This is a genomic window from Alkaliphilus metalliredigens QYMF (assembly GCF_000016985.1).
Classification (GTDB): Bacteria; Bacillota; Clostridia; order Peptostreptococcales; family Natronincolaceae; genus Alkaliphilus_A; species Alkaliphilus_A metalliredigens.
Window position 1 is genome coordinate 1384114 of the sequence record NC_009633.1, and the last position, 230686, is coordinate 1614799.

Annotated in this window: 216 protein-coding genes, 1 pseudogene, 3 riboswitches and 1 other annotated feature (1 of these 221 cut by a window edge); of the genes and pseudogenes, 175 read left to right on the top strand and 42 right to left on the bottom strand. The window is 36.3% G+C overall.

Going from position 1 to position 230686, the window contains the following annotated elements; all coding sequences use genetic code 11:
* The 7 genes and pseudogenes from AMET_RS06575 to AMET_RS06600 form a co-directional block, all read left to right on the top strand.
* Positions 1-587, top strand: the 3' end of a protein-coding gene (locus tag AMET_RS06575) for a molybdopterin-dependent oxidoreductase (RefSeq protein WP_012062573.1). It extends 1978 nt beyond the left edge of the window; 587 of the gene's 2565 nt are visible here — the last part of the coding sequence; its start codon lies beyond the left edge, outside the window; the stop codon is at positions 585-587.
* A gap of 96 nt (positions 588-683) precedes the next feature.
* A pseudogene (locus AMET_RS27315) lies at positions 684-728 on the top strand (hypothetical protein); the annotation flags it as partial.
* Positions 729-821: 93 nt separating this feature from the next.
* A complete protein-coding gene (locus AMET_RS06580) occupies positions 822-1217 on the top strand; it encodes a 4Fe-4S dicluster domain-containing protein (protein ID WP_330368706.1) in 396 nt (131 codons plus the stop codon).
* A 40-nt stretch (positions 1218-1257) separates the two neighbouring features.
* A complete protein-coding gene (locus AMET_RS06585; RefSeq protein ID WP_012062575.1) occupies positions 1258-2334 on the top strand; it encodes a 4Fe-4S dicluster domain-containing protein in 1077 nt (358 codons plus the stop codon).
* Between the two features lie 170 nt (positions 2335-2504).
* Complete coding sequence (locus tag AMET_RS06590) at positions 2505-3173, top strand: N-formylglutamate amidohydrolase (RefSeq protein ID WP_012062576.1); 669 nt, start codon at positions 2505-2507, stop codon at positions 3171-3173.
* A gap of 232 nt (positions 3174-3405) precedes the next feature.
* Positions 3406-4647: a BaiN/RdsA family NAD(P)/FAD-dependent oxidoreductase gene (locus AMET_RS06595; RefSeq protein WP_012062577.1), complete on the top strand. Its 1242-nt coding sequence runs from the start codon at positions 3406-3408 to the stop codon at positions 4645-4647.
* A gap of 47 nt (positions 4648-4694) precedes the next feature.
* Positions 4695-6290 carry an NAD(P)/FAD-dependent oxidoreductase gene (locus AMET_RS06600; protein ID WP_012062578.1) on the top strand — a complete coding sequence of 532 codons (1596 nt, stop codon included), beginning with the start codon at positions 4695-4697 and terminating at the stop codon, positions 6288-6290.
* A gap of 68 nt (positions 6291-6358) precedes the next feature.
* Here AMET_RS06600 and AMET_RS06605 read toward each other — a convergent pair whose 3' ends face one another.
* The 3 genes from AMET_RS06605 to AMET_RS26845 form a co-directional block, all read right to left on the bottom strand.
* Positions 6359-6883, bottom strand: a complete 525-nt coding sequence (locus tag AMET_RS06605) for a hypothetical protein (RefSeq protein WP_012062579.1) — start codon at positions 6881-6883, stop codon at positions 6359-6361.
* Between the two features lie 139 nt (positions 6884-7022).
* The gene (locus tag AMET_RS06610; protein WP_012062580.1) at positions 7023-7511 is read right to left on the bottom strand and encodes a DsrE/DsrF/DrsH-like family protein; all 489 of its coding nucleotides are present in this window, start codon (positions 7509-7511) and stop codon (positions 7023-7025) included.
* A 91-nt stretch (positions 7512-7602) separates the two neighbouring features.
* Positions 7603-7725 carry a hypothetical protein gene (locus AMET_RS26845; protein ID WP_278184240.1) on the bottom strand — a complete coding sequence of 41 codons (123 nt, stop codon included), beginning with the start codon at positions 7723-7725 and terminating at the stop codon, positions 7603-7605.
* 152 nt (positions 7726-7877) lie between these two features.
* Between AMET_RS26845 and AMET_RS06615 the strand changes: the two genes are divergently transcribed.
* From AMET_RS06615 to AMET_RS06630, 4 genes are all read left to right on the top strand, one after another.
* The gene (locus AMET_RS06615) at positions 7878-8480 is read left to right on the top strand and encodes a TetR/AcrR family transcriptional regulator (RefSeq protein WP_012062581.1); all 603 of its coding nucleotides are present in this window, start codon (positions 7878-7880) and stop codon (positions 8478-8480) included.
* 106 nt (positions 8481-8586) lie between these two features.
* Positions 8587-9777 carry an efflux RND transporter periplasmic adaptor subunit gene (locus AMET_RS06620; RefSeq protein ID WP_012062582.1) on the top strand — a complete coding sequence of 397 codons (1191 nt, stop codon included), beginning with the start codon at positions 8587-8589 and terminating at the stop codon, positions 9775-9777.
* A 13-nt stretch (positions 9778-9790) separates the two neighbouring features.
* Complete coding sequence (locus tag AMET_RS06625) at positions 9791-12862, top strand: efflux RND transporter permease subunit (protein ID WP_012062583.1); 3072 nt, start codon at positions 9791-9793, stop codon at positions 12860-12862.
* A 535-nt stretch (positions 12863-13397) separates the two neighbouring features.
* Complete coding sequence (locus AMET_RS06630; protein ID WP_012062584.1) at positions 13398-14642, top strand: hemolysin family protein; 1245 nt, start codon at positions 13398-13400, stop codon at positions 14640-14642.
* A 201-nt stretch (positions 14643-14843) separates the two neighbouring features.
* Here the strand turns inward: AMET_RS06630 and AMET_RS27320 are convergent, their stop codons facing one another.
* The 3 genes from AMET_RS27320 to AMET_RS06645 form a co-directional block, all read right to left on the bottom strand.
* Entirely contained in the window at positions 14844-15113 is a 270-nt protein-coding gene (locus AMET_RS27320; RefSeq protein ID WP_083760870.1) for a DUF502 domain-containing protein, read from the bottom strand.
* A gap of 91 nt (positions 15114-15204) precedes the next feature.
* Entirely contained in the window at positions 15205-16536 is a 1332-nt protein-coding gene (locus tag AMET_RS06640) for an aminotransferase class V-fold PLP-dependent enzyme (protein WP_012062586.1), read from the bottom strand.
* 125 nt (positions 16537-16661) lie between these two features.
* A complete protein-coding gene (locus AMET_RS06645) occupies positions 16662-17171 on the bottom strand; it encodes a ferritin (RefSeq protein ID WP_012062587.1) in 510 nt (169 codons plus the stop codon).
* A 400-nt stretch (positions 17172-17571) separates the two neighbouring features.
* Here AMET_RS06645 and AMET_RS06650 point away from each other — a divergent pair, with 400 nt between their 5' ends.
* From AMET_RS06650 to AMET_RS06705, 12 genes are all read left to right on the top strand, one after another.
* Entirely contained in the window at positions 17572-18453 is an 882-nt protein-coding gene (locus AMET_RS06650; protein WP_012062588.1) for a Cof-type HAD-IIB family hydrolase, read from the top strand.
* 241 nt (positions 18454-18694) lie between these two features.
* The gene (locus tag AMET_RS06655) at positions 18695-20143 is read left to right on the top strand and encodes a flavocytochrome c (RefSeq protein WP_012062589.1); all 1449 of its coding nucleotides are present in this window, start codon (positions 18695-18697) and stop codon (positions 20141-20143) included.
* Positions 20144-20410: 267 nt separating this feature from the next.
* Positions 20411-21220, top strand: coding sequence for a PfkB family carbohydrate kinase (locus tag AMET_RS06660; protein WP_012062590.1), 810 nt, complete (start codon positions 20411-20413; stop codon positions 21218-21220).
* A 100-nt stretch (positions 21221-21320) separates the two neighbouring features.
* Positions 21321-21716 (top strand): hypothetical protein, encoded by a 396-nt coding sequence (locus tag AMET_RS06665; protein WP_012062591.1) that lies wholly within the window; start codon positions 21321-21323, stop codon positions 21714-21716.
* Positions 21717-21772: 56 nt separating this feature from the next.
* Positions 21773-22690: a hypothetical protein gene (locus AMET_RS06670; RefSeq protein WP_012062592.1), complete on the top strand. Its 918-nt coding sequence runs from the start codon at positions 21773-21775 to the stop codon at positions 22688-22690.
* A 143-nt stretch (positions 22691-22833) separates the two neighbouring features.
* Entirely contained in the window at positions 22834-24111 is a 1278-nt protein-coding gene (locus tag AMET_RS06675) for a CapA family protein (protein ID WP_012062593.1), read from the top strand.
* 210 nt (positions 24112-24321) lie between these two features.
* Positions 24322-25842 carry a uracil permease gene (locus AMET_RS06680; protein WP_012062594.1) on the top strand — a complete coding sequence of 507 codons (1521 nt, stop codon included), beginning with the start codon at positions 24322-24324 and terminating at the stop codon, positions 25840-25842.
* Between the two features lie 298 nt (positions 25843-26140).
* On the top strand, positions 26141-27250 hold the full coding sequence (gene gcvT, locus AMET_RS06685; RefSeq protein WP_012062595.1) for a glycine cleavage system aminomethyltransferase GcvT: 1110 nt from the start codon (positions 26141-26143) through the stop codon (positions 27248-27250).
* Between the two features lie 24 nt (positions 27251-27274).
* On the top strand, positions 27275-27658 hold the full coding sequence (gene gcvH, locus AMET_RS06690) for a glycine cleavage system protein GcvH (protein ID WP_012062596.1): 384 nt from the start codon (positions 27275-27277) through the stop codon (positions 27656-27658).
* A 1-nt stretch (position 27659) separates the two neighbouring features.
* Entirely contained in the window at positions 27660-29003 is a 1344-nt protein-coding gene (gcvPA, locus tag AMET_RS06695) for an aminomethyl-transferring glycine dehydrogenase subunit GcvPA (RefSeq protein WP_012062597.1), read from the top strand.
* Complete coding sequence (gene gcvPB, locus AMET_RS06700) at positions 29000-30460, top strand: aminomethyl-transferring glycine dehydrogenase subunit GcvPB (protein WP_012062598.1); 1461 nt, start codon at positions 29000-29002, stop codon at positions 30458-30460. The genes gcvPA and gcvPB overlap by 4 nt, the downstream gene beginning before the upstream one ends.
* Before the next feature lie 698 nt (positions 30461-31158).
* Positions 31159-35454: an acyl-CoA dehydratase activase-related protein gene (locus AMET_RS06705; RefSeq protein WP_041721454.1), complete on the top strand. Its 4296-nt coding sequence runs from the start codon at positions 31159-31161 to the stop codon at positions 35452-35454.
* Between the two features lie 85 nt (positions 35455-35539).
* Here AMET_RS06705 and AMET_RS06710 read toward each other — a convergent pair whose 3' ends face one another.
* Complete coding sequence (locus AMET_RS06710) at positions 35540-36100, bottom strand: hemerythrin domain-containing protein (protein ID WP_012062600.1); 561 nt, start codon at positions 36098-36100, stop codon at positions 35540-35542.
* Positions 36101-36289: 189 nt separating this feature from the next.
* Here AMET_RS06710 and AMET_RS06715 point away from each other — a divergent pair, with 189 nt between their 5' ends.
* Positions 36290-37060 carry a DUF1385 domain-containing protein gene (locus AMET_RS06715; protein ID WP_012062601.1) on the top strand — a complete coding sequence of 257 codons (771 nt, stop codon included), beginning with the start codon at positions 36290-36292 and terminating at the stop codon, positions 37058-37060.
* A gap of 32 nt (positions 37061-37092) precedes the next feature.
* Here the strand turns inward: AMET_RS06715 and AMET_RS24890 are convergent, their stop codons facing one another.
* Positions 37093-37446, bottom strand: a complete 354-nt coding sequence (locus AMET_RS24890) for a DUF1657 domain-containing protein (RefSeq protein WP_012062602.1) — start codon at positions 37444-37446, stop codon at positions 37093-37095.
* 160 nt (positions 37447-37606) lie between these two features.
* The gene (locus AMET_RS06725; RefSeq protein WP_012062603.1) at positions 37607-38263 is read right to left on the bottom strand and encodes a hypothetical protein; all 657 of its coding nucleotides are present in this window, start codon (positions 38261-38263) and stop codon (positions 37607-37609) included.
* A gap of 239 nt (positions 38264-38502) precedes the next feature.
* Here AMET_RS06725 and AMET_RS06730 point away from each other — a divergent pair, with 239 nt between their 5' ends.
* The 6 genes from AMET_RS06730 to ypeB all read left to right on the top strand — a co-directional run bounded on the left by AMET_RS06730 (position 38503) and on the right by ypeB (position 44279).
* Positions 38503-38742, top strand: coding sequence for a hypothetical protein (locus tag AMET_RS06730; RefSeq protein ID WP_041720455.1), 240 nt, complete (start codon positions 38503-38505; stop codon positions 38740-38742).
* A gap of 184 nt (positions 38743-38926) precedes the next feature.
* Positions 38927-39154, top strand: coding sequence for an alpha/beta-type small acid-soluble spore protein (locus AMET_RS06735; protein ID WP_012062605.1), 228 nt, complete (start codon positions 38927-38929; stop codon positions 39152-39154).
* 243 nt (positions 39155-39397) lie between these two features.
* The gene (rodA, locus tag AMET_RS06740) at positions 39398-40531 is read left to right on the top strand and encodes a rod shape-determining protein RodA (RefSeq protein ID WP_012062606.1); all 1134 of its coding nucleotides are present in this window, start codon (positions 39398-39400) and stop codon (positions 40529-40531) included.
* 217 nt (positions 40532-40748) lie between these two features.
* A complete protein-coding gene (gene mgtE, locus AMET_RS06745; RefSeq protein WP_012062607.1) occupies positions 40749-42107 on the top strand; it encodes a magnesium transporter in 1359 nt (452 codons plus the stop codon).
* A 121-nt stretch (positions 42108-42228) separates the two neighbouring features.
* The gene (gene sleB, locus AMET_RS06750; RefSeq protein ID WP_012062608.1) at positions 42229-42912 is read left to right on the top strand and encodes a spore cortex-lytic enzyme; all 684 of its coding nucleotides are present in this window, start codon (positions 42229-42231) and stop codon (positions 42910-42912) included.
* A gap of 17 nt (positions 42913-42929) precedes the next feature.
* Positions 42930-44279 carry a germination protein YpeB gene (gene ypeB / locus AMET_RS06755; protein ID WP_012062609.1) on the top strand — a complete coding sequence of 450 codons (1350 nt, stop codon included), beginning with the start codon at positions 42930-42932 and terminating at the stop codon, positions 44277-44279.
* 232 nt (positions 44280-44511) lie between these two features.
* Here ypeB and AMET_RS06760 read toward each other — a convergent pair whose 3' ends face one another.
* Complete coding sequence (locus AMET_RS06760; RefSeq protein WP_083760874.1) at positions 44512-45552, bottom strand: YheC/YheD family endospore coat-associated protein; 1041 nt, start codon at positions 45550-45552, stop codon at positions 44512-44514.
* Positions 45553-45750: 198 nt separating this feature from the next.
* Between AMET_RS06760 and AMET_RS26850 the strand changes: the two genes are divergently transcribed.
* Together AMET_RS26850 and AMET_RS06770 are read left to right on the top strand one after the other, a co-directional pair.
* Positions 45751-46383, top strand: coding sequence for a hypothetical protein (locus tag AMET_RS26850; protein ID WP_012062611.1), 633 nt, complete (start codon positions 45751-45753; stop codon positions 46381-46383).
* A 196-nt stretch (positions 46384-46579) separates the two neighbouring features.
* Positions 46580-46948: a zinc ribbon domain-containing protein gene (locus AMET_RS06770; protein WP_012062612.1), complete on the top strand. Its 369-nt coding sequence runs from the start codon at positions 46580-46582 to the stop codon at positions 46946-46948.
* 14 nt (positions 46949-46962) lie between these two features.
* Here the strand turns inward: AMET_RS06770 and AMET_RS06775 are convergent, their stop codons facing one another.
* Positions 46963-48327, bottom strand: coding sequence for an IS4-like element ISAme1 family transposase (locus AMET_RS06775; RefSeq protein ID WP_012062613.1), 1365 nt, complete (start codon positions 48325-48327; stop codon positions 46963-46965).
* Positions 48328-48529: 202 nt separating this feature from the next.
* Here AMET_RS06775 and AMET_RS06780 point away from each other — a divergent pair, with 202 nt between their 5' ends.
* A complete protein-coding gene (locus AMET_RS06780) occupies positions 48530-49342 on the top strand; it encodes an ATP-binding protein (protein ID WP_012062614.1) in 813 nt (270 codons plus the stop codon).
* Positions 49343-49411: 69 nt separating this feature from the next.
* On the opposite strand, the gene AMET_RS06785 is transcribed toward AMET_RS06780, so the two are convergent.
* A complete protein-coding gene (locus AMET_RS06785; protein ID WP_012062615.1) occupies positions 49412-50002 on the bottom strand; it encodes a hypothetical protein in 591 nt (196 codons plus the stop codon).
* 220 nt (positions 50003-50222) lie between these two features.
* On the opposite strand from AMET_RS06785, the gene AMET_RS06790 reads away from it, so the two are divergent.
* From AMET_RS06790 to AMET_RS06820, 7 genes are all read left to right on the top strand, one after another.
* Complete coding sequence (locus AMET_RS06790; protein ID WP_012062616.1) at positions 50223-51575, top strand: glucose-6-phosphate isomerase; 1353 nt, start codon at positions 50223-50225, stop codon at positions 51573-51575.
* A 207-nt stretch (positions 51576-51782) separates the two neighbouring features.
* Entirely contained in the window at positions 51783-52622 is an 840-nt protein-coding gene (murI, locus tag AMET_RS06795; protein WP_012062617.1) for a glutamate racemase, read from the top strand.
* Between the two features lie 35 nt (positions 52623-52657).
* The gene (locus tag AMET_RS06800; protein WP_012062618.1) at positions 52658-54337 is read left to right on the top strand and encodes a LytS/YhcK type 5TM receptor domain-containing protein; all 1680 of its coding nucleotides are present in this window, start codon (positions 52658-52660) and stop codon (positions 54335-54337) included.
* Positions 54338-54409: 72 nt separating this feature from the next.
* Positions 54410-55180 (top strand): LytR/AlgR family response regulator transcription factor, encoded by a 771-nt coding sequence (locus AMET_RS06805; protein WP_012062619.1) that lies wholly within the window; start codon positions 54410-54412, stop codon positions 55178-55180.
* Positions 55181-55359: 179 nt separating this feature from the next.
* Positions 55360-55854, top strand: coding sequence for a hypothetical protein (locus AMET_RS06810; protein WP_012062620.1), 495 nt, complete (start codon positions 55360-55362; stop codon positions 55852-55854).
* Between the two features lie 34 nt (positions 55855-55888).
* Positions 55889-57496 carry a carbon starvation CstA family protein gene (locus AMET_RS06815; RefSeq protein ID WP_012062621.1) on the top strand — a complete coding sequence of 536 codons (1608 nt, stop codon included), beginning with the start codon at positions 55889-55891 and terminating at the stop codon, positions 57494-57496.
* 118 nt (positions 57497-57614) lie between these two features.
* Positions 57615-57851: a YkoF family thiamine/hydroxymethylpyrimidine-binding protein gene (locus AMET_RS06820; protein ID WP_012062622.1), complete on the top strand. Its 237-nt coding sequence runs from the start codon at positions 57615-57617 to the stop codon at positions 57849-57851.
* Positions 57852-57935: 84 nt separating this feature from the next.
* On the opposite strand, the gene AMET_RS06825 is transcribed toward AMET_RS06820, so the two are convergent.
* On the bottom strand, positions 57936-59282 hold the full coding sequence (locus AMET_RS06825) for a Sapep family Mn(2+)-dependent dipeptidase (protein ID WP_012062623.1): 1347 nt from the start codon (positions 59280-59282) through the stop codon (positions 57936-57938).
* A 212-nt stretch (positions 59283-59494) separates the two neighbouring features.
* Between AMET_RS06825 and AMET_RS06830 the strand changes: the two genes are divergently transcribed.
* From AMET_RS06830 to AMET_RS06850, 5 genes are all read left to right on the top strand, one after another.
* Entirely contained in the window at positions 59495-61048 is a 1554-nt protein-coding gene (locus AMET_RS06830) for a putative polysaccharide biosynthesis protein (RefSeq protein ID WP_012062624.1), read from the top strand.
* A 116-nt stretch (positions 61049-61164) separates the two neighbouring features.
* Complete coding sequence (locus AMET_RS06835; RefSeq protein ID WP_157047177.1) at positions 61165-61677, top strand: FMN-binding protein; 513 nt, start codon at positions 61165-61167, stop codon at positions 61675-61677.
* Positions 61678-61703: 26 nt separating this feature from the next.
* Positions 61704-61886, top strand: a complete 183-nt coding sequence (locus tag AMET_RS06840) for a hypothetical protein (protein ID WP_049765334.1) — start codon at positions 61704-61706, stop codon at positions 61884-61886.
* 208 nt (positions 61887-62094) lie between these two features.
* A complete protein-coding gene (locus AMET_RS06845) occupies positions 62095-64227 on the top strand; it encodes a ribonucleoside triphosphate reductase (RefSeq protein ID WP_012062628.1) in 2133 nt (710 codons plus the stop codon).
* Positions 64228-64242: 15 nt separating this feature from the next.
* On the top strand, positions 64243-64926 hold the full coding sequence (locus AMET_RS06850; RefSeq protein ID WP_012062629.1) for an anaerobic ribonucleoside-triphosphate reductase activating protein: 684 nt from the start codon (positions 64243-64245) through the stop codon (positions 64924-64926).
* 173 nt (positions 64927-65099) lie between these two features.
* Here the strand turns inward: AMET_RS06850 and AMET_RS06855 are convergent, their stop codons facing one another.
* The 3 genes from AMET_RS06855 to AMET_RS06865 all read right to left on the bottom strand — a co-directional run bounded on the left by AMET_RS06855 (position 65100) and on the right by AMET_RS06865 (position 66595).
* On the bottom strand, positions 65100-65510 hold the full coding sequence (locus tag AMET_RS06855; RefSeq protein WP_012062630.1) for a hypothetical protein: 411 nt from the start codon (positions 65508-65510) through the stop codon (positions 65100-65102).
* Positions 65511-65681: 171 nt separating this feature from the next.
* On the bottom strand, positions 65682-66161 hold the full coding sequence (locus tag AMET_RS06860; protein WP_012062631.1) for a DMT family transporter: 480 nt from the start codon (positions 66159-66161) through the stop codon (positions 65682-65684).
* Between the two features lie 11 nt (positions 66162-66172).
* Complete coding sequence (locus AMET_RS06865) at positions 66173-66595, bottom strand: DMT family transporter (protein WP_012062632.1); 423 nt, start codon at positions 66593-66595, stop codon at positions 66173-66175.
* Positions 66596-66712: 117 nt separating this feature from the next.
* On the opposite strand from AMET_RS06865, the gene yeiL reads away from it, so the two are divergent.
* The 4 genes from yeiL (at position 66713) to AMET_RS06880 (ending at position 71818) form a co-directional block, all read left to right on the top strand.
* Positions 66713-67408 carry a transcriptional regulator YeiL gene (gene yeiL, locus AMET_RS06870; protein ID WP_012062633.1) on the top strand — a complete coding sequence of 232 codons (696 nt, stop codon included), beginning with the start codon at positions 66713-66715 and terminating at the stop codon, positions 67406-67408.
* A gap of 341 nt (positions 67409-67749) precedes the next feature.
* Positions 67750-67926 (top strand): hypothetical protein, encoded by a 177-nt coding sequence (locus AMET_RS26185; RefSeq protein ID WP_198135402.1) that lies wholly within the window; start codon positions 67750-67752, stop codon positions 67924-67926.
* Positions 67927-68359: 433 nt separating this feature from the next.
* Positions 68360-69580 carry a flavodoxin family protein gene (locus tag AMET_RS06875; protein WP_012062634.1) on the top strand — a complete coding sequence of 407 codons (1221 nt, stop codon included), beginning with the start codon at positions 68360-68362 and terminating at the stop codon, positions 69578-69580.
* Positions 69581-69859: 279 nt separating this feature from the next.
* Entirely contained in the window at positions 69860-71818 is a 1959-nt protein-coding gene (locus tag AMET_RS06880) for an FAD-dependent oxidoreductase (protein ID WP_012062635.1), read from the top strand.
* Positions 71819-71875: 57 nt separating this feature from the next.
* Here the strand turns inward: AMET_RS06880 and AMET_RS06885 are convergent, their stop codons facing one another.
* The gene (locus AMET_RS06885) at positions 71876-72661 is read right to left on the bottom strand and encodes a MerR family transcriptional regulator (protein WP_012062636.1); all 786 of its coding nucleotides are present in this window, start codon (positions 72659-72661) and stop codon (positions 71876-71878) included.
* Between the two features lie 490 nt (positions 72662-73151).
* Between AMET_RS06885 and AMET_RS06890 the strand changes: the two genes are divergently transcribed.
* The gene (locus AMET_RS06890; protein WP_207636415.1) at positions 73152-73388 is read left to right on the top strand and encodes a hypothetical protein; all 237 of its coding nucleotides are present in this window, start codon (positions 73152-73154) and stop codon (positions 73386-73388) included.
* Positions 73389-73493: 105 nt separating this feature from the next.
* The gene (locus AMET_RS06895) at positions 73494-73952 is read left to right on the top strand and encodes a hypothetical protein (protein WP_041720460.1); all 459 of its coding nucleotides are present in this window, start codon (positions 73494-73496) and stop codon (positions 73950-73952) included.
* 125 nt (positions 73953-74077) lie between these two features.
* Here AMET_RS06895 and AMET_RS06900 read toward each other — a convergent pair whose 3' ends face one another.
* Positions 74078-75079: an ABC transporter substrate-binding protein gene (locus AMET_RS06900; protein WP_012062639.1), complete on the bottom strand. Its 1002-nt coding sequence runs from the start codon at positions 75077-75079 to the stop codon at positions 74078-74080.
* A gap of 194 nt (positions 75080-75273) precedes the next feature.
* Between AMET_RS06900 and AMET_RS06905 the strand changes: the two genes are divergently transcribed.
* The 11 genes from AMET_RS06905 to AMET_RS06945 all read left to right on the top strand — a co-directional run bounded on the left by AMET_RS06905 (position 75274) and on the right by AMET_RS06945 (position 86858).
* Entirely contained in the window at positions 75274-75594 is a 321-nt protein-coding gene (locus AMET_RS06905; protein WP_012062640.1) for a hypothetical protein, read from the top strand.
* Positions 75595-75693: 99 nt separating this feature from the next.
* Positions 75694-76236, top strand: coding sequence for a CDP-diacylglycerol--glycerol-3-phosphate 3-phosphatidyltransferase (pgsA, locus tag AMET_RS06910; RefSeq protein WP_012062641.1), 543 nt, complete (start codon positions 75694-75696; stop codon positions 76234-76236).
* Between the two features lie 66 nt (positions 76237-76302).
* Positions 76303-76540 (top strand) — a binding site (T-box leader).
* A gap of 149 nt (positions 76541-76689) precedes the next feature.
* Positions 76690-76857 carry a hypothetical protein gene (locus tag AMET_RS25630; RefSeq protein ID WP_012062642.1) on the top strand — a complete coding sequence of 56 codons (168 nt, stop codon included), beginning with the start codon at positions 76690-76692 and terminating at the stop codon, positions 76855-76857.
* 13 nt (positions 76858-76870) lie between these two features.
* On the top strand, positions 76871-79525 hold the full coding sequence (locus tag AMET_RS06915; protein ID WP_012062643.1) for a valine--tRNA ligase: 2655 nt from the start codon (positions 76871-76873) through the stop codon (positions 79523-79525).
* A gap of 209 nt (positions 79526-79734) precedes the next feature.
* Complete coding sequence (locus tag AMET_RS06920) at positions 79735-81054, top strand: bifunctional folylpolyglutamate synthase/dihydrofolate synthase (RefSeq protein ID WP_012062644.1); 1320 nt, start codon at positions 79735-79737, stop codon at positions 81052-81054.
* 93 nt (positions 81055-81147) lie between these two features.
* Complete coding sequence (locus AMET_RS06925; protein WP_012062645.1) at positions 81148-82032, top strand: cation diffusion facilitator family transporter; 885 nt, start codon at positions 81148-81150, stop codon at positions 82030-82032.
* Between the two features lie 317 nt (positions 82033-82349).
* Positions 82350-83414: a tyrosine-type recombinase/integrase gene (locus AMET_RS06930; RefSeq protein ID WP_012062646.1), complete on the top strand. Its 1065-nt coding sequence runs from the start codon at positions 82350-82352 to the stop codon at positions 83412-83414.
* A 124-nt stretch (positions 83415-83538) separates the two neighbouring features.
* Positions 83539-84504, top strand: a complete 966-nt coding sequence (locus AMET_RS06935) for a hypothetical protein (RefSeq protein ID WP_012062647.1) — start codon at positions 83539-83541, stop codon at positions 84502-84504.
* A 73-nt stretch (positions 84505-84577) separates the two neighbouring features.
* The gene (locus tag AMET_RS26855; RefSeq protein ID WP_278184241.1) at positions 84578-84712 is read left to right on the top strand and encodes a hypothetical protein; all 135 of its coding nucleotides are present in this window, start codon (positions 84578-84580) and stop codon (positions 84710-84712) included.
* Positions 84713-84832: 120 nt separating this feature from the next.
* Positions 84833-85678: a DUF2971 domain-containing protein gene (locus AMET_RS06940; protein WP_207636416.1), complete on the top strand. Its 846-nt coding sequence runs from the start codon at positions 84833-84835 to the stop codon at positions 85676-85678.
* Between the two features lie 745 nt (positions 85679-86423).
* Positions 86424-86858, top strand: a complete 435-nt coding sequence (locus AMET_RS06945; protein ID WP_012062650.1) for a reverse transcriptase N-terminal domain-containing protein — start codon at positions 86424-86426, stop codon at positions 86856-86858.
* 8 nt (positions 86859-86866) lie between these two features.
* On the opposite strand, the gene AMET_RS06950 is transcribed toward AMET_RS06945, so the two are convergent.
* Positions 86867-88924, bottom strand: a complete 2058-nt coding sequence (locus tag AMET_RS06950) for a recombinase family protein (protein WP_012062651.1) — start codon at positions 88922-88924, stop codon at positions 86867-86869.
* A 258-nt stretch (positions 88925-89182) separates the two neighbouring features.
* Entirely contained in the window at positions 89183-89500 is a 318-nt protein-coding gene (locus tag AMET_RS25635; RefSeq protein WP_157047178.1) for a DUF5372 family protein, read from the bottom strand.
* Positions 89501-89502: 2 nt separating this feature from the next.
* On the opposite strand from AMET_RS25635, the gene AMET_RS06955 reads away from it, so the two are divergent.
* The 40 genes from AMET_RS06955 to AMET_RS07145 all read left to right on the top strand — a co-directional run bounded on the left by AMET_RS06955 (position 89503) and on the right by AMET_RS07145 (position 126633).
* Complete coding sequence (locus AMET_RS06955; RefSeq protein WP_012062652.1) at positions 89503-90618, top strand: reverse transcriptase domain-containing protein; 1116 nt, start codon at positions 89503-89505, stop codon at positions 90616-90618.
* 419 nt (positions 90619-91037) lie between these two features.
* Entirely contained in the window at positions 91038-91676 is a 639-nt protein-coding gene (locus AMET_RS06960; RefSeq protein ID WP_012062653.1) for a hypothetical protein, read from the top strand.
* 246 nt (positions 91677-91922) lie between these two features.
* A complete protein-coding gene (locus AMET_RS06965; protein ID WP_012062654.1) occupies positions 91923-92387 on the top strand; it encodes a GNAT family N-acetyltransferase in 465 nt (154 codons plus the stop codon).
* A 298-nt stretch (positions 92388-92685) separates the two neighbouring features.
* Positions 92686-93297, top strand: coding sequence for a class I SAM-dependent methyltransferase (locus AMET_RS06970; protein ID WP_012062655.1), 612 nt, complete (start codon positions 92686-92688; stop codon positions 93295-93297).
* Positions 93298-93571: 274 nt separating this feature from the next.
* Positions 93572-94090 carry a methyltransferase family protein gene (locus AMET_RS06975; protein ID WP_012062656.1) on the top strand — a complete coding sequence of 173 codons (519 nt, stop codon included), beginning with the start codon at positions 93572-93574 and terminating at the stop codon, positions 94088-94090.
* 98 nt (positions 94091-94188) lie between these two features.
* The gene (locus AMET_RS06980; protein ID WP_041720462.1) at positions 94189-94908 is read left to right on the top strand and encodes a 4Fe-4S double cluster binding domain-containing protein; all 720 of its coding nucleotides are present in this window, start codon (positions 94189-94191) and stop codon (positions 94906-94908) included.
* Between the two features lie 209 nt (positions 94909-95117).
* Positions 95118-96008, top strand: a complete 891-nt coding sequence (locus AMET_RS06985; protein ID WP_012062658.1) for a hypothetical protein — start codon at positions 95118-95120, stop codon at positions 96006-96008.
* Between the two features lie 180 nt (positions 96009-96188).
* On the top strand, positions 96189-97016 hold the full coding sequence (locus AMET_RS06990; RefSeq protein ID WP_012062659.1) for an MBL fold metallo-hydrolase: 828 nt from the start codon (positions 96189-96191) through the stop codon (positions 97014-97016).
* 72 nt (positions 97017-97088) lie between these two features.
* A complete protein-coding gene (locus AMET_RS06995; RefSeq protein WP_012062660.1) occupies positions 97089-97562 on the top strand; it encodes a GNAT family N-acetyltransferase in 474 nt (157 codons plus the stop codon).
* Positions 97563-97690: 128 nt separating this feature from the next.
* The gene (locus tag AMET_RS07000) at positions 97691-98143 is read left to right on the top strand and encodes a GNAT family N-acetyltransferase (protein WP_012062661.1); all 453 of its coding nucleotides are present in this window, start codon (positions 97691-97693) and stop codon (positions 98141-98143) included.
* A gap of 278 nt (positions 98144-98421) precedes the next feature.
* Positions 98422-99006, top strand: a complete 585-nt coding sequence (locus tag AMET_RS07005; RefSeq protein WP_012062662.1) for a type 1 glutamine amidotransferase family protein — start codon at positions 98422-98424, stop codon at positions 99004-99006.
* On the top strand, positions 98975-99250 hold the full coding sequence (locus AMET_RS07010; RefSeq protein ID WP_041720464.1) for a DUF6608 family protein: 276 nt from the start codon (positions 98975-98977) through the stop codon (positions 99248-99250). The genes AMET_RS07005 and AMET_RS07010 overlap by 32 nt, the downstream gene beginning before the upstream one ends.
* A 504-nt stretch (positions 99251-99754) precedes the next feature.
* On the top strand, positions 99755-100288 hold the full coding sequence (locus AMET_RS27045; protein ID WP_330368709.1) for a pentapeptide repeat-containing protein: 534 nt from the start codon (positions 99755-99757) through the stop codon (positions 100286-100288).
* Positions 100289-100307: 19 nt separating this feature from the next.
* A complete protein-coding gene (locus AMET_RS07020; protein ID WP_012062664.1) occupies positions 100308-100856 on the top strand; it encodes a GNAT family N-acetyltransferase in 549 nt (182 codons plus the stop codon).
* A 77-nt stretch (positions 100857-100933) separates the two neighbouring features.
* Positions 100934-101503, top strand: coding sequence for a serine hydrolase (locus tag AMET_RS07025; protein WP_157047180.1), 570 nt, complete (start codon positions 100934-100936; stop codon positions 101501-101503).
* 303 nt (positions 101504-101806) lie between these two features.
* On the top strand, positions 101807-101974 hold the full coding sequence (locus AMET_RS26355; protein ID WP_012062665.1) for a hypothetical protein: 168 nt from the start codon (positions 101807-101809) through the stop codon (positions 101972-101974).
* Between the two features lie 85 nt (positions 101975-102059).
* A complete protein-coding gene (locus AMET_RS07030; RefSeq protein WP_012062666.1) occupies positions 102060-102878 on the top strand; it encodes a VanW family protein in 819 nt (272 codons plus the stop codon).
* 12 nt (positions 102879-102890) lie between these two features.
* Complete coding sequence (locus AMET_RS07035) at positions 102891-103121, top strand: hypothetical protein (RefSeq protein ID WP_012062667.1); 231 nt, start codon at positions 102891-102893, stop codon at positions 103119-103121.
* Positions 103122-103151: 30 nt separating this feature from the next.
* Positions 103152-104063: a helix-turn-helix domain-containing protein gene (locus tag AMET_RS07040; protein ID WP_012062668.1), complete on the top strand. Its 912-nt coding sequence runs from the start codon at positions 103152-103154 to the stop codon at positions 104061-104063.
* 157 nt (positions 104064-104220) lie between these two features.
* The gene (locus tag AMET_RS07045; protein ID WP_012062669.1) at positions 104221-104655 is read left to right on the top strand and encodes a hypothetical protein; all 435 of its coding nucleotides are present in this window, start codon (positions 104221-104223) and stop codon (positions 104653-104655) included.
* 479 nt (positions 104656-105134) lie between these two features.
* The gene (locus AMET_RS07050) at positions 105135-105950 is read left to right on the top strand and encodes an EFR1 family ferrodoxin (protein ID WP_012062670.1); all 816 of its coding nucleotides are present in this window, start codon (positions 105135-105137) and stop codon (positions 105948-105950) included.
* Between the two features lie 57 nt (positions 105951-106007).
* A complete protein-coding gene (locus AMET_RS07055) occupies positions 106008-107066 on the top strand; it encodes a serine hydrolase domain-containing protein (RefSeq protein ID WP_012062671.1) in 1059 nt (352 codons plus the stop codon).
* Positions 107067-107138: 72 nt separating this feature from the next.
* Positions 107139-107537 carry a PH domain-containing protein gene (locus AMET_RS07060; RefSeq protein ID WP_041720467.1) on the top strand — a complete coding sequence of 133 codons (399 nt, stop codon included), beginning with the start codon at positions 107139-107141 and terminating at the stop codon, positions 107535-107537.
* A 71-nt stretch (positions 107538-107608) separates the two neighbouring features.
* Positions 107609-108073 (top strand): YbaK/EbsC family protein, encoded by a 465-nt coding sequence (locus tag AMET_RS07065; protein WP_012062673.1) that lies wholly within the window; start codon positions 107609-107611, stop codon positions 108071-108073.
* A 200-nt stretch (positions 108074-108273) separates the two neighbouring features.
* On the top strand, positions 108274-108834 hold the full coding sequence (locus AMET_RS07070) for a DUF1697 domain-containing protein (RefSeq protein WP_012062674.1): 561 nt from the start codon (positions 108274-108276) through the stop codon (positions 108832-108834).
* A 196-nt stretch (positions 108835-109030) separates the two neighbouring features.
* Positions 109031-109420 (top strand): VOC family protein, encoded by a 390-nt coding sequence (locus AMET_RS07075; protein WP_012062675.1) that lies wholly within the window; start codon positions 109031-109033, stop codon positions 109418-109420.
* An 89-nt stretch (positions 109421-109509) separates the two neighbouring features.
* On the top strand, positions 109510-110016 hold the full coding sequence (locus AMET_RS07080) for a GNAT family N-acetyltransferase (RefSeq protein WP_041720469.1): 507 nt from the start codon (positions 109510-109512) through the stop codon (positions 110014-110016).
* Positions 110017-110112: 96 nt separating this feature from the next.
* Entirely contained in the window at positions 110113-110346 is a 234-nt protein-coding gene (locus AMET_RS07085) for a hypothetical protein (protein ID WP_157047182.1), read from the top strand.
* A 109-nt stretch (positions 110347-110455) separates the two neighbouring features.
* Positions 110456-111178 (top strand): hypothetical protein, encoded by a 723-nt coding sequence (locus AMET_RS07090; RefSeq protein WP_041720471.1) that lies wholly within the window; start codon positions 110456-110458, stop codon positions 111176-111178.
* A 137-nt stretch (positions 111179-111315) separates the two neighbouring features.
* Positions 111316-112119: a 2-oxo acid dehydrogenase subunit E2 gene (locus AMET_RS07095; RefSeq protein WP_012062679.1), complete on the top strand. Its 804-nt coding sequence runs from the start codon at positions 111316-111318 to the stop codon at positions 112117-112119.
* Between the two features lie 63 nt (positions 112120-112182).
* Positions 112183-112770, top strand: a complete 588-nt coding sequence (locus AMET_RS07100; RefSeq protein WP_012062680.1) for a class I SAM-dependent methyltransferase — start codon at positions 112183-112185, stop codon at positions 112768-112770.
* Between the two features lie 121 nt (positions 112771-112891).
* Positions 112892-113962 carry a DNA alkylation repair protein gene (locus AMET_RS07105; RefSeq protein ID WP_012062681.1) on the top strand — a complete coding sequence of 357 codons (1071 nt, stop codon included), beginning with the start codon at positions 112892-112894 and terminating at the stop codon, positions 113960-113962.
* 211 nt (positions 113963-114173) lie between these two features.
* A complete protein-coding gene (locus AMET_RS07110; RefSeq protein ID WP_012062682.1) occupies positions 114174-114893 on the top strand; it encodes a lysophospholipid acyltransferase family protein in 720 nt (239 codons plus the stop codon).
* A 577-nt stretch (positions 114894-115470) separates the two neighbouring features.
* The gene (locus tag AMET_RS07115; protein WP_012062683.1) at positions 115471-115911 is read left to right on the top strand and encodes a hypothetical protein; all 441 of its coding nucleotides are present in this window, start codon (positions 115471-115473) and stop codon (positions 115909-115911) included.
* Positions 115912-116021: 110 nt separating this feature from the next.
* The gene (locus AMET_RS07120; protein WP_012062684.1) at positions 116022-116870 is read left to right on the top strand and encodes a M15 family metallopeptidase; all 849 of its coding nucleotides are present in this window, start codon (positions 116022-116024) and stop codon (positions 116868-116870) included.
* Between the two features lie 128 nt (positions 116871-116998).
* Positions 116999-118765 (top strand): PAS domain-containing protein, encoded by a 1767-nt coding sequence (locus AMET_RS07125; protein WP_012062685.1) that lies wholly within the window; start codon positions 116999-117001, stop codon positions 118763-118765.
* Between the two features lie 242 nt (positions 118766-119007).
* Positions 119008-120672 (top strand): hydroxylamine reductase, encoded by a 1665-nt coding sequence (gene hcp / locus AMET_RS07130; protein WP_408626401.1) that lies wholly within the window; start codon positions 119008-119010, stop codon positions 120670-120672.
* Between the two features lie 247 nt (positions 120673-120919).
* Positions 120920-121369 carry a universal stress protein gene (locus tag AMET_RS07135; RefSeq protein WP_012062687.1) on the top strand — a complete coding sequence of 150 codons (450 nt, stop codon included), beginning with the start codon at positions 120920-120922 and terminating at the stop codon, positions 121367-121369.
* A gap of 227 nt (positions 121370-121596) precedes the next feature.
* On the top strand, positions 121597-124374 hold the full coding sequence (locus AMET_RS07140) for a sensor domain-containing protein (protein WP_012062688.1): 2778 nt from the start codon (positions 121597-121599) through the stop codon (positions 124372-124374).
* Positions 124375-124483: 109 nt separating this feature from the next.
* Positions 124484-124569: riboswitch (cyclic di-GMP riboswitch) on the top strand.
* Between the two features lie 75 nt (positions 124570-124644).
* Positions 124645-126633 (top strand): methyl-accepting chemotaxis protein, encoded by a 1989-nt coding sequence (locus tag AMET_RS07145; RefSeq protein ID WP_012062689.1) that lies wholly within the window; start codon positions 124645-124647, stop codon positions 126631-126633.
* Between the two features lie 73 nt (positions 126634-126706).
* Here the strand turns inward: AMET_RS07145 and AMET_RS07150 are convergent, their stop codons facing one another.
* Positions 126707-127726 carry a pirin family protein gene (locus tag AMET_RS07150; protein WP_012062690.1) on the bottom strand — a complete coding sequence of 340 codons (1020 nt, stop codon included), beginning with the start codon at positions 127724-127726 and terminating at the stop codon, positions 126707-126709.
* 590 nt (positions 127727-128316) lie between these two features.
* Between AMET_RS07150 and abc-f the strand changes: the two genes are divergently transcribed.
* The 10 genes from abc-f (at position 128317) to AMET_RS07200 (ending at position 138115) form a co-directional block, all read left to right on the top strand.
* On the top strand, positions 128317-130218 hold the full coding sequence (abc-f, locus tag AMET_RS07155; protein WP_012062691.1) for a ribosomal protection-like ABC-F family protein: 1902 nt from the start codon (positions 128317-128319) through the stop codon (positions 130216-130218).
* A 382-nt stretch (positions 130219-130600) separates the two neighbouring features.
* The gene (locus AMET_RS07160) at positions 130601-131179 is read left to right on the top strand and encodes a GNAT family N-acetyltransferase (RefSeq protein ID WP_012062692.1); all 579 of its coding nucleotides are present in this window, start codon (positions 130601-130603) and stop codon (positions 131177-131179) included.
* A gap of 68 nt (positions 131180-131247) precedes the next feature.
* A complete protein-coding gene (locus AMET_RS07165; RefSeq protein ID WP_012062693.1) occupies positions 131248-131844 on the top strand; it encodes a DJ-1/PfpI family protein in 597 nt (198 codons plus the stop codon).
* A 211-nt stretch (positions 131845-132055) separates the two neighbouring features.
* Positions 132056-132343 (top strand): hypothetical protein, encoded by a 288-nt coding sequence (locus tag AMET_RS07170; protein ID WP_198135404.1) that lies wholly within the window; start codon positions 132056-132058, stop codon positions 132341-132343.
* Positions 132325-132837 (top strand): GNAT family N-acetyltransferase, encoded by a 513-nt coding sequence (locus tag AMET_RS07175; protein ID WP_012062695.1) that lies wholly within the window; start codon positions 132325-132327, stop codon positions 132835-132837. Before AMET_RS07170 ends, AMET_RS07175 begins: the two co-directional genes overlap by 19 nt.
* A gap of 162 nt (positions 132838-132999) precedes the next feature.
* The gene (locus AMET_RS07180) at positions 133000-133377 is read left to right on the top strand and encodes a hypothetical protein (protein WP_012062696.1); all 378 of its coding nucleotides are present in this window, start codon (positions 133000-133002) and stop codon (positions 133375-133377) included.
* 208 nt (positions 133378-133585) lie between these two features.
* Positions 133586-134260: a response regulator transcription factor gene (locus AMET_RS07185; protein WP_012062697.1), complete on the top strand. Its 675-nt coding sequence runs from the start codon at positions 133586-133588 to the stop codon at positions 134258-134260.
* Complete coding sequence (locus AMET_RS07190; protein WP_012062698.1) at positions 134257-135285, top strand: sensor histidine kinase; 1029 nt, start codon at positions 134257-134259, stop codon at positions 135283-135285. Before AMET_RS07185 ends, AMET_RS07190 begins: the two co-directional genes overlap by 4 nt.
* A 92-nt stretch (positions 135286-135377) precedes the next feature.
* Positions 135378-136136 (top strand): ABC transporter ATP-binding protein, encoded by a 759-nt coding sequence (locus AMET_RS07195; RefSeq protein WP_012062699.1) that lies wholly within the window; start codon positions 135378-135380, stop codon positions 136134-136136.
* Positions 136133-138115 (top strand): ABC transporter permease, encoded by a 1983-nt coding sequence (locus AMET_RS07200; protein ID WP_012062700.1) that lies wholly within the window; start codon positions 136133-136135, stop codon positions 138113-138115. Before AMET_RS07195 ends, AMET_RS07200 begins: the two co-directional genes overlap by 4 nt.
* 192 nt (positions 138116-138307) lie before the next feature.
* Here AMET_RS07200 and prxU read toward each other — a convergent pair whose 3' ends face one another.
* A complete protein-coding gene (gene prxU, locus AMET_RS24895) occupies positions 138308-139027 on the bottom strand; it encodes a thioredoxin-dependent peroxiredoxin (protein WP_083760882.1) in 720 nt (239 codons plus the stop codon).
* A gap of 240 nt (positions 139028-139267) precedes the next feature.
* Between prxU and AMET_RS07215 the strand changes: the two genes are divergently transcribed.
* The 12 genes from AMET_RS07215 to AMET_RS07270 all read left to right on the top strand — a co-directional run bounded on the left by AMET_RS07215 (position 139268) and on the right by AMET_RS07270 (position 149174).
* Positions 139268-139618, top strand: a complete 351-nt coding sequence (locus AMET_RS07215; protein WP_012062703.1) for a DUF134 domain-containing protein — start codon at positions 139268-139270, stop codon at positions 139616-139618.
* A 52-nt stretch (positions 139619-139670) separates the two neighbouring features.
* Positions 139671-140039: a NifB/NifX family molybdenum-iron cluster-binding protein gene (locus tag AMET_RS07220; RefSeq protein ID WP_012062704.1), complete on the top strand. Its 369-nt coding sequence runs from the start codon at positions 139671-139673 to the stop codon at positions 140037-140039.
* The gene (locus AMET_RS07225) at positions 140026-140898 is read left to right on the top strand and encodes a nucleotide-binding protein (protein ID WP_012062705.1); all 873 of its coding nucleotides are present in this window, start codon (positions 140026-140028) and stop codon (positions 140896-140898) included. Before AMET_RS07220 ends, AMET_RS07225 begins: the two co-directional genes overlap by 14 nt.
* Positions 140876-141736 carry an ATP-binding protein gene (locus AMET_RS07230; RefSeq protein WP_012062706.1) on the top strand — a complete coding sequence of 287 codons (861 nt, stop codon included), beginning with the start codon at positions 140876-140878 and terminating at the stop codon, positions 141734-141736. The genes AMET_RS07225 and AMET_RS07230 overlap by 23 nt, the downstream gene beginning before the upstream one ends.
* A 34-nt stretch (positions 141737-141770) precedes the next feature.
* Positions 141771-142127 (top strand): NifB/NifX family molybdenum-iron cluster-binding protein, encoded by a 357-nt coding sequence (locus tag AMET_RS07235; RefSeq protein ID WP_012062707.1) that lies wholly within the window; start codon positions 141771-141773, stop codon positions 142125-142127.
* 8 nt (positions 142128-142135) lie between these two features.
* Positions 142136-142606 (top strand): HAD family hydrolase, encoded by a 471-nt coding sequence (locus tag AMET_RS07240; protein WP_012062708.1) that lies wholly within the window; start codon positions 142136-142138, stop codon positions 142604-142606.
* 474 nt (positions 142607-143080) lie between these two features.
* Entirely contained in the window at positions 143081-143830 is a 750-nt protein-coding gene (locus AMET_RS07245; protein ID WP_012062709.1) for an SIR2 family NAD-dependent protein deacylase, read from the top strand.
* A 310-nt stretch (positions 143831-144140) separates the two neighbouring features.
* Positions 144141-144229, top strand: a riboswitch (cyclic di-GMP riboswitch).
* A gap of 153 nt (positions 144230-144382) precedes the next feature.
* Positions 144383-145945: a methyl-accepting chemotaxis protein gene (locus tag AMET_RS07250; RefSeq protein ID WP_049765232.1), complete on the top strand. Its 1563-nt coding sequence runs from the start codon at positions 144383-144385 to the stop codon at positions 145943-145945.
* Positions 145946-146060: 115 nt separating this feature from the next.
* Complete coding sequence (gene istA, locus AMET_RS07255) at positions 146061-147629, top strand: IS21 family transposase (protein ID WP_049765184.1); 1569 nt, start codon at positions 146061-146063, stop codon at positions 147627-147629.
* On the top strand, positions 147617-148360 hold the full coding sequence (gene istB, locus AMET_RS07260; protein WP_012062302.1) for an IS21-like element helper ATPase IstB: 744 nt from the start codon (positions 147617-147619) through the stop codon (positions 148358-148360). The genes istA and istB overlap by 13 nt, the downstream gene beginning before the upstream one ends.
* Positions 148361-148384: 24 nt before the next feature.
* Complete coding sequence (locus tag AMET_RS07265) at positions 148385-148573, top strand: hypothetical protein (protein ID WP_041720379.1); 189 nt, start codon at positions 148385-148387, stop codon at positions 148571-148573.
* Between the two features lie 52 nt (positions 148574-148625).
* On the top strand, positions 148626-149174 hold the full coding sequence (locus AMET_RS07270) for a methyl-accepting chemotaxis protein (protein ID WP_041720473.1): 549 nt from the start codon (positions 148626-148628) through the stop codon (positions 149172-149174).
* Between the two features lie 101 nt (positions 149175-149275).
* Here AMET_RS07270 and AMET_RS07275 read toward each other — a convergent pair whose 3' ends face one another.
* From AMET_RS07275 to AMET_RS07285, 3 genes are all read right to left on the bottom strand, one after another.
* On the bottom strand, positions 149276-149857 hold the full coding sequence (locus tag AMET_RS07275) for a DJ-1/PfpI family protein (RefSeq protein WP_012062710.1): 582 nt from the start codon (positions 149855-149857) through the stop codon (positions 149276-149278).
* Positions 149858-150219: 362 nt separating this feature from the next.
* Positions 150220-151032 (bottom strand): IS1634 family transposase, encoded by an 813-nt coding sequence (locus AMET_RS07280; RefSeq protein ID WP_157047185.1) that lies wholly within the window; start codon positions 151030-151032, stop codon positions 150220-150222.
* On the bottom strand, positions 150993-151445 hold the full coding sequence (locus AMET_RS07285; protein WP_083760884.1) for a DUF4277 domain-containing protein: 453 nt from the start codon (positions 151443-151445) through the stop codon (positions 150993-150995). The genes AMET_RS07280 and AMET_RS07285 overlap by 40 nt, the downstream gene beginning before the upstream one ends.
* Before the next feature lie 305 nt (positions 151446-151750).
* Between AMET_RS07285 and AMET_RS07290 the strand changes: the two genes are divergently transcribed.
* The gene (locus AMET_RS07290) at positions 151751-151978 is read left to right on the top strand and encodes a hypothetical protein (RefSeq protein ID WP_041720479.1); all 228 of its coding nucleotides are present in this window, start codon (positions 151751-151753) and stop codon (positions 151976-151978) included.
* Positions 151979-152047: 69 nt separating this feature from the next.
* On the opposite strand, the gene AMET_RS07295 is transcribed toward AMET_RS07290, so the two are convergent.
* Positions 152048-152998 (bottom strand): hypothetical protein, encoded by a 951-nt coding sequence (locus AMET_RS07295; protein WP_012062712.1) that lies wholly within the window; start codon positions 152996-152998, stop codon positions 152048-152050.
* Between the two features lie 175 nt (positions 152999-153173).
* Here AMET_RS07295 and AMET_RS07300 point away from each other — a divergent pair, with 175 nt between their 5' ends.
* The 8 genes from AMET_RS07300 to AMET_RS07335 all read left to right on the top strand — a co-directional run bounded on the left by AMET_RS07300 (position 153174) and on the right by AMET_RS07335 (position 159171).
* Positions 153174-153509 carry a DUF4277 domain-containing protein gene (locus AMET_RS07300; protein WP_157047187.1) on the top strand — a complete coding sequence of 112 codons (336 nt, stop codon included), beginning with the start codon at positions 153174-153176 and terminating at the stop codon, positions 153507-153509.
* Complete coding sequence (locus tag AMET_RS07305; protein ID WP_041720482.1) at positions 153506-154360, top strand: IS1634 family transposase; 855 nt, start codon at positions 153506-153508, stop codon at positions 154358-154360. The genes AMET_RS07300 and AMET_RS07305 overlap by 4 nt, the downstream gene beginning before the upstream one ends.
* A gap of 23 nt (positions 154361-154383) precedes the next feature.
* Entirely contained in the window at positions 154384-154830 is a 447-nt protein-coding gene (locus AMET_RS07310) for a hypothetical protein (protein WP_041720484.1), read from the top strand.
* A 323-nt stretch (positions 154831-155153) separates the two neighbouring features.
* Positions 155154-155642: a MarR family winged helix-turn-helix transcriptional regulator gene (locus AMET_RS07315; protein WP_012062713.1), complete on the top strand. Its 489-nt coding sequence runs from the start codon at positions 155154-155156 to the stop codon at positions 155640-155642.
* Positions 155643-155739: 97 nt separating this feature from the next.
* Positions 155740-156915, top strand: a complete 1176-nt coding sequence (locus tag AMET_RS07320; RefSeq protein ID WP_012062714.1) for an ArsA family ATPase — start codon at positions 155740-155742, stop codon at positions 156913-156915.
* A complete protein-coding gene (locus AMET_RS07325; RefSeq protein ID WP_157047376.1) occupies positions 156899-157762 on the top strand; it encodes an ABC transporter ATP-binding protein in 864 nt (287 codons plus the stop codon). The genes AMET_RS07320 and AMET_RS07325 overlap by 17 nt, the downstream gene beginning before the upstream one ends.
* The gene (locus AMET_RS07330; protein WP_012062716.1) at positions 157759-158451 is read left to right on the top strand and encodes an ABC transporter permease; all 693 of its coding nucleotides are present in this window, start codon (positions 157759-157761) and stop codon (positions 158449-158451) included. Before AMET_RS07325 ends, AMET_RS07330 begins: the two co-directional genes overlap by 4 nt.
* Positions 158452-158454: 3 nt before the next feature.
* The gene (locus tag AMET_RS07335) at positions 158455-159171 is read left to right on the top strand and encodes a hypothetical protein (protein WP_012062717.1); all 717 of its coding nucleotides are present in this window, start codon (positions 158455-158457) and stop codon (positions 159169-159171) included.
* Between the two features lie 98 nt (positions 159172-159269).
* On the opposite strand, the gene AMET_RS07340 is transcribed toward AMET_RS07335, so the two are convergent.
* From AMET_RS07340 to AMET_RS07360, 5 genes are all read right to left on the bottom strand, one after another.
* A complete protein-coding gene (locus AMET_RS07340; RefSeq protein WP_012062718.1) occupies positions 159270-160088 on the bottom strand; it encodes a dimethylarginine dimethylaminohydrolase family protein in 819 nt (272 codons plus the stop codon).
* Positions 160089-160423: 335 nt separating this feature from the next.
* A complete protein-coding gene (locus AMET_RS07345; protein ID WP_012062719.1) occupies positions 160424-160816 on the bottom strand; it encodes a hypothetical protein in 393 nt (130 codons plus the stop codon).
* Complete coding sequence (locus AMET_RS26190; RefSeq protein WP_012062720.1) at positions 160809-162068, bottom strand: N-acetylmuramoyl-L-alanine amidase; 1260 nt, start codon at positions 162066-162068, stop codon at positions 160809-160811. The genes AMET_RS07345 and AMET_RS26190 overlap by 8 nt, the downstream gene beginning before the upstream one ends.
* On the bottom strand, positions 162065-162517 hold the full coding sequence (locus tag AMET_RS07355) for a hypothetical protein (RefSeq protein ID WP_012062721.1): 453 nt from the start codon (positions 162515-162517) through the stop codon (positions 162065-162067). Before AMET_RS07355 ends, AMET_RS26190 begins: the two co-directional genes overlap by 4 nt.
* A 161-nt stretch (positions 162518-162678) precedes the next feature.
* On the bottom strand, positions 162679-163185 hold the full coding sequence (locus AMET_RS07360; protein WP_012062722.1) for a hypothetical protein: 507 nt from the start codon (positions 163183-163185) through the stop codon (positions 162679-162681).
* A gap of 169 nt (positions 163186-163354) precedes the next feature.
* Here AMET_RS07360 and AMET_RS24210 point away from each other — a divergent pair, with 169 nt between their 5' ends.
* Positions 163355-164521, top strand: a complete 1167-nt coding sequence (locus tag AMET_RS24210; protein WP_049765233.1) for a stalk domain-containing protein — start codon at positions 163355-163357, stop codon at positions 164519-164521.
* 170 nt (positions 164522-164691) lie between these two features.
* Here AMET_RS24210 and AMET_RS07375 read toward each other — a convergent pair whose 3' ends face one another.
* Positions 164692-165171: a hypothetical protein gene (locus tag AMET_RS07375; RefSeq protein WP_012062724.1), complete on the bottom strand. Its 480-nt coding sequence runs from the start codon at positions 165169-165171 to the stop codon at positions 164692-164694.
* Between the two features lie 298 nt (positions 165172-165469).
* On the opposite strand from AMET_RS07375, the gene AMET_RS07380 reads away from it, so the two are divergent.
* From AMET_RS07380 to AMET_RS07400, 5 genes are all read left to right on the top strand, one after another.
* Entirely contained in the window at positions 165470-166705 is a 1236-nt protein-coding gene (locus AMET_RS07380; protein WP_012062725.1) for a DUF418 domain-containing protein, read from the top strand.
* A 297-nt stretch (positions 166706-167002) separates the two neighbouring features.
* Positions 167003-169342 (top strand): YcdB/YcdC domain-containing protein, encoded by a 2340-nt coding sequence (locus tag AMET_RS07385; RefSeq protein ID WP_012062726.1) that lies wholly within the window; start codon positions 167003-167005, stop codon positions 169340-169342.
* Positions 169343-169724: 382 nt separating this feature from the next.
* Positions 169725-169856 (top strand): hypothetical protein, encoded by a 132-nt coding sequence (locus AMET_RS26860; RefSeq protein WP_278184242.1) that lies wholly within the window; start codon positions 169725-169727, stop codon positions 169854-169856.
* Positions 169857-170170: 314 nt separating this feature from the next.
* Positions 170171-170362, top strand: a complete 192-nt coding sequence (locus tag AMET_RS07395; RefSeq protein WP_012062727.1) for a hypothetical protein — start codon at positions 170171-170173, stop codon at positions 170360-170362.
* A 169-nt stretch (positions 170363-170531) separates the two neighbouring features.
* A complete protein-coding gene (locus AMET_RS07400) occupies positions 170532-171167 on the top strand; it encodes a flavodoxin family protein (protein ID WP_012062728.1) in 636 nt (211 codons plus the stop codon).
* Positions 171168-171220: 53 nt separating this feature from the next.
* Here the strand turns inward: AMET_RS07400 and AMET_RS26195 are convergent, their stop codons facing one another.
* Positions 171221-171373 carry a hypothetical protein gene (locus tag AMET_RS26195; protein WP_198135407.1) on the bottom strand — a complete coding sequence of 51 codons (153 nt, stop codon included), beginning with the start codon at positions 171371-171373 and terminating at the stop codon, positions 171221-171223.
* A gap of 89 nt (positions 171374-171462) precedes the next feature.
* Positions 171463-171930, bottom strand: a complete 468-nt coding sequence (locus AMET_RS07405) for a redoxin domain-containing protein (RefSeq protein ID WP_012062729.1) — start codon at positions 171928-171930, stop codon at positions 171463-171465.
* A gap of 300 nt (positions 171931-172230) precedes the next feature.
* Between AMET_RS07405 and AMET_RS24215 the strand changes: the two genes are divergently transcribed.
* On the top strand, positions 172231-173838 hold the full coding sequence (locus AMET_RS24215; protein WP_012062730.1) for a stalk domain-containing protein: 1608 nt from the start codon (positions 172231-172233) through the stop codon (positions 173836-173838).
* A 479-nt stretch (positions 173839-174317) separates the two neighbouring features.
* Positions 174318-175859 carry an IS1182 family transposase gene (locus AMET_RS07420; RefSeq protein ID WP_012062731.1) on the top strand — a complete coding sequence of 514 codons (1542 nt, stop codon included), beginning with the start codon at positions 174318-174320 and terminating at the stop codon, positions 175857-175859.
* A gap of 411 nt (positions 175860-176270) precedes the next feature.
* Here the strand turns inward: AMET_RS07420 and AMET_RS07425 are convergent, their stop codons facing one another.
* The 3 genes from AMET_RS07425 to AMET_RS07435 form a co-directional block, all read right to left on the bottom strand.
* On the bottom strand, positions 176271-177512 hold the full coding sequence (locus AMET_RS07425; RefSeq protein ID WP_157047189.1) for an ABC transporter permease: 1242 nt from the start codon (positions 177510-177512) through the stop codon (positions 176271-176273).
* Positions 177513-177868: 356 nt separating this feature from the next.
* Positions 177869-178789: an ABC transporter ATP-binding protein gene (locus AMET_RS07430; RefSeq protein WP_012062733.1), complete on the bottom strand. Its 921-nt coding sequence runs from the start codon at positions 178787-178789 to the stop codon at positions 177869-177871.
* A 120-nt stretch (positions 178790-178909) separates the two neighbouring features.
* Positions 178910-179545 (bottom strand): TetR/AcrR family transcriptional regulator, encoded by a 636-nt coding sequence (locus AMET_RS07435; protein WP_012062734.1) that lies wholly within the window; start codon positions 179543-179545, stop codon positions 178910-178912.
* A gap of 258 nt (positions 179546-179803) precedes the next feature.
* Between AMET_RS07435 and AMET_RS07440 the strand changes: the two genes are divergently transcribed.
* The 27 genes from AMET_RS07440 (at position 179804) to AMET_RS07560 (ending at position 211265) form a co-directional block, all read left to right on the top strand.
* Positions 179804-180625 (top strand): EcsC family protein, encoded by an 822-nt coding sequence (locus AMET_RS07440; RefSeq protein ID WP_012062735.1) that lies wholly within the window; start codon positions 179804-179806, stop codon positions 180623-180625.
* A 79-nt stretch (positions 180626-180704) separates the two neighbouring features.
* On the top strand, positions 180705-181586 hold the full coding sequence (locus tag AMET_RS07445) for an AraC family transcriptional regulator (RefSeq protein ID WP_012062736.1): 882 nt from the start codon (positions 180705-180707) through the stop codon (positions 181584-181586).
* Between the two features lie 177 nt (positions 181587-181763).
* On the top strand, positions 181764-182210 hold the full coding sequence (locus tag AMET_RS07450) for a DUF4342 domain-containing protein (RefSeq protein WP_242661404.1): 447 nt from the start codon (positions 181764-181766) through the stop codon (positions 182208-182210).
* Between the two features lie 174 nt (positions 182211-182384).
* Complete coding sequence (locus tag AMET_RS07455; protein WP_012062738.1) at positions 182385-183068, top strand: response regulator transcription factor; 684 nt, start codon at positions 182385-182387, stop codon at positions 183066-183068.
* Positions 183061-184635 (top strand): sensor histidine kinase, encoded by a 1575-nt coding sequence (locus AMET_RS07460; RefSeq protein ID WP_012062739.1) that lies wholly within the window; start codon positions 183061-183063, stop codon positions 184633-184635. Before AMET_RS07455 ends, AMET_RS07460 begins: the two co-directional genes overlap by 8 nt.
* A 417-nt stretch (positions 184636-185052) precedes the next feature.
* Positions 185053-185577, top strand: coding sequence for an FmdE family protein (locus AMET_RS07465; RefSeq protein WP_012062741.1), 525 nt, complete (start codon positions 185053-185055; stop codon positions 185575-185577).
* Positions 185578-185858: 281 nt separating this feature from the next.
* Positions 185859-186509, top strand: coding sequence for a redox-sensing transcriptional repressor Rex (locus tag AMET_RS07470; RefSeq protein ID WP_012062742.1), 651 nt, complete (start codon positions 185859-185861; stop codon positions 186507-186509).
* A gap of 103 nt (positions 186510-186612) precedes the next feature.
* A riboswitch (cobalamin riboswitch) is annotated at positions 186613-186791 on the top strand.
* A gap of 166 nt (positions 186792-186957) precedes the next feature.
* Positions 186958-187788 (top strand): class I SAM-dependent methyltransferase, encoded by an 831-nt coding sequence (locus AMET_RS07475; protein WP_012062743.1) that lies wholly within the window; start codon positions 186958-186960, stop codon positions 187786-187788.
* 68 nt (positions 187789-187856) lie between these two features.
* Positions 187857-189428, top strand: a complete 1572-nt coding sequence (locus AMET_RS07480; protein ID WP_012062744.1) for an ABC transporter substrate-binding protein — start codon at positions 187857-187859, stop codon at positions 189426-189428.
* 9 nt (positions 189429-189437) lie between these two features.
* On the top strand, positions 189438-190457 hold the full coding sequence (locus AMET_RS07485) for an ABC transporter permease (RefSeq protein WP_012062745.1): 1020 nt from the start codon (positions 189438-189440) through the stop codon (positions 190455-190457).
* Positions 190458-191285, top strand: a complete 828-nt coding sequence (locus AMET_RS07490; RefSeq protein ID WP_041720488.1) for an ABC transporter permease — start codon at positions 190458-190460, stop codon at positions 191283-191285. It begins immediately after the preceding gene.
* Positions 191286-191315: 30 nt separating this feature from the next.
* Complete coding sequence (locus AMET_RS07495) at positions 191316-193025, top strand: ABC transporter ATP-binding protein (RefSeq protein WP_012062747.1); 1710 nt, start codon at positions 191316-191318, stop codon at positions 193023-193025.
* A 763-nt stretch (positions 193026-193788) separates the two neighbouring features.
* Positions 193789-194226, top strand: coding sequence for an N-acetyltransferase (locus tag AMET_RS07500; protein WP_041721486.1), 438 nt, complete (start codon positions 193789-193791; stop codon positions 194224-194226).
* 151 nt (positions 194227-194377) lie between these two features.
* Positions 194378-194620, top strand: a complete 243-nt coding sequence (locus tag AMET_RS26480) for a response regulator transcription factor (RefSeq protein WP_083760888.1) — start codon at positions 194378-194380, stop codon at positions 194618-194620.
* 3 nt (positions 194621-194623) lie between these two features.
* Entirely contained in the window at positions 194624-194821 is a 198-nt protein-coding gene (locus AMET_RS26485; protein WP_330368759.1) for a winged helix-turn-helix domain-containing protein, read from the top strand.
* Between the two features lie 695 nt (positions 194822-195516).
* Positions 195517-196203, top strand: a complete 687-nt coding sequence (locus AMET_RS07515; protein WP_330368715.1) for a response regulator transcription factor — start codon at positions 195517-195519, stop codon at positions 196201-196203.
* Entirely contained in the window at positions 196200-197756 is a 1557-nt protein-coding gene (locus tag AMET_RS07520) for a sensor histidine kinase (protein ID WP_012062750.1), read from the top strand. The genes AMET_RS07515 and AMET_RS07520 overlap by 4 nt, the downstream gene beginning before the upstream one ends.
* A 149-nt stretch (positions 197757-197905) precedes the next feature.
* Positions 197906-199186, top strand: coding sequence for a hypothetical protein (locus AMET_RS07525; protein ID WP_012062751.1), 1281 nt, complete (start codon positions 197906-197908; stop codon positions 199184-199186).
* Positions 199183-199389 (top strand): hypothetical protein, encoded by a 207-nt coding sequence (locus AMET_RS07530; protein WP_041720491.1) that lies wholly within the window; start codon positions 199183-199185, stop codon positions 199387-199389. The genes AMET_RS07525 and AMET_RS07530 overlap by 4 nt, the downstream gene beginning before the upstream one ends.
* A gap of 217 nt (positions 199390-199606) precedes the next feature.
* On the top strand, positions 199607-200827 hold the full coding sequence (locus tag AMET_RS07535) for an efflux RND transporter periplasmic adaptor subunit (protein ID WP_012062752.1): 1221 nt from the start codon (positions 199607-199609) through the stop codon (positions 200825-200827).
* Positions 200824-203949 carry an efflux RND transporter permease subunit gene (locus AMET_RS07540; protein ID WP_012062753.1) on the top strand — a complete coding sequence of 1042 codons (3126 nt, stop codon included), beginning with the start codon at positions 200824-200826 and terminating at the stop codon, positions 203947-203949. Before AMET_RS07535 ends, AMET_RS07540 begins: the two co-directional genes overlap by 4 nt.
* Before the next feature lie 79 nt (positions 203950-204028).
* A complete protein-coding gene (locus tag AMET_RS25645) occupies positions 204029-204169 on the top strand; it encodes a hypothetical protein (RefSeq protein WP_157047191.1) in 141 nt (46 codons plus the stop codon).
* A 619-nt stretch (positions 204170-204788) separates the two neighbouring features.
* Positions 204789-205730, top strand: coding sequence for an IS110 family RNA-guided transposase (locus tag AMET_RS07545; RefSeq protein ID WP_049765234.1), 942 nt, complete (start codon positions 204789-204791; stop codon positions 205728-205730).
* A 107-nt stretch (positions 205731-205837) separates the two neighbouring features.
* Positions 205838-206026 (top strand): hypothetical protein, encoded by a 189-nt coding sequence (locus tag AMET_RS26490; RefSeq protein WP_049765235.1) that lies wholly within the window; start codon positions 205838-205840, stop codon positions 206024-206026.
* A gap of 172 nt (positions 206027-206198) precedes the next feature.
* Positions 206199-208820, top strand: a complete 2622-nt coding sequence (gene ppsA, locus AMET_RS07550) for a phosphoenolpyruvate synthase (protein WP_012062755.1) — start codon at positions 206199-206201, stop codon at positions 208818-208820.
* Between the two features lie 217 nt (positions 208821-209037).
* The gene (locus AMET_RS07555; protein WP_083760893.1) at positions 209038-209709 is read left to right on the top strand and encodes an MFS transporter; all 672 of its coding nucleotides are present in this window, start codon (positions 209038-209040) and stop codon (positions 209707-209709) included.
* 245 nt (positions 209710-209954) lie between these two features.
* Positions 209955-211265, top strand: coding sequence for an IS701 family transposase (locus tag AMET_RS07560; RefSeq protein WP_242661405.1), 1311 nt, complete (start codon positions 209955-209957; stop codon positions 211263-211265).
* A 122-nt stretch (positions 211266-211387) separates the two neighbouring features.
* Here AMET_RS07560 and AMET_RS07565 read toward each other — a convergent pair whose 3' ends face one another.
* The gene (locus AMET_RS07565; RefSeq protein ID WP_012062758.1) at positions 211388-212593 is read right to left on the bottom strand and encodes an ISL3 family transposase; all 1206 of its coding nucleotides are present in this window, start codon (positions 212591-212593) and stop codon (positions 211388-211390) included.
* Positions 212594-212918: 325 nt separating this feature from the next.
* On the opposite strand from AMET_RS07565, the gene AMET_RS07570 reads away from it, so the two are divergent.
* Positions 212919-213281: a VOC family protein gene (locus tag AMET_RS07570; RefSeq protein ID WP_012062759.1), complete on the top strand. Its 363-nt coding sequence runs from the start codon at positions 212919-212921 to the stop codon at positions 213279-213281.
* An 82-nt stretch (positions 213282-213363) separates the two neighbouring features.
* On the opposite strand, the gene AMET_RS07575 is transcribed toward AMET_RS07570, so the two are convergent.
* Positions 213364-214911 carry a glycoside hydrolase family 26 protein gene (locus AMET_RS07575; RefSeq protein WP_012062760.1) on the bottom strand — a complete coding sequence of 516 codons (1548 nt, stop codon included), beginning with the start codon at positions 214909-214911 and terminating at the stop codon, positions 213364-213366.
* 202 nt (positions 214912-215113) lie between these two features.
* On the opposite strand from AMET_RS07575, the gene AMET_RS07580 reads away from it, so the two are divergent.
* Positions 215114-215422, top strand: a complete 309-nt coding sequence (locus AMET_RS07580) for a hypothetical protein (RefSeq protein ID WP_198135409.1) — start codon at positions 215114-215116, stop codon at positions 215420-215422.
* A gap of 656 nt (positions 215423-216078) precedes the next feature.
* Here AMET_RS07580 and AMET_RS26495 read toward each other — a convergent pair.
* Both AMET_RS26495 and AMET_RS07585 read right to left on the bottom strand, forming a co-directional pair.
* Positions 216079-216372 carry an ABC transporter permease gene (locus tag AMET_RS26495; protein ID WP_242661406.1) on the bottom strand — a complete coding sequence of 98 codons (294 nt, stop codon included), beginning with the start codon at positions 216370-216372 and terminating at the stop codon, positions 216079-216081.
* A gap of 107 nt (positions 216373-216479) precedes the next feature.
* Entirely contained in the window at positions 216480-217790 is a 1311-nt protein-coding gene (locus AMET_RS07585) for an IS701 family transposase (protein WP_242661408.1), read from the bottom strand.
* 606 nt (positions 217791-218396) lie between these two features.
* On the opposite strand from AMET_RS07585, the gene AMET_RS07590 reads away from it, so the two are divergent.
* From AMET_RS07590 to AMET_RS25655, 5 genes are all read left to right on the top strand, one after another.
* Positions 218397-225272, top strand: coding sequence for a DUF4347 domain-containing protein (locus AMET_RS07590; protein WP_012062762.1), 6876 nt, complete (start codon positions 218397-218399; stop codon positions 225270-225272).
* A 771-nt stretch (positions 225273-226043) separates the two neighbouring features.
* Positions 226044-227393: an IS701 family transposase gene (locus AMET_RS07595; RefSeq protein WP_012062763.1), complete on the top strand. Its 1350-nt coding sequence runs from the start codon at positions 226044-226046 to the stop codon at positions 227391-227393.
* Positions 227394-227590: 197 nt separating this feature from the next.
* Positions 227591-228055: an ATP-binding cassette domain-containing protein gene (locus AMET_RS07600; protein WP_012062764.1), complete on the top strand. Its 465-nt coding sequence runs from the start codon at positions 227591-227593 to the stop codon at positions 228053-228055.
* 121 nt (positions 228056-228176) lie between these two features.
* Positions 228177-229487 carry an IS701 family transposase gene (locus AMET_RS07605; protein ID WP_242661409.1) on the top strand — a complete coding sequence of 437 codons (1311 nt, stop codon included), beginning with the start codon at positions 228177-228179 and terminating at the stop codon, positions 229485-229487.
* A 356-nt stretch (positions 229488-229843) separates the two neighbouring features.
* Positions 229844-229984, top strand: a complete 141-nt coding sequence (locus tag AMET_RS25655) for a hypothetical protein (protein ID WP_157047193.1) — start codon at positions 229844-229846, stop codon at positions 229982-229984.
* A 101-nt stretch (positions 229985-230085) separates the two neighbouring features.
* Here AMET_RS25655 and AMET_RS07610 read toward each other — a convergent pair whose 3' ends face one another.
* The gene (locus AMET_RS07610; protein ID WP_041720496.1) at positions 230086-230556 is read right to left on the bottom strand and encodes a YbaK/EbsC family protein; all 471 of its coding nucleotides are present in this window, start codon (positions 230554-230556) and stop codon (positions 230086-230088) included.
* Positions 230557-230686: the final 130 nt, after the last annotated feature.

Consider the following 230686-nt stretch of genomic DNA (forward strand, 5'->3'; position numbering starts at 1 on the left):
AGAATAACCCACTAGATACGGAAAGTGGTAAAATTGAAATTCATTGTAGACAACTTGCAGAAATAGTTACCAATGCTGGATGGAATGAAGGTTATCCTATTGCAAAATATGTTCCACCTACTGAGGGTTATGAAGCTACATATGCTGATTGGAATAAAAAAATAAAAGGGAAATATCCCTTACAATTATGTAACATACATATTCAACGACAAACCCATTCTGTTATGGGAGATGTACCTTGGCTACGAGAGACCTTTCCAAACGATATCATAATCAATCCGAAAGATGCTAAAAGTCGAGGGATCAAAGATGGAGATGTCGTTAGAATGTTTAACGATCATGGGTCTGTCATACGAAGGGTATATGTGACTGAACGTGTGATGCCAGAGGTTGTATTATTAGGTCAAGGCTCATGGGTTGATTTGGATGAAGAGGGAAATTGCAGGGCTGGATCGGTTAATATACTATCTGGAGACTACCCTTCGGGGCCAAATATAGAGTCTTTTCAAGCATGCATCGTTGAAGTGGAAAAATATGAAAAGCAGCTTGAACCAGATCATAATTGGCCTCAACGAATTGTCTTATAATGACTTATTTGGGATTGTAGAAATGAAGGCATGAGCTCACATTATAATACCAGATGGGAGGAATAACAATTGGGTCAAAAGGGGTTTTTCTTTAATATGGAAAGCTGTATTGGTTGCAAAACATGTCAGATCGCATGTAAAGATAGAAATGATTTACAAGTAGGATTGCTTTACAGAGAGGTAATAACTGTTGAGGGGGGGGAATTCCCCAAGCCGTGGATATATCATGTGTCAATGTCATGTAATCATTGTGAAATACCAGTATGTGTTGAAAATTGTCCAGTAGGTGCAATGAATAAAGGTAAGGACAATGGGGTGGTAGATATAGTCAAAGAAAAGTGTATAGGCTGTCAGAGATGTGTCAAGACATGTCCCTATGGAGCACCAAAGTATTTAGGAAATAAAATAAAAAAAGTTGGCAAATGCAATCTGTGTGTAGATTTACTTCAAAAGGGTGAAGAACCTGTCTGTGTTTCTGCTTGTATTATGCGAGCACTACACTTTGGAGATTTAAAAGATTTAATCAAAAATCATGGGCCATTAGAGGATATTATAGGACTGCCTAATTATCATATAACCCGGCCATCATTTACAGTAAAATCTAAAAAATATTCACTAAGGAACCCTTAAAATATAGATTTTATAGTGGAAGATAGGAGGTAAGAAGTACTTGCTTACAAAATATCTAGTAAAGAAAATCATGTCAGAAAGACATGCTATTGTGAAAGGCCAGTACTGCTTGAATGTCCGTAATAAGAAAGAAAAATGTAGAAAATGCATAGAGATTTGTCCTGTTGAAGCTATTAAACAAAAAGAAACAATTATTGTTATAGATAAAAATAGCTGTAATGGTTGTGGTATATGCAATGTAGTCTGTCCTTCTCAAGCTCTTGAGTTGTCAGGACTGTCTAAAAAAATAGATAATTCTAAGTTAGATAAAAAAGCTATTTTAATTGGATGCCAAGAACACAATGAGCAAATGGATATTATGTTTTCTTGCCTAAATGGTATCCATGCAGAGTCAATAGCAGCACTGCTATTGAAGCTAAAGGAAAAAGACATTTATTTCAATGTAATTGAGTGTAAAAATTGTAATATTGAGTCTGATAGTTTCATACTAGAGAATGCTTTAAAAGAAGCGAAAAAATTCATAGACTCCTTAAAAATCACTATTAATATGGAGCTGATATATAAAAAAGAACATCTACCGATATATGATGAAACAAAGCTAACTAGAAGAGAACTTTTAAGTCTGATTACAAAAAAATCAGGCGAGATAACCCAAGATATAACTAATCATATGTTTATTGATTCTAAAGAAGGTAATTTAAATCACCGAGAGGGTTTACTTAATGCTATCGAGAATTTAGGCGAGGCTATTGACGAAAATACACTGATTAATGAATCGTTGTTTACAACCTGGGATGTCAATTTAAATTGTGATGGATGTAGTTTTTGTCAAGCAATTTGTCCATGGAATTCTTGGCAGATCGAGGAGAACGAGGATCAGCTAGTTATAAAGCATAGTGCAAGAACATGTAGATCCTGTGAGCTGTGTTTTAAGCTTTGTCCTAACAAGGCGATTGAAAGAGCGAGCTGTAGATTATACTATTTACAACAAGATATTATTAAAAGAGAAATTCATTTAATATCTTGTTCAAGATGTTTTACAAAATATATTTTGAAGGACAATGGTGTTGAGGTATGCCCTAGCTGTGCTAGGAGTCAAATTAGAAGATTTGTATAAACTTTAAAGATTAGATATGCGTAGTAGCATATGATCTAAATGTGCAAAAAAATCATGGGAAAAATTTCCTATACTGTTCTGCTATGACCTGGGGATTCGATAAAGTCTCTTGATTTAAATGACTGGATTTAGGGCAAAATACCTTTATTCCTTAAAAGAGAGGTGGTTATTTGAAAGACATTATAGAAGACAGTTTTCGCTACGAGAAAATATTTAGCGAAAATAGCTATTTCGGAAACCCCAAAGGAAAAGAATTTGAATTTGCTCAGGGAACACTCCCCATCATAATATCTAGTCCTCATTCTGTTCATCAAATAAGAAAAAACAAGATTAAATTTGTGGAAGTGTTTACAGGAAGCTTAAATATACTACTGAACAAAGACACTGGAGTGCACTCTCTATTTAAATTAAAGTGCTCTGATTTAGATGATAATTTTGACTACAACACAAGATATAAAATTTTTTTAAAAGAGATTATAGAAAAGCACAACATAAGACTTGTGATAGACCTCCATGGAATGAATGACAATCATGGGCTAGATATCGACATCGGAACAAAAGAAAATCTAACATGTTCCAATGAATATATATCTACTTTAAAGGAGTGCTTTAAATTCAATGGAGTAGAAATGATCGGAGATAATCAAATATTTAAAGCCCTTCCTGAGGGGACAGTAACTTCTTATATTCATTCCATCACTAAGGTAGATGTGATGCAAATAGAGATTGCCAATAAAAACAGAAACATCTATAGGAAGGAAAATCAAGAAAATTATCTTAAAGCTTATCGCTCTCTAATTTCATTTATATTTAGGGTAACAAAAAAATTAGAACATTAAAAGGAGCTCTCGGGCTCTTTTTTCAACTAATACTGAATAATGCTCTGAAATAATGCGAATTATGTAGTTATCAGGTGATTGGAGTTGCAAGTCATTGAGATATTACCTATAATGAACATGATGTGTAAAGTTGGAAAAATGATGAATGATGAATGATAAATATAAGTAGATAACCCAAATCTCTGATTTGGCTTAAGTCACTTAGTCTGTTTATCTCCGGAGGAGTTTTTTTATGAATAAGAAAGAGACAAAGACAATACTGGTTATTGGTGGCGGGGCTGCTGGTATGATAGCTTCTATTGCAGCAACAAGGCAAGGCGCCCAGGTGATCATTCTTGAAAAGATGAATCGTGTGGGGAAAAAAATATTAGCCACCGGGAACGGACGCTGTAATTTAACAAACATACATACAGATCTAATACATTTCCATGGAAATAATGTACAGTTTATTCGAAGTGTCCTAGGACAATTTTCTGTAGAAGAAACCATAAACTTTTTCGAATACTTAGGCATAGCTCATAAAGTTGAGGAAGGCAAGGTATATCCCTTTTCAGATCAAGCTGCCAGTGTATTGGATGTGCTACGTTATGAAATGAATCAATTGGGAGTAAAAGAGCACTGTGATGCAGAAGTAAGGGAGATTCATGCCACTAAACAAGGATTTACATTAGCGCTGTCAAATGGAAAACAAATTAAAGGTGACAGAATTATTGTGACAACTGGGGGAAAAGCAAGTCCCCAATTGGGATCAAATGGTAGTGGGTATGATTTGGTTAAACCATTTGGACATCTATTGATTCCACCTTTTCCAGCATTAGTTCAATTGAACTTGAAAGCACATTTTTTGAAGGCATTAAAGGGAGTTAAGTTCAATGGTTTAGCTGAGGTGAACTCAAATAACAAAAGCCTAAGAAGAGAAGAAGGGGAAATTTTGTTTACTGATTATGGGATATCAGGTCCCCCAATTTTACAGCTGAGTCGCAAGGCAGGAGAAGTCCTGCAAAATAAGGAGAAACCATGGATTCAATTAGACCTATTCCCGCATTTAACCACGGAAGAGTTAAAGGAACAGCTCATGATACGATTAGGCTATCAGCCTGAAAAGCCCTTGGACTTTGCGTTGATTGGATTGCTCAATAAACGCCTCATTCCAGTGGTGCTAAAGGAAACAAAAATCCAACCGATCCAAAAACTATCCCATGAAGTTTCTGATGAAGAAATGAACAGATTGGTCAGTTTTTTGAAAGGGTGGCGAATTGAGATCGAGGGAACCCAAGACTGGAAACAGGCCCAGGTGACTGCCGGAGGAATTGATGTAAATGGCATTAATCCTAAAACACTAGAATCAAAGCTTGTTCCAGGGATGTATTTTGCAGGAGAGATACTGGATATAGATGGTGATTGTGGTGGATTCAACCTCCAGTGGGCATGGTCTTCGGGTTATATAGCTGGGGAGCAGGCCGCAACAGAGTAAGCTTTAGTGAAAGTAAAATCAGTAAGAAGAAGAGAGGAAGAGGATCTATGTTACGTGTACCAGAAATCAAGGTGTCCTTAGATAAAGGGGAAGAAACCTTAAGAAGTGGCATCCTTAAAAAATTAAGAATACCAGAAGCAGATTTGATTGATTATCATATCTATAAGCAGTCAATTGATGCCAGAAAGACTGACGAAGTGTATTTTGTTTACACCGTGGATGTAAAAATAAAAAGTGAGCAAAACACATTTAAAAGAATTAAAGATCGTAAAATTACATTGACTCCCAATATGAAATATGAACATGTAAAATCTGGAGACAAGCCACTACAAAGCCCACCTATTGTTGTGGGAATGGGACCATCTGGCCTGTTGACAGGATTGATTTTGGCTGAAATGGGTTATCGACCGATCCTGTTAGAACGTGGAAAATCCGTTGAAGATCGAACAAAGGATGTAGAAAAGTTTTGGCAAGAGGCGCAATTGTATGTGGATTCAAATGTTCAGTTTGGAGAAGGTGGGGCAGGAACTTTTTCCGATGGGAAGTTGACAACCCAAATTAAAGATAAAACCTGCCGAAAGGTACTAGAAGTATTAATCGAAGCCGGGGCACCAAAGGAAATTATGTATGAAAACAAACCCCATGTAGGCACCGATATTTTAAAGGGTGTTGTGATGAATATCCGCAATCGAATTGTTGCATTAGGGGGAGACGTTCGGTTTGAAAGCAAGATGACGGATCTAGTACTTGAAAAAGGTAAAATTGTTGGGATAGAAGTGAATCATAAAGAAATCATCAATACGGAGGTTGTGGTAGCGGCTTTAGGTCATAGTGCTCGGGATACCTTTGAGATGTTCCACGAAAGAAAGGTAAATATACAGCAAAAACCTTTCTCTATTGGTGTGAGAATAGAACATCCCCAACAATTAATCAATGAAAATCAATATGGATCCTTTGCTAACCATCCTAAGCTAGGGGCAGCGGACTATAAATTGAACCACCATTGCGAAAATGGACGTTCCGCTTATACATTCTGTATGTGTCCAGGAGGCTTTGTTGTGGCAGCTGCTTCAGAGGAGGGGGCTGTGGTGACCAATGGGATGAGTAAATATGCTCGAAATCAAGAAAATGCCAATAGTGCACTATTGGTTGGTGTTTCCCCAGAGGATTACGGGAGTGATCATCCTTTAGCGGGGGTGGCATTCCAAAGAAAATGGGAGCAAAAAGCATTTGAGTTAGGAGGAGGCAATTATAAGGCTCCAGCTCAACTTGTGAAGGACTTCCTGGCAGATAGACCTTCTAGGGAATTTGGAACAGTCAAACCTTCCTATACACCAGGGATTACCTTAACGAATTTAAGGGAATGTTTACCGGACTACGTGATTGAAGCCATGAGAGAGGCAATTGTTGCCTTAGATAAGAAATTAAAAGGCTTTAAGATGGACGACGCAATCATGACGGGAGTCGAAACAAGAAGCTCCTCGCCAATCCGAATTCAACGAGATGAGAACTGTGAAAGCAATATATCCGGATTATACCCAGCAGGAGAAGGGGCAGGATATGCCGGTGGAATCGTCTCAGCAGCTGTAGATGGTATTCGTGTAGCTGAAGTAATTGCTAAGAAATATGCTCCATTTAGATAAAGAGGATTTTGAAATATAAATTCAATGGATTGACAAAAATAAGTCCTTAGCTAAATTTAGCTAAGGACTTATCTGATTCCAAGTGGACTTCTTCTAAATGTTCGTGGGTTGTTGGCTAAGAAAATGATTATGATAGATTGCAATAGAAATGCTAAACATTGGAGTATAGTAAATTTCAACACCTGATTTTGTGTTTCTAGTTCATTGGATTTACAAAGATTTATGTATTTTTGATAAACTTTTACACGATAAAATATTTGCATAATTGGATAGGCAATTCCAAATACAGCAATGATTGCATATTTCATGATATCTAAAATGATTGAGGCTTCAAAATTCAACAAATATGGCAGGGAAAATAATAAAATACCTCCTAAAAATACTTTGGGCAAAATTTTTCGTGCCATTTTAGCCTGTATTTCTTTTCGTTCATACCACGTAGTTGTGTAGTCACTCTGGAATATAGTTGGAATATACTGCGTTTCCATTTCTGTAAACTCACCGGGTAGCAATAAACGCATTTTTCTAAGATGATTATAAATATAGAGGACTAAGGCTAAGAAAGCATATAAGTAAAATGGATTAAATGTCATATAGATCTCCTTTGTGTGTCGAATTCTTGTGAGATAGTACAACCCTATATAATCATTCTACCTAAAACAGAAAAATCCTGCGTGAATAAAAGAACGCACTAGATACCTGATGCGTTCTTTTTTAAGAGCTATGACGTCCTTAAATAAACAACTGCATATTAGAAGACAGCGCGTCCTTCAAATAGGTTTGTGCATCTACAATTTCAACCTCGGGGATCAACTCATCTTTTGTGAGCCCCATGATATCTAATGAAAGCTTGCAGCCATAGAATTTTACCTTTTTCTTACGGGCACCCTTAAGGAAATCCTCCAGCATAGGGGCATCCTTGGCCTCCATCATTTCCAATAACATGGATTTTCCGACGCCGCCATAATTCATATGGGATAAAGGCAGGGCTTCGGGTCCCCTAGGGGTCATCATTTCAAACATTTTTTCATAGGCAGATTTACCCTCTAGGTCCATTTTGTCGGGATCTCTTAATAAAAAAAGTCCCCAGAAGGAAAAAAACATTGTGACGTCAACATCCATTTCCTTGGCTGAATTGGCTAGGATTAACCCTGCTAAAGCCTTATCATAATCCCCACTAAACATGAGAAGGTTTAAGCTCTGTTTTTGCTCTTGTTCCATAAATGTATTCCTCCTTTGATTGATTCAATGGACTTATTGTAACCGAAAGTGGCGACATTTATGAAAAAACCCTGCCATTAAAATGGAAGGGTCAATGATCATTGTTATATTTTTCATGATAATAGCCTTTATGCTTAACAATTCTTTTTAATAAACTGATAAAAATATCAATTTCACGATAGGTATTGTAGAAACCAAAGCTAACTCGAACCATTCCAGGGTGAAATAGAGTGGTCTCCCCTGTCCCTTTGTCTAAGTAAGAGATTATTAAGAAAAAAAGCAAAGAGATTCTTGACAAATCCTTTAATAAATAGTAGTATGAAAAATAACCGAGTGAACGCTATGTTGGGAGGAAGGTGCTAAAGGATGACGGATACAAGAGAACGTATAGTAGAAATTGCCGTTAAGCTTTTTATGCAAAAGAGCTTTAAGGAAGTTACTATAAAAGAGATAGTTGAGAAAACTGGAGTGTCCCAAGGGGCTTTTTTTCATTATTTCAAAACAAAAGAAGATTTATTTTTGGAAATAATTGGAAATGTTTTATCCTCCGCTGATGGCTATTATGATAGTCTTACCAAAGATTCCTTACAGCAATTTTATAGTCAATATATACATACTTTTTTAGGTAACTTTTTGCCTGAATTCATTTCTACAGAGGATGGAGATTCTGGGATGAACTATTTTGCACTCTACTTTGAAGCAATAAAAATTTTTCCTGATTTTAAACACAAAATAGCTGACATTCATGAAATTGAATTTAATAATTGGAAGTCGGTAGTTTCGAAGGCAAGGGCTAATGGAGAAATCTCCACGGTTATGAAGGATGAAGAAATAGCTAAGATGTTTATAAACTCTGGAGATGGATTAGCACTGCATAGTATTTATATGGGGTATAGCAAGGAAGATGCAACAAATAAGTGGATAGCTCTTTGGGATAGCTTTTATGAAGTGCTGAAAAGTAAAAACTAGATGATTATTAAAGATTCAATTTCAAATTTTAAAATGGAAAATAGTTTCCATTTTTTTGCAATAAAAACATACCGATTACTCGGTATTTAATATAAGGAGGTAGAACATGAAAAAATTAATTGCATTAATGATTTTAGGATTATTAGTACTAACAGGTTGTCAAACTCAAGTTGAAATTGAGGTAGTAGGAAAAAATGTGAGGATAGTAGAGGCCGAAACCCGTAAATACCCCGTAACCCTAGAGTATATGGGAATTATGGATACTGAGGATACAAGGTCATCTGCCTTTAAAACAGGAGGAAAAATAGAAGAGATATACGTAAAAACAGGGCAACAGATTAATAAGGGAGATAAATTAATTCGATTGAATGAAGAGGATTTAAGATCAACAGTAAATGTAGCTAAGGCCCAGTATGAAATAGCAGAAACTCAATATAATATGGCAATGAAAGGGGCAACAGAGGAGGAAATAAATCAAGCAAAAATCAGTGTAGAAATGGCAGAAAGAAACTTAGAAAATACTAAGGAGCTATATGGAAAATATCAAGAATTATTAGAAGCGGGCGCTGTATCCCCCCAACAGCTACAAGAAATTAAGCTTAAACTTGATTTAGAAGAAAAGCAGCTTAATAGTGCCAAAGAAGCCTATAACCGAATATTAAAAGGAGCAAGGGATGATGAGCTTCAAATATTAAAAAGTCAGATAGATATTGCCTATGCTGCCTATCAACAAAGTCAAGACCTACTTGAAGACAGCATCCTTAGAAGTGATATAGATGGAGTTATTTTGCAGATACAGGTGAAAGAAGGGGACTATATATCTCAAGAGATGCCAGTTATTATTATAAAGGGAGAAGAAACCACAGTAATGGTAGGCGTTAGTAATGAAGATATAAGTAAAATAGCCTTAGGAATGGATGTGATCGTGAGACACCAAAACAATGAGGTTAAGGGAATTGTAGAAACCGTATCCTCTAATCCTAAAAGTCAAAGCAGTCTTTATGAAGTGAAAGTAGACCTCGAGCCAAATACAATCCCCATAGGATCTTTAGTGAGTATTGACTTTATCTTAGGGGAAGCGGAGGGGGTATTTCTTCCGATGAATATCCTTTTGAATGAAGGAGTTGACTTTGTATATATTGTTCAAGATGAAAGGGCTGTAATGCAGGAAGTTCTTTTAGGTGAAGTCTTTGGAAATGAAATAAAGGTATTGGAGGGAATTAATCCAGGAGATAAAGTAATTGTGGAAGGTATGAGGAGTGTAAAAAATAATGATAAAGTAGAGATTAAAGAGTAGAGGGGGGATTTAATTGTTTAAGAATATGATTAAACTATCCATAAAAAATAAAACAGTGACTATATTTTCAATGATTATGATCACCTTATTTGGGCTTTATAGCTATTTTACTATACCGAAGCAAGAATACCCTGAAACCCCTGCCCCTGCTGCCATGATAACAGTGATCTACCCTGGCGCTTCAGCAGAGGAGGTAGAAGCCTTAGTAACAGAAAAGCTTGAGGAAAAGCTTACAGAATTAAGAAATTACGATTATACCGATTCTACTTCACTAAACAGTGCAGCAGCAATTCTTCTTATTTTAGATATGGATATTTCTGAAGCTGAGCTTGATCAAACCTGGAATGAGCTATACAGGATGATGGAGGATGTTAAAAATCATCTGCCAGCTGGGGTGGCTGATATAAATATTAATACAAACCTAATAGAGACTTCAGGAATATTGATTGGTTTATCAAGTGATAACTATAGTTATGAACAACTGGTAACCTATGGGGAAAGGTTGAAAAATAATCTTATAGGTCTGGGTGGAATTAATCGTTTTGAGATTATTGGAGAACAAGAAAAAGAATTGAAGGTAGAGGTAGATCTTCAAAAATTAGATTTATATAACTTATCTATTAGTCAAATTACGAATATCTTGGCGGCTCAAAATATTCAATTACCTTCGGGAAGCATACAGAATGATAGGATGAAATTCTACGTAAATCAAGAGGGATTATTTAAGTCCTTGGAGGAAATTGAAAATACTATTTTGCATATAAGGGAAGACAATATAATTGTGCGACTGAAGGATATAGCTCAGGTATATATGGGGTTAAAGGACTCAAATTATAAGATAAGAAACAATGGAGAAAACGGAATATTACTTGTGGGATATTTTAAAGGAGATGTAAACGTAGTAACGGCAGGTAAAGAAGTGAGGACAGTATTAGAGGATTTCAAAAAACAGCTTCCAGAAGATATAAGTGTTGATGAGATTGTTTATCAGCCGGAGGAGGTTGAAAAATCCGTTAATGATTTTGTTAAAAACCTTATAGGAGGAATATTCATTGTTATTCTTGTGGTTATGTTGGGAATGGGAATCAGAAATGCTACAACAGTTTCCTTTGCCATACCCTTATCGATGTTTATCACCTTTATTACTATGGGTCTTCTGGGGATTAAGATCCACATGATTACTATAACAGGTCTTATTATGGCACTGGGGATGCTGGTGGATAATGCCATTGTTGTTAGTGATTCCATTCAAAATAAAATTGACGAGGATATAGATCAGCTAACGGCCTGTGTAGAAGGAACAAAGGAGGTTGCTATACCAGTATTATCCTCTACCCTTACAACCATTGCTGCCTTCTCACCTTTACTATTTTTACCAGTGGCGACAGGAGCTTTCTTAGGAGGTATACCTCAGATGATTATTATATCTTTGATTGCCTCCTATGGCATTGCAATTTTTATAACCCCACTAATGGCTTATTTATTCTTTAGAAAAAGTAAGAGCAATAGAAAAAAAGATGGCAAGATTAAAGGGATATTTGAAGGGTTATTGGTTTTAGGGATGAAGTATAAGGTTAGGACGCTTCTTGCTTCTTTTATTATTCTAGTTCTATCATTAACCTTAGTCAGTACCTTACCCCAGGAGCTTTTTCCAAAATCAGATAAGGATATGATTTATATTGATATACAAACAGAATACCTTAGTAATCTAGATAAGACGGATGATTTAGTAAAGGAAATTGAAGCAGTATTGCGGGAACAACCAGAAATCATCTCCTATACATCTTCTATAGGGGGAGGTATTCCAAGGTTTGATATTTCCATCATGCCTCAAGCCAATGCTCCTAATTCAGCACAGATTGTAATGCGGGTAAATTTATTAAATGGAGAAACATTTAAGACTAATGAAGAATTAGTACGGCATCTACAGGAAATATATGATGAAAGAATTGTAGGTGCAGATGTTATTGTAAAAGAACTGGAGGTGGAAGGGGGTTTAGGCGCGCCAATTCAAATTAGGGTTAAAGGAAATGAAATGGAAGACATTATTGAAGCAAAGGAAAAAATTAAAGAAGCCCTCATAAATATAGAGGGGAGTACCAATGTAAGGGATGATTTACCCTTATTAGATTACCAATTTAGTATGACAATAGATGGAAATAGAGCCCTATCCTATGGACTAACAAAACAGGAGATACAAAATGAAGTAAATATGGCCTTAATGGGAAGAAAAACCTCTGTATTTAGGGAAGAAGGTAAAGAATTTGATATTCTAGTAAAGGGGAATATATCGAGACTTGAAGAATTTGAAAATTTGAAGATTAAATCTACAGCTACAGGTCTGCAGGTGTTACTGAAGGATGTAGCCAATATAAATTTTGAACCTGTTATTGGACAGATTAACCGATATCAGGGAGAAAGGGCGATAGCAGTACAGGGAAATGTTGCTGAAGGATATAATGCAATTGAAGTACAAACAGTATTGGAGGAAAAGATTAAGGATATAGATTTTCCTAATGTTACCGTTGTTCCAGAGGGTGAAAAAGCCGATATGGAGGGGGATTTAGGAAATATGGGAATATCAGCAATATTTGCATTATTTTTGCTCTTTATCATTCTTATGATCCAGTTCAACTCTGTAATTCAACCGGGGATTATATTAGCTTCAATTCCTTTATCGCTTATAGGCTCGATGGTGGCCCTAGTAGTATTAAGACAGCCCCTATCTCTATTTAGTATATTGGGGATAGTGAGTTTAATGGGGGTTGTTATTAATAATGCCATCATCCTAATAGACTATATTAACACTCAAAGAAAGACGGGAATGCCTATAGAGGAGGCTTGTAGCAAAGCTGTTAGTGCAAGATTCAGACCAGTAATTTTAAGCACCACCACTACAGTCTTCGGATTATTTCCATTGGCCTTCTTTGGCAATGACTTATTTAGACCCATGGCAGTAGCCTTCATGGGGGGGCTAATGGTTGCTACCCTATTAACTTTAGTAATCATTCCAGTACTATACAGTTTAATAGAAGGAAAAATAGAAGCATTTAAAAGAAGAAGAGATAAGAAAAAATTAATTTAAATATATAATAGATTCAAATCTAAGCAGGGCAACCCTACCTTAGACTGAAGACAAATTATTAGAGCTTATATTTGCCAAAGCAGTTAGAAATCATTGGGGCATAGAAAGTTGTCACTGGATGCTTGATGTACTATTTAGAGAAGATGTCAGTTTGGTAAGGAAAAATAATGGTTCTGAAAATCTATATATATATCAGGAAAATTTCCTTAAATATATTAAAGAAAGAAATACCAAATACAAAAAAGATAAGTAAAAATATAAAGCGGTTCAAAGCAGGAATAGATGAGAAATTGTTAGAAAAAAATTATTGAAAACATATAGATGATAGGCTGAACTGTTTCTGAAGAGGGCAAGTCTGGCTTACCTATAATATACAAGAACACGACACAATAAATTTAAAACTTTTTATAAAAAGTTTGATTAAAATAATCTATCATGCGATTGCCGTGGCAAAGACCCGAGATTATTAAATAAAAGTATTACACATATGATATAATCGTTATAATTATATAATTCTAGAGGAGTGTGGTAAGTTTTGGATTCCAGTAGTATATGGCAGTTGATGGTGTTGCTATTTTTATTAGGGGGCTCAGCCTTCTTTTCAGCTTCAGAAACTGCGTTGATGTCCTTAAGTAAAATCAGAGTTCGGCACATGGTGGAAGAAAATGCAAAGGGTTGGAAGGCTATTGAAAAGGTGATTGAAAATCCCAGTAAGCTTCTAAGTACTATTTTAGTTGGAAATAATGTAGTAAATATAGGTGCGTCTGCTTTGGCCACCGCCCTGGCTTTAGAATTGTTCGGGTCGAAAGGCGTAGGCATTGCAACCGTAATCATGACTATACTCGTTTTAGTCTTTGCAGAAATAACCCCTAAGTCAATGGCTGTTCAAAACTCTGAAAAAGTTTCACTAAAGGTTGTAAATACAATTAGTCTTATTATGAGTATTCTAAGTCCTATAGTGAAGCTATTCACCTATATTACCAATGGTTTAATTAGATTTTTAGGGGGAGATTCTGCAAAGTTTCATCCAATTATTACCCAAGAAGAATTAAGAACAATTGTTACTGTTAGTCATGAGGAGGGTATTTTAGAGGTTGAAGAAAAACAAATGATTTATAAGGTATTTGAGTTTGGTGATTCATTTGTAAAAGATGTCATGATTCAAAGAAGAGATATAGTAGCATTAAATTTACATTCGACCTATGAAGAATTGATTGACATTATGAAAGAAGAACAATTCTCTAGATATCCTGTTTATAGAGAGAAAATTGAAAACATAATTGGTTTTTTGAATGTAAAAGACATATTCTTCCTAGAGGAGACAATGGATAAATTTAGTTTAGAGAAATATGTTAGGGATCCTTTTTTTACATTTGAATTTAAGAAAATAGATGAAGTATTCAAGGAAATGAAAAAAACTAGAACACATATGGGAATTGTACTAGATGAGTATGGATCTACAGCGGGACTTATTACAATTGAAGATTTAATAGAAGAAATCGTAGGAGATATTGGAGATGAATACGATCAGGATGAGGAAGAAATTACCGTCATTAAAGAAGATGAATACATTGTTAATGGAAGTACTAGACTAGATAGAATCAATGATATGATTGGAGTCCTTCTGGAATCAGAAAATTATGATTCGCTAGGTGGGTTTATAATTGGAGAACTAGGAAGATTTCCTTTAAAGAATGAAATGATAGAATACAATGGGATTACGTTTATCGTGGAAAATGTGGATAAAACAAGAATTAATAAAGTGAGAGTCTTAACATAATTGATATCAAGTTAATACAAAATATAAGAAAACCCATACAAAATCTATATATTAGAAAATGTATGGGTTTTCGTTAATTTATCGAAAGACCCTGTTTTCAAACTCCAGAGGATTACACTAATTATCTTAATATTAATTAATGATACCACCAGAAACGATTAATTTAACAGCTACATCCACAGGCATATCAAGATAAGCTATTTACTCATTAGGAAGCATTACAAGCATACCAGGAGTGGGATTTGGAGTAGTAGGAATAAAAACACTCTTCATTGATTTACCTGACTTTTGGTTTATTTCATCAGTTGCATCAGATGTAATGAAGCAGATGGCAAAATATCCCGAAAAGGATAAAGTTCGAGGGCTGATAAAATATGACGTAGATGCGACTCTTTTGGTAGAAATGCTATATTCACTGGCAAGATCAAATATGGAGGTATTTTTAAAGAAGCTCACCGATGGCATAAACATTATTAGAGATGGAATCTTTTGTAAATAACAATTTACAATCCCCTAGGAACCCTAGGGGATTTTTTGAGGGAAAAAATGATCAAAAGAAAGGTTAATGGTGGTTTGTATACTTTTTAACATAATACCCTTTGTATTGTATTATTCTTTTTAGCAGGCTGATAAAAATATCAATTTCACGATAGGTATTGTAGAAACCAAAGCTAACTCGAACCATTCCAGGGTGAAATAGAGTGGGATCCTCCTTGCGTTTTTCAACCTCATCGGGAGGGATACCAAGGAGCCGTTGAACATAGGGTTGGGCGCAAAAACAACCATTACGAACAGCGATTCCGCCTTCGTCAGATAGGATTTTAGCCACTAGGTCATGAGTCAATCCTTCAATGTTAAAAGAAATGATGCCTACACGATTTTTCAGAGTCATATCCCCATAGACAGTGATATCCGAAATTGAATTGAGTTTTTCTAATGTGTATCTGGTTAAACTTTGTTCATGCCTATCAATATGTTCCATGCCAATTTCATTCAAGGTTTTCATGGCGGCCGTTAGAGCCACTACCCCTAGAATATTGGGGGAACCAGCTTCCTCCCGATTAGGAACATCGGCCCATTTAATATGATCGTGGGTCACCAATTCAACTGTGCCACCTCCTACATACTCAGGGGGTCCCTGACGAAATACATCCTTTGGAGCAATTAAGACACCGATGCCAAAGGGGGCGTACATTTTATGGGCGGAAAAAACAAGGTAATCTGGATTTTCAAGTGGATTAGAGGAACTCATATAAAAAGGAGCGTGTGGAATGAGTTGAGCACCATCCACTAAAAGCTGTGCTCCATATTGATGAACAATATTTGCAATGCGGTTAATGGGATTTTTACATCCAGTCACATTAGAAGCGCCAGTAATGGCCACCAGCTTAACTTCTCCTTTATAATGTATTAGTTTGTGTTCCAAATCCTCTAATGAAAGACAGCCATTTTCTTTAATGTCGACATAATCAACACGATACTTATCACGCCAAGGCAAATCGTTGGAGTGGTGTTCCATAAAACTTGAAAGTACCACAGGGTTTGGACTTTGATTAGAAAGACGATAGGAAAGCTTATTAATTGCTTCTGTTGCGTTTTTAAGAAATATAACAGTATTTTTCTCTAGGTCTGCTCCAACAAAATGACCGATTAATTCTCTAGATTTTTCATATCTATCGGAGGATAGCTGGGACTTATAGCCAGTACCCCTATGTATAGAGGAGTACCAAGGAGAAAAAGCCACCACTTCTTCTAATACAGAAAGTAAAGGGGGGGTTGTGGCCGCGTTATCAAAGTTGATATAGGTTGTCATCTGACCATTTTTTAATGGGATCTTAGTTTCGACCCCTGATACCAAGGAACGCCAGTGATGCATTAAATTGTATTTGAACATATTTTCACCCACTTATAAAGAAAGATGTATTCTTAATCATAGTATGCAATAAATAAAGAAGTCGTGATGTTTTCATCACGACTTCTTCGTTTTTTAAATTATTTTGATTTGTTGAGACGAAATAACTATTCTGCAGCCGGTGGGGTAAATGTTCTTTGTGCTAATTCAGCATCTAACATATAGATGGCATGGCTGTTTTCATCAATTCGTTTAAGTCTACTTAAATAGGCTGACATTGTTGCTTCTTCTTCTACTTGCTCGTCAATAAACCAGTTAAGGAAACTAACACAGGCATAATTCTTTTCTGTAACAGCAATGTCCATCAAGTGATTGATGCGACTTGTAACAAATTGCTCATGAGTTAAGGAGTCGGTAAAGACTTCTTGTAAGGATTTGAAATCGTTTTTAGGCTCATCATATGCTGTAATCACAGCACGGCCACCTAACTCATCGATAAAGTTAAAAAATTTCATTGCATGAAATCTTTCTTCTTCTGCTTGCACGATAAAGAAGTTTGCAAATCCTTCCAAGTCTTCTGATTTACAATATGCTGCCATGGCTAAATAATAATTTGCAGAGAAAAATTCATGCTTTACTTGCTCATTGAATTCTTGTAATAGTTTTTCTGATAACATAACTGATCTCCTCCTCTTACTTATACGGTGAATTGTAATTTATAGTATATGTATGAATAATTCACCATTTTATTAATGGTATAATGAACCTTCAAAGATGTCAAGCTGAAGCGTTAATAGAAAATAGAAATTCTGACTTCTTCAATAATACATATCATTAATATATGTATACCATCTCCCATCCTTTTTAAATAATTATTTTTAATAATTTTGTAATAAGTGACAAAATATCGAGGAAAGTAGATGAATCCTGAGAGATACTACATATTCTGCGCAAGAATATAGAAAATAAACACTGTAATGAAAATTAGAGGGTAAATTGGCTTTATAGCGTTTCCCAACTCGTCGGAAAAGCGTTATAATATAGAAAGCATTGTAATTAAAGGAGAGAATATAAAAAATGGACTATAAATTGCTAGCCACCGATATGGATGGAACACTCCTAATGGATGACAAAGCACTATCAACAGAAAACATCGAAGCCCTAACTAGAGGAAAAGAACATGGAATCGATTTAGCTATTTGTACAGGCAGACCCTTTCCAACGGTGAAGCCTTACTTAGAGCAACTAGGCATATCCTGTTGGTTAGTTACAAATAATGGATCTGTGATTCGTGATAAACAAGAGAATATTATCTATGAAAAATTTATGGAGCAGGATGCTTTGGAAAAGATTATCGACATTTTTGAATCAGAAAAAGATTTGTATTATCATGTGTCAGACGCAAATCACACATACATCAAAAGCCGGCGACAGCGTATGCGAACCATTCAAAAGTTTGTTTCTATAAAGAATATGTCACCTATAAAAGCCTATGTAACAGCAGCCAAGATGGTATTTTTAAGTGGGACTCATAAAAAGGTTGATTTTTTATCCTACGTAAAAAATGGTGGTAAGGTAGCCAGTGTATTTGTCTACTCAAAGGATAATATACAATTGAATAGACTAAAAGAAAAGCTAAGTGAGATCAAATCTATCAATGTAACCAGTTCAGGCTCTGATAATATTGAAATATTAGATGGCAATGCAACCAAGGGCCATGCTTTAGAATATCTCTCTAAAAAACTCGACATACAAGCTGAAGAGATGATCGCAGTGGGAGATAACTATAACGACCTATCTATGATTCAATACGCTGGTTTAGGAGTTGCCATGAGAAATGGAGAACAGGCTATTATTGATGAAGCAGATTGGGTGACCAAAACAAATCAAGAAAATGGTGTGGCTTTCTTAATGGAAAAGGTATTGGCTGAAGAAATTAAAATTATAAAAATATCCTAAAATATGTAAAAATAATAGAGCCTTTAGAGAATAAATAGATCGTCTATATGGAAATAAATCCCGCTGCAATTCAGAGAGACTCACAACTTTCTCATAATTGTAGTGGGATTCATTTTGTTTTTAAATATTTAGTTTATGAACAATATGAACAATATGAACAATATGAACAAAACATTAACAAAGTAAAACACTTGTGATATCTTTAACTTGTCGAAAAAATAAGAATAAGGAGGAACTTAATATGAAACAACACAAGAAATTATTGGGAATAACCGTGGTGATAATGTTAATTATTTCACTACTTACAGGCTGTGCAGGTGATGCGCCAGCTGACACTGAGGAACCACAAGGGGTAGCAGATATCCAAACAGATGTCGTTATCATCGGTTCAGGTGGAGCAGGGTTAGCCGCTGCAATTGAAGCACATGATGCAGGGAAAGAAGTAATCGTTCTTGAAAAGATGCCAATGGTAGGTGGGAACACATTAAGAGCCACAGGTGGACTTAATGCTGCTGGGACAAGCGTACAAGCTGAATTAGGAATTGAAGATAGTGTAGAAGTACATTATGAAGATACGATGACCGGTGGATATGATATGAACAATCCTGAATTAGTACAAATCTTTACTGAAAATGCTTCTGATGCAGTAGAATGGTTACTTGAATTAGGTGGAGACTTCAATGATGTTGGTAGATTAGGTGGATCTACAAACAATCGTTCCCATAGACCTTCTGGTGGAGCAGCAGTTGGACCAGAATTAGTAAGAACGTTACGAGCCGCAGTAGAAGCTCGAGACATTGAAATCATGATAGAAACAACTGCTATCGAAATCTTATCTGAAGATGGAAAAATCGGTGGTGTAGTGGCAATGAATAAAGATGGACAAGAGTTCACAGTTGCAGCTAGTGCAGTTATTTTAGCTACAGGTGGATTTGGTGCCAACAGTACAATGTTAGTGGAGTGGGATAGCGCATTAGAAGGTTTCGGAACCACTAACCAACCAGGAGCAACTGGTGATGGTATTACAATGGCTGCTGCTATTGGAGCAGGACTTGTAGATATGGAAGAAATCCAAACACATCCAACAGCGGTGCCTTCAAATGGAAGTATGATTACAGAAGCAGTAAGGGGTAATGGTGCTATCTTAATTAATAAAGATGGACAAAGATTTGTTAACGAATTAGCCACAAGAGACGTTGTTTCAGAAGCTATGTTAGCACAAGAAGGAGAAATAGGATTATTATTCTTCGGAGATGACATTAGAGAAAGTTTAAGTGCAATCGAAGGATATATTAAGCAAGGTATCGTAACTGAAGGCTCTTCAATTGAAGAATTAGCAGGGAAATTAGGAATAGATGCTGAAACATTACAAGGAACAGTAGACACTTACAACGGTTTAGTAGATTCTGGAGTTGATGCTGAATTTGGACGAGATGATATGCCAAGAGGTATCGAAGAAGGAAATGTATATGTTATTGAAGTAGGGCCAGCAGTTCACCATACAATGGGTGGCGTTAGAATCAATGGGTCTGCCCAAGTATTAAATGCAGATGGCGAAGTAATTCAAGGATTATTCGCAGCGGGAGAAGCTGTTGGTGGAATTCATGGTGGAAACAGATTAGGTGGAAATGCTTTAGCTGATATTATTGTATTTGGTAGAGTTGCAGGACAATCAGCTGCAGATTTATAAGTAGTAAATTTTTTTAAAAGTGAGGAGATTCTCCTCACTTTTTTTTTTGATATTATATAATGAAAAACAACCAGTAGTTTGTGAAACATAAATGAATGATTTTTAGTAAAAATCAGAACAAGAACAATGTTGTAATCCAAAAAGATCATGGTAAACATAAAACTAAGGATATATAATCAGTTATATATTGTGTCATTTATCAAAAGAAACAGGTGGTTTAATGTTAGAATCACGCAAAAAGCTAGGAGAAATTTTGGAGGAGATCATATGAAGATAGCAGCAGTGGGAGAAAATATTATTGATGACTACCATCAAAGGGAAGAAGCCTACATTGGAGGCGGTTGTATTAACTTTTTAATGACTTTAGCTGAGGAGAGTAAGCATCAATTGAGCTACATAGGACCCATTGCTTTGGACTACTATGGGGAATCTATTACCCAGGCTTTAACTGAAAAAGAGATTAACGTAGAATATGCTACCTATTTGGAGGGAAAGAGCCCTTTGGTAAAGATAGAGATGCATAAGGGGGAAAAGTCCTACGGTCAATCGAGAAGAGGTGTACTTGAAGCCTTTAGATTAACAGATCAGCAGATCACTTTGATCCAAGAACAAGATCATATTCATGCCACAATTATAGGTGGATTATTACCCTTGATAAATAAAATGAAGAGCCGAGGGACAGTGTCCTTTGATTACTCAAGGCTACAAAATGAAAGACTTATTTTAAACACTGCCTCCTTTATCGATTTTCCCTGTCTTTCTAGGGACGAATTTACTCAAAAAGAAAGAACTTTAATGGAAGAAATTCACAAAGAAGGATCTAAGGAAGTGATTTTGCTCCTAGGGGATAAGGGAAGTGTTGTTTACGATGGTGAAAAATTTACCAAAATTAAAAGTGAGAAATTAAGTGTTATTGATACATTAGGGGCGGGTGATGCGTACATCTCCCAGTATATATCTTGTCGATTGACTGGAGTTGGGATCAAATCAGCCATGGAAACTGCAACAGCTAAAGCTATTGGGGTTTGCCAGCATTTTGGTGGATTCCCTCAAAAACCTATGAATAGTACGTTTTAAGTATAATATATTTGGAAAATGGTAGATAAAAACCAGACTGGGTATCAATTAGAAAGGAATATAAAAAGCTTTCTAAAAGATAAAGTTGGGGGGTTAGGATATGGTATCAACCTTAGGATGGATAAATGTTGTATTAATCGTTCTAATGGCTTCAATCTATCCAGTTAAACTGTCTTACTTAAGGAAAATCAAAGTACAAGGAAGGCAGCATGCAGAAATCCATGGAAAGATCTACAATATAATAAGAAAAACTCATCCAATATTAGGAAGTCTCATTGTATTGATTGGACTATATCACGGGTGGATAGCCTTTGGGAGATTCCCACTACATACTGGAACCCTAGTATTGGGAACAATTATTTTAATGGGATTAGTTGCTTTACTAGGCCCTAAAATAAAGGGATTACGAAAAAGTTGGAGAAGTATTCATAGGGGATTGGGATTTCTTCTGTTTTTATTGGTTATAATTCATATTTATTGGAGAAACCTAATCTAAGATAAGATTTAGTTGGCAAAACAAATGAAAGTTGTGAAGAATGGAGGACGGGTGACATGAAACATCAAGTGAGGGCAATCGAAGAAATGCCACAGTATATAAAGCTGATTTACTGCAAATTACTAACCTATATGGTGGATCAAGACCGACAAGTTAATCAATTAAAAATGAAAGAACTATATCGTATTATGGCTAAAATACAATTAAATAGTAAGGGTAGAGAAGTATTGTTAGAATTCTTAACTGAATCAAAGAATGACATAAATACACTATATAATGAGATCCATACAACATTAGAGGGGCAAGAATATAACATATTTCGATTTTCTTTAATGAAAGATTTTATGATTGTAATGGGGGCAGATTATATACATAGTGCTGAAGAGCTTGAATTGATTAAAAACATAAAAAAAATGCTTAGCATATCAATAGAACAGTATGAATTTATAGAGAAAGAATACCGAAGTGATGAGAACTTTTTAGAAAACCATTTAGAGGAAGAGTGGTATCAGAGTTTAATAAAAGAGACCATTGCCCAAGGAACTGCCATTGGAATTCCAGTAGCTTCTTTAGCTGTAATTAGACATTGTCATCGAAGTCGATATGTGGAACCAACTCTAACCGATAGGATTCTAGGAAGGCAAAAAAATAAAGAGTTAGATCCGGGTCCCTCAATTGGCGCTACCCTTGCCCTAGGGGTAGTTACTTATTACGGCGTTAAATGGATTCTAAATCGTCATAATAGACAAGAATCAGAGTTAAGACGACTAACGATACAAGAGGCGGAGCGATTACATGAAAGAGCTAAAGAATACATATTAGAAGACATTTCCCATTTAAGTACAGAACCTAATTTAGAAATAAATCTTGAGCAGACTGAACATGATAAAATTCTTGGGAAATCGGTGAAGCTAATCACTTTATTAGAAAAGACTCTAGCAACATATCATTCAACAAAACCAATTGTAATTTGACAAAAATACCTCAGTACTGAGGTGTTTTTTTGTAGGAAAAGATAACTAATTTTGCTATAATATACCCAATGCCACATCAAATAAGACCTGATTCATGGGGGAGTCTTAATAATAAATCGAAGATGTGAAGGAGGGGGGGAATTATGAAATTAAGTAGATTTAGAATAGGTTTTCTGTTAATGATACTTTGTCTTTCCATAAGTGCTTGTACAAGCACTAGAGAAGATATTCTATCAAATCCAATAGTAGCCGTTAATGAAGAGATTGAAGAGAGCGAAGAGATTGAAGAAAACATTGAAATTCCTGAACCTGTTCAAATTAGAATTAGTGCTGTGGGAGACATCATGGTTCATATTCCACAAATCACAGCTCAATATAATCATGCAACAAAAAAACATGACTTTACGAACAACTTTCAATTTGTAAAACCATATATAGAAAGAGCTGATCTAGCCTTGGTCAATTTAGAGACAACCTTCGCAGGAGAAGCACAGGGCTACTCAGGATATCCACGCTTTAATAGCCCAGATGAACTGGCATATGCACTGAAAAAGGCTGGATTCAAGGGTGTTGTCACGACAAACAATCATACATTTGATACTGGGGAGTTGGGATTATTACGAACAATTGAGGTGCTAGAACAATATGAATTAAAGCCAATTGGGACAAAAAAACAAGAATCTGATGAGAGCTATCACATTTTTGATATAAAAGGGATTAAAGTAGGAAGCACTGCTTATACCTATGAAACGCCTCCTTGGCAAGGCTTAAAAACCCTTAATGGAATTCCTGTGCCCAAGGAGCTAGAGGGGAATATTGATAGCTTTGACTACGGGAAATTGGAAATGGATTTGCTGAAAATGAAGAGGCGAATCCAGGAAATGAAGGAGCAAGGTGCTGAAGTCATTGTCTTTTACATGCACTGGGGACATGAGTATCATCGGAAACCCAATACACATCAAAAACAAATAGCCCAAGCTTTAAGTAATTATGGCGTAGACATTATATTTGGGAGTCACCCACATGTGATTCAACCTATAGAATGGGTGCAATCAGAGGTTGATAAACACAAGACATTGGTGGTTTATTCCATGGGTAACTTTATATCCAACCAACGATATGAAACATTAGAAAATAGATATACAGAGGATGGCGTTATCGTAAATGTGGATATGGTCAAAAACTTTGAAGAACAAACAATAAAAATTGAAGAAGTCACAATCATCCCAACCTGGGTAAATCGATATTGGCAGGAGGGAAAACGGATGTATGAGATCCTGCCACTTATTATCGATATACAGGATCCCCAAGACTACAATCTTACTCGTGATAGTATAAAAAGAGTGCAAAACTCAAAAGAGACAACCATCAGTCATCTATTACGAGAAATGGAGGGTTTTGTTTTAGAAAAAAACAATTAGGCTTTTGGTGATTGTTTACATACTTCTAACTCTGTCATGGACAGCCTTAGACCTGTTTTCCTACTAGAATGCCTAAAACAAATGATTTATTAAGTGAAAATTTAGATAAAATATACAAAGTAAAAATTGCAATTTTCAGAAAATTATACAAATGAGGCGTAACATGGTATAATGAGACGTCTAAATAAAAAAAAAATATGGAGGGATTTTATGTCAAAGATAATTTATCCATGGTTCAAACGTGAGGATATTGATGGTTTTTTTGCACTATTTCAGAACAACCTAGCTAACTTTGTATTGATTGCTGTTACAATGATTGGTATTGGGTATCCTGCTCATATTGTTTATGGTAAGGTAATACCAGGGGCTGCTATTGCTGTGCTCGTAGGTAACTTTTATTATGCACAAATGGCTAAAAAACTGGCAGAAAAAGAAAATAGAACAAATGTAACTGCTTTAGCCTATGGAATTAGTACACCGGTTATGTTTATTTATTTGTTTGGGGTTCTAGCACCGGCACTGAGCCTAACGGGTGATGCTGAAATGGCATGGAAAATTGGAATGGCAGCCTGTTTTTTAGGGGGAGCTATTGAAGCCCTAGGAAGTATCATCGGGAACTGGGTAAGGACACATTTACCAAGAGCTGCCATGCTTGGTGCATTATCTGGGGTAGCATTTGCCTTCATCGGTGGAGAGTTATTCTTCAATACGTATGAAATGCCCATCGTTGGAATGGTAGTTTTAGCCATAATTTTAATTGGCCTCGTTGCTAAAAAAGCAATGCCATTTAAAATACCGGCGTCATTATTTGCCATTGTAATAGGAACCGTATTGGCCTATACATTAAGAAACGTAGATCCAAGTCAAATTACTGAAGGGTTAGCCACAGTAGGATTTTATCCGCCGATTCCTACATTTGGATTTTTACAGGGTATTTCCTATTTATTTGGACCTATGCTAGGACTTTTCGCTATATTACTTCCAATTTCCATTTATAACTTTATCGAAACAATGAATAACGTAGAAGCCATGGCTGCAGCGGGAGATGATTATGATGTTGCGGAATCACAGTTAGCAGATGGTGTTGGAACGATGATCGGTAGTATTTTCGGTGGTGTGTTCCCAACAACTGTTTACATTGCATCTATTGGATCAAAGTGGATGAATGCTGGTAGAGGATATTCTGTCCTCAATGGTGTTGTATTTCTTCTGGCATCAACATTTGGAATCATTGCAGCAATGTCTCGCATTATTCCAATACCGGTTATTGCACCAATCTTAGTTTTTGTAGGAATCTCAATGGTTTCTCAAACATTTGCATCGGTAAAGGAAAAGCATTATCCAGCGGTGGTGTTGGCGATGTTCCCATACTTTGCCAATTACATTATGACACGGTTTAATAATGCTGCAGGAGAAGTGGTGGGAAATCTTTCTTCAGGTATTGTACCCTTAGGACAAGGAGCCATGTTTACAGGGCTGATCTGGGGATCCATTCTGGTGTTTATACTAGACAATGAATACCAAAAGGCCGCTTATGCAGCCCTAGGTGGCGCTGTGTTAGCTGGAATTGGACTCATGCATGCACCTCAATTAGGGTTCTTCGCAGATCCACAATACGCTATAGGGTATGCCATTATGGCCGCCATGTTCATCGGATTCAAATATACTGTCAAAGATAAGCTAGAGGAAGAAGGTAAAATAGAAGAAGCTAAGTTTGACATGGTAGATTAATTCATGAAAAATGAGACTTGATTTAGAGAGTACTTTTAACAGTAAGAGGAAGATAAAGTTTAATTATTAACAAGTCGTTAAGAATTGAAAAGTTAAGAGTATTATTGTATAATAGAGTAGAAGCAACATTCAATATTTGTTTGTTTAAGCTGGATTGAAGAAGTATAGTAAATACAATGGAAGAAGAGTAGAACGATGCTCTTCTTTCATTTTGAAAGTATAGATACTCCCCGGTGGTATCGGGTGGTTAAAAAATTAACAGGCTTTAAAGCTATAAATTATGAGAGGAGGAGTTAGATTGGAAAATTCAAAAAAGACACCTTTATTCACGGTTTATGAAAAACATAAAGGCAAGTTGATTGATTTTGGTGGATGGGCCATGCCCGTACAATTTGAAGGCATCATTCCTGAGCACGAGGCTGTGAGGTCAAATGCAGGACTTTTTGATGTATCCCACATGGGAGAAGTTGAAATAAAGGGTAAGGATGCGCTGAATTTTGTCCAGTATTTAATCACCAACGATGCTTCTCAAATGGAAAAAAATCAAATCATCTACAGTTTTATGTGTTATGAAAATGGTGGAGTGGTTGACGATTTATTGGTATACAAATTTGAGGAAGATTACTTTTATCTTGTGATCAATGCAGGTAACATAGAAAAAGACTATGAGTGGATGCTAAAACAAAGTACTGCCTATGACGTAGAGGTCAACAATATATCCAATGATGTGTCGGAATTGGCGCTTCAGGGACCCAAGGCAGAAAAAATATTACAAAAATTAACAGAGACAGATCTATCACAACTTCAGTTTTTTTATCTTCAAAGAGATGTGACCATAGACGGTGTGAACTGTTTGATATCTAGAACTGGATATACTGGAGAAGATGGATTTGAGATTTATGTGAATCCAAGTGACGCTGTACAATTATGGGAAAAACTCCTTGAAGTAGGTCAAGAGGATGGCTTGAAGCCTATTGGATTAGGCGCTCGAGATACATTGAGATTTGAAGCAGCATTGCCCCTTTATGGACATGAAATCAATCGGGATATTACACCTTTAGAAGCGGGATTTGGATTTGCTGTCAAGCTGAAAAAAGAGGTGGATTTTCTTGGTAAGAAAGCTTTGATTGAACAAAAAGAAGCAGGTTTAACAAGAAAACTTGTAGGCTTTGAAATGAAGGATAGAGGTATTCCTAGAAGTGATTATGAAGTGTATCACCAGGGTGAAAAAATAGGTTTTGTGACAACGGGTTATTTTTCACCAACATTAAAGAGAAATATTGGTTTAGCACTAATTGATGCAAAGTATGCAGAATTAGGCAATGAAGTGGATATATTAATCCGTAAGAAGCAAGTAAAAGCTGAATTGATTTCAAAGACATTTTATAAGAAAAACTACAAAAAATAGGTGAATGTGAAGGGAGATTTTAAAATGAAGGTAATGGCAGGATTATATTATTCAAAGGATCACGAGTGGGTTAAGGTAGAAGGAAACAAAGCATATATTGGAATTACAGATTTTGCACAAAGTCAATTGGGGGATATCGTGTTCGTAGAACAACCAGAGGTAGATGACAGTTTTGAAGCAGGAGATGACTTTGGTGTGGTGGAGTCTGTTAAAGCAGCATCTGATTTATATATTCCTTTAAGCGGAACCGTAGTAGAAGTAAATGAAGAATTAGCCGATGATCCAGCAAAAGTGAATGAAGACCCATATGGAAGCTGGATGATTGCAATTGAAATGACGAAAGAAGATGAGCTAAAGAACTTGCTTACACCATCGGATTATGAAAAAGTATGTGATGAGGAGGCATAACATGTTTCCATACATTCCCAATACAGTAGAGGATGAAAAAAAGATGCTGGCGGCCATTGGCCTTCCCAGCATCGAATCATTATTTGAGGATATTCCAGAGAATGTACGTTTAAATAGAGAATTAAATCTAGGGAAATCGTTGTCGGAGTTTGAACTAGTGAAATATATGAAAAGTTTAAGTAACCAAAATAAGAGCATTGAGGATTTAACTTGCTTTATGGGGGCGGGAGCTTATGATCATTTAATTCCATCTACAGTGGATCATGTGATATCAAGATCAGAATTCTATACAGCCTATACACCCTATCAAGCTGAAATCAGCCAAGGAACACTTCAAGTTATTTTCGAATATCAAACAATGATTGCCAATCTAACGGGGATGGATGTAGCCAATGCCTCTTTATATGATGGTTCCAGTGCAATTGCTGAAGCGGCTGCCATGGCTGTGGATGCCACCAGAAGAATGGAAGTAATCGTTTCAAGTACAGTACATCCTGAATCAAAGCGGGTATTAAACACCTATGCGAACTTTAAAAATATTAAAATAGTAGAAATTGAAAGCAAGGATGGCGTCACCGATGTTGAACAATTAAAAAATGCCATTTCAAAAGAGACAGCAGCTGTTATCTTACAGAATCCTAATTTTCTTGGGATCATAGAAAAAGTAGAAGAAGTGGAAAAGGCAATTCACGAGCAAAAGGGGCTGCTCATTATGAGTGTCGATCCAATTTCTCTAGGTGTCTTGAAGTCACCTGGAGATTTGGGTGCTGATATTGCTGTTGGAGAGGGACAAGCCCTTGGAAATACATTGAGTTTTGGCGGACCTTATTTAGGGTTTATGGCTACAACAAAGAAATTAATGAGAAAGATGCCTGGAAGAATCGTAGGAGAAACCACAGATGTTAATGGAGAACGTGGATTTGTGCTAACACTACAAACCAGAGAACAACACATTCGTCGTGAAAAGGCAACCTCTAATATTTGTTCTAACCAAGCATTGAATGCATTAGCAGCAGCTGTCTACTTGACAACATTAGGAAAAGCAGGATTGAAAGAGGTTGCTCTTCAAAGTACTCAAAAAGCACATTATGCATTAAAGGAAATCACAAAGTCTGGAAAATATCAACTTGCATTCAATCAACCTTTCTTTAAGGAATTTGCAGTGAAAACCGACGTGACAGCGGAAGTGGTACAAAGTGGGCTACTTGAAAAAGACATATTAGGTGGATATCATCTTGAGAAATTTGATCCAAAACTAAAAAATATGCTCCTATTTGCTGTGACAGAAAAGCGAACTAAGGGAGAAATTGAACAATTAGCTCGGGTTTTGGGGGGGATAAAATGAAAAAATATAATCAATTGAGCTTTGAACTATCAAAGCCTGGAAGAATAGCCTATCAGCTACCAGCTTGTGATGTGCCTGAAGTCAATTTATCGGAAATACTCCCGGCGGAAATGATTAGAGATCAAGACGTTGAATTACCAGAGTTAAGTCAAGGGGATGTCATGAGACATTATACCCTACTATCCAATAAAAATTTCGGTGTAGATACAGGTTTTTATCCTTTAGGATCCTGTACAATGAAATATAATCCTAAGGTAAATGAAGACATTGCAAGATTAGCAGGATTTAGTCATATTCATCCCTACCAACCAGAGGAAACAGTACAGGGTGCATTGGCATTAACCTATGAATTAGATCAAATGCTTTCTGAAATCACTGGAATGGAACGGGTGACCCTACAGCCTGTAGCGGGATCTCATGGAGAAATGACAGGGCTCATGATAATAAAAGCCTACCATGAAAGTCGTGGAGATCATAAAAGGAAAAAAATAATTTGTCCAGACTCTGCCCATGGAACAAACCCTGCCAGCGCTGCTGTTGCAGGATTTGACATCATTGAAGTAAAATCCAATGACCAGGGCGAAGTAGATGTTGAAAGCTTAAAGGCAGTATTGAGCGATGAAGTTGCTGGTTTGATGCTGACTAACCCCAATACCTTGGGGTTATTTGAGACAAATATTAAAGAAATGGCACAGCTTGTTCATGAGGCTGGTGGGCTTCTCTACTATGATGGTGCCAATACAAATGCGATTATGGGAAAAACCAGACCAGGGGATATGGGATTTGACGTGGTACATTTAAACCTCCATAAAACCTTTGCAACCCCTCATGGTGGTGGTGGTCCAGGAAGTGGCCCTGTAGGAGTCAGAAAAGATTTAGTTCCTTTCTTACCAACTCCAGTGGTTGAAAAGAAAGAAGACCGGTATATATTAGATTATGATAGACCTCAATCCATTGGGAAAGTCAGTACATTCTATGGTAACTTTGGCGTTACGGTCAAAGCCTTTGCATACATCTTATCAATGGGAGGAGATGGCTTGAAGAAGGCAAGTGAAATGGCTGTCTTGAATGCAAATTACTTGATGCATTTATTGAAGGACCATTATGAAGTAGCGGTCAATCGTGTTTGTAAGCATGAGTTTGTGCTTGCGGGCCTTAAAAAAGAAATTGCAGAGATGAGCACATTAAATATCGCCAAGCGATTATTGGATTATGGGTATCATCCACCCACTGTGTACTTCCCACTAATTGTTAGAGAGGCCATGATGTTTGAGCCAACTGAAACGGAGAGCAAAGAAACCCTGGATCAATTTGCAGATGCCTTAATCAAAATTGCCCAAGAGGCCAAGGACAATCCAGAGTTGGTTAGTTCGGCGCCACAACATACATCTGTAGGCAGGCTAGATGAAGCAAAGGCAGCAAGAAGTCCAGTTGTAAAGTGGCAGAGAAGCCAATAAACACAAGAGAAGGGTGTATTCCCACAAAAGCCCTATATAAAAATGCAGAGGTCATGAACACATTAAAGAATATTGAGGAATTTGGAATTACACTTAGTGATTATCAATCCAAACCTTGTGAAGGCAACTTTGAAAAATGGTGAAGAACTAGAAGTGGAATTCAAGTTGATGGACAATACCAAACAACTGTAGAGGGGATTTATGCCTTTGTAGAAGCGGTTATGGGATTGAGTGGAGAAGCAATTCATATGGCAGCATTAAGAAGATAGAGAAATAAATATAGAGAAATAAATATAGAGAAATAAATATAGAGATAGAAACATAGAATCTACTTAGTTCATCTAAGTAGATTCTTTTATTTAAGCACTTGAAATTTTAAATAACCCTCATTAAAAATGTAAGTGCGTTATGAGTCAATGCAAAAGCAGTAGACGAATTTTTGATTGAGTGAAATTTTTTCCAATAAAAAGGATTTTGATGGGTAAAAGGAGAAGATAAGAATAATTATTAGTAAATGAAATGAAGGTGAAGATAAAAGTGAAATGGGCAGGATGAAAACATGTAGGCTTCACAATTAAAGTAGCATGATAATTTGAATAAAAGAAGTATATAAATAAAAGTAACATATGATTAAAAGAAAACATAAAACCTGAGGAGATCAATATAAAAAAGCCTTTGGGAGAGGTAGGATGAAATTTATGAAAAATGCAGTCTATTTAGGGTTGGACGTTGGCTCAACAACGGTGAAATTAGTTGTTTTAGACAAAAATTACAAACTGATCTACAATCGATACGAAAGACATTTTGCTGATATTAAGAGAACAATTCGTCAATTAATTAATGAATCAGATCAGTTTTTAAGAGGTAAGGATGTCATGGTCATGACGACTGGATCTGGAGGATTGGCTGTTTCAAAATGGATTGATATTCCCTTTATACAAGAAGTAGTCGCAAGTACCCACGCCATAGAGATCCTTCACCCTCATGCAGATGTAATCATCGAGCTGGGTGGAGAGGATGCAAAAATAACATATCTTCAGGGACAGCTAGAACAACGGATGAATGGGACCTGCGCCGGTGGGACGGGAGCATTCATAGATCAAATGGCCGCTTTGATGCAAACCGATGCATTAGGGCTTAATGAACTTGCAAAAACCTATGGGGTATTATATCCCATTGCATCTAGATGTGGTGTTTTTGCAAAAACCGATGTACAGCCACTACTAAATGAAGGTGCAGCTACTGAGGATATTGCAGCTTCAGTTCTCCAGGCTGTTGTGAACCAAACCATAGGAGGATTAGCCTGTGGAAGACCCATTAAAGGAAACATTGCTTTTTTAGGAGGTCCCCTCTATTTTCTATCTGAGCTAAGAGTCCGTTTTATTGAGACATTGAAACTTTCACAGGAGCAGGTTATCTTTCCTAAAAATGCACAGTTGTTTGTTGCTATAGGAGCAGCTCTAAATGCAAAAAATGAAAAAGGGTTTTCCTTTGAAAATTTAAAAAGAAGAGTTAATCAAGCTGATGTGCCATTGATTCAAGAGGTTGGGTCCTTAAAGCCTCTCTTTTCAGATGAAGAGGCATATGAGGGTTTTACAAATCGCCATAAAAAGCATGTTGTAAAAAGACAAGAACTAAAGAGCTTTAAAGGCAAGTGTTTTTTGGGGATTGATGCAGGGTCTACCACCACAAAACTAGCCCTAATTGATGAATCTGGTACATTACTGTATTCCCATTATGGAAGTAATGAAGGGAGCCCTTTGCGTTCAACAACCAGTGCTTTGAAAAAACTGTATGCAGAACTGCCAGAGGAAGCTGAAATTGCAAAAACCACGGTCACTGGATACGGAGAAGCATTAATTAAAAGCGCATTGTCTATAGATATTGGAGAAATTGAAACAATAGCCCATTATAAAGCCGCAGATTTTTTTCTGCCTGGGGTGGAGTTTATTTTAGATATTGGCGGTCAGGATATGAAATGTATGCGTGTAAAGAATGGTATGATTGACTCTATTTTACTTAATGAGGCATGTTCTTCTGGATGCGGATCTTTTTTAGAAACCTTTGCCAGCTCCATGAATTTAAAGATTCAAGAGTTTGCAGCCCTAGCAATCAAGTCTCAAAGACCTGTGGATTTAGGCACCAGGTGCACCGTATTTATGAATTCACGTGTCAAGCAGGCACAAAAAGAAGGGGCGACCATTGGGGATATTGCAGCAGGATTATCTTACTCAGTGATTAAGAATGCTCTTTTCAAGGTAATTAAAATTAGAGATACAAAGGAGTTAGGTGAAAAAATCATTCTCCAAGGAGGCACATTCTATAATGACAGTGCCCTAAGGGCATTTGAATTGATTACAGGCTGTGAAGTTGTTAGGCCAGATATTGCGGGCATTATGGGTGCCTTTGGGGCTGCATTAATTGCTCAGGAACGCTATATCCAAGGCAAAAAGAGCACAATTCTTCCTATGGCCCAATTGAAGGATTTTCAGATGACTTCTAGCACAAGGCGATGTGACCTATGTGGTAACAACTGTCTTTTAACCATGAATCAATTTTCTGATGGAAGAAGGTTTATATCCGGAAATCGCTGTGAAAGAGGAGCCGGTTTAGAGCAAAAAAAAGAAACTGTACCAGATTTATATGATTATAAATATAAGCGCGTATTTGGTTATGTACCATTAAAGGATGAGGAAGCACCCCGAGGAACTGTGGGAATCCCCAGGGTACTTAATTTATATGAAAACTATCCTCTCTGGTTTACTTTTTTTACGGCATTAGGATTCCGGGTGATCGTATCTCCCCGTTCGTCAAAGGAAATTTATGAAAAGGGAATTGAAACCATTCCTTCGGAGTCGGTATGCTACCCTGCTAAACTTGTACATGGACATATAATGAGTTTAGTAGAAAAGAAGATTAATTTTATTTTTTATCCCTGCATCACCCATGAACCCAAAGAACAACAAGGGGCAGATAACCACTTTAATTGTCCTATTGTGACCTCTTATCCCGAGGCAATTAAAAACAATATGGAGGTCGTCGAGGAGAATCATATTACCTTTATGAATCCATTTCTTCCCCTACACAATAAAGTGAGACTTCAAGAACGGTTATTTGAAGAGCTTCAGAAAATGGGAGTCAACCGAGATGAAATCAATCAAGCCCTAGAATTAGCATGGAAAGAATCAGATCAAGTCAAGAATGACATCCAAGCAAAGGGAGAAGAGGTGCTACAGTACTTAAAGGATACAGGGAGAAAAGGGATTGTTTTGGCAGGGCGCCCCTATCAAATTGACCCAGAAATACATCACGGCATTTCAGGTCTGATCACCTCTTTTGATATGGCAGTATTGACAGAGGATTCTGTTGCACACCTAGGCCATGTGGAAAGACCGCTACGCATTGTTGATCAGTGGGGATATCACTCCAGATTATATGCAGCAGCAAGCTTTGTTTCTACCAATTCAAATCTTGAGTTAATTCAATTGAACTCCTTTGGCTGTGGACTTGATGCGGTGACAACCGATCAAGTACAGGAAATACTGCAACAATATGGAAAAATTTATACAACATTGAAAATAGATGAAGGTAATAATTTAGGAGCCGCAAGAATTCGGATTCGATCACTAAAGGCGGCAATGGAAGAACGAGAAAGAAATCATTATAAGCCGGTGAAAATTGAAAAGAAAAATGAAAAAGCCATATTTACCAAGGCGATGAAAAAGGAACATACAATACTTGTTCCTCAAATGTCACCGATTCATTTCCAGTTTGTAGAACAAGCATTTAAAGCCTCTGGGTATAAAATGGAAGTATTACCTTCTGTAGATAGTCAGGCGGTAGATGAAGGTCTAAAGTATGTGAATAATGATGCTTGTTACCCCTCTATCATTGTAATAGGACAATTGATTGCGGCGCTCAAATCAGGAAAATATGATGTGAATCGCACATCAGTACTGATTTCTCAAACTGGAGGAGGCTGCCGAGCCACCAACTATGTAGGATTTCTAAGAAAGGCCCTAGAGGATTCTGGTTATCATCATGTACCAGTGATCTCCCTTAATGCCATTGGGATTGAGAAAAACCCAGGGTTTAAGATTACGCCAATTCTACTTCACCGGGGTATGAAAGCCCTTGTTTATGGAGATTTATTGATGCGGGTATTATATGCCATTCGTCCCTATGAAACAATTCCAGGCTCAGCAAATTTACTCTATGATAAATGGGTAGCCATATGTAAGAAATCCGTATATGAAGGAAACTTTAAAGACTTCAAAGAAAATGTGAAGAAAATTGTAGCGGATTTTGATCAATTAGAAATCAAAAACATTGAAAAACCAAGGATCGGGTTGGTAGGAGAAATTCTTGTTAAATTTCATCCCACTGCCAATAATGAAATTGTGAAACTGATTGAGGAGGAAGGGGCAGAGGCTGTGATGCCAGATTTAATCGACTTTTTCCTTTATTCTGCATATAATCAAGACTTTAAGCAGCGGTATTTAGCAGGAAGCAAAAAAGCTAAGTTCATAGCAAGCACAGCGATTAAAGCCATCGAGTATTACCGAAGGGTTATGAAGGTGGCACTAAAGTCTAGCCAACGCTTTGAAGCTCCTAAGTCAATTGAAGAGTTAGCTGAAGATGCATCGAAAATTCTCTCCTTAGGAAATCAAACAGGAGAGGGATGGTTTTTAACCGCAGAAATGATTGAATTGATTGAAACAGGTGTGCCTAATATTGTTTGCATGCAGCCATTTGCCTGCTTACCTAATCATGTGACTGGGAAAGGTATGATTAAGAAGCTGAAAAGTCATTATCCTCATTCTAATATCGTTGCCATTGACTATGATCCTGGGGCCAGTGAGGTCAACCAGCTCAATCGAATTAAATTGATGTTAGCAGTGGCCTTTAAGAACCTACAAGAAAAGCATGAACCAAAGGAAGTCCCTATTGAGAAAGAAAAAAGAGAAGAAAAGAACATTTCTCAAGGTTCATAGTTACAGAATATAAGATATGAAAAAAACGCCTAGGATCAATTGATCCTAGGGGTTTTTATCTTGCTATGGAGAAAGAAGGTTTTACTTACAGTGAAGCAAGAGTAGCTTCTAATTCTTCTAATAATTGAACATATTTTTTTTCTGTTGTATCACTAGCCAGGCGCTCTTTAGCTGCTTCAAAATCAACATCTAATGTTTGAAGACTTTCCTGGGACAGCTGTGATTCAGCAAAGTTAAAAATAGCATTATCCTCTTTGTCGATGTGACGATAGAGAAGGTCGGTGTAACTGATGGCATTGGCAATAATGTCTACCTTAGCATCCTCATCTCCTGCTTCTGCAGCATGGAGTGCTTCCTCCAGGGTTTTGATATGTAGTCTACCAAGGTCATGCTCTGCCAACATACCGAAAATAGGTCCTTGCTCAATGGCCTTTCCTAACTCAGAAGACATTTTGAGAAATAAAATATCCTCCTCTTTACCATGATGAAACTTATCTGCATAGTTACGGATAAAATCAATGGCGTCATGGAACCCCTTATAATACACTTCCTGTGTTTTAAAAGTGTGAATAGAGAATCCTCGAACTACTTTTAACATACGTAAAATATATTGGTGTTCGTCCCTTAATACTTGAATGGCTTTCATAAAAAAACCTCCTTAATTAGTTGTAATCTGTAACTGTAGTATATTCTAAATATTACCTTCATGATGTGACTTTAATCATATGGATGCTGTGACTTTCGTCAATGTAATCTATCCTGTTGAAAAATGTCATTGTCGTCTATAATAGAGATAGAAATATAATTATATAGATTAGGAAAGTAGGTAGGTAAAATGAAATTGGGGGGCTATGCACATTTCAATGGAATTACATTTTTTACCGAGGCATTTAAGATAAAAACCATAAAAAGACAACAGAAAATGCATTTTGAAATGAAATGGATTCAAAACCCAAAGTGGATGAGGAAGATAGAAAAAGTTCCTTTGCTAGGTGGCATATCAGTACTATATTACCAATGGAATCTTTTGAGCAAAAAAATAAGAGCACTCTTTATACTAATGATTCTCATGTTAATAGCAGAAGAATATCTGTCATCATCTTTTTTTAGTCCATTCCATGCTGTGGAACGATTTTCATTTTTGATTTATGGTGGAATACTTTTGTTTGCATTTATTAATTTGAAGAATATTATTAGACTCTTTCGATATCATGGAGCAGAGCACAAGGTAATTAATTGTTATCTGGCCCATGGGTATGTCACCATTGATTTGGTAAAGAAGGCTTCTCGATTCAACTCAAGATGTGGATCCAATATTGCAGGTATTTTTCTGCTGTTCTATGGAATCATATGGTGGCTAGGCATTGACTCACTGGTAGTCATACTCATTTTCTTTTTACTAGCAATACAGATTGCTAAATTCTTTGCAGTAAGGCAGTCTAAAATGCAAAAATACATTTCCTTTTTACAATGGATTACAGTACTAGAGCCTAAAGAGGCAGAAATGAAGCTTGCGGTGGCTGGATTCTATAAGCTACAGATCGCCTATGACATTTGTCGGAGGGAAAAAGCACAACAAAAAATAAATGAAATGGAGGTTGGTTAAACCCCCATTTTAAATCTAAACAAAATGATGCCTTACTTCAATTTATTTTGTTGCTTATTTTGCATTTTGTTTTGTAGCTGTTGTTGTTGCTGTTGTTTTTGTTGTTCTTGTTGTTGGCTGTTTGACATTTGAGATTGAAGTGAATTTTGTTGTTGATTTTTTGGCTGTTGCATTCCCATAGTTTCCTGTTGATATTGAGGTTCCTCACTATTCACATAATCCACACGAGATTGTAGCATTTGAACAGCGTTGTCTAGATTTGAAGACAGCTGACTGTACATTTGCTGCGCTTGCTGGTCTTCAGTATCCATAGAGAAAGTCTTTAGATCTGCTTGCAAGCCTTTTGCAGTAGTTAAAGCCTGTTGAAGCTTATTAATAACTGTCATTTTTTTGCCTCCTATAGTTTAATGATTTTTTAGCACAGTTATATTTTGTACACAAAGACCAAAAAATCACCTAGAAAAATAAGGAAACAGAAAAAATAAAGAAACAGAAAAAAGACCATGGGAACATGGTCTTTTACTAACAAAACAAAGATTGGTTATTTTACTTTTTATAAATTTTCTGTAGATAGCCATCCTGACCTTCAAGCAACTGTGCCTCGTAAGTATAGTTTGGATTGGCATTTTCAATAAATGCATTAATCCAGCTAAAGCGAAGTTGATACATGATACTTGAATCCATTCCCACTTGATCCCAATAAGGTCTGTGTAGACAACGGGTGGTTTGCCATTCTAAATGTTCGGCCTCTGTTATCGTGAGACTGTTGACATTATCACAAGGCATACCATCTAATAAGTAATTGTTTAATTCTTTATGCAGTGCCGGGGCATTTAAAGGTAGATCCCCTTGGGCTACACCTAAACCAGTTGATTTACCTTGACTGATATAAAGTGGTTGAATGTGGTTAACCACTTCATTTCCGTACCTTTCAATCATATTTTTTAATGTGGCTGCTTGTCTTGTTTCGGCAATTTGGATCCGATTTTGTAACCAACCATGAATATTATTGGTGTCGATTAAATTTTCTAAGGGCAACTTTGGTAGATAAGTTCCAAAGTGTGCCTCTGCAGCTTCTCCAATTTGCTTCGCATCATCCCCATATATACTGGTAAGGTGATTAACAGTAGTTGTCTCTAACTCCTCAAATAAAACAATCTTATTAAATAACCAATGGTGAATAGGTCCTAAAAATGCACTCATTATTTTTCCTCCTTTTTATTATCTTTGGAAATTCCTAAGACTACAGTCCAGTGGGAATCGAAACTCCCGCTAAATTAAGTCTCCTTATTAAACATAGCATACCCAAAAAAAGAGTTGTTGAATATGATGAATGTCACAAGAAGAAACTTTTTATTATAACCTATCACACTTTTTTTATTTCCACATAAGATAGAGTAAGTGTTATAGAATAACATTAATTTGATAAAGGAGTGTTATTTATGAGTGAAGCTAAGGCAACGAATCCAAATGACATACTAGGATCATTCTTTGGTGGAATTGGAAGAGGCAAAAGCCAATTTAGTCCAATACTGATTTGTATTGTTCTTTTTTTACTCTTTGGCCAAGGTGGAAAAGGTTGTGGAATTGGGAACATTTGGGCTAAGTTTGATGAGAATTTGATTCTGGTATTTGTACTGTTATTGATTTTATTTGGAGGCGGCGGATTATTTAAGTTTTAATAAAGTACCAAAAGTGCCAGGGAGCTTCTGGCACTTTTAATTTTGCATAAAACCAAACATTGTAATTTAAAACATCTTGTGGAGAGTCTCCTATTATTTACAATGATTAAAAGTACAATGAATACAAATAATAGGAGTGTAGCAAAGGCTACAAACTAAAAACGACACAAGGAGGATAAGCATTATGCCAAACAACAATAACAGTGGAAGTAGAAACAGAGTAGTGGTGCCAGAAGCACGTCAAGCATTAAATTCTATGAAGACAGAAATTGCAAATGAACTTGGATTATCAAACTATGAGCAAATGGATAAAGGAAATCTAACAGCTCGACAAAATGGCTATGTTGGTGGATATATGACTAAGAGATTAGTTGAGCAAGCTGAAAGAAGTATGAGTGGAAAACAACAATAGTCCTAAATTATAATGAGTGTTTCACACAATCTTATACAAAATAAAAGCAAAGCCCTAGAGGCTTTGCTTTTATTTTGCCCTATAGAGCCTTGGACTAGTGTAAAATTAAGTTGAAAAATAGCTTTAATTAGAGTAAACTAGTTATGTGAAGAAGCATTGAAGACTTCCTAATCGTGATTGATTTAGGCGAGCTTATTAAAGCATCCCAAATAGTACTGTTGTATTTAGAAAGGAGGATGTGGTGTGAGGATTGATCATCGTTTAGCTCGCAAGATTGACTTTGGACTTATTGCCGTTGTATTGATTATTTGCATTATAGGTGTCATGATGGTAGGAAGTGCTACGGAAGGTGCCTTAAGTAACAGACATATACGAACCCAGATTATATCAGTTCTGATTGGTATAGGTGCTATTATTGCAATCATGCTCATAGACTATAACAGTCTTTCAAGAATGTATATTCCTATTTATATTTTGTCGAATGCACTACTCCTGGCAGTACTTGTTATGGGGACAGGACAAGAACAGTGGGGTGCCAATAGATGGATTCGAATCGCTGGATTTCAATTTCAGCCAGCGGATTTTGCCAAAATAGGCATCATCATTTGCTTAGCAAAAATGATAGATGATAATAAGGAATCAATCCACAAAATTCCTACCCTAATGAAAATTATTGCATTTGCAGGTCTTCCCATGCTATTGATCATGAGACAGCCTGACCTAGGAACCACCATGGCCTTTGCATCCTTCACCTTTGGGATGCTTTTTATAGCCGGATTGAGATATAAGCATATATTAATAACAGGAATTATGGGAGTGGTAAGTTTACCATTTATGTGGTTTGTGGTCTTAAAAGGTTATCAGCAGCAAAGAATATTAACCTTTTTGAATCCTGAGTTAGATCCCCAAGGCGCAGGATATCATATTATTCAATCAAAGATTACAGTTGGTGCTGGAAGGACCCTAGGGATGCGTTTAGAAAACTTTCTGGGGATTAATCCACCGAGCACAACTTTTTTTCACCATTTTGGCTTTTTACCAGAAAAACATACAGACTTCATTTTTTCAGTCATTGCCCAAGAGCTTGGTTTCGTTGGGTCGATTGTCCTGTTGATATTGTATGCGATTCTTTTGATCAAGTGTATGAATGTAGCTAGAGAAGCAAAGGATGATTTTGGAAAATATATCGTAACAGGGATTACATTTATGTTGGCATTCCATATTATTGCAAACATTGCAATGACCATTGGATTGATGCCTGTAACTGGAAAGCCCTTACCATTTGTCAGCTATGGCGGTACATTTATGCTCTCAAATATGATTGCGCTAGGATTAGTTTTAAATGTTAATATGCGACGTGATAAGATTAATTTCTAAAAAACCCTATCCAGGCTAACAATTAGAGATAGATATCAAATACACTAAATAAAATTTTAAATAAATATAAATAGAGAAGCGAGGAGGTGGTAGAAATGGATGCAAGTCCCAGGTACGATTGTGGGTCTGGCAGTGAAATAATCAATACTTTAGAAGAGGACACTTCTGCCCCCTCGGTAGGTATGCACTCTTCTGAATAGGAGAGGTGAAAAAATGAATGAATGAAAGAATGAATGAAGAAATGAATGAAAGAATTTTAACACTGGTTGAGGAAAAGAAATTTGGGGTTTTAAAAGAAGAACTAATCGAAATTATGGCAGTTGATATTGCAGAAATATTTGATGATCTTGATAAAAAACAAAGTGTGATCGTGTTTAGATTGTTAACAAAGGATCAAGCCGCAGATGTTTTTTCATATTTGTCATCGGAACAAAGAAGAGCAATTGTAGAGGCAATCCATGAAACCCAGTTGAATGAAATACTAGAGGAATTATTCTTCGATGATAAAATTGACTTTTTAGAAGAAATGCCAGCTAATGTCGTGAAACGTATTTTAAAGTCTTCCACAGAAGAAGAAAGAAAACTAATCAATCAGTTTTTAAAATACCCAGAAGATTCTGCTGGTAGTTTGATGACCATAGAATATATAGACCTAAGAAAAGAAATGTCTGTGAAAGAGGCTTTGGCCTATATAAAAGCAAATGGAGTCGATAAAGAAACAATCTATATATGTTACGTATTAGATGAAAAAAGAAAGCTTGAAGGTCTTGTTTCTCTCAGAAAGCTGGTTTTATTAGACGAGAAACTATTGATTTCCGATATCATGACTGAAGAATTCATTGCCACCCATACATTAGATGACCAAGAAGAAATTGCTGCACTATTTAAGAAGTACGATTTACTTACTTTACCCGTGGTAGATCGAGAAGAACGTCTAGTTGGAATTATTACCATCGATGATATCATGGATGTTGTTGACCGGGAAAATACGGAAGACTTTCAAAAGATGGCTGCCATGGAGCCCAGTGAAGAGGAGTATCTTGAATCAAATGCATTTGCTTTGGCCAGGCGAAGAATTCCTTGGTTAATGCTCTTAATGGTTTCAGCCACCTTTACAGAAGGAATCATTGGTCGTTTTGAAAATGTCTTGCAGGCCGTTGCAATTTTAGCTGCTTCTATTCCTATGCTCATGGATACAGCAGGTAATGCGGGTTCTCAATCATCTACTTTAATTATCAGGGGAATGGCCTTAGGAGAAATCGAGTTAAAAGACTATATCAAGGTCTTTTGGAGTGAGTTTAAGGTAAGTATCATCGTAGGGGTTGCATTAGGTTTTATAAACTTCATTAGGATGATGATTTTTGTAAGAGCAGGTTTGGGTTTTGCAATTACAGTATCAGTGACCTTGGTAGTGACCATCATGATGGCAAAAATGGTAGGGGGAACTTTGCCAATATTAGCAAAGAAACTGAAGTTAGATCCTGCTATTATGGCAGGTCCTATGATTACCACCATTGTGGATGCTTTAGCTTTAATTGTATACTTTAATATTGCAAGTACGCTCTTAGGACTTTAATACATCAAAATATAAAGAAGGATAATCGTTAAAACACGATTATCCTTCTTTTTTGTGGATAAAACCCCAGGATTCAGATAAAAATATAGGTAGCGGTAATCATGATGAAGGAGGGAATTCAATGAAAAAGTCAGTATGGATTTTGCTGACAATTGTCATTAGCGTTTTAGCAGCCAATGTAATTTACTATGATTCTATTTATGCACAAAATCTTTCATGGGGATCTAGTGGGGGAGAGGTAACTGATTTACAAGAACGGTTAACCAGATGGGATTATTATGACGGACCCATCAGTGGCACTTATGGACCCCAAACCCACGAAGCTGTTAGGTTATTTCAAAGAATAAATGGATTGACCGTGGATGGGATTGTAGGCCCCCAGACCAGAGGCGCATTAGGTATGGGAACCACAGCTACCCCTCCCACCCAATCAGTCAGTAGGGGTGTCTCTAGGAGCGATGATGTGGAATTACTAGCCAGGACCATACACTCTGAATCAAAGGGAGAACCCTATGAGGGACAGGTAGCGGTAGGTGCAGTAATACTCAATCGAGTAAGCGATGCGGCATTTCCAAATACTATGGCTGGGGTAGTCTATCAACCCTGTGCCTTTGAACCAGTTAAACGAGGGACAATTAACGAAGCACCAAATGATTCCGCCTATCGAGCGGCCCGAGATGCACTGAATGGATGGGATCCAACAGGAGGCGCACTTTACTTTTGGAATCCAGTCACAGCTACTAGTCGATGGATTTGGACTCGGACCATTACGCTCACAATTGGTAGACATGTATTTGGAAACTAAAATTAAGGAGGGATCAAATGAGAAAATACATTATACCTGGAGTATTATCCATTGCATTGGTGGCAACAGCAGTCTGGGGGTATTATCAATATGGTGAAAGAAATGACTATCATACATATTTAGATATACAATTTCAGAGACAATTTTATGACATGATTGGCCATGTGGAAAATCTTCAGGTGGATCTAGCAAAAGCCATGGTATCGGGCTCAAATCCAGAGACCATTAAACACTTAAATAGTACCGTCCAACAGGCTTATTTAGCCCAAGAAAAAATGACACAGCTTCCTTTCTATCATGGCGCAATTAGGCGAACCGAAGAATTTCTCAGTCAGCTAGGAGATTATACCACAGCCATGGTAAACAAAAGTTTGGAGGGGCAACATCTAGAACCAGATGAGATGCAAACCCTAGAAGAGCTTCATCAATATGCCAACTACCTATCGCAACAATTGATTGAACTACAACAAACCGTTGCTGCCGGGGGGATTAAATTTGGTGATTTAAGAAGAGAAGGAAATCGAGATCTAGGCAGTGTAAGTGATCAAATGAAGGATTTTAATTTAATAGATATTGAAGAAAGAATAAACGAGTATCCAGAACTCATTTATGACGGACCCTTTTCAGAGCATCTAAAGCGGGTGGCGCCAAAATTAGAAGGGGAAACAATCAGTGCACAGCAAGCCATTGATATTGCCAATGAAAATTTTGCAGATCAAAATTTTGATGAGGTTGTGTTCTTTCAAGAAATAAATAACACATCAATTAAAGGATATTACCTAAGAGCAACAAAAAATGGTGCTGATGAAGGACAAGAAGTATCCATGGCCATTAGTCAGGTAGGTGGACATGTTGTGTGGTATTTAGACCCTAGGGAGACTGGAGAAAGTCAGCTAGACAGACCAGAAGCCATCGAAATCGCAGAGGAATTCTTAGAAAAGCTAGGCTATGAAAATATGGTATCAACCTATTTGATGGCATACGAAGGACAGACGATTATCAATTTTGCCTATGAGCAGGATGATGTGATTGTTTATACAGACCTAATTAAAGTAAAGGTAGCCCTTGATAATGGAGAAATTATTGGATTCGAAACGGAGGGGTACCTAATCAATCATCATGAAAGGGACATCCCAGAGCCTAAGTTGACTGAGGAAGAAGCCCAGGAAAAATTATCTAGTGCTGTAGAAGTGGATAATGTAAGACTTGCGTTGATCCCAGTGGCAGGAAATCATGAGATTTTAACCTATGAGTTTAAGGTGCAGTTTGGTGAAGACAGATACCTCATCTACATTGATGCAGAAAGCGGTGAACAAAGACAAATTCTACTGATGATTGAAGAAGAAGACGGAACATTAGTGATATAGGAAAATCATATTTGATTCCCTTAAAGAAAATGAATCTAGGCACTATATTTTGGGACTATTGCAAAAGTAAATTGATTTATGAAAAAGAAACTCCACAAAAAGGAGTTTCTTTTACGTAGAATGGTAGAATCATAGATAAGAAAATGTGCTTACTGGGAATTAGGTGATACATTAGAGTTAGTGATGAAGGATGAAAGTAAGGTATTTGTAATCTTTAGACATTGAGGGAAAGTCAGTGGGTGGAGAGATAATAAGCATATTCCATAGGTCTGCTGTAGATTAGTTGTTTATGCTTAAAGTTCTTAATGTCTTTGTATATGCTCTTTTGAGGGCTACCGTTAAGTTCAATAATCCATAACTTCATTTCTTCGTCTAATACGAAGTCCACACTTATTTCTCCAAGCAATCCCATATGGGTTTCTAGTACTTGTGCGGCATTTATACTGATACGGTTAATTGATTGGAGAATATTTTCTTTCATTTTTTTCAAGGGAAATATCTGATCGAGAATTTTTTCAGCATCATAAATTGATTCATATACGCTAGTGTTAAAATAATGTTTATTAGCCACTCTACAGATCGTGGTGGAAGGCGTCCATTTCCCTCGAATGTCTTTTTGGACAAGGACCCGAATATCATAATACTGGTGATTTATTTGATTTGACTGAATTCCCTTCTGTACTATAAAAATTTTTTCATTGAGGAGTTCGTCTAATCGTTTCTGTAAATCTTCATTTTTTCTGCAAATAAATCTAGGGGGTAAGCTGTGTAAAGAGATATAAGTGTCTCCATTTTCTTTTAGCTCTACCCGATATACGCTTTTTCCTTTATTTCCATATGCGGGCTTTATGTATACTAATCTGTATTTCTTTAATAGTTTTGTTACATTCACCTCATTAAATAAAAATGTGTCTGGTATATATCTTTTGAGGTTCGATTGTTTTAATAATGTATAGACTTCCCATTTGTTAAACCAATTTATTCGATTAAAACACTTGTCTTGGCCAATTATATTATTAAGGCGTTGGATGGTTATTGCTTTTTTATTGTAATAATGATTATAAACGGCATGAGGAAAAGGAAACATACTTTCCTTCCATTTATTATCAACAAGACTAAGTCCAAGAATTTGTTGTTTATTCCAAAAAATAGATGATGATGTAAAAGCGTAAAGATTCAGGTTTAGATTGTGAAAACCTTGATAAAGTTTCAAAATTCTTTTTCTGTTCTTTGAAGTATGTACCCAAATACCTATTAATGGACCTTCATACAACTTTATCACTTCCTATCATTTTAATCTCTTTCTTTATCTTATGCTACAGTAGAGATATTGGTATATGAAGATAACAATGCTGCAGAAAAATATAGGGTGAAATTTGCATTCTTTTATATTGGATTTGCTTTATTTTTCATCACAGCTGGTGCAATTTTGAATAGAATGAAGTGACCTTAATAGAAAGGATGTGAAAGTATGGGAAGATGTATTTGTCCTCCAGGGCCTCCGGGGCCAGAAGGACCAGAAGGACCAGAAGGACCACAAGGACCACAAGGACTTCAGGGACCAGAAGGACCAGAAGGACCAGAAGGGCCAGAAGGGCCAGAAGGACCGCAAGGACCAGAAGGACCGCAAGGACCAGAAGGACCAGAAGGGCCAGAAGGACCAGCTGGACCAGCTGGAGGAATATTAAACTTTGCAGATTTTTATGCGTTGATGCCCCCTGATAATGCAGCAACAGTTGCACCTGGTACAGATGTAGAGTTTCCCCAAGATGGGCCTACTAGTGGGACTTCCATTACTCGTACTGGTCCCAGCACATTTGAATTGGCTGAGATTGGCACTTATCAAGTCTTGTTCCAAGTGAGTGTGGATGAAGCGGGCCAACTTATTCTAACTCTTGATGGTGCTGACCTAGCATATACAGTGGTTGGGCGGGCAACGGGTACAACTCAGATAGTAGGAATTGCTCTTGTAGAGACGACAGTCATAGATTCGATACTCACTGTACGAAATCCCGCAGGTAATGCAACGGCACTAACGATTACTCCTTTAGCAGGAGGAACAAGGCCAGTTTCGGCACACCTTGTTATTACGCAAATCGCATAGCGTGAAAATCTATAAAAAGTTATGTGTCAATGTTGGAAGTAGGTATTTCTATCAAATACCTACTTCTTTATTTTTTTGGAGAAAAAAGTATATCATAATTAGTTGATGAAGCTCATCAGATAAAATTTCAACTGTAAACTTTCATAATAAGTTGAATAAAATGGCAGTAAGGATATACTTAAAGGGAGATGAGAAAATGAGTTTGATGGAAAAATTTATGAACTCTGCTTCAAAGTCAGCAAAGACCATGGGACAGAAATCTTCAGAGATGGTAGAAGTTGGAAAACTCAATATGAGTATTAATAAAAAAGAAGATTTAATTCAAGAGAGATATGAGGAGATCGGAAAGTATGTCTATGCAAGGCTAAAGCGATATGAATTTGTTAGCAAAGAAGAGATTGGACATTTAATTACGGAATTGAATACATTAAATCGAGATATAGAGGAATTGGAAAAGCATGTGTTGAATATCAAAAAAATAAAATATTGTACAGATTGCAAACTTGAACTAGAGGAAGAGGCTGCCTACTGTCCCCTTTGTGGTAAATTAATTCGTAATGGATAATCATAGGCGTTAACCTAAGCAATATTTTGGAAATTAATTTCGAGAAAAAAGTATTCCTGTAGTATTTCAAACGTTGTTTTTCTCTGACGCTTATCATGCAAACTTTTTTTACTCATTTTCTTGAAAAGTCTTTCAAGAAAATGAATATTTGGTATTGTTAATTGAAGCTTTAGGGCTATCTCATTAGCATGAATTGCAAAAATACTTACAAATCGCAACATACTTAAACTTCTTGTGAAATGTTGATTTGCTGGTATATATAGAACATTGTATAAAGAAAACATGGCAACTACTGCTATTAAGCGCCCATATATCAAACACTCTAGCTGGTATTTACCACAAGAGCCTATTTTATCAATATTTAAATAGCTTTTTAATGATTTAAATACGAGTTCAATTTGCCATCTTGCTCTATATAAATCACAAGCAGCTTCAGGAGATAACTTATCTTTTGTAACATTTGTAACAATAATATTCCATGCCAGCAATTCAGTTTCTTTCGCACTAAGTTGTTTGCCTTGGGCTTTAGCCTGTTGGTTAGCCTTGCGTCTACGTTGATTCACCACTTTTTCTGGCAGGCGAATGGCTACAAAACGACATTTAAGTTGTTTTTTATGGGCTATTCCCAGAAAAACTTCTGTATCAACCACAGTACCCTTTAGTAAATCAGTCAAATCCACCTTAGTTAGTTGTCCTGACTTTTCTACGTAAACAATAGAGTTTTTCTTGATTCTAGTGAGATAGTAACTACCTTTTGTTGATAGTTTTTCAAAAAATGCTTTGCTAAAATATCCTAGGTCTGTTATTAGCAATTCACCTGGATTAACCATGGCAAGTAACTTATCGTTATAGGTAGTATCAGCGCCAGGAGCCTTTGTTATTTCAAGGCTTGAAAATCTAGCAGGAATCAAACTATAAATGCCTTGGACTTTTAAAGAAGATTTAGCATTGCGTCCACCTAATCCGGGGTACAGAGCCACCAGCTTATCCGGCAAAGTAATTTTGGTACTATCACATATCTTTACATCCTTAAACTGCTCAAGAATAGCGGCAGTTTTTACAGGGATTACACTATTCATAGATTTTTGCATCATATGTTTAAATGTTTCCTGTAAAAATAAAGAAGATTTTTTCAGTCTTTTATACACTGCTTCTTTGGAGATTGTTAAGCCTGGTTGAAATGCTTGGCATTTAGATGCAATTTGGTTTAATGAGGGGTTTGCTATATTTAGCAACCCGAATGTGAAAACCTTAAGAATTGTATCAGGCAACATGCCCTTTTGACGCTTCAATAAACCTGTGCCTATGGCAATTTCCATAATTTTATTGTTATCAAACAACCGAATAAATTGTATAATAAGTGATGAAGATATCTTCATGGGAATCTCTCCTTTGTGATGTGATGGTCACTTTGAGATTCCCATTTTTCATGCTTTTTTTCAAATGTAATTTTTACCTTGGAATAACATGGGTTAAGTTAACGCCTATGAATGGATAATAAGATTGTGCTAATTATCACATACACAGGAATAAAAGTCAGTTAGAATAAACATAAAGAAGAAATTAAAGGAGAGGATATAGATGGCAATTCGACAAATTTTAAAAATTGATGAGGAAAAATGCGATGGATGTGGTTTATGCATACCTAACTGTGCTGAAGGAGCTATGCAAATCGTTGATGGGAAAGTGAAGCTCATCGATGATAAGTATTGTGATGGACTAGGGGCCTGCCTAGGACATTGTCCACAGGATGCATTAGAGTTAATAGAGAGAGAAGCACCAGAATATGATGAGGAAGCTGTTATTGAGCTGTTGGCAAGTCAAGGAAAAACATTTACACCACAGCATAATGAGACAACTGAAAAAGAAGCCCATGGCGGACCTCATGGACATACACATGAAGAAGAAAAAAAGGGTCATGATCATGGCGGTCACGGATGCGGATGCCCAGGAAATCAAATGATGCAATTTGATCAGGAAGAAGAGAAGGCAGAGACTGTGGAAAGCAATGATGTAGAGATTCAAATTAAATCTCAACTCAAGCAATGGCCAGTTCAATTGAAGCTAGTTTCACCTAATGCCCCTTATTTCCATCAAGCGGATTTACTAGTCACAGCCGATTGTGTACCAGTGGCTTTTCCTAACTACCATTTAGATTTATTAAAGGGGAAAGCAGTGGCTGTGGGATGCCCTAAGCTAGATGATGTTAATTTTTATGTAGATAAATTAGCTCAAATGATTGAACTTAACGACTTTAAATCAATTACAGTAGCCTATATGGAGGTTCCTTGTTGCCAAGGGATTGTATGGGCAGTAGAGGAAGCCATTAAAAAGTCAGGCAGAACTGTACCTTTAAATAAAGTAAAAATTGGTCTCCAAGGTAATAAACTATAATTAAAGTGAATATTCTAAGTATGAAAAAACGCCAATGGTTGGTTGAACCATTGGCGTTTTTATAACTTTTTATAGTTTTTTATAGTGGGGAAGGGTGGAAACGCGACTTATGTCTATTTTGATTCCCTTATGCAATAATATATCTTTTTCTACTCGCTCATATTTGCATTCTGTGAAAGAAATTTGACATTGAACACGATGCTTGCAGGTGTGGCATGCAATTTTATGCATTTGAATTTTTTGTTTTTCCGCAAGACTAAGTAAATAGATATGTTCTTTTTTATTTGTCACTGTTTCTTTAATGAAAGACTTGACAGCTTTGTAATAGTGAGACTTAACAAGCATGATTGCCTTCCGGCGATCCTGAGGACGAACCAATTCAATTGAAACAAAGTTATTTTTTATATTACCTCGAATGGTGGGGGTATGAATCTCTACTGTGATATCCTCATAGGGAATATCAAGATAGCTAACAGTGGGTATAATACGACCATGGATTTTTACTTGAAAAATATTATCCAGGTTATAACTTTCTTCATATTCAACCTTGAAATATTGATTGAAGACATAACTTCGACTATATTTTGAATACAGATATAATACCCAAAAAATCATAGTAATTAATAAAATTCCCAATAAGATGACCGAGCTCTGTTCCATTGCTGCACCTCCTATTTATATTGTACCACAGGTTTACATAAAACTATTAGTGGTTAAATTTGGTGGTGAAAAAATTGAGGGATTATGGGATTTAGAACTAAGTGATTAACACAAAATCATGATTTTGTGTTAGTCACTTAAAGGAGATTCTTGCATTTTTTCGGAAATTATGGTAATTTTAAAAAATACGAGCTATGTAGAGAGATGGAGGTAAAATCATATGAGTGGAATTAGATTTGATTATTCAAAGGCATCAGGTTATATCAATACCCATGAACTTGATTATTTAGGAAAAATGACAGAGACAGCACATCAACTGCTCCATGAAAAGACGGGAGCTGGGAATGAATTTTTAGGCTGGTTAGATCTTCCAAAGAACTATGATCAAGATGAGTTTCAACGAGTTCAAAACTGTGCAGAAAAAATCAAAAATGATTCGGATGTTTTGATTGTGATTGGGATTGGGGGTTCTTATTTAGGCTCTAGAGCAGCCATTGAGATGCTGACACATACATTTCATAATTCACTACCGAAGGATAAACGCCAAGGACCTGAGGTTTACTTTGCGGGACACAACATTAGTTCAACATATTTGAAGCATCTCTTGGACATCATCGAAGGAAAAGACATTTCATTAAATGTCATCTCAAAATCAGGAACAACCACTGAGCCAGCCCTTGCCTTTAGAGTTTTAAAAGAATATATGGAAAAGAAATATGGCAAGGAAGAAACAACAAAACGAATTTATGCCACCACAGATCAAGCAAAGGGGGCCCTCAAGCAGTTAGCCGATGAAGAGGGATATGAAAGTTTTATCATACCCGATGATGTAGGGGGACGATTTTCAGTACTGACAGCTGTGGGATTGCTGCCCATTGCTGCAGCAGGGATTAATATTGAAGAAGTGATGCAGGGAGCCAAGCAGGCTCTACAAGATTTCAACCATTCCAATATAGATAAAAATAGTTGTTATCAGTATGCCATTGTGCGAAATGCCCTATATCGAAAGGGAAAGACAACAGAAATCATGGTGAATTATGAACCGGCACTACATTATATAGGAGAATGGTGGAAGCAGTTGTTTGGAGAAAGTGAAGGAAAGGATCAAAAAGGCATCTTTCCCGCATCCGTAAGCTTTTCCACAGATCTACACTCCATGGGACAATATATTCAAGAGGGAATGCGCAATATTTTTGAAACAGTGCTCCATGTAGAAAATACCCAGGAGAAAATGATCATTCAGCCCACAGATGCAGATTTAGATGGCTTAAATTATTTAGCTGGAAAAACTGTGGATTTCGTTAATGAAAAAGCATTTGAAGGTACACTCTTAGCCCATACAGATGGCGGCGTGCCTAACTTGATTATCCATATTCCAGAGATAACACCCTATTATTTTGGTTATCTTGTCTATTTCTTTGAAAAGGCATGTGCCATCAGTGGATACCTCCTAGGGGTCAATCCCTTTGATCAGCCTGGGGTGGAGGCCTATAAAAAGAATATGTTTGCATTACTTGGAAAGCCAGGCTTTGAGGAAGCCCAAAGGGAGCTTCAGAAGAGATTAGAAAAATAGTATTTGGATGATAATATTAAGAGCTACTGGTCCAGTAGCTCTTATTCTGTATTGAGGAGAAGTATTTTATTGCTCTGAAAAAAAAGCTAATATATAATAGAAATCAATAGTAGATCAACACAACTCAAACTTTAAATATGCAATTTCCTCAGATGACAAAAAAGAATGATATCAGTAGAAAATATAATAGAGTTGGTGATAAAAAAAATGAAAGAAGAAATTCGGAAGTTACCCATCGGTGTTTTTGACTCAGGAGTAGGGGGGATCAGTGTATTGGCTGATCTAATCTCCCAGTTGCCAGAAGAAAGCTATGTTTATTATGGAGACTCTGGCAATGCCCCCTATGGAATCAAAAGCAAGGACGAAGTGAAAAAACTTTCCTTTGATGTAGTGGAGTTTTTATTAGCCCAAGGAATTAAGGCACTGGTTGTTGCCTGTAACACAGCAACCAGTGCTGCGATAGATGAATTAAGAGCCTCCTTGGATATCCCAGTTATTGGAATGGAACCAGCCTTAAAGCCCGCCTTAGAGCTACATCCTTCTGGAAGAGTTATCGTCATGGCAACGCCTGTGACATTAAGAGAAAAAAAATTTAATACACTCATTGATCGATTCAATGATTGCGGTGAGGTGATTAAGCTACCTTGTCCTGGTTTAGTGGAAATTATTGAAAGAGAAGGGGCTAGGGGACCAGCCCTAGAGACATATTTAGAAAAGCTATTCTCTCCATTTAATATGGAGGAGATAGATGCCATTGTATTAGGTTGCACCCATTATGTCTTTGTAAGGGAATCCATCGCCGAAATGATTGGAAATCATGCGGCATTAATAGATGGCAATGGGGGAACAGCAAAGCATGTTAGACGATTATTACAAGAGGAAAACCTGCTGGTATCACAATTCAAGGATTTATCAAGTAAAGAAACAAGTGTGACGCTATATAACTCTAGTCAAGATGAACAAATAAAGGAATTAGGTAATACATTGCTGTTACATCGATTGACATATTTAAACTGGCAAGGACAACTAAATCACATTATGCTATAATAGTATCAATAAATTTCAAGAAAGTAGGTATAAAAGTGATTATAGAAATCATTGTTTCTTTAGCCAATAAGCTAGGAATTATTATTATTCTTGCTATACTCATATCTAAAATAGGTATTTTTAGAAAATTAGTGACGAAAAAAAATATCACTATCATTGACAAGATCATACTAGCCGTGGTATTTGGTGCCATTGGCATATTAGGAACCTATTCAAGTGTCCCTGTTAATGGTGCCATTGCCAATACAAGAGTAGTGGGAGTTATGGTGGGAGGACTTTTAGGTGGACCGGTAGTAGGTGTGATGGCAGGCATGATTGCTGGTGGACATCGATACGTAATTGATATTGGTGGATTTACAGCATTGGCATGTGCAGTTGCTACAATCATTGAAGGATTCATAGGTGGATATGCCCATTTTTATATTAAAAACAAAAGTCAGAAGTGGAAATATACTCTATTTATCGGAATTTTTGCAGAAATTGTTCAAATGGCAATTATTTTACTGATTGCACGACCCTTTGGGGATGCCTTTACGCTTGTGAAGATTATTTTACTACCCATGGTTCTAGTCAATTCTATTGGGATCTCATTGTTTATTGGTATTATTGAAAATATTCATCAGGAATATGAGCGAATTGCAGCAGGTCAAGCTGAGAAGACCCTGAAAATTGCTAATCAGACATTACCTTATTTCAGGCAAGGATTAAATGAAGAAGTGGCAAAAGAAGTTGTGAATATTATCTATCATACTGTTGATGTTGCAGCAGTCACTATTACAAATTGCAAGGAGATTCTAGCACATAAAGGAGCCGAAGAGGATCATCATGTTCCTATGTGCAAACTCCAAACCCAGTCTACAAGAGATGTGGTTATATCAGGAGAACACAGAGTAATCTTTCACCAACGGGATATTCAATGCGATCAACCCAAGTGCCAATTGAAGTCAGTTATTATTGTACCATTAAAGGAAAGAGAAGAAGTGGTAGGAACCCTCAAGCTATATAAGCGTGAAGAAAACAGTATCACGACCCTAGATGTGGAGTTAGCTTTGGGATTAGCTCAATTATTTTCAACGCAAATAGAGTTGAGTCGTTTGGATTATCAGAAGAAACTTTTGGCAGAGGCAGAACTAAAAACATTACAGGCTCAAATCAATCCTCATTTTTTATTTAATACAATCAATACCATTGTCTCTTTTGTCCAGGTTGACCCAACTCAAGCAAAGCAGCTGTTAATTTCTCTGGCGGACTTATTTAGAAAGAGTCTAAGTAATAATCAAGATATGGTAGATATGGAAACAGAGATCGAACACGTGGCTTCTTATTTAGAGATTGAGAAGGCTAGATTTGGGGATCAATTAAAAGTAAAGTATGAACTACAGGAGAACATAACCTGTAAGCTACCTCCCCTTATCTTACAACCACTTGTTGAAAATGCAGTCATTCATGGAATACTACCCAAGCGAGGTGGGGGAGAGATTAAAATTTTATCTAAAAAACTAGAAAATTGTGTTCTCTTAGAAATCGTTGATAATGGGTTAGGTATCTCTCAAGAGAGGCTATTAACAATACTAAAACCTGTCATTGACTCTAAATCTGTTGGGTTAATGAATGTCAATAAACGCTTAATTAATCTCTATGGAGAAGCATACTGTCTAGAGGTAAGTAGTGAAGTCGATCATGGAACAAAAATTCAGGTCAAGATACCCTGTTAATCAAATAATGGCATATATCAAAGATAAAACCAGAATGATAATGCACTGAAGTTCGAAAAGGGGGAGAAATGAGTGGTTCAAAAAATTTTAATTGTTGATGATGAAAGACCAGCTAGGTTGAACTTAATCAATTCACTAAAGGATTATGGACAATTTCAGGTAGTAGCAGAAGCATCTAACGGAGAAGATGCGATTGGTTTTTGTAAGGAAAATACAGTGGATATTGTTTTTTTAGATATTCAACTCCAGGACATGACAGGGTTTGATGTGGCCAATGAACTAATGGCTCTCCATAGAGTACCTAAAATTATATTTGCCACGGCCTATAACCAATATGCCATCGAGGCATTTGAGTATTCTGCGATTGATTATTTATTGAAACCAATAGATGATATACGTTTTAAAAAAACCATGGAAAAGCTACTCCAAGAAAAAGAGGTACATTCAGAGAAGGCATTAGACAAAGTAAAAGTTTTATTAGAGAAACATCTTGATACAGAGCACAAGAAGCAAAAAATTACACTAGAGAAAGAGGGAAAACTATTTGTCCTCTGTATTAATGACATCATATTTATAGAAACTGATGAGCGTAATACAAAGGTAGTGAGTAAAAGAGGAATCTTTATTAGTAATGTCACCATGGTGGAATGGACTGAACGTCTAGAACAATATGGATTCTTTAGGCCCCATAGAAGCTTTTTAATTAATCTAGATGAAATAGACGAGGTTATTCCTTGGTTTAATCATAGTTTTCAGGTTAAGATGAGGGGTTATGGTCAAGGGGATATTCCAATAAGCAGAAATAAAGCAAAAGTATTTAAGGGATTAGTGGGGTTAGATTAATCAAACACAAAAATCCCCAATAATGACACTTTAGTATACAATTCTGACATGTTGAAACGTTTTCCCTAAAAAATGATTATTTTCCTTTATAATAAAATGGTGGTGGAACCTCAACTTTTGAAAAACCATAATATTTCCATGAATTACATTACCAATCAACTGGTAAAGAGGGTGACAATATGAATTCAAATAGATATGTAGAGAACATACAAAAAAAATTGTCGAAATATTTCGATATTGAAACAACATATAGCTATAAAAACATAGCTTTTGATGTTTTTGCAAAATCTTTTGTCAGAAATGAAAAGTATATGGCTAGTAAAAAAGTGGTTGTCTATGCCTTTGAGAATAACGAATATACTTTTATAAAAAGTGAGACAAGTATGAACATCCATAGCTTAAATCGATTTAAAGAAACACTGATAATGGCTACACAGGATTTTGTGAAACCCCATGGTGAACATATGTCATCCATTGTCACAGGAGTCATCCTACTTGAGAATGGCCTCGATGAAGAATTAGTAAAAGAAATTAAAAAGTTTAAATTCACAAAGAGCTTTGCCTTTGGGTTTAAAGGATGGGTGTATGTGAGACTATTGGTAGTAGATCTTAGAAAAGGTTTAATTATAGCCAATAAAAGAGGGGGGGAGGTGAAAAAGTTTTACGAGATTTAATAGATAGCTTAAAAAATTGTAAAGGAGGATTATTATGAGTGCACTATTCTTAGTACTTTTTTCAATCGTAGCAATGTTAGTGGCCTATGTAACTTATGGTGCTTGGCTAACAAAACAGTGGGGGGTAGATGATAGGAAAACACCAGCCCATACAAGAGGTGATGGTGTTGATTATGTGCCTGCTAAGTCACCTGTATTATTAGGACATCATTTTGCATCCATAGCAGGAGCTGGCCCCATTGTAGGACCAATAGCTGCAGCAATATTTGGATGGATTCCTGTATTACTTTGGATTATTGTAGGTAGTATTTTCTTTGGTGGGGTACAAGATTATGGGTCTCTACTTGCTTCGATTCGACATGAGGGGAAATCAATTGGAGAAGTAATTGAAGTCAATATGGGTAGAAGTGGTAAACGATTGTTTGCAGGATTTGCTTGGTTAACACTGCTACTTGTTGTGGCGGCATTTACTAACATCGTTGCCAACACATTTGTCAGTGTTCCCGAAGCGGCAACAGCTTCCGTTCTATTTATTGGATTAGCGGTTGTATTTGGTTTTGCGGTTCACAGAAGAGGTGTTTCTCTTGGAATCGGAAGTGTGATTGGGGTTATACTATTGTTTGGATGTATTGCACTGGGAAATCTATTTCCATTGGCATTAAGTAGAAATGTTTGGATCGCTATTTTACTAGGATATATCTTTGTGGCTTCTGTTACACCAGTTTGGATACTATTACAGCCTAGAGATTACTTGAACTCTTTTTTATTATATTTTATGATGGCGGGTGCAGTATTAGGATTGCTGATTACGAGACCAACAATTGTATTAGCTGGTTATACAGGTTTTAATATTAACGGACAATATTTATTTCCAATGTTATTTGTTTTAGTTGCTTGTGGAGCCATTTCAGGATTCCATTCCTTGGTTGGTTCTGGAACAACGTCAAAACAACTAGATAGAGAAAGTGATGCAAAGGTTGTGGGCTATGGTAGTATGTTGATAGAAGGGGTATTGGCTACGGTTGCCATTATCACAGCAGCATATATAACACAGGATCAACTAACTGCTTTGTTAGCAAATGGAGGACCAGTAAACGTGTTCTCAGACGGAATTGGCGTCTTTATGACTAGCTTTGGTATTCCATTTACCATTGGAAAGTCCTTTGTTGCTTTGGCAGTATCAGCCTTTGCTTTAACAAGTCTTGATACAGCCACAAGATTAGGAAGATTTATTTTACAAGAGTTTTTTGCTCAGGAGGGTGCAGATAAAAAAAATCCATTAACAAATATGTATGTAGCAACAGGGATTACAGCAGGTTTAGGTGGATTGTTGGCGGTTACCTCATGGGAGGCGATTTGGCCAATATTTGGTTCTGCAAATCAATTATTAGCAGCATTGTCCTTGATGGCAATTGCAGTATGGTTAAAGAAAACTGGAAAGAACAACGTCATGTTTATTTTCCCAATGATTTTCATGTTTGCTGTCACATTGTTAGCCCTAGTATTCTTAATCCGAGATAATTTAGCTACGGGTAACTGGATACTTGTTTTCTTCCCAGTTGTGTTATTTGGGTTATCATTAGTACTAGCATATCAAGGATATGTTCATTTATCAAAGAAAGAAGAAACCACAAAGGCATAATCATACGGAAATAAAAGTTTATGGATGCCTTTTAAATGTTGTGAATAAATGAATCCAGTTGTCTCCATACTATAATAGAAGTTAAAATAAGACTTTAATGTAGAGGGAGGCAAAATCTATGATTCATGCAGAAGTAGCGCTATATCCTTTAAAAACAAATCGAGCCAGTGAAACAATAAACAACTCGATTAGTACATTGGAAAACCAAGGGATTGAGTATGAGGTAGGACCAATGGCAACGCATTTTCACGGTTCGGAAGAGCAGGTGTGGAATGGTTTAAGAAGTCTATTTGGTGAAGCACAGCAAGCGGGAGAAGTGAGTATGGTTGTCACCATTACAAATGCTGCTGATTAAAAAATATTCAAGTTGCTTTTGGTCAAATTTAAAAAGATGTCGAATCCCTTGGATTCGGCATCTTTTATTTTTGAAATATAAGCACTATTCTGCAAGACTGGCAATCGCCCTGGCGTACATATAAAGACTTTTCATTAAGTCATCTAAGTCAACATACTCATCGGTCTGGTGAGCCATTTTGGTTTTCCCAGGAAAAAGAGGACCAAAGGCAACACAATTATCCAACGCTCTAGCGTATGTGGCCCCTCCTGTAGATAAGGGTGTGCTATCTAAGCCTGTCTCTTCTTCAAAGATCTGCCTTAAGGTCTTCACTAAAGGATGATCTAGAGGGACATGTAACGATGGCAAATGATCCAATACCTCTAATTGTATTTCATAGGAAGAGAGGGCTTTCTCTAAAATAGCTAACACATCCTCTTTTGTTTTGGTTACAGGATAGCGAATATCAACGGAAAGACTCTCCTCCTCTTGATTGATTGTGATTCCAGCTGGGTTGAGGGTAATTTTACCTGATACCTCATCCTCATAGCTACCAAATAGAGTCGTGGCATAAACATCTTCCCCAAGCTGTTCTGCAATGAAAGCAATTAATGGTGAAGTGAATTTAGCCTTAGTTAGCAGTATGGCCATTCGACTAATGGCATTTTCACCTAACCAAGCCTTTGCAGAGTGAGCAGATTTTCCTGAAATAGAGAAGTTTCTTTCTAAAGCCTTGTGGGTATACCCTAAGGATGTAGCTAGTTCTGTTAAGGAGTCAATGTCCTCACCTTCATAGGTACAGTAATCTGGGACGCTATTCAATGTGCCACCTCCAGTGAGCTTGAATGGAGGGGGAGGGTCAGGTGTATTAGGTGAAAGTTTTACCTGTAGTAGTCCCTTTTCAGCATTAATCAGTGGATAGTCAGAGTCAGGAGTAAAAGCGATGCTAGGAACCTCCTCCTGTTGGAGGTAGCGGACGATTCCCTGCCACTTTGTTTCTTCATTTGTCCCTAAAATTAAACGGACTCTTTTATGTAAGGGAATGGAAGCTTCGGCTACAGCCTTCATTGCATAAAGTGCAGCCAATAAAGGGCCCTTGTCATCTACAGCACCACGACCATATAATTTTCCTTCATGAATCTCTCCCTCAAAGACAGGGTGACTCCATTGATCTGGATTCTCTACAGGCACAACATCCAAATGAGCTAGTATACCAACCAGCTCATCCCCTTGACCCATTTCAATGTATCCATAATATCCCTCTCCATAAAAGGTTCTAAAGCCTAGCTCTTCTCCTAGGGATAAAGTGTAGCGAAGGGCCTCGTCTACAGCAGAACCAAAGGGCTTACCCTGCTGGGCTTCGCCTTCCACACTTTCGATTTTCACAAGTGATTGTATCGAATCAACCAAGTCTTTTTCTAGCTGTGTGGCGATTTCTTTTAAAGTTTTCATCAATAACCTCCTTAGCTCATATGGCATCAATGATAGCATTTCCTTTATTAGTTGTTTTTATAAAATAAGCCTCATTTCAAATACTAAAGAAGCATTGCACTGTATTGAATAGTAGCAGAATTTATTTCTTGAAATTATTGAAGCTTAACACATAATGTACATTGATAATGGAATATATTTAATTAGAATATTTCATGACAAGGAGCCTAAGTATGTTAAATAGAGGAAGCAAGGGTTTTTTAAAGGGTGCTTTTATATTGGCCGCTGCAGGACTACTTTCTAAGGTGCTAGGAATCTTTTTTAAGATTCCACTACAACGATTAATCCATGATGAAGGAATGGGGTTATTTGGCCTACCTTATCCTATCTATACAGTGATGCTTTCAATTTCAATCATTGGATTTCCTGCTGCTATTTCAAAATTGATTGCAGAAAAAACAGCTGTTAATGATATTGCCGGCGCAAGACAAATCTTTCGGGTTTCGTTATCAATGCTTGCGATTACAGGAGCGGTGACGTCTATTATATTATATTTTGGAGCCCCAGGAATCATCACTCTTTTAGACTGGCCTCAAGAAGCCTACTATTCAATTATTGGGTTAGCTTTTGCGCCATTCTTTGTTTCGCTGATGTCTGCCTTCCGTGGATACTTTCAAGGAATGGAGGTCATGTTCCCAACCGCCATTTCACAAATTACAGAGCAATCGGGACGAGTGATTATTGGTGTTGTGTTGGCTTATACATATATTAACCAAGGCATTGGTTATGCAGCGGGGGCCGCATCCTTTGGTGCCACTATGGGGGCTTTTTTAGGATTGATTCCATTACTCATTTATTATTTTAAGATTATTCATCCAAGACACCGAAAAATAAGAGAACAATATAGACCTAAAGACAATTACAGAGTTGCTAAACAAATTTTAATTATTGCAATACCCATTACAATTGGAGCTATTTTAAGCTCTGTGATGGCACTGGTAGACGCCATATTGGTGCCAGCTAGGTTGCTACAGGGTGGGTATACCGTAGAGGGTGGGACAATTTTATATGGTCAACTGACAGGAAAGGCAGTCACATTAATTAATGTTCCCCTGACATTTAGTATGGCCATGGCAGCTAGTCTCGTTCCTACCATTTCTCAATCCTTTAGCAGAAATAATGTGTTTCATCTAAGGGAAAAGGCGACTACTGGAATTAAGGTCACAATGCTAATCGCCTTACCTGCTACAATTGGATTAATGTTACTGGCCTCACCCATTATTCATCTACTCTGGGGAGCCAACGAAGCCGGTGGCGAAATTTTAAGCGTACTGGCTATTAATGTTGTATTTATATCATTGGCCCAAAGCTTAACTAGTATTTTACAAGGCATAGGAAAGGTGTATATTCCAGTAAGAAATTTAATGATAGGCGTTTTAGTAAAAATAATTATTAGTTATATTTTACTTGTTAGCCATTGGAATATTCTTGGAGCTGTCATCGGTTCCATCTGTGGCTATGTCATTGTAATGCTACTCAATTACATTTCGGTGAAGCGGTTGCTTAAGCTTAAATTATCCCTACTTGAAGTGTTAATCAAGCCACTGATTGCAGCTGGAGGAATGGGAATCACAACTTTATATTCCTTTAAATATTTGACTTATTATTTTTCCAGCGAAGGCATTGTCACATTAGGGACTATCTTCATTAGTATTACGGTTTATTTCATACTGATTACAATTTTAGGAAGTTTGAATTTGAAGGAATCCAGGGATTTTTTCCGTTAATGATCAATCTTGTTAATGGTGAGAAAAACATGAAAATTTTAGATGAATAGAGAGGGTTAATTTAATATAAACTAAGGTTGACATTAAACAACAAACAAAAGACAGAAGAGGTGAAAATGATGAAAAAGAAACAAATACTTACTTTATTGCTCATCATGGTATTGGTAATGGTCTTAACCATAGGATGTCAACCTGCAGAGGAACCTGCTCCGACTCCGGATCCGGATCCAGTGCCTGATCAAGAAGAACCAACAGAAGACCCTGAGGATGATGAAGCCCAAGAACCTATGACCTATGAAGATGGGACTTATACCCATGAAGAACCAGATGCAGACGATCGAGGATGGACAGCTAGAATTGAAATCACAGTAGATAATGGTGAAATCACAGAGGTAATGTATGATGAGTTCGACGAAGAGGGTATGCCTAAGACAGAAGATGATGATTATAATGAAAGATGGGAAGCACAGGCAGGAATCAGTGCCCCAGAAGCATTTCCAGCTTTACAAGATGAATTAATTCAAGCACAAAGCGTGGAAGGGATAGATGTGATTTCAGGTGCCACTCAAGCGACAGAGAGGTTTAAAGAAGTGGCAGCAGAAGCCTTAGAGGGGGGCGTACAGGAATAAGCTCATACATGGAAGGAGGCTATGATGTGCAGCACAAATTTATGGTGCGTACAGATCGTGGACTATCAAAACCGATTCCCCGTGCTGAAGCAATCGAGATGGTAAAGGATTATTCAAGTCAAGGGGTAGAGGCTTATATTGTATCGGAGGACGAAGGAAAACGGATTGAAAAAAATAATAATCAGTTCAACACTCCAAAATGGAACTAGATCAGAGGGTTGCTAAAAAAGCAACCCTTTATTTTTTTGTTATTTCTGATAAAATACAAGATGTCGTAAAAAAGAGAGAACGTACTAGAAATGTCTCGAAAAAAAGCAGATATGTGACTTTTGGAGGATTGAATTATATAGGCATAATCATGTAATATATACAATATATAGTATCAAAGGTAAAGTACGATACAACAGGAGGGGTATTATGGGAGTAATGAAGGTACAGAAGAGAAATGGTGAAATTGTCGACTTTGATGCCATTAAAATCAAAGAAGCCATTTTCTCAGCGGCTAAATCAGTAGGCGGAAAAGATGAAATGACGGCAAGTCGTTTATCTAAGTTAGCTGTTGACATTGTAAGCGAAACATATGCTGCAAACATACCATCGGTAGAAGACATACAAGATATTGTAGAAAAGGTTTTGATTGAAGAAGGACATGCAAAGACTGCCAAGTCTTATATTCTATATAGAAAAAAGCAAAAAGACATTAGAGAAGTGAAAAACCTCTTTATGGATGCAGAAGTTATGGTTGAAGAATACGTCAATCTAGAGGATTGGCGAGTAAATGAAAATGCCAACATGGGTTTCTCACTCCAAGGGTTGAACAATCATATCGTTGAGAGTATTACTAAAAAATATTGGCTAAACAAGATATATACAAAGGAATTAAGGGATGCCCACATTCAGGGTGATTTACATATACATGATTTAGGTCTATTGGCTCCCTATTGTTGTGGATGGGATTTAGAAGCATTTTTAAAGGATGGATTCAAAGGGGCAAAGGGAAAAGTAGAGTCAAAGCCACCAAAGCATTTTGAATCTGCCCTAGGACAATTAGTCAATTTACTTTACACCCTACAGGGGGAGGCCGCTGGGGCCCAGGCAGTATCGAGTATTGATACATATCTAGCACCTTTTATCTATTATGATAAAATGAGCTATGAACAAGTGAAAAAGGCAATTCAACGTTTTGTATTTAACTTAAATGTCCCAACCCGAGTCGGATTCCAAACACCATTTACCAATGTTACATTAGACATTACTCCCCATGAACTATTGAAAAAGCAACGTGTCATTATTGGTGGAGAGAATATGGATAAAAACTATGGAGAATTCCAAAAAGAGATGGATCTATTTAACATGGCCTTCTGTGAAGTGATGATGGAGGGAGATGGAGCAGGGAGAGCCTTTAGCTTCCCAATTCCTACCGTAAATATTACAAAGGACTTCCCATGGGACACCGAGGTGGTCAATGCCATTATGGAGATGACCAGAAAGTTTGGAACCCCATATTTTGCTAACTTCATTAATTCTGATATGGCACCAGAGGATATTCGAAGCATGTGCTGTCGACTACGGTTAGACAATCGTGAATTAAGGAAGCGTGGTGGCGGACTCTTTGGGGCCAATCCACTAACAGGTTCCATTAATGTTGTCACATTAAATATGGCAAGAATCGGATATACTTCAAAAAACATGGAAGAGTTTAAATCTAAAGTACGTGAATTGATGCAAAATGCAAAGCAAATTTGTGAGGACAAAAGAGTCATCCTAGAGCAGTATATGGATGTAGGCCTTTATCCTTACTCTAGATATTACCTACGGGATGTAAAGAGCGCCACTGGAGAGTACTTTAAAAACCATTTCTCCACCATTGGACTCAATGGTATGAATGAAGCATGCTTAAACCTATTAGGGGTCGATATTACCACTGAGGAGGGCAATGAATTTGCCGTTGAGATCATGGAATTTATGAATCGCGTCATTCAAATTTTCCAAGAAGAAACAGGAAGTCTGTGGAACTTAGAGGCTTCACCAGCAGAAGGGGCAGCTTATCGATTTGCTCGATTAGATAAAAAGATTTATCCTAGAATTATTACACAAGGAACTGAAGAACCATATTATACAAACTCCACACAGCTACCAGTAAACCATACAAAGGATATCTTTGAGGCAGTGGAGCTACAGGAGAAACTACAAAGTCTATATACAGGTGGGACAGTATTACATGGATTCATAGGAGAAGAGATTGAGAGCGTTGAGACATGCAAAATGCTACTGAAGCGTGTCATGGAAAATAGTGAAATTCCTTACATTACCATTACGCCGACGTTTTCAATTTGCCAAGAGCATGGATATCTATCAGGTGAGCATTTTGAATGCCCACATTGTGGAAAAGAATCAGAGGTTTGGACTCGTGTCGTAGGATTCCATCGTCCTGTTCAAGCTTGGAACCCTGGAAAGAAAGAGGAGTATAAGGATCGTGAGGAATTCTGTGCTGAAGCCAGCCTAGAAAAAACTGAGAAGCTGGCATTGCTTGAATTCGATGCTGGGTAAAGAAAGGAACTACTGATGAATATAATTGGACAAGAAAAATCATCATTCATTGATTATCCTGATAAAATATCAACGGTTTATTTTACCGGTGGATGTAACTTTCGATGTGGCTACTGCCATAACGGAGAAATTGTCAACAATCAAGGGAGAACAATTAATGAAGATGAGATTCTGGGCTTTTTAAAGAAGCGGAAAAAATTCATCGATGCCGTTTGCATTTCAGGAGGAGAGCCTACTCTACAAAATGACCTATATGAATTTGTTCTTCAGATAAAGGATCTGGGTTTTTACGTGAAGCTAGATACAAACGGAACAAATCCAACTCTTTTGGAAAAGTTAATTGGCGAGAATCTAATAGATTATATTGCTATGGATGTGAAGGGGCCCCTTGAAAAGTATGAAATGATTGTGAGAACAAAGGTGAACTTAGAGGATATAAAGAGGAGCATTGAATTGATACAGCAATCTCAGGTCTCCTATGAATTTCGAACCACAGTTTGCCAAGAGTTATTCTCTAGAGAAGACTTCATAAATATCGGGAAGCTACTACAGGGAAGCAAGAAGTATTATCTGCAGAACTTTAGAGATGGACACACGGTATTAGCTGGTAAAAATCAATTTACCCCATTTGATCAGGAAGCCTTGTTAGAAATAAGAGAACAACTTCAACCTTACTTTGACCAGGTACAGGTTAGATAATAGACAGTAGCTAAGCTAAATCAGCAACCAAATGAGTACAATACACAGAATATAAAACAATATAAAAAAGCAAGGCCTCAGGCCTTGCTTTTTTACGTTGCTATATGAGTCGATGGATTTTATTGCTATTTGAGTACGAGAGCACGAGAACTTTCAACCCAGAGCAGACACGACTATGATGCTTTACCTTGAACTACCTTTGTATCTTTAGTCATCTTTGCTTTTTCCCATGCTTTATAATTCTTCAGTAAATTCAGAGATTTTTTAATTGTCTTATCCTGTACCTTTGAGGTATCTTTAAGAATGTGAGACATCTGAACTAATTGAATCTCTAAATATTTAGGATTTTGAAATTTATTAGCAAAAGAGGATTTATTAGATTTCTTTTTCGATGCCATAAGAGACTCCTTAAACAGTAGTAGCAAAAAACTATTCTTCTTTTGTTTTGGAGCTTGCTTTGCCTGCTCATAAACCTGACTAAAAAATGCATCTAGATTGCGTTTTTTATAATAAATAAATATTGCACCTGCGCCAATTACTAAGCTTAGTATGATTCCCACAATTAACACGCCATTAGTTTCCATTAATAAGTTCACCCCCTTCTTACGATATACTATTTTATTTTACCATAAATCCTTTGTAAATACACTATGTATAAAGGACTGTAGCTAAATGAGTGAAGTTAAATCTAATTCAATGTAAAAGAGAACTAGATTGGAGTACGCTACTTTCTCATTTTAGAATACATGACACTATTAAATGCTTTCAACCTTAGAAAATGAGGTGGGATTCTCTTCTCTGTTTTGATCTAATACTAAGTTGTAACTTAATCCCACAAGTACCAAAATCCCTCCAAATACTTTGCCTATCGATAGTTCATTTAAGGTAAAAAAGTCAATGATAATTCCTGTAAATAATTGACCAATAAAAATAAGCAAGGTTAAATAAAAGGCAGATATTTTAGGTGACAGATAACTAGAAACAGTCACAACCACAACTCCCAAAACCCCACCTAAATAAGCCCATAAAGGAACAATGTTAAATGACAGATGGAAGGGGGTGGAAGATTCTTTGCTAAACACTAAAAAAAGCAATGAAACAAATAATCCCACCACATAATTATAAAAAGTGCCCGTCAAGAGTCCAACTTCCTTTGCTAGACTGGCGTTTACCATTCTAGCAAAAACAAGGGAGACGCCTGCTAAAATAGATAACAACATAGCTATATAGAGCATGATAAAACCTCCTAAAAAAGGGTCATTATAATAACACCTAATATAATAAATAGCAATCCAACACTCTTCTTTTTCTGGAAGGGAACTGCCTTGGCCCCCAGTAATCCCCACTGGTCAATAGCAATAGAAGCAACAGATTGACCCAATAAGCCTAAGGCAAGGGGAATGGATACTCCTAGGATAGAAAAGCTTAGATTAGTAAAGAGGACAGTGAAGACTCCGATGGCACCAGCACTATATAAATAGAAAGGGATATTTCCATTAAATATTACCTGGGTTTTGTTAACTAATAAAATCACTAAAATAGAGATAAATCCAACCATATGAATAATCACGTTGGAGCTGTAATTGCCAAGAGTATTAGCTAATGTTCCATTAAACATAATCATTATGGAGATTAATGCTCCTATAAAGACTGAGGTAAAATTGTTCAAAAAAACACCTCCTTCGAAAATCGTAATTATAATTTAACATGAATTCATTGCAAAGGAGTATGACATATGTCATATTAGGATTAGATATGGATTGAATTAGGAACTGGAGATGAGATTATGAAAAGAGTTGAAGACCCAAAGCGATTGAACCAGTATATCCAAAGACATGCAATGGATGAAATCTTTACTCAGGACATGAGATCTATTATGGAGCTTTTTCTATTTAAAAAGAACGAGCATATTTGTAGGGAAAGTGAGGGAATTCATTATATTTTTTTCTTTGTTGAGGGGAGAGCAAAGGTTTATACAACCTTGAGCAATGGAAAATCTCTGCTCCTCTGTTTTTATGAGAATTTTAAAATACTGGGGGATGTAGAATTTGTAGGGCTTCAAAATGCTTCAACAAACATACAGGTAATAGAAGATACCTATTGTATTGGAATCCCTTTGGAACGGGCAAGGTCCTACTTAATTAATGATGCTAAATTCTTAAGATTTATCTGTAATTCTCTAGGAGGAAAACTTAATCAATGTGCAAAAAATAGTTCTATAAATTTACTATATCCACTTGAAAGTAGGCTAGCTAGCTATATACTTGCTACAGGGAAGCATACAGACTTCAACGATAAAGATACAATAGAGATTCATGAAAATTTAACTGAGTTAGCAGAATTACTAGGTACAAGCTATAGGCATTTACTAAGAACCCTAAACATCCTTATTTCTAAGCAAATTATAAGGAAAAGTAGACAGACACTGCAGGTAACGGATCGGTTAGCCTTAGAAGAATTAGCAGGTGATTTATACAGATGAAAAATAGAAAAGATTTAATCAGCTAGAACACCTGGTACAATGAGATATTAATGAAGATTAATTGATATGCAAAAATAGTAGAAAAATTTAGTATTTAAGAATGAAAGAGAAATTCTAACTTAATCGTGTCCAATTTATAGATAAAAGGTCAATTCTTTCTAAATACACTATATATAAAGGCTTGCAGTTAAATAAATGAAGTCAAATCTAATTCAATGTAAAAGAGAACTATATTGGAATACGCTGATTTATACTCACTATTAGTATGAAAAAATCATGTATATTAAAGAAATTTGTTGAGGATACTAGTCTTGAAAGTATTATTAAAGGAGGTAAGACATATGCCAGGAAAAGCTAAGCAATACGTTGACCAAAGTATGTCCTCAGTACAAACTACTGTTAACTCACTACAACAAGCACTTAGTTCTGCAGAAAAGCCAGATAACAAAAACAAGATTCAACAAGCAATAGATTCCCTTAACGCAGCACAACAACAATTATCTGGGTATCAAGATTAGTAAGTATTAAAAGCATTGTTATTAAAACCTAAAAAACACTTTACTCTAATCAATTTGGAGTAAAGTGTTTTTTTTATAGGAAATTTACCTAAATTGTACTCAAACATATCAGTAAACCATTCTATCAAAAAACCATGTGAAGACAGAAATGATGCTAGACAAGGCGAATCAATTTAAAAGCGTTTCAGAGTTGCCCTCAGGATAAATATCTCATGGAACAGGTCCAACTATTATCTAAAATAAAAAAATGCAAAAATATTTATAACATAGGAGGTAATATTAAAAAATTATAGAACTTACTATAATTGCCATTATTTTAAATCATACTAGTTGGCTTGTTATTATGATGATAATGTTTTGAAGTATTGTATATGAGTGGAATATGACATTGGATGATTTTAAAGTGATAAAAGAGTATCGAGGAGAGATAAAAATGAAAACTTTGTTTGATCTAAGAGAAAAACAAGATGGTGAAATTTATGAAGCCATCCAAAATCTTTATGATGAACCTTTGAAGGTTGTCAGATTAGGAGAACAATCCATCACTGCATGTATTGGCTGCTGGAACTGTTGGCTCAAGACCCCTGGTAGATGTGTAATGAAGGATCAAATGGCTGAATCCTATTCCAACTATGTAAACAGTGATACTGTGATTTTACTAATGGATACAGCCCAAGGATTTATCAGCCATCAAGCTAAAGCTTTTTTAGACAGAACAATTCCCCACTACCATCCATATATAGAAATTGTAGATGGAGAATGTCATCATGTGGCTAGATATAAGTGCTATCCTGATATGGTATTTTACTATGATAATGAAGGCTTAACAAATCAAGAAGAACAGGTTATTGAGGATTATTTGTATCGTACTGCTTACCACTTTAGATCTAAAGCCTACCGCATCGTGAAAGAGGGTAGTCTACAATTGCGCTTCTTGGAATCAAGGAAGGCCAAAAATCAGGTTGTAGCCTTTGAGTCAATTGAACCCATGGAAAAACTAGTGATTTACAACGGTTCTCCTAGAAGGAGTGGCAGTAATTCAGCACTTATTCTGAAACAAACTGCTGAAGCCCTTGGTGATAGGGTTGAGATTCGTGATTTGAAGGAAGGGGATAAATGGGAGGCGTGGGCAGAGACTTTTAAAAGTGAGCAACATGTTATGTTCTTCATGCCTCTATATGTCCATGCAATGCCTTCCCACGTCATGGCATTCATGGAGAAACTTCAAGCCTCCAAAGGAAACATAAGCTTTTTTGTACAATCAGGTTTTCCTGAAAGTAGCCAATCTCATTATCTCGAGGCATACTTTGAACAATTGGCTATTAGGTTGAGAAGAACTTATATGGGGACAGCCATTAAGGGCGGGGTGGAAGGTTTGCAGGTGAGGCCAGTTAAAGCTCAGGAGAAAATGATGGCACCAATGGTAAAGGCCATTGTCAATTTAGTGTATGAAGGAAACTTTAGCCCAGAAAATATTGGCCAATTGGCCAAGCCGATCCGATTGGGAATGGGTATGCAAATTGGCTTTAAGTTACTCGGCAAGAGATTAACAAACGCTTTCTTTTGGGATAAACAGCTTAAAAAAAATCATGCATATGAAAAACGTTTTGATCGCCCTTACTTATCTTTAACTAAGGAGAGTACAACGGTATAGAAGTGCCGACAGATTGACATAGAAGCCGTGGAGGTCTACGGGGTTCGTTATTTTAACTGTCAAAAAGGTTTTATAGACATTAAAGAATAAAGAAATATGGAATGGAGTCAATCAAAGAGATCAATTGCTTGGATAAAAAACAAAAGAGAGAGTGAGTATATTATATATAATATACTCACTCTCTCTTTTGTTTTATGATAAAACATTATCAATCTGCTATTGACTTTGTAGTTACTACAAGGGTTATAGTATAAGTATATTATTAGGAGGTGTTGAAAAATGAACAAAAAGCTTTTAGTATCTTTATTGGTACTGTTGTTAGTTTTTTCACTGATAGGCTGTTCTAGTACGGATGTATCTCAACAAGATAATGAGAATGCCTTTAATGCTGGTGCTTATACAGCTGAAGCTGAAGGTATGAATGGTCCAATCAAGGTAGAAGTGACAGTAAGTGATACTTCTATTATAGGTATTACAGTGTTGGAATCTTCTGAGACGGTAAATCTTGGCGACCTAGCAATGGAAAGCTTAATAGAAGATGTTATTAAAAATCAGTCTATTGGAATTGATTCTGTAAGTGGTGCAACGATTACTTCCGAGGCCTTTCTATTGGCTGTGGAAAGTGCTTTACTGGAAGCAGGAGGAGATCTTGATCTATTAAAAACAGCTGTAGCAAAAGAAAATGAAGGTGCCATAGTTGAACTAGACGCAGATGTAGTGGTGATTGGTGCTGGTGGTTCTGGAACAGCAGCAGCTGTTACTGCAGCAGAAAATGGTGCTAAGGTCATTGTTTTAGAAAAAGCTGCTATTGCTGGTGGTACAACTGCTATGGGTGGAGGATTTTTTGCAGCAGATAGTGCCCAAGCAAGATCCTTAGGACATGAACCTGTGGATACAGGTTATATATTTGAAAAATGGATGGATGAAATGGATTGGTTAGCTGATGCCACATTGGTCAAGCAGTTTCTTGAGCTTTCCCATACAACTGCAGATTGGATGGAAGGACATGGGATAGAATTTGAAAAAACTAAAGCGGCTGTTCAACAATCTCATGCAGAGGGAACTAATGGGTATCATAAATATAATGATCATACCAAGACTTCTTCTCAATTAACGGCAATGTTGGATAAAATTGTAGCAGATTATGATGCATCTATCTATTATGAAACACCTGCTACTAGCCTGATAACAGAAAATAACGAAGTAACTGGCGTGATTGCTAGTGCAAAAGATGGTTCTACATTACACATATCTGCAAAATCAGTTATCGTCGCTACTGGTGGATTTGTGGGTAATTCCGATATGGTAACAGAAGCTTTAAATGGCGTTAGTGTAAATGCATCAGGATATAACTCTAATGTTGGAGATGGAATTAATATGGCAGTAGATGCTGGTGCAGCCAAGCGTGGATTATCTGCTATGGTAACCCATACCTTTGCTGTAGACGGTGGTAATTCTGTTGAAGGTGATTATGAATTTATGGAGTTATATCAAGCAACGAATTCTGTTGCATACATGCCTATTATTCCTTGGGTAAACGCAAGTGGTGTTCGTTTTGCTAACGAAGACATCGTATATGATCGAGCATTATCCGGTAATGCTGTTATGTCACAAGGAAACTATGCACATTTTATATATAATGAAGAATTACTAAACATATTAGAAACAGAAGGTGCTAGAGCAGCTGGAATGCTAGATAAGATTGCTATGGGGCCTATGCCTGAAATCACCCCTATGGACTTTGGATGGAGTAAGCTTACTGAGATTGTGGGACAAATGGTGGATGCAGGTCATGTTGTCAAAGCCGATACAATTGAAGAACTTGCTGAAAAACTTAATATGAATCCAGATGCACTAGTCGAGACGATGAAAAAATATAATGCTGATGCAGCTGAAGGTATGGATACACTGTATGGAAAAGATGGCAGCCATATGTATGCAATGACAGAAGGTCCATATTATGCATTCAAGGTAACTGTAAACAACTTAGGTACTGTTGGTGGTATTCGCATTAACTCTAACTTTGAAGTTGTTATGGATGAGCCAGAAAAAGGATATAGTACAATCGTTACAAATCTATATGCTGCTGGATCCGATGCTGCAGGACTTTATTCAGATCATTATGCACACGCCATAGAAGGTGCTGCCCAAGGTTGGGCATATAACTCTGGTCGTTTAGCAGGAGCTAGAGCCGCTGAAAATGCTTTGGATATTAAGATTAACTTATTCGATAAATAAATAGATAAATAAATGGAAAAGAAGGCTGTCAACCCCCTTGACAGCCTTCTTTTCCATTTATTCTATAGGAATATAAATATCAAACAATCGGCTAGGTCCAGTATCCTCTATCATTTCATGAAGCATATTCCCGTAAGCCTTACCCTTGATGTTATAGCTTTTCTTATTGCAAAAATTTTCTGCTTCTTTCATAATATCATGAACTTTTTCTTTCAAGTTATCTTCTATTGTAAATAATTTATACAAAGATCTTACAGCCGGCAGATGCAAAAGCTCCTCTACAGGATGACTTTCGGTGGCATAGGATGCATATCCATAGCTAAAACGATATGGTGTTTCTTTGCAATCAATATTATAACTAAAAGCAGGCCACAAGTCTGGCATATGATTTAAAAATTTATAGGTGTTAGTAAAGACTTCTTCCGATTTTATAAAATGCTCATCAGTTTGATTACAGTGGTAATAACAATTGTGGGAAGTAACGATTTCAAATCCATCTTTTGATCTTCCCCATTTCTCTAGCTTTTCTGCTAACATTTCAATATGCTTTTTTGCCCTATTTAAATAATCCTGCTCTGACTCTATAAACTGCAGTTGATTTTTAAGCATTGTTTTTTGCGTTTCTACAGAATCGCCACTAACTAATTTTTCTGCATCCTTCATATTAAATAATAATGAACGATACATTTTATACGCAAATATTTTATTGATATCCTCACACTTAAAATACCTATAATTATTTTCATCCCTCATAGAAGAAATCAACCGTTTATTATCAAAATATCTTAGGGTATCTTTGCTTAGGTTTAATATACGTTTTACATCATTTACTTTATATTTCATGACTTCACACCCTTATCATAAGTTGGTAACAGATACTGGATATTAAGGCTATCTTATCAAAAAATCAAAGGATTTACTACGATTTCATGTAAATACCTTACAAATGCCGGACGTGGATAAAGGAGAGAGGAAAAATGATAAATGATTATAGGTCTTTTCCCTAGGGTTTTAGGCATTATGAATAGGACTCAAATAGAAACAGGGCTTTAGGCCCTACTTCTGACTTTATGTGAAATTGAATCTGTATTAGTCCATGGACTTCATTGCTTCTTCAGCACCATGACTTTCAACTCAAAGCATACCTTTATAGATGGTATTTGAAAAACTGTGGATGATCTCAGGATTCTTTTCGATGTAACTTTTTCTTTTTCTTTATCATTTAGTTTTGAGTGAATTTTAGGAAATAAAAGGGATTACATAGGCTAATATAGAATACATTAAGTGTCTTATGACATGAATAATGCGAAGCATAATCTTAGAAGGATTATTTATGTTTAATGTAGGAGGTGTGAAATTGAAAAACTTTATTTCTACTTTTTTTGTTTGTATTTTTATTTGCTTGATTGCCATATTTCTCTTCGCTAGTTTTCTAGATAATATTTGGGCTATAGTTGTTTTTATCGCATTCATATTAGCGGTGTTTATTTCAATTTTCATGAGTCAGGAATCTAGAATTGAAGAATTAGAAAAGAAAATGGAGAAGTTATTAAATAATAAACAGGACTAAGAAATATTTCAGAGCTTGTAAAATGAGTTGTAGATATTTTATTTATAATTATGAAAATGTCTTGGACAGTAAAGAAAAATATTAGTTAAGAAGGAGACTGATGAATTGAGCATGAATAATGATAAGAAACATTTGGGAAAATCCTATAAGTTATTAGTCGTTTGGTTTATCTCATTATTTATCTTTGCTGGTATATTTAGTGCACTACTAACAAGAATAGACTTAAATCTTAGTTCAAAGGCAACAACACTTTTTTGGCTTTACTTCATGAATCTGTTTATTATTAGTTTATTCTTGATGATTTATAAAACAGAGAGGGTCTACTATATAAACTACATAACTCATAAAGAGGCTCAGGAGGCGACAAAGGAGGAGAGAAGAACTTTTGCATACAAACATCTAATCGTATTTTGTATGGCCACTATTGTTTTTATAATCTATTCGATTATTTCACTTATATTTAAATATCCTACAGGAGTGGATGTAGGAGCGTTTACAGTAATTATTATCATTTCAGCTATAAGAACGATCCCTTTTAGGCTAAAGGAAAAATATTCTACATAGATCACATTAGTGGCTTATGAAAGAAACATAAATAATTTAGAAAAAAATAAACCTCCTAGAGGAGAACTAGCCCTGAAATTTAGGCCAATGTTTTACTTCAGGAGGTTTTATGTTGAGGTTATTTACTACTTCTCCATTGCATTTCTAGCAAAGTCAGTATTCACAATGGTATCATAGGGAGCCTTTTTGTCTAACTCTCCTGCTTCCATCATGATATCTTGTAGTGTGTCTAGTCCTTCAGGCGTTAACACAAGATCTGGAGCCCAGGCACCAATGGACCGATAACGCTCCGATACAGTGGTCAAAATCTCCAAGTCTGCATCTGGGAAGTGAGGTTGGATTGACTTTGCAATTTCTTCAGCACTATGACTTTCAACCCAGAGCATCCCTTTATAGATGGCATTTGAAAAACTTTGAATAATCTCAGGATTCTTTTCCATATAACTCTTTCTTGCGCTATAAACCGTGTATGGAATATAACCACTTTCTTCTCCAACAGAAGCGACCACATAGCCTAGCCCGTCTTTTTCCATTTGAGAAGCTGTAGGCTCAAATAATGTTGTATAATCTCCTTCTCCCCCTGCAAAGGCCCCTGCCATGACGCCAAACTGGATGTCTGTACGAACATTAAGGTCTTCACCAGGTATCAATCCATTATTCTTTAAAACATATTCTAAAGTCATATTGGGCATACCACCTCTACGTCCCCCTAGAATCTCTTTGCCTCTAAGGTCCTCAAGAGTAAAATTAGGATTGGGTTCTCTAGCCACGATAAAGGAACCATCCCGTTGTGTTAATTGGGCAAAGTTAACTGCGTGATCATCCATTCCTTGATTGTAGACATAGACAGAAGCCTCAGGACCCATGAAGCCAATTTCAACCTGATTGCTCAACAGCGCTGCCATAACTTTATCGGCACCTTGTCCGTCAATGAGTTCAACATCCAGGCCTTCTTCCTCAAAGAAACCTTCTGATAAGGCAACGTACTGCGGTGCATAAAAAACAGAATGTGTTACCTCCATTACTTGGATCTTAGTTAAGTCAGAGCTGCCTTGGCATCCTGTTAGTACAATAGCAGAGACCATAAGCAAAACAATGATAACAGAGAAAATCTTTCTTGTAGACACGCTAATCCCCTCCAAATTTCAATTTTAATTCACTTGATGATTTATTATATTCTTTTGTTTCCAATGTGTGACAGTAAAGGATGAATAGAAAAGGAGAAAGTGGCATAGAATCAATATATGGAGAACTGAAAGCAGGCAAGCTCTAGGTAAACTCAAATGGTAAAGATGCTAAAGCGTCAGATGGAGGGGTTAGCATGGTGTGTAAAATTAAGGTTTGGGAAGGGAAGAATAGATACGGTTATATCAAGGGAGAAATCGATAGTTTTCATTGGTATGCCCTAGTTCATAAGGATGAAGTTGACTTTGGAATTGATCCCTATAGCTTGGATGTTGGAATCGGCAGGGTATCGAGACTCTGTATATATAAAGATGTGCCAATGGCAAACTATACAAAAAGACTCATTTATGCAAACTATAAAAGACAATGGGATGTATTGAACAAAAGCTATGAAACCATGATTAAAGAGTTGGTTAATTACTTAGAAAGACGGTATTCTATTCGACTTGTTAAGTAAATCTTAAATTTTTGCCAAGCGATTTGAAATTCCCCTTGAGTATGATATTATATATTATACTGTAGTAGATATTTCAACGAGTTTGGAAAGAGGTGTCACATGAATTTTCCTAATATACTAACGACCTTACGATTTGGACTTGTCCCTTTATTTATTGTCACCTTTTTTTCGGATTCACCCAATAATGTATTGCATTCCGCTTATATATTTATTTTTGCTGGATTCACGGATGTACTAGATGGCTACATTGCTAGAAAATATAATGCAATTACAAAATGGGGCCAAGCCATGGATCCCTTAGCCGATAAAGCCATGCAACTTACAGTGCTCCTATGCTTTACAATCAGAGGGATTATCCCTATGTGGGCAATTACTATTATTGGAATTAAAGAGTTATTGATGATTGGTGGCGCTGCTTTTTTGTATATCCAAAAGGATAAGATTGTGGTACCCTCAAATTCCTATGGAAAGTTAGCCACAATTCTTTTTTATGTTGCCATCTTAGCCATCGTATTCGGATTTTCATATGGAAGAGAATTAATGATGATGGTTATTATCATTACTGCCTATGCTTTTGTTCGCTATTTAATGGAGGCATTAAAGCAAATGAAAGCAAATAAAGAAAAGATAAATCTAAATTGACAAGATAAAGACAAAAGCACTTGACAAATTTTATGAATTGGTTATAATAAACATAAAATTTCATATAAAAAAGCAATGAAGAAGAGGAGTAAAGTATGATCCCTTTAGAGAGAAAAACCCATGGCTGCAAGGTTTTTTAGGACCCTTATACTTGAAGGTAGCTTCCGAGCTGTTATACTGAAATCGTAGTAGGTATAGCCGGGGAACCGTTATCATATTGAGCGTCTATTTCTAGATGAAGTGCCTTGGGCATTGAGTAGGAAATGGGAAGTGAGGTGGTATCGCGATTGACTTCGTCCTTAATATTAAGGGAGGAGTTTTTTTATTACATTTTTTTATTGAAAACAATAAAGTATCTATTACTTAAGGGCCAAAAGACAGAACACATTAGGCGTTTTACCATATAAAATAAATTGATGAATCTGTAGTGAGAAACTAGAGGAGGAGAGATGGATGTTCGAATTCGGGATATTTCTAATGTTATTAGGAGCCATCTGCGTGTATGGAACAAACTTTATAAGTAAGAAGCTATCAATTGATACCGTAAAGGGGATTTTAGTCATCAAAGGGAGTGGGTTAGTGTTAACCATTGCAGGAGCCATTGTTATCTTTATATTTTAGAGGAGGAATTTAAATGATTAAAAATCTGGACAAAAACTATCAACCACAAGAGTTTGAAGATCGTATTTATAAGGAATGGGAAAATAAAGGGTACTTTAAGCCCGTGATAAACCCAGATAAAGAGTCTTACTCTATTGTGTTACCACCACCAAATATTACAGGTCAGCTTCATATGGGACATGCACTTGACCATACATTGCAAGATATTTTAATTCGTTGGAAGCGCATGCAAGGCTTTGAAACCCTATGGCAGCCAGGAACAGATCATGCAAGTATTGCCACGGAAGTCAAGGTGGTTGAAAAAATAAAAAGAGAAGAAGGTCTTTCTAAACTAGACATAGGAAGAGATGGGTTTTTACAGCGTGCCTGGGAATGGAGGGACGAACACGGTAGAACAATCGTCAATCAAATGAAAAGAATGGGAGACTCCTGTGACTGGTCTCGGGAACGCTTTACCATGGATGAAGGATGTAATGAGGCAGTAACCGAGGTCTTTATTAAGCTCTATGAAAAGGGATTGATTTATCGAGGAAATCGAATTATTAACTGGTGTCCAGAGTGTAAAACCTCATTATCCGATGCAGAGGTAGAACATGAGGATAAGGCCGGGCATTTCTGGCACATTCAATATCCCATTAAGGATACTGATGAATACATCGAAATTGCCACAACAAGACCTGAAACAATGCTAGGAGACACGGGTATTGCCGTGCATCCAGAGGATGAGCGATACAATCATTTGATTGGAAAGTTCGCGATTTTACCATTGTTAGATCGTGAGATACCAATTTTCGCCGATGAATACGTAGATCCAGAATTTGGTACAGGGGCAGTGAAAATCACACCAGCCCATGACCCAAATGACTTTGAAATTGGAGCAAGACATAATTTAGAACAAATTGTTGTGATGAATGACGATGCAACCATCAACAAGCGTGGTGGAAAATATGAAGGTATGGCGCGATACGATGCAAGAAAGCAAATTGTCAAGGATTTAGATGCACTGGGACAACTTGCTCATGTAAAAGACCATCAACACAGTGTGGGACAATGCTATCGTTGTAACACTATAGTAGAACCATTAACCTCGGATCAATGGTTTGTTAAAATGGAGCCATTGGCAAAGCCTGCCATTGAAGCAGTGAAGGAAAAAGAAATTCAATTTGTTCCGGAAAGATTTTCTAAAACATATACCCAGTGGCTGGAGAATATTCGAGACTGGTGTATTTCTAGACAATTATGGTGGGGGCATCGAATTCCAGCATATTATTGTCAAGACTGTGGTGAGGTTATTGTTTCTAAAACCACACCAACAGTATGTGGAAAATGTCAGGGAAATCAATTGAAGCAGGATGAAGATGTATTAGATACTTGGTTCAGTTCAGCCCTGTGGCCTTTTTCCACCCTAGGATGGCCTGAAAAGACTGCGGAGCTAGATTACTTCTATCCTACAGATGTTCTGGTAACCGGTTATGATATTATTTTCTTCTGGGTTGTGCGAATGGCCTTCTCTGGACTGGAGTTTATGGATGAGATTCCATTTAAGCACGTATTTATTCATGGGTTAGTAAGGGATGCAGATGGTAGAAAAATGAGCAAATCCCTGGGAAATGGAATTGATCCATTGAATATTATCGACCAATATGGAGCGGATGCCCTACGATTCACATTGGTGACTGGGAATTCCCCGGGAAATGACATGCGATTTCATATGGAGAAACTAGAGTCCAGCAGAAACTTTGCCAACAAGCTCTGGAATGCCACGCGATTTGTCTTGATGAATCTTGATGAAAAGGAAATTACAGAAGAAGAAGTGAAGGAACACTTAAATACTGCGGATCGCTGGATCATATCAAGAGTTAATCAAGTGACCAAGGAAGTCACAGAAAACATGGATAAATTTGAGCTAGGAATGGCTGCCCAAAAGATCTATGATTTTATTTGGAGTGAGTACTGTGACTGGTATATTGAACTGACCAAGACAAGGTTATATGGAGAAAATGAAGATAAACGAAAGGCGGCCCAATATACATTGACCTCTGTTTTAGCGGATATACTAAAATTATTACATCCATTCATGCCATTTATTACTGAAGAGATTTGGCAGCATTTACCTACAGTAGATGGAAGTGTGATTATAGCAGCTTGGCCAACATATGAAGAAGAACAAATAGATGATATAGCCATTGGGAAGATGGAGTTATTAATGAATGCCATTAAAAACATTCGAAATGTAAGGGCGGAAATGAATGTGGTTCCTTCTCGAAAGGCGAAACTGATGGTCTTAACCAATGAAGAATTCGTTAAGACAACCATCCAAGAGTCTGAATTATACTTTGGGGCCTTGGCCAGTGTCTCCACAATTGAATTTGTATCAAGCGAGCAGGAAGTGCCAGATGATGCAGTCTCTGCAGTGGTGGATGGGGCGAAGCTATTTATCCCATTGGATGATTTGATTGATTTTGAGAAGGAAATCCAAAGACTAGAAAAAGAAAAAGAGAAGTTAGAGGATGAAATAACCCGAGTGACAGGCAAACTTGCCAATCAAGGATTTGTGGCTAAGGCACCAGCACATCTAATTGAGACAGAAAAAGAAAAACAAGTGAAATATCAGCAAATGCTCGATGCAGTGGATGAAAGATTAGTGTCCTTAAAAAATAAAGCATAATAATTCTATAAAAAGTAAGTAAATAGCTAGAGGATTCCTTCCTCTAGCTATTTACTTAAGTACTTGAAATTTTTAACAAAGAGAAGTTAAAAATTGAGTACGCCATGAGTCGTTGCGACAGCAAAAGAAGAGTTTTCTTAAATTGAAAGATATGATAAAATATTAACGATAGCATTTATTTGATGATAATTTAAAGAGGAGTGGAACTGATGAATTATGAACAGGCTTTAACTTATATCCACGACACATACAAATTTGGAAGAAAGCTGGGCTTAGATAATATCAAATACCTACTTAATCTACTGGACAATCCTCATCAGAAGGTAAAGGTGATTCATGTAGCAGGAACCAACGGAAAAGGTTCAATTGCCTCATTGATACATAGCGTATTGAAGACCCAGGGGTATCGAGTGGGACTATATACGTCACCTTATTTAGAAGAATTTACCGAAAGAATTAGAATTAGTGGGGAAGACATCCCTAGAGAACGTCTAGCTCAAGTAACAGAAGAAGTAAAAATGAAAATTGAAGAAATGGTTAAGTCGGGACAAAACCATCCCACGGAGTTTGAAGTGGTGACTGCCATTGCATTTTTGTACTACGCCCAAGAAGAGGTCGATTTTGTTGTACTTGAAGTGGGACTAGGAGGGCGGCTAGATGCCACAAATGTCATTAACACACCATTATTATCCATCATTACACCCATCGGTTACGATCATACGGCGTATCTAGGAAATACACTGAAAGAAATTGCCTTTGAGAAGGGTGGTGTGATTAAAGAGGATGGTTTAACCCTTGTGGCACCACAGGAGGAAGAAGCATTACAAGTGTTGAAAAAGCTCAGCCAAGAGAGAAATAATCAGCTATTTATGACCAATCTACAGGGCTTAGAAATCAAGAAAAGTACCATTGAAGAGCAGGTATTCTCCTGTGAAACCTATGCGAGAGCATATGAAAATGTGGAGATTAAACTACTGGGAGCTCATCAAATTGAAAACTGTTGTACAGCCCTGACTGCAATCGATATACTAAAGGAACATCATGATATTGAAGTCAGCGATGAGTCTATCTATCAAGGGATTCTTGAAACAAGATGGCCAGGTCGGATGGAGGTTGTACAGGATGAACCAACCGTCATAATAGACGGAGCCCATAATCTTCAAGGAGGGCAGGCTCTGGCGAATACCCTAAAACAACTATTATCAGGTCGAAGGATTACCTTTGTAATGGGGATGCTAGAGGATAAAGAAGTAGATGGCTTCCTAAATGAGTTGATTCCCCTAGTGGATATAGTCATCGCAACGACACCCAATAGTCCAAGAAGTATGCCAGCCAATGTGCTAGCAGGTAAAATGGATGTATTTAAGAAACCAATCCATGTAGAAGCAGAGGTTCGAAAAGCCATAGAAAAGGGATTGGCTTTAACGGGGAAGGATGACGTGCTCCTCTTTGCGGGATCTTTGTATATGATTGGTGAAGTGAGGTCGTATTTCAAATCAAATCAAATGAAAACTATTCTGAATTTTTAGCCGCGGGAAAATTTTTCTATAAATCAATGACATTTTATGAGTTTCATTCATAGATTATATTGTGAGAAAAAAGTGTAAGAGGTGATGAAAGTCATGAATAGATTTAAAGCAGCTTATTTGGCAATTGTAGTAAGTATGTTCTTGGTTGTTTTTAAGGTTTTTGTTGGAACAGCCACTAACTCTATTAGTATTATTTCGGATGCCTTGCATTCTTCTATGGATGTCATTGCATCTACCATCACTTTAGTGGCTATGAAGCTTGCTAAAAAACCTGAGGATAAATGTCATAACTATGGTCATGGTAAATATGAAGATTTAGCAGCAGTCATACAAAGTGTTTTAATACTAATCATATCAGTTACAATTATATCCCAAGCTACTTTGAGGATCGTCAATGGAAATCTGATTACAGAAACATTTCCAGGGATTATTGTTATGCTTGTTTCCATCACATTACATTCTATGACGGTGTTCATTATGTTAAAATACGCCAAGAAGGAAAATTCCGTTGCCCTTAAGGCAAATGCCCTACATCTTTTGGCAGATGTCATTACTTCTATTGGTGTAATTGTTGGATTAGTTGTGATTCAATTTACAGGACTTCGGATCATTGACCCCATAGTTGCAATTATAGTGGCCCTGATTATAATCAAGACTGGTTATGATATAGGTAAGGAATCAATTGAACAGTTATTAGATAAAAGCCTTAGTTCAGAAGAGATGAGTATAATAAAAGAGATATTAGAAGAACATAGTCCACCTGTTTTAGATTATCATTATCTTAGGACTCGGCGAATAGGGCAAACGAGGCAAGTGGATGTTCATTTGATTTTCCCCAACGATTATAGTCTCACGGATGCCCATGATGTTTCAAGTAGCATAGAAAAGGACATTCATCAAAGGATTACAAGTGTTAGGATTACAATCCATTTAGAGCCAGAAAACCATTATCATCCCTATCGAGTGGAAGTGGAATAGGAAATACATATATAGGTAGTAAGAGATATTGGTTCAAATAAAACACATGATACCAGGATAATAAAAGTCGAGAATTCATATTCTCGGCTTTTGTTTTTTTAATCACTTGAAATTTATAACAAAGAGAAGTTAAAAATTGAGTGCGCTATGATTCGTTGCGACAGCATAAGACGAATTTTATTTAAACATAGTTTATTGTTAGTATTTGTAAAAAAATAAAGGGAATCCATGGGATATGTAGAAATAAAAGGTAGGTTTTAGTGTTTGAAATAGATCTCTTGGAAAAGAGGGGATAAGATGTGGTGAACATTTATAAAATGAATGAAGAAGAACTGAAGGTTACTTTTCAGTATAATAATCAACTGGTAGAAAAAATTAGGAAAGTTGAGGGTAGAAGGTGGGATGCAGATCAAAAGTACTGGGTTGTTCCGAATAATGCTAAATGTATAGATGACCTAACAAATATTTTCATAGATGAAGATATAAGATGGGATGAATCATTAAGCTTTTCCAAAACAGAAAATAGTGAATGTAACTTTCATGATATTAATCTAGCATTACAACAATTAGAAAAGCAGTTTACATTAAAAGGATATAGTCCTAAAACTAAAAAATCATATATTGGACATGTTAAAAGATTTCTTGGGTTCATTAATAATAAACCTGAAGTATTGACCAAACAGGATGTTGAAAAATATATGTATCATTTATTGAATGTTCAGGAAAACTCACATGCCTTTGCAAATCAAGCTTTGAGTGCGATTAAATTCTATTACCAACATTCACTTAAGAAAGATAAAGTGTTATATGATTTGCCTAGACCTAAGAAAGAAAAGACGTTACCAAATATATTAAGTCAAAGAGAGGTATTATCAATATTAGATTCTGTTAATAACATTAAACATAAATCAATATTACTTTTAACTTACTCAGCGGGCCTTCGAATTGGTGAAGTAGTAAGGCTAAAGGTAGGAGATATCGATAGCGATAGAATGCTTATACATGTAAGACAAGGAAAAGGTAGAAAAGACAGATATACCATACTTTCAGAAGTTGCTCTAAGTACGTTAAGAAAATATGCAATGATAGAAAAGCCTAAAGATTGGTTATTTCCAGGAGGGAAAGAGAATTGTTTTTTGACAGAACGTTCAGTCCAAAAAATATTTTCAGTTGCGTGTAAGAGAGCCAAGGTAAAGAAACATGCCTCAGTGCACAGCTTGAGACACTCATTTGCAACACATTTATTAGAAGGCGGGACTGATCTTAGGTATATACAAGAATTACTAGGTCATTCAAGCTCAAAAACTACAGAAATCTATACTCATGTTTCTGAAGCAAATTTTAGCAAGATAAAAAGTCCCTTAGATAAATTTATGAAATAGAACTACAAGCATATATTCACGAACCAAGGTTCGCAAACCCATCTATTTTGGTATGTAAAAACGAACTTGAATTCGGGAATGGAAGAGTTATGAGACATAAAAAACTAGTTTATGGGAGGACATTATGAAATGTATAGTACCAATACAAAACCTTGTAATAGAAGAGATTATAGAACTGGATGATGCAATCCTTGTACCTGCACATGTATATCAGTATACAGAAATATACCGTGATTTTTATGAAGAAGAAGCATCGTTGGTTAGTAAAGTCTTTGATATTCTTAACAACTGTACATTAGGATATAAATCTCAGTTTACGGACTTTGTTACTGCGATAATTGACTATCCAGTAACAAAAGAGCAGTTTGAGAATACTGTTCCATTAAAGGACTTCTATTTACTTGAACGTATATGTACGAAAGTAGATAGATGCCTTGATAAGATAAGATTGAAGAAATGTTACTTTGGTAACAAAGAGTTGTTGCCGGGAATAGCTGGAGTGATTGGTAACTATCAGCGTGGGTTCGTAATTGATATGAATTCTAATCTTATGAGAGATATGCTAGGGCATGTTTACAAAACCTTTTCAATTCCAGGGATTGGCTTGGATTTTGATTCATATGATTTAGATAATGATGAGAAGTTTGATACACTATTTATGACAGATAGAACAGATGAAGTCTTTCTAAGTTGTAGAAGTGCTATTGCAAGAATAAATGAAGCATACTATTTCAATAATTACAATGCAGCCTTTGTATATCTTATGAGTACGTTGGAGATGTTGGCAAGTGATGAGTATATGCAATTTAAGAAGGTTAAGACAAACATTGCAGCATTTATCGCTTCGAATAAATCTGACTATCATAAGACGTGTGAATTATTGAGAAATATATCAGAAGATATAAGAACAGAAATTGTTCATAATGGTAAGAGCATATATGATTTGGTGAGTTCAGAACAAGAACTAATTAAGCTATTTGGTTTCATTGTTGATACTATTACAACGTATTGTGAAAATGTTATAGATACTGGTATCACTAACTTTAATGACTTAAAAGAAGCAAGAAAGACAAAGATAGAAAGTTTTTAGTAGGCCGTTTTTTACGTCTCATAACATGCCCATTCCCGCAGGGGTGCAAGAAGCACTGTCAGGGAGAAAGCCTTTGGAGGTACCATCACGGAGCAAGGTCAGCACCACACCTTCTCACTGGGTGCAAGCACCGCCAAGGGGTATTCCTTTGGGGTCCAGTTCAAAGGTGTCGGGAATGGCAGAAACGTTATACAACAACTATACCTAGTAAGAGTGGAGGGTTAATATGAGCAGATGTTACTATCATTATTGCAGCTTAAATACATTCCTAGCGATTATTTCTAGTAAAAGTTTGAGGTTATGTGATCTAAGTAAAACTAATGACTATTTGGAAAGAAAGTGGATCCTAGATATATTAGAAGAATCTCTGGGTAAAGCATTTGAAGAGAATCAAATTACAATTAATCTAAAAGAGGACTACTGGTATAATGAAGGAATCCACAATCATATTTCATTTATTCTTGATGTGCTTAAGCATTATGTAGAACGCTCAAGTTTTATAACATGTTTTTCCCGAAATGGTGATTTATTAAGTCAATGGAGAGCATATGGAGATGATGGAAAAGGGGTCTCAATAGGATTTAATTCAGGGTTGCTTTCTAAAGCAAATAAAAAGGATATAGTTTATTTTGAAGATGTCTTATATGACTTAAATGAGCAAGTTGAAGAAATAACATGTGCTGTAGAAAATGCTATTATTTATATGGAAAATTTGTTTGAACAGGATATAGTTAGGATTAGTGACAACTTTAATAAGTACTTTGTTGAAGAATTTGATGCTTTTTGTGAAGTTGTTTGTGATCACTTGGCAGAGATTAGTTGCTATATGAAAAATCCATCTTTTAAGGAAGAAGATGAAGTAAGAATTATTTACTCACCATACATGACTCCTGATTGTACTGATAAAGACTTAATAGATATTTTTACTAAGGAAAAGAGGTTTAATAACTTTGTCTTAAAGCCACTTAATTATTTTGCTAGAGATGATCAAATAATTGGTTATGCTGATTTATCATTTGATAAGTTAATTAGTAAAGACATAATAACAGAGGTCATTATCGGACCTAGTTCTAGAGTTACTGAAGAAGATATATTTTTTTTGTTAAGTAAGCATGGGTATAATGCGTGTGATGTAAAAATTAGTAATTCAAAAGCATCATATAGACTTAAATAATAAGATAATACTGTCAGGTTCCTGTATAGTCGTCGTATAACACGAGGATTTGCGGCTCCGGCTAGCGCCTCCGTCCTAACTTGACGGTTGTCATGATTTTTGCAAGAGGAAAAAGCTTTGGGGTCAAAAATCGCGCCAACTGCCAAGTTCGCAAATCCCGAGAACGTTATGTGAAAGTGCGACCAGCGCTTGAAATAAAAGCGATAAGTTACATCTTGGGCTGTCTAAGCCGAAAGGCTTTTGGACTGCTCTATCCATTTGGAGTAACCCTATCTACAGGTGCGTCATCAGCAATGAAGGGGTTCTAAGCTGTAGAGACAATGTGAAAATCCTGCAAGCCTAATGTGGGTGATTGCTAGGGTAAATGTATTGCTATGATTAAATTAAATGAATTACTGTAAGCCTCGTTAAACGTAAGTAGGGAAAAGGCTGTAACCCTATGACCAAAAGGTATGAGCGTAGGTTTGTTGACTTTTCGTATCAACAGACAAATGGACAGAAGCTCCGGGGTAAAGGTAGAATCTAAGGTAGTATGAACTGGCCAAGGTGTAGAACTGGGTAAGACCGTTGATTCCTAAATTGGTAGGTTTTCTGTAAAGAACACACAATATCAGTGGTTATGGGAAGCTAGAGAAAGCGAAGGCAGTCTTGTAATGAGACTGATAAGGGTTCGAAATTTGCTCTAACTCGAAAGAGTGCAGACTTCTAGCATGGTTATTTAAGGCAAAGATAGGATGGAAACTTTATGAATACAGAAAAGCTAAAAAGCGAAGAGCGGGCGTCTGTAGACTACGCACTGCAATGGGAAAAAATAGATTGGGCCATTGTAGAAGAAAAAGTTAATAAACTTCAATCAAGGATTGCCAGAGCTGTATCAAAGAATAGAATGAATCTAGTCAAAAAGCTACAGTATCTTTTATCAGAATCACATTATGCCAAGCTACTTGCGGTAAAAAGAATCACAGGCAATAGAGGGAAAAGAACAGCTGGAGTTGATTCAGAAAAATGGTCATCACCAGCAAGCAAATACAAAGGTGCGTTAGCACTAACAAACCATAAATATAAAGCAGCCCCTCTTAAAAGAACATTCATAAAGAAATCAAATGGTAAAAATCGACCGCTAGGAATTCCCACGGTGAATTCATACTGCACACCTCCCAAGACTGTTTTTGGTTTTTAAAAAGTTCTTCAGAGACCCTGTGTCATTTTTGACAAGTGTCCCGACTTTTGAACCCATTCTCTCAATTCTATTTCTTTTTGTTTATCTAATTGAATATTCCAAGGCCAACCTGGAGCGAATTTTTTTGCCTCTAAAATACCATGTTTAATCCAGTAATAGACGACACCAGGTGCGACATTGAATTGTTCGGCTACATCTTTTACAGATAACCCTTGCTGTTGCATAGAAAGCCTTTTTATCTTGTGTGAATATCGAATCCACTTGATGGAATCGACTGTAAACAATTTTCCTTCTGGTGTATGGTGGCCGGATTCGTTGAAGTAATCTGCAATTTGACTGTCAGTCATTGTATCAGATAATTTTCGGACCTGTTCTACCGTTTCTGACGTGTGTTTGCGAGCCATTGATTTCGGCAGAGGTTTTGTAGCATTAATTTCTTCATGAGATTGATTTCTCCATCGTAGACCCAGCCGAATATCAGATTGTCTTGTTTCTGCAAATATAGTGATATCTTCAAGGAGCATCCGCAATATACGCTTTCGATCTTTAGCTGTAGTAGTAGCTGCATACCAAATACGAGGCAATTCTTTTGCCAAAGAAAGAATTTGAGCTTTATCTTCTTCAGTAGGTTGCCAACTTTGACGAGATTTGTATTGTGCATATTGCTCTTGAATTTGCGCTAACTCTGTAAGTTTTTCGTTCCATCGAGCTTCGAGGCTGCGTGCAACTAAACGATTTTCAGGCTCTACCTGCTGGTACTGGCGTTCTGCACGGTTAGCTTCATACTTTGCACGTTCCAAAGACAAAGACCATCCTTTATCGGCATCATCTTCTCCTTTTAACAGTTTATCCGTGACTTTAAGGGCAAGGTCCAATTCTGCTGGTTGAATGATTTGCATAAGCCTGGTTGTGACAACTTGATCGATTATTGTAGCTGGAACTGTGGTGCATGTAGCTCGAAGACCATGCTCCCACCTTCCTTTACATTCATATACAGGATAAATACCACCATTGCCCGTATAGCGAACAGTCATGCGCCGGCCACATTTCCCACACAGCACCACACCCTGAAGTAGAGCAGTACCTTCTCGAGCTGGACCACTTCGCTCAAGATTGGTACGATTATTCTGCAGCTGTTTGAGATTTTTTTCGTAGTTTTCCCATGTAATATAGGCCGGATGATGATCAGGGATAAGGACTTCCCATTGTTCCATAGGTAGACGAATGGTATGGTGGATAAATAACCCCTGAGGATCTACACTCTTCTGATCATGATAGCGCCCATATACATAAGCTCCAGCATAGCTTGGATTATACAAAATTCCGAGAACTCGGCTGTGGGTAAGAGTTCCCCAAACAAGTTTCCCAGCCCATGCGCCTCCATAAGCTCGTTTAGGAAAACGAAGCGTGTTTTTAGCAAAAAACTTGACGACACCATAAGCACTGCCACTGGCTTGAAAAGCGTGGAAGACATTGCGCACAGCAATTTGGACCTCTTCGTCAGGATCTAGAGCTGTTTGACCATCAATATCGTAGACATAACCTACAGGTAGCGGAAAACGCAGTGTACCCTTTTTAGCTTTATTCTTCTTCCCACCGAGCATGCGGGAACGAAGAAAATGCAGTTCAGCTTCACTCATTGTCCCTTTGAATCCAAGAATGAGACGGTCGTTAAAATCGCTAAGATCATAGATGCCGTCTTCATCCACTACAATTGTGTTGAATAGCGCACAGAGTTCCAAAAGCCTCAGGAGATCTGCACAAGAGCGTGCTAGTCGGGAAATCTCGAGACCAAAAATGGCTCCAACTTGACCCAAAGAGACTTGTGCGACGAGTTGCTGAAATCCCTGTCGAAGGGATCGCCCCGAACCTGAAATTCCAAGGTCTTCGTCGATGATCTGAATTTGTTCCTGGGTCCACCCAAGGTTTAAAGCTTTCTCCTGAAGTGCATATTGGCGTTGGGTGCTCTCTTGATTGTAACGAACTTGGGTCAAAGTTGATTGTCGGATATAAACAATCGCCATTCGATTCAAGTGTTCTGCTCTCACTTTCGATGTTGATATCATTATGTTCTTGTTCCTCCTTATGCATTGCAGCCAGACAAGAACGAACTAAATTTGCAACAATAGTAACAAGTTCGTCTGCCCTACAAACATCATTCCCTACTAAAGCTATTAATGTTGAACTAGACATCATAAGCATCCTTTCTACAAATCACAGTATTTATTGAGGACAACGAGTGTAGTATTTGTGACGTACCCTCTTTGAACTCTAAGGTGGAAGTATTTTCAATTCATTAATAGCATTAGTAGCCATAGTAAGATTTATTCCTCTTGCTTAGATTTGTCAAAAAGATTTACGGATACTTCTAAGCTTTGAAGAAGTTGAGCTAATTCTTTTAGGGTGAATGCATCAAAATGAGTCATGTGAGAATCCAGCTTGTGTATTTGCCGATCCGTCCAAGACTCAGGGACACATATGACACCAGAATCCGTACGCAAAGAATATCTTTGCAAACCGTTGAATTTTTTTACTTCAAGGATGTCATAATTTTGTCCACATAAAGGATGAAATGGATGAGTAATTGTAAGACTTCCTAAAAGGGGATTGAGTTTTTGTGTAATTCGTGCTGACCCTGCCAAATATGAAAGACAGGGCAATGCAGGCACTACAGCTGGTGGCATTAGAACCAGTTGCAGAAACGACTGCCGATCGAATATCTTTTGGTTTTCGTCGGTACAGAAGTCCAGTGGAAGCACGAGAGTATGGATTTAGAATACTCAGTTGGAAGCGTTCCCCGCAGTGGATATTAGAAGGTGACATAAAAAGTTGCTTTGATAAAATCAGCCATACATGGATGATGGAAAATATTCCAACTGATAAAAGAATACTGAAAGAATTCATGAAGTGTGGATATGTATATGATAGGCAATTATTTCCTACTAATGAAGGTTCGCCACAGGGTGGAGTGATTTCACCAACATATGCGAATATGACGCTGGATGGAATGGAACCGATGATACTAGCCAAATATTGGGCGAATAAAAAGGGGATCATTAATGTAAGGCATAATAGTCAAAAAGTGCACGTAGTGCGCTTTGCGGACGACTTTGTAGTAACGGCAAACAGTAAAGAAGTACTTGAAGACATCAAAGATATGATTATAGAATTTCTAGGACAAAGAGGGCTAGAACTCTCAGTGGAAAAGACGTTTATAACACATATTAATGATGGATTCGACTTCTTAGGTTGGAACTTTCGTAAGTTTAACGGAAAATTAATTATAAAACCATCGAGTAAATCCATCAATAAAGTGACCCAAACCATTAGTGAGTTAATCCACAATAGCAGAACTGTTCAACAGGAGCAACTAATATATAGGATTAATGAAGTTACAAGAGGCTGGGCTAACTATCACCACTCAGTATGTTCAAAAAAAGCATTTGCACTCATGGACCATAGGATATGGGAAATGTTATGGAAATGGGCGAAGAGAAGACATCCGAATAAAAATAAGCACTGGATTAAAGACAAATACTGGAAAGAACATAAAGGTAGGCAATGGTGCTTTAGAACTAAGGAAAATATACTCTTTCTAATGAGCGATATGCCTATTGTCAGAATCAATCAGATAGCACTGAATAAAAATCCATTCTTAGATAGGGACTACTTTGAACAACGTGCCAAGAAGAATAGATATAATCGGAAAAAAGCCATTTGCTCCAATCGAGCTGCACAAATTGAATATTATGTGTTATAGATACGTGAGCGGAATGCGGTGAAAGTCGCACGTTCCGTTCTTAGGGGAGGGGTAGACCGTAAGGAATACTCCTTACCCGACACTTTGGGGTTGGGAGAGCCAACTACATGGGGAAGGGGTTGACAGGGATATGTACTTCGCAAAGGAAACATTAGCCGGACATGTAGGGCTGGATAAACTAATGCAAACCTCACTGCGAGGAATAGGGCAGAAGGCAAGGAAAATTTGCCGGATTACGGAACTGAATATTTCTGAAGAGCCCGGTGCGTCGGGTAACCGGCGTGTCTACCGTGACTAGGAAATAGTGATATCGGGGATGGTGTTTGGGGTCTATTAAAAAGACTGTCAGGCATGATTGCTGAATTATGTGAAGTAAGGATTATTTATTTAATCCTCAGTTGTTAGGAGGAGAACATCGTATGAGCAAAAAAGACAAAGAAGAAAGTCTTTCCATTAGTACTATTGTAGATGCCGACAGACAATGGCAAATAGTATTGGATGCCTGCAAAAGACAGGCAGTGCCAAAAGAGTGTAATTATACCGGTGAAGAAATCAAGACTTATCTAATTGAAACTTATGGTGCGAAAGAGATAGAACCAACGGCAGGGCAAAGATTAATGCTAAAGGTAAATGTTCTGTCAAATTTTTATCCGGAGGTACTGCAGAAGTACATGGACTATTTAGATGCCGCACGGCAAGAATTGGACGAAACCTATGGGCTAAGATACGCTGTTTTGCGGATTCCCTGCACTAAAACCTCTGCGATTTATTATCTCGCTCGTAAAGAAGAACAGAAAAAGCATGAGAAAAAGGAAAGTGGTTTTTTTGCAAGATTTGGTAAGGAACAGAGCACAAACCTTAATGCGGGAGAGCCAGAGATGCAGGTGGAAATTGAACTTTCAACTGGATATATGACTTTGGAAAACGGCTGTGATATGCTGAAGAACGAGATTATACTTTGGCAGGGAATAACAAAGGAAGAAATCGAAAAATGTACACCTCGTTTTATGGCATTTGCTGCTGCATTGCGAGATACAGGAAGACTGAGTTTTGAATAATTACACCAAATGAGCATTATCCTTGATTAGATATAAAGGTATAGCACATTATTATTTAAAGACGTCACTACTCCCTATAGCAATGCATTTGCATAAAGGTGCTGGAAGCATGTTTTTCGGGCAGGTTCAGCACCACACCTTCTCACTGGGAGGGAAGCTCCGCTATAGAGTATTCCTTTGGGGTCTATTTAAAAGGCAAGGTGATACACAATAGTAGAATATTGCGAATCTAGAGGGGGATTATAGATGAATGATTTTGAATTCATAAGTGGAAGCAGAGAATTAATTGATTTAGTACAACCACTATGGGAGAAATTGAATAAGCATCACGAAATTAATTCAGACTTTTTTTCTGATAAGTTTAAAAACCTTAAATTTGAAGTTAGGAAAGATAAGTTTATTAAAGATAATGATTTAGAGATTAAAATAGATTTAATTAAAGATACGGAGAAAGGACTTCATATTGCTTATTGTATCAGCACAATAAGCAAAGACTTAATCGGAGAAATTGACTCTATTTTTGTTGAGAAAGAATATCGTAAATATGGGTTAGGGGACAAATTAATGAACAGAGCATTAGAATGGTTAAATAGCAAGCAAGTAAAAATAAAAATAATCGGAGTCGCAGAAGGTAACCAGAATGCGTTAGAATTTTATAAAAGGTATGGCTTTTACAAAAGAAGAGTAATCTTAGAGCAGATAAATGAATAAATTTTAATTCATAATTTTTTGAAAGACGTCACTACTCCCTATAACATAAACATTTGCATAAAGGTGCTGGAAGCACGTGTCAAGGGAGAGGTCAGCACCACACCTTCTCACTGAGTGCAAGCTCCGCCAAGAGGTACTCCTTTGGGGTCCAGCTCAAAGGCTTCGGCAATGCGAAACGTTATAAGAAAGGCGATATCGGGGTTGTTTATTAGGGTCTTGTCTGATGAAAAATAAGATGTTGTATAGTTGTCGCAAGATACCAAGTTGAAAAAGTTAACATTATATGGGGGGGAGATTGATGAATTTTGACATTGAAGCTGTTAACTGGGATAGTGAAAAAAGAATAAAGAGAGCCGAAATAATTGCTGATGAAATAATAAAGTCGATTGAAATAAAGGAACAATATATTGCCATGGAATTTGGCTGTGGAACAGGTCTTATAAGTTTCAATTTATACGATGAATTTAAGCATGTAGTGCTTGTAGATACATCAAAGGGTATGGTAGATATTTTAAATGAAAAAATTCAAGAAGCTAAAATAAAGAACATGACACCTTTGCAGAGGGAGATTAACGATGAAGTAGTATTTACTAATAAATTTGATGTTATATATACTTCAATGGCATTACATCACGTTGTTGATGTAGAAACGACATTAAAAAGTTTATACAAATTTATGAATAACAATGGGTATTTATGTATTGTTGAGCTAACTGAAGACGATGGAAGTTTTCACAAACTAGAGGAGAATTTCAACGGACATAATGGTTTTAACCAAAATGAATTAAAAAAAATGTTAGGAAAGATTGGTTTCAAAGATGTTAAGACAAATATTTTCTATAATGATAATAAAATCATTGGTGATTTAAAAATTAATTATTCTTTGTTTATTATGGTTGCTAGAAAATAGTATTACTAAAGTATATTTAACTGCTTTGTTGAAGGGTTATAAGGGAAACCATGTCGCCACTTCTTATAATAATGCACTCAAGTTTACTTTGCCTGTTTTGGGTTAGCTCTTCGAAGAAGCAAAGCACATTTCTCAGCCTAAGATAAGAGCTACCTAAGGCTGAGAAACGTCTTGAGTGCGGAGACGTTCTACGACATATCGTGCAAATGCCGCGCCGTCCTAGTGCGGATGAAAAAACAAAAGTTACAAAGAAAGAAGCGAAAGAGGGAATAAAATGAATGCGTTTTTGACAGTGATACCAATTATTCTTATTAGGTATGGTCTTTTAAATGTGATAAACAAAGAATCACTTAAACGTGCAAGTTTATTTGCTCCGTTAGTTGGAAGAGAAAAGGTAGCATTCTGGGTTTATCAAATTACAACCACCATTATCTTACTATATTTATTACTACTTAAGATCAAAACTGACTCTGAGTGGTTTTACATAGGTCTGATAGTATATAGTATAGGACTGATTTTATATGCTGTATCTACAGTAAATTATGCTAAGCCTAAAATGAACGGAATAAATTTAAATGGGTTATATCAAGTGTCACGCAACCCTATGTATGTTGCATATTTTATATATTTCTTAGGATGTGTATTTTTGACTCGTTCAGGGGTATTGCTTGCGTTATTAATAAGTTTTCAAATATCAGTACACTGGATTATTCTTTCAGAAGAAAGGTGGTGTATTAGGGAATTCGGAGAAGAATATATAAAATATATGAATAAAGTGAGACGTTATATTTGATAGTTATGATATAACTCAATTATTCAAGCGATAGTAATAATTTTTATATTATGACTAGAAGTTTTCGGGTAATATTTGGGGTGGAAAGGGTGATTAAAATGGGTTTAACCGAGCGGATAAAAGAATTGGCACTTCAGGAAGGCGTTACTTATTTTGGCGTTGCGGATTTATCAAAAGCGAAGCAAGCCATTCTTAGTCAAGGTGGTTCGGAGATTGCGAGTTTTCCATATTCTATTTCTTTAGGTATTTCGTTAATTAATCATATTGTTGATCAATTACCAAGAAGGTCTGAACGATCTGCAGCACTTAACTATAGGTACCATGCTTATGATGTAATTAATCAACGATTAGACATGGTTGCATCAACAGTGAGTGGTTTCATACAGCAACAGGGGTATACTGTACTTGCTGTGCCAGCATCAAAACAAATTGATGACGAAGGAATTTGTGCCGCTTTTTCCCATAAGATGGGAGCAAGTCTATCGGGACTGGGGTGGATAGGTAAGAGTTGCTTATTAATTACGCCTGATAGTGGACCTCGAGTAAGGTGGGTATCAATTTTAACGGATGCTCCAATTGAGCCAACAGGACAACTTATAGAAGAGCAATGTGGCGATTGTTCGGCTTGCGTAGATGTATGTCCAATGAAAGCATTTACTGGTAAACCATTTCACGAAGAAGAGCCTCGAGAAGTAAGATATGACGCTAGAAAGTGTGAAAAATATTTTGAAAAAATGAAGGCAAAAGGCCAGATAGGCGTTTGTGGAATGTGTTTATATGTTTGCCCATATGGGATGAAATCGGAAACTGGCATTTAAGAGATTTGCTAGAACGTTAGTGCGCCAAGCAAAGCTTGGCATCTCTTGCAGGGTGTGAGTCCCTGTCAGGTAAGGTCTAACCAACCACCTGTATCAAGTGTTGCGTTGATACTGGCGCTTCTAGCGTGACTGTGACATACTAGTTTTTAGTATTGGATAATTTTGTTAAGAAAGAGATTTATTATTTTTGATGAAAGAGGTAAGAAGGTATGTATGAAAAATTATTAAATATTAGTTATTATATCGGATTCATACCATTTTACTGGTTGTTTAATGCTATTCAACATAGAAAACCTAGGAAGAGTTATCATTATTTACAAGCATTAGCTATAAATTTTCTGCTATTCTGTAGTTTTGTAATCTTTTTTATTTGTTTTAGCATACATACGTTTATAGTGTATTTTTATCGTAATCTTGCATTAACCATACCAATGGAGCTTTCTTTCTACATATTGGGTTGCTTATTACTTATATGTCTAATTATTTGGCTAGAAGGAATTGTTAGTGCAATAATTGGGCGTGCTCCAAGAATATCACTATTTTCAAGTTTAACTCGTACAAGGTTTTCAACAGTATTAGCAGCATTTCATTATTTTTTCATTATATTGATAATTATAGTAGCAATTCACTCATCTTCTATAGCTCAAAAAGAGGTAGAAGAAGCAGATATATTTTTTCTATATGATGATATGGGGTATATACCAAGGTGGGTATTTACTCTTGGGTTTTATTGTGATTCAATTATCGCTATTAATCGTTGGGGAGACAATAGTGTTGCCATTGTACCATTGAATAACAATACAATTGATTATGCACTGGAGAATGGACGTTTTATATTTGTTTCATCTCATGGAGTAGAAGGATATATAATACTTCAAGACAACATTTTCTATGGACCTGAAAATGTTGAGAATGATAGTATAAGTGCAAGCCTTCAGTATGTTTACTTGTCGGGTTGTGATACAGGATTAAAACGAGAAGAATGGGAGAATGCACTGAGTCCCGCATATGTTAAAACATTTGACCGTTTATCTACAACTTTTGAACATTTTTATTGGTTGATTGTTGAGGGTCCTAAAGTTATTAATTCTTTGAATTAAGTTATTATCGGTCAACTGAAAGAGTATGCAATAATTCGGTAGTTATTGAAGGACAAAATGATAAGGGTAGAATGAAGGTATTTATTATTGATGAGAATGATGGATTTCAGCATGAGATAAGTATGCACAACGCTAGGTGCAATTGATTGGAATTGTTGATTTCATGAAAAGGAGAAAATTATGAAAGTAATAACATTGATAGAAAATAGAACCATCTCAAAAGAATACAAATGTAAGCATGGATTGTCATTGTATATAGAAACATCTAATCATAAGATACTATTCGATACTGGAACAGATGATTCATTTGTATATAATGCTTGTAAGTTAGGGGTGAACTTAGAAGATATAGACATAGCAGTTATATCCCATGGACACTATGATCATGGTGGTGGACTAGAAGTGTTTTTAAAGTACAATAGTAAAGCGAAAATTTATATTGGAAAGGATGCATTTGATAGACATTTGATAAAGCTGTTTGGAATTATTAAGTATAGTATAGGTTTGAAGAAAAAATTGATTAGTAATAACAGGCTTATATTTGTAGATGAAATGATGAAAATAGACGATGAATTGATTTTATTTGGTAATGTGAAAGGTGATAAATTGATACCCAAAGGCAATGATAGGTTACTAAAAGAAAGTAGTAATGGTTTGGTGGAAAAAGACGATTTTGAACATGAAATAAGTTTGTTGATTAATGAAAATGACAAGTATAGTCTATTCTGTGGGTGTGCTCACAAAGGTATTGTTAATATAATTGAGAGAACGAAAGATATTATAGATAGTGATTTGAATACAGTAATCGGTGGATTCCATTTAATGGGGATGAAAACTAATAATGCTACCTCCAAAGATTTTCTAGATGATCTTTCAAATATTCTCGGAAATAATAATATAGATAAGTATTATACATGTCATTGTACTGGTGAACAACCGTATAGCTATTTAAGTCAAAAGATGAGGAATCTAGATGAATTGAAAACGGGAAAGGTTATTGAAATATAGTGGCTAACTGCACCCTAGAATGAGTGCTGATTTAGAGTTTTTTTGTTTTTGATGATTTCGGGGAGGTATATCATGTATTCATTAAGAACTTATAGAGAAAAAGATTGGAAAATCATTTTGGATATCTTTTTACGGGCAAAGTCAGATGAAATGAGGGATTCTTGTAGTGTAGAGGATATTGTCCCTCTGGATAAAGATGAAGGTCTTTTTAGATCATTTCGCAATAGTACGATTATTATTGCAGAGTATGAGGGTAAGGTTATTGGTTATGCAGGATATGAAAGTAATTCATTGGTTTCATTTTTATTTGTGGATCCAAGTTACTATCAACGAGGGATCGGGACTAAATTATTGACTCGAGTTGTATCTGAAGTTGGTGAAAAGGCATGGCTTTTGGTTGCAAAGAATAATGTTCCGGCAATAAAATTGTATTATAAGCACGGTTTTAGAAGAGTGCAGGAGTTTATTGGAAAATATAATGGAATTGATATTTCTGTTTTGCGCTTGGCATTAACCCCTGAATTGCAATCGTGGAGGCACCGATAATACGAAACGTTAGTTGATACCACAATGTCGGGAGAGGGCGTTGGGGTCAATTGACATATCTGGTGGTGCTGTATGCCATTATAACATTGTAAAATAAAGACTGTATATGGGAGAAAGGATGGAAAGAAATGAAAGTTATCTCAGTAAAAAAATATCCTGAATATAAGGATATAGCAATCAAGTATTTTCAAAGCAAGTGGGCAAACAAAAATAGCATGAAGGTATATGATGACTGCATAACAAATTGCATTACTACTTCTAATTCATTACCACAATGGTACCTATTGATTGATAATGATAAAGTAATTGGTTGTGCGGGTCTTATTACAAATGATTTTATTAGTCGTATGGATTTATATCCTTGGGTTTGTTCTATCTACATTGAGGAGAAATACAGGGGAAATGCTTATGGTTCTATTCTGTTGGAGCAGGCAAAGATAGATGCAAAAGAGGGTGGGTTTTCACACCTATATCTCTGCACAAATCATATTGAATATTATGAAAGATATGGATTTCAACATATTGGCATAGGATATCATCCATGGGGAGATAGTTCTCGTATATATGCCACAACTTTATGATATATCTTGCAACAATAATGTAGCCCATATTTAATTCGGGTACACAAAGAATGGAGAAAAATCAAAGGAGTGTTTTACATGGGTTCGGTGTTGGATGTTTTATTAGAAATTTTAGAAGTTCCTCTTAAAAAGTGGGATAAATTAAAATTAAAGTATAAAGTGATTGGGGGTCTCGTTCAGGGACGCTGCAAATGAATTAGCTTGCTGAGATGGAGACTCATAATTGTAGCAGATAGCGAACTAAAGATTATTCATATGAATTTGGGAGAAAGAAAATTATGCTAAATAACAAAAATGAGGTATTACTTTTATTAACAGACCGTTGGTGCGATTGGGAGGCAGGCTATGCCATCGCAGTGATTAATTCTTTTTCAGACTATGTGGTAAAAACAATTTCAACTGATACCATTGCAAAAGTATCAATGGGTAATATAAAAGCAGAAGTAGATTATTGTATAAGTAATTATGAAAATATCAATAACCTTGCTATGATTATTCTTCCAGGCGGCCTTTCCTGGGAAGAAAATGAGCATGATGAAATTGCAGGATTTATCCAAAGCGCTGTAAAGTCTGATGTTCCTATTGCCGCCATATGTGGAGCAACTCTTTTTTTGTGCAAAAATGGCTTTCTTAACCATGTAAAACATACAGGAGATTCTTTAGAGTTATTTCAAAGCCAAAAAAATTATAATGGAGACTCACTTTATTTACCTGCTCAAGTTGTGGTTGATGGAGGTTTTATTACAGCAAATGAAACTGCCGCTGTTGAATTTGCTTATTATATATTTAAAGCACTAGAAGTAGATAGCGATGAAGAGATCGAACAATGGTATGATAACTTTAAAAATGGTGCCATACGTTAGATTGATTACCAAATCACAAGGTGGACTGCTTATTTTTGATACTTTAAGAAAAAAGGTAAAGTCAAGATTGTTAATATATGTTATAACGCTTATTCTAACTTGGGGAATTCTTTTGATTTATGTTTGGAGTAATAGTCTCTTTATAGAATTACATCCTGATGCATTTATAGATGCTTCTATAAGTTATGAATTTATGTATATTCTTTTAGGAATAGCAATTTTTATTGTTGATAATATTCGTTAACAAGGCAAGGTAAACGAAGACTATTCTTATTTGTGAGGTGGATGCTAAAATGAAAAACATTAAATTACGAAACGAAACCCCTTTTAATTAGGCGAAGTTTTTTGAAGTAATTATATTTTGGAAATGTGAGGTAAATAGATTATGAAATACTTATATGAAAAAAAGAGCAATAATGAAATTGTGTCTGAGAAACGTTTATCTGATAAGAATCGACGAGATCTTCAAGCTGACTGTGGGAACTGTTTTGGTTTGTGTTGTGTTGCACTATATTTTTCAGCCTCTGAAGGTTTCCCTAAGGACAAAGACGCTGGCCAGCCTTGTCTTAACCTACAACCCGATTTTAGCTGTTGTGTTCACAAAAGTCTAATGGAGCGGGGGCTTAAAGGTTGTATTGCATTTGACTGTTTTGGTGCTGGGCAAAAGGTTGCTCAAGTCAGTTTCAATGGACACGACTGGCGAAAAATCCCGGAGTCAGAGAAACAAATGTTTGAGGTGTTCCTAATCATGCGGCAACTTCATGAGTTACTTTGGTATCTTACAGAAGCACTGATGTTACAGGTAACATCGCCTATCCATGGGGCGATCAGATCCATGATCGATGAGACTGAACGCCTTACCCATGCTAGTCTCGACTCATTTATGGAACTAGACGTTGTAGTACATCGCAACAATGTTAATAAGCTACTCTTAAAGACCAGTGAACTTGTACGAGCTGAAGCTAGTAGAGGAAACAAGACTACTTTAAGGCACAAAAATACCCTTGGAAGAGGAATTGACTTTATCGGCGCAGATCTGAGGAAAAATGATCTGAGAGGCGAAAATCTGAGAGGAGCCTACCTTATTGCGGCTGATCTTAGAGGAGTCGATTTAAGTGGAGCTGATGTCATCGGAGCTGATTTCCGAGATGCTGATCTCAGAGGAGCCAACCTTTCCAGAAGTATTTTTCTTACTCAAGCCCAAATCAACACAGCCAAGGGAGATACTAGCACTAAGTTACCCTTGTCACTTACTAGTCCAACACACTGGGCAATGAAATAATAAGGCGAGGGGGATATTTATGTTTAAGTATATTGTAGATAAAGAAGTTGAGATGAAAATGTTAGATATTAACAATGGGGAAGAGTTATATAAATTGATTGATACATCTAGGTATCATCTTAGAAAATGGCTTCCGTGGGTTGATGGTACCAAAAACGTGGAAGATACAAAAGCATTTATAGAAATGACTAAAAAGCAATTTGCCTCAAATAACGGATTTCAAGCAGGAATCTGGTATAAAGGGAGTCTAGCTGGAGTGATTGGTTATCATAATGTTGATTGGACACATAAGTCAACCAGTATAGGTTATTGGCTGGCTGAGGGTTATGAAGGTAACGGAATAATGACAAAAGCGACTAAAGTATTTACAGAATATGCATTAGTAGAATTAAATTTAAATAGAGTGGAAATTAGATGTGCTGAAAAAAATCACAAAAGTAGGGCTATTCCAGAGAGATTGGGGTTTACTAATGAGGGGATGGTAAGAGAAGTGGAGTGGTTGTATGACCACTATGTCAGCCATGTGATTTACGGTATGTTGGCCAGTCAATGGAAAGGTGAAATATAAACGATTATGCTTAGAGTAAAAGTACATACATTGTAGACATAATAATTGATTTATGATCCAGAGAACAAAACCCATGAATTTATCAAAGATCTGAAAAAGTATCTAAGGAGCTAGCTAAACAAAAGCCTAGTTGGAATCCAGGAGAAAAACAAGGGTGCCATTGTTGGACCCTAGGATGGTATGAAGGAGAGCTCTTGCGGAGGGTGGATCCACAACAGAGAAGTTTGGGTGAATCTCTTCAAGAGGGAATTGCAGAACCACTAGGGTTAGAATTATACATTGGACTCCCAGAGAAAATAGATGATTCAAGAATAGCGCATATCAAGGGTATTAATCACCCACTTCAACTATTCCTACAAATAGGTGAAATGCCATTTCCTCTTTTGAAGGAATTTTTAAAACCGTGGTCACTTACAATGAAGGCTATGGTTGATCCCAAAAGACACCTGGCACATAAGAATTTTAATGGTAGGGTCTCACGTTCTTTAGAGTTACCTTCAGGAAACGGTATAGGTTTGGTGAGAAGCATGGCTAAATTATACAGTGTTTTTGCAACGGGAGGTACAGAGTTAGGTTTAAGACATGAAACACTTAATGAGTTAGTAAAACCTGCAATTCCTCCATCAGGAAGTGTAGAGAGTCCATAAATACATCATTTTCTATGGCTAAATCGTTTGTATCATTTCTCATTGGTAAAGCTGTAGAGGAAGGTTACATTGGGATTTTTTAAACCGCCACCATGGATATTACAATTATATGCTGCTAGGTTACTCACGGTAAGTTTTTGTAATGAACATGATATGAAATTTGAAGATGTTGTTTCAATAGGAGATAGTGCGTCTGATAAAAAATATTCGAAAAATGTTTAGGTCATATTCAGGTTACAAGGTAAACGAAGGCTATTCCTATTTGTGAGGTGGATGGTAAAATGGAAAATATTAAATTAAGAAATGAAACCCCTTTTGATTATAGGGCGTTTTCTTGAGGATTCGGTGTATGAAATTGATGAAATAGCCTCAAAAGAATTTGATAAGAGCTTTCCCCCAAAAGATAAACTAAACGGTTTACCTACTCAGAAAAGATTTATCCAATTAATCAATATGAGAAAAACAAGATAATGAGCTCAATCTTTACCAGGAATTGTTTCAATCTTGACTATTATTTTATGTAACGATAATTTCTAGAAGGGGGGATGAAAAAGACATGTCATTATTGAAACCCGTTAAAAGGAGCTCTTTAAGAATATATTGCGGAAAGAAATATTATCGTTTAATGCGATATTTTAATTGGTATCTAGGAAAGAAAAAATATGCTACTCGAAAAGAAAATTCTCTACTACCACATGTGGTTTTTCAGTATAAGACGCCATTACTACGTAAGCTTAAAGGAGTAGATATGTGGTTGCAATATAATAAAGTAAAGAACCTTGAAATTGCTTCAAATAAACTAAACAGGATTATAATAGAACCAAGTGAAACCTTTTCTTACTGGCGCTTAATTGGTAATACAACAAGAAAAAAAGGCTATGTTGATGCTATGGTTTTATTTTATGGAAAAGTGACAACAGGAGTAGGTGGAGGATTATGTCAGTTATCAAATTTGATATATTGGATGACATTACATTCACCTTTAACTGTCACCGAGAGATACCGACATAGTTATGATGTATTCCCTGATTCTAAAAGAAGCCAACCATTTGGAAGTGGCGCAACATGTGCGTATAATTACCTTGATTTGCAGATTAAAAATGAAACAAATTATAATTATCAATTAGTTGTTTATTTAACGGATACAGATTTAATTGGAGAATGGAGAGTAGAGGTACCCCCTACAAGAAGGTACGAAGTTTATGAAAAAGAGCACTGGATAACCCATGAGTTTTGGGGTGGTTATCTAAGGCATAATAAGATACATAGAAAGGTGTACAATCTTGAAAATGAACTGATCGATGATGAATTCATCACTGAAAATCATGCAATTATGATGTATGAACCTATGTTAGACAGCGGAAATTTAAAGTAAATAGCAAGTAGAATGTATTTTGACAAACAGTATGATGAATCTTATAATCAGAAACGATTTGATGAAGTTTTCCCTATACTAAGACAATTAAGTGCATCAGGATGCCAAACCATTGTGGAAGCTTCACCCCCTCTTGGAAGGCAAAATTTAAAACTATTAAATGTAGTTATACCCATATGTGATAAAAAATTTAAATATCATTTAAAATTGTTAGCAATGGATGTCAAGAAAAATAAAACCTAGAGTGATATCCTTTTGATAGGAGGTGGAACCATGGAGCGATGGGAAGTAATAAATGCAGTACAGCGTATGCAGGACTATATTGAACAGAACTTAAACTGTCCTATTACACTTAGTGATCTTGCAAAAGTGGCAGGATATTCACAATGGCATTCTGCAAGGATTTTTAAAGAACTGACCGGTAAGGCACCATTTGAATATATGAGGGCTTTGCGATTGACCAAAGCAGCCCTATTACTACGAGACAAACGAACAAAAGTGATAGATGTAGCATTTGATTTTGTTTTTGACTCCCACGAAGGGTTTACAAGAGCTTTTAGTAAACAGTTTGGAGTATCCCCCAAAAAGTACAGTAATAGTCCGGAGCCTATACAGCTTTTTATACCCAATCGTATTCGTGAGTATTACCTTACATTGCAAAAAGGAGAGGTTATGATGTCTGATAAAAAAAGAACAAATACTGTATTTGTCCAAGTGGTAGAGAGACCATCAAGAAAACTAATTATAAAAAGAGGAATTAAGGCTACACATTATTTTGAGTATTGCGAAGAAGTTGAATGTGAGGTTTGGGGTATACTTATTAGTATAAAAGAAGCAATGTACGAACCTGCTGGTATGTGGTTGTCAGAAAATTTGATTAAGCCAGGGACATCCTCATATGTTCAAGGTGTAGAAGTGCCTATTAATTATGCAGGACGAGTTCCAGAGGGGTTTGATGTTATAGAACTTCCACCATGTAAGATGATGGTTTTCCAAGGAGAGCCCTATGAAGATGAGAAGTTTGTTGAAGCAATTGAAGAATTATGTGATGTTATGAAAAAATACAATCCTCAGATTTATGGTTTTGAATGGGCAGACGATGAAGGGCCAAGGTTTCAGCTGGAACCTCAAGGCTACAGGGGTTATATAGAAGCAAGGCCAGTTAAACAAATAAATAATAAGTAATTACTAATTGCCAAGACTAGGGCAAACACACTCTTACGGGAGGCCACTGAAAAAGTCATAAATGTATGGCTTTTTCTTTTTTTCAATCAATACATTCAATCTAAACATATGCGGAATAATTAGATAATTGAATTATTAATTTTTAAGGAGAATCAATGTGAAACAAATAATACAATGGCTAATATTTCTAATTCCTATTGCATCACTAGTACTAATTGGAGATAAAACTCTTAGAAGATTTCTTCCAGTTACATTGTTTGTTACTGTAGTCAACACGCTTATTTATCAAGCTGCATATCATTATAATTGGTGGAGAGAACCTGGGCTGTTTGACTGGGAAAAAGTGGCAAATATTCCTTGGGTATATAGTGCATATTTAGTAGCAACAATATGGATTTTCAAGTTTACCTACGGAAAATTTATTGTTTACTTAATAACAAATCTAATATTGGATGGTGTATATATATATATATTTATGGTATCCAATACAAGAAAAAATGGGATTAGCAACAGGCGAAATGTCACCACATATTACATATTTAATGATGATTGGAGTAGCCCTTTTAATATATGTTTTTCAGATTTGGTATGAAAAAGATTTACAAAGTAACAAAAGATACTAGCTAAAACTTTCATGATTTCATCTTAAACTAACGGATGCTTATGTTGAAGAAAGAAAAATTAAATAACGGAAGAATTCATTCTTTTTTATGTATACTTAAACCCTACAAAAGTAGGGTTTATCTTTTATCTGAAGTAAATGCATGGATCAAATTGAACGGCGGTTTTAAATTTTATGTTTGTTCATACGTTACATTAAAGTCATACTAGGTAAGAATGTTTACTTCTTCTTTTTAAAGGAAGTTTATGAATTTTCTCATACTGTTTATTTTAGAGAGAAGGAATGTGGAAGTAATTGGAGAAATATACAATAGATTATAAAAATGTTAACTTTAAGGCAAGCGACTTTAGATGAACAGCTGCTAATAGAAAAGAATTTGGGAGTCACTTATAAAAGTAATATCATTTTTATAATAGTTTCTAATAATCTAAAAGTAGAAAGGATTTTGTATGAATACTAAAAAAAGATTATTGATTATATATCACTCAGGAGCAGGCAGTACTAAAACAATAGCAGAAATTTATTGCCAAAAATTAAGTCCATTATATAGAGTAGAGATAAGCTCGATAAATTTAGAATATGATTACAAAAAACTCTCAGGATATGATTTTTTTATTTTTGCTTTTCCTACATATCATTGTGAACCCTCTCATTCCATGATGGAGTTTATTAATAATATGCCTGTATTTAAAGAAAGTAAAGAGGCTTTTGCACTTACAACTTGTGGATTGTATTCAGGAAATACATTGAGGAAATTTATTAAAAAGTGTACGGAAAAAAACATAATAATAAGAGGATGTTGTAGTTATAGAGCCCCCGCAACTGATGGTGCTTTATTATTACCACCAATACCCATGATGTTTAGTTATGAAAGAAAAGTAGCTAAGAAAATAGAGGCAGATATACAAGAAGTAAAAAAAATTATAGAAACTAATGTTAAAAGCATCAAATGTCCACCCTTTAAGCTTTATACAATATTGAACTATCCAAATAAAGTTTTAGGTGAAGCTAAAAAGCATAATTTCAAGATAATGGAAGAATATTGTGCAAAATGCTACAAGTGTATGAATAATTGTATTAGAAATTGTTGGGAAACAAAGAAATCTTACCCCGAACATGAAAACGTTAATTGTGAGTATTGTTTCCGTTGTGTACATCATTGCCCAAAGGAAGCAATAATACTATCAGAAAGAACTAGGAAAAGACCTAAATTAAATGAAAAGTTTTATCATAAGTTAAAAGAAATAATAATGAATGAAGTATAAAACGGACTTGGGTATTGTATTTAGAAAATTAACTGAATTAAGGAGATGAGAAAAAGAATGGTTAATGAAAAATTACTCAATGACTTACTTAATAAAATGGTTGACAACAAAAGGATTTTCAGTGCTGTATTGTGCGTTGAGAATAGCGACAGAAGTTTCTCCTGGACGGGGGCAGCCGGTGATATGCAAAAGGATAGTAGATTCCTCATTGCAAGTGTTACTAAACTTTATGTGACAGCGGTAGTGATGCAACTTATTGGGGAGAATCGTATAGCGCTAAATGATAAAATCTCAAAATATTTACCTGGTCACTTTTGTGAGGGACTTCATGTCTTAAAGGGTGTTGATTATTCTGATGAGATTACGATTGCTCATTTAATTTCTAATACATCGGGTCTACCTGATTATTTCTTTCATAAGCAAGATAATGGTAGAACCGCTGCAGATGAACTGATGGAGGGTAATGATGAAGCCTGGCACTTGGATAAAACAATTGGTTTAATAAAGGATCTAAAACCTAATTTTAAGCCAGGGGCAAAGAGGAAAGCAGCGTATTCTGATTCGAACTACCAGCTCCTAGGTAGAATCATAGAAAATGTGACAGGGAAAAAGATCGGTGAAGTTTTTCATGACTATATATTTTCTAAATTGAATTTACCTAACACCTACGCATATAGTGATACTAACGATAATACACCCGTGCCTTTCTACTATAAATCCCAACAATTGTGGTTACCTCAATATATGGCATCAGTAACAGTTGAAGGTGGAATTGTTTCAACAGCTGATGAGTTAATGATCTTTTTAAAAGAATTTTTCAATGGACGTTTCTTCCCAAAGGAAAAAATCAATGATTTAAAGCAGTGGAATTTAATTCTGCCACCTCCAGGAATGTTTCAATTTGGAATAGGTTTAGAAAAATTATGGATACCAAGAATCGTGTCACCATTTAAACCAATTGAAGAGATAGTAGGCTTTTGGGGACAAACAGGCTCTTTTGCCTTTTATAATTCCCAAACTGATCTATACTTCTGTGGTACCACCAATCAGATAAACGGAAAAGGACATAGGTTAGCTAGTAATGCGATGATGAAAATAATCAAATCTGTATTGTAAGTAGCTACCTACATGTGATAAAAAGATTTAACTTAATTGAGAATTAAACTAGAAGTAGTGGGAGGTTTTTTTATGAAATTTGATTCTAAACGAGATATTTGGATTAGGCTTCTTATCTGGATCTCAGTAGGTGGAGGTTTTATAAATACACTTTTTGCTGAAGGTAGACTTATCAAATTTGTTATGTTATTAACTGTTATTTTTGTGGGATGGCTATGGTTTGGCACAAACTATGGGATTTCAAAAGGAATACTCAAAATAAAATGTGGTCCATTTAAATGGTACATACCCATAAAGGACATCAAGAGTATAAAAAAGACACGCAATCCACTTTCATCTCCTGCACTTTCAATTGAAAGACTGCAGATAAGGTATGGGTACTCTAGCATGATACTTATATCACCTAAAGATAGGGATAGATTCATTGAACTTATTACTAAGGAAAATGGTAATATCATTGTTGACACATAAAAAGGAAGATGGTAAAGAAAATCGTATCCTCTGCTTTTATCCCAATAACAAATAACATACGGAGGTAGAAAATGAAACAATATGAAGAAAAACTTAAAGGGTATATTTCTGAAAGTAACATAGTAGCGGAACAGTTAGTATTTGAAAATGTGTGTCACTCTGTTGAAGAGGCAGCAAATACAGTAGGTGCTTCACCTGAAGACCTAGTTAAAAATATATGTATGGTGGATAATAATGATAACCTCATTGTAGCAATTGTAAAAGGTGAGGATAGAGCAAGTACAAAAAGAGTTGGAAAGGCTTTAAATATTGAAGCACCAAGAACTGCCAACGAGGGTGAGATTCTTGAAAAGACAGGGTTTCCTTGTGGTGGCGTTCCTTCCTTTGGCTATCAAGCTACTTTTATTATTGATCCCAAGGTAATGGAAAAGGAAAGTATATATACTGGTGGAGGCTCCCCACATTCTCTAGTGCGGATAGCAAGTCAGGAATTACAGAGAGCAAACAATGGTTTGATATTAAAGATAAGAAAGTAATGTGGAAGCGGATATTGAAATGATATTAATAAATAATGATGTATTATCGTACGATAGATTGTTAGGTGTAACGATTTTTATTTGGTCATTACTCGTTATGGCTATGTGGTGGGGCTAATATAGGCATTATGTCGTTATTTCTTTTAAAGACGTGACAGTAGGTAAATGTGCGTCCACATACAAATCAAGGGGGTAAGCTCATGATCTATGTTGCTTTACTGCGTGGGATAAATGTTGGCGGGAAAAATAAAATTGATATGAAGCTACTGAAAGAAACTTTTGTACGGATAGGCATGGAATCTGTAGTCACATATATCAATTCTGGAAATGTGATTTTCACCGATATAGAACATATTAAAGAAGAAATAGTAGCGATTATTGAGAAAGCCATATTCGAGAACTTTCAGTTCCATATAAAGGTTTTGATCCGTAGCATAGATGATTTTCATTACATGATGAGAATTCTGCCGGAGTCTTGGAAGAATAATGAAGATATGAAATGTGATGTACTGTTTTTATGGGAAGAAATCGATAATGAGGAAGTACTTAATAAACTAGTAATTAAACCTAAAATAGATACGGTTATGTATATCCCAGGAGCTGTTTTGTGGTCTGTTGACAAGAGAAATGTTACGAAAAGCGGATTGATGAAGCTTGTCAGCACAGCCCTATATAAAAGAATGACAGTGAGAAACGTCAATACGACTCGTAAAGTATATGCAATTATGCAAGGGTTGGACAAAGCTTCTTTAAAAAAATAGCAATGAAGAAATGGATGGTGCAAAGGAACTGAGCAAATTTGTTGTACTTTGGTTCTAGGAACAAGTTGTGATTGACAGTATGTATGGTGATATCAGAACTATTTTGGGGGGCTATTTCTGAAAGATAAGTTATGTAATCCCATTATATTGTGTCTAAATAGACTACTTATTACTTATTAGAAAGGATGTATTAATAGTGAAAATTGAGCATGTTGCTATATGGACTAGAAATATCGAAAAATTAAAGGTGTTTTATACAGATTATTTTGGTGGAATTGCTGGAGAAAAATATGAAAATTCCAAGAAATCCTTTGAATCATATTTTATTAAATTTGATTCTGGTGCCAGACTTGAACTTATGCAGATGCCAACAATTCCATTGAATTTAAATGACACAGAGAATCAACATATGGGATTAATACATATTGCCATTTCAGTGGGAAGCATTGAGAAAGTTAACAGCCTTACAGATGAGTTAATGAAAGCAGGCTGTAGGGTAATAAGTCAGCCACGTTATACAGGTGATGGGTATTATGAAAGTTGCATATTAGACCCTGATGGAAACAGATTAGAGTTAACAGTATAAGCTAATTGAGGGGTTGTGAGATCACTGTAACATTTTAGTTAAATGATTTGGAAAGAGGTATATATTATATAAGGGCTGGAGGAATGATTATGGAAATTTATATTAGACCGATATGTGTTAGTGATGGTAAAGGAGTTAATGAACTTAGACGTATGCCTGGGGTTTTTGAGAACATTCTCGGTATTCCATCTGAGAGAATCAAAAGAAATGAAGATTATATTGTTAATATGGGTAATAACACACACCAATTTGTTGCTGTTGTTAAAGAAAGCGGTGAAGAAAAGATAATTGGCTCTGCTGGACTTGATATATTTCCCAATTCTAGACAACGTCATTCTGCTAGCATTGGAATTATGGTTCATAAGGATTTTCAGAATAGTGGTGTTGGGACTAAATTAATGGAAGCTATTATTGACATTGCTGACAACTGGCTGATGCTCATAAGAGTTGAATTAACCGTTTTTGCTGATAATGAAAAAGCCATTCATTTATACAAGAAATTTAATTTTCAAATTGAAGGGACAAAGAAAAAAGCAGGCATACGAAATGGAGAATACGTTGACGAATTAATGATGGGAAGAATCAGAAGTTATTAGAACCTATGGATGAGTAAATAAAAAACAAATATTCTTTACATATACTTTTAAACACAAGCAATGATTCTGCAATTCAACAAAAATAAAGGAGGAACAATGATGGCAAATATTCTTTTAGTGGCAGGACCAAATTCAAAATATAAGTTTCCAGGTGTTGAACCAGCAGGATTTTGGCATGGTGTTATCGCACCAATCACATTCATAGTGAGCTTATTTAATCCCAATGTACGTATTTATGAAATTAACAATAAAGGGGTTCTGCATGATTTTGGTTTTATACTTGGAGCATCAGGATCAATAGGTGGAGGTGGAACAAGAGTAAGTAAGTAAGTAAGTAAGTAAGTAAGTAAGTAAGTAAGTAATATCAAATAGCCCTACTTCGGATAATTATATATAGAAATAAGCTCATTAAAATTAAAGAAAGAAGATGAGAATTAATATGTTCAAGAAAAATAGAATGTTTATTATCGTACTTCTGACTATCTTTATATCAATATTGACATCAAATATTAGCTATGGCAATTCAGCTGAGCCACCATCTATACTGATTATCGTACCCAATGCCCCAAATGACTTGGAAATCACCATTGGATCTGGAGATACTTCTGCAAAAGCCAGAGAAACAAATAAATTAATTGAAACACATTATACTTTTTATTCCCATGAAATCCGAATGGCTTCTGACTATACCCTTAGGATTAGTACGGGGGAACTCAAGTATGAAATCCCTTTGGAGAAGCCAATAAAATCATATAATAATATATATACATTGGATTTAGATGGGCAAACACTAACCCCTGGAAAACTGTTATCAAGATCCATTTCACTCGTTACCATGCGGGTCATTTTGACACTTCTCATAGAAGGCGCTTTATTCTGGCAATTTGGTTTCAAGAACAAACAATCATGGATCGCTTTTCTTATGATAAATTTAGTGACTCAAGGAGCATTAAATATTTGGATCAATGGATTTCCGCCTATGCAGAGTTACATACTTTTTTCCCTGATATTTGCTGAAATAATTATCATTAGCGCTGAGATATTTGCATTTTTAATGTTTATAAAAGAACATTCCAGGTCTGTAAAGGTATCCTATGTGATTGCAGCAAATGTTCTAAGTTTAATTGTTGGGGGTTACATCATTACAATACTGCCTATATAATTGTGGATGCAATATAGAATTTGGAAATTACCAAATTGAAGAATTAAAGGTGAATAATCTGTGGCATATTGGAATGTTGTATTCTTTAGTATTTCATTGAATTTTTCTAAAAGAAAAGTCGTATAAGGAGGTAAAATGTGAAGAATGTTGGAGAGTACAAAATAGATACATTCCCAATAAGTAGAATAGCCACTATTGATATTGGCATAGCTGGTTTAAAGAAACATCACATAAGAGCACTGATAGAGCTAGATGTTACGGAAGCACGCAAGAATATTTTTGAAAAAAGAAAATTATCACAAAAGATTTCCTTTAATTCATGGTTAATCAAATGTATTGGCTGTGCGGTTGAAGAATGCAAAGAGATCCATGGAATCAGAAAAGGAAAAAGAAAAGTCGTTATTTTTGATGATATTGATATCGCAATAGTAATAGAAAGAGAAGTTCAGGGCAAGAAAGTGCCATTACCCTATGTGATTCGAAAGGTAAATGAAAAAAGCATTTCAGATATTCGCAATGAAACAAGAGATGCACAAAATCAATCCATAGAGGATAACGGGGATTACATATTAGGAGAAAAAAAGAATGATTTTTTAATGAAAGTATATTATTCCATGCCAGGATTGCTTAGGGGTCTAATATGGAAGAATATTATTCGGAACCCCTTTTTAATAAAAGAAAATATGGGAACTGTCATGGTAACATCTGTTGGTATGGTGGGTAGAATAAGAGGTTGGGTGATCCCAGTAAGTGTGCACCCACTTTGTTTTGCAATTGGTTCAATCGTTAAGAAACCTGGTGTGATAGATGATAAGATCGAAATAAGAGAGTATATTTATATAACGGTATTAGTTGACCATGATGTGATTGACGGGGCACCAGCAGTCAGAGCTCTTTCCAAGCTTACAAAATTAGTTGAAAGTGGATTTGGATTAGAGTAAGCCTCTAGACGTATTTAGCCGATGTTAGGCGTGCCTTTTTCACTATCACAAGGAGGAGAAAAAATGAAGGATAAACGTTCATCTATTATTACCCGGTTTGCCAAAAAAGGGATATTTCCATATCAATTTGCATTTACTCTACTTATCCCATTGAGAAATGTGTTCCTTTCGCCCAAAAAACTAATTCAGCGTCTTGAGTTGAAAGAAAATGATAATGTACTTGAAGTCGGGGCGGGTCCAGGTTATTTTAGTTCTAAAGTAGCTAAATCTTTAAAAAATAGTAAATTAACATTAGCTGATATTCAGAGTGAAATGCTTGATTTGGCAAAGAAAAGATTGACTAAGAAGAAAGTTTTTAACGTTGAATATCATTTATGCAATGGTGTTGATTTTCCTTTTGAAACCAATAAATTTGATATCATATATATGGTAACTGTGTTAGGAGAAATTGAAAATAAACAACAGTATGTTAAAGAATTTTATCGATTATTATGCCCTAATGGTATTATTTCTATTTCAGAACAAGGCGGTGATCCAGACAAAATGTCGATAGAAGAAATTAAAGATTTATTACATGATTGTGGCTTTGAGTTTGATAAGTTGTATGGAAGAAAAAGTAATTTTACTATCAATTTTCGGAAAAAATCATGAATCAGCTAATGCTGTATTACTGCTCACTGGTTGCGAAGAGAAGAGCCTTGATAAGGAAGAAAACTTTAATTTTTTAATGGATGAGAATGCAATTATTGTAGAAAAAAGGAGATAGGCAAAAATGGCAGAACTTCTTAAGAATCTATATAGCAAAACATTTATAGAAAGTTTTTCTGTATCACTTGAACAAACACTGTCAAAGTTTGATAGAGAATCTTTTGTGAATGACGTGATGAGTGATGATTGGGACGAAAAAGAGTTAAAACAAAGAATGAAGCATATTGCAGTTGTTCTGAAAACTTATTTACATAATGATTACGAGAAAGATATTCAAACAATTATTCTAATAATTAATCAAATAAGGAAAAGTGGATTAAAAGAAGAAAGTATTGAATATATGTTTTTCCCTGAATTTATAGAGAGATATGGTCTTGATTATTTTGATATTTCCATCAATGCAATTGAGGAAATCACTCAATTTACAAGCTGTGAATTTGCAATAAGACCATTTATAAAAAAATATCCTGAAAAGACAATGTCAGTAATGTTGGACTGGTCATATCATAGTAATCACTTAGTTAGACGATTATCAAGTGAGGGGTGTAGACCAAGGCTTCCTTGGGCAATGGCATTGCCTGATTTTAAATTAAATCCGCAACCTATTTTACCAATTTTAGAGAATTTAAAAAATGATACTTCTGAGTTTGTAAGAAGAAGCGTAGCAAATAATTTAAATGACATAGCTAAGGATCATCCAAATATAGTTATTGAAATTTCAAAAATGTGGAAGGGTGATAATAAAGAAACTGACTGGATCGTAAAACACGGCTGCAGGACATTGTTAAAGCAAGCCAATCATGAAGCATTGAAACTATTTGGATTTGAAAATGGAGTGAACTGTAAGATAACAAAGTTTGAAATTCATTCAGACGCTATAAAAATCGGTGATAATTTGGAGTTTTCATTTGAGCTTATGAATGATACGGATAAAGAACTAAAATTAAGAATTGAGTATGGCATTTATTATATGAAAGCCAATGGAAAGTGGAACAGAAAACTATTCAAGATAACTGAAAATACATATAAAAACAATGCTACATATACCTTTAAACGCAAACAATCATTCCGCAACTTGACAACTAGAAAACATTATTTAGGTGACCATAAAATTGCCTATTCATTTCAGAGCTGATTTCTTGGGTCTATATTATTGAGTTGCAAGCTAATTAAGACTTGTATTAATTAGCAAATCGGGGGCACCTAAATTTGAAAGTGTGCTTAGATTTTCAACATCGGTACTAATAGAAGTCGCTTAAATTAGTAGAAATAATGCTGCTAGACATTTTACGTGTTTCAATACATAATTTCAAGTATAGAAACATTCAGGAGGACGGAGTAACCAAATGATATCCACTACAACGGCAAAAATTATAAATATTTTACCGGATAAATTTGTCACATACATTTCTAAAAAAGTTGTTGATAAATATCTAAAAAAATATGCCAATATAAATATAGAGGGAAATGAAAACTTAAAGGAAGTAAAAACACCAACTATTTTTATATGTAATCATTTAAGCAATTCTGATGGATTAGTTTTAGACAAGGCTTTAAAAGAGATTGATCCAACTTTTATAGCAGGTGTAAAGCTGTCAAATAATGCTTTTACAAGTATAGGGGTTAATGTAATAAAGACTACAAATATAAAACCTAATACTGCTGATAAAGAGGGTCTTAAGAAAATTATTAAGATTGTTAAGCAAGGGGAAAGCTTATTGATTTTCCCAGAAGGGACTAGAAGTAAAGTTGGTAGCTTGATAGAAGCAAAAAAAGGAATTTTTCTTATAGCAAGAATGACGGGGGCCCCTATTGTACCTATTGGATTATATGGGACAGAAAAACTGTTACCTATAAATAAAGAAGGAGATATGAGTGCTGAAACTTTTAATTATGCAGATGTTTATATCAACATTGGAAAACAATTTGATTTTCCCAAGAGAGCAAAAGAGCAAGATAAAAAGGAATATGAAGATTTTGCCACAAAATATATAATGAAGAAAATAGCAGAATTATTACCTGAGAATTATAGAGGTGTATATAACCTGGATTCCCGATTTGTGTAACGATGATTCTCCAGAGTACTGAAAAAACTAGATTTTACCTCGTTACAAAATGAAAAGTATAATAAGGTAGCTGAAATTAGGAAAATGGTACAGCCATTGGTATTACAGATGTTTTCAATGAGGCCTTGTTATACATTCGGCAAAATCGCGGGAATGCAGGATATAAATAGGTTAAAAATAGTCTAACTGATCAGGTTTTTAACATCATTAGGAATCGGGGTACCTAAATTAATATCAAAGGAGCAACAATTATTTAATAATTAACTTAGTAATATTTGGATTATTAAAAAAGTTGTTAGGGTAGGTCGTTGGAGTTGAATAGGCAACTATACATAACATTGCATCTTAGCAAGGTATTCCTTTTTTGGATAGCCAAGGAAGTATTCCTAATAGGTCAAGCTCACCACGTCCCACCATCTAAGCCCGTCAGGACAGTCGGCACATTAGCCCTTGCCAGGGCATGAGCGCCTCCTTCTAAGGTGCTGGGACGCCGCAGATGAGAGACCGTTATCTGACATCATAAGAATTAGCCTGTTCATATTTACGTGATATATTTAAAAATCAGGAGGTTATAAGAATGAAAAAAATATGTAGTTTATTAATGATTGTAGTTGTGATAGTTATACTTTCAGGTTGTGAAAGAAAAAATGTAACTGAAAAAGAGTATTACGGAGAATGGATGGCAAGTGATACGACGTATTATATGCCGATTTCTGCAATGAGCGATGACGAATATAAAAGCAAATATTTTGGTGAAATTGCATGGTTTTCAGAACATGAAGCAAGCTTTGTTGGAGAATCTATAGAAAATCCTATATATAGGGAAGAAGTTATAAATAATGAAGATTTTTTTGAAAGCTACAGACTAGAACTAACAGATTTAGGGATTGAAGAAAGTAATGTAAAAATAATTGGGATTGAAAATTGGACTAACCCAGGATCAACTCTAATTATGAAGGATAAGGATACTTTAATAACACTATGGGATGGTGTGTTTTTTGAGTTAAAACGTAAATAGCATGCTAATCATAATGTCATCCAAGATAGAGAACAAGACAATAGCTTGGAAACGGATGAAGAAGCTGCTGAAGATGTTAAATGTCGAATTGTACTAGAGGAGAGAATGAAATGAAGTTAATCCTAAAAGTTGGTAAGACTTTAATCGTAGTGACCCTTTTAATTTTATTAATTAAGTTTTCTATAGATACAATCCTTTTGGAAAATGAGCCTTTAATTTCACAAGTACATGATAGCGAAATGACGGATAATGAAAGTACAGGGTTAAAAGATGAAAATATAGAATTAGAAAATAGAAAAGAAGAAGATAAAAATGAAGATGCAAATATAGATACTAATTATATTGACAACGAGTTGAATCATATCAGTAGTACGATTAACTTTACCCCAATTTTCACAAATGAGGACCTACCCCAAGAGATCATTAGTAAAATCAAAGGTGTATCTTGGCGAAAAGAAGCCCCTGTAGGATTAGAAGATCTGTCCTATTTAAGGGTTACTTACTGGGATTTTCATGAACAAGAACAAACAGGAGAGCTCATCATTCATAGAAAGCTTGCAGAAGAGGTAATTGAGATATTTGAAGAATTGTATGAGGCTAGGTTTCCCATTGCTAAAATGAGGTTAATTGATGAATATGATGCAGATGATGACCTATCTATGGAAGACAACAATACATATGCTTTTTCTTTTAGAGTAATTGAAGGAACCCAGCGGATATCAAAACATGGATACGGTTTAGCCATTGATATAAACCCGATTCAGAATCCATATATTAAAGGCGACACAATTGTACCATTACAAGGGGGGGATTACGTTAATAGACTGGATGTTAGAAAAGGTATGATAACAAAAGGGGATGCATGTTATCATGCCTTTATGAGCAGAGGGTGGACATGGGGTGGTGAGTGGAATTCACTCAAGGATTATCATCATTTTCAGAAAGAGATAGATTTATAATGGAGGGTATATTATAAAAAAATCATGCAAAAATAATAAGATGTAACAATTGTCACAGAATATATAATTGATAAGTGTTATCATTATAAATATAGAAAATAATTAAGAAAAGAAGGGATGATTACGTTATGAAAAAAGATATCAAATACATTACCATAGATGGTCGCGGTGAGCATGAAACCTTTAGAGATTGTATCACAAAAGCAATCCAAGACTTGAAACCAAATGAAGGGATACATATCATTAAGGATTTTGAACCTTTTCCCATGTACAAGATGATGGAATATAAGGGTTTTGAAAGATACGTAGAAAAAGTAAGCGATGAAGAATTTCATGTCTATTTCTCCCCAAAGACTGAACTTGAAAAAATCAAAATGGGAGAGCATCTAGAATTTGACGAGAAGAAGATTGAAAAGATAATGATGATTAAACGGAGTTACCTAAATGGAGAGATTTCTCTAGAAGAGGCTAAAATAAAGATGCAGGCATCATTTGATCAGGTGACTGCACAGGAATTTGCCATTTGTGAACAGTATCTTCAAAAATACGGCATATCAGATGATGTACTTGCAGAGCGAATGGAGGAAATAATAGAAATTTTTGATGGGGTTCTTGTAACCACCAAATTGAATTTACCGTCGGGGCATCCTATTCGAACCTACTTAGATGAGGTGGATGCCATTCGTAGGATTCTTGGTGAAATGAGGGAAATGAGTAAGAAAAAATTCATCAAAAATCAATGGGCACAATACTATGATCAGTTAGGTGAGATCAATATCCATTTTGCCAGAAAACAAAACCAATTATTCACCGCACTGGAAAAGAAAGGCTTCGATAAGCCTTCTAAAGTAATGTGGACACTAGATAATAATATCAGAGATATGATTAAAAAAGCCAAAGAGTATTTAGAAACTGATCAGGATAATGCGTTTTTAGAGATTCAGGATGAAGTGATTGAAATGGTAGAAGACATGATGGTAAAAGAAGAAGAAATCCTCTTTCCAACTACCATGGATCTTTTGACCGATGAGGATTTTATCGAGATGAGAAAGGGAGACGATGAAATAGGCTATTGTTTAATCGACTCCCCACTACCCTATGGAAAAAAAGAGAATAAAGACACGGACACTTCTTCCAATAATGAGCTACTGAAGGATCTAGCAAATGTGCTCCAAAAACATGGTATGCTGACAAAGGCATCCAATGATGAAGTACTTGATGTTAGCCAAGGGAAGCTGACCCTAGAACAGATTAATCTCCTATTTAAACATTTGCAGGTAGATCTATCCTTTGTAGATGAAAATGAAATTGTGAAGTTTTACAGCGATACAAAGCATAGGGTATTCCCCAGAAGTGCTGGCGTGATCGGAAGAGAAGTACAAAACTGTCATCCAAGGGAAAGTGTCCACACCGTGGAAGAGATCATCAGAGCATTTAGGGCAGGAGAACATGATGAAGCGGAATTTTGGTTGGAAATGGGTGGGAAGTTTATCTACATCATTTACAATGCAGTAAGAGATGAAGACGGAAACTTTAAAGGCGTATTGGAAATGATGCAGGACGTCACAAAAATCAGAAGTCTAACTGGAAGTCAGAGACTACTATCCTGGGGTGATAAAGAAGAAGAACCTAAAAGTAAAGTGACTGAGCATACTGGAATAGAAAATGAGTATGGAATTACAAAAGAAACAATTATCGGGGACTTAGTTAAGGAATACCCATTTATCAAAGAATTCCTATTTAATCTATCTCCTAAGTTTAGTAAATTACAGAATCCAATTGTATTTAAAACCATGTCATCCATAGCCACAGTGGAAATGATCAGTGAAAAAGGCGGATTTGAAGTTCAAGATTTGATCGATAGGATCGTAAAAGAGATTCAAAGTAGAAAGTAAAGGAATAAACAAGTTAGACACTAGATTAATTTTGAATACAAAGCCTAAGCCCTGAGAACGCGCTTAGGCTTTTCTCTATTTAAGCACTTGAAATTTTAAAAAAAGAGAAGTTGAAAATTCAGTGGATATGAGTCGATGGGATCGCATCAGAGTAATCTAAGTCAAATTTGATTAATAGGATTGTACAGTGGGTAAAGAGGATAATGTAGGTGGAAAAAATATCTAATATGATAAAAGGAGAGATGAACTTGGAAAATTTAATGTTTTGTTATCAATGCGAACAGACCATGGGCGGAAAAGCCTGTACTAAGAATGGTGTCTGTGGAAAAACACCGGAAATAGCAAATTTACAAGATTTACTGATATATCAATTGAAAGGGATCGCCTGTTATGCAAAGCCTTTGATGGAAATGGAACAATCATTAGATGAGGAAATCATAAAATTTGTAGAAGATTCACTTTTTACAACCCTAACAAATGTGAATTTTGACCTTGAGACCCATATGAAGCTATTAAAGGAGTCACAAAAAATAAAGGAAACATTAAGAGAACAAGCACCTAAAGGACAGTATCCTGATGCTGCTACATATAATCTTAGTATTACTAAGGAAGAGATGTTAAAGGATGCTGTCGTCGCAGGTATTATGTATGACAAAGACCTTGATGAAAATATCCGTTCCTTGAGATCGACAATACTATTTGGTTTAAAAGGGGTAAGTGCCTATGGTCATCAAGCAAGGTTTATTAACTATCAAAGTGATAAAGTAAATGAATTTTACTTTTTAGGACTAGAAGCCACCACAAATGATCAGTTAACTGTAGAAGACTTGATCGGATTCACAATGAAAACAGGAGAGATGAGTGTAGAAGCAATGAGGGTATTGGATGAAGCCAACACCACAACCTATACAAATCCAGCTCCTCAAAAAGTAAATGTGAATACCAAAAAAGGGCCTTTTATCATTATATCTGGCCATGATCTAAGGGATTTAGAAATGCTGCTTCAACAGACAGAGGGAAAAGGTGTGAACATTTATACCCATGGAGAAATGATCCCAGCCCATGGATATCCATCTTTGAACAAATATAAGCATTTAGTAGGAAACTTTGGCTCTGCTTGGCAAAATCAACAGAAGGAGTTTGATGGTGTACCAGGATGTATACTCATGACCACCAACTGTTTGATGAGACCAAGGGCAAGCTACAAGGATAGATTATTCACCACTAATGTTGTGGGCTTTGATGGCGTTAAGAAAATTGACGTAAAAGAAGATGGAACCAAGGACTTTAGTGAAATTATCAACAAAGCATTAGAACTAGGCGGTTTTGAAGAAGACCAAGAAGTAAAAGAAATTTTAGTGGGTTTTGGACATCATGCAACATTATCCCATGCAGGAACCATTGTCAATGCAGTCAAAGAAGGAGCAATCAAACATTTCTTCTTGATAGGTGGCTGTGATGGTGCAAAACCAGGAAGAAACTATTATACAGAATTTGCAGAAAAAGTGCCTAAGGATTGTGTGATTCTGACATTAGCCTGTGGTAAGTATCGATTTAATAAGCTGGATTTTGGAACGGTAGCAGGCTTACCGAGACTATTAGATGTTGGTCAATGTAATGATGCCTATTCAGCAGTTCAAATTGCCGCAGCCCTAGCTGATGCCTTTGAAACAGACATAAATTCACTACCACTTACCATTGTGCTTTCATGGTATGAACAAAAGGCAGTTGCGGATTTACTGGCATTATTATCTCTAGGAATAAAAGGAATGTACTTAGGACCAAGCCTACCAGCCTTTATATCTCCTAATGTGCTACAATATTTAGTAGACAACTTTGATATTAAACCAATAAGCAATGTAGATGAAGATTTAAGCAATGCACTTGGAGATGTAGAATACGCATAATTAATTCTTTGGACAAATGAAAACGCTTTCAATATCCACAATATGAATTATTAATGAAGAAAAGATGAACCTCCCTTATTTGTAGGGGGTTCATTTTTATGCTAAAGAAATCATGTTTACTTATTATTAGGTGAGGGTAAATTATAAATAGGATTAGTCGTGATTTGCAGTACAAAGAATGTGTCCTAACTACAAGCATAGCGTTGGACGGTTGAATAAATAATAAAAAAAGAAGGGAGCAATCGATATGAAAATTTTAGTTTGTACTGATGGGTCGCAAGAAAGTGTAAAAGCTGTAGAAGAGGCATCTAAAATCGCTGATGGTTGTCAAGTTGATGAGGTCTCTATCATTCACGTTTATGATAAGAATTTCGCTGGACCCTATTGGAGTGAATTTCAGAATGTTACCCAGGAGGATTTAGATAGATTCAATAAGGAAGTTGAGCAGTCCAAAGAAAAAGCCAAAAATACTTTGTTGGAAGCTGAAAAAATCTTCCAAGCAAAGAACATAAAGGTGAATACCATTCTAAAGAAAGGGAATCCTGCTGAAACCATCGTTGAGGTCGCTACAGAGGAAGGATTTGATATGGTTGTCCTAGGCAGAAGAGGGTTGAGTGGCTTGAAAAAAGTATTCCTAGGTAGTGTAAGTAATGCTGTATTACAGGAAATTGATACTACGGTGCTTATCGTGAAATAGTGAGTCCAAATGCAGATGAAGATTTAGAGAATCCACTTAAGCAAGTGAATAAGCATAAAATTATTATGATAAGCTGCACATCGATATAATTGTTGTGTGGCTATTTTTATGTAATAAAAAAAAACTAAGAAAATATAACCAAAAATGACATGAAATGACTTTATAGGTTTTGTATACTATATGAAGGGTATAAAATTAAAATAGAATAAAATTTTGGAGGGTGTCCTATGAACAAAAGTATTATAAATTATGGTTTTAATACCGATGATTTATTTGGCTTACTTCCCTTTTCTTTATTGATAATTAAAGATGGTATAATTGTTGATTGTAACAAAGTCGCATTAGAGATTTTTGAATATGATTGTAAAGAAGCAATCATTGGACTAAAACCCTATGAACTCTCTCCTGAAAAACAATTAGATGGAAGCGTATCAAAAATTGTAGAAGAGGAGATTGTTGGATCTATTCTGAAATCTAAAAAACAACACTCCTTTCAATGGACTCATAAAAGAAAAAATGGAGCCCTTTTTTTGGCTGACATTAGGATTTTTAATAAGAATGGACTTTTGTATGCATTGATAGTTGACATTAGTGAAATAGAGGAGTTAAAAAGGAAGCTGATCGGGAAAGATCAAATCTATCGTTTACTGTTTGAAAATCACAATGGTACCCTACTCTTAATAGATCCTGACACTGGAAAAATACTAGAAGTCAATCAATCTGCTATCAAATATTATGGTTATACAAAAGAAGAACTTTTAAGGATGCGGATTCAAGACATCAATGTGTCAAATAAGAAAGAGACTACAGTAGAAATAGAAGATGATAAAGGAGAAGAACGTAATCGCTTCCAATTTACACACCGTTTGGTGAATGATGAAGAACGAGAAGTAGAGGTATACAGTTTTCCTATTGAAACAGAATATGGTAATGTATTATTTACTACTATCTATGATCGTGCAGACAATATAAAGCAGAAACTGATGTTTGATACATTGTTTCTTGATTTTCCCTATGGGGTTGTTGTTTTAGATGAAAATAAAAAAGTTCGGAATGTAAATAGTCAGTATGCTACTCTTTTTCAGTATAGGACAGAGGAGATAAAAGGAGAAACAATCAGTGGATTTATTTCCCCCAGTCAAATGGACAATCAGGTAGAGGCCAATATAGAGAGGGTCTATAAGGGACAAGTTATTAGATGTGAAGGCAAGAGAAGAAGAAAAGATGGAAAATTAATTGATGTTGAGATTTTCTGTTATCCGATTATTAATCATCAGGTGATCATAGGTGCCTATCTCATTTATATCGATATCTCTAAGAACAAGGATTATGAGAAGGAATTGAGGTTATTTGGAAAAATATTAGAAAACAATACTGAGGGTGTTATCATCACAAATGAACAGGGCATCATAGAGTGGGTCAATTGTGCTTTTAGTGAAATAACAGGGTATTCATTTGCAGAAATAAAGGGACACAATTATAATGTTTTTCATTCAGGTATTCACAGTGATATTTTTTATGAAGATATGTGGAAGCAAATAAAAGACAAAGGTAGCTGGAGTGGAGAAATATGGAGTAAAAACAAACAGGGTCATATTTTTCCTGGGTGGCTGACCATTAACAGTATTAGCAATGATGAAAATCACACAACACATTATGTCAGTATTTTCAAAGATCTTTCGGATAAGAAGAGAATTGATAATCGAATGAGTGAATTACAGGAAAAGGACACATTAACTGGATTATATAATCGTAACTATTTTTTGCAAAAAACAGATGAATATGTTGAAAAATACAAAGATAGCGGTGGGAAATTCTCCGTGGTATATATAGACGTAAAAGGATTTAAAGAAATTAATGATTCCCTTGGACATTTTTTGGGAGATCGGTTACTTATTGAAATTTCAAAAAGGCTGTTACATCTAATGGACGAAAGCTACATATTGTCTAGGTTTTGTGGTGATGAGTTTGTGATTCTTTGTAAGCCATCAATTTTAGAAAAAGAAGTCATCCAATTTTCAAAAAACATATTTAAAGATATTAAAAGGTCCTTTAACATAAAGAATACTCTACTACATGTGAGTGTTAACATGGGAATCAGTAGGTTTCCAGAGGATGGAACAGATGCAGAGACATTAATTCGTTGTGCGGATATTGCTATGTACAAGGCAAAGGAAAAGCTATTAGATGAGCCATGTCTTTATGAACATGAAATGGCACAAAAAATTGAAGAAAAATTCCTTTTAGCCAATCATCTAGTGGAGGCAATTGTAAATAATGAATTAACCATACATTTTCAGCCAATATTTGAGATCGATAATCAAAGTGTGGTGGTGGGAGCAGAGGCCTTATTACGATGGGAAAATCCTGTTTTAGGAATGGTGTCACCCATGAAATTCATTCCAATTGCAGAACAAACAGGTCAAATTATTCTCGTAGGGAAATGGGTTTTAGAACAGGTCTGCAGGCAAATTAAACAATGGAAAGAAAAGGGTTTACGTATTGTGCCTATATCAGTTAATATCTCAGCAAGACAGCTTGAACAAGCAGGATTTACTCAAATGCTAATTGACATAATGAAAAAGCATAACATAGAATCTAGCTTGATAGAATTAGAAATAACAGAGAGCATTTCTTTAGGGGAATTTCCTGTCATTATTAAAAATCTAAAACAAATAACACAATACGGAGTCAAGATATCTATGGATGATTTTGGGACTGGATACTCTTCACTAGGCCAGTTAGGTCTTCTTCAACTAGATAAATTAAAGATAGATAAGATTTTTATCGATGAGATTACGAAGGGGCATAAAAAGCGAAATTTAGTGGAAGCAATTATTGCTATGGCCAACAGCTTAGATTTAGTAGTAGTGGCAGAGGGAATCGAAACGGTTGAGCAACTATTATATTTGCAAGAAATGGGCTGTCAATTAGGACAAGGTTATTTATTTAGTAAACCTGTAGATTCAAGCTCATTTGAGCGCTTTTTATCGGCAAATAGTTAAAAACTGTCAAGAGATTATTTTGACAGTTTTTTCAGTTTTTGGAATGTATATGTAGATTTTATTTGATAAATATGGTAATATGTATAAAAATGCATGGAAGTGAAACAATTAAATAAAAGGGCAAACTTATCGAAAGATAAGGGCGCAAAGCCAAGGGTCTTCATCAATTGATTGATATGACAGCCGGTTGCAGAGTATAATTGAAGCCTTTATTATCAGAACATTCTGTTGATAGGGGTTCGTTTTTTTAAAAGAACTGGGGGGATACACATGAAGAGTATTAAAACAAAACTAGTTATCTTTTTCTCTATTTTGCTATTGGTTTCATCTCTAGCTATTGGAATTTTTTCGATTAGATATGCCAGCGATTCTATTGAAACCGAAGCAGAACAAGCTCTTGCATTAGCAGCTTACAATGGCGCTAGCTTAACGGAAAGTAGAATCGAGACGCAGATGAGAACATTAGAAGTACTGGTAGAGATACCAGATTTCCAAAGTATGGATTGGGAAGTACAACATCCTATGCTGCAAAGACAATTAAGCAGAACCAGTTTTTTAGCATTGGCAATTGTTTATCCTGATGGAAATGCTTACTATAATGATGGAACCGTAGAAGTGTTAGGGGAACATGAGTATATTAAAAAAGCCTTTAATGGAGAATCCAATGTATCAGACATAATTGTGAACAATGTAACTAAAGAAATTGTTATGATGTATGCTACGCCAATAGAAAATGCTGGCCAAGTGGTTGGTGTAATGATAGGAATAAGAAATGGGAATGCCTTAAGCGGCATTACAAATTCAATGGAATATGGTGAAAATGGATATGCTTATATGATTAACAGCAATGGAACCACGGTGGCCCATCCAGATCTAGAAAGGGTATTAAATGAGTATAACCCAATAGAAGAAGTAGATCAGGACCAAACAATAGAACCAGAAGCAAACTTATTTGAACAAATAATTGATGAAAAGCAAGGGTTAAGTCACTATACTTTTAATGGAGAGGAACTCTATGCAGCCTATTCGCCAATAGCGGGGACAGATTGGATAATGGTAATGACAGCTAATGAAAATGAGGTGTTGCAGACAATACCAGCAATGATAAGAAATATTATGATTATGATAGCCATTATTTTACTTATTAGTATTACGACTACATATTTGTTAGGGAACTCAATCGCAAAGCCAATTATAAAAATTAAAGAAAAAGCTGAGAGATTAGCAAAATTAGATATTACTGAAAATGTAGATGAAAAATTATTAAATAGTAAAGACGAAATAGGGATTTTATCCACTGCGCTTCAAAATGTTATCAATAATCTAAGAAGTATTATGAAAGCCATTGATGAATCTGCAAACCAAGTGGCAGCCTCTTCAGAGGAATTGACAGCCACGTCACAACAATCAGCAAACGCTGCGGAGGAAGTCGCAAAAACCATAGAAGAAATTGCTAGGGGCGCCGCAGATCAAGCAATGAATACAGAAGAAGGCTCCTCAAAGGCATCTTTACTTGGAGAAACTATTGAAGCAGACCAAGTATATTTGAAAAATTTAAACACCGCATCCCAGAAAGTCAGTGAAGCGGTCTCTGAAGGACTCAAAGAAATTGAAAATTTGGCTAAGATTTCTGAGACAAGTAATCGAGAGACAAAGAAGGTTCATGAAGGGATTATTAAGACCAACGAAAGTGCCCATGAAATCGGAGAAGCCAGCAATGTGATTGCCTCCATAGCAGATCAAACCAATCTATTGGCATTAAATGCAGCAATTGAAGCAGCAAGAGCAGGAGATGCAGGTCGAGGATTTGCAGTTGTGGCAGAGGAAATTAGAAAGCTAGCAGAGCAATCCACTGCCTCTACACAAACCATTGATGTTGTGGTTCAAGAGTTACAAAATAATTCAAAGGCTGCTGTTGATATTATGGAAAATGTTGCAAGCATATTGAAGGAACAAGGGGAAAGTGTTAGGTTAAGCAAAGATAAATATATAAGCATTTCAGAAGCAATGAAAGAGGCAGAAAAGGCCGTAGCAGAGTTGAATGTTTCTGGTGAAGAGATGGAAAAGATGAAAGATCAAATTCTTGATACATTACAAAATCTTTCTGCCATTGCGGAAGAAAATTCTGCATCCACTGAAGAGGTTTCAGCCTCGATGGAAGAACAGAGCGCTTCGATAGAAGAAATTTCAAGTGCAAGTGAAGGTTTATCTGATCTAGCACAAAATCTACAATCTATTATTATGAAATTCAAAGTATAAAACGCAATTAATCAACACATTAAAGCCGCGCTGTCTTGAAAGACTGCGCGGCTTTTGATTGTTTCTAAAGACTCTACTTTGGGATTTCTATCCGATGTTCATCATATCGTGCAAACCTACCTACATCTTTAGGACTCACAGGGTCTCTTTGATCCCAAGGCCATCCACCAAATCCAGTGGCATGGTAATCCTTATAGGCCTGATCAATTTCCTCTTTTGTATTCATGACAAAGGGACCATAATTAACAACTGGCTCATTGATGGGTTCACCCTCTAATAAGAGTAAATAACTCTTGTGGTTACCATTAGTTACTTTGATCTCTTCATCTCCAACTAACTTGATAATGCTATGCTCTTTGATAGGCACATCATCAAGGGTAATAGAGTCTCCTTGATAAAAGTATAAGTTTCTATTTAAAGTAGAAGAGATGTTAGGTAGTGTAAAACTTGATCCTGGTTCCATTTGAATCGTCCAAATACCAACATGATTGTCTCTGTTATTGGCCCATGAATCAGGATTGGGATCTAAACTTTTTATCCCCTTATAGGACCCTGCAATTAGATTGATTGTAGCCGTATTTCCGGCTTCATCCTTTTCTTCTATTACTTTCATATCTTCAGCCCATAGCATTTTATAACTTGGTTTCACAAACTTATCCTTACTGGGGAGGTTCAACCAAATTTGAAATAACTCCATGGTATTTTCTTGATCATCATGGATCAGAGGAAACATTTCAGCATGTTGCATGCCACTTCCTGCCGTCATCCATTGGACATCCCCGGCGCCATAGCGACCAGAAGCACCATCTGAATCCGAGTGATCCACATAGCCCTGGAGGACTACGGTCACTGTCTCAAAGCCTCTGTGGGGGTGGGAAGGGAATCCAGGAACGCCTTTGCCATAATACATCTTAAAGTCGCTACTAAAGTCAAAGTCTTCTCCAGAGTGTTTGCCCACTAGCTGTGCCTCGGGTACCTCCATATGACCATTGCTCTTCGGATAATAATCAACATGATGCATTCTTGCTAAAAAAGGATCACCTACATCATCACGAAATTCAAAAGGTTTAATATCAATAATTTTTTTACTCAACTCATCACCCCAATTTTTTAATAATCAGATCATAGAGCAGCATGACTGATTTAAGTAATTAAATAATGTATCTACATAGATTATACCTCATCATGAATTATTTAAACTTATTTTGCAAAGCTAGTTCCATTGAAAAGTTGTTGGAAAGGGGTTAACTAGGGTCATGTGGGATATTATGAATAATATAGTGTAATATTTTTAAAATTTGTGATATAATTTATTTGATAATAGAGAAAGTGGTGAAAATGAGTATGAAAGCACTAGTTAACTGTACATTAGACAAATTATCCCATACTACAACGATAGCAGGATTCAATATTTTAGACCAAGGGATAAGTCTGTCTAAATTTAATAGTACGTTAACTATGGAAAGTAAGCATTTTACCGCTAACTAAATTACATTGATAAAATCAATTATTAGCCTAGGTAAAGATTACTTACCTGGGCTTTTTTGCATATAAATATATAAAATAAGGAAAATGACTATGATTGGTAGCGGATAGCGCCAATATGTAGATAAATATCCTTTGTAAGATAAAGCCTAGGTAAAACTTTCTTACCTAGGCTTATTTTTCAAAGGAGAGATAAAAATGATAGAAGTATCTTTAAATGGTGTGGGAAAATATTATGGAGCTAATCAGGTATTAAAGAATATTGAATTTCAAATATTGAAGGGCGAAAGAGTCGGAATGGTTGGCAGAAATGGAACGGGTAAAACAACTATATTTAAAATCATATCAGGTGTAGAAAAATGTGATGGTGGCGTTTTTTCCATTAGAAAGGGCGCTCAAATTGGATGGTTAGAACAAACACCTGAATATCTTCTGGAGTTCAAGGTGATTGACGTGTTAAACATGGCCTTTCATAAAGAACTGAGTATTCAGCAGTCTATAAGGGAACTTGAAGAAAAAATGTGTTTTGCTAAGGGAAAAGATCTGGAGTTGATCATGGGAAAATATGCTGAACTCCAGGAAGCATTTGAAAGTCAAGGTGGATACAATATAGAGGAAAAGCGTAGTAAGATATGCGAGGGTTTGGGAATCGGTGAAAAGTTTAAAAATATGCAATTTAATGATTTAAGTGGTGGAGAGAAAACCTCGGTGCTTTTAGGAAAGATCCTACTGGAGGAACCAGATATACTACTTTTAGATGAGCCTACAAATCATCTTGACATAGAGTCAATTGAATGGTTAGAGGCATTCTTAGTAGCGTATAAAGGAACGGTTATCATCATATCCCATGATAGGTACTTTCTAGACCGAGTTGTCAATAAAATAGTCGAGATTGAAGTTGGTAGGGCATCTACCTATTTAGGTAATTACTCCTTGTATATGGAAGAAAAAGAAAGGTTATACCTTGAAGAATTAAAGAGGTACGAAAATCAACAGAAGAAAATTAAGTCTATGGAAGAATCAATTAAAAAATTAAAAGATTGGGCAAATAGAGGAGATAGTGAAAAGCTTTTTAGAAGAGCCTTTAGCATGGAAAAAAGGCTAGATAAGATGGAGAAAGTGGATAGACCTACAACGGATCATGACAAAATGAAACTAGCCCTGTCATCCCAGGAAAGATCTGGCCAAGACGTTGTATGGGTAGAAGGTTTATATAAAGCCCTAGAAGAAAAGATTTTATTTAATGATCTGAGCTTTTATCTCAGAATCGGAGAAAAAGTAGCCATAATAGGAAAAAATGGCAGCGGTAAATCGACTTTTATCAAAACACTATTAGGTGAAGTCTCTTCAGATACTGGAGATGTTAAAATTGGGGCCAATGTAAAAATAGGTTACCTGCAACAGGAGGTCTATTTTAATAGCGAAGAGCATACTGTTTTAGAAGCTTTTAGAGAAAGCTATGTATGCACTGAAGGAGAGGCAAGGGGAATACTAGCCAGGTTTTTATTTTATAGTGACGATGTTTTCAAGAAAGTGAGCAACTTGTCCGGTGGAGAACGGAGTAGACTTCGTCTTTGTCAGCTTATGTATGAAGATGTTAATACCTTGATAATGGATGAGCCAACAAATCATTTGGATATTATGGGACGGGAGATGTTGGAAGAAGCTTTACTAGGGTTCAAAGGAACAATTATGTTTATTTCTCATGATAGATATTTTATTAATAGACTGGCAACAAGAGTAGTTGAGCTTTGCAACAAAGACTTGGTCAGCTACTTAGGGAACTATGATTATTATACAGAGAAAAAACGAACTGAAAAGCCATTAGTTGAGTCTAGAGTCCTAAGGGACACCACACATACAAAATCAACGAAGAGCCCAAAGGGGGATTTAAACAACACGTCCACAAAACTAAATAGCAAAAAGCTTAAAGAAATTGAGGAAGAAATAAATAAAATTGAGGCATTAGTCTCTGCTAAAGAAGAAGAAATCAATGCAAATGCCACAGATTTTAATCGATTAAAGGATCTATATCTTGAAAAAACCACCCTTGAAACCAGCCTTAATAAACTTCTTGATGAGTGGATTGGATTAAAGTAACACCTTCACAAAGGGAAACGTCATTCCAGGTCTATTCACAGCCGGTGAAATGGCAAACAGGCCATTCTACGGTAGAGTATACATGAGTGGTTCAGCGCTACAAATTTGCTGCTACCACTGGTAGAATTGCTGCACAATCAGCCACAAAATAGCTTATGAATCCCCCTTTGAAAGCATAGATTTAATAAACCAAATGAATTAATAAGAAATCTTTCCTACGTAAATCGGAGGAAGGATTTTTTTTATTTATAAATTAAAAGGAATTTAAGGGAAATAATTGAAATTAAAATAGATGAATACAAGTGATTCATTCTTATGAAGCTTCATTAATTAATATGATCCTACTTATAAGTGACCTGTTTGAAGGAGGAGAGAAAATCAAATGATGAATATTTCAATACATAGACCAACTGCAATAGACTATGAAGAACTTACTGAATTATTTAGAGTAGTCATTACCGATACCATGGAAAAAGAAGGTCTTGGAGGCTATGATGAACAGATAAATAGTGAAGTGAAAGAGAAAAAGAAATTTCTAGAAGAGGATGTGGAATCAAATGGAGAAGAGCGATTTTTCCTTGTGGCACGATATCGAGAGAAGATTGTTGGAACCGTAGCCTATGGTCCCTGTGGTGAGGCAATCAAAAACTGTTCTAAAGGTAAGTATAATCATATGGGAGAAATCGGCACAGTTTTTATATTACCACAATATCAGGATAAAGGAATTGGTTCCCTACTATTAAATTCAATGTACTTAGCGCTAATGGGTATGAATGTAGAAGAATTTTGTCTTGACAGTGGCTATACCAAAGCCAAACAAATTTGGTGCAAGAAGTTAGGAGAACCAAATATCATCAAGAAGAACTACTGGGGAGAAGGGTATGATCATTTCATTTGGCATCGGAAGCTAAAAGAGATAACCATTACCTTCGATAGTCCCTCTACACATAGATCTCAATAGCCATTTCCATGAAATTAAGAGATTTTTAAATTTTATTGCTGAAGTATCTAATTTAGAGGGGGAGACATATGGAAAATAAACAATGGAAAGTTGGAATCTTGATTTTTGACGATGTAGAAGTTTTAGATTTTGCGGGGCCTTTTGAGGTTTTTTCTGTAACAACCATAGCAAATCAAATGAATCCTTTTCATGTTAGCACTATATCAGAGAAAGGAAATATGATTACTGCAAGAAATGGTTTAAGAGTTCAGCCAGATTATAGTTTTGAAGATATGCCTCAATTAGATATTTTAATTATTCCCGGTGGATTAGGCGCTAGAGAGCGAGAAATACATAATGATACTTTGATAAGATGGATATCAAACCAAATTGAGAAAGTTGAACTTATGACATCTGTATGTACCGGGGCTTTATTATTAGCTAAAGCAGGTTTACTTAGAGGTAAAAAAGCAACTACTCATTGGGCTAGTCTTGAAAGATTACAAAGGGAATTTCCTGAAATTTATGTGCAACATGGTGTAAAGTTTGTTGATGAAGGAAATATTGTTACCTCAGGAGGTATTTCTGCAGGAATTAACATGTCGTTTCATATAGTCAAGAGATTGTTAGGTTCTGAGATTGCAAGACAAACTGCTAAAAGAATGGAGTATGACATAACGATATAGGTTTAGGTACCCATGTAGAAAGTCGATGGATTGATGGTGTGAAGTTTCTTTACAATTATGATGAAAATAATAAATTTGAACATGTTGGAGAATTACTGGGAGTAATATACCTATCATATGAAAATTATCGAAATTTCGATGCAAGCAATTGATTCTCAACATGATTTGAAAGGGGTGCTGCTTAATGGAGTGTCCATATTGCAATAAACAAATGAGATTAAGAAATACCGAAACAGATAATTTGTTGAGCTGGACCCCTGAGGGAGAAAGCAGAAGTAGTATATCAAGATGGGCAATGAGTCCCAATTGGGTTTTAGAGGTATATAACTCAAATCAAGCTTTTCTTTTATCTTATATGGATAGAAAAGAAGTAAGTATCCAATGGTTAAGAAAAGAGCAAGAAGAAATGAAAGGTACCAATTTTAAAACTTTAGTAGTGAAAGAAAATCGCAATGATGCTATAATGCGGAGGAGAAAAATATGGAGAAAGATAAGATGATAAAAGTTAGAAGGGCTGATGCAAAGGATGCCAAGGAGTATTTAATGTTTTTACATAAGTTAGATTCTGAAACAAGCTTTATGTTATATGAACCAGGGGAAAGAGACACAAATGAAGAAGATTTAAAAAGAAAAATTCATGAAACCAATGAAAATTCTTTGCTACTGGTAGCTGAAAGCCGGGAAAAAATAGTTGGCTTTCTATCAGCTGACAGGGAACATGTAAACAGGATTAAACATAGTGCCTATATCGTCATTGGTGTTAGGCAAAGCTTCAGGGGAAAAGGAGTTGGAAAAAGGCTATTTGAAGAATTAGACAAATGGGCAATGGAAAATGGAATTATTCGGCTTGAATTAACCGTTATGATCAATAATGAAAATGGCATTACACTTTATAGAAAAATGGGATTTAGGGTAGAGGGTATTAAAGAAAAATCTTGTTTAGTTAAGGGGGAACTGGTAGACGAATATTATATGGCAAAAATATTAAGATAAAGGGTCATAAATGAAAGAAAAGCACGTAATAAAGATATTATCCAAAGTAATAAGCTGTACTAAATAGTCTTCCTATCAAAAACATTTGGTTATTAGAGTGGACCACTCTATCTATAGACAAGTTATTTAGTAAGAATCCAATTTCATTAGGCTGAACCCTTGATGATGTTCTTGAATAAAACCACACAGGGTACCCCAATTATAGTAGAAAATGAAAATCTTGTCTTTGATTTCTCTGGTTCCAGTGAATTTAGCTATAGCATTGAAGGCAGGGTGACTGCAACCTATGAAATGCATAACCCAACAAATGACCTCCAATCTGTACAAATGGCATTTCCCTTTGTAGGAAGGTTAGATAGTCTTTTACCAGAGGATATCGTCATAACTGTTGATGATAGCATGGTGCCCTACGAAATATATATCAGGGATGTCGTTGAAAGTCAAGGATATGTCCAGCAAGAGGACCGAGAAATAAATTTTGATTTTCAAAGGATTGTGAGTACCATCACAAAGGAGACTTATAAAGGCGAAAACTTTTAAATAAATCCGAATCATGATGATTGTGGACGTTAAGGAAAAATCACCCAACAGGGAGGTCACTGAAAAAGTCATATAATTATGATTTTTTTCAGTGGCCTTGCATTTTCATGATTTTTATTTTAAAGAAGGGAACATGAGACATCATAGCGAATACGAAACAAAGTGAATATAATTGTCAATCCTAAGATTAAGTGGAGTGTGAAGTGAAATGTATAAAATATTAATTATAGAGGACGATGATACCATCTCTTCAATCATTAAAGATAATTTAGAAAAATGGGGGTATCAAACTATAAAGGTTTTAGACTTTAGTAATATTCTTGCAAATTATACCTCCTTTGAACCTCATCTCGTGTTAATGGATATTAATCTACCCTATTATGATGGTTTTTATTGGTGTGCAAAGATTAGAGAACTGTCTAATATCCCTATCGTGTTTATTTCTTCTCGGGATACCGATGGAGATAAAATACGAGCCATAGCACAGGGAGGAGATGATTATATCGAAAAGCCCTTTTCCATGGACTTACTCATTGCAAAAATACAGGCAACACTACGACGGTCATATTCATACAGTGACCAAACCCTAAATGTACTGCAGTACCGTGATCTAATTTTAAATGTAGAGCGGCTGGAAGTATTTTGTGGTAAAAGGGAAATCGAGCTGACTCCCAATGAATGCAAGATAGTAACTTTGTTGATTAGAAACCATGGTAATATTGTTACCCGGACACGTCTGATGAAGGCTTTATGGGATGATGAAAGCTTTGTGGATGATAATACCCTCACGGTCAATATCAATCGCTTGCGTAGAAAATTAGAAGAAATTGGACTTGAAGGATATGTAAAGACCATTAAAGGGGAAGGATATCGATTAATATGAATTTTATAGAATATGTAAAAGAAAGATGGATCACCTATTTATATATCATGCTAGCCTTCACATTCTCTCTAGTAGTTTACTTATTAGACAAAAGTTTTAATATTAGTCAGTCAAATGCCAATTATATCATGACGGGATGGGGTTTGCTATTTATGACCTTTGTAGCACTCGATTATGGGATTTTTAATTCTCGGGTAAAAAGGTTTATGCGGTATTGTGATTTAAAGGCTTCTTTTGAGGAGTTGGATGACTTTGCATATCCTACAGATAAGATATATGCAGCACTTGTACATAACTTAGTAGTGGAGTATGAACAGTACAAGGCGGATATAGATACGAAAGCAACAGAGGAACTGGAATTTATTACAAAGTGGATCCATGATGTGAAGGTACCCATCTCTGCTGCTAGATTGACATTAGAAAATCATGAGCATGATCTCTCTAGAGACTTGTATCAAAGTATTGATACAGAAATGTTTGCCATAGAAGAGTCAGTACAGCGGGTTTTTTATGAACTGAAAAGCAATCGATTTTATGATGACTATAAAATTCAAAAGGTGAGTACTAAAAGACTCATTGCCCATGCCCTCAAGGGATATTCAAACTTTTTTAGCTATAATAAGATCCAAATTTCCATTGAAGGAGAGATGTATCAAGTTTTGACAGATGAAAAATGGAGCGGATATATCTTATCTCAAATCATATCTAATGCTGTGAAATATACGCCATATGGTGGGCACATCATCATCAATGCAAGAAAGAATGATAATGAAATTACCTTATCGATAAAAAATAGTGGCAAGGGTATTTTAGGGAAGGATATAGGGCAAGTATTCAATAAGGGATATACATCATCAGAAAATAGAAGTGGAATGAAGGCCACGGGCTATGGATTATATTTATCAAAAAAACTGAGCAATATGCTAGGACATCGGTTAACGGCGGAATCTCAATATGGTGAATATGCCATCTTTAACTTAACATTTATCGAAAATGAAACCATACATCATGTGACGAAAATGTAAGATACACATTCAAATTGTAAGCTAATTCAATTCATCAATTCTCCATGCTAAGATATAATAATCTCATAATAAAGAACATGGAGGTTGAAAAAATGCAAATAATAAAGGCAGAAAATATCAGCAAAACATATGGAAGTAAGAAAAATGCTAAGCAATATAGGGCTCTAAAGAGCATAAGCTTTGAAGTAAATGAAGGGGAATTTATTGGTGTCATGGGGGCATCTGGGTCTGGAAAAACAACACTGCTTAACATACTAGGTAGTATTGATAAACCAACAAGCGGTAAATTTATAATGGATGGTCATGACATTGCAACACTTAATAAAAATCAGCTTGCTAAGCACAGAATGGAAAATATTGGTTTTATCTTTCAAGACTATAATTTGCTTGAAACCATGACACTTAAAGAAAATATTATTTTACCATTAGCATTGAGGGGGATCAAGGCAAATGTCATGGAGGAGAAGCTTTTTAACTTTGCCAGAGATTTAGGAATTATGGAAGTGCTAGATAAATATCCTTATGAAGTTTCTGGAGGAGAGCAGCAACGGGCTGCAGCATGTCGTGCCCTGATTACAAATCCAAAGATGATTCTTGCGGATGAACCCACAGGTAATCTTGACTCAAAATCAGGAAAAGAGCTGCTCAACCTTTTAACATTTATAAACAAAGAATATAAAGCCACGATTCTATTGGTAACCCATGATGTCTTTGCCGCAAGCTATTGTCAGAAAATCATGTTTATCCGCGATGGAGAGATACACAATGAATTGTATGCAGGAGATAATAAAAAACAATTTTTTGATGCCATTATTGATGTGATGAGTGTTATTGGAGGTGAGGAAAAGTGAATTTGACCTCATTAGCCATTCGAAACATAAAGAGGAATTTAAAAAAATATATGATGTATTTTTTTTCCCTAACATTTAGTGTATTTACGGCATATTCATTTCTTGCTTTGATTCAGAATCAACAAGTTATGACGGCTTTTACCTATGATATTAGATATCGGTCAATGCTGTCAACTTTTGGTGTCATCATCATGGTATTTGTAATGTTCTTTTTAATAAATTCCAATAACAGCTTTATAAAAGCAAGAAAGAAAGAGATTTCTACCTATGCCTTGTTTGGCATGAAAAATGGAAAGATAGGGAAGCTGCTTTTCGTGGAGACCATGATAGTTGGTTTTACAGCTCTTGTTATGGGAATAGGTACAGGTATATTCTTTTCAAAATTGACAGCAATGATTCTATTGAATATCTCCTTGGCTGCCTTTACTGGTGATATTAGCTTTACTGTGGATTTAAAGGCCATTTATACAACTATTGTGCTATTTATATCCATATTCTCTATAATGGGCTTAACAGGTCTGAGAGTGATTAATAAATTTGAATTAGTGGATTTATTTAAGGCTGATGAAATATCAGAGGGTAAGTCTGAAGGCTCAACCACCCTATTAATTTTATCCCTTATATTGATTGGGACGGGCTATTATTTAGCTGCCAGTGGCGATCCGCAGCGGGTTGTGATGGCTGCCATCCCTATATTACTTCTTGTTATTACAGGAACTTATCTATTTTTCTGGGGCGGATTACCCAAGGTTTTAAACTTGATGAAAAGGAATAAAAATAGTTACTATCAAGGTGTTAATCTCATATCTACTTCAGCATTTTCTCATAGAATGAGATCCATTGGATCTTTGATGGCCACCATTGCAGTATTATCTGCCGTTGCCACTACTGCAATTGCAACGGGATTTACACTTTACACAAATATAGAAAAAGACACATATGATACCATTGGTTATGATATATATTTCTATGGGGGGCAAGAAATAGTGATGGAGGATATATATGCCGCCTTTGAAAAAAACGGTGTTAAAATCACAGGCGAATATACTACTGATCGATACACATCAGCTCCCGAGATGGAAAGAGTGGATGTAGGTGGTAATCAGTATATATCTAGTGAAGAAAATTACTTTAGGGTATATTCTGAATCTATTTACAACAACTTAATTTCTTTATCAAAAAGTGAATTAAAGCCTACTGATATAAACCCTGGTGAAGCAATGTATGTACATCAATATATGACCACGCCAGCTATTAATAAAGGGATTGAAAATGGGATTGTGGAACAAAAATTGACTTTCTCTAATCAAGATATACAAATAACTAAGACACTGCGTTCGGGGATCCTTGCCTTTGGGGCATTGCATACCATTATCTTAAATGACGATGATTTTGATGCACTTCTTCAAAGTGGAGACATTTCAAATCTTAATGAAAATGGAACGCCTTATGATCAGGTGACTGTATTCAATTACGAAAATCCTTTGCAATCTCATGAATTAAGTGGTGAATTAACACAAATACTGTCGGGTAAAGTAGGAAGCTTTAGAATTGCATATAATCATTACACTGAGTCTCTAGAAATTTTTGGTCTCGTATGCTTTATTGGCTTTTTTATGAGTGCTGTATTTATATTGATGACAGCAAGTCTTTTATATTTTAAGCAAGTCATGGCAGCAGAGGAAGAACGACATCAATATATAATTTTAAGAAAAATTGGTATGAATAGTGAGGTTGAGAAAACGGTCATTGCCAAGAGATTACTTCCCGTTTTTTTGATTCCCCTTGTGATGGGTATTGTCCATAGTATATTTGCCATGAAGACCGCTGACACCATTGTATTTTCCAACATAATACCTGTTGAAAATTCTTATTTAACCGTTCTTGCCTTTTCAGCTGTGATGTACGGTGCATATGCAATGGTATATGGAATATTTTACTTTATAACAAAGGAACAATATTCCAAAATCGTTAGGTAGTAGATTTCTTTAGTAAAGCAAGTATTAGTAAAAGAGGAATTCATGGTTGATTATCGAAAACCATGATGAGATAGAGAAGATGTACATTAAAATATATGTTCAAATCATAGGATACAGGTAATAAAATCACGCTGGGTCTCGGACCCCGCGTGATTTCATTGGAGCGGGTTTGAACCCACCATGTACTATATATTAATCTTCAAATGCCTCGCTGACCTTCCAAACCTTCCACACATTACCCACAAGATCTGGTCCAGGCTTCAAGGTTGTTTTTCCTGGTTTCCAGCCGGAAGGGGCAACCTCTCCACCCTTTGTTTCTCTGACTAATTGAAACGCCTTGACTTGTCTGATAGACTCTTCTACATTTCTTCCCACAGGTGGTGTCAGTACTTCATATCCTTGAACGTTGCCATCTGGATCTATTATAAATCTTCCCCTTGTCTCTACGCCACTATCCTCATCATATATGCCATACATTTTTCCGATTCTGCCATCTTGGTCGGATAGCATCGGATAAGGGATATCCTTATCAATCATTTTGGATAATTCATGATCATTCCACATTTTGTGGACGAATACAGAGTCTACACTCATGGATAAAACCTGTACATCTAAGGCTTTAAGCTCTGGATATTTTTCAGCAACTGCTGAAATTTCTGTTGCTCAGACAAAGGTGAAGTCTCCTGGATAAAAACATAATAATACCCATTTTCCTTTATAATCTTCTAAACTGACATTGACAAATTTCCCCTCATGAAAAGCTGGGGCAGTAAACAATGGTGCTGGTTTTCCTACTCTTATCATATTTTGCTCCTCCTCTTTTTTCTCAGTTTTTACTGTTTCATGTACATTTTCTTCTGGTTTTGCCATCAATTCTGGCCTTACACAACCTGCTTTGATTTCTTCAGTCAAAAATACACCTCCCATTATTTTTTCAAATAGCAATCACACTCATTATAGATATTCTTGATTAAAAAATACCCATTAAATGACTTTTAAACCCAGGTAATAGGAAGAATTTTCAAAATAGCATCGTGATTCAATAAATATAAAGAGCATATGCCTAAAATGGTTGTTGACATATGCCCAAAATGGAGTATAATTAAAACCATAAAAGGCATATGCCTATAATGATAAGGGGGATTTTTACAAATGCCAAGGCCAAAAAAATGGAGAAAAGTATGTTGTTTACCGGAAAGCAATTTATTTGGACCATTAACACCACATTATCGTGACCGTGAAATCATTATGATGACCGTTGAAGAATATGAAGCGGTTCGCTTGATTGATTTAGAAGGCATGAATCAGGAAGAATGTGCTGAAAAAATGAATGTGGCTCGAACCACAGCTCAGAGGATTTATAATGATGCTAAAAAGAAAATTGCTGATGCACTAGTTAATGGGAAAATAATTAAGATTGAAGGAGGAGATTACAAGCTTTGCAGCGATAGTGAACCCATGTATGAATGTGGAGGATGCCGAAGACATAGCTGTGGTACCTAAGAAAATCCATTGATGATTGTGATGAGATCGAAATAATAGAGGAGGAATTCTAATGAAAATAGTAATGCCAGTAGATGATAAAACAATGGAAACCAGTGTATGCCAATCCTTTGGCCGTACACCTTACTTCTTAATTTATGAGACAGAGACCAAAGAACATACTTTTATTGATAATAGTGGAGCAGCTAGTCAAGGTGGTGCAGGGATCAAAGCGGCACAGGTGATTGTAGATCAAAAGGCAGAAGTATTATTGACACCAAGATGTGGAGAAAATGCAGCAGAAGTTATTAAAGCAGCCAATATTTCTATTTATAAAACCATGAACCAATCGGTTCAAAATAATATCAACGCATACAATACGGGGACGTTACCCTTGCTAACAGAAATCCATGCAGGATTCCATAATCATGGAGGGAACTAAAATAAAAATAGCAGTGCTCAGTGGTAAAGGAGGCACTGGAAAAACACTTGTAGCGGTCAACTTGGCAGCCATAGCTAAAAACTCTGTTTACATAGATTGTGATGTGGAAGAGCCTAATGGCCACTTGTTTTTTAAGCCTGAACAGCTAAAACGGCATGATATTTCTGTGAAAATTCCAGTTGTAGATGAAAAGCTTTGCACTGGATGTCGTAGCTGTGTGGCGTTTTGCAAGTTCAATGCATTGGCTTACATCAATCATAAACTGATGGTTTTTGATGAAATTTGTCATTCTTGTGGTGGTTGCAGCTTGTTTTGTCCAGAAAAAGCTTTATCCGAAAGGGAAAAGGTAATTGGAGTGGTTCAAAATGGAAAATCTGAAGATGTCAGGGTCATTTCAGGAATTATGAATGTAGGGGAAACATCAGGTGTTCCAATAATCAAAGAGATATTGAAATATGCTAATGAATATCAAGACATTACGGTAATAGACTGCCCACCGGGGAGTGCCTGCACCGTAATGGAAAGCATAAAAGATGCTGATTATTGTATTTTAGTAGCAGAACCAACTTTGTTTGGGGTTCATAATTTGAATATGGTGCATGACTTGGTAACGCTTTTTAATAAACCATATGGGGTGGTGTTGAATAAATGTGTTCAAAGCGAAAATCCAGCTGAAACCTATTGTACTGAAAAGAATATCAACGTTTTAGGTAAAATTCTTTTTGACAATGAACTGGGGACAATTAATTCCAATGGGTTAATTGCTATTAGACAGAGCGATAAATATTTCGACGTCTTCAATCAATTGCTACACAAGGTAAGTGAGGAGGTGCAACATGAAACAGTTGTTAATCCTTAGCGGCAAAGGTGGAACAGGAAAAACCACCATGGCCACAGCATTCATCAAGCTATCCAGTGCGACAGCTTACGCTGATTGTGATGTGGATGCACCAAATCTACATTTATTGATGCATCAATCCGCAAAGGCTATAGAATCTGATTACTTTGGTATGCCAAAGGCAGAAATTAATTCTCAAATATGTGTTCAGTGTGATCTTTGTAGAGAGAATTGTCGCTTTGATGCAATCAATTTCGATGATGGCTATCATGTAGACCCATTTGTTTGTGAAGGTTGTGGTGTTTGTGAAGAACTTTGTCCTGTAGGGGCAGTATCTTTAAAGCCTGAAAAAGCAGGAGATTTAATGCTATACAAAGAAGATGTTGTCTTTTCGAGGGCCCAACTAAAAATGGGCAGTGGTACCTCTGGGATGTTGGTTACGGAAGTTAAAAAAAGCATGAAGTCTGCTGCTGAGGATGCTGAGTTCGCCATCATAGACGGCTCCCCAGGAATAGGTTGTCCAGTGATTGCGTCCCTCAGTGGTGTTGATATGGTATTAATTGTTGCAGAGCCATCCATTTCTGGAATAAGGGACATGGAACGTATTATTGAAACGGCTAGGAAGTTTCAAGCAAGAATTGCTGTTTGTACAAACAAATTTGATACCAATATAGAAATTGCTGAAAGTATAGAGGCATTTTGCAAAAAAAATAATTTGCCCTTTGTTGGGAGAGTGCCATTTGACCTAGAAGCAGTAGAAGCTATTAATAAGGGGAACAGCATTATAGACAGTGATAGTACTTCAGGTTTTGCAACAAGAGTGGTTTATAAAAGAACAATGGAATTGCTTTCTAAATAAAGTTAACGAACTTATAAACGAGGAGGAAATGAATATGAAAATTGCAGTTGCAAGTGAACAAAACAAGGTAACGGGGCATTTTGGTCATTGTGAGAACTTTAATATTTACATTGCAGAGAATAGTAAGATTGTTAAGAGTGAAACTGTAGCAAATCCAGGTCATAAACCGGGATTTTTGCCAAATTTCTTAAATGATCTTGGTGTTAACGTCATCATTTCTGGTGGGATGGGCGGTGGTGCTGTTGACATATTTAATGAAAAAGGAATTGAAGTGATTGTTGGTGCAAAGGGAGAAGCGAAAAATGCAGTGGAACTCTATTTACAAGGCCAACTGAAGTCGACAGGCTCTGTGTGTCATGAACATCAACATCATGATGATTGTAGAGATTAAGAAATCCTATGATAAGTGTTGATATACCTGGACATGGTAAAATTGAAATTAAAAATTTAGTTTTAGATTATAACGGTACCTTAGCTAAAGATGGTATTCTAATCCCTGGTGTTCCAGAATTGATAGAGGATCTTTCACATTTGGTTGATTTATATGTCATAACTGCAGACACATTTGGAAGTGTTGAATTTGAAATGAAGGGACTTCCAATAACAATTATTGGGATTGAAACAAAGGATGAAAGAGAAGCAAAGCTAGGGCTCATTCAAAAACTGAGTTCAAGGGTTACGGCTTCAATAGGAAATGGCAATAATGATGCATGGATGCTTGAGGAATCAAGAATTGGAATATGTATTATAGGAGAAGAAGGATGTTCCATGAAGGCAATGAATAGTGCAAACATAATCATAAGTGATATTAAAAATGCACTTGAACTATTCATCTATCCAAATAGACTTAAAGCAACATTGAGATTTTGATTTTGGTGATTTGGAAGGAGCATATCCTGAAAATTCAGCTCTAAGTAACTTAATACATACCAGGAACTTAGATATTGAAAGTCAAATCAAAAAAGCTGGAATTTAAATTTCAGCTTTTTTGATTCGGAGTTTAAAATTTGAGTAATGAATTCATGGAGGGTCCTATTTCTGTTTGCCAGTTCTTTAGACTGAGTATATTCACAAAAACCAATATTCTGTATGTTTATCAAAATGATTGAAGGTTATTGTTTTTTAATTAATGGATAAAAATAAAATTTAATAAATTTCGTATATTTATAGCGGGTTGGGTATATTATGAATAGATCGTTACTATGGGTAAAGAAACATAAAAGGTAGATGGAAGATGAAAAAATATCGGTAAAAATTAATGTGATAATATTCAGATATATAAAGGGAAAATGTAGAAATCATAGAAGATATATAAATAGGAAAAAAGTACTAGGAGGAATTTAAATGAGTAGTGTATTCAATGGTGAAAGGATGAAGGATGGAGTCATCAAGCTGGCTTCCTTAATTAAAAAATCTAAGGACACAGTGATCCTGACTGGAGCTGGTATGGATACGGAAAGCAATATTCCTGACTTTAGAAGTGAAAAGGGATGGTGGCGGAGTATCGATCCAAGAACCGTGGCAAACATCGATACATTTTATGAAAACTATTCATTATTTCATGAGTTCTATGACATGCGATTAAGACTTTTAGTTGGCATTCAACCTCATAAAGGACACTATATTTTATCGGATTTAGAAAAAAAGGGAATGATCAGAAGCATTGCCACACAAAATGTGGCAGGGTTACATGTAATGGCTGGAAGTCAAAATGTATATGAACTTCATGGAAACATCAGAAAAATTCGATGTAACAACTGTAATCATGAGGCGAGTTTAGAGCGTTTCTTGGCGGTAGAGACTTGTGGATCCTGTGGTGATAAAGGCCTAAGACCTAGCGTGATCCTATTTGGCGAGACCCTACCACCTAAAGCCTGGGATTCTGCCTTGCGGGATATTCAGAAGTGTGACCTTCTGATTGTAATTGGAACAAGTTTAGAAGTGTATCCTGTGAATCATCTTCCGATGCTAACAAAAGGAAAGAAAGTTTTTATCAATAATGAAGAGAGGAGTACTGACTATGCCTTTGATTTAACCATCATAGGAAAGGCAAAGGAAGTACTAGAAGCGTTGAATCATTATCTATTATTGTAGCACTTTTTATGAAAACACATCATGATCTCCAGATCAAATCGGCATAGCTTGATAATCAAAGCCTTTATTTGTGAGTCTAAAGGCTTTCTACTTATGGGATTTTCTAATAAAGGTACTCCATATAATTGATTGTTTTTTATAAATTCTAAATATTTACCCTATTTATGTTATTATGTGTTAAAATATAGAAGTGAGAAATTAGTGGAAATTTGTCGAACTAAAGCAGATCTGAATGACAACTCTTAGAAGAGTTTGAATGGCTATTAATTCCTAATGGAGGAGTAGTGGTTAAGGGAAGGCGACACAATAAACTTGATAAAGGCAAACTTATTGAAAAATAAGGACGCAAAGCTATGGATCTAAGGGGATCTTTATTCCTATGATTGCCAGGTTGCCAAAATAAAACTAGAAATCATAGAACAAGTATGATTTGTGGGGATTTGTTTATGCAGGCACCTGGGTTTTTACATAAAAAGTGGGTGTCTTTTTATGTGGTTAAATAAGAGTAAAGTAAGGAATTTTATTTAAAATAAAATATGGGGGGGTTATTAAGTGAAAAGTATTAAAACAAAATTGATTGTCTATTTTTCTGTATTAATTTTATTTGTATCTGGAAGTTTTGCCATTGTTTCTTTAACTACAGCTGGAGATGCAGTTACACAAGAAGTAGACAAAGCTCTGGGATTATTAGCAGAAGAAGGGAGCCGGATGATAAACGCTAGAATTGATACTCACTATGTATATATTGAAGGACTTTCGACTAGAGATTTGATAAGTAGTGAAGAGGCTTCTTTAGAAGAAAAATTAACTTTTCTAGAAGTAATAGTCCAACAGCGAGAAGATTATATTAGGATAGGCATTGTTGGTCAAGATGGATTTCTTCATTTTACAGATTCTTTCAGGACTGATGATACTGGGATCGACGTAAATATGAGAGACTACTTTACTGACTCCATGGCTGGTCGTAGAGGCATGATGCCTCCCACAGTTAGTATAAATCCAGCAGACAATGGATCTGTAGTCGTAGCTTTATCTGCTCCGATATATAATACCAACAATGAAGTTATAGGGGGGCTTGTGGGCATTAAAGATGCCAACTTCTTAAATGCCATTTCTGATGACATGGGTTTTGGAGACATGGGGTATGCCTTCATGATCAATGGAGAAGGTACAGTCATAGCCTATCCAGACAGAGATAGGGTAATCAATCAATGGAATCCAATTGAAGAAGTGCAGCATGCTCCCACCTTACAGTCCATGGCAGGATTATTTGAAACAATGATTGAAGAACAAACTGGTGTCAGTAGCTATCAGTTTGAAGGAAATGATCTTTATTCGGGATACGCACCTATTGAAGGTACGGATTGGATCATGGCCATTACTGCAAATGAAGAGGAAGTATTAGGTGCTATTCCAAGACTCCAAAGAAGTATTACTTTAACTGCTGTTATTATTTTAGCCATCAGTATCGCTCTTTGTTATCTAATAGGAAATTCAATTGTAAAACCAATCATTTCAACTATAAGATATTCGGAGAGAATAGCTGATTTGGATATTACAGAAGATATGCCAGAAGTATTGATGAAAAGAAAAGATGAGATTGGTTCCTTAGCAACTGCATTTCAGACTATTACGGACAACCTCAGGGTGTTTATCAGGCAAATCTCAGACACTTCTCAACAGGTAGCGGCCTCCTCTGAAGAGTTAACAGCCTCTAGTCAACAGTCAGCTACAGCAGCCGATGAAGTAGCTAGAACTATTGAGGAAATTGCTAAAGGCGCTAACGACCAAGCAAAGGATACAGAAAAGGGCGTAGAGCATATTAACGAATTAGGTGACTTAATTGAAAAAGATCAGCAATTTATCAGAAATTTAAATACTTCTGCAAATGAAGTTATTAAATTAAAGGATGACGGACTAGAAATATTAAAAGAGTTGGTGAAAAAGAGCAATACGACGAATCAATCGGCAAAGAAAGTACATGAGATTATTGTCAATACAAATGAAAGTGCAGAAAAAATAGACAGCGCTAGTCAGATGATTAAAGATATTGCAGCACAAACAAACCTATTGGCATTAAATGCAGCCATAGAAGCAGCTAGATGTAACTGGTAAAATAAAAGGGAGAGATTTTGGCAAACAAAAACGGAGAATAATTTCCAATTTACTACAATAATAATATCCCTTCTGGTAGAATTAGTTAGCTAGTGACACCAGAGGAGGAATGAAATTGAAGGAGTGGAATATGTTTGCTGAAATCCAAGGATACAAGTCCAAAGGACTGAATAAATCACAGGTAGCAAGGAGGCTGGAGATCGACTATAAAACAGTACATAAATATTGGGATATGACACCAGATGAATTTGCAAGCTTAAGACAAAGAACTGAATCTAGAGAAAGGAAGGTGGACAAATATAAGGACGAAGTCTTAGCATGGATTAGAGAACATAGGGATTTATCAAGTGCTCAAATATATGATTGGCTAGAGGAAAAATATCATGTGCTGGACTTTAAGGATAGAACTTTACGACTATATGTCAATCACTTAAGGGAAGAACATAAGCTCCCTAAAGTAGTTTCAGCAAGGCAATTTGAGGAGGTGGATGAGCTTCCTATGGGATATCAAGCACAGGTTGACCTGGGCCAAATATGGCTAGATAAACCTGACAAAACAAGAATCAAAGTATATTGCTTTGGTATGGTTTTATCCCATTCCAGACATAAATACATCTATTGGATAGACAAGCCCTTTACTACCCAGACATTCATTGAGGCCCATAATAAAGCCTTTGAATATTTTGGAGGAATGCCTAAGGAGGTTGTTTATGACCAGGACAGAGTCCTAGTGGTATCAGAAAATCATGGAGATATCATATACACAGAAGGATTTCAAAACTATATTAATTCCCTTAAGTTTAAAGTGTACCTTTGCAGGGGTTATGACCCACAGAGTAAAGGGAAAATTGAAGCCGTAGTGAAATATGCCAAGTATAATTTTGCAAAGAATAGAACATTTGTAGATATTGACTCATTTAATGATGATTCGCTGAAATGGTTAGAAAGAAGAGGTAATAAAAAAGTCCATGAAACAACAAAGAAGGTACCGGCAGAAGTGTTTGCCCTGGAAAAGGAACACTTAAAGCCAATACCCACTCTATTTGTAAACACAACTAATACAAATAGTTTAACCTATCTCGTTAGAAAAAACAATACAGTTTTTTACAAGCAAAATAGATACCAAGTCCCTACGGGAACCTATTCTCCAGGGAAAGAGGTTAAATTAATTATTAAGAAAGATACCATGGAAATTAAGAACCAAGATACAGAACAGTTAATTATTGAACATAAAATCAGTCAGGATAAAGGAAAATTAGTGAAAATAGAGCACTATGATAGGAATGAGAGTAAACACTGTACAAGTCATGAAATCTACAACAAAGTGTTAAAAAGCTTAGACCATACTGAAAAGGCTAATGAATTTGTTGATGTATTAAAAATAGAGAAGCCAAGACACTTTAAAGATCAATTTGCCCTAATAATGAATACAGTAAAAAACCAAGACAAATCAATTGTTCAAAGGGCATTAAGCTACTGTATTGAAAGGAAATTGTTTAGCGCAGGGCTCTTGAAGGATGCCATACAGTACTTAAAACTTGAAGAAAACAGACAACTAAATAAGAAGTACTTTAAAGCTGACATAACTACTCCTTCAAAATATCAGGATTTAAAGCCTCAAGTACGAGATATTAGAGAATACATGAGTGCCCTGAAGGAGGATAAAAGAAAATGGAAAAATTAGAATCAATAAAGGATCACGCTAAAAAACTCAAATTGAACTACTTAAATACCAATGCAGATTCCATCGTTGAAAATGCTGACATAAACAACATTTCATATCAGAATCTTTTACTGTCAATATTAGAAAACGAAGTCGATCTCAGAGAGAAAAAGGCCCAGGAACGCAGAGTTAAGGCTGCAGGCTTTCCGGTACTTAAGACAATAGAAGAGTTCGATCTAACCTTTCAAAGATCGATTACCCAAAGACAAATCAATAGTCTTATTGAGATGGACTGGATAGATAGAATGTATAATCTAATACTTTTAGGCCCTCCAGGGGTAGGTAAAAGCCACTTGTGTATTGCATTAGGGTACAAGGCTGTAGAGATGGGCTACAAGGTTAGCTTCACCACCATGGACAATCTGATGCACTGTTTAAAAACACAGGAGATATCAAGAAAAAGCAAAGGGAAAATCAACAATGTTTTATCTTCTAGTCTTCTGATCATCGATGAGCTAGGTTACCTCCCCATATCAAGAGAAGAAGCGAACTTGTTTTTCCAATTAATATCAGCCCTTCATGAACAAACATCGTTAATTATTACCTCCAACAAAGGGCTTGAAGATTGGACCGAGTTATTAGGGGACCCCGCTTTAACCACGGCAGTGTTAGATAGAATCACTTACAGATGTGAGCTATTTAATATGACAGGTAAGAGCTATAGATTAGAACATCGAGAATCATTGTTTTAATAGATGAAGGAGGCGATTGTGATTATGTTGTTAAGAGAGAAAGATTTAAAAAAGTATTTGTTTAGCAGAAGGATAACTATCTCTGATGGCTTAAAGCAGGAATTATTAAATGAGTATGGATCTCCTGTAGAAGATGATGAAGGTCATATTTTCGAGTATACGGAGCAAGATATTTATGAGCAAATCAGAAAAGTCATAAGAGATAAAAACTAATATTCGTTTAATAAAGTTCAGTGATTATAAGATAAATTACAAGCAGTAGTGTATGGAGAGATTTGGAAATTACTATGGAAAACTATTTGCCAAAATTTCTCCAAAAACACTTGCCAGTTACACTAGAGCAGGAGATGCAGGTAAAGGATTTGCAGTAGTAGCAGATGAAATACGAAAGTTAGCAGAACAGTCTAGTGCCTTTACAGAGGAGATTGCTACTATCATCAAAGAATTAACTGATAAAACAGGAAATGCTGTTAAGACAATGCAAGAGGTCGGTAAAATCACAAAATCTCAAACAGAAAGCGTTGAATTGACTAACGTGAAATTTAAAGGAATTGATGATGCAATAGAAGATATGAAGGGAATAATAGCAGAAATCAATGAATCAGGGCAATCAATGGAAGTTAAAAAGGATGAGATTATAAGCATTATTGAAAACCTATCCGCTATATCAGAAGAAAATGCAGCAGGAACTGAGGAAGCTGCAGCTTCAGTGGAACAACAAACTGCAGCAATGGAAGAAATCGCTAATGGCAGTGATGCATTAGCACGCTTAGCCGAGGAAATGCAAGAGAGCATCGCTAAATTTAAGTGTTAAAATACAATCAGATTTTGACGATATACAAGAAAATAATTGATATATAGTAAAAACCTCTTGGGTTCATTAAATCCCAAGGGGCTTTTTACTTATGGGGTTCTCTAATAAGGATACTCCATGTAATGAGCAGTTTCTTCAGCTTGTTCTCTTCCTAACAGTCTTTCCACCACATATAAAGACATGTCAATCCCTGCAGAAATGCCGGCTGCAGTTAAAATCTTGCCATTGTCTACAAATCTCTCGGTTCCCGTAACTGTTAAGGTCGGTTCTAGTTCTTTCAGAAGCTCTAGGCATTGATGGTGGGTTGTTGCCTTTAATCCTTTCAAAAGTCCACATTGAGCGAGGATCAAAGCCCCTGTACATACAGATAGAACGAGCTCAGCTTCCACAGAAGTATTTTTCACCCAATCTAAAAGCGGTTTTTGATTAAGCACTTCTCTAGCCCCGACACCACCAGGAATAATTAAAATTTCGATTTCAGGGCAGTCTTCCATCACATAATGAGGGTTAATGCTAAGGCCATTAACCGCCAAAACAGGACCGGATTGTGCTGCAATCGTAAAGACCTGAAAGATTCCATCTCCGCTCCGTTGTCCCGTCACAGAAAAAACCTCGAAAGGCCCAGCAAAGTCTAAGGTTTCCATCTGATCAAATATAAAAATTCCCACATTTATCTTTTTCATTTTCATTCACTCCAATTCAACTGTTCTCACTAAGGAAGTGGCTATGATACTACTTCTATTATAGTATAGCAAAAAAATGAAAAGAAAGAAAAAAACAATTATCTATTAAGTAAAATCAGTTGTAGACTTTGATGCATTGAGAGGCCATGAATTGTTTCATTGAATGACAATGGATAATTTATATCCTATATTCCGCTGAATAGATTATAAATATTTATGATTTATTTCCTGAAAATTTTAATATTAAGTAGAACCCCTGATAAATGTATTTTCAGGAATTTGGAGATATTTCAACACTTTTTTCACAGCATCTTTAAGTGGCTTAACAAAACTACGCTCCCATGGTTTATCAGGATGGCAGATCACACGAATGCGAACTGAGTAGAAAGTATCATAGATTGCTCTATTTCTAAATAATATCGATAGCCTTGGATGTTTTTAGCATCAGCCTTTTGTGATGGTCTACCACGTCTACGACGTTCTTGGCTCGTTACTTCAAACGTGATGTCATGATACTTTACTTTCTTTAAATCCTTTAACTTAATTTTATCGATTTCATTAAGGGCATCTTCTTCGCAGGCAAATTCTCGTTTAGCAAAGGTTTTAGCTAATTTAGCTATTACTTCAGCTTCTTTACCTACTGCCTTTGTAACTGTTCTTTCTTTTGTTCCTATGAGGGATTCCGAATAACAAACGGCTAATTCTAGAGGATGCCCTTGATACTCACAAGTTTTTTCCATAAGCCTATAGGTTAATGTTTGTTCTCTAGCATTTTGAATCGTGGTCACTTTTAAGTCGGACAATTGATCAGCGGCCTGCTTAATAGCCGCTTTAGCTTCTAGTATATTATCAGGCATTCGAGTAATTAGCTTGATCTTCTTTTCAGAAGCTGCAGTCAGATTATCTTTTGTGAAAAGTGCACTGTCTGCGATGTAGTAAAAATTTTCTTTGCTGACATTTAAATTATCTAGGGTTTTATCTAATTTTTTCAAAGTATCTAGATTATACGTCTTATCATCTTTATTACCTGAAAGAACTTCAGCATCAACAACAATGCCCTCAGCACAGCCAACGCCATATTTAATCTGTTTTTTATCGTTTCGTTTATCTTTACTATGACCAAAATCCATTTTGATCACCCCCAGGGTACCTTCTGGTGTTTCATAGTCTCCCACATGACTTTTGAAGTCGTATCAAAATTGATGTTCTTTATTTGAATACCGTAAAGAGTGATTGCTTTTGCTGCAATTTGAGAAAATATTCTCCGACAACCGACTGCATGAAAAAGATCAAGAAATCCTCCAAAACGATCATCGTTGATTTGTTCTAATGAAATAGGCTGATGGAAAAGTCCTTCAATGTCCTTGTCTTCATAGTATTCTTTAAGTCTATAGACAGGATGATGATCATCGCACATGTTTACCATCATCATGGCAAGAACACCATATGGAATTTCCTCGGGTCTACCCGTAGGGCTTGAAAGCGCAGTATTAATCAATACCGGCACACCAAGTGCTTCACATAGAGCTACAATAAAACCTTCTTTACCAACGTTATATGTTTCAACGATACTAGGATCAACCATCATGAGAACCTCCTGAAATATATTCTTATGATGGTATTTCGACGCAAAATTGAAAAATCCTTTTTGGAAATTTGTTACACTTTAATTCCGTTTTTTCTAATTTAAGTTAAGTGGAATGTAGGTTATAAGGTATTATAATATTGCCTCCTTAGACAGAATTTTAAGAATAATTATAAATTGTTTGTGCCTAGAAGTCCAGTCTTATATTTTGTCTATATATTACATTTGCTTATTTTTGCTTGCGAAATGCAGGATTATTGAAGAGAGGTTCAAGGTTTATTGAGGATGATATTCATACTGTTAAGAGTATGAAATCAACATACGAAAAATTCAACAAAGCCGAAAAAGATTTTAAACACATTAACAAGCACATGAGAGATACTTACTTTGATGGCAGGCCGTTAGATGAAGGGCTGTCAAGATCAATGAGTGCCTTAAGCGGACTGGGCATGGCCGTAGTTACTGGTGGTCTAAACGCATCAAGCTCTGAGCTACAATATAATACAGCTCTTAAAGAGAAAAACAAAAAGAAGTAACACCTACTGAACATAAATAGACATCCTAGAGTAAAAACTAGGATGTCTATTTATGTTGTAGCCTTAAGTTTAGTCATTATCCATCCAAAAATGATCTAAAGGTCTTGGCCTACCATATACACTTATATCAACCAAAACAGCGATAGAATGAGTATCGCCTTTGTTAGCTAACATTAATTTGTTTCTATCCTCTTCCCACATAAAGAAACCAGAGTTATCGACTTTGTATGGTATCTGATTTTTAATCGCTACATTTTCAAGATAGTTAAACGTAATAAAGAACTGCTCTCTAGAATAGTCATCTATACTTCTGAATGGTCTTCTGGCTGTACTAATGGACGTTACATGAATATGCCTACTGTTGTTATTTACAGCATCTGAATCATCGCCGTCCCCATACAGAACGTAACCTAGATTTCTATGATACTTACTCATGATTACTCTAGGGTGAACCAGGTCCTTATAGAAAGAATATATGTATTCAAAAGATGTGTCCTCATTTGCCTCGTTAAACTCTGACTTAAATGGAGAGGCCCATACATCTTTTAGTGCCTTGATCCCTTCTAGGTGTATATCAACACCCGAAGCGCTGTAAGGATATAGATCCTTTCTTCCACTCAGATTGTAAGAATATATAATTAACTGCGGAGTACCTATATTCACCTGCATGTTCTTGTAGGAAGAAGTATCATTGAAGTCCACATGGTTTCTTTTAAAGGCCAACCCAACAGCAAAGATCAAGTCATCTTCACCATGCTTCTGGTGTGCAAGGTCGGTTATGATAAAGCTTTTAGCCGTGACTTCATCTATACCGTCATTCTTGCTTCTCCATACAGAAAAGTCTGCTAACACCTTATTGTCCTTAATTATCTTGGATCCTTGAGCTTCGTAACGTTCATTGTCTATGGTAACATAAACATCACTCGGCACTCCAACAGCGTCAGTATATGAAAAAGACGCCATCACTAAAATCAACACAATAATCGACATTACTCTTGTACGATAAGCACTTACGTTCATGCCCTCCACCTCCTTGGTATACTTATATTATACCACACACGAGGCGACTTAAACCATGCGATACTCTCAAATAAAGACATTGTGCTCCCTGCAAAAAAGAACCACTCTGTACTAAACAATACAGAGTGATTGTGAGCTCTGTGCTCTATATGAACCAGACTTTCGTCTAGATTTAGTGGAAACCTACACCTGCGGCAATGAAGGCATGATCGTCGGTTTATGCGAAAACTTGGAAATTCCAAACATCCTCAACAAAGAGCTTATATACCAACGGGGAAGAGTACCAGAAATCCCCTATGGGATTCTTGGGATGATGATCGTCAACATGATTGACTGTCATCATCCCCTGAGCGGTATGAAGGATTACTACGAAGAAAAAGACATGGAAGGCATCTTTCATTACCCCATCGACATTAATCAGCTCAACGATGACCGGTTAGGCCGGTTCTTAGATGCCTTTTTCAAAGCAGGACCACAACAGGTCTACAGCCAAGTGGCCATGGCGCCTTGAAACACTACGGCATCAAAGTCAAAACCCTGAACTTCGACACCACCTCCAAAGTAATGTGGGGTCTGTACGAAACCACCGAAGGCACAGAAGGGAGCATCAGCATCGACTTCGGCCACAGCAAAAACAAGCGTTCTGACAAGAAACAAATCAAGTTTGGCATTGGCTGCGCCAAAGGTTTGCCCGTAGACGCCCAGGTTTTGTCTGGCAACAAAGATGATAAAACCTATAACAACGATGTGCTGGAACGAGTCGATGACATACTGGACCTGTATGAAGTGGACAGAAGCGAGTTCTACTACATCGCGGACAGCGCCCTGTTTTCAAAAGACAATTTCAAGGCGGCAAAAGAACACGAAATTCACCTCATCACCCGGATGGCAGACAACGTCACCTTGTGTAAAGTGCTCATGACACAGGCCCTGGAATCTTTTGATACCCTAGAAGAGATTACCCACACTACCGCCAAAGGACAACAACGGCACTACCTGTTTATGGAAAAGGAAGACGACTACCATGGTTATCCCCTAAAACTGGTATGCTATCATTCCGACAGTCTCCAGGAACAAAAGCGTAAAACTATGGAAAAAGCGGCGGACAAAGAACAGCAACTCCTGAAAAAACTCTCCAGCAAACTGACCAAAGGCACATTTGCCTGCCTAAAAGATGCCCAGCGTGAGCAGGATAAACTGTTGGAGCAGGACTTGAAGAAAATAGTCTATCACCAGATCGACTTTACCATCACCACCCAGGAAAAGAGAAAGCCAGGCAGACCATCTAGGAAACCTGATCAAAAACCGGTAAGTATAGAGTACAAACTTAACTTCACATTTACCCCCGTCCAGAAACCCTAGAAGAGAACCTGCGAAAAGCCTGCATGTTTGTTCTGTGCTCCACTGACCTGACCCTGACCCCAAAGCAACTCTTGCAGGAATACAAAACTCAGGACGAAACAGAAAAACGCTTCATGACCCTTAAGTCCACGGAGTTTGTGAATAGTCTCTTCCTCGATTCGCCTCATCGGATTGAAGCCTTTGGCTACCTGATGCTGTTGGCTGTTTTAGTACTCTCCACAGCAGAATACGTCATCCGCAGGGAATTGCAAGAAAGAGAAGACTACCTTCTTGGCAGCGAGAAGCGGAAAGTCAAAAGACCCACGATTAAGACTATCCTTTGGATTATCAGACCCATTCGTGTCAGGGTGCTCAAGCATCCGGATAAACCGTGGGAAAGAAGCATTGTCAAGGAACCTAATGAGACGATATTGAAGATTCTTGAATATCTGTTAATCCCTTTGGGGAGTTTCACCAAAGGAGTCTGCTGAGATGTAGTACATTCATCATATTCCTGTTAGAACATCGCCTAATGCACAGGTTTATTTAGTGTGCCATGAATTTTTGCTAAGAGGGTTGCTAAGAGGAGACGAATAAAAAAACAAGTGTTCTTATCATAGTGAATTTGTAACTTTTTAAACAACTCAGGGCTATTTTCAAAGTGCAAAATAAATTACGCGAAATCTGTAGTACATTCAGCGGAGTATGAGTTATATAAAATAATATAATATTATATCTTGACAGTAGGTGAAAATAAATATATTCTGTAATTAGAATATTACTTATAACGAAATATTCTTGGGAGGTAATAAAATTGAGTTCAGACAATCTATATGATTTGTTTTTTGAAAATATAAAGAAATTGTTTTATCCTGAGGAATGGTTGGAATTTGATATTAACTTTTCTAAATCTGAGCTTTTGACCATGCTATTAGTGGACCGACATGGGGAAATAATTATGAGCCAAATTGCCGAATATATTAACCTTCCTATGAGCACCACTTCTGGTATGGTGGAAAGATTGGTAAAGGGTGGGTATGTAAAGAGGGAAAGAAGCGAGCTAGATAGACGTATTGTTGTCATCAGATTAACAGATGAGGGAAATGCTTTAGTCAGTAAGTTAAAGGATAAGATCATTTACTACATTGATAAAATTAATGAATCTTTAACCGAAGAAGAAACCCAGCTACTCAGCAAAATTTTCAATAAAGTCATCCATCTGTTCAAGGAAAATCATAGGGAAAAAAGCACTTTGGATTCTGAAAAAGAAGAGAAGAAAATTAAAAAAATCCTGATAGAATAGTAGGAAGCAAGGCCCATGAGAAGAAAATGGGCTTTAATTTGAGAAAATACTTCGGCGTTAGAAATATTCATAAATGGAAGTAGAAGGAGGCGTTATCATGAGAATTATTTTATACACTGGAAAGGGTGGCGTGGGGAAAACAAGTATTGCTGCTGCAACTGCCTTGAAATGTGCAAAGAGGGGATATAAAACCTTGGTGGTAAGTACCGACGCATCTCACAGTTTAGGAGATTCTTTAGATGTCCAGCTATCTCCAGAGGCTGTGGAGATTGAAAAAAATCTTTGGGCTCAGGAAATCGATACAATGCATGAAACTGAACAGGGTTGGAAAAAGGTACAGGAATATTTGACTAGTTTAATGACATCAAAGACAGTTAAGGATATTACAACAGAGGAATTAACGATATTTCCTGGCATAGAGGACCTATTGAGTTTGTTGAAAATATTGAGTTATTATAAAGAGAAGAAGTATGATGTGATTGTGATTGATTGTGCCCCAACGGGAGAAACATTAGCCATGCTCAGCTTCCCAGATATGTTCAGATGGTGGATGGATAAGCTTTTTCCAATGAAAAGAAAGGCAATAAAGATGACAAAGCCCATTCTTGAGCCTATTTTAGGAATGCCAATGCCTTCCGATGGTGTCATGGGAGAAATACTAAACATATACAACCAATTGGATGAGATGCGGCAAGTTCTCTCTAACAGGGAGGTAACCAGTATTAGAATTGTTGTTAACCCTGAGAAAATGGTCGTGAAGGAAGCACAAAGAAGTTTTACTTACATGAACTTATATGACTTTAACGTAGATGCCATTGTGGTGAATCGGATGATACCGAATCGTGTTACTGACGATTACTTTAAAGCTTGGAAGGAAATTCATAAAAAATATAAGACCGTGATCATAGAGAGCTTTTCTCCAGTACCAATTTATTATGTACCCCTCTTGGAAAATGAGATTGTAGGAACAAAAATGCTATCAAGGATGGGGGAACTGTTATTTGAAGACGATGATCCCTCTAAAATCTTTTACAATACAAAAACTCAAGAGATTATTAAAGAGGAGCGAGGATATCATTTATCTATCTATATGCCTTTTGTACAAAAGGGAGAGGTATCCCTTAGTCAAAAAGGTGATGAGTTAATTGTCAAGGTTGGGACCTATAAACGAAATATGATATTACCTAGAACGTTGTTGAATTATTCTATACGGGGAGCAAAGTTTGAGAATCACACATTAAAAATAAAATTTGGTGGTGAGGATATTGATTAAAGTATCAGACTTAGGGTTTGCATACCAAAAGAGTCGGGCCAAGGCAATTAAGGGGATAGACTTTCATATAAAAAAGGGAGAAATTTTTGGTTTCCTAGGACCAAGTGGAGCGGGTAAAACCACCACCCAAAGAATTATTATCGGTCTTTTACAAGGCTATAGTGGTAGTGTAGAGGTAATGGGGAAAGAGAGACGGGAGTGGGGACAGGAATTTTTTGAAAGGATTGGTGTCGCCTTTGATTTTCCAAACCTTTATCTAAAGCTGACAGCAGCAGAAAACCTACAGTTAGTGGCAGCCTACTACCAAAATAAACCTCGAAATATTGAGGTATTACTAGACCGAGTGGGCTTACTTCCAGACAGAGATAAGAAGGTGGAGGCATTTTCCAAGGGAATGAAGATGCGTTTGAACTTTATTCGCGCTATTTTACATGATCCTGAATTGCTTTTTTTTGATGAACCCACCTCCGGATTGGACCCTTTAAACGCTAAGATTATCAAAGATATCATTTTAGAATTAAAGGCTCAAGGGAGGACAATTTTTTTAACAACCCACAATATGACTGTGGCGGAGCAACTTTGTGATCGGGTGGCCTTCATCGTAGAAGGGGAGATTCCAGTGATCGATAGTCCGAAGGAATTGATGGTTCAGCATGGAGCACATACTGTAAAAATTGAGTACCATAAAGGAAATACGACTAAAGCGGAAACGTTTCCCATGGAGGGGTTAAAGGAAAATCAACAGGTATTTGATATATTAAAGAGGAGAGATATCAAGACGATTCACAGTCAGGAGGCAACATTAGAGGATATTTTCATCAAGCTAACAGGGAGGAAGCTTATATGAGGATATTAAATGCGCTGAAGGCGGATATGAGGTTTCAATTTAAGCAGGGCTTCTATTTTGTTTATGTGATATTGACGTTAATGTATATGATTTTAATTAGCCAGTTTCCCCATGGCTTTACCAGCTATGCAGTACCCATCGTCATTTTTACTGATCCTTCTTTTATAGGCTTTTTTTTCATAGGTGGTATCGTTATGCTAGAAAAGGTTCAGGGGATTTTACAGTACTTAGTAGTCACACCCCTTAGACCAAGGGAGTATTTAATCTCTAAGGTGATCTCACTTACCCTTTTGGCAGAGGTAGCTGGATTCGCCATCGCATATGTGACATATAAAGCTCCCTTCAACTGGATTCTATTGTTTATAGGAATATTCTTAACAGCAGCCTTCTTTACATTGTATGGATTTGTTGTGGCTGCAAGCTGCAATACTATCAATGAATATTTTATCAAAATGATACCCTATATGCTGGGTTTGATGATTCCGACACTATATTATTTCACTTATCCAAATGTATGGATTCTGAGACTGCTTCCAAGTGTAGCTGGTTTTAATCTAGTAAATGGGGCCTTTAATGGAATCAGATTTCTAGAAATGGCGGCATATATAGGATATTTGGTGTTGATTAACATTGTAACCTTAATAAGGGTAGAGAAATATTTCATTAAGAAAGTACTAAGGGGGGAGTAAGGGATGTTAAATACAGTTTCGATAAAAGCTGATATGAAGATGATTGTGAGAGACCCGATTTTAATTCTGTTTTTTATATTGCCAATCCTCATATCCATTGTGATCAGAGTAATGGTACATTTCTTGACCCCAATCATTTATGATTCTTTTAGTTTGGACTTAACTCAATACTATGGATATATACTATCCGTCGTCATTTTAATGACACCCTTAATGCTAGGAACTGTTGCAGGCTTTTTATTGATAGATGAACGGGACTCAAGGATACAGGAATTAATCAAGATAACGCCAATTGGTTATACTGGTTATCTCATAAATAGATTAATGCTCCCATTTATAGGGAGCATGGTATATACAATTGTCACTTATTTCATTTTGAATATATACCATATAGAGGGTTTGGTACTATCCTTAATTTCGGTGCTAACCGGTGTACAGGGAATATTCCTGGGATATTCTCTATACAGTTTGGCTGCAGATAAGGTACAAGGGCTAACCTATTCTAAGGGATTTGGTATCTTTACCATACTAGCCCTGTCAGACTTGCTCAATGTTAGATGGGTGAGTATGCTGGCTGCATTGACACCATTTTACTGGATAACCAGATTGGTTGTTAATTTTAGTTTGTCTACAGCATTTGTAGCGATTATGATTCATATTATCTACTTTTTAGCTATAATGAGAGTCTTATTTCCATTAAAGAAGATGTTTATAAAGTAGATCCTTAAAAAAAGATGAAATTTGATTGATATGAAGTAAGTAAACAGCACAGAAGAAAGAGTAGTGGAAAATATAATATTTGAATTTTAAGAGCGGACTTAGGTGTTTTCTTCTCGTAGTATAGGTAAAACACAGCAGCCAATACTTCCTCCCACTTTAATCACTTCACTAAATTCGATAAAAGAAGTATGGTATCCATGGTCTTGAAGGATATGAGTTAATGATTCACTACAACATAAAATTCTGTTTTGACCTAGGTTAATAATATTTGCAGCAAGAATATCAACTTGATCCTTGGGAACTTCTATGGTTTTTGAAAAATGGTCTTTGATATTTTGAGGCTTAAAGACATCATCAGAAATAAGGCAGGTATCTTTATCTAAAATACTAAAAACACAATCCAAGTGGATTTTGGTTGTATCAAAAAGAACCTTAATGATTTGATATTCCATATTATTTTGGGATAAAACAGCAGCAATTTCTTCCGCTGCCCTTTCATTGGAGCGGTTTCCTTGTCCAATAAATATTTTGTTGTCATGAACGATGACATCTCCCCCCTCTACATTATGGCTCATGAGGTGGATTTTGATTTTATGCTTTTTAGCTAATTGAATTAGCCCCTTGATTTCTGATTGTCTTAAGGGATCCGTCATTTTGCTGATAAATAAAATATTTTCAATAATGAAACCTATATCTCTAGTAAAAACTTGGCTGGGGCTACTATCTAAGTCTAAAAATTGCACCTTTACGCCACATTCTACTAATATGTTTACAAGTCGATTATACTGACTAATGGCTAGGTTTTTATCCATATCCTTTGAAAATATATTGTTAGCATCGACAATAAGAAGGTTACAAGGATAAGCCATCAAACAGTAACAAATCCTTTCGTATTCATTTTTTGTAAATACTCTCATAGGATCAATTCCTCCCAAGTTTATTTTAAGTAGAGAAGGATAATCATTTATTATATTTATAGAGTTCCCATATATCATTTAAATATTGAGAAGGATTTGTTTTTGTGTTATAAAATTAAAGTGTAGCGGAGATTTACCGCTACACTTTAATAATAATCGATTGTTGAGTCTTATTTCTAGTAGTCTGAACACATAATGCAACATGGTTTTTGTATACTGGAGTACATGGGATTCATTCATAGTAAAATAGCTGGTTTCTAAGTCTTCGCGAGAACCAAGTATAATCAATGAAGAAATGCTCCAAAAACAAGGAAATCCTGTTGGCATGTTAGCTATTATTTGTGCTTTTTCAAAAACCTTACGTAATACTCAATTCTATTGTTTATCCATTCGTCTATATTATCTATATATGGATGCAGGTACTGAACATCTTGTTCATTTACCATATGCATAATTCTATTCTTAGCTTCATAGAAGGCTTCTTCCCTGTCTTGTTGATAAAAGGAATTTGATTGTTTTAATCTTTCGACCATTGAATTGTTAATCATAATAACGCTTAGCTTGATGGTATCATCTAATTGGGACATGATTTCATCTACTTTTCCTTGCTTGTTTAGACAGTGACTATGCCGGCCTAATGCAGACAACAGTTTAATTCCGAAAATGGCTAAGGCTAGAACCGATCCCATGAGTACGATTGTAGAAGTAATATACAATAAGTTATTCATTTTTCATTAACTCCTTTCTTAGACTGTTAACTAAACAAAAAAGAACGCCCTTACTTGCGGACTCATCAAGTGTATCAGTATGATCATTAGAAAGGAGTCCAGCCTCTGTTAACGCATCATGGCATGATTTAGCCCAGTGAACTGGCGGTTGCGGGATTGGCGGTTTTTCTGTAATGGGAGGCGTATCCGGCAACTTGTCAGGATAGGTTTTCAATATTGTATTTTGCATTGCTACAAATTTTTCTCCATACCCTATACCTGGAACTGCCCATTTTCCATTTAGATCTTCCCAACTGGGTGCACTTCCTCTTTGTACGAGATTGAATCTCTTGTCATACAGTATACGTCCAGCAGGAAGTGGGAGTATTGTAGCGTAAGCGAATAAATGCTGTATATGTGCTTCAACTCCAGCTGCTACTGTAGGAAATGATAGGCCTGGATTGTTAGGTCCAGTAGCCCCGAGACCTGAAAAATTATTCTGCTCTGGCTGAACGACCCCTGTAAATCTCAGCCAATTAGTTTCATGAATGGACTGAATAAACGCTAAATCTGCCTTGATTCCATACACTGAAGAGATGGTGTAATAGATATCAACAATTCCTGGATCGATAGAATGATTAACAGCTTTTAATGCCGACTTCAATTGTGGGGGAGTCAGTATAGATGTTCCCAATATACTTGTCTTCGTAACTATGTTTGAAGAAATGTATTGACTTATACCTGTAGCTACAGCAGCAGTAAGGCGCTGTTGCCATACCGAATCAGTAAGCATTTTAAAATCTTCGGCATTATCCATGAAGCCGAATTCTACAATAATGGTTTCCACATGGGGATGTGTAAGTCTGATTATATAATAGTAATCCTGATCTGAACCAGGAGCTACTGTACTTCTTCTGCTGAATACCCTTCTAACTATAAAATTAGTTTTTTTAACTTCTTCGAAAATGGATTTTGCCAATGTGTCTTTAGTGTGTATACTATGGATAACTTCGAAGCCTCTAACTGTACCATTGAAGGCATTATTATGACATGAAATACAGATAGATGCACCTGAATCTTTGATTAAATCTGTCAATTCCTTAGGAGTATAGTAGATGTCGTTGATTAAGGATCTATCTACATCTATATTCAGATTCTCAAGCTGCGTAGCAAGAAGTTCTGCAAATATGAGATTTAAATATTTTTCTGTCATACCAAAGGCTACTGCCCCTGGATCTTTTCCACCATGGCCAGAATCAATGATTATCTTCATAATGTTACCTCCATTTCACCACTATAGGTTAAGTGTAAAAAGTTAATTGATTCTGAGTTCAAATAGTATGAAATTTTATTTTCCAGCCAATTATCTAAATTTTGATACTTTTTTTCTAGTTCATGAACAATTGTGGAACTGATGATATTTTTTGATTTTTCTTTTATCATGTTAAAGGCTATTTGAACTTCATCATCAGTAAGAAAGCGACTGCTCTTCATAATATCATCTATATATGTTTGATAAACTGTAGAGATTGCAGTTTGTATGGCCGTTTCTGCGACTTCGGTATATTGTAAAAGCTCTTGACTGTCAAGCTGACTATTTAGTTCTTCTGTCAACTTGTTTATCAAGGAGACTAAATACCCTGTTATAACTGGTATTAAAGGAATAATCAAGCCCCGAATAATTGAACTAACTAAATCGTTCAATAGTACAGTATCATTCATGAAATTCACTCCAATTCATTTGGTTTTTACTAAATTATATGACTACAACGCTATACTTGTGCCGTATAACTTACTGAGAGGAGTGTACGGAAAGTCTTTTTCCATGGTAATTGATGATAAAACATAGGCCATAATCCGATGCGCATATTAATCTTAAGGATTTAATGGTATTTTGAGTTGGAAATACGTTTACTGTAATAAACATAGTAGAAGCCTAAGGCACTCATTAAACCTAGAGTATAGGCGACTAAAGAGTGTAACGCGCTCCACTTTCCCTGACGATATTCTAGAAAGCCTAGCTCTATAGAGAGGGCTTCTATTATTGTTGATAGTGCTGAAAACAGAAGAATTAAAAGACATTTTTTACTACGGTCCTTGGGTAAAAACCTGATTAATAATAATCCTAGACAAAAAAATGGACCAATTATAACAAATAAGTCTAATTCACCAACGGGTATCAGTATAAAGCGATCAATCCAAAACTTATGATCAATAAAGAACTTTTCTAAGATACCACCGACGATCATAGTCCAAATAGCAACAGGCAATGCATGAAAGAATTGCTGTAAAGAACATGAAAAATAAATTGCTAACCAACTTATAATGGCTAAAAGTAGCCATGGTAAATTATAGGCATCTAAAAATTCAATAAGTACTTCAATATTCACTAACTTCACTCCTTGTATATTTATAATGTATTATGGCACTAATACATTGATTTGATAACTAATTTCTCGAATTAGGGAACAAATAATAAATTAACTACGTCTAATGATTAGAAGGATAAAAAAATAATGATGAGTGTGAAATTAAAAAGGAGGAATTCAACCATCAGTAATGCCAAAGGATATGATTGAGGTTGATTGGAGACAGCCAATGGATATGGGGAAATTACCAATGAGTTCATTTGATACTGCTGTTTCAGACTTAACCCGAGAACCAAGTATGATCAATGAAAAAATGCTCCAAAAACAAAGAGAGATCGATAAATACTTATTTGAAGATCATGCTGAAGAAATTAATAAAAAAGGTTTTATGGTTACGCATACAGGTCCATATGATGATTATGTCGAAATAGGGATAACACCATACAATGAAGAAAATGCCACATATCTATATGACATTTTTGGAGAAGATAATGTTAAAATTGTTGAAGGGCAACAGGCGATTACATTGCCATTACATGCAGATATTGGTGTGGTTGATGCTGATACTGTTATACCAATCGTTCACTATGAAAACCAAATCATAAAAGAAGGAAATCCTGTTGGAATTCAAGTGAACGGCCAGTTACTAGAATTAGATGTAGAGCCATTCATTGAAAATAATCGAACATTAATACCCCTAAGGGGAGTTATGGAGCAATTAGGAGCTAATGTTAAATGGCATCCAGAGCGAAGGGTTGTTGAAGTTCATACTGAAGACATCAATATTGAACTGGTTATAGGAGAAAATACTGCGAAGGTAATAAGAAATATTGATGGAATATCACAAGAAGAGACCTTGGAACTAGAGGTTCCATCAAAGATTGTTGATGGTCGTACATTTATTCTTGGTCGATTCGTTACGGAAACTTTAGGAGCAAAAGTGGAATGGAATGAATCATTACGCTTGATGATCATTGAAACCGATGGTGAAAGTGATATTATTGGTGTTGAACGACCAATAGATTTTGAAATAGTAGAAAACCAGGTAATCGAAGGAAATGAAGCTGTATCGAAATGGTATCAAGATAAATTTAATAGCGAAGGGATATATTCTTTAATAGATGGAGACTGGATATATGTATTGGTGTCAGCAGGAGAGAAACCTACTGGGGGATATGATCTGCAAATAGATAGTATCACTGAAGTAACACCAGGGACAGCATATGTCCATGCAGCACTAAAAGCTGCAGATAAGGATGCAATGGTGACTCAAGCATTGACATATCCAAATGCTGTGGTTAGATTTCTTAAAGATGGTATTGAAACAATTGAAGGAGATTTGGTAAATCTGCACTAAGTATAAAAATGAATAGATGTACGAAAAAGACGACTCAAATTCACTTGTTGAATTTAAGAGTCGTCTTTTTTATGAAATACATTTCAATTTTGACCTATTCCTAAGTCCATTAGTTTGGGTGTTTTTTAGAACTTCACGATATGTTCCCTTTATGGAAAGCATGAGATTGATTAAGGGGTATATTTCTCTACAACCTTAAGAATGACATCCTTTTCGATGGTTAAATGATATAAACCATCGTATTGTTCAAGTCGTTCAGCAAGTCCCTCTTGATCTGTTATTAACGCATTACTCAAATCATCCCAATTGACTAGCTCAGCCTCAACATTGTCTGATAGCTCTAGACTTTCTTCTTTTTCAACTTCATTATAAACGTAAAATCCACTGGGGAAGTCTGTATCGATATTAAGTCCTAACTCAGTGATTCTCTCTGTATCCTCAAGAGAGAGCCATTCCACCTGATCGAAGGTGATAATACCCTTTTCGTTATCGAAATCTGACACATAGACCAATATTTCGGTAGGTTCAACGTTTTCTGTGTTTGTTTCTTCTGGACTACACCCAATCAAGATGCCCAATACTAAAATGAGTAGCAGGGCTATCCCCACCCATTTCCTTTTATTCAATGAATTGTTAAATTGTTGTTTCATTATCTTTCTCCTCTCGGGTTAAAGCATGCTGACCCAATATATCTATTTTACCACTATGATTCTATGACGTCTATCTGATAAAAAAGTTCCATAAAAATCATATGTTCTATGGAATTTTTTGTATTACATTAAATGAACAAGTCCTATAATCAAAGCTCTTAACACAGATCATATAGAATAAGATAGAGTGGGAGCCTATTTATGATGAGAGAAAGATAAATGTTATAAAATTCCATGTGTTTATGGTATGATTAAGATCAATGAAAAATTGTGAAAATGAAATGAGGGGGGAGTCACATTGACTAAAAACGATTCACCGGTAGCTAAACCAATTTCTTCAGGGGAAAGAATTAGAGAACTAGATATTATAAGAGGGTTTGCCCTTTTTGGAGTACTTCTCGTCAATATAGCCATGTTTAATACAACATTATTTTCTGAGATGGCTTCTGTTTCACCGATGTCTAATCCATTACATCTAGATGGATTATCTGATAGGATATCTGCTGTGTTGATTCAAATTTTTGCCCAAGGTAAGTTTTATACAATCTTTTCATTTTTGTTTGGTCTAGGTTTTTATATTTTTATGGAAAGGGCGGAATCTAAAAATCGCTCTGCAAATTATCTTTTTGCACGTCGATCATTTATTCTTGTACTATTTGGTATACTACATTTTGTATTTGTTTGGTACGGAGATATTTTACATGTATATGGGATCATAGCCTTCTTATTAATGCTTTTTAGAAACAGAAGCATTAAAACCATCAGAAATTGGATTGTGGCATTGCTTATATTATCCACATTGATATTTAGTGGTTTCGCATTTTTAAATGATTATATTTCAACAATAGTCAGTAATGAAGTCATGATGGATCAATACAACAATATATATATCCAAATGGAACAATCCGTTGAAATCTATAGTAATGGCTCCTTTGTAGAAATCGTAGCCTATAGAATGAAAAATGAATTTCCTGTAGTGGCGTCACAATTGGTATTTTTGATTCCTAAGATACTTGGGATGTTTCTCATTGGACTCTATGTAGGAAAGAGAAGAATATTCAATAATGTAGAAAACAACGTAGATTTTATTAGAAAAGTATGGAGATGGGGTGGTGCAATAGGAATTTTAACGACATTAGGATATGTGCTCATTCAGTTTAATTTGATGCAGCCAGATTCCCTGTTCTATAATAGTTCTATTGCATTATTCAAGGAGATATCCACAGTGTTTTTGTCGATGTTCTATGTTACAAGTCTAATCCTTCTATATCAAAAAACGCCTTTTAAAAGATTTCTTTATCCTCTAAGCTATATGGGGCGAATGGCACTAACCAATTATTTAGTACAATGTATCCTATGTTCATTTATTTTTTATGGGTATGGGTTAGGACTTTTAAATAAGGCAAGTATTGCAACGGGAATACTATTAACGATATTGATCTACACTGCTCAAGTGTTTTTTAGTATGTTTTGGTTAAAAAAGTATCATTATGGACCAGTAGAGTGGTTGTGGCGGCATCTTACTTATAATTAATATTAACAAAAAAATCTTTCCTACGTGAATCGTAGGAGGGGTTTCTTTTTATTAATGATGTTTACGTTTTAGAAAGTGAAATATATGAGCTAATAGAAGCTTGAAAATTGAACTGTTCCGATGCACTCTAAAACATTGACTAAAAAAACTGGAAAAATACTGTTAAAAATGGTATAATCTAGAAGGTGTTTCGTGGATTCATGTGTATGGGGTAAAGAGAAGAATCTATTTGACATGAAATCTAGATATAAATATACTGTAGCAGATTATCAAATTGTAGAAAGGATGGTTATTTAAATGAAGTTCAGAAAAACGATTAGCTTTATTATGGTGGGAGGATTACTTTTTTCAGGTGGGACGGTTGCTTTTGGACAAGGAACTAATGCTTCTATAACTATGTCTGTGGAGCGTGCAGTTAGCCATCCAGGCGCAGAAAACACTACCACTGACAGTAATCTGTCGGAATCACAAGCGTTAGAATTGGCAAAGGAATATATGGAAAGTTTTTATGGTGAAAACATGGAGAAAGAGGAATTTGATACGCAAGCTAGTTACAGAGAAAATTGGCAAAACCCTGAAGAGTATACATGGGAGATCGCATTCAGTCGACATAGTAGAGATAGTTATTTTCATGCCAATGTTACAATTAGAGATATAGATGAAAAGTTGATGAGTATTAGAAAACACAGTGATTACAGAGGTGAAGCGGTCCAGATTGCAAAATATACAAAAGAAGAGGCGGAAAAAATAGCTTACAATTTTATTAAGGACTTTAAACCAGATAGTATGGAGCAACTTATAGTAGGCACCAGCCCTCATATGAGATACTATGATCATGTAAATAGTAGTGGACTAAATCCTAGAGAGTATCATATTTTCTATACAAGACAAGAAAATGATATTCCTGTAGTGGGAGATGGCATACAAATAGGTGTAAATAATGCTACGGGAGAAGTAACTTCTTATAGTTACAACTGGAATGAAAAAGAGCTTCCAGCAGCTGATGCAACTATTTCTGCTGAAGAAGCTAGAGGTATGTTTAAAGAGAAACTTGATTTTCAACTTAATTACATATCTGTAAGAGATAGAAGCGAACCTTATGGTGAAGAGATAGAAAAAGTAAGATTAACTTATTCTCCAAGCTTTAACGGTGGAAGCTTGATTGATGCCACTACAGGGCAGATGATTGACCCTGTTGTTACAACTAAAGACAAAAGTAAAACTGTAGATATATCTGAAAAGCAAAGAAAACAATTTGGAAAATTAACCTCAAAAACGGAACAGCGCACTTCAGAAATGACTAGAGAGGAAGCTGTAAGCTTAGCAAACCAAATATTTGAAGAGATTTATGATGGACAGGAAATCAACATTGAAAGAACCAGCTATAACTCTTCAATGAACTATGGGCAAGGTGGAAATAGAAAAACATGGGATATTCAGTTTGGAGTAAAGGATCAATATCGTCTAAGTGGAAATGTTGCTATTGATGCCTTAACGGGAGAAGTAATGAGATTAAATCTTCATAGCTGGGGAATTCGAGAGAGGGCAATGGAATCGGGGGAGGAGTTTACCCCTGAGGTGGAATGGGAAGATGCATATGATATTGCTATAGAAGTAGTAAAGACACTTTTTCCAGAAAAGCTAAAAGACCTTGACTATGAGCAGACCTATCATGAACAAATACATTACTATAATGACATGAAAATAATTAATCCAGAATATAGTTTTAATTTTGAACGAGTAGAAAATCACATTCCATATAGAGATAATTCCATAAATGTATCAATAGATAGCTCTACAGGCATGCTACAACGTGTTTTCTATAGATGGAATGATGTGCAACTTCCAGAAACACAGAAGATTTTAGATAAACAAGACCTTATGGATGTATACATGCAACAATCAAAGGCAGAACTAAGCTATTCAACGATACGTGATAGAGAAGCAAATGGCCAAGATATAAAACTAGTTTATGTAAATAGCCCTAACAATTCAGTGATTCATCAAAATATTGATGCACATACGGGTATGTTGTTAGATTGGAACGGGCAAGAAGTTGACAAAGAAGATGGAGAAATTCAAGATATTACAAAAAAAATCCAAGGACATTGGGCCGAGAAGGAACTGAAAATCATGGTTGCTAATGGTGTAATAGATTTAGAAAAGTTTGACGTAGGCGACAAAATGACAAAAAACGAAATTATAAAAATGATGGTAAAAGCTGTGGGGTACGAGATGTATGGTGGTCAGAATTTAGAAGAACTAAAGTTCATAGATGTGGACAGCAAGGATGACTATTATAACTATTTACAGGCTGCAACAATGTATCAGTTTATAGAAAATGAACAAAAGATTTTTGATGGATATAATACTGTATCAAGAGAGAATTTAGCGGAAATGTTAATTAAAATGACAACATTAGAAAAGGCTGCTACAATTGAGGGGATTTATACCCTCCCTGTAGAGGATATTGAAGCGATAGACAAAGAAAAAATTGGTCATATAGCCATACTACATGGGTTAGAAATTATGAAGTCAGAAGGAGAACGTTATAATCCCCAAGAGGCTGTGACACTAGAAGAAGCCGCGGTGTCAATCTACCGTGCTTTTGAAATATTTGGAAGACAGATGAATTAAAATAATAAAAGCAGTAGCATGATTTAATAAGTGGCCACTGCTTTTTATTCATGAAAAAGCTATCACTCCATTCTTCATTGCAATCACTCTGTTGAAATGTTATCTTATTCATAAGGTAATACCGCCTTTCGTAGAGTTTTGTTGAGAGAATACTACTTCGATAAGCATAAGGTGTTACCTTTAGTTGATTTTGGGATATTATACCATGGGTAAGTTATCCAAATAAAAAACAAATCATTGTACAAAAGTTACGTAATTAACTATGATAAGAAATATTGATGGATATAGAGATAGTAATGACTAAAGCGTCTTTCATTAGACGACATTTTATTATTTTTTTAGAAATATAGTCTTTGAAGGTTCAAGTTATCGTTGATCACTAATGGAAGCATCACTATTATTTGATGAAAGCTCTGCTAATGGCTCCATCAACAACAGATCCTCTTGTATTATAAACTACATTGCTAATAACATTTCCCTCAGTATTAGGATTGAAATAAGCGGGTTGACGTAGGGAAAAGAAAATTTTATTTCTTACTAAAAGATTGACCATATTATTAGATTGAGTTACAAAACCACGATTTACAGTTCAGCCCGTGGATGGCCCTTCTTGCTCCTGCCCAAAGATAAGGTTGTTGATAATACTGTGGTCTGCACCTCCTAGTTGGATAAATTCAACGGCATAGGGTCCAGTAGCTCCCAAACCTCCTTCAGCTTCTAAAAGAGATACGTCATCTACAAGTATACCAGCAGTGTTGGATTGAGGGAGTTTATTGATGGTTACAAGAGCTTGTGATGCTCCAAGGGGAGCGGGGCTAGGATAGCTTGATGGGAGAAGAAATCAAGGCTTTTACAATGGATGAAATGAAAGAAATAATTAACGAAATAAATACAAGTCCAACCTATGATGGAGCTTACCAAACGATGCTGGCAGGAAACAATATAAAGATGGAATTAGAGGATGAAGGGAGTATTCAATTGATTAGCTATGGTTTTGAAGACCATGTCATAATTGACTAGCTTAACATCAACATTATCTGATAGTTAAGTGTTATAAAATTTCATGTGTTTGTGGTATGATTATGTTGCAGGGATTTAGAATTAAAACTAGAGGACATTTTTTCCATGTATATGGGATCATAGGCTTTATCAGTAAAGTTAAATATAATCATGACAAGGAGGAAAACAAATGAAAGTTGTCGCTTTTAATGGAAGTCCAAACAAAGAGGGGAATACCTACCATGCTATAAAAATAGTAGCTGATGAACTGGAGAAAGAAGGTATAATAACCGAAATTATTCATGTTGGGAATAAGTCAATTAGGGGATGTACTGCATGTAATCAATGTGTCAAAAACAAAAATGAAAAATGTGTTCTACCAAGTGATGAGGTGAATGAATGGATTCAAAACATGAAAGGGGCAGAGGGATTAATTTTAGGGTCTCCCGTACATTACTCAGCAATTGGAGGGACTATGAAATCATTTTTAGATAGAGCTTTTTATGTTGCAGGTGTTAATAATGGAATACTAAGACATAAGGTGGCTGCATCTGTTGTTGCTGTTAGACGCTCCGGAGGGCTTCCAACCTTCGATCAATTAAACAACTATATTAATTATTCGGAGATGTTAATACCAACGTCGAACTATTGGAATGTTATCCATGGTGCAAAACCAGGAGAAGTGATGCAAGATGAAGAAGGAGTACAAATTATGCGAATACTAGGTAAAAACATGGCATGGCTTATGAAGTTAGTTGAAAATGGCAAAGGATCTATTAAAGAACCCGAAAGAGAAAGAAAATCATTAACGAATTTTATTCGCTAAATGTATGTACATACTAGGAGCTAAAGCTTTCTTTAAAAACTAAGTAGATATTTTCAAGATTTCTTTTGATGTTTCTCTTCAAGAGCAATTAGTTCATCCATTGTGAATCCGTGTAAGCTTGTTACTTCTAATCGTTTTCGCCCCATTTTGATATCTACTTTTAGCTTTTCAATTGAAATGTTATCTTTGAGGTATTGGAATCCCATCTAAGTGTTAGCCTAGGTGGGATTTTATAATCAGGTAGGGTAGACTCCTATCTGATTTTTCAATGTTTTAGTTTAGTGAAACGAAGTTACTACATTTGCATATTGGACAGAACTTGTATCACTTCATTTATATCCGGTAACTGTTGAGAAGGATAAACTTTTACCCATTTAATGATACCATTTTCATCGACGATAATATTTGCCCGTTCTGATACACCTTGTGCTTCATTAAACAAACCGTACGCTTGAGCCACTTTTCCATGGGGCCAAAAGTCTGAAGGAAGACTTACGTTATTCATTAAGATTGCTGTTGCCCATGCTTTTTTACAGGGTGGCGGATCAACACTAAAACCAAGGGGAACTGTATTGAGTTTCTGAAATGTTTGCCAATTATTCTCTAATGCCCTCATCTGATCAGTACAAACGGGTGTCCAAGCAAGAGGATGCCAGGAGAGTAATACCTTTTTTCCTTGATAGTCTGCCAAACTTAGGTTTTGGTCATTAATATCCTTTACCATGAAATTTGGTGCATGATTACCTACCTCAATCGCTTTCATTATTCTAATCTCCTCTCTTATATATGTAAGGATGCCCTAGATAAGTATGTTTTATGAGACCTATTCAAGTTTCAAAATTTCATTCTCGCCTCTTTTTGTAACTAAGATCGAGACACCTCGGCGGCCTTCAAATCTAGAAATTTTACTATTTGGGTTGAGTAGATGACCGGTCTTTTTTATTTTATTTTTTAGAATATGGAACAAAATTGAGCTATGCTCGTCAAATAAGTATAACCAACTAATAAGGTTGTTGTTTGATTAAAAAATAATGAACGTAAAATAACAAGGAGGAGTTATGAAATGAATAAATCAAAATTTACAAAGACACTTGCTTTAGGTATATGTTTCACAGCACTATCATCTAGTATCGTTTTAGCTAATGGAGGAGGAATGCAATCGTCAATCCTATCCGATAGGCTACCTGCTGATATGATTGAAGTTGATTGGAGACAGGCAATGGATATGGGGAAATTACCAGCAGATCTACTTGATGCTCCAGTTTCAGATTTTGCCCGACAACCAAGGGAGCTCAATGAAAACATACTCCAAAAGCAAAGAGAGATCGATAAATACTTATTTAAAGATCATGTTGAGGAAATGAATAAAAAAGATTTCAAAGTGACACATACAGGACCATATGATGATTATGTTGAAATTGGGATTACCCCATACAATGAAGAAAATGCCACATATCTTTATGATATATTTGGAGAAGATGAGGTTAAAGTGGTTGAAGGTCAGCAGGCGGTTACATTACCAATGGAAGTAGAATTAGATGCTATAGACATTGGTGCTGTTAAAATTCAAGTAAATGGTCAGTTCTTAGAATTAGATGTAGAACCTTTCATTGAAAATGATCGTACATTACTACCTTTACGAGGCGTTATGGAGAAATTAGGAGCTAAAGTTGAATGGCATCCAGAGCGTAAAGTGATTGAAGTATCTACGGAGGATATTACAATCGAATTAGTGATTGGCCAGGATACTGCAAAGATAATCAGACGTAATGATGACACATTAAAAGAAGAAACATTAAAACTAGAAGTACCAGCAACAATCAAGGAAGATCGTACTTTTATTCCTGGACGTTTTGTTACTGAAACTTTAGGCGCTAAAGTGGAATGGAATGAATCTTTGCGTTTGATGATAGTTGAAACCGATGGTGAAAGTGATATTATCGGTGTTGAACGACCAATAGATTTTGAAATAGTAGAAAACCAGGTAATCGAAGGAAATGAAGCTGTATCAAAATGGTATCAAGATAAATTTGATACCCAGGGGATACATTCTTTAATAGATGGTGAATGGAAATATGTATTGGTATCAGCAGGAGAGAAACCAACTGGGGGATATAGCATACAAATAGATAGCATCACTGAAGTCACACAAGGGACAGCATATATCCACGCTACCCTACAGTCTCCAAATAGGGATGATATGGTTACTCAGGCATTGACATATCCAAATGTCTTAGTTAGATTCCATAAAGGTGATATAGAAACAATTCAAGGAGATTTAGTAAGTTCACAAAATGATATTGGCAATATAATTGAAAATGAAATTGGAGATTCCTTAGAAGAAATGCAGAAAGCCATTGCCATTGATTCAATCAAGGAAATGAAATTATATAGCTTGATGGGAGAAGAAATCAAGGCTTTTACAATGGATGAAATGAAAGAAATAATTAACCAATTAAATACAAGCCCAACCTACAATGGAGCATACCCAGCAATGCTGGCAGGAAATAATATAAAAATGGCATTAGAGGATGAAGGAAGTATTCAACTGATTAGCTATGGGTTTGAGGACCATGTCATATTGATGGGAGAAGTTGCGGGTGAGTATGTATCATACTGTATCGTGAGCCCGGAAATTGGTCGTATGCTACTAAGTGAGGTAAATAGGTAGTTTGATGAAATTAATTTCCATATATACTCGCTTATGTTATTAGTTTCCGTGTTTTGCTAAATTTACAGGGTATAGCGTCGATTAGTAGCCACTATAATGATAATACTAAGGGGTATATTGCTCCACTACCTTTACAATGATTTCATTGTCTATCGTCAAATGATATAACCCATGATATTGGTCCAGTCGCTCTGCAAACCCCTCTTATAAATAGATTGACGCAGATGTGAGATAAAAAGTTCCACTAAAAATAGTATTATCCATATGATTTTCAATATAGCATAGTGGGTAGGAAAGCTCCGAAAAACTCTAACTTATAAATAAAAATTCATAATTGTAAATAAATATTCAAATGGTGAGGGTTTAAGAAAAATAATTCCTTAAACCCTTGATATTTCAACAGAATCCCTTCGTTTCAGCTAATATATATGGTATAATTTTAGTATATAAAACGTTGAAATTTAGGAGGTTGTAGGTATATGATGGGGAAAAATAGTGGCCAAATTGATGTGTTTAATCATATGATATTTGAAAAGCTAATACCTAAAGATCATTTATTGGTGAAGATAAACTCTATCATTGATTTTTCCTTTGTATATGAGCAGTTGCGGGAAAAATATAGCCATTTAGGAAGAGGATCTAAAGACCCTGTTATGATGGTAAAAATATTTCTGCTAGAGTATATATATAACCTATCCGATGTAGAAGTAGTCAGAAGAATTGGGACAGATATTGCCTTTCGTTGGTTTTTAGGATTAGGTATAGATGACTCCGTGCCCGATGATACCACCATCAGCCATTTTAGGATCAACCGTCTTACTGAAAAAGATTTCGAAGCATTCTTTAATGAAATCGTTAGAAAATGTATTGAAAAAGATTTAGTGAGAACAAATCGCTACATGATAGATACAACAGATGTGGCTGCCAATGTTAATTATCCTTCAGATAAAAAACTCATAGGAAATGCCTATAAAAAAGTCATAAAAGAAATACAGAAATTCAATGAAGACTTGGCAAAACAAGAATTAGATAAATTCGAAGAAGAAATTGAAAGAGAATATCAGCTAAGCGAGAAAGTACATGCCAAAAAGCATTTTAATATAGCTCATAAGCATTTAGAATATCTGTACTTGAAGACATACGATGAGCTTAATAATAATGCAAAATACCATGAAGCCTTTAGCCTTTGCTATGACCTTGTTGATCAGTACATCAACAATAAAAAAGATAAGATTGTTAGTGTTGTGGACCCAGATGCTCGAGTTGCCCACAAGTCTCCAGGTAATATTAAAAGAGGATACAAAGATCATATTATAGTGGATGAAGATAGTGAGATTATCCTTGCATCTGTCCAAACCCCATTTAATACTGGGGATGAAAAAAAGCTTAAGGAATTAATAGAAAAAGTGGAATCGAATTTAGAAATAAAGCCAGATGAGATTTCAGCGGACAAGGTATATGGTACTACAGACAATCGAGCTTATCTAAAAGATAATGAAATTACTTCAAATATTGCATTTTACAAAGAGTCTAGTAGAGAAAGTAATTTCTTTGAGTTAAAAGATTTCAACATATCAGAGGATTTAAAAACTGTTACATGTCCAAAAGGTGTAACTACAGAAAACTTCAGAGTAAAACATCATAAAGGACATAATAAAAAGTTTAAGGAATTTCAATTTAATAAAGAATCCTGTGATAAGTGTCCATTAAGAGATCAATGCTTATATAAATTGAAAAATGGCAGAGTGCAGAGCAGAGGAAGAAAACTAGATGTTCCTCTTAGGTATGATGCGATTTTACATGATATGAAAAGAGTAAAAACAGAAGAATTCGAAAAAGCCAGCAGCAACCGTTTCAAAGTAGAAAGACGATTTGCCACCATGGTCAGAAATCATGGATTAAGAAGATGTCGGTATGTAAAGCTTGGCGGGGCAAAGATACATATTACCATGGCAAATATCGCATGCAATATAATTAGGATGGTGAATATAATTTACCCTCCCAATGTTTCGGTGTGTTAAATTAAAAAGGAGCTCAAACTAAAGAGCTCCAAAGATAAGATAGATCGATATTAAGGCTAATGATGCCTTTATATACCTGCATTTTAGAGGAAACCTCAAAAAAGTAGCAAATCTTTATGAATAATCATTCAAGTATAGGGATGGATTCGTTTTTTCTGCTACTTTTTCGGAGGTTTCGGTAGCACCTCATTTTTGATAATATTTCGATTGCGATAGGATGAAGTTTCATTAAAATCTTTGGTATATAGCACAGGGTATGTTTAGCATTTTGAAGACAATGAAGTGCTCTAAAATCCAAAAACAATCGAGATAAGTAAATGAAGTACGTAAAAGATTCAATGAGATTATGTGTTGAATCTTTTTTCATGCCATCAATATAGCCCAAAGTGTATTAAATGGGATTGACAATTATTAATTGGTCAAATCACGACGCCGTAGTCCGTAAAATCCTGTACTGATTAGAATAGCTGACAAGAATGTGAGGACCAAAAGGGTAGTGGCAGTAGGCTGATAGTAAGGATTCACGTGAGGGAAAGGTGAGAGTGTAAGAAATAACCATTCTGGTAATAAACCCATCTTCACTACGATCTCAGTTACGATGCCCACAGCAAGGGAAGTCCAGCCAACTACAGTGCTACCGCGCCCAAACAGCCCAATGGCAGCCATGGTAATTCCCACAATCACCCAGACTGCAGGTATTAGAGAGGTGGTTAGCGTCAGCATTCGTGTCAGGTCACCACTGAGGTCACCGCTTTGAATGCCACTTCCAATTCCAAAACTTAGGCCCATAATGATCAATAAAATCACTGGTGCAACAAGTCCAAAAGTCAAGTGACTAGCGGCCCACTGCCATCGATTCACTGCTGTTGTCAGGATCATCTCGGCGCTACCATCCACTTCATCTGAACGCATACGTAATGTAGCCATGATGGCATACATTGCGATGGGAAAAACCATGACGAATAGCAAATAAGTGAAAAAGGCATCAGCTGGACTCGCAACATTTAAGGTAGCGGCATATTCCTGTATCCATTCACCTTGGGCATACTCCTGCAGTCCCTTTGGACCCACAAGGCCAGTGGGAAGTGAGATGAATGTAACTAAACCGATCCAAAAGAACAGCATACGGCGTTGCAACCGCCATGCCAAACCCATGGGGCTTCGCAACCCCGATGGGGCAATGGCTGGACCGTTTCCCACGGGGATCATTCCTGCACCGAGGTCTCGGATAGCTGAGAGCTTAAAGGCAAGCTTAAGTAGAACAAATACCCATATTGCAACTAAGCCGAATATCCACCAACGCTCACTGGCGAAGGGTCGTACATTCTCAAGCCAGCCATTGGGAACAAGCCATCCTAGCCATGCTAAGGACTCACCTCCCATGTTGCTGATACCTCGTACGAAGTGAAGACAATAGAAAGGTCCAAAAGCACTTATACTAGCCACGCTTGCGTTCTCTGTCAGCTGTGCAGCAACTGCCGCCATTGAAGCTGAGATCCCAACAGCTGATCCGACAACCAAACCTAGGGCCAAGGATCCAGCCATGGAAAATCCAAATCCAATCAATCCAAGGGCTGTAATCAACGTCAGGATCATACCAGAACCAAGGACAACGGCTAAAGCGGCAGTGAGAGGGGCATGTCGACCAACCACAGTAGAACCAATCAACTCACGACGTCCTGTCTGCTCCTCCTTGCGGGTATTACGAACTAAGAACAATGCACTACCCAATGCTGCTAAAATCGTTGCGCCAGCGAAGGTCTGTTGAGTCGCTAAAGCACCTAATGTTGCATCAAAAGCACGGCTTTGAAAAAGCACCAACATTGGAATGTTCATAACTTGGTCGAATCGCTCATATCGTGCCTCCACAGTGGGGTAAACACTATCAATCGAGGAAGCACTTCCCAGTATAATGCCTAAGGTTACCAGAATCCAAATTAAAAGTAGAATCCGATCTCGACGTAGAATCAGGCGAATCAGTCCACTGGTTCCGATAAAATCCTTCTTCATTACCTTTCACCTCCGATTTTGTCTTTATCCTGAGTGGTAGAGTGACTACTGTAATGACTCATAAATAGTTCTTCTAGTGTAGGTATCGTACTGGTCAATGAACGTAAACCGAATGAAGTCACATGTCGAATAATAGGATCCATATGGCCAAGATCAACTTGAAATTTAGTTTGATTACCCTGTATCCTTAAATTGTGAACCCCTTTCATTTCTGCAAGATCAGTGATTGGTCTAACTGTTTCTACCGATAGTGAGGTTTGGGTGAGGTGACGTAATTCAGCAAGTGTCCCAGATTCGATAATTTTTCCTTCTCGAATGATATTCACCTTATCACACACCGCCTCTACTTCTGCTAGAATGTGACTAGATAATAGAACGGTTTTTCCAGCTCTTTTGACCTCAGTTACACACTGCTGAAAGATTGCTGCCATCAAAGGGTCTAGCCCTGAGGTAGGTTCATCAAAAATAAATAAGTCAGCATTAGAGGAAAAAGCTGAAACTAAGGCCACCTTTTGGCGATTTCCCTTTGAATAGGTACGGCATTTCTTTCTGGGATCTAATTCAAAACGTTTTAGTAACACATTACGTTTTTCTAAATCAAACCCACCTCTCATTCTGCCTAATAAATCAATCACTTCCCCACCTGTCAAATTCGGCCATAGGGTCACATCTCCTGGAACATAGGCAATGTGCCGATGGATATTTGCTGTGTCATCCCATGGATTACCTCCGAGAATACGGACTTCACCTCCGCTCTTTTTTATTAGGCCAAGTAGAATTCGTATCGTTGTAGATTTACCTGCACCATTTGGACCTAGAAAACCCACAACTTCTCCTTTTTTTACGATAAGATCAACACCTCGAAGGGCCTGATGTTTACCATAGGACTTAGTGAGTTGATTAATTTCAATAATATTCATGGATACTACCTCCATTCATTTATAGGTTTACAAGATAGTGAATAAAATCCCACGATGATATTGTTGATAAATATTAATTTTATTGACAAGATCTATTCATTTAGGGGAGCATTAATGTGTTTATTGCGTATAAGCCCATTTTTTTAGAATTTCGAGATAAGCATCAAATTCCTCAAGCATCCCATCGTAGTCAAGTTCAGTTAATTCTGAACCCTTAGTTTCCTCTATTATTTTGTTTGCAAATCCTCCGATGGCCCAGAAAATGATGTTTTTGGTCTTTTCAATATCGACCCTCTTTTGAAATTTAGACTCATCGATATTTTCAAATATTTTTTCATAACCCATGGATTCCATTTCCTGTTTTTTACTTTCTAAATCGTTTCTCACTTCTTCAGAACTTGTATAAGTTGTAATCGCACTGAATTGGAATACCCAAGGAAGCTTATGGATTAACTCTATTTTCAGTAGTAAAACTTGACGCAATTTAGTGAATAAGTCTCTTTCATTGATATTAATCAAATCAAAATATTCAGTTTTAATGATCTTCATACTGTAATCATAGAGATACAGAAAAAGCTGTCTCTTAGTGTGGAAATAGTGGAATAATAGTCCTTTGGAAATACCTGCTTCCTTGGCAATTTCAATTGTAGAAGCATCATCATAGCCTTTGCGAGCAAATTCCTTTAGTGCCGCATTTAAAATTCGTTGTTGTTTTTCATTTTCTAAATTTAAGAATTTTGAAAATATAACCAACACCTTCTTTCTTCCAATTTTGTTAATTATTCTGTTTCATTGACTGAGATGGTGAAAATAATGTTTTGAAATTGACCATTGTGGTTAATGAAATTATATCATCATTAACCACAATGGTCAACGAATTTAAATTGATATTTTTTAACGAGTACGAGCGATAAAAGTAAAACGATGATTGAGATAAAAAGCGATGTTTAGTAAAATAGAATAGAATAGATATGTGTGGCCAATGGACTAAGCAGATATGAGAAGGGGTATAAAATGGATCGAGAGTTAAGCAAACAATTCAAACGACTAAATAAAATAGAAAAGAAAATGCTAAATGAAAAAGAGAGCAAGTTATTTAAAGCGAAGATAGCACCAGTGCTAGATGAAATCCAAGAAAAAATACCTCATAAATTAAGAGCTACATTAGCGGCTGCATTTTTGAAGAGTTTTCAACTGGTCTTTGATAAGGGAAATGCATATGTTGAAAAGACCTATAATAAAGATAAAATTAAACTAGAGCATGATCTAAATAACGATGCAATCAATCAAAAAATAAACAAAAAATATATTAAAAGGTTAGATAAACAAGTCAGTCACGCTAAAATGCTAAACTATTCAATTTCGATTTTAGAAGGTGGCGTGCTAGGCTTTTTTGGTATTGGTTTACCGGATATTCCCCTTTTTATATCCGTAGTGATGAGGACTATTTATGAAATAGCCATGGGTTATGGTTATGAATATAAAAATGAAGAAGAAAAGGCCTATATCCTGCTGATTATCTGCGGGGCACTAACCCAGGGAGATGTGAAAAAAGAATTTAATGAACGTATAGACAAATTAGGGAATCGAATAGATCGACAGCTTAAGGCTGAAATAGAATTAGAAGATCAAATGAAAGAAACAGGCCATATTTTGTCGGACGCAATGCTAACAGCAAAGTTTATCCAAGGGATTCCTTTCATTGGGGTTGTTGGAGGTGTTACAAATTTTAATATCATAAAAAAGATAGGAAAATACGCTAGCTTAAAATATAAAAAGAGATATCTATTAAAAAAAACTAGGGAAAAACTGATAAAAGAGTTACTAAATGAGTAATCCTACATAATTGTGCACGAAATGTCGGATCTCTGTTTTAAATCTCTGCTATTCTATTAATAAGAGGGAGGTCATTTCAATGGATTCGCTGAAAAAAATGAATGAAGCATTAAGCTATATTGAAGAAAATCTGACTAATGAAATTGACTTTAAAGCAGTAGCAGCACTTGCAATTTGTTCTGAGTATCATTTTAAAAGAATGTTCTCTTTCCTTGCAGGTGTGACGCTGTCGGAGTATATTCGACGTAGAAGACTTACCCTTGCAGCATTTGAACTTAATAATAATGACATCAGAATAATCGATGTTGCCATCAAGTACGGATATAGCTCACCGGATTCTTTTACACGGGCATTTAATCGCTTGCATGGTATCACACCATCAGAAGCTAAAGTCAACAGTCAATCATTAAAAGCGTATCCACAAATGACCTTTCAACTATCAATTAAGGGAGGTAGAGAAATGAATTATCGAATTGAAGAAAAAGAGGCCTTTGGTATCGTTGGAATCAAGAAAAGAGTTCCTATCATTTTTGAGGGAGTCAATCCAGAGATTGCTGCCATGTGGCAAAGCTTAAATGACGAAAAAATTAGTAAACTCAAAGAACTTTCCAATGTGGAGCCATTAGGACTATTGAGTGCGTCTACAAATTTCTCTGAAGGTCGAATGGAGGAAAAAGGAGAATTAGATCATTATATAGGCGTGGCAACAACCAATGAATGTCCAGATGATCTATCCAAGCTTGAAGTTTCAGCTTCAACATGGGCAGTATTTGAAGCAGTAGGACCATTTCCTGATACGCTTCAAAATATTTGGGGACGCATTTATTCCGAATGGTTTCCATCCTCAAACTATGAAATAGCAAAAGGACCGGAAATGTTGTGGAATGAGGAGAAAGAGTTAACTGATCCAAATTTTAAAAGTGAAATATGGATACCAGTTGTGAAAAGGCAAGTGCTCTAAAGAATAGTTAATTAAAGGGATAGAGGACTTCTTGTTGTATTAAGTTAAAGGATAGACTTAAATTTTCTAATGCAATTCTAATCTTTCACTAATGTTCATCTAATCAGAACTCCGTATAATAAAAGTATAAATTAAATAAAGATATTTGGAGGGATTATGATGACAATAACTATAGAAATGATTGATGAATTAAAAAAGAGAGCCAATGTTAGTTTTAAAGATGCAAAGGAAGCTCTAGAGAAGTATGATGGGGATTTAGTTGAAGCCTTAGTATATCTTGAAAACAATAATAAGTTTAAAGCTTTTAATGCTGGTAAAAAAGAAGACTTTTTAGATAAGGTCAAGGAGGTAATTAGGAAGGGAAATAATACTCGCTTTATTATCAGGAAAAAGGAAAGGACAATTCTTAACCTTTCACTGACATTTACAATTATAGTAGGTGTATTTACTTTCCATGTGTCTCTTGTCGCATTGATTATAGGTCTACTGACAGGATGCAAATTCAGATTTGAGAAAAATAGTGGAGAAGATATGAAGGTAAATAGCATATTGAACAAGGTACATGATAACATAAATAATTTTAAAAAAGATCTACATGACGATGTGCCAACAGAAAAAGAGTAATTTATTTATATGAATTATGAATTATGAAATAGTCAATATAAAAATAACCTGCCTAATGCGTAGGTTATTTTTATATTAAACGCACAAAGGGAATTGTAAGATTATTTACAGTAATAGGAATCTATTTCGTGTATAATTTAACTAGATGCAGATTGTAGTCAGGGGGAATGATGAATGAGCGGAAAAAAGATTCTTATTATTGAGGATGAGGTAAAAATAGCCAGGTTTCTGGAGCTAGAGCTAATGCATGAGGGGTACCAGGTAGCACAAGCCCATGATGGTAGGAAGGGTCTTGAGATGGCGGAGCGGGAGACCTTTGATTTGATTATTCTCGACATCATGCTTCCATATATGAATGGGATAGAGGTGTTGAGAAAGATTAGACATAACTCAGAGGTTCCTATTATTATGCTGACTGCCAAGGATGAAGTGATGGACAAGGTCATAGGTCTAGATATGGGGGCTAATGATTACATAACAAAGCCCTTTGCCATAGAGGAGCTTTTAGCCAGGATCAGATCAGCCTTGAAGACAAAAAACCATGGCATTTCAGAAGGCAGGTCTTTACAGAGTGGGAGTTTGAAGCTTGACATTGATAAACATAAGGTTACCTATGATGAAGAAACCGTTGAGCTTACAAAGAAGGAATTTGATTTATTACACTATTTTTTAGAAAACCATGACATTGTACTCACTAGGGATAAAATTCTTCAGACCGTCTGGGGTTATGACTACATGGGAGATACCAATATAGTTGATGTGTATATTAGATACTTGAGAAGTAAGATAGATGATAAATATAACAAAAAGATTATTTATACAATCAGAGGGGTGGGATATCTTTTAAAAAATGAGTAATAAGCGTAAATTCTTAAAGGTAGTTAAAGAAATACTAGGTTTATTTGTTTTGATACTGACTGAAGTTTTCAAATACATAAAAATTGGACTCAAGCAACTGCATGATATCTTTATTGAAAAACTTCGATTTTCATTAACATTTAAAATAATATTAGTCTATGCGCGAAAGACCCTCTCCATTTTATTGTTATTTGGATTGTTTATTCTAGGAGGTTTTATCCTACTGAGTGGATGGAATGCACAGGAGTCTATGAAAAGAGATTTTTATCTTGTCTCAGATTACTTAACGGATGACATGAGATCAGCAGAAGAAAAAATCAAAAGACTTGCAGAACTTGACAACCTTATCATTTCTATATTTGACGAAAACAGTAATGGCCTATATACCACTGAGGGTGACAATAATGCTGTGGTTTTTTATGGAGAAATAGAACCAGCAGAGGGCTGGGGCATAAATGGTAATTATGTGTTAGTAAAAGAGGAGCTTTCTATTTACGATGAACCAAGTGGCATTTTCAATCAGGAGGAGGATAACGTTGTCTATGCCATGGTATTAAGAGAAGATGCCCACTGGAATGATGTGCCTGTTCAGATTCAAATCAAGAACAGAATGACAAAAGAGAAAACGCGCTTAGTTCTTTTGGCACTTGTATTATTAGGAATCGATATATTTCTTCTCCTAACTGTTTTAATTTCGGGGGCAAGGTCCAGTAAGAAAATTGTCAAACCAATTGAAGTGATGACAAAGGCTGTTGAGAATATAACGATAAATGAGATTAATACCCGTTTGAGTGTAAGTGGTTCTCAGGATGAACTTAAAGATCTTGCAAGAACATTTAACAGCATGCTTGATAGAATACAGCAGTCATACGAGCAACAAAATCAATTTGTTTCTGATGCATCCCATGAGTTGAGAACACCTATTTCAGTGATTCAGGGCTATGCAGACCTACTTGTCAGGTGGGGAAAGAAGGATGAAAAGATACTGGAGGAATCCCTAACTGCAATTAAAGAGGAATCTGAAAATATGAAGGACTTGGTGGAAAAACTTCTTTTCTTGGCAAGGGGAGATAAGAACACCCAAAAGGTTGAGAAGAAAGATTTCTATTTAAATGAACTGATAGATGATGTTGTTAAGGAAACAAGAATGATAGATGGATCTCATCAGATTATTAATCTAAAGAATGAGGGTATTTTAATGAACGCAGATCCAAGACTCATAAAAGAGTCCTTACGAATTTTCATAGATAACTGTATAAAATACACACCTAGTGGAGGCAGTATTAAAATTGAATCCATTCTTAAAAAAAATGAGGTGGAAATTTCTATAGAAGATACAGGCATTGGCATTTCAAAGGAAGATTTACCTAACATATTTAATCGATTTTATAGGGCGGACAAGTCAAGAACCAAGGGAATAGACGGAACAGGGGGGACAGGCCTTGGACTTGCCATAGCAAGCTGGATTATTCAAAGACATAATGGTCGAATTAAAGTAGAAAGCCAGATAGATGTAGGTACTAAAGTCGTGATCAATCTTCCGAGACATGTGCACCCGGACTTATAATAAACAATGAAATAACAACATGATTGACTCGTATAGTCAGCGCTGCTGTTGCTTAATAAGTACGTTGACTAGGCGAGTGGATGATTGAAGTTTTGAGGAGGCAATTGGAATGTTTTAGATATTTTTCAGCCAGTACGGAAAATATTTTGTTGAGAATTAAGTTTTTAAGTGAAAACTCAGATTTATTCGATTTCATAGTGGGTACTGATTTAAAGGATATTGATGAAAATTACAATGCAAATAATTTGATAATAAATTGACAATACTGGAAAAATATACTACTATGATATTATAAAGTAAAAATTATGATAAATACTAAGTCATGAAGACGAACTAGCTATATTTCAACCATGAAGGTTGTTCTAAGGGCTATAACTGTATTCAGTGACTTTATTAATTTTTTGAGGGGGATGACAAATGGATAAACAATTATGGGAAAAAGCAGTGGCGTTTCATGGGCATGAGTGTCCAGGGTTAGCTATAGGCTATAAAGCCTATGAGGCCGCCAAAGAAAAACTAAAGGTTGGTTTTTCAAAGGATGAAGATATAGTATGTGTAACGGAAAATGATGCCTGTGGTGTAGATGCAATTCAACTATTATTAGGATGTAGCTTTGGAAAGGGAAATCTTATTTATCGTGGTACTGGAAAGCAAGCCTTTAGCTTCTTTAACCGTACCACTGGAGAAAGTATGAGAATTGTATTGAAACCTTCTGACAAGAAAATGGATAGAGGAGAAAGACAAGCTTATTTGTTAGAGGCACCAATCGAAGAAATTTTTGAATTTAAAACACCTAAATTTGAATTGCCAGAAAGAGCAAGGATTTTTACCACGATTGCCTGTGAAGATTGTGGAGAGGGAGCTCCAGAGCATAAAATTCGCTTAATGGAGGGGAAAAGGGTTTGTTTAGATTGCTTTAAAGATTATTCTAGGGAATTATAAAACGAATTAGTTATATTTGTTTAATAAAGTCATGAAGGCACATTCTTTGCTGAAGCAAGAAGTGTTTTTATGGCTTTTGTTTTTAAAAAGGATAACTTCAACTATTCATTAAACTGGGTACTCTTTATGTACTTGATGAAGAGGTTTCTACAAAGTAGCTTGTAACGCAGCCTTTAACCATAAAACCGCAAAGGTTTGGTATACAGTTAGAAAAATTCTACTTTAAAGAAGTTATTAAATTTTATAAGAAAAATAAAAATCTTAAAATAGGAGACAGGTATATGGGTAAAAGTTACAGTAATGTTTCAATGGCTATTATTAGAAGGCTACCTAAATATTATGAATACCTAAAGCAGCTTATAGATAAAAATATAGATAGAATTTCCTCAAAAGAATTAAGTCGTATGATTGGATTTACACCCTCACAAATACGGCAAGACTTAAATAAGTTTGGGGGATTTGGCCAACAGGGATATGGCTATAACGTAGAAGTATTGTATGGAGAAATTGAAAAGATACTAGGCCTAAATCAGAGCTACAGTATCGTGGTAGTAGGAGCGGGAAGCCTAGGCCAAGGTATTGTTAATCATATTGATTTTGAAAATTGTGGATTTGATTTAAAGGCATTGTTTGATATTAAATATAAGTTTATGGGTAAGAAGATTAAGGGTGCCCCTATCTTTTATATAGATGAGTTGCAAAAGTTTATAAGTGAAAACCATATTGATATTGGAGTAATCTGTATGCCTGAGGAGTTTGTACAAGATACTGCAAACAAATTAATAGAGTCAGGTGTATCTGCTATTTGGAATTTTTCACCTATAGATCTTGACGCCCCAGAAGGAGTAATTGTAGAAAACATGAATCTAAACAATGGTTTGCTTACCCTATCTTATTTTGTAAGCAACAGTGGAAAAGATCAGGTTAAATAACGCAATATGATTTTAAATAATATTTGTTTTTATGGAAAATAATTTGACAAAATTGCTATAATATAGTATTTTTAAATAGAAATTTAAAATAATTAAAAATTTAACAAAAAATAGCTTATAAGGTGCTCTTTCATAGAGTTAAAAGGGAAAGTGGTGTAAATCCACTACAGCCCCCGCTACTGTAAATGGGTATGAAATCCGCGAATGCCATTGGGAAACCGAGAAGGTCGGAGAGTAAGATGATCCATAAGTCAGGAAACCTGCCTTATATTGTTATAAAACGAAACCTTCGGAGGGGAGGTGTTTTTTCTTGAGGATTTTTTGTTTTGATTTGAGATGAAACCACGAAGGTTTAGTGTGCAATCATGAAGATTGTTACTTTACTTTTTCGTGGTTTTTTGTTTTAGAGTCACAAATTAGTTGTTGAATTTGAGAGGGGCGAAGTATTATGAGGGATGTAGAAAAAATTGTGTACTGGAAAGATGCTTGGGAAAAAAAGAAAATGGATACTAAAAAGTCTGAAGTTTTTTGGGATAACAGAGCAGCGTTCTTTAATACAAAGGTTTCTCTAGAGAAAAATGAATCCAGCGACATTATAGACTTGTTATTAAAAAAAGAAATGTTGCATGAAGAAATGTCGGTATTAGATATAGGCTGTGGACCTGGAAAACATACCATTCCGATGGCACGTATTGTAAAGAAAATCACTGCTTTAGATATTTCCGAAAATATGCTAAACCATCTTCAAAACAATGCTAAAAAGATGAATTTAGATAATATTAAAACATTGAAGAAAGATTGGAAGGATATTGATTTAGAAAAAGAAGGGTGGAACAAAGCCTTTGATTTCGTATTTGCTTCTATGACACCTGGCGTATTTGATTTTAATACCCTAGAAAAAATGACAAAGGCTAGTAAAAACTATTGTTTTTTAAGTGGATTTGTTGATCGAGAGGACTCTATTTTTGATGAAGTAGAAGCAGAAATTTCAAAAATATATTCTTTGGAAAAACGAAAGGATAAAAAAGTATACTATGCCTTTAATGTTCTGTGGCACTTGGGTTATACCCCAGAGGTGTTTTACCTGAATAGAGAGTGGGAGGACATAAGAACAGTAGAGGAAACATGGCAGTTATATGTAGATAAGATTTCTATGCAAGTTGAATTAAAAGAAGAAGAAAAAATGTATATCAAGGAAGAACTAAAAAAACATCAAAATAATGGCAAGGTAAAGGAAAAAACAAAGGTTAAAATAGGTGTTTTGACTTGGAGTGTATAAATGTAAGCATATATTCACAGGGGAGTTCTATTTCCTAAAATAAAATAGCTCGAAGAGGAGTGAAGGATATGAGTTGGAAACAATGGAAAAAAGGAATGGTAATGATTGTAGTAGGTATGATGATGTTGTCACTTATTGGTTGTGGGACAGATACTTCACAAGAAGAAGTGGAAACCGTGGGGTCAAACAATGAAACTGAAGCAAATAAAGAAAAAGAAGATGTGGTGCTAAAGCTAGGAGGCGGAGACTGGGGATATCCATCACCCTATCTACATTATTCCAGAGGACCTGGTATTTATAAAATGCAGCTGATTTTTGATAGTTTGTTAGAATACGGTGAAGAAGGGTTAATTCCATGGCTTGCCAAGGAATGGGAGGTTTCGGAAGATGGACTTAACTATATCTTTACGCTACAGGAGGGGGTAAAATGGCATGATGGTCAGGTCTTAACAGCAGAGGATGTAAAGTTCTCCTTTGAGTTTTCGGAAAAACATCCTCCAGTACAGAATTATATTATGGTTGGGGATCAGTCAATAATAAAGGAAATTGAAATTCTAGAGGATGGTAGGGTGAAATTTACTTTTGCAGAAAAGAATGCAACTATTTTAGAAAAAATAGGAACAGTAAGAATCATTCCAGAGCATATTTGGTCAGAGGTAGAGGATCCAGAAAGCTTCCAGGATGAAAGAGCAGTAATAGGCTGTGGACCCTATACATTAACGAACTATAGTAAAGAACACAGTACCTACGAATTTACAGCTTTTAAGGATTATTGGGGACCAAAACAGAAGGTGGAAAAAATTCAATTTGTGCCTGTGAGTGATGAAATTATGGCATTTGAGAACGAAGAGATAGACCAAATCGGTGTAGGGGCCGATTTATTGGATCGATATATGGGAGATCCTACTTTTACAGTGTTAGAGAATCCAGCATTTTGGGGATACCGTTTAACACTTAATATGGAAAAAAATCCGATATTTAAGGAAAAGGAGATTCGTCAAGCGATTGCCTATGGTATAGACCAACAAGAAATGGTGGACAAGGTGGAAAGGGGTGCTGCTGTCGTAGCAAGTGCAGGTTATTTACCAGAGGACCATGTATGGTATAATCCAGCAGTGAAAAAATATCCTTTTGATGAGGATAAGGCTAAAACATTGTTGGGAGATGAAAAAGTATCGTTTCAATTATTGACGGGTAATTCCAATGCAGAGGTTAGAATAGCAGAGCTAATGAAAATTAGTTTAGATAAGGTGGGCATTGAAGTAAATGTACAAAGTGCCGATACAAAGACCAGAGATAATGCCATAGTAACGGGAAACTACGAAGTCGCCTTGACAGGACATGGAGGCTGGGGTAACGATGCGGATATATTAAGGACACGATACAGTGATATTCTAGGCTATGACAATGAAGAAATAAATAAGTTAGCCCTAGAGCAATTACAGGAATTAGATACAGAAAAAAGAAAGGAAATGATTTTTTCCCTACAGGAGTTGATTTCAGAGGAAATGCCTATGATTCCTATTTATAATACCACTGGCTACACTGTCTATCGACCTAGTACCTATGATGGGTGGATGTATATGTTTGATCATCACAATGTGAGCCATGGTAAGTTATCCTACTTAGAAAGAAAGTAGTTGGTGTTCATGATCAAAGAGAAAAAAGATAAAAAGGATAAGAAGGATAAAAAGGATAAGAAGAGACATATGAGAATAAAGCAATATATGATTACCTTCTTATGTATTATCACCTTAAATTTCTTCATCCCCAGACTCATGCCTGGGGATCCCTTTATCTTTTTATCCTCAGAAGAAGGTCAGATACATACCACTTTTTCCTCTGAGGAGATAGAAAGATATAAAGTGTATTATGGCTTGGATAAACCGTTGCGACAGCAATATGTCTCCTATGTAGGCAATTTATTTAAGGGGGATTTAGGATATAGCATACATTATAAGCAGCAGGTGCTTACCATTGTCCTTGATCGCATCGTTTGGACATTATTTCTAGTGATGGGATCTGTTTTATTAAGTGCTACTATTGGTATTTTTTTTGGTGCTATATCAGCCTATTATAGAAACAGTCCTTTAGATAAATTATTATATTCTGGATTAATCACACTTTCAGAAATCCCTTCTTTCCTGGTTGCGTTATTGATGTTATTTTACTTTGCGGCACATTTAAAGCTGTTTCCTTTATCAGGAGGTATGAGTCACTTTGTAGACTTTTCTTCTCCTTGGGAAATGGGTAGAGATATTATTTTTCATGCATTACTTCCTCTGATGGCGTTGACCATCACCAGAATTGGAGAGTTTTATTTATTAACCCGCAATACCATGGTTTCTATTTTAGATAAAGCCTATATGAAAACTGCCAAAGGCAAAGGGCTAACAAAGAGAAGGGTTTTGTTTTCTCATGCCTTGAGGAATGCGATACTACCTGTTGTTACTAGAATTTTTTTAAGTTTTGGTGGTGCAATAGGTGGAGCTATATTAGTAGAAAATGTTTTTAATTATCCTGGTATTGGCAGGTTGATGAGACAGGGTGTGCTTTTTAGGGATTATCCTTTAATACAAGGCATATTTATTGTGATGACATTATTTGTATTAATCATGAACTATATTGCTGATATTATTTATAAAAAATTAGATCCTAGGGTGAGTTAAATGAAAAAAATGATGAGATTTCTAAGGAAATTTTCTTTTTTGGGGAAGGCGGCAGTAATGGTAATCGTAATATTTTTTCTCTTGGCCATGGCACCAAATCAATTGGCAATACACTCTCCCAATATACCCTCAGGACCAGCTTTAACTTCTCCAAATTTTCAGCATTGGCTGGGGACAGATGATCTTGGGATTGACCTGTGGGCACAGATCTGTCATGGTGCTCAAATTAGTATGATGGTGGGACTAGGAACGGCTTTTTTAGCCGTGGGTGGTGGAAGTATTTTAGGCGTTTTTGCTGGATACTACGGAGGGAAAATAGACGGATGGCTAATGAGATTGATTGATTTAATGATGGTGATACCAGAACTACCAACCATGATTGTCTTAGGTTCTTTCTTTGGTCCTAGTATGGTGAATATTATGATTGTATTAACTCTTTTTTCATGGACCAGACCTGCAAGAATTATACGCTCTAAGGTTATATCCATAAAGGAAGAAAATTATGTAAAAGTAACAGAAAGCTATGGTGGCGGTTTTATCTATATAACGAGAAGACATTTTCTTCCTCAAACGTTTCCCTTGATTATGGTGAGTTTCATTAAGTTAGTCAGTAAAGCCATCGTGGCAGAGGCCAGCTTAGCTTTTTTAGGCTTAGGCGATCCAACATCTAAAAGCTGGGGTCTTATTTTAAACCATGCCATGAGCTTCCAGGGCATTTATTTTATAGAATTTTGGAAATGGTGGATACTATTTCCTCTCCTATGTATTATGACTATGGTGCTGGCCATTTCTTTTATTAGTAAGGAAATAGAAAATTTATTGTGTTAGAAAAATAGGCGTAAAGGAGATGAAGAGGGGATGAAGGTAAAGAAAACATTACTTGAGGTAAAAAATTTAGTAGTAGATTATCCCTATGGAAATGATAAAATAACAGCAGTAAAAGATATTTCTTTTACAATAGAAGAAGGTAACATTCTAGGAATCATAGGTGAATCTGGAAGTGGTAAAACATCTATCGCTCTAGCTTTGATGAGGCTACATGATAAGGGTGTCAGGACTGAGGGAGAAATATTCTACGATAATCAGCCACTTCATCAATTATCAGAAAAAGGATTAAATAAACATCGTTGGAAGGATATTGCCATTGTTTATCAAAATCATTTAGATATTTTAAATCCTGTCATGACGGTAAAAGAACAGATACTAGAGGCAATCAAAAAGCATTTAAATTTATGTGAAAAGGATAGAGATCAGAAAATTAAAGAACTACTCAAAATGGTGAATTTAGAGGAACAATGGGGTCATGCTTACCCCCATCAGCTCTCTGGAGGCATGAGACAAAAAATACTAATCGCTATGGCATTAGCCTGTGACCCTAGTATACTCATTGTGGATGAACCCACCACAGCTTTGGATGCCATTGGAAAAGAAGAAATATTAGACTTGCTTGAGAGGTTACAAAAAAACAAAAAATTTGCTATGCTACTCATATCCCATGATATGTATGTGATACAGCGATTGAGTAATAAATTGGCAGTGATGTACCAGGGTAGGATATTAGAAGAAGGGCTAACAAAGGACGTATTGGAAAACCCTAGGCATGTATATACAAGAGGATTACTAGATGCTTCATTAGATATCAATCCATATCAAGATTTGTGGGGAATCCCAGAAGGAAATCCTATTGAAAAAGAAGATGCCTGTATTTTTTATGGAAGATGTTATCAAAAAAAAGAAAGCTGTAAAGAAAAATTACCTCAATTACAATATGTATCCTTAGAAAGAAAAGTTGCCTGTAATCGGGGAGGAATTATAACACTTTTAGAGGGTAAAGGCATCAGCAAAATTTATGAGGGTCCTAAAAACCAAATAAAAGCCTGTGAAAATTGTAATATAAAGGTCCCCTCAGGAGAAGTGGTAGCCTTAATGGGACAATCAGGATCTGGCAAAACCACTTTGGGGACTATATTAAGTGGTCTATTAAAAGGGAATGGTGGAGAAGTAACTTTCGATGGGAAGTTGGTCACAGGCAACAATTTTACTAGTATAAAACAAGGCATTCAAATCATTTTTCAAGATCCCTTCTCTGCTACAAATGGAAACTTTACGGTAGAAGAAATTGTAAGGGAGCCATTAGATATTCTAAGGATAGATACAAAGGAAGAAAAAAACCGGATGGTTGTAAAAGCTTTAGAAGAAGTACAGCTTCCTATCACCAAGGATTTTTTGCAAAGAAAATGCAAAAGTTTAAGTGGTGGACAAAGGCAAAGACTTGCTATTGCGAGAGGTTTAGTGATGGAACCTAAGCTTTTGATAGCAGACGAAATTAGTTCTATGCTAGATCCTTCCACAAAGGCTAATGTCTTAAGACTATTAAAAGGATTACAAAATAAGTTTGGCTTTGCTATGCTGTACATTACCCATGATCTTGCATTAGCAAGAAAAATAAGCAATAAAGTATGCATTATGTATAAAGGAGAAATTATAGAACAAGGTAGTGCTAATCAAGTTTTTGAAAAACCACAAAGTGATTATGGAAAAAAATTATTGCGAGGATGGAGTTCATAAATACAACACCAATGTAGAATGGTTGGATTTCAGTTTAAACCATTGAAAAATCAGATAAATATGATACCATAAAAACAACATAAATGAATGGAGGGTTGACTAAAAATGGGTATTTTTACGATGAGACTACGACTAGATTCTTTACGCCACTAACTTAATCGTGCTTAAAGGCTCTGCTTGTGCAGAGTATTCTGGATCTGTCTGCCTATTTTGAAGAAAATCCCTATTAATGGATACATCAATTCATATTGAAAAAATGTTAAAGAGGGAGGGACGAATCTGCCCTCTTTTTTTTATCTTAAAATAGAAAGAGAATAAGTCATGATGGCAGCTGTAATTGAGTAAAACATTTGACATAGAGTGCGATACCCATTAATATTAGTATAGATGGATTAAAGACAAATAAGTGAGGTGTTTGATGCGCAGAGTGGTTCTTTACTATTTATATTTAGAGATATAATTTTATTTATCATAAATCAGGTGGATAGATCACCTGTTTTTATGATGTCATTATTCTAAATATCTATGAAGATACTATGTCCGCTCATCAAATACTATGATAATAAATTGAGTATATCTACTTTTATTTTCTAACTTTTAGCAAGGGAGATATATGATAAATATATATTATATAGTTTTGAGCTTAAACTGTGGACAAATACCACGGTTTTTGTTTTTTACAAAAGGTTTTAAATCCATCGAGCTAATGGATGTGTATATTTTCATAGTGGCGGTTAAAAATACTATGAATTTGGAGGAAAGTATGATGATAAGAAGGTTAAATGTAAATGAAGAAGAAATGAATAAAATTATGGAGATCTGGAAAACGTCAACCATTCAAGCACACCAGTTCATTCCTAAGGAATATTGGTTAAAAAACTATGAAATTGTAAAAGAAAAATATGTTCCAATGGCTGAAACATATGTGTGTTTAGATGAAAATGAAATAAAAGGCTTTATTAGCATAATACAAGGGGAATATATAGGTGCCTTATTTGTTGATATACATTGTCAAGCTAAGGGTATTGGTGGAGAATTGATTGAGTATGTCAAGGAAATATATGATAGTTTAACATTAGGAGTTTACAAAGAAAACAAGAAGGCAGTTACTTTCTATGAAAAAGTTGGATTTATTAAGAAGTGTGAGAAATTAAATGAAGAAACGAATGAATTAGAGTATATTATGAATTTTCAAAAGTAGCAAAAATGAGGCAAAAGGCAGGGAGACAATCCCTGCCTTTTGCCTTTATTCTGAGTAGTAGTCCTATTAATATAATTTTTCATATTTAGTTTATTTTTACTTCAGATGTTTTGGTTATAAGATAAAAAAGATAATAAAGCAGGTGGAAATAATGGACAAAACGATTTTGGTTGTCGATGACTATATGACCAAACCTTTCAGTATCCAAGAGCTTACTTCCCGGATAAAAGCTCATTTCAGGAAGGTTGAGCGCCTGCATAAGGATTGGAATGAACGCAGTCATGATAAAGATATAAATACGCAGACAGCTACCTCTTTGCTTGTTTTAAATGATAAGACATTTGAGACCTTTTTAAATAATCAAAAGCTGGATTTGTCAACCAAGGAATTTTAAATTATATCATTTCTTATGCATCATCCTAATCATGTTTTAACCCGTGAGCAGATATACGAAAATGTATGGGGAGATGAATATGGAGATATAAACACTGTTACAGTGCATATCAAAAATATCCGAAAAAAGCTTGGAAGTGAATATGATTTTATTAAAACAATATGGGGTGTTGGGTATAAGTATGTTGAAGGGAAGGAGTAAAGTATGAAGTTGAAAATTAAACTTCCTTTGCTATTTTTATTGATGTTTATGCTAATTATTGCTTCTATCGGTATATATATGTGAGAACATTTCTAATAGGAAATGTGCCTTTTACAGGAACTGAAACAAAAGAAAAATACACCGCAGAATATCAAAAAAATAGCGGATAATGTTTCTGGACTGTATCCTGATCTGGAGGGAATCAACAAATACTTGAATCAGTTTTTTTGAAGAGGAAAATATTTCTTTGATCTTGCATAACAATGACTTATCGGATGAAATCATATCTTATCGGAAATCACCCTATAAAAGTATGGTGACAAATTATTGGATTCCTGTAAAAATTTATGATAATCGTATAATATTCTTTTTAGAAATAGAAAGACTCATGAGCATTGAGGATACGCTGCTAAATCTGGAATATATATGGATGCTTCTTCCTCTACTTATTCTTATGATAATGTGTTTTGTATTATGGTATTATAATGGTAGACAGGAATATTTTATGGAGTATAGATTACAACAAAATAACTAAAATATGAAATGCTTCGTGAAAACAGATATAGAAGCTCTGTGTTAGCAAGTGAATTGAGAATACTACTTGATACAATGACGATCTGTTTACATTCAGTTTAAAAATATGTTGTATACTTTTTTTAAATAATAAGATAAAGGCGTTAAAGAATGTAGAGGAGTTGACGCGTGGGATGAACAAAATATTAATTGTTGATGATGATCCGCATATTCGTGAACTGGTCAAGGTTTTGTTACGAAATGAAGGCTTTGATGTACATGAGGCGTTTGATGGAGTGGAAGCGCTTTCAAAGCTTGAGACAATAAAAGTAGACATGGTTATACTCGACGTGATGATGCCAAACATGGATGGTTGGCAGCTATGTCGAGAACTTCGAGAACATTACGATCTTCCTTTACTCATGCTTACGGCAAAGGGAGAGACAAGCCAAAAGGTGAAAGGCTTTCAGTTGGGGACGGATGATTATCTTGTGAAGCCCTTTGAGCCCATGGAATTGGTAGTGAGGGTAAAAGCATTGCTGAAGCGCTATCAAATTATCACATCTCAGACGGTACGAATTGGAGAATTGGTTATGAACCAGAAAAATTATAAAGTGACTGTTGGTAGTGAAAGCTTTACGCTTCCTCTCAAGGAATTTGAGCTTTTGTTTAAAATGGCCAGCTACCCGGAAAAGACATTTTCTCGGGAACAGTTGATTGAGGATATATGGGGATATGACTTTGCAGGAAATGAGCGGACACTGGATGTGCATATCAACCGACTACGCCAACGTTTCCCAGAAGAAAATCATTCCTTTAAAATCAGAACGATCCGGGGATTGGGCTACCGCTTGGAGGTAAGTCCATGAAAAAACAAAAAATTACCAAAGCTGCCGCTGTTATCCTTTCAGGATTGACTGCTTTAATTGTATCTTTTGTTATTGCTTTTTTTTCAATCCTTATTCTTAGTCTTATAATTACTTCAATTATGGGCTATGAAATATCAGAGGAGCCTACGCTATCTTTTAAGATATTTGTCCTGCTGGCCTGGATATTTATTCTATTAATGGTGAAGCGGTATCCGAGAGTTAGACAGTTGTTTGGAATTGAGTTCATGAGACAGGAGACAATTGTTAGGAGTGCAATGGTAGCCATTATAGTAACGACTGTTCTAGCAGGGTGCTTTGCTATCGCCCATGGTTTGGCTACTTTTATTTATACAATGATAGGATATCAGGCTATAGCGGCACCTGACGCCCGATATTTTTGGAGTCTTAACTGGCTGCTTTGGCTATTTATCCTGTTTCTGATCAAGCGATTCCTGTGGGCCAAGCTGCCATTTGGAGATGAGTTTATGAATAAAGATAAAATTGTTAAGGGTGCGGCTATAACCATTACAGTAATGGTAATTGGAATAGGATGTATGGCTGTGGCTTATCTCTTTGCGTCTCTTATTCATAGTATAGTTATGGGATATAGATATAGCGTGCCAGAGGAAGCACCTCCCTATTTTAACTTGTTCTGGTTCTGTATTTGGATACTTCTTTTACTGATGATAAAATGGTACCTTAAGCATAGAAATATAGCAAAATATATCGATTTGTTTGCTGCAGTTATCAGAGCTTTAGAGAGTATTGCTAAAGGAAATTTCAATGTCAGGTTGGATGATAAATTCAAGAAAGATGAATCCTTCAGTAGACTAGTAAAAAGTGTTAATATGATGGCTTCGGGTTTAGACCAAATGGAAAAAATGAGGCAGGAGTTCATTTCCAATGTATCTCATGAGATACAGTCTCCTCTTGCCTCAATCCAGGGATTTGCTCAGTTATTGCAAAATGATGAATTAAGCCCTGAGGAAAGAAAACATTATCTAAGTATCATAGAAACAGAAAGTAAGCGATTGTCCAAGTTGAGTGACAGCCTGCTGAAACTTGCTATTTTGGAATCGGATAGTATGAGGTTTGAGCCTAAAGCCTATCGGCTGGATAAGCAGTTGAGGAATTTGATCTTAGCCTGTGAACCTCAATGGAGAGAAAAAAGGATTAATATGGAGGCTTTCCTTGATGAAGTGACTATCACAGCTGATGAAGATATGATGAGTCAGGTGTGGATAAACTTAATTTACAACAGCATTAAATTCACCCCTGAGGGAGGAAGTGTTCGGGTTGATTTGAATCAGCACGGGAAAACAATAGTATGTAAGATATCTGATACGGGAATCGGTATTCCAGAGGAAGATCAAAAGCATATTTTTGAGCGCTTTTACAAGGCGGATAAATCAAGGGAGCGATCTAAAAAGGGCGGTGGGTTAGGTCTTTCAATCACTAAAAAAATAATTGACATGCATTACGGCGATATCAGTGTACAAAGTAAATCAGGTACAGGTACTACATTTACCGTATCTTTACCGATACAACGTTAGAAAAGAAGCAAAGGTTTAAATGAAGTAGAACAACCTCACTCTCACTATGGTGAATATGGGGTTGTTTTTTTGTTTTTGTTCAGCTGTTTAAATTCAGTTTAAATAGCCGTGTTATTATACTATCAACAACAAACAGATGAGGTGAGAAGATGAAAAATTGGTATCGTCTTGATAACGCCGCCAAGTTTTTTCCGGCGGTGACAACAAAAACAAATACCTCGGTTTTTCGTCTTTCAATGATATTAACTGAGACCGTCGATTCCGATAAGCTTCAAAAAGCTGTGGATATTGTCATAGGGCGCTTTCCCACATTGGCGGTGAAGTTGGGGAAAGGCGTCTTTTGGAACTATCTCTTCGAAAACTCAAATCGGCTAATGATACATGAGGAGATGGAATACCCCTGTGCCTTTATTGATGGTTACAGAAACAACGGATATCTTATGAGGATTGTGTATTACAATCATCGAATTGGGCTGGAAGTCTTTCATGGGCTTACAGATGGAGGCGGCGCAATGGAGTTTTTGAAAACTTTGATATATCAGTATTTGTGGCTTGTCGGGAAAGATGTGAAGGATGAAGGATTGATATTATTGCCGGAAGGCACTCCTGATAAACTTGAAGAAGAGGACAGCTATTTACGATACTATCAACATGCCCAAGACGAAAAATTTCAGCCGCAAAAGCTGGAAAAGGCCTACTCTATAAAAGGAACGATTCTCGAGCCTTATGGCATCAATGTAACACATGGTGTTGTCTCTGCTTCATCGTTAAATCAATATGCCAGGAAAATGGGAACCACCATAACCGGTTATGTGGCATCGGTGTTGATTCAAGCTATCTATTTAGAAGGCTCCAAACATAGAAAAATCCTGGAACCAATTACTATTGGCATACCAGTTAACTTACGGGGGATATTTCCGTCAAAAACCCTTAGAAATTTCTTTGCAGGAGTAAGTGTAAGTGTTTATGTATTACCTGAGACAAAATTCGAGGATATTGTCAAAGAAGTTACAAGGCAGATGAAAGAAAACATAACGAAAGAAGGTCTGTCTTTTGTGATTGCTAAGAACATCAGATACGAAAAGATGCTTGGCGCAAGATTTGTTCCGTTATTCATAAAGAATAGATTAATCAACTATGCATTTAAAAGTTTTGAGGGCAATGCCATCACCATGAGCCTATCCAATATGGGAAACATTAAGCTCTCAAAGTCTATGGAATCACATATTGACAAAATGGAGGCTGTTCTATACCCCAAAGGGGAGGCTTCAATGAATTGTGGCATGTGTTCCGTCAATGACAGGTTAAATATAACATTTGCAAGAAATATTGTGGAAACCGATATCATTAAACAATTTTTCGGGTTGATTTATGATCATACCGGTTTTGATATAGAAGTATATTCAAATGATTGGGGGGAGAAAAAATGAATCGCTGTGGAAACTGTGGCGTTATGTTGGATAAAAGCATGACTGCTTGTCCCTTATGCCATACAAAAATCAGGGACATACAGTTATCTCCTGGACAAAAGCTTTACCCAGTTTACGACACTTCAAAACCTAAGTTTAAAAAAAGAGGCATATTGAATTTGCCAGCGTTTTTCCGTGAATGGAAGCCAATAATGCATATTTAAGAAAAGCATGTAATTTATTCCTCTCTTTCCAGTTTAAATTCAGTTTACAAAACTGTTGTATGATTACACTCGAAAGGAGTGACAAATAGAATTGCACATTATTATAAGGACTGCGGTAGAAAACTGACCCCTTGTGGGTCAGAATGAATATCCTACAGAATTCCAAGAAAATCTAGCTCTTTGAGTGAAACAAAATTTAAAATATGGAGGATGTAAAATGACGGGAAAAAGAATTTTCACTTTATTATTCATTTTATTGGTTATTTCAATGCTAATGATAGGATGCAGTAGAAATGCAGTGCAAGAAACAGCGGGTATTGAGGAGGATTACATCCCGGTAGAGGTTGAAAGCATCAAAAAAGAAGCCATAGCAAATAAAATTACGCTAAATGGCAAGATCTATGCCAATGAAGAAGTGACGGTGATGCCCCAAACACCGGGAACTGTAGCTAAGGTAAACATAAAGCTTGGAGATGATGTTGCAAAGGATCAGGTTCTCTTTGTCATGGACGAGAAAGACATACAAAATGCTATTGAACAGGCGGAGAACAGTATAGATTTAGCCAAACGGAGTGTAGAGCAAGCGGAGAGTGGTATAAAATCTGCTAAAATCAACTATGAAGCAACAAAGGAAAGCTTAGAGGATGCCCTGGCAACCTTGGAAAGAACAAAAACCCTCTATGAAGCAGGAGCTGTTCCTAAAACCCAGCTGGAGCAGGCAGAGATGGCAGCTTCCAGCAGACCTTTAGAAATAGCAGAAGCGAAAGTACTGCAGGCAGAAATAAGCTACCAGCAGGCTTTAAATCAGTTAAGCCAAGCCCAGATTAGTTACGAACAGGCCAAGGGCAACCTTGACAATACGTTAGTAAAAGCACCAATCCGTGGTGTGGTTTCCAGCTTAAGTGTTGTAGAGGGACAATTGGCCAGTAATGCCCAGGGGGCGGCCACCATTGCAGATATAGATAGCGTCTACCTAAAGGTGGATGTAACAGAAAACATGGTGAATCGGCTGCATCAGGGGCAAGAAGTGTCTGTAAAGGTAGAAGCGGCTCTCAATGGGAAAATAAAAGGAAGGATAGACTATATTAGTCCCACTACAGACGCTAAGACACAACTCTATACAGTAAAAGTATATATACATAACAAAGAAGGTAAGATAAGATCCGGTATGAGTGGATCAATAGAATTAGATGCTGAAAGTCGACAAAATGTACTGACAGTAAGAAGTAGTGCGGTTATTGATAAAGAAGGAGAACAGGTGGTTTATTTGGTAGTGGATGAAAGGGCAGTTGAACAAAAAATAAGGCTGGGTTTAAATACCGGTATCTATATAGAAGTCTTAGAGGGACTTAAAGAAGGAGATGTGGTTATTATCAAAGGTCAGCATTATGTAGCAGAGGGCCAAAAAGTGAAGGCAGTAAGGAGTGAACAATCATGAATCCATCAAAATTAGCAGTAAAAAGACCCGTAACTACTGTAGTAGCTATGCTCATTATCATACTATTGGGAACCATTTCTCTAACTAGATTGCCAATAGAACTATACCCATCAATGGAGATACCAGTAGCCGCTGTTATAACCTCTTACTCGGGGGCAGGCCCCCATGAGGTGGAAAACCTCATTACGAGGCCTATTGAAGAAGCCATGGCTACGGTAAGGAATGTAGACATCATTCATTCCACATCCGCCCAGGGAAGTTCAGTAGTTCCTATAATTTTCAAGGCTGGTACGGATATGGATATGGCTACCTTAGAAATGAGGGAGGAGGTTGATTTAATTAAAGGCGCTTTACCAGCTGGAAGCACAGATCCAATGGTTATAAGATTAGACCCAAATGCTGACCCTATTATGTACATATCCTTGACAAATGGTGAGGACTTAACTTCATTACAGGTACTGGCAGAAGAGACTATCAAACCAAGGTTTGAGAGAATTGAAGGGGTAGCTGCCGCAGGGGTAAGCGGAGGGTATACCAATGAAATACAGATTAAGACTAATCAACGGAGATTAGATAACTATGGTATTAGTTTGTCCCAGTTAGCACAAATCATAAATGCATCAAATATGAATCTGCCTGGAGGAACTATAAATGATGGAGAAAAAGAACTGCCCGTTAGAGCCATGGGAGAATTTCGCAGTATTGATGAAATAAAAGAAGTTCCGGTTACACTACCTACTGGAAGTATTATTACATTAAAGGATATAGCCGAGGTAGAACTAACTCATCAGGATATAAAAAGCATATCCAGAACCAATGGAAAAGCGAGTATTAATATATCCATACAAAAACAGCCGGGCAGTAACACTGTAGAGGTGGCAGCTCTTATCCATGCCGAGATATCAAAATTGCAAAATGAATATGCTGATATAGCCATTGATATCACATTAGATGAATCAAAGTATATTACCAATTCAATTAACAGTTTAACACTAAACGTTATTTTAGGTGGAATTTTTGCCATCATGGTACTGTATTTGTTTTTAAGAAATATTCGAACCACATTAATCATCGGAACATCTATCCCTATTTCCGTTATTGCAACCTTTGGGCTCATGTACTTCAGCGGCATCACATTAAATATGATATCACTAGGAGGATTAGCCTTAGGGGTTGGGATGCTGGTGGATAACTCCATTGTTGTACTGGAAAATATTTATCGATTTAGAGTAGAGGGCTACTCCAGAACAGAAGCTGCTGTGAAAGGAACTCTGGAAGTGGCTCAGGCGGTTGCTGCCCCCACCCTGACAACAATCGCTGTGTTTTTACCCATTCTTTTTGTGGAAGATATGATGGTAAATATTTATTTTGGAGAAATGGCCCTGGCAGTTATCTTTTCCCTCATAGCTTCATTGGTGGTATCCTTGACCTTGATTCCCATGTTATCCTCTCAACTGCTAAAGGTAGATAGCACTGATGAAAAAGAGAGGAAAGGAATCAGAAAAGGGTTTAAGCTGATCTATGATGCCTTTGACCGAGCCTTCAGCAGCATAGAAAAGGCTTATAAAAAACTATTAACCTGGAGCTTGGGACATAGAAGAACCACAATATTGTTGGCACTTATCGTATTTCTAGGAAGCCTGTCCTCTATGTTATTTGTAGGGGTAGAACTTTTCCCTGCATCCGACGAAGGGATGGTCGATATCAGTGTATCCTTACCAAGGGGAGCAGAAATTCATGAAATCAACGAAGTGCTTTTAGAGGTAGAAGAGAGCATTGCTTCCATAGAGGAAATTGAGACTGTAGTTGCTTCCATCGGTGGAGGTGGCGCAACGGGAGAAGCAAGAGCAGTCCGAACAGGAGGACAACGGGGTAGTATTATGATTAGTTTTGCTGACATGAAAGAACGAAATAGAACATCAGAGGAAATAGCTGATGAAATCAGAGACTTGGTTAAAGACATTCCCGGCGCAGAAATTAGTGTGTCGGCAGCAGCAGGGGGTTTCGCCCTGGGAATAGCAGGAGATCCCATCAGCATCAGTATAAAGGGAGATAGTCTGGAAAATCTCCAGGAAATTTCACAGGATTTTAAAAGGATAATCGAATCTGTAGAAGGTACAAGGGAAATAACCACCAGCTTTACTGAAGCAATGTCTGAGGTTCAAGTGCACATTGACAGATATAGTGCTGCTACCTACGGATTAACAACTTCACAGGTAGCCAATAACATGAGAAATGCTGTCTCAGGGATAACAGCCACAAGGTATAAATTAGATGGGGATGAAATTGATGTAGTGCTTAAGGCAGAGGATAGTGTGACAGAAAGCCTATCCAATATGCAGCAAATGAGCATACAAACTGCTGCCGGTGGCAATATTCCTTTGAACCAGGTAGCGAATGTTTCCATTGAAAGAAGTCCTTTTCAAATTGATAGAATCGACCAGCAAAGGGTTGTAACCGTTACCGGTGAAATAGGAGATAGAGATTTGCAAAGTATTATGCGGGATATTGATGGGGCATTAAAAGAATATCCTTTACCTCCGGGTTACACCTATGAAATAGGAGGCCAAGGCCTGCAAATGGGAGATACCATGAATGCACTGTTGTTTGCATTAGTGATGGCGATTGGTTTGGTCTATCTGGTAATGGCCGCACAATTTGAATCATGGATGCATCCCTTTATCATTATATTATCTGTCCCTACAGCTTTGGCAGGGGGATTGCTGGGACTGTTCATAACAGGTAAATCATTAGGTCTTACCGCAATGATTGGAATTGTTATGCTGGCGGGGATTGTGGTAAATAATGCTATTGTATTGCTGGATTATATTAACACCTTAAGAGCAGCTGGTAAAGATCGAACGGATGCCATTACCACAGCTGGTCCCATAAGACTCAGACCTATTTTAATGACAACAGCGACTACTGTTTTAGGGTTGTTGCCCGTAGCTATAGGGATAGGAGAAGGTGCTGAGGCGCAGGCGCCGATGGGTATAGTTGTTATTGCAGGATTACTTTTATCAACGATTTTAACTTTAGTATTAATACCGACAGTGTATACTTTGGTAGATGACTTTTCAACAGGTATAAAAAATAAGCTGAAGGGAACCTCTAAAAAGTAATATAGCAGAGTATGTAGGAGAGTTAGCTCTCGTAGTATCAGAAAACAAAAGAAATGTTTTTGCTCCAATCATTGGTAAGATGATAGAAGTATTGGTGAAAGTTGGTGACGGGATAGACAAAGGAGCAGTATTAGTAAAAACTAATAGTGAGCAGCTTACGGGGAAAATTATGGAACTGGAGGCCCAAAGATCTGTCGTTATGGCACAATATGCAGTATAATGAAGCGATCAAACCGATAGATACTAGAGAAATTGAGAAACAAATCTTTTTTTTCATTATTTAATACTTCAGGACAGTATGCTATATCTCCATATATTTGAAGATATAGCATAATAGTTCCATTAGAGATGTCTAGTAAGGAAATATACGGGTGGGATAAAATAGAAAAGGGATGTAAAATTATGTATACAAGAAATTATAAAGAACTTGATAAGATATCAAGTGACTAGAATATGCTAATAAGTAATGTTCCTGATTAATCTCTTTGTTGAGTTAACGTTTATTCATAAGGTGGAATTTCAAAACTGATAGGATCAAACACAGAAAGTTGGTTAGGATGATAGTGCATCCCGACCAACTTTTTTATATAATAGGAAACACTCATGATGAAAATCACCAAGTAGGATGAAAACGGGCATAAAGCAAGGATAAAAGTGCAATAACTCTAATGTGAGTCAAAAAAGGTCAAAGAACTTTATGGTAGTATAACTCCGAGTAGGAAACTGATTATAGCAATCGGTAGATACCAAGTAATGTGTCATCAGAACACGTGTAGGAAAATCCCTTAATAAACCATTGATTGCTATTGACTCACATATTAATTGAGAGTGGTGATGGCATGGATGATTTATTAGAAATTTGTTGTGGATTGGATGTTCATGAGAAAGTTGTAGTAGCGTGTGTACTAAATGGAGAGTTGAACAAAAAACCCTCAAAGGAGATTAAATCATTTGAGACAAATACAGAGGGATTACTCAACTTATTAGATTGGTTAGAAGAGAAGAAATGTAGCCATGTGGTGATGGAGTCAACGGGAGTGTATTGGAAACCTGTCTGGAATATATTAGAGACAGGGAATTTCGAATTAATATTGGCAAATGCAAGGCAAATAAAAAGCTTACCTGGAAGAAAGACAGATATAAAAGATGCAGAATGGATAGCCCAGCTACTAAGGAGCGGTCTAGTAAACAAAAGTTTTGTACCAGAGGAACCCATTAGAGATTTAAGAGATTTAACCCGATACCGAAAGAAGCTAATAAATAACATTAGTGCAGAAAAAAATCGAATTCACAAGATTCTTCAAGACTGTAATATAAAAATAACAAGCCAAATTACAGACATATTTGGGCAAACAGGAAGAGAAATTCTAAGGTGCGTAATAGAAGGGAAAAATATAGATAAAGTAGAACTTGAGAAAATGTTAAGCAGCCGTGGCAAATGGAGGTTACAAAAGAAAGTTGATGAAATTGAAAAATCTTTAAGGGGAAAAATTAGAGAGCATCATAGGCGAATGATTAAATGTCACTATGAGCACATTCTATTCCTTGAAGGTCAATTAAAAGAATTGGAAGAAAAAATAGATGAACAATTAAAACCTTATGTAAGAGAAATTGAGTTGTTAAAAACGGTACCTGGAATAAATGATAATGCGGCTGGAGTTATCATAGCAGAGATAGGTGTAAATATGGATCAATTTCCAACGGATAAGCACCTGTCATCATGGTCGGGCTTAAGCCCAGGTAATAATGAAAGTGCTGGTAAAAAAAAAGAAGCTCAATAGGTAAAGGGAATGTACATTTAAAAACAATATTGTGTGAATGTGCTTGGGTTGCAAGTCGTACAAAAAACACTAGACTATCAATAACGTATTGGAAATGGGTAAAAAGAATGGGTAAGAAAAAAGCGAATATTGCATTGGCAAATCTAATATTAAGAATCTGTTATCACATGCTAAAGGATGGAACCATCTACGAAGAAGTGGGAGACCGATACTACAACAAAAAACAAATTGATAGAGAGAAAAAATTAATAACTGAACTCAAAGTAAAGGGATACATCGTAGAAAGAGCAATTTAAGTAAAAAATGAACATATTAGAGAAAAAGAAAGCCCATTGAAAAAAAGAATAAACAAGTGGGTCTAGCTTATTGCGGCCAAAACCCACTTGTTTAAAAGATTAGTTTTCGTAGGAAACATATATTATGAAATATATAAACTATATAAGTTCATAATATATAAGGGGTGATTCTATGAGTCAGTATATATTATCTTTTAATGAAATTGGTAGTCATAATTTACCTGAAGTAGGTGGTAAAGGTGCCAATTTGGGAGAACTGTTAAGGGTTGAAGCGATACCAGTGCCGGAGGGATTTTGTGTTATGACAAAGGCGTATAAAAAAATCGTAATGCATAATGGTGCATTTAATGAATTATTAGATCAACTATCCCTCTTAAAGGTTGATGACAGGGAGCGAATCGGGGAAATCGGTAAAAAGGTTCGTAAGCTTATTGAAGAGACTGAGATTGAAAAGAATATAGAAAAAGAAATTATTAGATATATCACAAAGTTTGGCGAACAACAGGCCTATGCTGTGCGTTCTAGTACAACGGCAGAAGATTTACCATTGGCTTCCTTTGCCGGACAACAGGATACGTATTTAAATATAATGGGGATCGATTCTATTCTGGATCATATAAAAAGGTGTTGGGCATCGTTATTTACTGATCGTGCCGTAATCTACCGTATACAAAATGGATTTGATCACCGCAAGGTATATTTATCTGTGGTCATCCAACGGATGATTTTTCCTCAAACTTCAGGGATTATGTTTACAGCTGATCCAGTCACATTCAATAGAAAAGTGTTATCTATTGATGCTAGCTTTGGACTTGGGGAAGCATTGGTTTCGGGTTTAGTGAATGCTGATAATTACAAAGTACAAGAGGGAAAGAGCGTCGATAAGAAGATATCCACTAATAAACGAGCAATTTATGCACTAAAAAAAGGTGGTACGGAAGAACGAGAAATTGAACAACAACAACAAATACAAACCCTGACAGATGAACAGATTTTACAGCTTGGAGAGATGGGTAGACGAATAGAGACATATTTTAATCGTCCTCAAGATATCGAATGGTGCTTATTTGAAGATACGTTTTATATCCTTCAGAGTCGCCCCATTACTACCATATACCCAATACCAGAAAACGATGGAAATAACCGTGTGTATGCATCATTGGGACATTTACAAATGATGACAGAAGAGATAAAACCATTGGGCATGTCATTCTGTCAACTTTTATCATTCTGGTTTGGACAAAATTTAGTTGCTGCCGGGGGAAGATTATTCATTGATGGAACCTATGATCTCAGATCACCCATAGGGAGAAAGATTTTGATTAGTAGTACTGGTGAGGCAGACATTTTGATGGAAAATGCCCTCTCAAATTTAGTAGAGCGTAAGGGCTTTATAAAAACGCTTCCTAAAGGCAAAGGATCCATCAGCATGAGCTCTGGAGCACTATCATGGATATCACCGGCAATAAAAGTGTACCGAAAAAACAATCTATCGACTATTCAAGACATTATCAACCACAATGAAGTGTTGATAAGTGAGATGGAGCAAGAAATAGAAAAGGTATCAGGAGATGAGTTGTTTGAATTCATTTTACGGGATACAAAAGAGTTAAAGGCAGTTCTGACAGGCCCGGAAAATATGAGCATGATGGTAGTGGGAGGTTTTGTATCAAGCTGGATTAATAAAAAAATGGAAAAGTGGTTGGGTGAAAAGAGTGCTGTGCATATTCTTTCTAAATCAGTAGAAAACAATGTCACTACCGAAATGGGTCTGGCACTGCTAGATGTATCAGATGCCGTACGAAAATATCCAGAGGTGATTGAATATTTTAATCATGCCAGTGATGATGAAACCTTTTTTGAAGACCTAATGGGACTAGAAGGCGGAGATGAGGTAAGCAAGGAAGTTCAGGCATATCTTCAAAAATACGGCATGCGTTGTCCTGGGGAGATTGATATTACAAAGCCCCGGTGGAGTGAAAAACCCACAGCCCTCATTCCCATGATTCTTAGCAATATAAAGAGCGCTGAGCTAAATTCAAGCACGGTTAAATTTGAAGAAGGACGGTTAGAAGCAAAGGAAAAGGAGCGAGTGCTTTTATCTCGCTTGGAACAATTGCCTGGTGGCAAGAGAAAGGCGAAAAAGGCAAAGAAAATGATTAGTGTTTTACGTAACGTCATCGGTTTTAGAGAATATCCTAAGTATTCCTTTATAAAGCGTTTCCAAATTTATAAAAATGCTCTGATAAAAGAAGCGGATGTACTGGTTAAAAAAGGAATCATACTAAATAAAGAGGATATCTATTATCTATCTTTTGAAGAATTGAGGAAGGTTGTTCAAACAAACAGTCTTGATTATAGTATCATCAGAAAGAGAAAAGAGGACTATGAGGTATATGAGAAGTTAACGCCTCCTCGAGTGATGACCTCAGATGGAGAAGTTATCTCTGGAGCATATAATAACGGTAATATGCCGCAGGGTGCTTTGGCAGGTGTAGCAGTTTCATCAGGTGTGATTGAAGGGCGAGCAAAGGTTGTTTTAAAGCTGGAGAACGCCAACATTGAAGAAGGCGATATTTTGGTTACAGTATTCACTGACCCAAGTTGGACGCCGTTATTTGTATCTGTTAAAGGCTTGGTTACGGAAGTGGGCGGTTTAATGACACACGGTGCAGTTATTACTCGAGAGTATGGTATTCCTGGAGTGGTAGGGGTGGAAAACGCCACTAAATTAATTAAGGATGGACAGAGAATTCGAATCAATGGAACGGAAGGATATGTAGAGTTATTATAATATAAAAAAATGATTCATTAGAGTAAAGGCAAAGAAAACCCAGTGGCTGTAGCGTATATGAAATACGTTAGGGTACTGGGTTTTGAAATATTGAAAAGTACAAGGATTTTTAACAATTGTAGGGCTCTTATGGCTTCTCTTAAATAGTAGGAGACTTATGAAAACATAGTAGGAAGTGAGGTGTCAGGTCTATGAAAAGGAAAAAAGAGTTTTAAATATGATTTTTTTATTGTTCATAATGGGTAGGATGATATCCGACACAGGAACCAGTATCCAGATGATGATTATGCCATTATATATTATAGATGCTGGCGGTTCAGCAGCCACTGTAGGATTATTTTTCTTCCTTTCGCTGCTACCGGCACTTCTGGTCTATCCCTTTGCAGGGGTTTTGGGGGATCGAATGAACAGGAAAACAATTATGGTGGCAACGGACTTTATCAGTGGTGGAGTCATATTGACTTTAGGCTTTCTGTCTTACTGGGGTATAATGGAAATTTACTTGCTCTTGGTTGTACAGGTAATGATATCCTTATTGAATGGTTTGTTTGAGCCCGCCACAAGGGGAATGCTACCTCAACTTGTGAATAAAGATGAATTAACTCGAAGTAATTCCACTGTGGCATCTATGAGGAGTGCATCGGTGCTACTCGGACCAGTCATTGGAGCTGCATTATACGCTACATTCGGCATTACAATGGTATTCTTTGTTAATGGAATTTCATTTTTATTATCAGGATCTAGTGAGATAATGATTCGATACAAACACGTGAAACGGCAAGCAACAGAAGGAATATCTGGAATGATGAGTGATCTATTGGAGGGTGTTAAATTCATTCTGACAAAAAAGATCATTGGTAAGCTATGCTATGTTTTGGTTCAACGATAAATTTTGTGGTGTGACCTACACCTATCCTGTCAATTCATAATTTACAGGAAAAATATTCATATTTCTATCAATATTAAATTTCCTGCGTTGTATGTACTTTCACACCACTTTACAAGTAATGTAGTGATTCAAAAATAATTCCATAAAATAACAAAATCAGACACCTTAATCCTAGGAATACTAATCTTAGCATAAATCAAAACCCCTAGGAGGCGCCTGATATGATTAGTATTTCCAGTAATTCAATGAAACAAACATTACACCAATATTTAATGCAGTATAGATCAGTTTTCAAGAAGCGGAGCTTTGATATTTTCTACTGGCTCATTATGGGAATCCTCTGCACAGAAGAAGTAAGATTTATACAATTTGTTTATGATAGTTTCATCAAGAAACACACCGATAAGGTGCTGAATTCAATATATTACTTTTTATCCTATTCAAAATTTCCAATAGAAGCCCTAACCACTATCACAGTTTCTATCGCTTTATCCTTGATACCAGAAAAATTAAGACAGAACACCTTATTTATAACAATTGATGATACTCTTCAAGCAAAATACGGTGCTAAATTTGATTGTTATGTTAAACATTTTGACCATACAAAAAAGAATGGAACCAAATATCTTAATGGTCATTGCTTTGTATCTGTGGTGTTGAATATTCCTTTATATTACCAAGATAAAGCGAAGTACTTAAGTATACCAATAGGCTATCGCCTGTATTCAAAGGAGCAGAACAAACTTGAAATGGCATCACAAATAATTAAATATATCATGCCTCAACTTGAGATGTTTCAAGTAATTTTACTGTGTGATAGCTGGTATAGCAAAGGAGCTATATTAGACACTGTTAAAGAATTTGACAATTTAGAGATAGTAGCAGCAGTACGACATGATACCGCAATGTATGATCTTCCTCCAGCCTCTACGGGTGGAAAAGGTAGACCTAGAAAGAAAGGTAGAAAACTAAATGCTAGAGAATTTTCCTATTCAAAGATAGGTGAATACTATGTTGCTGAGAAAAAAGTAATGGCTAATTTATTTGAAAAACCTATTTACGTTACAGTAACCACTACAGATATTAAACCATTCTCATCCATAAGAGTTTTTATTAGCAGCATCAATCCTGATGAAATTAAAACTATAAATACCGCCCTAAATACCAAAGGAGCATTGAATGATCAAAATGAAGATGAATGCACCAGTAAAACACTGACTACTTATCGAATGAGATGGAACATCGAAGTGATGTTTTACCAGCACAAATTTTTTTGGTCCTTCGGTAACTATATGGTGAGAAACAAGGCCGCAATCGAAAGATATGTTAATCTATTGTTTGTAGCATATACTTTTGCGTGTTTGTTACCCTTCATGGACAAAAGATACGAAAAGTATCAATTCAAAAGTCCACAATTGATCAAAAGAGCTGTAGGCGTTCAAATTACAAAAGAATTAATATTTGACAGTTTCGTATTGAGCTTCGAAAGTGCTAAAATTTATTCTACAATTAAAGAATCTGTTCAGGGCTTCCTCAATAAGGATTGGGTAGCTTAATCAAACTTGTAAACTGGTGTGTACTTTCATAAAAATCATTTTTATTGAAACAAAGTATAATTATTGAAATAATAGTGGGTACACTTGTCTTATACATCTCTAAATACCAAAAAAATTAAAGCTTAGGCACACTGAAATTCGTATTTAACCCTGATCTCCCAATTATTACGGTTACGATAGCCGTAGGCTCTACGTTTAATATTTTTAACCTTATGGTTATTTCCTTCTGTAATGCCATTGGATATAGGATAGTCGTAATAATTTAAAATGTACTCCATCCAGTTATCAAGGGTCTTTACAAATTTCTCAAACTCTGGGATACCACTTTCCTCCACTAGACCTTTGTAATAGCCTAGGAATGATGCAGCGTCCTCCTTTGTTGTAAGGTAAAAAAATGTGCTAAATTCCTCTTTAAGATAATGGAGTTCCTCTAGTTTGGGATATTTAGAAAAAGCATCCAGTAAATTGTTGTACTCTTGATAGTTTGCATCATCTATATGCTTTAATATCCCCCAACGAATTTTAAAAACTTCATCCTTATTGCCATACTTTCGTATATGATTTTGAATATGCTTTCTTCCTTCATCTATACAGTTATGAAGGTGCTGAGATATATGAAATCTATCTATAACAGGCATCGCATTGGGAAGGTTCTCTAATACTGAAAAACAGTAGCTCTTGCTCATATCCATTGATACAGCTTCAATGCCTGCTCTTACATCTTCTGGTAAACTTTTAAAATAAGCTACTACATCCTCCTTTTTTCTACCAGGAAATATAGCAACCACATTGCCTGTTTCTTGATTGTAAATGACGGTATCATAGTGATGTCCCTTTCGGGAAGCAATATCATCAATGCCCAGAAGCCTCAAGGGTTCTGGGGTACAGTTGACGAGAGCTTCCTTTGCATAATGGTTATAGATCCTCTGACATGTGCCTTCGCCAACATCGGCAATGTCACTGGCGTTTTTGATAGTATTTTTATGGGCTAGTTTTAAAACATATTCTTCAAAAGCAATGGTGTAGCGTTGATATCTTCTGAAAAATGAATAATGCTCATCAAAGGGATTTTCAGGAGAACAATTGCATACATACCGTTTTTTCTCAAGTATGATATCCGTAGGCATTCCCCATATTGGTAAGTGACGATAAGACTGATGCCTTCTATCATGTACAATATAGGTAACATTCCCACATTGGGGACACTTAGCAAAGTCAAATGCTGATTTTGCAAACACTTCAAATATGCCATTATTTACGTTGGTAAAAATTATCTCTAAGCCTTGCAATCCAATTAGATTTCGGATAATATCATAGTTGGTATTCATCCGATTCACCCCCTTATCGATTTTGGATTCGCATTTAAAATGATAAGGGATGAATCGGATTTTTTGTACCCTTTTTACCAGCTAATTGGTAATGTAATTTATGGAAATATTACTGTTTCACAAAATTTGTGGTTGAACCAAAAAGAATTCTTATCAAATATTTAATAGCGCAATGCTATTTTAAAAAAATTTGAATAAAAGTTCTAATTAATATATCATTTCGTGCGATAACCGGCCTTGATATGGAGGACGGTTGTTATTAATTTCCAAAGAAGGTATAATATAAACTAAATCAAATGCTGATAAGCATAGGAGGAGTGAGGATATGAAATTTTGTTGGTGCACAATTACGGTTAGCAACATGGAAGATTCTTTACAGTTTTATCAAGACATTGTGGGACTATCGCTTAATAACAGATTTGACGCCGGTCCAGGAATGGAAATCTCTTTTTTAGGTGATGGGGAAACACAGATTGAACTCATTTGTAATAAAGAACATCAAGTAACGAATCATAGTGAAGATATTTCCTTAGGCTTTGAAGTTGAGTCGGTTGACGAAAAGATCACATTTATAAAAGAAAAAGGATTAGAAGTAGAGAGTGGACCTTACCAGCCTAATCCACATGTTAAGTTTTTTCATGTGAAGGATCCCAATGGTGTGAAAATACAATTTGTAGAAAACATGTAATGTAGTTTTTCATTGCTGTCTATTTTCTAAAAAAAAGGGGCCAAAGAATTTATTCTTTGGCCCCTCTGTAACATGATAATTGCTAATAGTCTCGAAAACCATCTCTAAATGCATCTAGCATTTCTTCGCTTTGGTTCAATCGATAGATACGGGCAGGATTCCCTTCATTATCCCAGTCAGTTCCGCTCCACCAGATCGCCACCTTAATCCGATCATAATCTCTTATGTACTGAAACATTTCTTGAATCCACTGAATTTTATCTCCACCAACAGAGTTTGAACCAAACTCTGTGATCATTAGTGGCTGCTGAAAAATCTCAATGTATTCTTCATAAAGAGGTGTATAGATCTCTCTAAATCCTCTCCAAATCTCACCTTCGTAATAATCACCAGTATTATAGCCTGTTAAACCAACGATATCCACGTATTGATTCCCAGGATAGTAGGTCAGCGCATGGTTGATACTAAAGCCAGGAAAGGAGATGTCATGGGGATTCCATACCCAAAGAACATTTTCCAAATTATTTTCTTCGAAAATACCATAAACATATTTCCAAACCTCAATATAAAGACTAGAATCCTTTGAGGAGAAATAGCCAGAATAAGGACACCAGTCTCCATTCATCTCATTGTTTAATCGAAACAAAATAGGATGGTCATAGGCTTTCATATCCTTTGCCAGTCGTTGAAAATAGTCTTCGTAGTCTCCATTTAAGATATCATAGGTGATTCCGGTGTTATCGCTTTTCGTATCCATGGTTTGCAGGGTAAATAACACAAGCTTGTTGTTTTCATAAGCATTTTCCATGGCTGTCATAGGGAAATCTCCGTCAGAAAAATGATGATAACGAATAATTGTGTCAAAAGAGTAATCCATTCGCTCTTCTAGTTGATTTAAATTATAAAAAGAAGACGGGGCTCCTGGATCAAAAATTCCCCATGTTAATGAGGTCTCTGGAGCAAAATATTGATGGTAGATCCTTTGGGTTTCCTCATTGATATTTTTCGGAATGCTATTATAAACTACATTATTATGGGCAGATCCTTTTTTGTCAATAAGTTGAAAGCTCCTGAAAATATCCATATACTCTCCTTGATTTAGAAAGGGGGTGGCTGATTTAATAATAATCGTATAAACTTCATTCTTGTTCCTGATTATTTCTGCTGAAGCATAATAGGGCTTGTCATTTTCAACTTTTTCCAGAGAGGGTCTACTCCACTGCAGAATTTGAGCATTCATTCCCCTGATCTTAATATAGGATTCATGCTGTTTTTCATGATCAATAGAATTCAATAAAAACCGATTACTATAGTCCACGTATGTACTAGCAGAATGAATGGTGCCTTCGAAATTATCATAATAAATTTCAACTTCCTTATCCTTATTAAAGAACCTTGTCCTTAAGGCTGCTAATGTGATATCAAGATTCATATTGTTCCAAACCTTGACTGCATAACCACCAGAATGGTTAAAATACCAGTTATGTATTGCGTCATGTCCTTTAATTTCCTGGAAATTATCTGCTGATGTAAAATCGGCTTCTTCAACAATTTTACCATTCTTAATATACGTGTTGTATTCACCAGCGTTAACCACATCAGTGACGGTAATAAATAATAATAAAAACATAATTCCTATGATAGATAGTCTTTTAAATTGTATTTTAATTCCTCCTCAACTTGTTATCATTATCTAGTTAATTATAGCATATCTTACCAGAATAAGTGAGGGGAAAGGTTGAATTGGAAGTATTTACCTAGTAGGAGGACTTAGCAAACTGGAAGAAAAATTAAGGGTGTATCTTATAAGTCAAAAACTGTAATTATGGGGTATGATTATAATGGATCATAGGGACATTAATGAAATTGAAAAGGATGGGTATATAAGAATATCAAACACACTGATAGCGATGGCCAACTGCAAGGACTCAGAAATAGGAGAATCTACAGTTTATGTGAAGTATGATGAGAAGGTATATGGCTCCTACAATGTTTTCCGAGGTGGAAGTCGGTGCGATCCTGCTAGGGGTTGTCTTGCTGGGTCAACGCTGACGTTTTTGATCTTAATATTCCCCAAGACCTTATCTATATTAGCAGATGACACGCTCCTATATTTTGTCTTCATTTTTAAAAATGCATGAAAAGTAAGGAGAGATAAGTCAAATCAATTTTACTTATACTAAGAGACGACGTGAACTCGTTACGGAGAAACATAGTAAAAGACTACAGTTATTCAATATATGTTTCCACATACACCACATGTTGAAGCCGTAACACTGCTTACAAAGTAAGTAGATGTACGTCTCATGCAAAGTTTTCCCAAGAGAAGCGAAGCTACGATTGGTAGAAAACGACTGCTGAGTGTGTTGTGTTGATAGAGAAGAAGTAGGTTAGAATCAGTGGGTTAGAATGTTTTAGATGAAAATTGAAGAGAAATACATATTCCCCTAGACGATATAAGTTTAGGGGATTTGGTTTTAGAGGGGGGAAGAAATTTCGCAGAATAGAGGTAGCTTTGATTTTTCAAAACTACCTTTATTTAAAGTGGAAATTTCAATTTTTATAGGATAAAGCCTTTGAGACTTTTTATATTTGAACAGGACAAATTCTTTATAAACTTGTTTCTTTCTTCAGATTGTGTAACGCCCATGAAAAACTGATAAAACACATAACAGCAAGTAAAATAATCATGGAAACAATATTACTAGCAACAATGTCTCCTTGAAAATTAAGATTCGTAAAGCATTGATTACATGAGTGAAAGAATTGAGATTAACAGCAATCGCTAACCCTCCTGTCAAAGTTTCTGCTGGAAACAATGCTGTACTAAGAAAAACACAGGTAAAACAATTGCATTCATCACGGTTTCATATGCAACTTCATTCGGCAGACAAAGACTAATTGCATAGGCTAAGCTTGACATAAAAAAGGCCGTCATGAATATAAGCAAAATGATAAGCAGAATTCTTGCAAATCCAGAAGCAATTTTGACTGAAAAGAACAGGCTGATAATACATATAATTGCAACTTCAAGAAAGGTACATCTGCTTACAAAGTAAGAAGATGTACGTTTCTTGTCAGGAATGATCAAGATCGCGAGTGAAGCGAAATGACAAGTTAATTAATAAATTACTTAAATAACAAGGACGTATATTAAGAACGATATTTATTACTAATATCACCAGTTTACAAGTTTGATTAAGCTACCCAATCCTTATTGAGGAAGCCCTGAACAGATTCTTTAATTGTAGAATAAATTTTAGCACTTTCGAAGCTCAATACGAAACTGTCAAATATTAATTCTTTTGTAATTTGAACGCCTACAGCTCTTTTGATCAATTGTGGACTTTTGAATTGATACTTTTCGTATCTTTTGTCCATGAAGGGTAACAAACACGCAAAAGTATATGCTACAAACAATAGATTAACATATCTTTCGATTGCGGCCTTGTTTCTCACCATATAGTTACCGAAGGACCAAAAAAATTTGTGCTGGTAAAACATCACTTCGATGTTCCATCTCATTCGATAAGTAGTCAGTGTTTTACTGGTGCATTCATCTTCATTTTGATCATTCAATGCTCCTTTGGTATTTAGGGCGGTATTTATAGTTTTAATTTCATCAGGATTGATGCTGCTAATAAAAACTCTTATGGATGAGAATGGTTTAATATCTGTAGTGGTTACTGTAACGTAAATAGGTTTTTCAAATAAATTAGCCATTACTTTTTTCTCAGCAACATAGTATTCACCTATCTTTGAATAGGAAAATTCTCTAGCATTTAGTTTTCTACCTTTCTTTCTAGGTCTACCTTTTCCACCCGTAGAGGCTGGAGGAAGATCATACATTGCGGTATCATGTCGTACTGCTGCTACTATCTCTAAATTGTCAAATTCTTTAACAGTGTCTAATATAGCTCCTTTGCTATACCAGCTATCACACAGTAAAATTACTTGAAACATCTCAAGTTGAGGCATGATATATTTAATTATTTGTGATGCCATTTCAAGTTTGTTCTGCTCCTTTGAATACAGGCGATAGCCTATTGGTATACTTAAGTACTTCGCTTTATCTTGGTAATATAAAGGAATATTCAACACCACAGATACAAAGCAATGACCATTAAGATATTTGGTTCCATTCTTTTTTGTATGGTCAAAATGTTTAACATAACAATCAAATTTAGCACCGTATTTTGCTTGAAGAGTATCATCAATTGTTATAAATAAGGTGTTCTGTCTTAATTTTTCTGGTATCAAGGATAAAGCGATAGAAACTGTGATAGTGGTTAGGGCTTCTATTGGAAATTTTGAATAGGATAAAAAGTAATATATTGAATTCAGCACCTTATCGGTGTGTTTCTTGATGAAACTATCATAAACAAATTGTATAGATCTTACTTCTTCTGTACAGAGGATTCCCATAATGAGCCAGTAGAAAATATCAAAGCTCCGCTTCTTGAAAACTGATCTATACTGCATTAAATATTGGTGTAATGTTTGTTTCATCGAATTACTGGAAATACTAATCATATCAGGCGCCTCCTAGGGGTTTTGATTTATGCTAAGATTAGTATTCCTAGGATTAAGGTGTCTGATTTTGTTATTTTATGGAATTATTTTTGAATCACTACATTACTTGTAAAGTGGTGTTACTAATATAAAAACTCCCTTAGGTTAAAAAAGCTTGAGGGAGCTTTTTCAGTATTTTTAGTTAGAATAATAGCCTTTATGGTTAATAGAGATGGCTTGTAGGGAAGGTATTAGTAAGTATAAGGGATTTTTCATACGATACCTTAAATTCATCTAAAGATTTCTTTAGGTCAATTTTAGGAGGAATTAATTATATTATGACGAATATTAATATACCGACAAATACCGACAAATATTGACTGAGTTCATAATTATCAATGCAATAAAGTTAATAATTTAATAAATGAAGGGAGTTTGTACAATGAATCAGGTCATGATACATCAAGTGCTGATTTCATTCAGATAAGTCATAGCACTTATTTGTCTAAAATAAGCAAAGGCAAAAGAAATATGGGTCAGAATTTTATATGATGTCGCCGCGTAGCAATACAAGTCTAATAAAAGGAAGAATGGAGGAATATTATGAGATTGAAATATGAGTATATGATAGCTTTAATTATACTAATAGTAATTTGTCTAGGAATGCCTGTATTTGCAACTGCTTCGGTAGGATTGGAGGGTGAGTCCACTGAAGTTGCAATAGTAGATACCAGTGTTCAAGACTATAAGATTTTAGTGGAATCTGCTAAGAATGCAGGCTTAGAGGTGATTTTGATAGGTGAAGGTGAAGGCGTTAAAGACCTAGCAGAAGCCCTCGAGGGACGTAGTAACATTGATGCTTTACATATTTTTTCCCATGGTGATGTTGGCCAGGTGTTTCTAGGGGGAGATGTGCTTTCTTCTGAAACTCTGGAGGTCCACGCTAACACGCTGGCTCGTATAGGGGCCAGCATGACCGCAACCGGCCACATCCTGCTCTATGGCTGCAACGTGGCCCAAGGGGAGGTCGGTAGTGTCTTTATTGAGGACATGGCACGGATAACCCAAGCCGACGTTGCGGCGTCCAATGACCCGACGGGTGCAGCGGCACTAGGTGGTGATTGGGTGCTTGAAGAAGCCACCGGCGAGATTAAGGCTGAGGGCCTGTTTGTTGATGATTTCAACGGTCTGCTTGCCAATGCTGTTCCCGAAATAATTCTGCCCACCCCTCCTGCTATCCATGAAGATGCCAGTAACGTGGCAATTTCAGGGATTTACGTGGCCGGAAATGGCAGCTTTAGCAGTGGGGAGATCTATATTCTTGATAACACCCCTCCCACGGTCACGCCGGGTAATATTAGTGTTACGGGAGGCTCCGGCACGGGGGGAGCTTATATCATCGGTGATACGGTGACGGTCACCTGGGACAATACCGCAGGCGGAGACAATAATGCAGACGTGGTCAGCGTTACTGTGGACTTCAGCGAATTAGGCGGCGGTGCGGCGGTGGTTGCCACCAACAACGCCAGCATGTGGAAAGCTACTTATAATATTGTCGCCGGGGCCCTCAATGGCATTACCAACCGTAACGTCGTCATCACTGCCACCGATCATGTGGTGAATGTGACCACCGTGGCCGATAACGCTAACGTTATAGTGGATAACGTTGCGCCAGGACCGGTGACGGTCCAGGGCGGTGGAACACTGTCTGTCTCGGAGACCGCGGCCAACGGGGCAGTTGTGGGCACGGTAATATCTAGTGGTGCTGTGACTTATAGCCTAGTGAATAATGGCGGGGGCCGCTTTGCTATCGATGCAGCAACCGGGGAGATTACTGTGGCTGATGCAGGCAGCATCGTTTATGCCCATAATGACAGCCACTCTATTACCGTGGTCGCCTCCGATGCTGCCGGGAACATGACGGCGGATACAGTTCTGACGGTCACCGTCACCGATGCCTCTCCGGTTCTAGCCGGAACGGCAGGCAGCAGTGACTGGCAGGAGAACACCAGCAGCGGTCCATCGTGGAGCGGTGATGCGATTTACCTGTTCTCCGGCGCTTCGGTGACCTCCATAGAAAGTAACTTTGCCGAGGCAACCTTGATTGTTTCCTTCACCGATGGTTACAACGTTGGGGATTTTATTTCCTTCCACCCTAGCATTGAAACCGGGGCGGGCACCCTGACCCTCGATAACAATGACCACAAACTGTTGATGGATGGTCAAGAGATCGCCACCATCAGTGGAGGGAACATGAGTCCTCTGGTGATCACTTTTAACCATTGGGCTACGGCGACTCAGGTCAACGCGGTGTTCAATCACATTACCTTCACAGTATACGGTAATGACAACCCGACCAACTTCGGGGCCAATGCCACCCGTGCTGTTTCTGCGGTATTCCAGGATGCCGGCAGTGGCTTGACCAGTAATCCGTTGACCGGCACCCTGACCATAATCCCCTACAACGATCCTGAGATCCTGAACGGAACCATTAGCGGTACCTTTACCGAGGGCACGGGGACACCGTTGCAATTAGTCAGCGGGGCTGAACTGATTCAGGTGGACAATATCAATTTTGACAATGGATCCTTGATGGTAAGCCTTGCCACCTATCAAGATGGGGATGTGCTAGGGGTCCTCCAGGGGAATGATATCACGCTTGACGGGCAGAACCTCAACCATAACGGCATTAACATCGGCACGATCAATACCCTTGGCGTGAACGGTACACCCTTGGTCATCAACCTCAACGAAAACACTACCCACTTACGCGTTCAGGATCTGATAGATCAGTTGGTCTTCGAGAGCACCAGCCAGAACCCGACCAACTTCGGCACGGCCACTAGCCGTAGTGTCACCATCAGTCTCGATGATGGGGCCGGGGGAACCACGGCCACATCAACGCTGACTGGCAGTATCACCATAAATGATCTCAATAATCCGCCGGAGGTGGACCTGAACGGCGCGGTTACGGGTGAGGACAGTATAGCGACCTTCTTAGTCGAGGGTACAGCGGTACTGATCGCCCCTGAAGCCATAGTGATAGACTGGGACAATACTCACCTTTCCTCCCTGACAGCCACCTTGGCTAACCGGCCTAATGGCAATGGCACTGAAAGTTTAGGGCTGTCGGCAGCCGCTACTACTGCCGCCAGCGGCGCCGGTCTGTACGCTTACTACACAGAGGAGAGCGGCATTCTGTCGATCCAAGGAGCGGCGACGGTAGATGTCTATCAGACCATCCTGCGTGGCATTCAGTACCATAACGGGATCGAGACCATGTCTGCCAATACCGCCGACCGTGTGATTACTATCGTGGCCAGTGACGGCGAGGACACTTCGATTTCGCGTACAGCGACTGTTTCCCTAGTCACCGCTCCCATCATCGGTGACCTGAGTAGCACACCGGTGGCTCATGTGGAGGACGGTGGAGCAGTGTTGATGGCCGCTGGGGCAACCATTGTTGAACTGGATGGGGACAACCTCAACCGATTGCTTATCACCCTGACCAATCCTCAGGACGGTGTCGACGAGGCAATCACCCTTGCAGGTCGTACCTCCGGTGATGAGGCAAATGGCATTACCATCACCTACACTAGCAATACCGTCATCACCCTGACTGGGATTGCCTCTGCTTCCGAATATCAGGCTCTGCTGCGCGAGTTGCAGTATGCCAATGCTTCCAGTGGCCCGGAAACCGCCACGGTACGGGAGATTATCGTTCAAGGCCGTGACGAGCATAACAACGACGGTGGTATCGCCACCGTTCAGGTTCAACCGGTCAACATAAACAACGCACCGGTCCTTGTCACCACAGAACTCATGCTGACCAGCACCAACGAGAATACCGTTACCGACCCCATTGCCGTTTCAAGCTTCCTTGACGCTACTGACGACGACCGCGACCCGCTGGAAGGTATTGTTATCACTGAGGCGGTGGGCAACGGAGAATGGGAATATTCGACTGGAGGCAACTGGAGCACCATTGACGTGGTCAACCAAAATTCCGCACTGTTGCTGCGTTCCACTGATTATATCCGCTATGTGCCCGACGGACAGAACGGCGAGACGGTCTTCGTTACCTATCGGGCCTGGGATCAAACCTCTGGCACCGTCGGCACCAAGGTGGATGTGACCAACAACGGTGGAACAACTGCCTTCAGTACCAATACAGCAACTGCTACTTTAACGGTGATGGATGTCAACGACGCACCAGTACTTAATCCTACAGGGGTTACATTGACTGGAACAGATGAAAATACTAGCGTTGATTTTACTGTAGAATCCTTTATTGAATCAGCAATAACCGATGTTGATATCGGAGCTGTAAAAGGAACAGCCATTACAGCTACATCGGGTAATGGGGTATGGCAATATTCAACTGATGTTGGGGCTACATGGATATCGATTGGAGCAGTTAATGATGAATCCTCGCTGTTATTAAATAGGGCTGCCTTGATTAGATATGTGCCAGATGGAGTCAACGGAGAAACAGCCAGTATAACCTATCGGGCCTGGGATCAAACCTCTGGCACCGTCGGCACCAAGGTGGATGTGACCAACAACGGTGGAACAACTGCCTTCAGTACCAATACAGCAACTGCTACTTTAATAGTGACGGATGTAAATGATGCACCGATATTAATTTCTGGAAATTATTCCTTAGGTAATTTAAACATCACTGATATAGGCACTGCAATTGAGGTGGATAGTTTTATTGATGGAGCTGTTACCGATGTAGATAATGGAGCATTAAAAGGAATTGCAATAGTAGATGTCACAGGGAATGGAACATGGCAGTACTCTACAGACGGTTTTTCCACTTGGAGTGACATTATTGTAGTAAGCGAATCTAATGCTCTTTTACTTCGGGATAGCGATTATATTAGATATATACCAGGCGGGATAGAGGAAACAGCGGAGATTACGTATCGTGCTTGGGACAAAACTTCGGGAGTTGTAGGAGGTATTGCTGATACAACCGCTAATGGTGGAACAACGGCCTTTAGTACTGCCCTTGCCACCGCATCAATTAATGCAGTGGCATCAACAGAAAAGGAAATTACAGCAATTACAATACCAGCAGGAGCAACAATAGAGGGAACAAACATTATAGCAAGTGTAGCAAATGCAACATCAAGTGTAATAGTAGATGTAACAGTAAGCCCGGGAGCATACTGGACTCTTTATAGTGACGAAGAGTGTGCAGAGGAAATAGTAGACAAAACTATGAACCTTTATGTAGGGACAAATACAGCCTATATAAAAGTAACAGCCCAGGATGGAACAACAAAAACATACACAGCAGTAGTGAGCCGTGGAGCAAATCCAACCTACACCGTAATCTATGACGGCAACGGGAGCACAGATGGAACAGTACCAACAGACAGCAATAACTACGAAGAAAATGCAACAGTAACAGTATTAGGAAACACCGGCAACCTAATGAGAACAGGCTATACCTTAGTTGGCTGGAATACTCAAGCTAATGGACAGGGAACAAGCTATTACACAGGTTCGTCCTTTACAATGGGTGCTGAAAATGCAACTCTGTATGCGAAGTGGATTGATTCAACTAGCATCAGAATGACAGCAAATCCAGATAACGTTAAAGGAAATATTAATTTCGATCAAACCTTTATATTGAACTTATCTAATGACACAGTAACAGGTTCAGTATATGCAGACGACATAAATCTAGGTGACGTGTTTAGCACATTAAACATAAGTTCAGTTAATAATAGCAGCAATACAGTAACTTTAGCAGTTTATGGTTCATTAAGTACTCAGGGTATAGGAACGATATCTTTAAACGAAAATAGCTTAAATAATAGTACCACCCCGCTAATAGCAGAAGTAGTTGTTAGCTTAAACACTGCAACTTACCATGGCAATGGAGAGACCGGAGGAAGTATACCAACAGACAGCAATGTATATGAAGAGGGAGCAACTGTTACAGTACTAGGAAATACAGGCAACCTAGTGAAAACAGGCTATACCTTTGCCGGCTGGAATACTCAAGCGAACGGACAAGAAACTAGCTATACACAAGGATCAACCTTAATTATGTCAACAACCAATATCAATCTCTATGCAATGTGGACAAAAACCTCAAGTGGTGGAGGTTCATCAGGCGGCAGTACAGGAGGTAATATAAGACCTACACCTACACCAGAACCAGCCACAGAGACAGAAGAGGTGGTAATAATAAACGGAGAAGCGCAGACCGTCGGCAAAGAAACTGTAATAGAACAAGACGGAGAAAAAATCGTAGAACTTCGTACAGATAGTAACGTATTAAGCCAAAAGATAGACGAAGTAATCACCCTAAATCAAACAGAAGGCATACAAGGTCCAAATATACTAGAGATACCAGTATCAACCCAAGGGGCCAACCAAATTCGCAGCGTATTGACCGGAGATATTATCAAAAAGATGGAAGACAATCAGTTTATCTTAATCATAAATACTGAGAAAGTAGACTACGTTATCCCAGTTAGAGAAATAGATATAGAAAAAGTGGCGGATATATTAAATGTAGATCCTACATCCTTGCATGAAATTGAAATAGAGATACGCATAACATATAGCAACGAAATAAAAGCTAATGAAATAATTCAACGGGGAAGAGCCCAAGGAATTGAAGTAATAATGCAGCCAATGGAGTTTGAGATAGTGGCCAAGACCACTAACAACCAAGGAGAGGAGCAGGAGACAACAGTAAATCAATTTACCAGCTACGTATCCAGAGTGATGGAAGTACCGTCAGGAGTGGATCCCAATAAAATTACTACTGGAATCCTGTACAACCCAGACGGGAGCTTTACCCATATACCTACCAATGTATTCATGCAGGATAACAAATGGTATGTTAGGTTGAACTCCTTGACCAACTCCACCTATACCGTAATCTGGAACCCAATTACTGTAGCAGCCGTAGAAAATCACTGGTCAAAAGAAACAGTTAACGACATGGCCTCCCGACTAGTGATCAAGAATCCAGACACCTTTAAACCAAACCAATTAATCACCCGGGGGGAGTTTGCCGAGTACATAACCAAAGCATTAGGTATCTATCTTACAGGCACAGTCAAGACAACAAAGTTTAGTGATGTACCGTTGACCCATGAGCTATCTGATGCCATAACCATAGCAACAGACTACGGCATCATTTCCGGTTACCCAGACGGCACCTTCAAGCCAGATGCCCAAATCAGCCGAGAGGAAGCCATGACCATGTACGCTGGAGCTATGGATGTGGTAGATCTGCAGGAAATAGACAATAACCGCATACACAATTACATTGACAAAGACCAAATAGCAACATGGGCCTATGAGTCTGTTAAAAAGACCGTCAGCGCAGGAGTGTTTAGTGGTCGAACTGCTGAAACTATTAATCCAAAAGACACCTTCACATATGCTGAGGCAGCAACTGCTATTCGCAATCTATTGGTTAGAGCAGGTTTAATCAACGATTAACATGTTGTAAACAGTGAGACCCCCGTGCATCAAAGGGGGTCTACTTTTACGCAAAACTATCTAATTTTGCCCATTATTATCATCATTCTATCAAAATCCATATTGAAGTCGTAACACTACTTACAAAGTAAGTAGATGTACGTCTTATGCAACCTGATGCCCAAGAGGTAGAGAGAAGCGATACCGATTGGCAAGAATCAGTCTGCTGAAACGATAGTTTTATTAAGGAGAAATAGGCCGAAAATAAGGATTAGAAGGATTTTAGCTAAATATTGAAGTGTGTTTATGTTCCCTCAAGTCTCGGGTGTTTTTGCTTCATGGAGCTATGAAAATGATGAGTTTACAACAAATGCAAATAGTGGTATAATAAAGAAAAATTTGGAGGAGGAAAGTAAGTTATGACACCAGTTAATTGCTAATGTTAATTTATTTTAAATTAATATGTATTTTATAATGAGTTTAGATTTGCCTAATTATAATTAGGTTTTATTGTTGTGCTCTTTATGGAATAAGGCAATTTGGAAGGTAACTTACTTTACTGAAATTCAAGTTTATAATTTATAAGGCGTTCAAAAAGTACATTGAATAATTAAAAGTCAAGATATAATGGTGTAATAATGACTTCTTATTTTACGTACATAATTTTGCTTTAAAAATAGCTTTGAATAACTTACTATAGTTTTGCACTTTTTAAATAATTACCAAAAACTGACGTAATAATTTGCAAAATAAATGAGGAATATATGAACACAATACCCCCGACAAGGAGCGATGCTTGTGTACATTTATATTCCTCAAGAATTGTTACAGTTGTTATTATTTCCTAAGGAACTGTTATCAATACCAAATTATAAATATTTTGTTGGTTTTATTTGGTGTCTTTTAGTAACTGAAGGTCGAAAGACTACCAGAAATATATATAGATATTGTTTCTTTTACAAGAAGCATATTGCAAGTTGGGAACGGTTTTTAAGCAAGAACCAGTGGGACTGCATGGCTATTATGGAACAACTACTTCATAAGCTTTTAGAGTTATTTCCAAAGAATTTTATGATTCATGGATCGCTTCTGGTGGCTTATGATACGACACTTATAGCAAAGAATTCTAAGAAAATACCTGGTATTCAAAAGTGGAATAACCACAGTGGCAATGCAGACAAAGGCAAATACATTGTAGGTCACCACTGGGGTGCTTTGGGTATTGTTGGTTCTTTTCTTTCCAATAGATTCTTATGTTTCCCACTGATTTTTCGCCTGATATCCGGTAGGTTAAACCCCTCTCAATGGATGTCTGATGCCGAGGGCATAGCAACCTCTATGAACTGCTGGGACAATGCTCATGCTGCATTATTTCAATTTATAGATTGGGCCAGTAAACACCCCGTTAGGGTAGTGGCAGATGCATATTTTAGTAATAAGTCATTTATACAACCACTTTTGAGTGGAAAAAACCCGATCCATGTCATTACAAAATTAAAAAGTAATGCAATAGGATATTTAGACCCCGAGAAACCTCAAATAAAGAAACAAGGTAGACCAAGAAAAAGAGGACAGAAGGTAAAAATATTGACCCTTTTTAAAACTGAACCTATTCAATTGATATCTGTACGCCTATATGGTGAAACAAGAACCGTTGAAGTTGTGGTAAAAGATTTATGGGTATTAGGGCTTGACCGTAAAGTGCGAATCGTGGTCACAAAAGTTGGTAGTAATGTAACAGCATTGATCAGTACAGATATATCATTAACTCCAGCTGCGATTATTGAAATTTATGGTGCTCGCTTTTCTATCGAAACAGCAATCCGAGATATGAAGCAGCATTTAGGTTTAGGTGATTACCAGCATCAATCTTTATTACCTACATTCAGGTTTATTCACCTGGCAGCTGTGGCCTATAGTGTTGGGAAGATGGCACTGCTAAAGCATCCAAATAGTAGTTGGCTTCAAGCACAAGATTATCAAGGGGACACCCCTTGGACATCAGAACTTAGCTTTAAAAAGCTTCGTATCTGTCTGAGAAGATTTTCCTTGGGAAAACTTGTTTTACCCGAAACCGCATTAGATCAAGGAACAGATAAAAATATATCAGTGAAAGATGCAATACTTACTATTGCTTCATAACAGTACCAAAGTTAATTTTATAAAGGCTTTATTTGTGCAAAACTATAGTAACTTATAATATTAATTGATATTTTAGACTGTAAGAAGAAATTATCTTCTTATAGTCTTTTTATTTATAAATTGAATAGTAGTGAACACCTTCTTCGCCCTACCCATAGATTGTATTACTTAAAATATGGAGGAAAGAAGGAAAATACATGCACGAATTATCATTTGATGGTGTAAAAAAATATATGAATGAAGCCCTTGTTCTTAAGGATGTTTCGTTTCAACTCAGCGAAGGGGAAAAAGTAGGTATCATAGGTCAAAATGGAAGTGGCAAGACTACTGTTCTGAAGTTAATTGCGGGCATTCTAAAGCTTAAGCATTGTGAGGGATATCCTTATGCCCCTGTACCCCCTGGATATGACGAGGGATGGGTTAAAATTACTAAAGGTAGCACTTGTTCTTATCTTGAGCAAATACCTGAATATACAGAGGGTGTGAAAGTAATCAATGTTTTAAATATGGCTTTTAAAGAAGTATATAGTATAGAAAAAGAAATGCGAGAATTAGAAGAAAAGATGAAAGAGTTAATCGATAGCGACCTTGAAAAATCTTTAAAACAATATAGCTATTTAATGGAGTTATATGAAGTAAACACCACTTTACAAGTAATGTAGTGATTCAAAAATAATTCCATAAAATAACAAAATCAGACACCTTAATCCTAGGAATACTAATCTTAGCATAAATCAAAACCCCTAGGAGGCGCCTGATATGATTAGTATTTCCAGTAATTCAATGAAACAAACATTACACCAATATTTAATGCAGTATAGATCAGTTTTCAAGAAGCGGAGCTTTGATATTTTCTACTGGCTCATTATGGGAATCCTCTGCACAGAAGAAGTAAGATCTATACAATTTGTTTATGATAGTTTCATCAAGAAACACACCGATAAGGTGCTGAATTCAATATATTACTTTTTATCCTATTCAAAATTTCCAATAGAAGCCCTAACCACTATCACAGTTTCTATCGCTTTATCCTTGATACCAGAAAAATTAAGACAGAACACCTTATTTATAACAATTGATGATACTCTTCAAGCAAAATACGGTGCTAAATTTGATTGTTATGTTAAACATTTTGACCATACAAAAAAGAATGGAACCAAATATCTTAATGGTCATTGCTTTGTATCTGTGGTGTTGAATATTCCTTTATATTACCAAGATAAAGCGAAGTACTTAAGTATACCAATAGGCTATCGCCTGTATTCAAAGGAGCAGAACAAACTTGAAATGGCATCACAAATAATTAAATGTATCATGCCTCAACTTGAGATGTTTCAAGTAATTTTATTGTGTGATAGCTGGTATAGTAAAGGATCTATCCTAGATACTGTAAAAGAATTTGATAATCTAGAAATCATAGGGGCAGTACGTCATGATACTGCCATATATGATCTTCCTCCAACCCCTACGGGGAAAAGAGGGAGACCTAGGAAAAAAGGTAGAAAACTAAATACTAGAGAATTTTCCTATACTAAGATAGGTGAATACTATGTTGCTGAGAAAAAAGTAATGGCTAATTTATTTGAAAAACCTATTTACGTTACAGTAACCACTACAGATATTAAACCATTCTCATCCATAAGAGTTTTTATTAGCAGCATCAATCCTGATGAAATTAAAACTATAAATACCGCCCTAAATACCAAAGGAGCATTGAATGATCAAAATAAAGATGAATGTACCAGTAAAACACTGACTACTTATCGAATGAGATGGAACATCGAAGTGATGTTTTACCAGCACAAATTTTTTTGGTCCTTCGGTAACTATATGGTGAGAAACAAGGCCGCAATCGAAAGATATGTTAATCTATTGTTTGTAGCATATACTTTTGCGTGTTTGTTACCCTTCATGGACAAGAGATACGAAAAGTATCAATTCAAAAGTCCACAATTGATCAAAAGAGCTGTAGGCGTTCAAATTACAAAAGAATTAATATTTGACAGTTTCGTATTGAGCTTCGAAAGTGCTAAAATTTATTCTACAATTAAAGAATCTGTTCAGGGCTTCCTCAATAAGGATTGGGTAGCTTAATCAAACTTGTAAACTGGTGTAAATAATAGATAAGGAATATGTACTTAAAATATTTGCTAAAGACAATGATATAGCTATTGAATTATTTATTAAATTTAACAAAGAGAATAATAATGATGAGTGCTTACAGGGTATTAAAGGACAGGACACTTGTCCCAGATCACATCAAATTGTAAAATATGTTTGAGGTGATTAATTATGCCAAGACAAGCTCGTGAAAAAAGTAGTTCTGGAATATAACATATAATGCTAAGAGGAACTAATAAACAGCATATATTTGAGAATAGAGAAAAGATCCTTAAAACAATTAGATATTACAAAGGAATAAGTATTTTGAACTATATGGTTATTGTCTGATGGGTAACCATGAAAAAACAAATACATCAGACAAGGTAGCAATAGATTGCTTTCATGAATTAGGTATTAATAATATGAGTGCATTACTAAGACTTGAAAAAGAACAACGTGATGAAGTTATAGGAAAGGTTAAAAGATAAAAAACGTCCTGGTTAGGCAACTAGCAGGATAACGGGAATAGCGAAGAGCGTAATTCAAAGAAGTTGAATGGGACAAAAAGCCTGTCCCATTGTCCCTGTCCTTATATCTTTACTTTACAAACATCAACCCATGAAGAATAATCTGAATATTTTTCAAGTTCTTCAATTTTCAATTCAATGGCACTATTACTACTTCCACAAGCTGGGAACACTGTTGTAAATCGTTTAAGGGAGTCATCAAGATAAACAGTCACATCGGAATTAATATTAAAAGGACATACACCACCAACAGCATGTCCTACTAAATCAATTACTTGGTCTGGCGTAAGCATCTTTGCTTTTGTTGAAAATTGTGCTTTGTACTTTGGATTATCGATTCTGGCATCACCTGCAACTACAATTAGAATAGCTTTATCGCCTACCATAAAGGATAGTGTTTTTGCTATCCTTTTAGGCTCACAACCCACTGCCTCTGCTGCTAATTCAACAGTTGCACTTGAAACATCAAATTCAAGTATTCTATCTTCCATGTTCCATTGTTTGAAATATTCTTTTACTTTTTCCATTATCATTCCTCCATCTTCTCAAAATAAATATAAATAATCTATTCTTTGTTATTCTATAATAGAGCATTTAAGTCCTTTAAAACTTAAAAGATATTTCAATAAACCAAATAATAGTAGATACAGTTAGAGAAGCGCA

What these genes read in the sequence shown, in the direction of transcription:
- AMET_RS07170 (WP_198135404.1), top strand. Translation starts at nt 132,056, where the DNA reads ATGAGATTAAGAAATACCGAAACAGATAATTTGTTGAGCTGGACCCCT.
- AMET_RS27320 (WP_083760870.1), bottom strand. Translation starts at nt 15,113, where the DNA reads ATGTTTATGCCATCGGTGAGCTTCTTTAAAAATACCTCCATATTTGAT.
- AMET_RS07340 (WP_012062718.1), bottom strand. Translation starts at nt 160,088, where the DNA reads ATGAGAGTATTTACAAAAAATGAATACGAAAGGATTTGTTACTGTTTG.
- AMET_RS07020 (WP_012062664.1), top strand. Translation starts at nt 100,308, where the DNA reads ATGTTTAAGTATATTGTAGATAAAGAAGTTGAGATGAAAATGTTAGAT.
- AMET_RS07085 (WP_157047182.1), top strand. Translation starts at nt 110,113, where the DNA reads ATGATGGCAAATATTCTTTTAGTGGCAGGACCAAATTCAAAATATAAG.
- AMET_RS07555 (WP_083760893.1), top strand. Translation starts at nt 209,038, where the DNA reads ATGATTTTTTTATTGTTCATAATGGGTAGGATGATATCCGACACAGGA.
- AMET_RS06675 (WP_012062593.1), top strand. Translation starts at nt 22,834, where the DNA reads ATGAAATTAAGTAGATTTAGAATAGGTTTTCTGTTAATGATACTTTGT.
- AMET_RS06730 (WP_041720455.1), top strand. Translation starts at nt 38,503, where the DNA reads ATGAGTGAAGCTAAGGCAACGAATCCAAATGACATACTAGGATCATTC.
- AMET_RS07235 (WP_012062707.1), top strand. Translation starts at nt 141,771, where the DNA reads ATGAAAATTGCAGTTGCAAGTGAACAAAACAAGGTAACGGGGCATTTT.
- AMET_RS06970 (WP_012062655.1), top strand. Translation starts at nt 92,686, where the DNA reads ATGAATTTTGACATTGAAGCTGTTAACTGGGATAGTGAAAAAAGAATA.
- yeiL (WP_012062633.1), top strand. Translation starts at nt 66,713, where the DNA reads ATGAAAAGAGTTGAAGACCCAAAGCGATTGAACCAGTATATCCAAAGA.
- AMET_RS06935 (WP_012062647.1), top strand. Translation starts at nt 83,539, where the DNA reads ATGAAATGTATAGTACCAATACAAAACCTTGTAATAGAAGAGATTATA.
- AMET_RS07460 (WP_012062739.1), top strand. Translation starts at nt 183,061, where the DNA reads ATGAGTAATAAGCGTAAATTCTTAAAGGTAGTTAAAGAAATACTAGGT.
- AMET_RS25655 (WP_157047193.1), top strand. Translation starts at nt 229,844, where the DNA reads ATGGGTAACCATGAAAAAACAAATACATCAGACAAGGTAGCAATAGAT.
- AMET_RS07115 (WP_012062683.1), top strand. Translation starts at nt 115,471, where the DNA reads ATGAAAAAAATATGTAGTTTATTAATGATTGTAGTTGTGATAGTTATA.
- AMET_RS26850 (WP_012062611.1), top strand. Translation starts at nt 45,751, where the DNA reads ATGGGAAGATGTATTTGTCCTCCAGGGCCTCCGGGGCCAGAAGGACCA.
- AMET_RS07240 (WP_012062708.1), top strand. Translation starts at nt 142,136, where the DNA reads ATGATAAGTGTTGATATACCTGGACATGGTAAAATTGAAATTAAAAAT.
- AMET_RS26490 (WP_049765235.1), top strand. Translation starts at nt 205,838, where the DNA reads ATGGGTAAGAAAAAAGCGAATATTGCATTGGCAAATCTAATATTAAGA.
- AMET_RS07420 (WP_012062731.1), top strand. Translation starts at nt 174,318, where the DNA reads ATGATGGGGAAAAATAGTGGCCAAATTGATGTGTTTAATCATATGATA.
- AMET_RS06985 (WP_012062658.1), top strand. Translation starts at nt 95,118, where the DNA reads ATGTATGAAAAATTATTAAATATTAGTTATTATATCGGATTCATACCA.
- AMET_RS06980 (WP_041720462.1), top strand. Translation starts at nt 94,189, where the DNA reads ATGGGTTTAACCGAGCGGATAAAAGAATTGGCACTTCAGGAAGGCGTT.
- AMET_RS07065 (WP_012062673.1), top strand. Translation starts at nt 107,609, where the DNA reads ATGAAACAATATGAAGAAAAACTTAAAGGGTATATTTCTGAAAGTAAC.
- AMET_RS06725 (WP_012062603.1), bottom strand. Translation starts at nt 38,263, where the DNA reads ATGAGTGCATTTTTAGGACCTATTCACCATTGGTTATTTAATAAGATT.
- AMET_RS06785 (WP_012062615.1), bottom strand. Translation starts at nt 50,002, where the DNA reads ATGGAACAGAGCTCGGTCATCTTATTGGGAATTTTATTAATTACTATG.
- AMET_RS06950 (WP_012062651.1), bottom strand. Translation starts at nt 88,924, where the DNA reads ATGATATCAACATCGAAAGTGAGAGCAGAACACTTGAATCGAATGGCG.
- AMET_RS07480 (WP_012062744.1), top strand. Translation starts at nt 187,857, where the DNA reads ATGAGTTGGAAACAATGGAAAAAAGGAATGGTAATGATTGTAGTAGGT.
- AMET_RS07570 (WP_012062759.1), top strand. Translation starts at nt 212,919, where the DNA reads ATGAAATTTTGTTGGTGCACAATTACGGTTAGCAACATGGAAGATTCT.
- AMET_RS06605 (WP_012062579.1), bottom strand. Translation starts at nt 6,883, where the DNA reads ATGACATTTAATCCATTTTACTTATATGCTTTCTTAGCCTTAGTCCTC.
- AMET_RS07385 (WP_012062726.1), top strand. Translation starts at nt 167,003, where the DNA reads ATGAAGTTCAGAAAAACGATTAGCTTTATTATGGTGGGAGGATTACTT.
- AMET_RS07070 (WP_012062674.1), top strand. Translation starts at nt 108,274, where the DNA reads ATGATCTATGTTGCTTTACTGCGTGGGATAAATGTTGGCGGGAAAAAT.
- AMET_RS07295 (WP_012062712.1), bottom strand. Translation starts at nt 152,998, where the DNA reads ATGAACGTAAGTGCTTATCGTACAAGAGTAATGTCGATTATTGTGTTG.
- pgsA (WP_012062641.1), top strand. Translation starts at nt 75,694, where the DNA reads ATGAATTTTCCTAATATACTAACGACCTTACGATTTGGACTTGTCCCT.
- abc-f (WP_012062691.1), top strand. Translation starts at nt 128,317, where the DNA reads ATGATAGAAGTATCTTTAAATGGTGTGGGAAAATATTATGGAGCTAAT.
- AMET_RS06650 (WP_012062588.1), top strand. Translation starts at nt 17,572, where the DNA reads ATGGACTATAAATTGCTAGCCACCGATATGGATGGAACACTCCTAATG.
- AMET_RS06855 (WP_012062630.1), bottom strand. Translation starts at nt 65,510, where the DNA reads ATGGAAACTAATGGCGTGTTAATTGTGGGAATCATACTAAGCTTAGTA.
- AMET_RS06775 (WP_012062613.1), bottom strand. Translation starts at nt 48,327, where the DNA reads ATGAAGATATCTTCATCACTTATTATACAATTTATTCGGTTGTTTGAT.
- AMET_RS07175 (WP_012062695.1), top strand. Translation starts at nt 132,325, where the DNA reads ATGGAGAAAGATAAGATGATAAAAGTTAGAAGGGCTGATGCAAAGGAT.
- AMET_RS07565 (WP_012062758.1), bottom strand. Translation starts at nt 212,593, where the DNA reads ATGAATACCAACTATGATATTATCCGAAATCTAATTGGATTGCAAGGC.
- AMET_RS26860 (WP_278184242.1), top strand. Translation starts at nt 169,725, where the DNA reads ATGGAAGCATCACTATTATTTGATGAAAGCTCTGCTAATGGCTCCATC.
- AMET_RS06780 (WP_012062614.1), top strand. Translation starts at nt 48,530, where the DNA reads ATGGCAATTCGACAAATTTTAAAAATTGATGAGGAAAAATGCGATGGA.
- AMET_RS07310 (WP_041720484.1), top strand. Translation starts at nt 154,384, where the DNA reads ATGTTTGTTCTGTGCTCCACTGACCTGACCCTGACCCCAAAGCAACTC.
- AMET_RS07275 (WP_012062710.1), bottom strand. Translation starts at nt 149,857, where the DNA reads ATGAAAAAGATAAATGTGGGAATTTTTATATTTGATCAGATGGAAACC.
- AMET_RS07500 (WP_041721486.1), top strand. Translation starts at nt 193,789, where the DNA reads ATGATGATAAGAAGGTTAAATGTAAATGAAGAAGAAATGAATAAAATT.
- AMET_RS06860 (WP_012062631.1), bottom strand. Translation starts at nt 66,161, where the DNA reads ATGCTCTATATAGCTATGTTGTTATCTATTTTAGCAGGCGTCTCCCTT.
- AMET_RS24215 (WP_012062730.1), top strand. Translation starts at nt 172,231, where the DNA reads ATGAATAAATCAAAATTTACAAAGACACTTGCTTTAGGTATATGTTTC.
- AMET_RS06845 (WP_012062628.1), top strand. Translation starts at nt 62,095, where the DNA reads ATGGGAGTAATGAAGGTACAGAAGAGAAATGGTGAAATTGTCGACTTT.
- AMET_RS07375 (WP_012062724.1), bottom strand. Translation starts at nt 165,171, where the DNA reads ATGAAACAACAATTTAACAATTCATTGAATAAAAGGAAATGGGTGGGG.
- AMET_RS06990 (WP_012062659.1), top strand. Translation starts at nt 96,189, where the DNA reads ATGAAAGTAATAACATTGATAGAAAATAGAACCATCTCAAAAGAATAC.
- AMET_RS07610 (WP_041720496.1), bottom strand. Translation starts at nt 230,556, where the DNA reads ATGATAATGGAAAAAGTAAAAGAATATTTCAAACAATGGAACATGGAA.
- AMET_RS07540 (WP_012062753.1), top strand. Translation starts at nt 200,824, where the DNA reads ATGAATCCATCAAAATTAGCAGTAAAAAGACCCGTAACTACTGTAGTA.
- AMET_RS06975 (WP_012062656.1), top strand. Translation starts at nt 93,572, where the DNA reads ATGAATGCGTTTTTGACAGTGATACCAATTATTCTTATTAGGTATGGT.
- AMET_RS25630 (WP_012062642.1), top strand. Translation starts at nt 76,690, where the DNA reads ATGTTCGAATTCGGGATATTTCTAATGTTATTAGGAGCCATCTGCGTG.
- AMET_RS07060 (WP_041720467.1), top strand. Translation starts at nt 107,139, where the DNA reads ATGAAATTTGATTCTAAACGAGATATTTGGATTAGGCTTCTTATCTGG.
- AMET_RS07040 (WP_012062668.1), top strand. Translation starts at nt 103,152, where the DNA reads ATGGAGCGATGGGAAGTAATAAATGCAGTACAGCGTATGCAGGACTAT.
- AMET_RS07145 (WP_012062689.1), top strand. Translation starts at nt 124,645, where the DNA reads ATGAAGAGTATTAAAACAAAACTAGTTATCTTTTTCTCTATTTTGCTA.
- AMET_RS07445 (WP_012062736.1), top strand. Translation starts at nt 180,705, where the DNA reads ATGGATTCGCTGAAAAAAATGAATGAAGCATTAAGCTATATTGAAGAA.
- AMET_RS07575 (WP_012062760.1), bottom strand. Translation starts at nt 214,911, where the DNA reads ATGTTTTTATTATTATTTATTACCGTCACTGATGTGGTTAACGCTGGT.
- AMET_RS26195 (WP_198135407.1), bottom strand. Translation starts at nt 171,373, where the DNA reads ATGGGATTCCAATACCTCAAAGATAACATTTCAATTGAAAAGCTAAAA.
- AMET_RS07545 (WP_049765234.1), top strand. Translation starts at nt 204,789, where the DNA reads ATGGATGATTTATTAGAAATTTGTTGTGGATTGGATGTTCATGAGAAA.
- AMET_RS07430 (WP_012062733.1), bottom strand. Translation starts at nt 178,789, where the DNA reads ATGAATATTATTGAAATTAATCAACTCACTAAGTCCTATGGTAAACAT.
- AMET_RS06595 (WP_012062577.1), top strand. Translation starts at nt 3,406, where the DNA reads ATGAATAAGAAAGAGACAAAGACAATACTGGTTATTGGTGGCGGGGCT.
- AMET_RS07580 (WP_198135409.1), top strand. Translation starts at nt 215,114, where the DNA reads ATGATTATAATGGATCATAGGGACATTAATGAAATTGAAAAGGATGGG.
- AMET_RS06610 (WP_012062580.1), bottom strand. Translation starts at nt 7,511, where the DNA reads ATGGAACAAGAGCAAAAACAGAGCTTAAACCTTCTCATGTTTAGTGGG.
- AMET_RS07245 (WP_012062709.1), top strand. Translation starts at nt 143,081, where the DNA reads ATGAGTAGTGTATTCAATGGTGAAAGGATGAAGGATGGAGTCATCAAG.
- AMET_RS06600 (WP_012062578.1), top strand. Translation starts at nt 4,695, where the DNA reads ATGTTACGTGTACCAGAAATCAAGGTGTCCTTAGATAAAGGGGAAGAA.
- AMET_RS07120 (WP_012062684.1), top strand. Translation starts at nt 116,022, where the DNA reads ATGAAGTTAATCCTAAAAGTTGGTAAGACTTTAATCGTAGTGACCCTT.
- AMET_RS06880 (WP_012062635.1), top strand. Translation starts at nt 69,860, where the DNA reads ATGAACAAAAAGCTTTTAGTATCTTTATTGGTACTGTTGTTAGTTTTT.
- ypeB (WP_012062609.1), top strand. Translation starts at nt 42,930, where the DNA reads ATGAGAAAATACATTATACCTGGAGTATTATCCATTGCATTGGTGGCA.
- AMET_RS06925 (WP_012062645.1), top strand. Translation starts at nt 81,148, where the DNA reads ATGAATAGATTTAAAGCAGCTTATTTGGCAATTGTAGTAAGTATGTTC.
- AMET_RS07110 (WP_012062682.1), top strand. Translation starts at nt 114,174, where the DNA reads ATGATATCCACTACAACGGCAAAAATTATAAATATTTTACCGGATAAA.
- AMET_RS06875 (WP_012062634.1), top strand. Translation starts at nt 68,360, where the DNA reads ATGAAAACTTTGTTTGATCTAAGAGAAAAACAAGATGGTGAAATTTAT.
- AMET_RS07185 (WP_012062697.1), top strand. Translation starts at nt 133,586, where the DNA reads ATGTATAAAATATTAATTATAGAGGACGATGATACCATCTCTTCAATC.
- AMET_RS07140 (WP_012062688.1), top strand. Translation starts at nt 121,597, where the DNA reads ATGAACAAAAGTATTATAAATTATGGTTTTAATACCGATGATTTATTT.
- AMET_RS07100 (WP_012062680.1), top strand. Translation starts at nt 112,183, where the DNA reads ATGAAGGATAAACGTTCATCTATTATTACCCGGTTTGCCAAAAAAGGG.
- AMET_RS06670 (WP_012062592.1), top strand. Translation starts at nt 21,773, where the DNA reads ATGAAACATCAAGTGAGGGCAATCGAAGAAATGCCACAGTATATAAAG.
- AMET_RS07000 (WP_012062661.1), top strand. Translation starts at nt 97,691, where the DNA reads ATGAAAGTTATCTCAGTAAAAAAATATCCTGAATATAAGGATATAGCA.
- AMET_RS26355 (WP_012062665.1), top strand. Translation starts at nt 101,807, where the DNA reads ATGAAACCCCTTTTGATTATAGGGCGTTTTCTTGAGGATTCGGTGTAT.
- AMET_RS07475 (WP_012062743.1), top strand. Translation starts at nt 186,958, where the DNA reads ATGAGGGATGTAGAAAAAATTGTGTACTGGAAAGATGCTTGGGAAAAA.
- AMET_RS06680 (WP_012062594.1), top strand. Translation starts at nt 24,322, where the DNA reads ATGTCAAAGATAATTTATCCATGGTTCAAACGTGAGGATATTGATGGT.
- AMET_RS07530 (WP_041720491.1), top strand. Translation starts at nt 199,183, where the DNA reads ATGAATCGCTGTGGAAACTGTGGCGTTATGTTGGATAAAAGCATGACT.
- ppsA (WP_012062755.1), top strand. Translation starts at nt 206,199, where the DNA reads ATGAGTCAGTATATATTATCTTTTAATGAAATTGGTAGTCATAATTTA.
- AMET_RS06640 (WP_012062586.1), bottom strand. Translation starts at nt 16,536, where the DNA reads ATGTTCAAATACAATTTAATGCATCACTGGCGTTCCTTGGTATCAGGG.
- AMET_RS07050 (WP_012062670.1), top strand. Translation starts at nt 105,135, where the DNA reads ATGAATACTAAAAAAAGATTATTGATTATATATCACTCAGGAGCAGGC.
- AMET_RS07405 (WP_012062729.1), bottom strand. Translation starts at nt 171,930, where the DNA reads ATGAAAGCGATTGAGGTAGGTAATCATGCACCAAATTTCATGGTAAAG.
- AMET_RS07180 (WP_012062696.1), top strand. Translation starts at nt 133,000, where the DNA reads ATGATGTTCTTGAATAAAACCACACAGGGTACCCCAATTATAGTAGAA.
- AMET_RS06645 (WP_012062587.1), bottom strand. Translation starts at nt 17,171, where the DNA reads ATGTTATCAGAAAAACTATTACAAGAATTCAATGAGCAAGTAAAGCAT.
- AMET_RS07225 (WP_012062705.1), top strand. Translation starts at nt 140,026, where the DNA reads ATGGAGGGAACTAAAATAAAAATAGCAGTGCTCAGTGGTAAAGGAGGC.
- AMET_RS07195 (WP_012062699.1), top strand. Translation starts at nt 135,378, where the DNA reads ATGCAAATAATAAAGGCAGAAAATATCAGCAAAACATATGGAAGTAAG.
- AMET_RS07265 (WP_041720379.1), top strand. Translation starts at nt 148,385, where the DNA reads ATGTTGTTAAGAGAGAAAGATTTAAAAAAGTATTTGTTTAGCAGAAGG.
- istB (WP_012062302.1), top strand. Translation starts at nt 147,617, where the DNA reads ATGGAAAAATTAGAATCAATAAAGGATCACGCTAAAAAACTCAAATTG.
- AMET_RS07560 (WP_242661405.1), top strand. Translation starts at nt 209,955, where the DNA reads ATGAAACAAACATTACACCAATATTTAATGCAGTATAGATCAGTTTTC.
- AMET_RS07495 (WP_012062747.1), top strand. Translation starts at nt 191,316, where the DNA reads ATGAAGGTAAAGAAAACATTACTTGAGGTAAAAAATTTAGTAGTAGAT.
- AMET_RS06815 (WP_012062621.1), top strand. Translation starts at nt 55,889, where the DNA reads ATGAGTGCACTATTCTTAGTACTTTTTTCAATCGTAGCAATGTTAGTG.
- AMET_RS07160 (WP_012062692.1), top strand. Translation starts at nt 130,601, where the DNA reads ATGATGAATATTTCAATACATAGACCAACTGCAATAGACTATGAAGAA.
- AMET_RS07595 (WP_012062763.1), top strand. Translation starts at nt 226,044, where the DNA reads ATGCTTGTGTACATTTATATTCCTCAAGAATTGTTACAGTTGTTATTA.
- gcvPB (WP_012062598.1), top strand. Translation starts at nt 29,000, where the DNA reads ATGAAAAAATATAATCAATTGAGCTTTGAACTATCAAAGCCTGGAAGA.
- AMET_RS06620 (WP_012062582.1), top strand. Translation starts at nt 8,587, where the DNA reads ATGAAAAAATTAATTGCATTAATGATTTTAGGATTATTAGTACTAACA.
- AMET_RS06920 (WP_012062644.1), top strand. Translation starts at nt 79,735, where the DNA reads ATGAATTATGAACAGGCTTTAACTTATATCCACGACACATACAAATTT.
- murI (WP_012062617.1), top strand. Translation starts at nt 51,783, where the DNA reads ATGAAAGAAGAAATTCGGAAGTTACCCATCGGTGTTTTTGACTCAGGA.
- AMET_RS07165 (WP_012062693.1), top strand. Translation starts at nt 131,248, where the DNA reads ATGGAAAATAAACAATGGAAAGTTGGAATCTTGATTTTTGACGATGTA.
- AMET_RS07520 (WP_012062750.1), top strand. Translation starts at nt 196,200, where the DNA reads ATGAAAAAACAAAAAATTACCAAAGCTGCCGCTGTTATCCTTTCAGGA.
- AMET_RS24210 (WP_049765233.1), top strand. Translation starts at nt 163,355, where the DNA reads ATGCCAAAGGATATGATTGAGGTTGATTGGAGACAGCCAATGGATATG.
- AMET_RS07605 (WP_242661409.1), top strand. Translation starts at nt 228,177, where the DNA reads ATGAAACAAACATTACACCAATATTTAATGCAGTATAGATCAGTTTTC.
- AMET_RS07090 (WP_041720471.1), top strand. Translation starts at nt 110,456, where the DNA reads ATGTTCAAGAAAAATAGAATGTTTATTATCGTACTTCTGACTATCTTT.
- AMET_RS07585 (WP_242661408.1), bottom strand. Translation starts at nt 217,790, where the DNA reads ATGAAACAAACATTACACCAATATTTAATGCAGTATAGATCAGTTTTC.
- AMET_RS07105 (WP_012062681.1), top strand. Translation starts at nt 112,892, where the DNA reads ATGGCAGAACTTCTTAAGAATCTATATAGCAAAACATTTATAGAAAGT.
- AMET_RS06930 (WP_012062646.1), top strand. Translation starts at nt 82,350, where the DNA reads ATGAATGAAGAAGAACTGAAGGTTACTTTTCAGTATAATAATCAACTG.
- AMET_RS06960 (WP_012062653.1), top strand. Translation starts at nt 91,038, where the DNA reads ATGAGCAAAAAAGACAAAGAAGAAAGTCTTTCCATTAGTACTATTGTA.
- AMET_RS06665 (WP_012062591.1), top strand. Translation starts at nt 21,321, where the DNA reads ATGGTATCAACCTTAGGATGGATAAATGTTGTATTAATCGTTCTAATG.
- AMET_RS07590 (WP_012062762.1), top strand. Translation starts at nt 218,397, where the DNA reads ATGAGATTGAAATATGAGTATATGATAGCTTTAATTATACTAATAGTA.
- hcp (WP_408626401.1), top strand. Translation starts at nt 119,008, where the DNA reads ATGAACTTGGAAAATTTAATGTTTTGTTATCAATGCGAACAGACCATG.
- mgtE (WP_012062607.1), top strand. Translation starts at nt 40,749, where the DNA reads ATGAATGAAAGAATGAATGAAGAAATGAATGAAAGAATTTTAACACTG.
- AMET_RS07320 (WP_012062714.1), top strand. Translation starts at nt 155,740, where the DNA reads ATGAGAATTATTTTATACACTGGAAAGGGTGGCGTGGGGAAAACAAGT.
- AMET_RS24890 (WP_012062602.1), bottom strand. Translation starts at nt 37,446, where the DNA reads ATGACAGTTATTAATAAGCTTCAACAGGCTTTAACTACTGCAAAAGGC.
- AMET_RS26190 (WP_012062720.1), bottom strand. Translation starts at nt 162,068, where the DNA reads ATGAAGATAATCATTGATTCTGGCCATGGTGGAAAAGATCCAGGGGCA.
- AMET_RS07230 (WP_012062706.1), top strand. Translation starts at nt 140,876, where the DNA reads ATGAAACAGTTGTTAATCCTTAGCGGCAAAGGTGGAACAGGAAAAACC.
- AMET_RS06830 (WP_012062624.1), top strand. Translation starts at nt 59,495, where the DNA reads ATGTTAAATAGAGGAAGCAAGGGTTTTTTAAAGGGTGCTTTTATATTG.
- sleB (WP_012062608.1), top strand. Translation starts at nt 42,229, where the DNA reads ATGAAAAAGTCAGTATGGATTTTGCTGACAATTGTCATTAGCGTTTTA.
- AMET_RS07055 (WP_012062671.1), top strand. Translation starts at nt 106,008, where the DNA reads ATGGTTAATGAAAAATTACTCAATGACTTACTTAATAAAATGGTTGAC.
- AMET_RS07455 (WP_012062738.1), top strand. Translation starts at nt 182,385, where the DNA reads ATGAGCGGAAAAAAGATTCTTATTATTGAGGATGAGGTAAAAATAGCC.
- AMET_RS06825 (WP_012062623.1), bottom strand. Translation starts at nt 59,282, where the DNA reads ATGAAAACTTTAAAAGAAATCGCCACACAGCTAGAAAAAGACTTGGTT.
- AMET_RS06770 (WP_012062612.1), top strand. Translation starts at nt 46,580, where the DNA reads ATGAGTTTGATGGAAAAATTTATGAACTCTGCTTCAAAGTCAGCAAAG.
- AMET_RS06955 (WP_012062652.1), top strand. Translation starts at nt 89,503, where the DNA reads ATGAAAGACAGGGCAATGCAGGCACTACAGCTGGTGGCATTAGAACCA.
- AMET_RS07465 (WP_012062741.1), top strand. Translation starts at nt 185,053, where the DNA reads ATGGATAAACAATTATGGGAAAAAGCAGTGGCGTTTCATGGGCATGAG.
- AMET_RS06890 (WP_207636415.1), top strand. Translation starts at nt 73,152, where the DNA reads ATGTTTAATGTAGGAGGTGTGAAATTGAAAAACTTTATTTCTACTTTT.
- AMET_RS07600 (WP_012062764.1), top strand. Translation starts at nt 227,591, where the DNA reads ATGCACGAATTATCATTTGATGGTGTAAAAAAATATATGAATGAAGCC.
- AMET_RS07355 (WP_012062721.1), bottom strand. Translation starts at nt 162,517, where the DNA reads ATGAATGATACTGTACTATTGAACGATTTAGTTAGTTCAATTATTCGG.
- AMET_RS06615 (WP_012062581.1), top strand. Translation starts at nt 7,878, where the DNA reads ATGACGGATACAAGAGAACGTATAGTAGAAATTGCCGTTAAGCTTTTT.
- AMET_RS06735 (WP_012062605.1), top strand. Translation starts at nt 38,927, where the DNA reads ATGCCAAACAACAATAACAGTGGAAGTAGAAACAGAGTAGTGGTGCCA.
- AMET_RS07450 (WP_242661404.1), top strand. Translation starts at nt 181,764, where the DNA reads ATGATTGATGAATTAAAAAAGAGAGCCAATGTTAGTTTTAAAGATGCA.
- AMET_RS07490 (WP_041720488.1), top strand. Translation starts at nt 190,458, where the DNA reads ATGAAAAAAATGATGAGATTTCTAAGGAAATTTTCTTTTTTGGGGAAG.
- AMET_RS07005 (WP_012062662.1), top strand. Translation starts at nt 98,422, where the DNA reads ATGCTAAATAACAAAAATGAGGTATTACTTTTATTAACAGACCGTTGG.
- AMET_RS06995 (WP_012062660.1), top strand. Translation starts at nt 97,089, where the DNA reads ATGTATTCATTAAGAACTTATAGAGAAAAAGATTGGAAAATCATTTTG.
- AMET_RS07290 (WP_041720479.1), top strand. Translation starts at nt 151,751, where the DNA reads ATGAAATCAACATACGAAAAATTCAACAAAGCCGAAAAAGATTTTAAA.
- AMET_RS06715 (WP_012062601.1), top strand. Translation starts at nt 36,290, where the DNA reads ATGAAATTGGGGGGCTATGCACATTTCAATGGAATTACATTTTTTACC.
- AMET_RS07125 (WP_012062685.1), top strand. Translation starts at nt 116,999, where the DNA reads ATGAAAAAAGATATCAAATACATTACCATAGATGGTCGCGGTGAGCAT.
- AMET_RS06965 (WP_012062654.1), top strand. Translation starts at nt 91,923, where the DNA reads ATGAATGATTTTGAATTCATAAGTGGAAGCAGAGAATTAATTGATTTA.
- AMET_RS07215 (WP_012062703.1), top strand. Translation starts at nt 139,268, where the DNA reads ATGCCAAGGCCAAAAAAATGGAGAAAAGTATGTTGTTTACCGGAAAGC.
- AMET_RS07270 (WP_041720473.1), top strand. Translation starts at nt 148,626, where the DNA reads ATGGAGAGATTTGGAAATTACTATGGAAAACTATTTGCCAAAATTTCT.
- AMET_RS06655 (WP_012062589.1), top strand. Translation starts at nt 18,695, where the DNA reads ATGAAACAACACAAGAAATTATTGGGAATAACCGTGGTGATAATGTTA.
- AMET_RS07345 (WP_012062719.1), bottom strand. Translation starts at nt 160,816, where the DNA reads ATGAATAACTTATTGTATATTACTTCTACAATCGTACTCATGGGATCG.
- AMET_RS07525 (WP_012062751.1), top strand. Translation starts at nt 197,906, where the DNA reads ATGAAAAATTGGTATCGTCTTGATAACGCCGCCAAGTTTTTTCCGGCG.
- AMET_RS07080 (WP_041720469.1), top strand. Translation starts at nt 109,510, where the DNA reads ATGGAAATTTATATTAGACCGATATGTGTTAGTGATGGTAAAGGAGTT.
- AMET_RS06850 (WP_012062629.1), top strand. Translation starts at nt 64,243, where the DNA reads ATGAATATAATTGGACAAGAAAAATCATCATTCATTGATTATCCTGAT.
- AMET_RS25645 (WP_157047191.1), top strand. Translation starts at nt 204,029, where the DNA reads ATGATAGAAGTATTGGTGAAAGTTGGTGACGGGATAGACAAAGGAGCA.
- AMET_RS06945 (WP_012062650.1), top strand. Translation starts at nt 86,424, where the DNA reads ATGAATACAGAAAAGCTAAAAAGCGAAGAGCGGGCGTCTGTAGACTAC.
- AMET_RS06905 (WP_012062640.1), top strand. Translation starts at nt 75,274, where the DNA reads ATGGTGTGTAAAATTAAGGTTTGGGAAGGGAAGAATAGATACGGTTAT.
- AMET_RS07485 (WP_012062745.1), top strand. Translation starts at nt 189,438, where the DNA reads ATGATCAAAGAGAAAAAAGATAAAAAGGATAAGAAGGATAAAAAGGAT.
- AMET_RS26185 (WP_198135402.1), top strand. Translation starts at nt 67,750, where the DNA reads ATGCCAGGAAAAGCTAAGCAATACGTTGACCAAAGTATGTCCTCAGTA.
- AMET_RS07010 (WP_041720464.1), top strand. Translation starts at nt 98,975, where the DNA reads ATGATAACTTTAAAAATGGTGCCATACGTTAGATTGATTACCAAATCA.
- AMET_RS07190 (WP_012062698.1), top strand. Translation starts at nt 134,257, where the DNA reads ATGAATTTTATAGAATATGTAAAAGAAAGATGGATCACCTATTTATAT.
- AMET_RS06820 (WP_012062622.1), top strand. Translation starts at nt 57,615, where the DNA reads ATGATTCATGCAGAAGTAGCGCTATATCCTTTAAAAACAAATCGAGCC.
- AMET_RS07335 (WP_012062717.1), top strand. Translation starts at nt 158,455, where the DNA reads ATGTTAAATACAGTTTCGATAAAAGCTGATATGAAGATGATTGTGAGA.
- AMET_RS07535 (WP_012062752.1), top strand. Translation starts at nt 199,607, where the DNA reads ATGACGGGAAAAAGAATTTTCACTTTATTATTCATTTTATTGGTTATT.
- AMET_RS06705 (WP_041721454.1), top strand. Translation starts at nt 31,159, where the DNA reads ATGAAAAATGCAGTCTATTTAGGGTTGGACGTTGGCTCAACAACGGTG.
- AMET_RS07285 (WP_083760884.1), bottom strand. Translation starts at nt 151,445, where the DNA reads ATGATGGTTGATCCTAGTATCGTTGAAACATATAACGTTGGTAAAGAA.
- AMET_RS26845 (WP_278184240.1), bottom strand. Translation starts at nt 7,725, where the DNA reads ATGGTTCGAGTTAGCTTTGGTTTCTACAATACCTATCGTGAAATTGAT.
- AMET_RS06710 (WP_012062600.1), bottom strand. Translation starts at nt 36,100, where the DNA reads ATGAAAGCCATTCAAGTATTAAGGGACGAACACCAATATATTTTACGT.
- AMET_RS06885 (WP_012062636.1), bottom strand. Translation starts at nt 72,661, where the DNA reads ATGAAATATAAAGTAAATGATGTAAAACGTATATTAAACCTAAGCAAA.
- AMET_RS06915 (WP_012062643.1), top strand. Translation starts at nt 76,871, where the DNA reads ATGATTAAAAATCTGGACAAAAACTATCAACCACAAGAGTTTGAAGAT.
- AMET_RS07135 (WP_012062687.1), top strand. Translation starts at nt 120,920, where the DNA reads ATGAAAATTTTAGTTTGTACTGATGGGTCGCAAGAAAGTGTAAAAGCT.
- gcvPA (WP_012062597.1), top strand. Translation starts at nt 27,660, where the DNA reads ATGTTTCCATACATTCCCAATACAGTAGAGGATGAAAAAAAGATGCTG.
- AMET_RS06835 (WP_157047177.1), top strand. Translation starts at nt 61,165, where the DNA reads ATGATGAAAAAGAAACAAATACTTACTTTATTGCTCATCATGGTATTG.
- AMET_RS07330 (WP_012062716.1), top strand. Translation starts at nt 157,759, where the DNA reads ATGAGGATATTAAATGCGCTGAAGGCGGATATGAGGTTTCAATTTAAG.
- AMET_RS07395 (WP_012062727.1), top strand. Translation starts at nt 170,171, where the DNA reads ATGGGAGAAGAAATCAAGGCTTTTACAATGGATGAAATGAAAGAAATA.
- AMET_RS06790 (WP_012062616.1), top strand. Translation starts at nt 50,223, where the DNA reads ATGAGTGGAATTAGATTTGATTATTCAAAGGCATCAGGTTATATCAAT.
- AMET_RS07440 (WP_012062735.1), top strand. Translation starts at nt 179,804, where the DNA reads ATGGATCGAGAGTTAAGCAAACAATTCAAACGACTAAATAAAATAGAA.
- AMET_RS07030 (WP_012062666.1), top strand. Translation starts at nt 102,060, where the DNA reads ATGTCATTATTGAAACCCGTTAAAAGGAGCTCTTTAAGAATATATTGC.
- AMET_RS07400 (WP_012062728.1), top strand. Translation starts at nt 170,532, where the DNA reads ATGAAAGTTGTCGCTTTTAATGGAAGTCCAAACAAAGAGGGGAATACC.
- AMET_RS27045 (WP_330368709.1), top strand. Translation starts at nt 99,755, where the DNA reads ATGCGGCAACTTCATGAGTTACTTTGGTATCTTACAGAAGCACTGATG.
- AMET_RS26480 (WP_083760888.1), top strand. Translation starts at nt 194,378, where the DNA reads ATGGACAAAACGATTTTGGTTGTCGATGACTATATGACCAAACCTTTC.
- AMET_RS07470 (WP_012062742.1), top strand. Translation starts at nt 185,859, where the DNA reads ATGGGTAAAAGTTACAGTAATGTTTCAATGGCTATTATTAGAAGGCTA.
- AMET_RS06810 (WP_012062620.1), top strand. Translation starts at nt 55,360, where the DNA reads ATGAATTCAAATAGATATGTAGAGAACATACAAAAAAAATTGTCGAAA.
- AMET_RS07035 (WP_012062667.1), top strand. Translation starts at nt 102,891, where the DNA reads ATGTATTTTGACAAACAGTATGATGAATCTTATAATCAGAAACGATTT.
- AMET_RS07220 (WP_012062704.1), top strand. Translation starts at nt 139,671, where the DNA reads ATGAAAATAGTAATGCCAGTAGATGATAAAACAATGGAAACCAGTGTA.
- gcvH (WP_012062596.1), top strand. Translation starts at nt 27,275, where the DNA reads ATGAAGGTAATGGCAGGATTATATTATTCAAAGGATCACGAGTGGGTT.
- AMET_RS06580 (WP_330368706.1), top strand. Translation starts at nt 822, where the DNA reads ATGTCATGTAATCATTGTGAAATACCAGTATGTGTTGAAAATTGTCCA.
- AMET_RS06660 (WP_012062590.1), top strand. Translation starts at nt 20,411, where the DNA reads ATGAAGATAGCAGCAGTGGGAGAAAATATTATTGATGACTACCATCAA.